Origin of the sequence: Polyangium sp. y55x31 (genome assembly GCF_029946505.1) — a bacterium.
Lineage (GTDB): Bacteria > Myxococcota_A > Polyangia > Polyangiales > Polyangiaceae > Polyangium.
Genome location: NZ_JARZHG010000003.1, coordinates 230,686 through 461,371, shown reverse-complemented (window position 1 = coordinate 461,371; position 230,686 = coordinate 230,686). Strand labels below are relative to the sequence as shown.

Sequence of the window (230,686 nt, the reverse complement as noted above, 5' to 3'; positions counted from 1 at the left end):
TTCGGGTAAAACACCTTCTCGTAGAGCTCGTCGAGCTCCTTCTGCGAAGGCGGGTCCACGTTGTCGCTGACGTTCTCCTGCACCTGCGCGTCGGGCGAACCGGGCAACTTGAATGCCCCGGACAAACCCCAGGCCTGCAGGCAGAGGTCGTACGGGCGAGCCGTGAGGCCATCCACCGTGACCGTTCCCTCAAACGAGAGCATCGCATGGTGGAATTTGAGATCGAACCGGAGCTCGAGGAGCGTCTCGCGATCCGAAAGGAGCTTCGCGAGCGCCGCGCCGAGATCGACGGAGTTGCTCGCGGCGACCGCCGCATGCACGCCGTCGAGCGGCGTGGGCTCGTCGATTCCGCTCTCGACGAGGCGCAGCGCCCTCCGGCGGGCTGGCGTCGAAATCGGCGGGCGCAAGGCCGCGTGAAAGCGCTGATCGCGCATCAGCCGATCGCGCGCGGCCCGGCCCGTCTCCCCCGAATGCTCGGTGCAATACGACGCGAGCGCGTCGATCACGGCCTTGTCGGGCGATCCCGCCGTGGCCATCCGGGCCTGCATCATCCGAGCGATGACGGCGCTCGTCTGATCGAGCTCCGCGTCGAGGTCATCCATCTGCGTGACGCTCGTGTATTGCCTGAGCTTCGTCATCAGCGACGTGTCGGCATAGAGGCGATCACGCACCTTCGGCTTCGCGGCCTGGATGAGCTCTTTGATCGTGGCGAGCTGCTTCTCCTCGAGCTTCCGCTCCGCGTATTTCTTCGACGGCGGCGCCTTCCCGAGCGCGGCGTCTATCTTCTTGTGCAGCTCCTTGTATGCCGCCTCGATCTCCTCGCGCTCCTTTCTGTCGCTCTCCGGCGCTCCGATCGCCGGGGCGGCGGGTGCCTCGAGCTTTTGCAGCATCGCGACGCGCGCCGCCTCGCGGAGCTCCGCCGTCTCGCTCCGCGTCGCTTTGGGCGTGAAGCTGCGGAGCGCGTTGAGCCGCGAGGGGTCGGCCTGCATGTTCCGCTTGCCGTCGGGGCTGATCGGCAGATAGGTGCCGAGGAAGGCGGACGACGCATTCGCCGCGGAGCCGCCGGACGTGAACTGCACGATGGCTTGATCGAGCGTCATCACGTATTTGATGTCGGCCGCGTGATCCTTCGTCGCCGCGGCGAGCGCCTCCTTGTGGGACGCACGCTCCGGCGGCAATGCCTCGAGGAAGGCGGCGAGCGGGGCGTCGCCGGTCACGCCCTTCCATTTCAGATCATACGCGGCGCTCCGAAAATCCTTCGGGCTCAGCCCGGGCGGCAGCGGATCCGCGTCCCAGACCATCAAATCACCCGCGCACGCCCTCCACTCCGCCGAGGTGACGGCGGCGTCGAGCTCCTCGAACCGCTCGCGCTCCTTTTGCTTCGCGGGGTCCTCGACGTGCTTGTTCAAATACGCCGGCAGGCCGGCCTTGCCGGAGGGCTCGGCGGACTTGCTGCGCGTGGAAGCCGCGGCGCTTTTTTCGGTCGTCGTCGGGCTCTGTGCGAATTGGGGCGGCATGTCTTCCCGGGCTCCCCTTCACGCGTCTGCGCCGTGCAGATAATGATACCTCACCACCCGGCCGAGCCAAGGCACCCATCCCGGGTCCAGATCGAGCCCAGTTCGCCTCACGCGGATGTCGGCCGCTTCCAAATCGAAGACAACGTCGATGTGCGTGCGCGTCGACCCGATGCGGCCCGGGCGGCAGACCACGTCGCGTAGCCCGAGCCGGAGGTTTCTCCGGCAAAACCTCCGCGCCTCGAGCAGGAGCTCGCGCACGAGCCTCTCGACCTCCTCCCCGAGCGCCGGGTCTTCGAAGCTCGCGTCCACGCGATCGCCGCCGAGCGCGAGGAGCGCGGCATCTTCGGCAGGCGCGCCGAAACGACGAGCGACGCTGGCGAAGAAGCGCGCCGCGAGCCCGACGTCGAAGAGGCGCGGATCGGCCTCGAGTCGCGCCGAAATCCCGATTTGCTCGAGCACCGGAATCAAGAAAAACAAGCCGCCGACCACCGTGGGCCGCAGAATTCCGTCGCCCCAGCCCCCCGGCGTCCAGGGCTCTTCGTCCACCGCGTCGGGTAAAACTTTCCCGACACGCGCTTCCTTTGCAAGCCCCGAAAGGCCCGCGATCCGCGCGGCCACGGCGGGTTCGTCGGAAACGCCCCTCGGCGAAGCTTCGGACAACCCACCCCCTTCACGAGGTCCGCCCGGGCGGGGTTTTTCCGGGCGGGGTTTTTCCGGGCGGGGTTCGCCCGCGACGCCCACGCTCGCTCCGTCCGTCTCCTCACCGTCTCGCGCTGGCTTTCCTTCGAATGCGACACGCCCGCCCGCCGAGTTCGTTTCGACAACCTCGCCCGCGGGCGCCGGCGCTGCGAGTGGCGGCTCTGCCACGGCCTCGTCCTTCGTCGTGGTTTGCCCTCGCTCCTGCGGGTCTCCGTTCGTCGCGACGAGCGCCGCCGCGACCGCCGCCGCGCGCTCTGCGAGGCGCGGATCCGCGATTCGACCGGGCTCCTCGATCAACATAAACATCGCCGTGAGCCATACCGATCGCGCGTCGCTCGGCCCCCAGCTCGCGGCGAACCGAGCGATCGTCTCGCGAAACGCTCTCGGGCGTATCGAAAGCGCGGCCGCATTCGCCGAGTCTGTCTGGACGATCGGATGCGCCTCGGCCGTCATCCCTCCGAGTGACCGTACGAGCGCCGCTCCCTCCTGCCATCGCAAAACGAAGAGCAGCGGCTCGAGCGCCCCGCGCGTCGAAAAAAGTGCCTCGACGAGCGCCGCCGCCGCGAGTGGCCCCGCGCCGGTCTCCATCACGCCCCGCAGCGCAAATCGCAGCGCTTCTTCGCGACCCATCCCCGGGACGAACCCCGGCGCCGCGTGCGGCCAAAACCACGCGTCCGCGCGCGCGCCCCGACCCAAGCGCCGCGCGAGCGCCACGAAGGGCTCGATTTCGTCGCGGAAAAACACCACCTCCGCGCGCTCGGCACCGGGATCTTCGCCGTGCACCGCGGACGACACGAGTGCGCACACCCGCTGCTCGAGCGCGAGCGCCACGCTCGCGGGCGGCATGTCGGCGCGTATCACGCCGATATCGAGCCAACGCAAGAGGAGCACCCGCCCCGGCCCTGCCCCCGGTAATGAAGCCGTCCGGAGCGCGTCCTCGAACAAAAGCGCGCCGCGGCGCACGAGCTCCTCGCGCCTCGCCTGGAGGCGCAAGGTCCCCACACGCCGCAGCGCCTCCACCGTCACGTATTCCCCCCCGAGGACGGCTCGGAGAACGTGACCGTCGCGCCCTTCGGGATCTGCACGGCCGAAGCGGTCGCGCGAATGACGCGCACGAATGCCGCATTCGGGCCGAGATCCTCCACGACCCCTTGCACCGTATTCGACTCGACCGCGACGATGGCGTGCATCCCCGCGCGCAGCCGCTCCGCGTCCACGGTCACCTCGAAGAGCCCGCCGACTTTCGCGAGCACGTCCTTCGCCACCGGGCCCGACACGAGCCGATCCACGGGCACGTGGCTCGCGAGCAGGAGCGCCGCGCGCACGATGTCGTTCATCAGGCCCATCGCCTCGGGCTCGGCCGCATTCACGCGCGAGAAGAGCCAATCGACGAGCGCCTGCAAGTGGAGCCGCAGGACGACGTCGACCTCGTCCCATCGCGGCAATGCAGCGAGGCTCCGCAGGCCCACGGCCGGATCGTAGGGCCCCATGACCTCCGACCACGCGAGCCGCAAGGTCGCCGGCACCTTGCCGAAGCGCAGATAAACGCTCGTCGCGACGCGTGCGATGTGCTCGAGCTCCTCGGCCGCGCGCCGGGCCACGCGAGGCCCGCCGTGCTCTCCCGAGGCCAGATCGCCGAGCGAAACGATCTCCTCCGCGGCGCGCCGCAGATCCCTCAGGCTCTGCTCCTCTTTCGCGCGAATGACGTAACCCGCCGACGCGACGCGTTTGTTTTTGACCGCCCCCGACCACGCGTTCCACATCCCCGTGAGCTTCACGGCGGCGGGGCTCACCGCGACGAACACCCGCTCGGGCGCCACGCCCGCGCGCGCCCGCGCCATGAGCAGCGCGCGCCGGAGAATGTCGAGTTTGTCCAAATCCCGCAGGATCACCGGACCCTGCGTGAACCAGCCGCTCGGCGCGTCGCGCAAGAGATCGAGAAGCTCGCGCAGATCGTCCGGCGGCTCGACCGTCGTCGCGAAGGCCGCGGGCAGGATGGCCCCGAGTGATCCCGGGATGAGATCGACCGCGGGCATCTCTGCCGCGGGGTCGATGCCGCGGGGCCGGTGGTACACGAAATACGGCACTCGATTCTGCAAGACGTCCAGGCGCCGCGCATTGACCCCGTCGACGCGGATCGTTTCCTCGGCGAGCAGCGCGCGCGCGGCGGTGATGTCGACCCGCGCCTCGGCCACCTCGCCTTCGATTTCCTGGAGGCGCACGCCGGCCTCCTTCACGAACTCCTCGATCTTGGCTTTGACCTTCTCGTAATACTCGGCCACGTCGACGAGCCCCCCCGCCACCCGCTCGAGATCGCGCAGGAGCGCGAGCGAATGCTCGTGGAGCTCCACCGCAGCCCGGAAGTAATCGCCTTCGGCCCACGAGAGCCCGCTGTGGACGAGCGTGGCGGGGATGCGCTCCACCTCGGCCTTGATCCGGGTCATCACCGCCTGGACTGCGCTGTTCGACCAATACACGAGCTCGAGGGGTATGTCCTCGCGCAGGACGACCTTCGTCCGTTCGCCGTTTTTCTGGGCCAACACCACGAGCTCCCCCTCGAGGTACGCGAGGCCTCGGATGACGAGCTTCGTCGTGTCGAGATCGTATTCGCGGACGAGCCACGCGACGCTGCCGAGGATGTCGGCCTTGGTGTTGGCCGCGTCCGAGAGCGCCTCCACCGCGTCGGGCAGGCTGAGCTTTCGGCGCTCGTTGCGCGATCGCGTGCGGCGGAAGAGACCTTCGAGATCGTATCGCGTGGCGGCCGGGCTCTGCCCCATGGCGACGCCGAGGACCGGCGACACTGCGAGCCGGCTCGCCTCGGTCGTCCCCGTGATCATGAGCTGCCTCGCGCGCTGCACCTCGCTCTGGACGCGGAGGAACCCGCTCTCGATGAAATCCTCGACCTTTTGCCTCTTCTGATCGATCTCCGCGACGAGCCCCTGGAGGCCCTTCTGCGCGATCATCTGGCGCGCATCGTCCGCTTTCTTCACGTAATGATGGAGGGTGTACCCACCGCCGGCCGGCGGCTGGAGGGCGTCGATCACCTCGAACCCGCCTTCGGGCGTGCGCACCGCGTCGAGGATGATCGTACCATAGTAGTCCCCCGCGGCGATCACGCGCGAATTCGCCCCGCCAAGCAACCGATGAACGACCCTGTTGTGCGATTTATCGTGATAAACGAGATCGAGGAGCCCCTCGCGCCGCTGCGTGACCGCGAACGAGCCGATGGGGTCCTCCCCGGTCACCTGCTCGATCCCCTGGAAAACATTGTTTTCGAGCCATCCGCGTATCATGGGCTCGTCGTCCTGGTTCACGACGACGTCGATCCTCGACGAATTCGTGGCGACGAGGCCGATGCTCTTCGTCGTCGCCGGCTTGACGGCGTCGTTCACGGCCTGCGCCGACCACGCGACGGATGGAGTGGAGGGGTTGATGGTCGCCGAATACCAGGTGAGCTTCGTGGTGCCATCGTAGACGCCTGCGAAGACGTAGGCCTTTCCCTCGTGGAAGATCGCCGAGACGGAGCCGTTGAACACCTGCGAGCTGGGTAGCTGCCGCGACGAGTAGACCACGTTCAGATTGCTGGACAGGCTCTGGACGATACAATGGAGAACGTTGCCGCTCACGACGAAGACGGCAGCGTACCCATTGCCGAGGGATACGGCCGCGAGCGAGGCCGTGGGATTGAACCCGGTGTAGGCCGTGCTCATCTCATATCGCCCGAGCGTGCTCGACCAGCGCCAGCGGCGGAGCTGGCCTTGCTGCCCATTAAAAACCACTATACCGAACAGGTCCACGTGCGGGCCCCCCGTATTCACGGCGGCCGCGCTCGACATCGATTCGTTCGATCCGAAGGGCAAGGTCGTCACCCGATAGCCTACGGAGTCGCGGCGAATCCAATGTGCGCCGATCTCGCTGGCGACGAGCCCCTCGAGCGCCCCGTCCGCGGCGCGCGCGAGCGAGATGTCGGCGACTTCGTTGATCTTGTCCTTGAGGGTCCGAGGATCTTCCCACGTGCCGTCGAGCCACCGCGCTGCGAGCGCCTCTTCGATGGCGGGGATCAGGTCGCCGTCGGTGCCGTATTCCTTCTCGGGAGTCGCTTCGGGATACGAGGGCTCCGGCTCGTTCGCGATGGCGCCCGCGTCGACCGACGGGAACCGATCGGTCTTTTTACCCTCGAGCGAGTCGAGCAGGAGCGTCTGCCGCTCGCGCACGTAGTCCCTGCGCCACAGCCACTCCGAGAGGCGGGTGAGCCCATTTCCGATGGCCTCTCCGAACGCCGGCGACACGAACTCGGGCTGGAGCAGCCCTGGCTCGTAATCACGCTCGGTCACGGGTACGAGCAAGCGGACGCGAGTGGGCTTCTCCGTATCGAGAGGCGCCAGCGACGCGCACGCGGCGAGGATCCCGTCGAGCTGCTCGATGGGCACCGGAGAGACCTCGACCCAGAAGTTGCCAGGAAAGAACCGCTTTTGCCATTGCAGGGACCACGGGGCGAACTCGCTATTCAACTGAATGAAGTCTATCGCGGCCCTGGGCAACACACCGACGGGGGGCAGCCACCGGAAATCGTGAATGGCCGTTTTGTCATCGAATCTCGAGGGATCGAGTGACGTGATCTCGTCGCCGAACTGCTCGACGCGCGCCTGCCAGAGCCGCGCGCTTCCTCCGCCGAAGAGCCGGGTGCGCGCCCGCGGGACGCCGCCGCGACGAACCACCGAGTGCCGATCGAAAAAGAGAGGATGGCCGGTCTCCGATTCTGGGAGCAAGGAGACGAGCCCGATGGGCACGCCTTCGATCTCCCACGGCAAAACCTCGCCCGGCGCGAGCGCGCGCTCCTTCTCGAAGACCTGCCAGGCGATCTTGTTGCGCGTCGACGCGGCGGGCACCCACGGCCACGGGTGCAGGAGCAGCTCGCAGCCCTCGACGATGCGTAGATCCTCGAATGCGTAATCCTCCGGGTCCAGATCGAAGGGGACCGGATCCTTGCGCTCCCAGACGACCGGCCGCAATACGAGCACCCCTGCATGAAAGCTCCCGGCGGGCCATCCATCGGACGTGGGCGGCTGGAAGAACGCCTGGCTGCGCTGGATCACGTCGATCGACTTCACGCGCATCCTGCGGGGCACGACGACGTCCTCGCCCCTCGCGGTGAGGCCTCGGCCCGGGCTCACCTCGACGTACGAGACCATGACGGTGGTCTCGGTGCCGTTGACCACTTTCTTCTCGGCGACGAGCGAAAAACGCACGTCGAGCCCCGCGACGACGCCGGGCGTGACCCATTGACCGGCGATGGCGAGCCGCCCCTCGCGCGCGGCTTGATCGCCCGCGAGCGTGGTGTGGGTCAGGGTTCGTCCGGTATATAGATTCGAGCGCGCGCGCCACCCTGCTTCCACGGCGGGCGCCATTTGGGGTTCCACTGCGACGGCGTGCTCGCCGTCGAACGGCATTGCGATGGGTCGGACGCGCATGGTGCAGGTTTACCCTTCAGGTCTCAGCGCCGGGTGGTCCCCGACGGCCCGGTGATCCGGAGTGTGTTCGGATGGAAGTAGGTTTGCAGGAGGACCGCGATCTGGTCTCCGGTCGAGCTGCCGTCGAGGAACTGCCCGATCCTCGCGAGACCGTCCCCCTGGCCATCGCCCTCCACGTAGCGCACGATTTCGGGGACGCACAGACACTCGGCAAAGCCCTTGGCCGATGCTTCCGTGACCCCGAGCGTCGACCCCTCGACGGCGTTTTTGATATCGGACAGCGCCCCCGCGTCGAGCGTGGCGAACCTCGGCCCGACCACCGCCGGGTCTGCGAATGTCCCTGCAGGGGCGAACAGCTCGCCCACAAGCCCCCAGCGCAAGACGCGCGTGTCGTTCGCGTGGAACTGGAGCAAGGCGGCAACGGCGAGCACGAGTTCCTCGTCGACCTCGCCGTTCTGGAGGTCCACGATTTTCATCTCGTAATTCACCAGGAGCTGCAGATCGGCGAGGTAGGTCGATATGAACGCCCACGCGGGCCCGACCGGGTCCGGCGGTGGTGGCGGGATGGCATCGGGGTTGTACCCCGGGAATTCGAGCGCACCGAGCGCCGAGGCCGAGAGGAAATTCTTCCGCCGCACGTACCAAACCGTCTCGGAGGGGGCAGACTGGATCGCCGAGAGCCAGAACGCCGCGTCGCCGCTCGCAGACGCCAGGTCCCTGAGCGAATACGCGCCGGTGAAGAGCATCGCCTCGCGGGGCACCGGCACGAGGATGATCACGCTCGTCCCCTCGAGCGACTCGCTCCCTTGTGTCAGATCGATCGGCGGCATCAGCATGCATTCGTCGAGCACCGCCGGGAGCTCGTCCTCCGGTACGCCGCCGATCGACACCTCGATTTCCGGCGGAAAGAAGTGTTGCTTGCCTCCCGTGATGTCGATCGACGCCTTCGGGATGCGCCCGACCGGCGGCAATGCCAGGAATCGCTCGGTCGCAGCTATCGGCCCGCTCTGGGCCTGATCGACGCTGGCGCCCAAGACTTCGGAGATGTGCGCATCGTATTGCAGCAGGTGCGCCTCGCGCTGCGCCCGCGAAGGCCTCCCGGCCCCGAGCACGTGCGTCCGTTCGACGACCACCTCGCGGCGCACGAGGTAGGGATCGATCCATTGCAAAACGCCGTGATCGAGCGCCACCATCGCGATGGGCAGGACGTCCTCACGGGCCCCGGGCGAGGCTCCCCTCACGAAGATCGCGTGCACGGCGCGGTGCCTGCGCTCCTCGAGCGATCCGCTCGCGGCGCGCTCCGGGAACGGGATGAGCGTGATCGCGACCGCCTCGACGACATCGGCGTCGTGCGCGACGCGCCCCTCCTCGAGCGACGCGGGGTATTGCGCCACGGGGTTCGCCGTGTATTCGACCGGGCGGAGCGCGAGGACATAAAGCCCGGTGCGGTGACGGGCCGGCGCGCTCGGGATGCGCGAGATCCCGAACGCTGCGTCGAGCCTCTCGATATCGGGCACGGCGTCGAGCCGGAGCGTGAGGTCCTCGCCGAGGACCACGATTTCGCCGCCCGGCGTGATGCCGTGCCCGCGGTCGATCTTGATCGTCCCATCGGGTACGTGCGAGGTGATCCCTGGGTAGACGCGCAGCCCCTGGACGACGCCGCCTCCGACGCCCCGCGCGAGATCGGCCTGCCGGGTCGCAAAATGCGCCTGATCGCGGGTGAGATCTTTCGCAGTGAGGAAACGTCCGTCGAAATAGGACGAGCGCACGCGCCGATCGTCCGCGACGAGCGCGCCGTCTTTCGCGAGGGTGCGCGCGAGCGTGCTCGGGATGTTGTATCGCGCCGGGACCGTCGTCGGATTGGAGGACATCGCCATTTCCTGGGCTCCTGAAGCTCGAAACGGGGCTCGCGCGTTCGGTTCACATTTCGGGGAAGTTCAGCGCCCCCGTGGGCGTGAAATTCTTTCGACGGACGAACCACAACGATCCGCCGGACGTCTGCGCGATCGCGGCCGCCCACGCGGCCTGGTTCTGCGGCGTCGTGGCGAGATCCGCGGGCCCGAGCGTCGCGATCATTTCGTCCATCTGCGCGCGCGGCACCGGGATGAGCACGATCACGCTCGCGCCCTCGAGCGCCACGCCCTGCAGCCTCAAATCGATGGGCGGCAAGTGCGCGGCCTCGTCGAGCACCGCGCCGAGCTCGTCGTCCGGCACGACCGAGAGCGACACCTCGACCTCGGGCGGGAAAAACCACTGCTTACCGGCAGTGACGTCGACCGCCGCGAGCGGCAAGCGCCCCGCCGGGGGCAACGCGAGGAAATGGTCGATCGCCGGGAAAGACTGCCCGCGACCCATGAGCGCGCGCGCCTCGAGGACGTCGGAGAGGTGCGCGTCGTATTGGAGCAGGTGCGCCTCTCGCAGCGGTCGCGACGGGCCGCTGATGCCGAGGATGTTGCCTTGCTCCTGGGCGACCTCGCGGCGGACGAGGAACGAATCGACCCATTGCAGGGTCCCGTGATCGAGCGCGACGAGCGCGAGCGCGAGCGCATCCTCGCGCGTGCCCGGGCGCGCGCGCTCCACGAAGATCGCGTGGGCCGCGCGGCTCCGGCGCTCGTCGAGCGTGCCCGTCGCGATGCGCTCAGGATAAGGCAAGAGCGTGATCGCGACGGCCTCCACGATGTCCGCGTCGTGCGTCGACCGCCCGCCGTCGAGCGCCGTCGGATAGGACGCGACGGGGTTCGTCGTGTATTCGACCGGCCGGAGCGCGAGGACGTAGAGGCCCGTGCGCGTGCGCGTCGGCGCATTCGGGATGCGCGCGAGCCCGAGCGCCGCGTCGATCTGCTGCATTTCGGGGATTCCGTCGACGCGCAGGGTCACGTCCTTGCCGAGCACGACGATCTCGCCTCCCAGCGTGAGCCCGTGCCCGCGCGAAATCTTGATCGTTCCATCCGAGCGGCCGCGGACCGTGCCCATGTCGACGACGAGGCCGCTCACGACGCCGCCGCCGATGGCGCGCCCGAGATCGGCCTGGCGCGTGAGGAAATGGACCTGGTCGCGCGTGAGATCCTTGGCGGTCAGGAACCGGCCGTCGAAATAGGTCGAGCGCACGCGCCTGTCGTCGGCAACGAGCGCGCCCTTCGCGAGCAGCGCTCCCGCATCCTCGCTCGAAAGGGTGCCCCGTGCGGGGACATTCGTCGGATCGAAGGACATCGCCATCTCCTCGGTCGCTCCTCAGAATCCCAACCACCAAGAGAGTGCCGCCGCGGACAACGAGAAAGGCCTGTGCTCTTTGTCCACGAAGACCGTGCCATTCCGGAGCGGCCGCGACGTACCGTCGTCGGCCGTCTCGGTTTGCCCTGCCGTGATACCGATGACGACCCGAGCGAGCAGGATCCACGCCGGGTCGGGATCTCCGTCCACCGTATCCGGATCCTTGCGCATCGATTCGGGCAGGAAGGTGTCCTTCCGGATCGCCTCGAGCTGCGCCTCGCGGTTGTCATGCCAGGACGAGAGGATCGTGTCTCGCACGTTCCTGCGGCGCTGCACGAGATCGCTCGGATCTGCGGGATTGGTGAATGGCACGCCGCCCTCGGGCAGAGGCCACGGCGCTACGGGGACGGGCGGCACGGTGTTTTCGGTGCGCAGCACCCATCGGAGCTCGTATCCGTCCCTCATTCGCGCCGGCTGGACGGCGTCTGTCGCGTCGAACGGGCCCGCCGCGAGCGCCGGGGTTTTCCCGCGCGGCTGACTCGAGAAGCGTAGGAAGACGTCGGCCACGACGCCGCGCGCGAGGTTCGGATCTCCCGTCGCCGGCCCGATGCCGTAATTGCCGTCTGTACGCACGACCGATCCATTGAAGACATCCTCGTCGTGCCCCTCGTACCAGCGCTTCACGCGCACGCACGCGGCTCGGGGCACCTCGACGAGCCGCCCGAGGGGATCCAGTGCGATCCCGGGCTTCACCTCGAGCTCCTCCGCGCTGCCGTTCACGGGCGGCTTGTGGTGCACCAAGAGGCCCGCCACCGTCCCGAATCCGTGCAGATACGCGAGCGCCCGCGCGAGCCGGCCGCGATGGTACGATTGCTCGGCCACGAAATCCTCGGCATCGAGCAACACGCCCGTCGCGTAATGGACGCGATCGGGCGCCTCCGCCTCGAGCAGGGGATCCTTCGGCGTGCTCATTGCGAATCTCCTCCTTCCAATCTCGGATCCAGGCTGGGCAAACGGGCGAGGACGTCGCGCACCCCGAGCGCGCTCCGACCGACGCGCACCGAGCCCGGCAAAACCGGCGCGCCGAGGAAGCTGTCGACGCCCACGAGCGAGGCAATGCCGACCATGAACGGGTGGCTCGCCCGCGCGACGGAGACACGCACGTGCGCAGGCGCCTCGAGCTCGGCCAAGCGCCGCACGAGCGCGATGTCGGCCGGGGGGAGCGCCTCGTGGACGAGGATCGTCACGCGATGCGCGAGCTTCTCGAAAAAGGCCTCCACGGCCTCGTGCTCCGCGGCCGTCTGCTCGATTCCCTCGCCGAAGAGCGCGAGGAACTCCTTCTGCCCCTCGGCGCCCAGAAACAGCGTATCCCCCACATAGGAATTACCGCTCTCGACGAGCCCCGGCAGGAGCGGGTCGTCCTCCGTGTCGAGGTTCGCCCCGAGGATCGTCGAGAACGTACGCCGGAGCCTGAAATCCTCGACGATGACGAGCGCTCCCCGGGAGACGGCGCCGTCCGTGACCGCATCGAGCGCGAGCGACAACCCCCGGAGCGTCCCGCGCCAGGGCCGAATGCGAGGCGCCGCGGCCAGCAGGCGCCGGCGCCGCTCCTCCGGGACGAGCGGATCGAAGCTCAGGCCGATGAAGCTCGCGAGCCATTCGAGCGATTCGTCCGGCGCTTTGCGTGGATCGGTGAGCATGAAAGCGCTCGCCACGCGATCCTCGATCGGGGTGAGCACGCCCTCGACGATCCCGAGGAAACGCTCCAAAAAATCCGCGGGCGTTGCGCGCGCCGGAGACGCGTCGGCCTCCTCACCGAAGATCTCCTCCCGATAGAGCTCGGGCAGGTATTGGTTCAAGTAGGAAAAACGGGGGCCATACATCCTCAGCGCGGCGACCTCGGGCGTCGCGCGGCCGTCGCCGACAAGCTCGATGCGCACCCAGAGATAACGGCCCCGGAGCGAGCGCACGCGCCTGTTGCTGCGCTGGACGAGCGCGGTGAAGAGCCCCCTCCGCTCCGGCTCGATGTCGCCCGACAAGAGGCCCTCGTGGAAGGGCAGCTCGGAGGCCGCGGGCACCCACGCGCCCCGCGGCACGTCGGGCGCATTCGATCGAGGCTCGACGTCGCCAAAGAGGTGCTCGTACCACGCGCCCGCGTCCTCCCGAGACGGGCGCTCGAGCGTATTCGTCGCGGCTAGAAAGACGCGGACGCCGGTGCGCACGGGCAAGCAGGCCTCGAGGTAGATGCGGTGCCACGTCGCGCCCGGCTGCCCCGCGTCGATCGGCGGGACGCCGTCGCCCATGGCGTTCTCCATCTCGCCGCTCGTCGCATAGGAGGGAAACGAGACCTGGTGGAAGGGCGCCGGAGGCTCGCCTGCACCGGGATCGTAATGAGGCGGAGAGGACACCGAGTGCAAAAAATGAGTCGTCTTCGGCGGCAGTGGATAATAATCGCCGAGCGGCACCGCGGGCTCGCCATCTTTTCCGATCGAATAGGCGAGCGCGACGGCCTTGCCGCCGAGCATCGTGCCCTCGGAGACGCGGAAGATCACGGCGATTGTATCCTCCGCGAGCCACGTGAAGCTCGTCGGACGGGAGAGCCCCTGGAGCGGGATCGCGTCGCCGAGACCGTTTTCCCCGACGAACCGCAGCTCCGCGGGAGCGATCGTCCCATCCTGCGCCGGCTGTCGCCAGCAGACGACAGCGACTCGCCCGCCCGGGCTCACGGCGACCGCGGCCGGGTGTATCCCCTTGAAGAGCCCCAGCGATTGCATCGAAATCTCGGGCGGATTCGGGTTTCTCTCGCTCGGCTCGAAGACCCCCGGCGGAGCCTCCGGGGGCACGAAAGGCAGGGGGCGCCCCACGACCCGCGCGAAGCGGGCGCTCATCGGCGAGGGAATCGGCGTCGGTTGAAGCTGCCCCGGCGCGATCGGGCCCGAGAGGGCGACGCAGCCGCCCGCCGGGTGCGCCGCGAGCCGCCACGCCGAAAAACCCGGGGTCGAGAGCAGCACCGGGGCGAACCGGCGGCGTAGGTCCAGCAATACGACGTTTCCGCCGGCCGCGACATAAAGGATGTCGTCGTAGCCGATCGCCACGTCGGTGACGTTGCCGTACGGAAGGAGCGCCGCCGAATCCAGGAGCACGTGCGGCTCGGGCCCCGCGCCGGCCGCGACGACGCTTATGCCGTCGAAATACGCCCACGTGCCGAATCGATCGATCGAAGCCGGCACGTTCGTCAGGTACGGAAGGATGATGCTCGGATCGACGATTTGATCGGCATCCCGCCACGGCGGATCCGCGAGCACGCTTTGCAGGCGCAAGGCGCGACGCTCGTCCTCGAAACGGATCCGATGCTCGTCTTGCTCGGTCGCGGGCGAAAAGCGAGCGCGCTCCGCGAGCATCCAGAAGCGCTGCTTGTTCGCATCCATGTCAGCACACCTCCGGCACGACCGGCACCGCGATCCCACGCTCGCCCGCGAAAGGATCGGGGCTCGCATGCAGATCCGTCGGCACCGCGCCGTCCGCGTCGACGACGACGCCGAGCAATTCGGGCAACTGCCAGGGCCGGAGGACGAACTCGACCGGCGCGCCCCCGCCCTCGAGCGCGACGAAGCGCTGCGCCTCGGCGGACGCGGAACTCTGCGCGGCGCTGCCTCTCGGCGTCAATACGCGCTCGTAACGAGCAGCGCCCATCGATCCGTCGCCGCGCGGCGGGAGCTTCACGAGCGCCCCGGCGCTGAAGAGGCGCACGCCGAGGATCGTCTCGACGCCCGGGACCTGCGCGACGACGACCTCGATTTCACGATCCCGCACCGACCGCGCAATGGGCCAGCCCGCGCCATTGGGCCCTCCCGGCGGGAGCGGCCACAAGAAACGACCGAGGATCTCGCGCACCGCATTGATGACCGCCTCGCGACCGAACCCCTCGCGTATCGTGATGCCGACGCCGACCCCCACGGGGACGTATTCGCACCCGATCACGTAAAGCTCGCCCGCAAGCGGGCGGCGCGCGTCGAGGTGCGCGTGCACGGCCTCGAGCATGGGCCGATCGGCCCGCGGGTTCGGCGCGCGTAACGAGCCCGAGAAGGGCAACGCCATCACGGAGACGACGCCCGGCACGTCCTCGCGGCGCTGGTGAGGCTTGAATCGCGGCAGCACCTCGACGCGGCCGAGCGTCACGCCCGGGGTCTCCGCCGCGAGCCTGCGATAATCGTCGGCCGTCACCGCGCGCTCGCCGTGGCGCAACGTCGCGGGGATGCGCCGCTCGGCCTCGGCCAGGGTCTCGGCGTTTTTCCCGCCCGTCGTCGCCAGCCGCTGCAATACATCGAGTTTGCCTGGACGCACGCCCGTCACCGTGAATGCGTCGAGCTCCTTCAACGTGCCGGGCGGCAGGTTGCCCGCGCTCCCGCCGCCGGCCCTCGCCCGCGCGACGCGCACGCGCATCCCGGAGCCCGGAATACGGCCGCGCGCGCCGTCGCCGAATCGAATGGTGCCCGCCTCGGCGTCGAGCTCGAAGACGGCTTCGTCGCGGCCCGCGAAGACGAGATCGTCGATCCTCTGCCAAGCCCGGTACCCGAGCCCGGGCTCTTCGACCTCGATCTCGAGCGAGTCTTCCTCGACGGACCGCGCAGGTAGACGCATTTCTTGGTCGGCCGTGCTGTTGCTCTCTCCGATCACGACGCCCGTCGCGGTCGTGCGGTGCTCGATTTCGACGGCGTGCACGGAGGCCCACGCGAGCGCGAGTGATTCGACGCGCGCGGTCGGCCGGAGCCGAATCCACGCGACGAGCCTCGAGGCCCTGTCCGGATCGTCGAGCCGCGGCGGCCTGTCGCCGACGCCCGCATGTAGATCCTTTCGCACGTCGTCGGCAGGCACATCGATCCCGCCCCCGGGCATGACGAGGTCTACGACGCCCGTGCGGGTCAAACCCATCGTCGTGTCGCGCGCGACGGCGAGCCTCTGATACGTCGGCTCGGCTCCAGCCGGCGATTGCACGATGATTTCCCACGTGTGCGGGACGCGGGCGCGGGGGCCGATGTCTTCGAAGAGCTCCGGGACCACGATCGCCGGAGCAATGCCCACGGAGAGGACGCGCGGCGCTCCGGTCGTCTTGCCCTCGAGATCCTCGCGCAGCGCTGTCACCGCGGCCGCCGCGGCTGCGGCCGACGTCTGGGGCGGCACCGGATCCACCTTCGGCGCGAGGAGCGCGATCCAGAGGCATCGATCCACCGCGCGCGTGGCGAGATCGAACCCCGCCGGCTCGGCGGCGCCGCCCGGAAAAACCGGGGTCGTCTTGTAAAACGACGCCGTCTCGTTCGCGTCGAGGCCATACACGCGCCTGAGCCCCGGCAGGAGCTTCGTCATTGCGGTGCGCTCGTCGTCGGTGAGCGGGCGTTTGCAATACACCTCGCCGAAGACGTGGGGCACGGTGAGCTCGGCGCGCGTCTCGAACGTGGCCGGCCCCTTCACCGTCGCGCGCGGGCGCAGGACCACGGTCGGCAGGAGCTTTCGCTCGCTCTCCGGGTATCGCACGGCGACGAGCCCCGTCGCGGCGGCGGCGGGCCGCATCCGGATGCCGAGCAGGCGCAAGAAGGCGAGCCGCTGCCGCTCCGGGATCAGGTTCGCGCGATAAAGAATCGTATCCGCGAGCCAGGCGAAGAGCTCGAGCAGCGTCCGCCCGGGATCTCCGACCCGCGGGTGCGTCCATTCCGGGGTATGCCCCGGGATGCGCGCGACGAGCTCGTCGACGAGATCCTCAAAACTGCGGTCATCGAGGCGGGGAGGGACGATCGGCATCCTATCCTCCGAGATCCATGGTCAGCCCGAGCGATTGCACGAGACCCGTGCGGCGCAGGCGGTAGACGATCTCCACGCGGACCTCCGCGGGCGCGCTGTCCACGTCGACGACGTCGATGCGCTCGACGTCGATGCGGTCTTCCCAGCGGGCGAGCGCATCGGCGATGGTGTCGCGGATGCGGCGCCGCGTGGCGAGCGTGCTCGGCTCGCCCACGAAGCTCTCGAGCCCCGCGCCGAACGCCGGGCGCATGAGCTGCTCGCCCGGGCGCGTGCGCAGGATGATCTGAATCGCCTGGCGCACGCTCTCCTCGAGCGTGGGGAAATGCAGTTCGCCCGCGTCGTCGGGCACGGCGAGCAAGGGAAAACCCACCGGCGGGCGCGGGGGCGAGGCGCGGCTGGTCATGACGTCATCCCTTTCGGCAGGCCCTGGGTGAGGCTCTTCGGCACCGGGATGCATATCTTGATGAATGCAATCCAGAAGAAGACGATGTTGAAGAGCCCGATGAAGATGTTCAGCACGAGGAACGCGCAGAGCGTGATGATCGGGATGTTGAACCCGCAGATCCAGTCGATCCCGCCGCCGCCCTCCTTCGCCTTCCCGTCGAGGAAATCCTCGGGCTTGTTCTTCGCGAGCATGTCGAAGATGTTCTTCGGGACGCGGAAGGCCACGTTCGGCAAAAACTTCTTGATGTTGTCCTTGTCGATGGGCGGCAGCGCGACCTGGATCGGCGGCAGGTTGCCATTCTCGTACCAGGGCGCCACGCGGAAGGCGCGGCTCGGCGCTGCGCAAAACGAAAGCTTCGGCGGGCACCCGTCGTCGCGCTTCACCCGGACGAACGCCTGGATCTCGTACGTCGCGTCGATGTCGTCGAAGCGCCCCCGCCGCGGCGCGATCGCGGCCACGCGCTTCTGCGACGCGAGCGACGCAGCAGCCGCGATCGTCGCCGCCTGCGCCTGCGTGATCGCCGGCCACGACGCGGGCATCACGAACGATTGGTTGCGCTTGTCATGAACGAACACTTCCGCGGCGTCCGCGAGCGTCTTGCCCGCGGGGCGCCCTTTGGCCTCGCCCTTGTACGGCAGGAGCACGCCGTCGAGCGCTTTTTTCATGCTCGGATTCTCGAACGCGTCGAACACGGCGGAGAGGCCGCGCAGCATGATCACGAATCGCTCGAGCGTCGCGACGGCGGTGTTCCTGAGCGTCTCGGCGAGCGCCTTGTCGCCCCCCGCCTCGGCGAGGAACGTCTTGTCCTCCGCGAGCTCCTCGCGCCATTTGCGCGTGAATGTTTTACCCGCGAGCCCGCGCAAGCTCGGCGCGGAGGGCGAGACGACGAAATAAGGCGAGAGCATGTCGCGAATCTCGCCCTCGTCGTATTTCGGCGGGGCCAGGTTCGTCCTCGCGAACTCGCTGCTGGCGAGGGGCACGAGCCCATAAAGAATGGTTTTCCCCACCGCGGCGCAGACGTTCGGCGGCGCGACGAAGAGCAGGGTCGTCGCCTCCTCGAGCGAATCGGGCGCGCCGAGGGTCGAGGCGAGCCGAGCCTCGATCTCGGCATTGCCGGCCGCGTGGGGCGATTTCCGGCGCGCGGGATCCGGATCCCGATCGAGCTCCTCCGGGCCGAGCTCCACCCAGCCGACCGCCTGCCCATTCTTGCGCATCCACCCCTCGCGCGCGCCCGATTTACTCACGCGCCGCAGCACGAGGCCCGCGCTGTCGATCTGCTTCGGATCGAGGCGAGGTTCGCCGAACACCTCACAGACGACCTCGAACATCGCGAGGTAAAACGAGCGGTGAACGGGCTGAAGCAGCGAGAGGGACGTGACGGGCTCGCCCGCGCTCCGCGTCGCCTTCGCGATCGCCTTGCGCCCCTCGGCGGTCGCGAGCTCCGCGAGGAGAGCCACGACGAAATCGTCGTCCGTTCGCTCGACGAGCACCGGGCGGCCCCCTTCGGCGGGGAGCGGATCCCCCGTCCGCCCGTCGAACCCGAGCCCTCGCAATGAAACCGGATGCGCTACCATACGTTCCCAGCTCCCGGCGTGTAGGTATTGGCGACGACGGTCACCGCCTGGAGGACGTCGCATTTCACGATGCCCGAGAACGTCGACATCATGGCGTTGACCTTGACGTCGGCCGCATTGACCTCGACCTGGGCGCCGTTGACCGTCACCTTCTGGGCCGCGTCGACCGTCACGCCCTTCGTGTCGAGGGTGATCTTGTTGTTCGCCGCCTCGACGACGATACGGCCGCCGCTCGTCTGCTCGACGGTGATCGATTCGCCGCCGGGCGTGCTGATCGTCACCGTCGCCTGCCCGTCCGCCGCCTCGACGATCGCGACGCGGCTGCCCCGCTTTCCGGTGATCGTCCACCGATCGACGCGATCGCCGCCGAGCTCGTCCGGCGCCTTCGCCGAGCCGCTCCAGAGCCCACCGACGACGAGCGGCTGGCGCGGATCCCCATTGACGAACACGACCGCGACCTCGTCGTCGACGTCTGGCAGGAAAAACGCGCCCCGACCGCCCCCGGCGAACGGGACCGCGACGCGGGCCCACACCGCGGCGTCGATATCACCGACGCCCGGCGACGTCGTCGTGAGCCGAACCTTTACCCGCGCGAGGTTTTCCGGGTCGGCGACATCGACGACGCGGCCGAGATAGGTCCCGTGGAGCGCGCCGAGGCTCGGGGTTCGAGGGGCTTCGGGGGCTTGCATCACGGTCCTCCCAGGAAGGCGCATTCGGCCTCGAAATCGATCTCGTACCCGCGCTCGACGTCGAAGCGGTGCTGGGCCCGCACGACGACGTACGTATTGTCGAACCGCGGGCCGAGGCCGATGAGGCGGACGTGCGTGCCCACGCGCAGCGCAGGGTTGCCCTCGGCCGTCGCGTCGACGCAGACGAACCGGCGCGCCCGGCGATCGAAGCTCGCCTCCGCAATCGCGCGCGCCTCGTCGTCGGTCGTCGCAGGCACGTCGCGCAGGTGCTCGATTCGCGCGCCCACGGCGGCCTCGAGCAGCGCCGATCCGCGCCGCCCCGCGCCGGGCCCGAGGTTCGTCCCTGTGCCGCTGCCCTCGACCCTCCGGCCCGCGATCGCGTCCCAGCCGCCCACGGTCACCTCGGTGACCTGATGCGCCAGATCGGCCGTGACGCGCGCGCGGCGCAGCGTGCTGCCGAGCATGAGCTCGAGCACGCCGCGGCGGACGTCCTTGCGCGGCGAGACGTGCAGCTCTTTGCCCACGACCTGCACGTCGCCGTCACGCGCGGCGAGCATGCGCCGCAGGAATGCGAGGTCCGTCTCGTCGAGCTGCACCTGCGTGCCGAGCGATTCCGTGAAACCTTTCACGACGGGATCGAGGCCGATGCGCGAGGCGAGCTCCTTCGCGATCGAATCGATGCGCGCGTCCTCGATCACGCGGGTTCGCCTCGACAAACGCGCCCGCTGGAGCGCGTCCTCCGCGAGCACGAAGAGCTCCGGCGCCACACCAACCTCGAACGTCCCCTCGAGCCCCGTGACGAGGCCGCGGAAGATCTCTTGCGGGCCCAGCTCGTCACCCGCATAAACCGCGATCTCGACGCCGTGCCTGATCGTGGCCTCGTCCTCGAAGGCGAGCTCGACCTCGGCGTCCTCGAAGCGCGCGGCATTGAGCAGGCGCAGCTCGAGCGACGACATCCCGCCCTCGGATTCCTCCATGCGCATGCTCGACAAGAGCCTCGTCACCCCGTCGGAGGCCTTGCCGGAGACCCGCACGGTCGGCCGCACGCGGTTGATGTCTTCTTCGGTGAGGTTTGTCTCGGCCATGGTCGTTCGTGCTCGCCCGGGGACCTTTCAATCGGCACAGCGACGCGCTCGCCGCGCGGCGCGGATGCGGAGCTCGCGCTCGATCTCGTCGATGCGCTCCTCGACCAGCGCGCCCTCCTCGGGCGCGGCGTCGCGCGGGCTCGATGGCTCGCCGCCGGAGCCCTCGCCGGGGCCCTGGGCGACGCTGCCCACCACCTTGTCGATCGATATGCGCATGCTCATTCCTCGTCGAATCGAACGCGCCTCTTCGCGCCGCCGAGCCGCGGCGCGCCGGCCACGAGCTTGCCCCCGATCTCGAACACCGCGTCCTCGTCGACACGCTCCGTTCCCGGCTCGGACGACGGGAGCAGCCGCGAAGGGTCGATCCGCGGCCTCCGCGCGGCCCCCTGCCCGGGGGAAGGCGTGTGAATGCCATCAAAAGCGCCCTGGGTCGCCGGGACGCCCGCCGACGCGCGGCTCCCGCGGGCCGGACCGCCTGCGGCGGCGGAGGTTTGGCCGGGCAGTCCACTTCGCGTCCCCCGCGTCGCGCCGGCGGCAGCGCCGCCGGAGAGCCGCGCGCGCGTCCCCGCGGCCCCGACGGCGCCGAGCGTCCTGCCCCCGGACGAACGCGAGGGGCCCGCAGACGCACCGCCGGGGCGGCTCGTGCCCCCCGTAGGCGAACCAAGACCTCCGGATACGCCGCCGCCCGAGGAGCCCCCGATCCCGGACGAACCTCCTCCTCCACCAAAATCGGCAGAGATCCCAAAATCGGCCGAGACGCCGAGGCCGAACTCGGCCGACACGCCAAAATCGGCCGAGACACCCATACCAAACTCGGCCGAGAACCCGAACTCGGCCGATATCCCGAATCCGAACTCCGCCGACGCACCGAACCCCGCGCCGGATCCCCCCTCGGCGAACGGGACGGGCGGCGCGAGCGGGACCGCGTCGTCCACGGTGAGCGTGTCCGACTCGGGAAAACGCATGTTTTCCTCGCTATTTTGCTCCGCGATCGCCCGGCCGGCGTTCGGATCGCCGCCCTCCGTGCCCGCGTCCGTCGTCGATTGCCCCGGCGCGCGCGGCGTCTCCGTCGCGCCCTTCTCCATCGACGAGGATCCGGCCCATTTGCCCGCCTTGAGGCCGTCCGGGCCGCGATTGAAGACGTCCTTCTTGCTCGTCATCCCGAGCGCGACCGTCGAGCGGAGCGGGACGCCATCGGCCGAAAAAAACTCGATCGTCTCCTTGTACGAATCCACGAGGCCCGTGAACGCGAATGCGCCCCAGGAAAACAGGACCTCGGGCGGGGGGCTGCCCTTCGTGTCGCCGAGCATGCGCGCGACCTGCTCGGTCTTGTCGCAGACGTTCGCCCCCGTGGCCGTCGTGTCGAACACGAGCTCCATCGAGAGCTTCGAGGTGCTCTCGTTGACGACCTGCTGCTTGCCGAGCCTCTTGTCCTTGCTCTGGGCGAGCTTGGTCTCCATCGTGAGCTGGAGCGACGCCGGATTGAAATCGACGTCGATCGTCTGCTTCTTGCCGCCAGCTCGCTTGACCACGAACTGGGCTCGCTTCGGGTCGCTCACTTGCCGCCTCCCTTGCCGAGCTCGAGCGTGAGCCCCTCGTGGACGAGGTGTAGCTCCTCGATGCCCACCTCGGTGGCCCTCGCATTCAGATCGGCGGCCTTGAATTTCACCGGCATGGCGCGCGAGAGCTTCCAGAGGAGCGGCTCGCTGTCCCCGTCGGGCGGGAAGACGGTGATCGTCACGCCGCACCGATGACCATAATCGCCGCTCGCCACGCGGTGAAACCATTTGAAGAGCTGCCCGCCGCGCGAGATGCCGCGCCGGAGCACCACCGTGGCGAACGTGACGGGGCCAGCGAGCTGCTTTCCGCCATAATTGTTCCCGCCCGCCTTGATCACCTTCGGCTCCATCGTGGCCTCGAGCCCGGTGCACTCGGCGAACGAGCCGACGGTCTCGCCTTTCGGCCGCTTGAACGGCTCCGGATCGAAGGCGAGCTCGAACCGGAACGCGTACATCGGCGGTCGCAAGAACGGCGCATTCGTCGTCACGGCGCCTCCCTCCTCCCGAGCGACGCGGCGCCGTCCTCGCGCAGCGTCAATGTCACGCGAATGCGCTCGATCGCGTGCGCCGGGGAAAACTCGATCTCGGCGACGAGGCGCCCCGCGTCGACGTCGGCCTGCGTCGTCGTGGTATCGTCGCAGCGCACGGAAAACGCCTCCTCCGGCTCCGCGCCGCGGAGCGCGCCGAGCTCCCAGAGCCGCGTGACGATCCCCTCGATGCGCCGCACGATGCGCGCGCGTGTCTGCGTATTGGCCGGCTCGAACACAATGGCGGCGCCGACGTCGCGCAAGGCGCGCGTGAGCACCGAGACGAGCCTCTGCAGCCCGCCCTGACGATATGCCTCGTCCGGCGAGGTCGTGACGTCCGAGAGCAGCCGCAGGCCCGAAGGCGTCGTGCCGAGGAGCGAAATGCGGTCGACGAGCGGCACGTCGAGCGCGCGCTTCGTGTGCCCGCCCTTCGTCACCGGCCCGAGCATCGAAGCCCGCGGCCGCGACGCGATCGCGCTGCGCTCGAGCAATGGGAAAACTTCGAATACGTCGGCGAGCTCCGCGCCCATCGCGCTGCGGAACGTGCCGCGCGCGAGGGCATTCCGCGCGAGCACGCCCGCGAGCACGGCGTCGGGGCTCTCGACGCCGCCGGGCAAGATCGCCGACGCCGGCGTCTTCACCCACGGATACACGATTTGAACGAACGAGCTCTCGATCCGAGGAAGGAGCGCCCACGCGCCGCCCTCGCCGCCGGACGTGAGCAAAAACGCGTGCAGGTCCTCCTCGGCGAGCGCGGTATCCTCGTCGCGGAGCGGAATGGGCAGCGCCGCGACGAGCTCGACCTCGCGCGCGTGGCGCGCCAGCATCGCCCCCGCGCGCGCGACGAACGTGGCCCACGCGTCGTACCCCAATGCATTGCAGCGAGGCACGCCCGCGGCGAGCGGCGACATGGTGAAGGTCGAAGACGTCGACGACGCCGAGCATTCCACGAAGACCTCGGGCGCGCCCGAAGGCACCACCGGCGGCGCCGGGGGAGCGACGTCGGCCGCGCAGAGCGCCGCGAGGTCGGGCAAGCAGAGCAGCGAGACGTCGGGCAAACCGAGCACGTGCGCCGCGCCCCTCCAGAGCGCCCGATCGACGGGAGACGCGTCGAATGACACGCCCACGCCGGGGAGCAGCTTCGCGAGGTACATCAAACGGTCACTCTGGCTCCCCTCGGACGATTTCGGTGGGGCGAGCGCGACGACGTAACACGCCCGCCCCCCTTGCGCGAAGAACGAGCGGACGGCGGCGCCGAGGTACGTCCCGGCATGCGGCGCCGAGAGTCCGTCGCCACGATCCCACGCGAAATGCCGATCGAAGGTCTCCCATCGATCGATCGGCACCGGCACGTCGACGAGCGTGGGATTCTCCTCGTCGTCTCGCTTGTAAGGCCCGCGCGTCCATCCGGCCTCCTCGAGCCAGCGCTTGATCGAGGCCGCGACGGGCACATCAGCACGGCGCTCGGCGAACCCCACGAAGAGGGCCACATCCATTCGCGCGCTGCCCCTCGCGGGAGCCCGAGGGGCGCTATCGAAGACGAGCCGGTTCATCACGCGCGTAGCCCTATCGATCAGGTGACGTCAGGGAAGCCCATTTGAATGTCCTCGGCCGAGAGGACGATTTCCTCCATGGCCACGTCGCCGCCGCCCTTCGCCGCGAGCGTCGGCCCCGTGTATTTCATGGGGGTCACGTTGAGGAGCTTCCACGCCTGGACGGGCTTGCGCGCCTCGTCGAGCAGCGTGATGAGCACCTCCTTGCGGCCGAGCGGCCCACGCTTGCGGATGTCGGCGATCCAGTCCCAGAACGCCCTGGAATCGACGATGCCGCGCTTGAGCGTGACGTCGCCCGTCTTGTAGATGCCGGGCACCTTGCGGACGTGGTTGTCCGGGTCGCTGCCCTCGCGGTACTCGGCCATCGTGAACTCGGTGTTGAGCCCGGAGACGTCCGAGAACCCGCCGAACGCGTCGCTCCCGTCGATTGAGACCGTGAAATTGAATGCCCCGTAGGGCGGTCGCTTGCTCGTGCTCATGGCGATCTACGTTCTCCTCGTCAGTTGCCCGCGTCGGCGGTCTTCTGGCCGATCCGGAAGATGACGAACTCGGCGGGCTTGACGACGGCCACGCCGACGAGGCAGATGAGCCTGCCATTGTCGAGGTCGTTCTGCGTCATCGTGCTGCGATCGCAGCGGACGAAATAGGCCTGCTTCGCGTCCGCGCCGAGCAGCGCGCCCGAGCGCCACTCGTTGTAGAGGAAGCTGCCGATCGTCTCGCGTACGTTCGCCCAGAGCCGCTCGCCGTTCGGCTCGAAGACGGCCCATTGCGTCCCGACGTCGATCGAGCGCTCGATGTAGTTGAAGTAGCGGCGCACGTTGACGTATTTCCACTCGGGATCCGAGCTCATCGTGCGCGCGCCCCAGACGCGGTATCCGCGGCCGGAGAGGTAACGCAGGCAATTGATCCCGATCGGGTTCAAGACCTCCTGCTCCGCGAAGTTCACATCGGTATCGAAGCGGAGCGCGCTCCGGACGACCTCGTTCGCGGGCGCCTTCCACACGCCTCGCTCGACGTCGCTGCGGGCATAGATGCCGCAAACGAAGCCGGACGGGGGGAGCACGAGCTCGCGCGGGTCCGTGCTGCCGGGCCTCGCGAGCGGGTTTGGCACGACGACCCAGGGGTAATAAAGCGCAGCGCGCGTCGAGTCGTGCTTCGCGCGGAGCGTCTGGACCTCCGAAATCGTGAGGCCCTTCGGCGGATCGACGACCGCGATCCGGTAGGCGCGCCTCGTCTCCGCCGCGGCGATGAGCTCGGTCCGAATGCCATGCGCGTCCGTGTACGCCGACGAGCCAGGGGCCGCGATGATCGAGATGTCCTCGACGCCGCCGAGCGCCGCGAAGCCCTTCGCGTAGCTCGCCGTGACGGGCTCGCCGCCGTCGTCTCCGCCCGCGAGCTGCCGCACGCCGCTATTCGCGAGCAGCGCCGTCAAGAGATCGAACGTATCGACATTGGTCGAGACCGTCACCGAGAAGAGGCGCCCGAGGTGATCCGCGCGGCTCATCGCGTCCGGTGGGAGCACGTTGCCGATGAAGCGCGGGTGCGCCTTGTCGACCGCGAGGTTTTCGTACGTCGTCTCGTCGCCGTCGGCGTCGATCGTCGTGAGCGTGAGCGACAAGAGGGACACATCACCCTGCGCGAGCAGCTGCGCGGCCGTGCTCGTATTGCCGTCCGCGTCCGCCCAGTTTCCATTCGCGAGCTTCTTGAAGAACAGATCGGTCGCGCTGCCGGCGCCCTCGCCCCACGTGTCGGCCGGGGAGCCGAAGCCGAGCGCGGCGTTCGCGGTCCCCGTCCCCTCCACCGTAATCTTTGCCTTCGAGCCTGTCGCCGTCGTGGCGAACGTGAGATTGCCGTCCTTGTCGATGAACACCTTGACGGCGAGGTTTTCCGCAGTGATGAGGGCCTGGATGTCGTTCACCCCGACCGCGTGGAGGTCGGGGACGTTGTTGTTCGCCGTGTCGTTCGCATTGCCCTTGAGCGGCGTGGTGAACGCGATCGCCGCGGGAGACGATTTCACCTCGATCCGAGCGCCCGTGCCCGCCGCGTCCGTGCCGAGGACGAGCGTCGAGCCGGACACGAATGCATACCCGCCGCGCAGGCTCTTGTTGATCTCGATGGCGATCGCCTCGAGCGAAGTGCCGGTCGTGAGGGCGAGCCTTTGCTCGAGATCGCCGATCTCGACGACGAGCTCCTCACCATTGGCGATCGTCACGTTCCCGGGCGTGGCCACCGCATCCGATGTCACCTCGGCCGATTTGCCCTTGAACGTGATGGTCTTCGGCGTGGCGACGTTGTTCGCCTCGGCGATGAGCTTGAGGGTGGTGAGGTTCTTCAAGTCGAACGTCGGTCCGAGCGGCGTGGCGGCCTTCGCGAGCGCGGGCGACGCGTTCGCGGTGACGACCGCGATCGTCCCCTCGGAGGCGCCGGCGAGCGCCGCATCGGCGGCCGGCGTCCTCACGCCGCGGAAGACGAACTTGCCATTGCCCGTGCTGCCGGGGAAGCGGGCCGCGAGCGTCACGTTGTGACCCCCCACCGCGAAGGTGAGGCTCGCGATCCCGTCCGTCTCCGGATCACCGCCGAAGACGCGGGCGACGTAGAGCCTGCCGCCTCCCTCGTTGAAATAGGCGCGCACGGCGTGCGCGAGGTAATTCAGGGGATCGACGCCCTGGCCGAGATCGAGATCGGCGAGCCCGCCGAAGAGCCGCGCGAAATCGGCGAAGCTCGTGACGAGCTCGGGCTCGCCGACCGGGCCCTTGCGCGCGGGCCCAGCGAAGCCAGTGGTGCTGGTGCTCACCCCTTCGATGGATTTGGAGCGGAAGCTCGTCTCTTCCACGTATACTGCAGGCGCGAGGTATTCAGGCACGAGGGCCCCTCCTTCGAGGATGGATCAAGGTGTAGGTGGGTTCGTCGAAATGGTAATGGGATCGAGCCGGTGCTCTCGACCCGAGACGAGCTCGATGGCCCCTTGCCAAGCGAGCGTCGCGTTGTTTTCGTCGCGCTCGTCGGGATAAAGCGGCGCGTAGCCCGCCTTCGCGAGGTAGACGCGCGCCTCTCCCTCGAAAGGAGCCGTCGCGACGGCCCCACTCGTGTCCTCTCCCCATCGGACGACGGGGATACGCGGCACGAAGACGATAGCCTCGCCGCGCGCGTCGGACAAGCCGCGGCCGACACGCGTGACGTTTTCGTCGACGGGCACGGAGACCTCCACGATCGCGCCCGCGACCTTCTCCCCGTCGTCGTACGAGATCGACAGCCGCACGCTCGTCGTCACCGCGACGGGGCGCGCGATGGGGGATGGATAGAGGAGGTACTCGACGGGCGAAAACGCGGCATTCGATTGGCTGCGCGGCAGGTGCACGGTGCCGACACGCGAGAGGTACCGCCCGCCGGGGTCGGCGACCGTGAACTCGAGCGCGACGGATCCATGCGCCGGCGCGCCGGGCGGCGCTTGAAAAGAGCCCGTGAACGCCGCGAGCTCGGCATCGACGCTCGCGGCGCCCGTGCGCGCGCGGGTGATCACGAACATGCCCGAGCGATTCGCGACGAAGCGTATTCCCTCCCCGGCGACGGAGAGAGGACTCAGGATCGGCAATCCCGTCTCCGCATCGAGGAAGCGGACCGCGCCGAGCACGCGGTCGTCGACGAGCTCGACGATCACGAGCCACCTCCCTTGTCCTGGACCTCGAAGCGCCGCGCGAGGACGGGTTTGGCCGGATCGTACGTTCCGAGATCCTCGAGGCGCACGACGCGCGCGATGTACGAGGCGCTGAGGCAGTAGGGGCGCCGGATCGCGTCCCAGATGCGCATCAGATCTTCGTTCGAGAGCTCGGCGGGGATCACGTGGATGACCTCATCAGGCCCGAATTTGCCTTCCTCCGTGAGATCGGAGGCGCCGAGGATCTGGTGGGTGTGCAGTTTCAGCATCGTCCACCCCATGATCCTGAGCTCGTCCTCGACCTTGTCGGACCACACCGTGAGCAGGAAATGCAGATCGAGCGCGAGCGGGGGCGGCGCGTCGGAGGGCCTCGCTCCGAGCGGCTGATTTCTGAGGTGCTCGTTGACCGTCGCTCGGTACATGTAGAGCGACACCCGCGGCTTGACGGGCGCGTCTTCGCCTTCGCTCACATCGCCCATTTCACCGCTCGACAGGACGGCGAAATCGCAGCTCGGCAGGAGCGACGAGTGCTCGGGCTTCGCCTGATCCGCCTGATACGCGTACCTCAGGTACGACGCCAGCGAATCAGCGACAGAATGAATGGCATAAAAACTCGCCACGAACCGCATTCCTCCGGCACGGGTACTTCGATTGCACCAGTAGGCAGTCGATGAACGTGCTGCGCGCCCTGGATCGTCCGTCGTCGTCCGCGGAATACACGAGTATTCCTGCGTCCGCCTCCCTGGATCCAGGGCGCTCGCGGCGCTTCCCGACTGCCTGTCATGCTCGACGTCGCGCTCACGGGGCGCGCAGACGTATCCCGGCGTCAACGCCGGGAATCGGACGTTCTAAGAATACCTAAGGAGTCCCCGGACGCTCCGCCACCTTATCATGGATTTTGGATTCGATGTCAACACTTATCTTTCGGATGTCGGATGTCGAAAGTGCGAACACGAGTACGCCAGCACTTCTCCTTATATGGGCGCGCGCCATGGGTGGCTGCTTCGCATGTCTTCCAATGCGAACCGAAAAGGACGCCCTGCTGGATGACGCGTCTCCCGAACGGCGCGGCGCGGCGCGGCGCGGCGCGGCGCGGGCGGGCGGCACCCTTTTTGCCATTGACGTGGCTGCCATTCGCCCGAACCGCTGTCTCCTCTTGTAAGCCTCGGCGGGCACGCCCTGTTCCTGAAATTCGTCTTGCGCGCCGCGCGCTCCTCTACGCACCTCATCGTCCTCATGTCCGCTGCAGGCATTCCTTCCGGTTATGAACCGGCGGACGGGTGTCGCTGCGCCGGCACCCCGCGGAGCACGCTCCCCGTCGACGCCACGCCTGCCCCTCGCCTCGGGGAGCGCGCCTCGCCATCTCGACCTCCCGCCGGACGACCTAGCGTAACGTTACTGCTCCTCGTGAATCCGGGCCGCCATTCCTGCGTTCAACGCGCACCCGACGGCGCTGCCAGCGCTGCGGGCACGAATCGGACCATCACCGGGCCTTCGGCCCAGGGAGCCTCCCCGCAAGTATCGTATCGATGCCTCGTCGACCGTTCGTTTCGAGTATGGCGTCGAGCTCGAGGTAGTCACCGATCGACGCCATCGCAGCATCCCGTGTCGGGAAGCGCATCGCGTCGACCAGCTTAACCTTGAGGGTCGCGAAAAGCTCTCGGCGACCGCGTTGCCCCAGCCGTCGCCCGTGCGGCTCATGCTCCCCACGATGCCGTGGTCGCGCAGCGCGTTCCGGTAGTCCTCGCTGGCGTAGGGCATCGCGAAGCCCACGACCCGCCGCGAGAGCGGCGATGAACGCGAACTTCACTCGCTCTCCTTCACGAACCTGGCATCGACACCCATACCTCTGTTATCATCCGAACAAGCACCATGAGCCTGTCGGCAACCTTCGGCTTCGAAGGCGGCGCCTCGCGCCCGAGCGAGGCGCCCTTCCAGCTCCTCGTTTTTCCTTTGCCCTTCAACCATTTCACCGTGCGCTCGTTCCGAGGCCGGGAGGAGCTGTCCGGCATCTACTCCTTCGATATCGTGGTCACGGGGCCTGATATCGGTGAGGGCACGGTGGAGCGGCTTTCGCTCGGGCAACGCGCGCTCCTCGTGCTGCGGGCCGGGAAGGCGCCGCGCGTCTTTCACGGGATCGTAGCCTCGGTGCGGCACGAGGGGCTGCGCGGGGCGCACGGAGCTTCACAGTTTCGAATGCGCCTCGTGTCCAGGCTATGGCTACTCAAGCACCGGCGCCGATCGCGGATTTTTCAGAACCAGCGCATCGATCGGATCCTCGCGCAGGTGCTCGGCGAAGTGAACATCGATGCCCGCTTCCTGCTCCGCGGGGAGCACCCGGTGCGCGAGTATTGCACGCAGTACGAGGAGACGGATTACCAGTTCGTCCGGAGAATCACGGCCGAGCGATAACGTGGCGTTCGCGGAGCGTTCGTATGCCCCGGGGTTCCATGTCCGCATTCTGGAGCGAAAGGGGGATCAGGTCGTGCCGAAGTACTTCGCCGCTGCGTGGCCCCGTGCGCTGCCGCGTGACGAGGGGGCTGCTCCCACGCCGTTCCTGGTGTTCTTCACCCACCAGCTCGCCCAGAACCGCGATGCACTGCAGTACCTCAAGCAGTATCCGGACGGCTGGGATTACTTTTATATATCCTTGTATCGATACCTCAATTTCATGGGGAACCCACTCGACGCTGCGAGCGACGGCCCGTTCACCCGCGGGCTGCTACCGCAGACCGCTGCCTCCGGGAAGAATCTCGTGCTGGTGATCCCAGTGCCGAACGCGATGCAAGGTGATGCGGAGCTCGGCGACGGACTCGACGCCGGCATGATGGAAACATTTCTCCTGGAGATCCAGTCCTTCTTTTTCAAGCAGGCTGGACTCTTCCGAGCGCCTAGTTCCTATATCGGGCGTGTGGCGCTTGGTGCGTTCAGTTCCGGGAACAACCACATCCCGCGGTTCTTGAGCCGATATAGCAATGTGTCCCACCGGTTCTGTAGCGATACCGTCAAAGACGGTATGCATCAACTCATCTGTGCGTCAATGCTCACGGATGCGCTTCGGCGCAGCAGATTTTGAAGGGGCGTTCGTCGTGAAAGCCATCCACGTAGGGAACCGAATCTGTGCAGGTCTTGTGATTCTGTGTTTCCTTGGTTGCGGGCCGCATGCCGCCCAGGATATTCCCCCGCCCCCTCCGTCTGCGCCTGCTCCGCCTCCTGCGCCTCCACCCGTTGCGTCGACTCCGCCTCCACCAGAGGAGGACGTCGATGGTATTCCCCATGCGGTCGACCTGGAGCCTCCTCCGCCGCGCTTCGATCCAGCGGCATGGCTCGCGGAGCGGGGCGTCACCGCGTCCATTCCCGAGGGCCATCGATGCACCAAGCCGTTTCCCAGCGCGCCAGGCCGGCCAGACATGCTCCTGTGTGAAATGGTCGAGCAGGCGGCCGCAGGACCCGATCCGGCGGATTATTATTACTTCGTCGGGCACACCGTCGTGTTCGAAGTTTCCGGCAAAAATCTTAAAAAAAGTTCGATGTAGTCGATTCGATTCAGCCGTTCGACGCGGTGACCCGCAACTCGTACTATCTCCTGTTCGACGTGCGCGTGGAAGACGACGGCGCGGTCGCGGTGGAGGAGCGTCCTGACGCGAATTGCGCCCGAGCGCTCGCGAAGCGCGAGGACGACGGCCCTGCAGACAAGCGCAACGCGGCTCACCGGCGCTTCCTGGAGAAGGCTTGCAGGAACGTGGGGCGACACGTCTTCTCGAACGGACGCTTTCATCCTCCTCGGCGTCCGTAGACAAACCCAGGGAATCGCCCGAGTTTCCCTTCCCGGATCGACGTGCGACGGGCTCGCCTGCGACGCCAAGTCCCCAGGTCCCGCCAGACCTGGCGACCGTAGGGCAACGAACTGACACCCTCGACCTTGGGTTTCTCGAACCGATCTCGACCTGAGAAATTCCTCAATTTTTCCCGCTCCCGATTACACTCCGCCCCCACGATGTCCCCCCGCGTCCTCACCGCCGCCGCGCTCGGCCTCCTGACGTTCGCCCCACACCTCGCCCAGGCCCAAACCCCCGCCGGCGGCATCGCTCTTGGCCAGTTCGATCCTGCCCCCGCCGGAGACACCTTCTTCGGCGTCCCTTCCCCCCAGACGAACGGCCACCTCGTCCCCCGGGGTCTCGTCATCTTCGACTACGCCCATCGTCCCCTTGTCGCCGCCCTCGAGGACGGCGGCACCGAGACCTCGCAAGGCGCCATCGTCGGCGCCCAGGCCTTCCTTCACGTCGGCGCCTCACTCGCCCTGTGGAATCGCCTCCTCGTCTCCGCCTCGTTCCCCCTCGCGGTCCTCCAGCAAGGCGACAGCCCTACCATCGACGGCACCGTTTTCCGGTCCCCCGCGGGCGTGCAGGCCGGCGATCTGCGCCTCGGCGCTCGCGTCCGGCTCTTCGGCGAGAGTGACGATGCCATTCAAATGGCCGCCGGCGCCACTCTCCACGCGCCCACCGGGCCCGAAGGGGCGTTCACCGGCGACAATGGCGTTCGCCTCTCGCCCGAATTGCTCTTCGGCGGCCGATTCTGGCACGTCGCCTGGAGCGCCGCGATTCGTCCCGTCTTTCGCACCTCGGACAACCCTTCGACGCTTTCCTACGGTGCCGGTATCGCATTTCTGCTCCTCGGCGACCGCCTGCGCATCGGGCCGGAGATCTCGGCCTCCACGCCGCTCCAGGAAGGGCTCGTTCGGCTCGACGAAACCAGGACCATTCCGCGGAGCCTCGCGACGAACGCGGAGCTCTGGCTCGGCATCCGCGGCAACGTGATTGGTGGCCTCTGGGTCGGCGCTGCGGGTGGGCCCGGGCTCAGCGAGGCGATCGGCACGCCCACCTTCCGCACCATGGGCCTCGTGGCGTGGTCCCCCGAAACGACGAAGCCAAAGGTCATCGCCCCGAAGGTTACCGATACCGACGAGGATGGCCTGATCGATACGGCTGACGATTGTCCCTACGCATTCGGCGAGAAGAGCGACATCAAGGGCCGAAACGGCTGCCCGAAGGTCGACGGCGACGGGGACGGTGTCGATGATCCCGACGACGTTTGCCCCGAAAATCCTGGCGCCACGACCGGCGATCCGAAGAGGCTTGGATGCCCGCCGGATCGCGACGGCGACAGCGTGCCGGATGCGATCGACGTCTGCCCCGATGCAAAGGGGGAGGCCGAGAAAAACGGTTGTCCGACCGTGCCCCCGGGCAGTTGAGGTCAACCGGCGCGCCGGGGACACCGCGGGGGCGTCCTCCCGCGGTTCATTGCATGGCCGGCTTGGGCGCCTTGAAGATGGCGCCTTCCTTCGTGTTCGGCGTTCCGCCTTCGACCCAGTAAACGAAGGCGTCATCGACCGCGACGGCGCTCGGGTTGTTGCGCTTCGAGGCGACCTCGAACGTCGCCTGCTGCGCGACATCGTACCCCATCACGCTCCCGTCTCCGGCGCTCGTATAATACAGGATCGTGCCTGGACCGCTCGTATCGAGCGCGATCCCCGTGGGGCGCGAAATGGCCGTGAGAATCGGCTGCCCCTGCGAGAAGCCCACCCCCGGCGTGTAGACTGCGCGGACGATCGAACCCTGGGGATCGAGCTCCGCCCAGGCGAGGGCCACGGCATTCTGCTGGTCGTCGAGCTCGAACGTGAGCGAGCGCGGCGTCTTTTGCCCGGTCGCCACGACGAAACTCGACGCACCGTCATTGCAGGCCACCACGCCGTCGGCATTGCCCGTCGTCCCCTGGTATCCGAAGCACACCAGCGTCTTCATGGTGCTGTCCACCGCCGCGACGACGCTGAACGGCGCGACGCCCGCCGGGTTCACGTTCGTGATGGGCACATCGACGCCCCTGGTCAGCGCCCCGGAAGCATCGACGACCGTCTCCATGCCGCTCACGCGATCCCCGCCGAGCTCCGTGACGAAGACGCGCTTGCCATTCACGGCGACGCCCGCGGGCTGGAGCAGGCCCTCCACCAATACATTCTCCGACGGCGCGCTGGGCTCTCCGAACGGCGCCCAGCCGAGACGCCCGTTCGCGTTGTCCGTGGCATCCGTCCAGAGAACGAATCCGCGCGGATCGATGATGAGCCCCTGCGGCACCCCTTTCGCGATGGCCACGACGGCAGGCGTTCCGCCGGTCCTCGGCACCATCTTCACGGCGCCGGGGACCTCCTTCGTCGCGAGATCCCCTTGCGTCGTCCAGTAGATCCCCGTGCCGTCGACGGCGAGCGCATTGGGATTCACCTGGCCCCCCACCACGATCGTCGGCTCGTTCGGATCCGGCGGCGAGTACAGAGCATTCCCCGTCGAGGACCACGGCCCGCACGTCGGAATGGACGTACGCTTCTGCTCGCAGGGCGCGGGCCCCGCAGGCGTGCCGACGACCCGGGCAATCTCCGCTTTCCTGAACTTCTCGCAAACGGCTGGCGGAAGCGAGACTGCATTCGCTCCCTCCGCCTTCCACCCGCCGTCGCTCTCTGCATCGAGCGCCACGAAACAACCCTGAGCGGTACACATGCCGCTGCCCTGCGTCTCGAGCCCGACGTTGAAGATACCGGCCGTGAACATCCCGCTCGGGACCGCCGCGCGGCACGTCGTGCCATCCGCATCGAACGCCGCGAGATCCAGGTCGAGCCCCGTGGCTCCCTCGAAACACGTGCCCGTATCGAAACACGTGCCGTCCCCGTTCCCCGTCCCTCCCCCGAAGACGCCCTCGGGATCGTACGCGTCGAGATCCTTTTCGGGGACCACCTCCGTCACGCACTTGCCCGCCCTGCAAGTGAGCCCATCGCCGCACGTACTCTCGTAGATGAGCTTGCCTTCGTCGTCACGAAGTGGTTTGCCCGAGGGATCGGTCTTCGGCCTGGCCGCGCCGTCGCAAAGGAACTCGATCGGCACCGGAAGTGTCACCACGCGATCCCTGGGCACCGTCGTGACCGCGTCACGCACGACGCGGATGAGCGGATCGACGAAGTTTCCTTGCGTCAGGAGGCCTCGGAATGCGAGGACCTTCACCCGGATCGGCCGCGTCTCGGTTTCGTTTGCGACGATGCTGAGCGTGGCGGGCAGCCGGATGGGCCTTGCGTTGTCGGGATCGACGATACGATCGTAGTTCTCCTGGAACACGATCCCGCCGGTATCCTCGTAACTCACGACGATCCGGATCCGATCGATGTCCTTCGGCAACGACATGTCCGTCTGCAGGGCGAGAATGACCTGCCCCCGCGGCTCCGCCGAACACGAAAGGAGCGAGGAAAGAGCCAGCGCAATCGCAGCGCCCGTCGTGCGAACCTTCTTCACCGACGACCTCCGAACGTGAGCGGCACCGTCCCGATCGTCCCGTCGATCGGCGGCACCTCGGTGGGCCTGAAGAGGACGGCCCCTCCAATCGCGGCGCCCGCGGCGAGCACGATCCCGCCTCCGATCCAGAGCCATTTCGACGTATCCGACGGCGCGGGGAGCGGGTTCAGCGTGATCGGAACGCGGCGCGTCTCGCCGTCCTGCACGACGACCTCGTTCTGATACACCGCCATTCCCGGCGCGCTCACGCGCACGGTATGACCTCCGCTCGCCACATACCCCTCGTAGCGCCCGAGCCCCATCACCTTGCCGTCGATCGCGATGAGATCCTTCGACCCCGCCTCGATCACGATCCGACCGCGACGCCAATCGCGTTCGAGCTTCGCCACCACCGTGAGCGTGGTGCCGCCGTCAATCGTCTTCTTGATTTCGAGCGGCTTGTAGCCCGGCTTTTCGACCGTGATCTTCCGGTCGCCCACATCCATGCGAACCGGCTTCGCGATGGGCGCGGTCCCGACGGGCTCGCCGTCGACCGAGACCTTGGCGTCCGCCTCGCTCACGACGAGGGTCACCTCGCTCGTCAGCGTCCGGAGCGCGGCCTCGAGCGCCTTCAAGGACTCCTCCTCCTCCGGCGTGATCGCGTCTCCCGCCTTGCCGCGGTACTCCTCGAGCAGCGCGAGAGCGCGGCTGTAATGGCGGAGATCCTTCTCGCAGACGGCGATGTTCTTGAGCAGCCGCGGCTCGGGGGTCAGCGAGTAAGCCTTGCGAAACTTGACCAGCGCGTTGGCGAAGTCTTTCGTTTCGTAAAGCATTTTTCCGCCCACGTATTCGTCCTTCGCGGCGCCCGTGAGCACGTCTGCGAGCGGCGGAAGGGGGGGCTTGGGCGGCGGCTCCGCCTCGGCCGTCTTCTTGGCGGCCGGCTTCTTGGCCGCCGCGGCCGGTGCTTTCGCGGCAGGTTGTGCCGATGCTGCTCCGGCGACCAGCACGGTCGCCGCGGCGACCAGCAGGCTTCGCGCCAGGGTTTTCTGAACCATACGCGCCATCGGCGGTGTGCTCCTACTCGATTCCGATCGTGAGAGGATTCTTCGACGTACTCTTGGTCGTCGGCGGAGGCGGAGGCGAGGATTTTTCGGGCGTGCTGCTCTTCGTCCCCGGGACCGGGGGCAGCGTGCGCGTCGCGGCGGGCTGGGACGACGCCGCGGCGGAGGCCGCGCTCGCCGGCGCAGAAGCAGTGGGCGCCGGAGCTTCGGGATTCACGAGCGCCGCGGCAGGTTTCACCTCGGGCTCGGAGCGGGCGGACGGTTCCAGGGTCGGCGTCGCCCTCGCGTTGTCCGGCGTCACCGTGGATTCGACGCGATTCTCCGAGGAACCTCGAAACAGAAAAATGCCACCTACCGAGACGAGCCCGAGCAGCGCGACCGCGCCCACGACGAGCCCCATACGTTTCCCCGACGAGCGCGTCTCGCCTGCGACGTCGGACCCCGATTTCGAGACCGCGACCGTCGGCAAACTCGAACCGGTGTTTCCGTCTCCCGACGCAGTCGGGGGCGGCGGCGAGCTCGCCTCCGGATGCGTGGTCCTCGCGGCGCTCGTCGCGGCGGTCACGGCGGGCATCGAGCCCGAGCTCGACGTGGAGCTACGAATCGGCGGAGCGGGCGCCTGCACGGAGACGCCCGTGGCTTCGAGGACACGCTTGGCTTTCTCGGCCGAGATACGCGCGGTCGGCGGGCCGAACTCGGCGATCCCCAGGGCGAACTCGGCGATGTTGTTGAAGCGGTGTTCCCGCTTCTTTTCGAGGCATCGGAGAATCAACGCCTCGAGCTCGGCCGGGACGTCGCTGCGGTATTGCGAGAGGGGAGGCGGAGGCTCGAGATTGACCTTGAGCACGAGCTCGGAGAATGCCGTCCCATTAAAAGGCACTTTGCCTGCCAGGAGCTGGTAAAGGATGACCCCGAGCGCCCAGATGTCGCTCCGGGGATCCACGTCCTTGCTCGACTTGAGCTGCTCGGGCGACATGTAAAGCGGCGAGCCGAGGACCATCTCGGTCTTCGTGAGCTGCATCCCGTCGCCGCCCTCGGACTCGTTTTCGCTGACCTTCGAGATGCCGAAGTCGAGGACTTTGACGCTCCTCGAGCCGTCCGGCGTCGTGGTCAGGAAGAGGTTGGCCGGCTTGAGGTCACGATGGACGATGCCCACGGCGTGCGCCTCGGCGATGGCCTCGCAGGTCTGCAGGATGTAGTCGACCGCCTCGGGGATGGGCAGCGGGCCCTGCGTCTTGAGGTGGCGCAGGAGGTCCCCTCCCTCGAGGTACTCCATGACCATGTACGGCGCGCCGCTCCCGAGCTCACCCACGTCGAGCACGCGCGCCACGTGTTCGCTCTTCAGGCGCACCGCGGCGCGAGCCTCGCGCAGGAAGCGCGCGACGATTTCCGTGTTGTCCGGCTGGAGCAGGTACTTGATGGCGACGCGTTGCCCGAGCTGCAGGTGCATGGCCGCGACGACCACACCCATGCCCCCCTTCCCGAGAACGGATTCGACGCGGTACTTGCCCGCGAGCACGTCCCCTTCGCAAGGGTTCGCCAGGCTAGGCTGCGGGGGCTCGGTCACGCTCATGATGTGCCGCGTCGCATGTTACATGCTTTTCCGCGGCGTGCCCAGTTTCCTCTCCGAACGCGCCGCGGACCCGCGTGCGAGGCGGGCGAGGAGCAACAGGCCGAAGGCAGAGAGCCATGCGTTCGAGGCGCCGCCATCGCTGGCCGCGCAGGAAAAGCCGTCGCCGCGGAGCGTCGGGGTGCCTCGAGTGCTTTCATTGCCGGTTCCGATACCGCCGCCGCCCCCGCTTCCGCCGGTGCCTCCGCTTCCGCTACCGCCGCCGCTACCGCCGCTACCTCCGCTGCCGCCGCCGCTGCCATTGCCACCACTGCCACCGGCACCGCCGCCGCTGCCGCTTCCGCTTCCGCTTTCGATGAAGCAGCTTCCCGCGAGGCAAACCCCGAGCGAGCCGCCGACATTGCACGGCGTATTGTCCGCCACCGGCGCGCCGAGGCAATTGCCGGTGCTCGGCTCGCACAGGCCCACCATGCAGGGCCCCGGCGCAGGGCAATTCTTCGGTTGGACCTCCACGCAGGCGCCATCCTGGCACGTGCCCGCCACCGTGCACAGGTTGCCGTCGTCGCACGGAGTGCCGTCGCCGAGCGTCGACGCATTCGTCTTGCAATCACACCCGTCGCCGGCCCCGTCGCCGTCTCCGTCGCCGTTCTGGCCGCCGTTCGGAATGGTCGGGCAAAGATCCAATGGGTTACCCGCAGGGTCGAAGTCCGGGATGCCGTCGTCGTCGTCGTCGGGATCGCAAGAATCTCCGAGCGGATCGACGTCGCTGTTCGTCTGGTCCAGGTTCGGCACCTTGGGACAGTTGTCCTCCACGTTCGGCTTGCCGTCCCCATCGGCGTCATTCGAGCACTTGCTCACGCCCTCGACGCAGAGCGCCCCGGCGGCACAATCCTGATCCGCGGCGCATTTCTCGATGCACGCGCCGCCGAGGCAGGCATAAGGCGCGCAATCGATCCCGCTCGGGATCGTACAGGTGCCGGCTCCATCGCATTGCGACTCCGCGTAGGCCACCGAGCCCTGGCAGGTCGGCGCGGCGCACTTGGTCCCCGCAGGCAGCGGCGGCCCTTGGCACGCCCCGGTGGCGGGCTCGCACGTCCCAGGGCCCTGACAGGGCTCGGGCTCGCCGCACACCACGGGACTTGCGCCGGACGCGCAGAACCCCGCCTTGCATGCGTCGCCCGTCACGCAGAGATCCGCATCCTGGCAGGGTGTGCCGTCGGGCTTGATGGGGTCCGAGCACATACCGGTCACGGGGTTGCACTTGCCAACCTCGTGGCATTGATCGAGCGCCGTACAGACGACCGGGTTGGTCCCGCTGCATGTCCCGGCCATGCAGACATCCATCTGCGTGCACGCATTCTTATCGTCACAACCCGAGCCATCCACCTTGCTCGGGTTCGAGCAGGTCCCGGTCACGGGGTCGCACATCCCAGGATCGTGGCACTGGTCGAGCGCCGTACACGTAACCGGATTCGAGCCGACACACTTGCCGGCCTGACACGTATCGATCTGCGTGCAGAGATTGCCGTCGAAGCACTCGAATCCTTCGGGCTTGCTCGGATTGGAGCAGAGACCCGTGAGGGTGTCGCACGTCCCGGCATCGTGGCATTGGTCGAGCGCCGTGCACTGCACTGGATTCGTTCCGACGCACTTGCCGGACTGGCAGGTATCCGTCTGCGTGCACGCATTGCCGTCGACGCAATCGGTGCCGTCGGGCTTGCTCGGGATCGAGCAGACCCCGGTCGCCGGATTGCACGTCCCCGCATCGTGGCATTGATCGACCGCCGTGCAAACGATGGGGCTCGCGCCGACGCATACGCCGGCCTGGCAGGTATCGACCTTTGTGCAGGCGCTGCCATCGTCGCAGGCAGGGCCCGTGAACAGAGAGCAGGTCCCGTCGTTGGCGGCGCCGGCGGCCTTGGAGCAGGCGTCACAAGGACCTGCATTGCAGGCCGATTTGCAGCAGACGCCGTCGACGCAGAAGCCACTCAGGCATTCCACGTCGCTCCCGCACGCGATGCCGTCCAGGCCGGGCGAGAGGATCTCGATGCTGGAGAGGCTCGCCGCATTGAATCCGCCGACCACGGCGAGCCGCCCGTCGTCGAGCAACGTGGCCGTGTGGAGATTGCGCGCAATCGTGAGCGAGGGCCCGGCGGTCCACGTGCCCAAGGGAGTACCCGCCCCCGTGAACTCGGTCGACGCCGTGAAGGTCGTCGAGAAACCGCCCACCGCGAGGGCGCTCCCGTTCGGCATGAGGGTCATGGTATGCGCATACCGCGACGTCGCGAGGCTCCCCATTGCCGTCCAGGTATCCGTGGCCGGGTCGTAGATCTCCGTCGTCGCCTGCGAGGTGCCATTCGTCCGGCCCCCGACGACGAGCACCTTGCCATCCGCGAGCCGCACGGCTGTATGCTGCTCACGCGCGACGGTCATGTTCTTCGGCGTGCTCCAGGTATCCGCGACTGGGTCGTAAATCTCGTACGTTTGCAGGGTCGCGGTGTTCCTGCCACCCGTGACGAGCACGCGACCGTCCTGGAGCAGCGTCGCGACATGGCGCTGGCGGATCGTGCTCATGGAGGCCTTGGTCGCGAAGGCGCCCGCTGCCGCGGCGTCGAGCAGCTCGACAGAGCTGAGGACCGCGGCGTTCGTCCCGCCAACCACGAGGATCCTGTTGTCCGCGAGGAGCGTCATGGTATGATATGCGCGAGCCGTCACGAGGGAGGGGCCAGCGGTCCAGGTATTGCTCGTCGCGTCGAAGATCGCGGTGCTGTTCTGGTAGGTGCCGCTCGTGCCGCCGACGGCGAGCACCCTGCCGTCGGGGAGGCGTGTCGCCGTGTGTCCGGTGCGCGCGACGCTCATGCTGGCCTTGGCGGTCCACGTCGCGGTGGCCACGCTCCATTGCTCGACGGATGCCGTGGGCGACGTGCCCGTGCCGCCGACGGCGAGGATGTCGCCATTGGCGAGTTTCGTCGCCGTGTGATCGCGGCGCGCCGTACCCATGGCGGTGCCGGCGACCCAGCCCGGATCGACGAGCACCTCCTCGCCGTCCGTCTCGAGGAAGAGCTCGATCCGCTGGTCGCGCGCAACCATTCTCGCGGGAACCTCCCGGCCATCCCTGGCGAACGCGAAGGGCGCGGTGACACGGAGGGCGGGAATGCCTTTGGCATCGAGGACGACGACGGAGGGACCATCCTGCGCGATCGGAGCGCCGGAGATGTCCCAGGTGAGGACGGGGGTATTCCTTCGAGCGACGCCGGCTTCGAGGTGAATCCATTCCTCGAATCCGTCGGGCGCGACGGTCCAGAAGGAGGTGCCGCCGGCGCGGGCGTAGGCGACGGCGCGGGATTCGACGGCGGCGGGGCCGGAGGTGTCGAGCTCGCGGACGTCGATTTCGATGCCGGAAGGGGCGCGGAAACGGAGGGGGGCGTCGCCGCGATCGGGGAGGGTGAGGTCGATGTCCGGACGGTGGTTCTCGGGTGCCGTGATGAAGCCGGAGGAAGCGCGGACGAACCCCGGGCCGCGGTCAAGGGCGAGAGACGCTTGGTCAGGGAAGTGGAGACGGACTGCGGAGGCAGGTGCGGCGGCCGAGGCGGATGCGGACACGGATGCGGGATCGGCGCAGCCGAGGGCGAGGAGCGTCGGGAGGAGGAGGGCAGCGGGGAGGAGGGGGCGTCGGCGCATGGCGGGGGAATCGGAGGGCAGCGGGGTGGTGCAGCGATTGTACAGGGCGGGCGAGGTGGGGGGCAAGTTTCGAGGAGGTCAGGGGGTGAGCTTGGTGAGAAAGATGTTGGCGTAGAAGTTGGCGACGAGGGGGCCGGTCCCGAAGTCCAGGGACCCGAGAAACCATCCCGCAATGAAAACGTTGTCAATCACGGTGCTGGTAGCAGCCTGGCTGGACGCATCCCCCGAGCGCCTGCTCCAGAGGTGATTCCCGTTTGGATCGAGCTTGGCCACGAAAGCGTCCCATTCGCCAGCGCTCACCAGTGGGCCACCGCCGAAGTCCGCGGCGTTGTAAAACCTCCCAGTGATCACGACATTCCCCGTGCTGTCGGTCGCGATGGCATTGGCTTCCTGTTCGTGCCAGAGGGTTCGATGGACGCGCGCGGATGGTCAGGGCGTGAGCTTCGCGAGGAAGATGTCGGAACTGCCGGCGCTCGTGAGCGCCACGCCGCCGACGAGCATCGCGCCGCTGAATGCACCGGTGATCACGACATTGCCCGCGTTGTCGATGGCCGTGTCATAACCATTCTGCCCGTCCGCATCCCCGTAGCGCCTGCTCCAGACGTGATTGCCGCTCGAATCGAGCTTCGCCACGAAGACATCATCCCCCCCGGCGCTCGTCAGAGGTCCGCCGCCCAGGTCCACGCTGCCATCGAACCCCCCGGTGATCACCACATTGCCCGTGCCGTCGGTCGCCGCGGCGCGAGGGACCTGGTTCCCTGGCCCTCCAAAACGGCGACTGAAAACGTGGTTGCCGTTCGTGTCGAGCTTGGCCACGAAACCATCATAACCACCCACGCTCGTGAGAGGGGCCCCGCCGAAGTCCAGCGAGCCATCGAACCACCCAGTGATCACCACATTGCCCGTGTTGTCGATTGCGACGCCTTTCGCCTCCTGAAAGACCGCATCCCCGAAGCGGCGGCTCCAGACGTGGCCGCCATTCGGATCCAGCTTCATCACGAAGACATCCGCGTCACCTGCGCTGGTGAGCACACCACCGCCGAAATCCACGGCCCCCTTCAAGGACCCCGTGACGAAAACGTTTCCCTGGGCGTCAACGGCGACGGCGGTCGTGAACTGACCGGTGTTCGGATCCTCGAAGCTTCGACTCCAGAGAGGAGCGCCGCTCGTACCGAACTTCGCCACGAGTATCGCACGAGTGCCTGCGCTCGTATGAGGACCGCCGCCGGGATCCACCGTTCCCAGGAAGTAACCCGTCATCACGACATTGCCCGCGCCGTCGACCGCCACCGCACTCGCGCGCTGCTCCGCCGCATCGCCGAGACGACGGCTCCATAGGTGGTTGCCGCTCGTGTCGAGCTTGGCGATGAAAATATCGGACGAGCCCGCGCTCGGGAGGGGGCCACCGCCGAAATCGAGGGTGCTCTGCGCGTCGCCGACGATCACCACATTTCCGGCTCCGTCGACCGCCGCGGCTTGCGCGTCGTCCTTCTCCACGCCGCCAAAGCGGCGGGCCCACAGAGTCGTGCCGTTCGTACCGAGCTTGGCCACGAAGACATCGGTGGACGAGTCCGCGCTCGTGAGCGGCCCGCTCTCGAAGTCGACGGTGCCTTGGATACCACCGGCGATGACGATGTTGTTCGCGCCGTCGATCGCCGTGGCATAGGCCCCCTGATATGCGGAATTCCCGTACGCCTTGCTCCACAAGCCGGCTCCCAGACACTCACTCGACCCATCACAATCATCGTCCACATTGACCGTCGCGCACGTCTCCTGCGAAGGTACGACCTGCCCCACGCACGAACCGAAGAACCCGTTTTGACACGTTCGCTGCCCCGGCTTGCATGCCCCGACTCCATTCGTGCCGGTGGGACCCGTATAACATTGCGCCACCTCTCCTGGGACGCACGCACAGTTCATCCCCTCTTCATTCTCCAGACCATCGCAGTCCTCATCGCCGGCCATGGTGCAATCCTCCACCTGTGGCAGCACCTCCCCCACGCAGTCCGACCAGGCCGTCCCCGTGGCATTGCACCAGTGGCTTCCAGCCATGCATATCCCCACCGGCGTACCTCCGTAGGGGCATGCCTCCCACGCTCCCGAGGCGCAAACCGAGTTGGTCGGAGCGACCAGCGGCAGGTCGATACAAGCCGTGCCGGGTTGATTGCAAGCCGCGGCTGGGCCGGCCCCCGTTACGGGATCGGAGACGATGGGCATTGCAGGATTCCCAGCCGTGACGAGGACCGTGCCTCCTTTCTTGAAATCAAGGCACGCGTATCCATCGGAGTCGCTGATCTTGGGACTGGTGTTCCCGGCATAGTCGACAGCCACGGCCCCGAGACTGACGTTCGGCACTGCGTTCCCGTCCGCGTCCAGGAGATGAACCCGAACACAATGCTTGTCGTCCCATCGCGCATCCGCATTCCACCACGTGAAATGCCCCACATGCGCCGCCCATGCCGTTTTTCCGGGCTCCGCCACCGAGGCCTGCACCGTGCCTGCGCCTTCCTCCCGCCAGATCCCCGCATCCAGATCGAACCACCACGCCGGGATCGATAGCCCTTCCTGCACGTTCATCGCGATCGAATCCGGCAACACGAACTCCAGCGTCGCCTTCTTCCCGGGCGCGAGCTGCAACCGCTGCGCCCCATTCCACAACGTCACCTCCGCCATGAAAAAGCTCTCGAGCCCCACCACGGATCCATCCGCCTGCACGATCCCCTGGAGTGGCCCTGGCACATGGACGAGATCCGTCGTCGGATCCAGCGGCACGATCGTCGCCTCGGCCATCCCCGTGAACGGCTCCCCGTTCGCGTCCACGATCGCATTCGACGGGATGGTCACGTGCACCGGCCCCTGATCGAGCGCCGCCCCCGCCGATGCATCGAATGGTATGCGAGATGGTAGCGGAATCAGACGCGCCACCGTCCCGCCGTGCGCGCCCTCCGGCAGCTCCACGACCGCGCTCGCGGACGCATACCCCCAGCGCTCGACACGCGCCGAGAATCGGCCGGGGGTCAGGTTTTCGTAAAGAATGTATCCGGCGCCATCCGTCGGGCGTGTCGTGTCGCCGAGCGCGGTGACCAGCGCTGAGGGGATGGGAGTGTTGCTCGTATCGAGGACCTGAACGAGCAGGCTCGTCCCCCGGGGCTCGTGAATCGTGCCCCCGTTCTCGCCCGGGGCAGGATCGTCGCCACAGGCGGCGAGATGCAACACGAGGAGCGACAGAAGGCGGCCGGGGCCGAGGGACCAGAACGAATCACGACAACGCATGTGACCCTCCTCCGATCATCACTGTACATCGGGGCAGGATCACGGCCAAGAATCGCGCCTCCCGGCGGACCGGCGTATTCGCGGAGCTACGTGTGGCGTGAGATCAGGGCTTGATCGTCATCGATATGGTATGCAGCACTTCATCCCCGAGATCGAACCGCAATCGGTACGTCCCCGGCGTGAGGCCCTTCGTGGAAAGCATGAATCGATAGGTACCCGACGGTCCGACGGGCTGGAAAACGTTCCCGGGGCCGTTCACGCTCTTCGCAGGCGACTCGGGCCCCACGACACCACCCACGACGCGCGCCACGAAGAGCTGCGCTGCGAGCGTCGAGATGTCCGCGCTCGGTCCGGTGAGCTCGAATCGCACCGGGACAGTTTGATTCTTCTTGAACGTGTTCGTACCGCACTCCGAGAGCGGCGGCAGGACACCTCCCCACGCGAACGTCACGCGCACGTCGAACGATCCATTCGCGACGTTCCCGCTCGCGTCCGTGGCCTGACACGATACCGTCGTTTCGCCCGGCGGGAATGCCGTTCCGCTGGGAGGCACACAGGACACCGCGAGCGCCCCATCGACGGAGTCTCCGGCCGTCACCTCGTACGATACGCTCGCGCCGGAGGCGCTCGTCGCGTACGCTTCGAGGGTCGCCGGGAGCGAGAGCGCGGGCGGCGTGGAATCCGCGACCGTCACGGGAAAGACGACCGTCGCCACATTCCCGTACCAATTCATCGCTTCGCACGTCACCGTCGACGTCCCCGCCGAGAACAGCGAGCCCGACGCGGGCGCGCAGTTCACGGGCACTGCGCCGTCCGCGGCGTCGAGAGCGCTGACATCGTACACGACCACGGCCCCAGCGCTGCTCGTGGCCTCGACCATCAGTGACACCGGAGCGTTGATCACCGGCGGAGGCACGGCGCTGCAATCGAGGCGAAGGTCGAGGTCGGTCACCGGCGGCGGGACGGGCAGGACGTCTGTCTCGACGAACGGGATCGCCGGATCTTCCGCCGAGGTGCAACCCGGCTTCTCGGCACGTACGACGTAATAACCTGCGACCGTATCCCAGCCGAAATGTCCACGCTCGTTCGAGTACATGGGGTTCTGACGGTTCGCGGGGGACATGATGGCGCTGCCGTCGGGCACGACGTCGAATGGCCCGTCCGGACCATCGGAGCGGAACAGCGTCACGAGCGCGCCCGCGATACGATTGCCGTTCACGTTGTTCACGTGGCCGCTGGGATCGATGTATACGTTGAGCGGCGGCGCTGGGATCGAACAGGGGTTGCCGTCGAGCGCGGAGGAGGTGAACTGGATGCTCACCCAGCCGTGATCGGGATAGAATGGGCCCACGTCTCCCTGGAACAGGCCGGACCCCGGAAAAGACTCGGTCAAACAACCGGACGCGATGGCCGCGCCCGAGGTCGAACCAAAACCGGGAAACACGTCGTAGCACACGCTCCCGCCTGCGCACCCGTTGACCATGAGCGTCAGCGGGTCCTGCCAGAAGACCGCGGGAGAATCGGGCACGGAGCTCGGTCGCGAAGGCGTGATGACGGCCTGGGATGGCCCACTGCTCCCGAGGAAAAGTAAATCCAGACCCGTATAGGCCTGCCCGATGACGGGCGTCACGGAAATCGTCGTCGAGGGCGGGACCCAGGTGGACCCGGCCGGAGGATAGGCCGACATCGTCAACGGCCCTCCATCCGTGGCATTGACATCGATCGGGACCGTATAGACCCCCTGAGCATTGGTGACAGCGAAGAAGCATGTGCCGCCCGCGTCGCAGAACTGTACCGTCGCTCCGGCGAGCGGCGCGCCCGAGGGATCATAGAGGGTCCCCGAGACTGCCGCCCTCTCGGGAGGAAGGCCGCCCCGAGGCTGCTGGATGTATCGGCCGGGAACCGGAGTATTCAAGCTCCCGCTAACGAGCGCGTTCGTCCGGCCGTCTCGAAGCTCGCCTGGATAGGTCCCCGATCCAGGGAAGCCCCCCCATAATCCCTGGGAAGCGCCGACCCACACCGGAAACTCGTATCCGTCCGCGACCTGCGAGAGGTACGTGCCGTCCCAGCCGATGTGATCGTAGTTCATCACGACGTCGAAATCGCCGAAGCCGATGTCGGAGCGGTCCACGAGGATGAGCTGGAATCGATTGAGCTCAGCGGCCCCCATGTCAAAATACCCGACACCATTGGTCCCTCCCCAGTTCACGCAGAACGCGGGCCGTCCCCCGTACGTCGTCTGGCCGTAGGTCACCTCGTCGGACGCCGGGTTTCGAGTGTCCAGATCGCTCATGAACGGCGCGATGATCGTACGCCACGTCGTATCGAGCTGCAGATCCCAGTAGTTGAAATACGTTGGCGGAGAGGCGCCAAACGCGACATACCCATTGTTGACGACATGAACACTCGTATACGTGCCCCCATTGATGACGACGGGGAACCCCAAGGGCACGTCGGCAGCCCACCCGTCATCGGTCCGAGGGAGCACGTGCGTCGCGCAGTTTGGATCGCTAATCATGGCGCCTGCTCGTGCGGGCGAGGCGCCGAGCAATACGACCGTGGCCGCGAGCAGAGCAGCGGCGAGGCGGGTGCGTGAATCTATGATATGGACGCAGGGAAATCGTCCGGTCCGTAGCATGTCGAGACCCTTCCTGTGGATGGCTGCGCGCGTCGGGCGGCAGGCGAAAAATTCGTTCGGTTCAGCCAGCAGGCAGAAGTCAGGATACTTGCGTTGCCCCCGCGCTACAAAACTCTGCGCATTTCTCCCCACGACGACGTCGATTCCCAGAAAGTTGACACAGGGAGCTCGGCGTTGATGGTACCTCCGCGCCGTACCGCTTCACGAAGGAGTTTTCTCATGAGCACCGTCCTCCGCCGCGCCACCCTTGTCACGCCTTTGCTCGGCCTCGCAGCATGCAGCTCGGGGTCGACCGAGGAGCCCGAAGAGCGCATCGCCGCCACGACGAGCGCCCTCTCCACCTGCGTCCTCCTCCAGCGAGGTGCCTCGGGCGACCTCGTCGATGCCTCGATCTCGTCGAACCAGCCAAACAAAAACGCGGGCTCGGACAAGAACAACCGCACCGGCACCACGGGGGCCACGCGGCGGTACACGTTGCTACGTGCAGATACGAGCGCCATTCCGCCCTATGCCACGGTCGAATCCGCTACCCTCACGTTGTGGCAAGCCAACGACGGCGGCGCCACGTTGCGCCTCCACCGCGCGAATGCCGCCTGGGATGAGGCCAAGGTGACATGGAACAACTTTGCAGGTGCCTTCGATCCGACCATCTTGGCTTCGACGCCGAACGGCGGCGTCAAATACGACGGCCCCATCTCCTTCGACGTCGGAGCGATTGCGCAGAAGTGGATCAGCCATCAGCTCCCCAATGACGGGCTCCTGATCGACCAGGATGCCCCGGGCACGACCCAGCTCCGCGCGAGCGAGCACGGCAATCACGCGTTCCGTCCCAGGCTCGAAGTCTGCTACACGACGCCGGACACGGACCCCAGCGTACCCCAGGGGACGAGCGTGTTCCTGCGGGTCATGGATGTCAGCGGCACGCCGATTCCTTCGGCGACCGTGAAGCCCGCCGGCGCGTCCTCGCCCATTCCCACGAACGGCGTCGGGTACCTCCTCCTCGACAACCTCGCGGCCGGGCGATTCTCGGCGCGCGTCGAGCGTCTGGGGTATGCGCCTGCCGCCGTGGCCGTGGATGTCCCCCAGGGGACGCATGGTGGTATCGAGGTGCGTCTGCACCCGCTCCCCCCGCCGATTCCCTTCGACGCTGCGATCGGCGCGGCGCTCGACGTGGGCAACGTGCACGTCACCATCCCCTCGAACGCGCTCGTGGATCGAAATGGCGAGCCCGTTTCGGGTACCGTGACCGCGACGATCGTGCCCCTCGACCCCTCCGCTGGCCTCTCGACCCTGCCGGGGCCGCTCGAGGCGTTGACCGGATCGGGCGACCTGGTCTCGCTCGAGAGCTTCGGGATGGCGGAGGTGACGATCTGGCAGAATGGTTTGCCCTTGCAGCTTGCCCCGGACAAGAAGGCGATGCTGGAAATCGTGCTCTCCCCCGCGCTCGCATCGAGGGTGACGCTCGGAGATACCATGCCCGCATGGTGGCTCGACCTCGACGACGGGATCTGGCGCGAGGACGGCGTGGGGGTGTTCCAATCATCGCTCACAGAGGTGGGAAAAACGGCCTGGAAGGCGGAGGTGGAGCATTTCACGTGGTGGAATGCGGACAGGCCGTGGACCGAAAAGAACTGCTTCATCGTGCCGGTGCAAGACGACAGCGGCATGGGAATCGAAGGTGTTCCCGTGCAGGCCTACGGCGTGAGCTACTCGGGTGCGTCGACCCCGCAGGTCACGGACGGCAGCGGCTACGCGTGCGTCGACATCATGCTCGGCGGCACGGCGAACATCTACGTCGGCAACCCGGCGAGCCCCTTCACGACCGTCACGGTGACGGGATCCGGGCCGCCCAGCGATTGCGCTGGGAACGGCGCCGGCTGCGTCGTCCTCGACACGACGTTCGTGCCCTTCTCGAACATCTGCCTCGGCGACGTTCAATCGACGGCATGCGCGTACACCGGCCCTCTCGGCACCGAGGGCGTCGGCGCTTGCAGCGCGGGAACGAGGACATGCGATTGGACGGGCACCGGCTGGATGAATTGCGCGGGTGAGGTGACACCCATGCCCGAGCGATGCGGGACGCCCATCGATGACGATTGTGATGGCCTCGTCAACGAGGAAGGCGATGATTGCCCCTGCACGCCGGGACAGACGATCTTCTGCTACACGGGCCCCGCGGGGACGCTTGGCGTAGGTGTTTGTCAGGGCGGCACGCGCACCTGCGCCGCGGATGGGCTCGGGTATGGGCCGTGCGTGGGGCAGATCGTGCCGACGACGGAGGATTGCTCGACCGCCGCTGTCGACGAAAACTGCGACGGCACCCCGAGCTGCGCGTGCGCGGACGGTGTACCCGGGAAGGTCGCGTGCTGGCCCTTCGACGAGAGCACGGGCCCTGCGAGCGTGGACGAGCTTGGCGGCTTCAATGGAGCCTGGATGAACGGTCCCACGCCCGTGCCGGGCGTCTTCGGCACGGCGCTCTCCTTCGACGGGATCAACGACTGGGTGAGCGTCCCCAGCGCCGCGGGACTGAACTTTGGAACCGGCGATTTCTCGCTGAGCTTTTACATCCGCACCACGGCGGGCGGCGTGATCCTGGACAAGCGTGTCGAGACCTCCGGGCCGGTGCGTGGATTCGTGATCAGCTCGCTCAGCAACAACTTGATCTTCCAGCTCTCGGACGGGGGATGGACGAATTACTACACGGGCGTGAACGTCGCCGACAACCAGTGGCATCACGTGGTCGTGACGGTCGATCGCGATCAACCGGACGGCATCAAGGTTTATCGGGACAAGGTCCTGATGAGCACGCACAACCCGCTCGTCCGGCCGGGGGACATCTCGAACAACATCCCATTGACGTTCGGGCAGCGCTCGGATGCTCCGGGGTGGCCCGGTAACTTCCAGGGCGCGCTCGATGTGGTAAAGCTCTTCAATCGAGCGCTCACGGCGGCGGAGGTGATGGCGCTGTGAGCTGGGGGGGCAGGAGCATCGAGCCGGAGCTTGGCTTGATGCTCCTGCTGGGAGGGGTCACTGCGTCGTCGAGGTGCGTGACGGATCGTCAGCCAAGCCGGATCTTCTTGCCTTTCACCTGAACATCATGGTTGTTCGAGCGCAACACGAGCTGCGCCTTGGCGTCGATCTTTATGATGGTGGTGTAGAGCTGAATGGAGCTCTTGCCGTGAAGGATCCCCACCCTGCTGGAGTCGAAAAATAGCTTCTTGTTGTCGTCGGGCCCGGGACTGCTGAAGTTGGCGCTCTGGGTAAATCGGCCGAGGTGAAGTTTGTCCGCGTTGGCATGGAGCCCGTATCCCGTGCTGCCTCCGCTGCCACAGTAGAGTCGCTTTCCGCCGTGAAGCGTGGCTTGCTCTTCACCGGCGAGCTGGATGTTCGTCTTCGCTCCGACCTTGACCCCCTTGGACTCGGATGAAATCGTGACGTCACGCATCCCGCTGAGACGGGCCGGGCCCCACTCGGACTCGACAACGACTTCGATCGCCGATTTCACTGCGCTCTGAAGTCCGCCCCAGACCGTTGCATACGCGAGTGCCTTCATGCCCGTCGTCCCACCGACGAGATCGACAGTAATCGGCGACTTCATCGTCACGCCTTGACCGCCGTATATCGACGCGGCAACCCCGGCCGATACGGTCACGTACGTCTCGGCAGAGACGCCGACCTTGCCTACGCTTGCATCCGGTTGCGCGCGGAGCTTGTCGAGGGCAAGCTTCCCGAGATCCGCGATCAAGGTGCCCGCCTCCTTGGCTGCGTTGATCTTCCATCCCGGTGTGTGCCAGATGGGCTCCTTGTACACGTTCTTGTAACCGGACAGGAGAGCCCCGTACGCCGTCTGCATCCAGTCGAACGCTTCCACACAGTTTGCCAGGAACGATTCCTCGGATTCCTGTTTGATCGTTCCGGCGACAGGAGCATCATACCCCATCGTTTCAATGTGGCCTTCCATGGAACTGTGCGCCCGGATGAAGACGTCGCGCCCGGCGCCCATGATGACGTCCTGACCAGCGCCGATCTCCACGTGACCGCAATCGGACTGTACGAGTGCATACTGTGACTCGTGCCCTGCCGCTCGCATGATGATGTCTGCGGTCCGCGAGGTGAGGTAATGCTGGCCGTACGCGTCGTGCCACGCATTCGCGTCCGTCACCATCGAATACCCTTGCGATTCCTTGGGCACCTTCGGATCGAGGCTCGCGATGACGCATTCGTTCTTCGTCATCGCCGTCACCGGCCCGCCCAGCGACACGATCGTCGGCGACGTCTGCGTCACGTGGAAATGGACATGCGTATCCGTACGACCCGTGATCCCCTTCTCGTTGATCCGCTTATCAGCGTCGCACGCCTCCCCCAGGCTCAACGTCGCATTGTCGCTCGGCACGTAAATCGTGTACCGATTCGGCCCGCTCGTCGGCGTCGCAGGGGCATCCCCCGACAGATCCGTCTCGATGTTCCCGGTCAGCTCCGGATCCGTCAGCTTGATGATCTTGTTCTTGATTCGAGGCGGCATCTGGAATCACCCCTGTCGATCTTCCATCTCGACCCGGATCCCCGAATGGGTTTGGATCACCGATTGCGTGGCGTTGCTCGACGTGGACGGGCTCAACGTGTGCGGGTTCGGCACCGAGCCCATGATGATCGGCCGATCCGGATCTCCATCCACGTGTGCGATCAACACCTCCGCCCCCTTGTGCAGCGGGAAATGCGTCCCGTATCCGGATCCGCTGTACGGCTGCGCCATCCGGATCCATCGAGACGCCTTGGTTCCCCGGCGCCCGCTCGCATCGAACGGGAGCCGCACCCTGTAGCGCCCCTGATCATCGATCTGGGCCGTCTCGCCCTCCGTATCCGCGGCGATGTGCGCGTGCAGCACCCCGTGAATGCTGGGCCAGGGCGTCACCCGTTCCGGCCGGAATGGCACGTCGAGCGGAATCGCCTCGAAATGCGCCACGTAGCGCGTCTTCGCCTTCGGCTGTTCCTCCTCGTTCGCGCGCACGGGATAGCCGACGCGATGCTCGATCGACGTCACGAGGTACTTTCCGTCGTTCGCGTCGTCATGATGATCGAGAAGCTCGAAGGTGTGCCCCACGCGAAACCGTGCACAATCCGTGCGCGCAGAATACGTCCGCCGCTCCGCCAGGATCCGCTCCGCGCGTAGCTTCGCGATTGCCTTCCCCTCAGCCACGGTCTTGAAATGCTCGCCGTACGAGAACACGCTCCCGAAGCCCCGGTTCGTGTCGATGTCCACCTTGGCGGCGAGCGTGACCGCCGGCGTGCGGTAATTGTAATCTACCACGGCCATACGCGCCGGGATCCGGCGCTGCACGAGCCCCCAATCCCATATCGTTGGAAGCCCACCCGTCGACAGGTTGTTCCGCTCGCGGTAGCTCAGCTTCCTGGGATCCTCGATGGGCGTCGCGTCTTCGTTCGCATCGGCGATGATGAGCTTCTCCCCCTCCTCGCCGTGCTCGAACCAGTAGAAGAACCCTTCGTGCTCGAGCCATCGCTGCACGAAGTCCCAGTCACTCTCCTCGTACTGAACGATGTACTCCCGCTTCGGGCTCTTGCCGCTCACGAGGATGTCGAAGTCCTCGCCCTTCGTCAGGCCATACTCGACGAGCACCGCCTCGACGAGCTCCGGCACATTCACGTCCTGGAAGACCCGGTTGCTGGCCCCCAGCGTCAAGAGCCACACGGACGGCACCATCCTGGCGATGTAACGTGCCGCGACGCCACGCGCAGCGTCGAGCATCTCGATTCGCTCGAGGATCCCGTGCACCACGTCTCCGTCCTTGGGCCCCATCGAGATGGCACAAGGCGTGCGCAAAAGAGAGTCCAGCTCGTCGTCCGTGAGAGGCCCCTCGGGGCTCGCGAGCAGCAGCTCGAACTCGAAAAGCCGTGAGAGCCGTTCCTTTCCCCATACACCGTGCAGCTCGACCGTACGATCGTCGAGCCCCCCGGATACGAACGAAAGCTCGACGCCTTCGAGTCGTTTGTCTTCCGTCATCTGGAGTCATCCTTCCTCGAGGTCACATCGCCACGAGCACCTTCGTCTGCGAAGGCTTCACCTGGCTGCCCACCGGCGCGTTCGAGTTCGATCCATTCTGCGAGGTGGTCGACAGGTGGTGCACCACCTTCTTCCCTTTCGCATACACCTTGGGGCTCCCCGTCTTGAACTTGACCGAGCTCTTCTGCGTATTCGATACGAGCCCCTTGAGCACGCCCGACTCGTCGCCGCTCGAGTTCGGGATCTTCGACGAGAGGACCACCGTTTCCTTGTTTTCGATGAGGACGACGTTGATCGTCTTGTCCGTGCTCGACACGCTGCCGAAATTCGGATACGGGACGGGCACGCCGGGCGCCGGCGGCGTCTTGCAGGCGTCGGGGAACGCAAAGGTTTGTCCCCCTTTTTTGCTGGATCCGGGGATGTGCATCGTTCGCTCTCCTCGCTCAGCCGAGCAGCACCTTCTTGCCGTCCACCTTCGTCTCTTCCTTCGAGACGAGCTGCGTCCGCTTCGCCCGCAGCAAAAATGCGCCGCGCACGAGCGTGCGCGCCCTCCCAATCTTCGTCTCCGCCAGATCCGCGACCTCGCGGAATGCGTCCCGCGTCGTCTCCACGAGCTTCGTCGCCGAGAGCTCGTACTTCTCTGCGCTCGTCGCGATCCGCTGCGCCGTCGTCACGAGGTGTTGCGCCACCACCGTCGCCGCGCCCGTCACGAAATGGCTGGTCTTCGCCTCGAGCTCCGCCCGATCCGCGCGTAGCCTCGCGCCGTTTGGCGTGACAGACCACATCGTGCCCCCGGAAGACGTCTCCACGAGGCGCGTCGCTCGTTGCGTGAGATCCCGCGCCGCCTCGATGGTCACGTCCGTCCCCGCGCGCATCACCACGCGCCCGGCAGGCGCCGAGAAAACAAGATCCCCCGCGGGCGCCGCGATCTCGGCCGTTCCATTCTCGTACCGCACGAGGAGCCGCCCCTCGACATCGCGCAGCTCGAGCGCGTCGCCGCGTTGCTCCACGAATGCGCCGTCCGATGATCGCAATAACTTTCGCGTGACCACGCCCGAAGGCACGGCCTCCGCCTCGTCGTCACTGTCGCGCCAAACCTCTGCCGTGCTCTCGTTCGTCGTGCTCATGGCTCCTCACGCACCTGCCTTGAAATCCTCGGCCCGCGCCCGCTCCGCGTCCGTTCCTTCGCTCCGCGCCGTGCTCGCACCTCGCAGGATCGCCCCGTCTCGCGCCGTTCGGTGCATCTTCGAACTCTCCAGATCCGCGTCCGAGAAATCGCAAAGCTCGGCTCGCGCATGCGACAGATCACAGAACCTCATCTTTGCGCCCCGAAACGTCGCGCCGCGCAGATCCGCCCGGACGAACCGCGCTTCCGCGAGCCGGGCGCCGTCGAGCTTTGCTTTGCGCATCGTCGCCTCCTCGATACACGCGTCCTCCAGCATCGCCTCGCGCAGGTCCGCCTCGTCGAGGGTCGCGCCGCGCAGGTTGGCTCCCTTCGCGTCGATTCGTATCATCTTCGCGCGACGTAAATTCGCCCCGGCGAACCCAGCATTCGTCATGACGACCGACGTGAGATTGGCTCCCTCCAGGGAAGCTCCCTCGAACGTGGAATCCGAGAGGACGCATCCGCGAAAATCGACGCCGTCACACCGCGACGCGTCAAGCAACGTGCGCACGATATGCGCCCCTTGGACCCGCGCGCGCGTGAGATCGACGCCTGTGAGCACCGCGCCCTCGATGCGCGCTCCCGTGAGGTCGGCGCCGTCGAGCGAGCACCCGTCCACCACGGCCTGCGTCAAATCGACGGACGCGAGGACCGCGCCGTCGAGCCGCGTCCGCTCGAGCAAGGCCTCGGCGAGCTTGGCCCGCCGCAAGTCACACCCGCCCAGATCGGCTTCTCCGAGGTCCGACCCCTCGAGGTTCGCCCCAACGAGAGAAGCTCCGGCCAGCGAGGCGCCGCGCAGATCACATCTCGACATGTCGAGTCCGTCGAGTTTGGCCGAGCCGAACCGCGCCCCTGCGAAATGGCCACCGGCGAGCGGCGTCGATCCGAACGAGGCGCCTGACAGATCCGTTCCCTGCCACGACACGCCGTCGAGACGGGCCCCGTCGAGGTTCGCGCCTGCGAGCCTGGCGTCCGCGAGGTCTGCGCCCGAGAGAATGGCTCCACGCAGATCGCCTCGCGAGAGATCGGCGCGGTCGAGGCAAGCCCGAGTCAGGTTGGCTTTTCCCAGCCGGATGTTTGCCATTGAAGCACCCGAGAGCCGAGCGCCTTCGAGGTTTGCCCCTTCGAGCCACGCATTCTCCAGACACGCGCCTTCGAGGTTCGTGCCCACGAGCACGGTGCTCCGCAGATCGAGGCCATCGAGCCGCACGCCCGGAGCGTTTGTCCCCGTGAGATCCGCGGGCGGCCCGTGGGCGCGGAAGTCGAGCGTGGGAATCGTCGCCCTGGGCAAACGCGCGCCAAGGAAGCTCGCGCCGCCCAGGATTGTCTCGCTCAGGTCCACGTCCGAGAGGGACGCATTCCGAAGGTCAGCGTGGCTCAGATCGACCCCCGCAAGCACTGCGCCGTCGAGGTTCGCCCCTCCGAGGTTCATGCCCGCGAGCTTCGCGCCATTGAGCAGCGCGCCCGATAGGTTCGCTCCCGCCGCACTCGCGCCCTCGAAGGTCGCGCCGGTCAAGACGGCGCCGGAGAAGTCCGCCCCTTCGCAGTTTGCCGCGGCAAAGCTCGCTTGCGAGAGCACCGCACCGGAGAGGTTGATACCCTCGAGCACATTGGGAATTCCGCCTTCCGGCGTCGTCGCCACGAGCCCCGATGCATTCGCTCCGCGCAGCAGAGCACCCGAGAAGTCCACGTGAACGAGCCTCGCGCCCGTGAAAATGCACCGCTCGAATCTGGCACCACGCGCGCTCGCGGCGCGAAACTCGGCGCGGCTGAAATCGAGGTTCTCTCCGGAGAACCCATCGAGGCAAACGCCTTCGATCACCTCGCCCGCGAACGAGCCGCCGGAAGCGGCACGCGCCTCGAATGCTTCGCGTGTTCGGATCATGCGCGCCTCCCGAGCTTGGTCTGCGTCACGATGGCAAAGTCGAGATCGGCCCCGTCGAGCTTTGCCTTCCACGTCTCGGCGCCGTGGAGGTTGCATTTGCGGAGATCGGCGCCGGAGAGATCCGCGCGTTCGAGGCTCGCTTCCATGAGGTTCGCACCGAGGAACGTCGTCTTTTCCAGCTTGGCGCGGCGCAAGTTCGCCTCCTTCATGTCGGCGCCCGAAAAACTCCCGCGCCGACACGACGCACGGAGGAAATTCGAAGACACGAGGCTCGCGCCGATGAAGGACGACTCGTCGAGCTTCGCGTTCTCCCACGACGAGCCCGCGGCCATCGCCTTGCGGAATTTCGCGCGCGATAGCTCGGCGCCATCGCCGCGCGCGTCGTTCATGCGCGCCTCCTCGAACAGGACCGAGGCGCCGCGCGCGTCGTAGAGCGTCACGTCGGAGAGATCGGCGCCATTGAACACGGCGTTCGATATCGACGCCCCGGTGAAGTCGGCCTTGGGGAGCAGGGCCCCATCGAACCTTGCTCCTTCCCAGGTTCCCCCTGCGAAGATGGCTCCTTCTCCGCGAATGCCGTCGAGACGAGCCCGCGCGCCGCGGGCATTCGACAGGTCGGCGCCCTCGACCTTCGCCCCTTTCAGGGTCGCGTCCTCGAGGCACGCCTCCGTCAGGTCGGCAGCCTGAAGCTCGGCGCCGTCGAGACAGGCGCCCGCGAGATCCGAGCCGGAGAGCAAGGCCTCGGTGAGATCGGCCGCGACGAACCGGCAGCCGCGAAGAATCGCGCCGCGCAGGTCGGCGCCGATCAAGGATCGATTCGAGAAATCGAGGCCGGAGAGATCCGCGCCTCCGAGCTCCATTCCATCGAGGAGCTCATCCGTGTCGAGCATGGCGATCACGCGGGCGCGGAGCGTGGTCTCAGGTGTAGCCTGGTCATTCGCGGGCTCGGGGGCGAGGAGCGCGGCCATCTCGGCGATCTGCTCCTCGGCTACGCCTGCCTGCCGCAATGTCTCCAGGACACGCGCAGGATCGGGTGGGGGAGCCCGTGGAGGCTCGACCTCGCCAATACCTGCGGCTCGCATCTCCTGCGTGATCTTGGCCGTGCGTTGCTCGGCCTCGGCGAGCAGGGCCGCGAGCTTGGCTTGCGCGGCAGCCTCTTCCGGATCGTGCTCGGGCGCGGACGGGAACTCGATGACCTCGGGCTCGCCCTCGGGCTGCTCCTCTGCGCCATCTTCGTCCTCGGCCCGCAGCGCTCGCAAAAAAGCCTCCCGTGCGTCGCCCAGCGAAATGCTCGGTTCGGCGAGCGGCTCGGCGAAGGCGAAGAGCGCGGCGATCTCGGGCGCGTCGTCGTCCTCGACCTCGAGCAGTCCCCGCCACACGAGCTGGATCTTCATTGCTTCGACGTCGAAGTGGACGGTATCGAGCACGAGCCTCACCTCGCCGAACTGACCACCCGCCTCCTCGGTGCGTTGATAAAAGCAACGCGCGCGCATCGCGGGCAGGGTGCCCTCGAGGCGCGGGTGATCTTTGCGCATCCCGCGAATGTCGAATGGCTCGTCCCCGGCGAGGTGGTCGAGTTGCTGGCCCGCGGGAGCTGCCTGGAAGTACGTCCAGTCGAAGTCTTCCGGGAAGTAGGGCCATCGCCGTTCGAGCCAGCGTGCGTCGTAGGTGCCGAGCTTCGACCAGCGTTGCTTCCAGAGCGCCGGGATCGGCCCCAGACCGGCAGGTCGAGGTCTATCCGAAGGGCCCTTGATCAAGCGCTCGGGGTCCTCGAAATTGGGGAGCCGAGCGATCCCGTCCGGCCCTTCCGCTGCGCCATGTCCCACGCCGAGCGGATTGTCCTCCATTCCAGGGCCTCCATAAGCGCGCTCCCAACCGAGGGGAATGGAGTCGAAGCTGCGCGGCGCCGTAGGGGCCAGCGTGACGACGCTTTTCTCCCAGTATCGGTCACCGAACACTGCGAGGCGGCGCGCGAATGCGTTTTTCCCTCGCCCGAAGCGGAACGAGACTTCGCACGCGGTCCCCTTACCGGAAGGAGCGTACGCGCGGCCAGCGAGCGTGACGTCGGCCTTGGGCTTGAAAATCGAGATATCGGACGCGTAGAGCAAGCCCTTCTGCGGATCGTCGTCCTGATGGAGGTCTCCCGTGGGGAAGTCCGGTTCGGAGAGGAGCACCGCTGCGCTCCCCGGCACGATGGCGCAGGTCGCTTTGACCATCACCGTGATCGAGTCGCGCGGTGGACGCACCTGCCAGGGAGACGTGGCGACGGCGAGACGAGCCTCGCCAAACGTGGGAATCGTGTCCCCGGATCGGCGCGGGATTTCCGGCGGCGGTGGAGGCGCGTCCGGCGGCGGCGGCGGCGGAGGCGCAGTGATGAACGGCAATACAGGACCGCGTGATTGTTGTGCCTCCTCCGTGAGGTCGAGGGTGCCGCTCCATCGCTCCTCGTCATCTTCGATCACGATGCGTGGCGCGCGCGGGAGCGCAGGAGGAAGCGCCGCAGCGCCGCTCCCAGGGACGAAAGGCAGCGCTGGCTCTTTCGGTGCGGGAGGGCCGCCTCGAGGCAGTATGTACGTGCCCGCGAAACGTTCTTCGTCTCCCGGCTCCGCCTGCCGCGGCAGCGGTGCCGCAGACGGCCGCGGGACGAGCGGCGGCTTGGCCGGCGTCTCCACGACAGGGTTTGGCAAAGCTGCTACGCCTTTGAAGGGCAAACTCGCGCCCTTCGCGACGTTTGCCAGCGCAGTGAGGTCCTTCGTTTCAGCGAATTCCTCGTCCGTGGATGCGGAGCGCTGCGGCGGCGCGGGAGGTGGCGGCTTTTGGGGTGGGCTCGTCGGAGCGACACGTGGATTCGAATGGAAGGGCAACGCGGGGCCCTTGGCGCTGCCGCCCTGACCGAGCATGATGGTACCGGCGAAGCGTTCTTCGTCGTCCTCTGGGAGCGGTCCCGGCGCTGCCTCGGGTGGTGATTTCGTGCTGGGCGCGCTGCGAACGAGGGTGCGGGTCTCCGCGAAATCCGCGTCGTCGACGTCGTGCGTCGTGGTCACCGTGGGGAGCCGCTCGGGAAACTCGAGGGGCTCGCCGTACGGCTCGAGCCCTGCCGCCACGACGATGGTCGGGAGTTCGGCGTCCGTGACGGCGACGTTCGACCGGAAGACGAGGGAGCAGACTTGCCGATCCGTGTCGATGATCAGCGTGTCCGCAAAGAGATCGAGAGGTTGCCCGGTGGATGCGCCTCGATAGATGCAGGCGCGAGCTCGGATACCAGGGAGACACGTCCGGAGGACGGGCAATGCCGGGTGCATGCCGCCGAGCTGAATGGTCTCGTCACCGCGCAAAAAGGAGGTGCGCTGATCCGGAGGGGCCGTGTAAAAGTATTCGAAACCGAAATGAGGAGGAAGCTCGAGGCGAACACCCGAGGCATTGCGGGGGGCGAGGCCACGCAGCAATTTCGAGCGGCAAGGCCACGTTGGCGCGATGGGGCCAAAGCACGCAACGCGCGCCGGGTCGCGTGGATCGACGAGATTGGGGGCGTGGCCGTGCGCGGGATGGAGACCGACGGGGTTGGCCTCGGGATCCAGGAGGGCACGCTCGTAAACGAGCGGCATTCGCTGGAAGGGCACGGGCTCTTCCATGCGGCCGGAGCGATCGACGCGGCGGTCGCCGTGAATGTCGATCGTCTTCTGGACGAGGACCTGGCCGTCGCGGTGGAGCACGACGCGCGCTCCCGCAGAGGTGGCGGGCTTTCCAGGCGGTGCGTAGGCGTGACCGACGACGAGCACCTCGGCCCCTGCGCGATAAGGTGCGAGGTCACTCGCGGCGGCGAGGCTGAAGCGCGGATCGCCCGCGTGATGTACGTCGTGGAGGACGAGCGCGTCGGGCGCTCGAGCCGTGACGACGCCTTCGCGAACCAAGGCGAAGGTAGCCTTGACGACGACCGTGAGACGCGCGTCGGTCGCTCCCTGCGAGCGCCAGAGCACCGCCCCCGTGGAGACCGGTACCTTCCCAGCGCCAACGAGGTGCACAGGCCAAGGACGTTGATCGGTGGTCACGATGACAGGCCGTTACCAGCACGCCGATGCCTTTGTCATCTTTTGTGCGAAACGTGCCGCTGCGTGCGCCAGCACAGGACGGAGTGCTTCACGCGTTGCCAGCCGAGCAGGTGAGGCCAAGCGCCTCACGCCAATGGCGCTTGCCCCCGTACGAGCCCGTGCCCGAGGTCGGCGTAGAAGTCACCCTTCCCCAGAAGCCCCTCCGCTCCTCCCTGGTCCAGGATGATCCTCGAATTGACGACCTCCTGCACGCGCAGCGCGACCCGCCCGCCCAGGTTCGCTTTGATCTCTCCGGGCACCGTCGTGCGGTCGGGCCGCTGCGTCGCCAGGATGAGGTGGAACCCGGCCGCGCGAGCCATCGACCCGAGTCGCTTCACTGCATCCAGGAATGGCTGCCGCGTCGACTTCGACGCAATCAGATCCTGAAATTCGTCCACCACGACCACCCGCCGCGGCAGCGGCGCAGGCGCGATGTCATTGTAGTCGTCGATGCTTTGCACCTTCCGGTGCTCGAAGAGCGTGTACCGCTCCTCCATCTCGGCCACGAGCGCTTCGAGCTCCGCGAGGATCGCCTCCACATCATATACGATCGGCCCTGCCAGGTGCGCGCCGATCCCCGCGGCGAGCCCTCCGAACGTCACGCGCTTGGGATCCACCAGCGTGAACCGTATGGCCGCGGGGGGATGGAAATGGCAAAGCCCGACGACGAGGGCACGCAAGAGAACCGATTTGCCGCTGCCCGTCTGACCGGCTACGAGCAGATGGCATGAGCTCCCGTCGGCGAGATCCCCGGCGATCACCTCGCCATCGAGCCCTTCCCCGAGCACGAAGCGCCCCGGCCGCTCCCGCAAGAACGCCGCTTTACGCGCGAGCAGCGTTTCGAGGTCGACCTTGCGCGGTACCTTCCGCGGCGCCGTGCAGTATCGCCGCGCCTCGTCCCGCTCGAACCGCACGTTGTACCCAGCGAGGTGGTGCTCCACGTCCTCTGCTGCGCGGTCGAGCTGAGCGACGCGTTGTCGCGGGCTCGTCACCTCGATGCGCAGGAGCCGTGGCCCAACCGTCCTTCGACCAAGGCTCGCGATCACGCCTTGTCGTTTGAGCTGCGCCACGATCTGCGCGGCGAGGGCCTCGACCTCCGCCATTCCCTCGGTGTCGTCATCCAGCAAAGCCCCCATGGGCTCGCGCGGAGGGGACAACGTGAGACGTCCAGCCGGATCGGGTATGGGGCGAGCTGCACCGGCAGGCGGCTGATCACGAGATTCGAGCGCGCCGCGGTATGTCTCGACACACGCCAATCGTACAGGGCACGCCGGGCAGAGATCCCGGCGCGAGGTCGCTGGCGCCGTTTCGGGGCGCTCCGACCAGCTCACCATTCTGCCTAGCAGGGGCAAGACGGTCCGCTCCACGATGCCATCGGCCGCCACCGGCGAGAGCTTCGTCTCGATGAGCCCTGGTTTGAAGCGCAGAATGAGCGGATCCGCGTCGAGCTCGAGCGCGGAGCGCAGGAGGTAACGATAAAGCGCCACTTGCGCCTGGTCGAGCTCTTGGTTGGCCTCGTCCGTGAGCTTGTATTCCACGACATCGACGGCGCCTCTCGCCCTGCAATACAGGGCATCGATCCGTCCCGAAACGCGCACCGGCCCCCCGTCGGACGCGTCGAGCACGGCGTCGACCCTGCGCGGATGCTCTCGGCTGCCACGCCCTGGGCCTGCGCCGCGGCCTCGTCGATGTGCCTCCGCGCTCGCACGATGAACTCCTGCCAGGCGACCGCGAGGCGCTCGTCCGGCGAGGTGGGGACGGGCTCCGTCTCCTCTGCTTCGGGCAGCGCTCGACGCAGATACGCCTCCCCGCAACTTTGCATCAACATGCGCGGCGTCATTCCCGGCACCGTGAGCCATGCATCGACTTGCCTCGTCGAGAATGGATACGGAAATGGCTTGCTCTTCTCCTCCTCGGGCAGCGCGCTCCTCCAGCGCTCGATGAGCTCCCGCCGCTGCTCGGGGGTCGGGAGCGCCAGGTGCTCGATCTTCTCCTCGAGCCGATCCCGCATGCTGGCGTGGAGCACCGGATGGATGCGTTGCATCCAGACGGCATCGAGCGCCATCTGCACGATCACGAGCCCGCGCACGGTGTCGCGCAGCTCGCTCACGAGGCGAGCATGCCGGATGATGCGGCTCGTCTTTCCCTCCTCTTCCGCGAGGTTTTCGAGCTGATCGAACACGAGCACGATGGGCGCGCCGAACGTCGCCACCACGCCGAGCGTGCGCAGCGCGAGGATGAGATCGTCCTCGCGCAAGGCAGCACGCTCGCCGATCATGTCGAGCTGCGCCTGGCTCGGCTCCTCACCCGAGAGCCACGCAAAAAGAGCACGCTGGCGCATGCGGTCCGCGAAAGGCAGGGCCAGGAGGTGTTCGAGATACCGCGCCGACGTGTCGGGAAAACGATCCTCGACTTGCGCGACGGCGCGCGAGAGGATCTCGCGCTGCGTATCGGGCGGCTGCCTCTGGCAGTCGTCGATGAAGGACAAGGGGAAGCGGGGACGACCGCCTTCGAGCGTCGCCAGCATGGCCCCCACGATGACGTCGATCTGCCGGTGTTGCTGCTGGATCACCGGCTGCCTGAGCGAGCGCAGCGTCGCAGAGAGTACGTGGCGGGGCGACGGATCGACGCCGACCTCGGGGCGCGTGTGCACGAAGACGGCGCGTGGACCCACCTGCTTTCGCAGCCGCGTGAACAGGTGCGTCTTGCCGATGCCGGCAGGGCCGAGCAGCAAGATGGCCGTCGAGCGGGCGGCCGTCTCCTCGCGGGTCCCGGCATCTCGGAGCTGTTCGATGTGCGCGCGAACGACGGCGCTCGCGCGCTCGTTGATCGAGGGGACATCGATGGGAGAGGGGTCCCATGCATCCGCGTGGATGGCCTGAAACGGATTATCCATCAGGGAGAAACACGCCTCGCGTAGGAGAGGACGGTGCCGCGGGGACCAGGTGGGCAGAGGGGGACGTCCTCGGGCTTCAGGAACTCGGCGCCGGCCTCCGGCCGCAGCTCGAGCGTCCCGTCCTTCGCGCCCTCGGCGAGCGCGCGGTGGATGGCGTCGAGCGGGAGACGGCTGGACAAGGAGCGCACGAGATCCGGGATGCGCACGAGCTTGAGCGCCGGATCTTCGAGGCGGCGCAGGGCCTCGTCGACGAGCGTGGATGGCGCGTCGTCGGGCGCGGCAGTGATGAAACGAAGCGATGGCAGGAGAGGCGCGAAGAGAGCCGCGAGATCTTCCTGCAAGATCGATCGGGGTAGGCCCTTGGCCTGGACCTTCTTGAGCGTCTTGCCGACCTGCGCGACCGTCTTCGAGAGTTGTGCGATCTCGGTTGGATCGAGCGCACGCTCGGCGGGCCCGACCAGCACCTCCGTCTGGGTTCGCACCACGACGCGCGCACGTCCTTCTCGGACGAGCTTGGCAAGGGCGGTGTTGATCTCGGCCTTGGTGCCGCCCTTGACGCGCTTTCCGGCGTCCTTGAGTGGAACGCGCGTGCCTCCCTGGAGGAGGTTCTCGATCTGCGCCGCGAGGGGAACGCGGATCGTTTTGGGTCCACGCTCCAGACCACGAGCGACGAGCTGCCTTACCAATTCGCTGCTTGCTTCGGGGGCGAGCTTGACCTTCGTCAGACGCGTGAGGGGAACGGCATTCGCGTCCCGTACCGAACGCTCCACATCGTCGACGATTTGCGTGTTCAATGGTTGGAAGAGGTGGGGTTTCCGAGGCACGTTCCGAATTCCTGATTTCGTGGGTCATGCGCCGTGAAGGCGACGGCGGACTCCTCCCCAGAACGTCGCCGCGAGAGGCAGGTTTCACCCGTACGTACCCCCTGTCAAGCGGATCTTGGCCTCCAGCGTCCCGAGGGCAAACCTTCCGTGTGCCCGGCCAGACCTTGGAGCAGTCGGCCAGGCCAAACCGTTGTCCCTCCAAACCCTGGCAAACGAGCCTTCGAGCCCGATACCCGCGAGCGTCGGCCGGGGCTGCATCGATTTCGGATCGCGCCCGCACATCCTTCGACGCTTGTCAAGAGCCGAATACGGAGACAACCTCCCGGTCTGCCTGCTCTCTTGGCCCCCTACCAAAGAGCTTGACAAAATCACCGAAGCTACCAGGCCCGCCGCGAGAATCCAACCATTCGTGGACGGATCCGGCTAGGATGGCGGGCGCGGCTTCGCTTGGCGCGGGCCGCGGCGCTTAGGAGGTACGACGTGCGGATGCATTCAAATTCGCTTGGGCTTGCCGCCATCATGGCGGTCGCTGGGCTCGCCGTGATGGCACCCGTTGCCGGATGTGGGGACGATGGCGCGAACACGTCCACGGGCCCGGGCGGCACGGGGGGCGCGGGCGGCGGCGGTGGCGAGCGGTGCGGCAACGCGGTCGTCGAGGGCGACGAGGCGTGCGACGACGGCAATGACGTGAGCGGCGACGGTTGCGAGGCCGACTGCTCTTACAGCTGCGACAACAAGAACCCCGACACCGGCGACGCGAAATGCGATGACGGTGACCCCTGCAACGGCGCCGAGACCTGCAGCGACGGTCACGTTTGCACGCCCGGAATGAACGCGGACGACGGCTCCTCGTGTGGTTCGGGCAAGATCTGCATTTCGGGCGCCTGCCACGACGACATCTGCGGCGACGGCTTCGTCAGTTCAGCCGAGGAGTGCGACGACGCCAACATGGCGGACGGCGACGGCTGTGATTCCTGCAAGTTCAGTTGCGCCTCGGATGACCCTGCGCGCGACTGCTCGGGCCTCGACCCGTGCCTCGGCAACACCTGCGACGACGCCACGCATACCTGCGGCAACCCCATCGCCGACGGCGGCGTCTGCGGGCTGGCCTCCGCCTGCGTGAATGGCGCCTGCAGCGCCATCGTGTGCGGCGACGGCGTCGTCCATCCCGGTGAAGACTGCGACGACGGCAACCAGATCGGCGGCGACGGCTGCGAATCCGATTGCACGCTCCCCCCCGCGGGGTCGGTCTGCGGCAATGGCGTCCGCGACGCGGGCGAGCATTGCGACGACAGCAACACGAAGAACCTCGACGGCTGCGATTCCGCGTGCAAGTTCGAGCAGGTCCAGCGCGCGACCTGGCTCCAAATGCAGTTCGGCACCGAGGCTCCTTTCTGCACCGCGAACCGCCTCGGCAGCGCCATCTCCGCCGCGGCGCAGGGCCAGCTTCAAACCTCGCTCGACGACGGCGTCAAGAACGGCTCGATCAGCATCCTGTTCAAGACCCTCGGCTTGAGCGACCTCAGCGGCACCGCCGATCCGACGGTCGAGATCGGCGTCATCACGGGCGGGCCCGTCCTCCCGATGGGCGCCATGTACGACGGCACGGCCGATCTCGATTGGTGGTACACGATCGCCCCGCTCTCCATCGACGCGAACCGCAACCCGATCGACAAGCTCCCAGGCTTCATCTCGGCCAATACGCTCACCGCGGGCCCGGGCAAACTCTCGATCGGCATCAACTTCGCGGGCACGCCTGCGGCGCTCAAGATGAGCAATGCGCGACTCACGGCATCCATCGGCGCCGTGAGCACGCCCCTCACGTCGAGCGGCAATACGCCGGGCCACCTCGCCTCGGAGCACCTCGACCCGGCGCTCCAGACGTATGCGAGCACGGGGCAACCGAACGGCGGCGGCGCCGGCAAGCTCTGCGGCAACGTCAGCGCGATCTCGCTCGACCAGGTCCCGGTCCCCGCCGAGCTCGCCGCGGGCGGCACCATCGCGTGCGATCAGGGATATACGGCGCAGAACTCCCTGCTCGACGTCCTGGTCAGCGGATGCACCGTCTTCGGCTTCGTCAACGTCATCAGCACCATCCAGCCCGATCAGGCCGATCCGAATGCGCCGGTCGCGGGCGCGGGCGGCCCCTACACGCTCACGACGAACGCCATGACGAAAGCGGTCAACGGCTGCCGTGACATGAACAACCAGACCGTCGACCTCAATACTTGCCTCGGCGCCGCGGCATACTCGTCCTTCTTCAAGTTCGCGACCGGCCGCGTGATCGCGAAATAGGGGGCGCTCGCCCCTCGTCGTCCTCGTCGTCCTCCTCGTCTTCCTCGTCCTCCATCACGACCGCGCTCGATTTTCCCTATCCGCTGCCTCGCGTTGACAGGGCGGAGGGACGCTCGTAGGCATGCGCCATGGGGGGACTTCGGAGATACGAGGTCGCGGCCGCACTGCCCCGACCGTCGTATTTACGAACCACAGCGCTCGCGCCGCGGTTGGCCGCTCCGCTCCCTCGTCGACGCGCAGCTTCTGCTCGGATGGTTGCCTCCGAGAATCGTGGCGACGCTCTCCAGAGCCTGCCCGATCCGCGACGCGAAGGCGGTTGCGCCTGCTCGACGTCACGCCTGCGGAGGACATACCCATGACACATCTTCCGACGGAACGGGGAACGGTCCAGCTCAAAGGGTATCACGTCACCGCGAAGACCGGCGAGAGCGCAGGCTCTGCCACGTATCGAGCCTACCGCGAGACCGACGGGCTCGAGGTGGCGATGAAGGTGCTGCACACCGATTACACGCGAATCGCCGACATCACGCGCTTCAAGCACACCTACGGCATCATCAAGCGCCTCGATTCGGAGAGGGTCGTCAAGGTGCACGATGTCGAGGAGCACGGCGATGGGCTGATGCTCATCACCGAGTATTTCCCGGGCATTGCGCTGTCCGCGAAGACCCCCGGCAAGATGGACGTCCGCGCATTCCTCTCCGCCGCCATTTCGATGGCCGAAGCCCTGGCCGACATCCACCGGCGCGGCCTCATCCACGGCGACGTGAGGCCTCCGAACATCTTGCTCGGCGAGGGGGGTCAGGTGAAGCTCACGGGGTTCGGTGTCGATTCCATCGTGACGCGTGAGAAAGACGAGATCTATAGCCCCCGCGTCCTCTCGGAGGTGCTCCCCTACACCTCGCCCGAGCAGACCGGCCGCATGAACCGCAGCGTGGACTACCGCACCGACATGTATTCACTCGGGGTCGTATTTTACGAGATGCTCGCCGGGCGAAGGCCGTTCGAGGCGATGGACCCGCTCGAGTTGATGCACGCGCACATCGCCGTGAAGCCGGTTCCCCCTTCGGACATCGACCCGGAGGTGCCCGACGCGCTCTCGGCCATCACGATGAAGCTCCTCAGCAAAAACGCGGAAGACCGCTACCACAGCGCCGAGGGGCTGAAGGCCGATCTGGAAGAGTGCCGGTGGCAATGGGAGCGCAGCGAACGGATCGGCTCGTTCAGCCTCGGCCAGTACGACAGGAGAGATCTCTTCCAGATCCACCAGAAGCTCTACGGCCGCGAAGAGGACATCCGAAAGCTCATCGCGTCATTCGACGACGTGCTCCAGGGCAAACGCGCGATCGTCCTCGTCTCGGGTTACTCGGGCATCGGCAAATCGTCTCTCGTCCAGGAGATCCTGAAGCCGCTGGCGCGCGAGAAGGGCTACTACATCAGCGGGAAATACGACCAGCACAACCGCGACACGCCCTACAGCGCCATCGTTCAGGCGTTCGACTCGCTCATCAAGCAGCTCCTCTCCGAGAGCGAGGATCGAATCACGAAGTGGCGGGACGCCATCCTGAACGCCCTCGGGAGCAACGGGCAGGTCATCTGCGACGTCCTCCCGTGCTTGAAGCACATCATCGGCGAGCAGCCGCCCGTCCCCGCGCTCGGCCCCGTCGAGGCCCAGAATCGATTCAACCTGTACTTCCAGAAATTCGTTTCGGTATTCGCCAGGCACGCCCACCCGCTTGCGATGTTCCTCGACGACCTGCAATGGGTGGACTCGGCGAGCCTCAGCCTGATCACATCCATTCTCGCGAACGAGGGCATGGAATCGCTCTTCTTTTGCGGTGCTTATCGCGACAACGAGGTGAGCCCGACGCACCCCTTCATCGTCACGCTGGAAGAGCTTCAAAAGGGCGGCGTCGAGGTGGTGAACATCGTCCTCGAGCCCCTCCGGCTGGTCCACCTGATCGAGCTCGTCAACGACAGCCTGCAGACCACCGACGGAGCCACGCTCGCGAACGCGGTTCTGAAGAAGACCGGGGGCAACCCGTTTTTCGCGAAGCAGTTCATGAGGCACCTCCACGAGGCGAAGGTGCTCGTCTTCGATCCAAAGGCGGGCTGGCGCTGGGACCTCTCGCAAATCGCGCGGCTCGAGTACACCGACAACGTCCTCAGCCTCATGGCGGAGACCATTCGGCGCCTGTCGCAGGCGACGCAGGAGGTGCTGCGGCTGGCCTCGGCGATCGGCAACATGTTCGAGCTCGACGTCCTGAACACCGTCAGCGAGCGACCTCCCGAGGAGACGTACGGGAGCCTCGACAGAGCGCTCGGCGAAGGCTTGATCGTGAGCGCCGACGAGCGGTACCGCTTCGCGCACGACAAGATCCAGGAGGCTGCGTACTCGCTCATTCCGGTCGGAGACCGACCGGCATTTCACTACCGGATCGCGAAGCTTTTGCTCGGCAAGCTGGATCCCGGCGAGGGGCGCAATCTGTTCGACATCGTCAACCACTTGAACAGCGCGGGCGACCTGATAGAGGCCCCGCAAGAACGCATGTTATCGGCCAGGCTGAACCTCGAGGCCGCCGGGCGTGCCGAGGAGTCGGCTGCCTTCACCGCGGCCTTGAAGTACCTGGAGCATGGCATGGCCATGTTGCCCAAGGACACGTGGACCTCCGATTACGAGCTGACGTTCGTCTATCACACGAAGAAGGGATTGATGGAGTCGCTCTGCGGGCGGCACGACGACGCGCTCGCCACCCTCGCGGGTTGCTTCGAGCATGCGAGGGGACGCATCAACAAGACGGAGGTGCGGCGCCTGAAAATGAACGTGCAGATCCTCAAGAACGATCTGCCCGCAGCCCTGGAAGAGGGGCTCGCGGCCCTGCGGGCATTCGACATCCATTTGCCCCCCTACCCCGATGACGGCATGCTCACCGCCGAGTTCGATCGCACGATCGCCATGATCGGCGACCGCCCCATTGCATCGCTCGTCGACCTGCCCGCGCTGAACGATCCCGAGATCGCCGTCCTGCAGGATGTCCTGCAGGAGATGTTCTCGCCCACCTATCAGCTCGGCACGAACAATTTCGGGATCACGGTGATGCGGATCCTGCAGAATTCGATCGAGCATGGCATCTCGAAGAACTCGATCTATGCGTACGTGAATTTCGGGACGATCCTGTGCGCCAGGCTCGATATCGAGAAGGGTTACGAGTTCGGGCGGGCGGCGGTCCGCCTGAGCGAGATCCATCCGGACAAGAAGTCCGAGTCGATGTTGTGCAACATGTGGGGTGCGTGGGTCCAGCACTGGAAGGCCACCTACGAGGACTCGAAGGCTTCCCTGCGCAAGGGCATCCACTCCGGCCTCGAAACGGGGCAATACATCTGGGCCTTCTACAACACGTGCAACATCGTCCAGAACAGCCTGCTCCGCGGGGCGCACCTGCGCGACATCGTCGAGGAAGCGAAGCAATACCAGCCGCTCTGCAAGCTCGACAAATTCAATGCGATCATGTGGCTCATCAGTGCCGTCGGAAAGCTCGCCGAAGAGCTCGGCGCGCCGATCGAGGGCGAGCACACGCACGCGGCCTGGGCGGACATCGACGCCGTCGCCGAGGAGGCCCGCAGGATCAACAACCAGGCGTCCCTCTACTTCTTGAACGTCTTCGCCGTCGTCGCCGGCGCCTTCCAGGGCGCGTACGAGGAGGCGGCGGAGATCTGGGGCTCGACCGATCCGGGGAGCCTGGGAATGCTCGCGGCATGGCATGCGAGCCCCTGCTATTATTTTTATGGCGGGCTTTCGTTGTCGCGGGCCGCCGAGACCGCCGCCCCGGCGCTCAGGGAAACCTACCTCGCGAGGCTCGGGGAATGCGCGCGCAAGGTGGAGTCCTTTGCGCGGTTCGGCCCGGCGAGCTTCCACCACCGCAGCCTGATCCTGCAGGCGGAGCTCGCCCGGGCCGAGCGGCGCGACGGCGCGGGCGCCCTTTACGATAGCGGGATCGCCGCCGCGCGGGAGGGGCGATTCCTTCATGATGCGGCGCTGGCCAGCGAGCTCTGCGCCCGCCATTATCTCGACCTCGGCAGGGAATTCCTGGCGTGCGCTTACATGACCGAGGCGTATCGCCTGTACGCTCGCTGGGGCGCTTTTCGGGTCACGGAGCGCCTGGAGAGAGACTTCCCGCACCTCCTCCAGCGCGAGGGGACGCGCCGGCAGCCCACCCGCCCATCCGCCGAGCGCCGGGGGACGGCCGGGCCGGTCGAGCCGCCGGGCCGGCGCGACATGCGCCACTTGCCAAAGCAGGACCGGGGCGCGCCGGGGCCTTCCGCCTGGTTCGACGCCTCGTGCTCGGAGATCGACTTCGCCACCGTGCTCAAGGCTTCGCAGGCCGTCTCCGGCGAGCTCGTCCTCGACCGGCTCCTCGAAACGCTGCTGTCGATCGCGGTCGAACACGCGGGCGCCGAGCGGGGCCTCTTGATCCGCCCCCGTGGCGCCGAATGCGACATCGAGGCCGAGGTCGTCACCGTGCGCGATCGGGTCGAGGTCACCCTGCGCCAGACGCCCGTCTCCCCGGCCGATCTCCCCACAGCCATTCTGCATTACGTGATCCGCACGCGGGAGACCGTGATCCTCGACGACGCTGCCGCGCCCAATCTGTTCTCGGAGGACGCCTACGTGCGCGAGCGGCGCCCCCGCTCCGTGCTTTGCCTCGCCCTCGTGAAGCAAGGAACGCTGGTGGGCGTGCTTTATCTGGAGAACAACCTGACTCCGCGCGTCTTCACCGCCGACCGGATCGCGATGCTGGAGCTTCTGGCCTCCCAGTCCGCCATTTCTCTGGAAAATGCCCGCCTCTATACCCAGCTCCAGCAAGAGAACAGCGAGCGCAAGCGGGCGGAGCTTTTGCTGCGGGAAAGGGAAGCGCGGATCCGGCGCCTGGTGGACGCCAACATCATCGGGATCGCGTTCTGGGATCTGGATGGCAGGATCACGGACGCGAACGATGCATTTCTGAGATTCGTCGGCTATAGCCGGGAGGATCTGGTCTCCGGAAAGCTCGACTGGACGACGATGACGCCTCCGGAATCTCGAGCGGCCACCGAGCGGGCGCTCGCGGAGGTGCGCTCGACGGGCCAGTTCCAGCCTTTCGAGAAAGAGTTTTTCCGGAAGGACGGCAGCCGCGTCCCGGTGCTGCTCGGCGGTGCACGATTCGAGGGGTCGGAGAGCGAGGGGGTGGCGTTTTCCCTCGACTTGACCGAGCGCAAGCAGGCGGAAGAGCGCCAGAAGCTCTTGCTGAACGAGCTGAACCATCGGGTGAAGAACACGCTGGTCATCGTGCAGGCGATCGCCGCGCAGACGCTGCGCATGTCGGACTCGCCCAAGGCCTTCACGGAAGCCTTCATGGCCCGGCTCCTGGCCCTGTCCCAGACGCACAACCTCTTGAACGAGACCTCCTGGCAGGGCGCCAACCTCCACGACATCGTATGCGCCGAGCTGGCGCCGCACGCCAATGGCGATGCCGGCCGTTTCAGCCTGACCGGCCAGGACGTACGCCTCCGCCCGGAGGCAGCGGTGACGCTCGGCATGGTCTTCCACGAGCTGTCGACCAATGCGGCCAAGTACGGAGCGTTATCGCTGCCGTCCGGCCACGTCCAGGTCACGTGGAATATGACCACCTGCTCGGCCGAACGGCGGATCCACCTGGAATGGCAGGAGATGCACGGGCCGCCGGTGTCGGTGCCGCGGCGAAAGGGATTCGGTTCGCGCCTGATCGAACGCGACCTCGGGCGCCAGCTCGCCAGCGAAGTGCACCTCGAATTCCTGCCCGAGGGCGTGCGTTGCGTGATGGACCTGCCCCTGGAGCGCGTAGCGGTATGACGAACGTGGATCCCAAGAACGCGGGTGTGCTGGAGGGACTACGTGTCCTCATCGTCGAAGATGAAGCCATGATCGCCTCGTTCCTCGAAGACGCCCTGACCGATCTCGGCTGCGAGGTGATTGGCCCGGCCTTGAACATGCAGGACGCCCTTCGGCTGGCCCGCGAGGCGGTGATCGATGGGGCGGGCCTCGACATCAACATCGCCGGTGAAAAGGTCTATGCCGTGGCCGACATCCTCGCCGAGCGGGGTCTTCCGTTCGTCTTCATGACCGGATACGGGAAAGCTGGGCTGCGCGAGTCCGATCGCGGCCGGCCCGTGCTGCAGAAGCCGTACAATCTCGAGCGGCTGGTGGAAATCATGACGCAGTGGCAGACCCGCTCGCGATCCTCGTGAGGCGCTCCATGGCGGTCGCTTCCGCCGCGGTCGTCCGCGTGTTCATCGCCCCCGCCACTTCGTTGACGACGGGCTCCGCGTCGGCCTGACGGACCATTCCAAATTCGCCCGACTCTCGTGCGAGGCGACGCATGGCATACCCTTGCCATTTAGGCCCACCATGCGGCCGAGGGAGGGGAAGCGATGCGTGCAGGGAGGGCGGCCCGCGTGCTCGTGGCCATGTTTCCGCTGGTAGTCTCGTCCGCGTGCCAGACTGGGCGGGTCTCCCCCGCGAAGGACGCGCAGACGCCGCCGCCCACGGAACAGGGCCGTAACACGCGGCCCGCGGCCTCCGCGGAGCGGCCCTGCCCGCTCCCGTCCAGTGATCCGCTCTGCCCACTGAACAGCGCGTTCCGCGACGCTTACGCCGAACGGCGCGCCGCCATGCTCGCGGCCTCCGGACCGGTGCTCGTGCAGTACGGCGATACGCTCGTGCTGCTGCGTCGTGGCGAGCGGCTCGAGGGGCCGGCCACGAATGAACGTTATCACGAGCTCAAGAGCGTGGCGCACGTGCCCTTTGCCCTCTATTTGCTGCTTTCTGGAGTGGACGGCCCGATCGACGAGGCGCGGCTCGGCAAGCTCATTTCGTACGAAGCGCTCGTCAGGGCGGCGCTCTCCACGATCGACGGGAGGTTTCCCGACGCGGCCCAGCGCGAGCGCCAGCAGCGCATCCTGACCCGCTCGCTCGCGCTGCTCGACCAGGCCACCCGCGAACGACGCCTGGCGTCGAGCACGCTCGGCGCGTTCATTCGCTCGCAACGCGCCGACGTCCTGGAGAACATCAGGGAAGCCGCTCACCAGAATGTAATGACCTTGCACGCGCAGGTGACGGCGTGGGCGGCGCGTTTGACGCCCGAAGAGCGCGCGCGGCTGCGGGTGGTGATCGGCACGCCGCACATGGCGCGCCCCGGCAATATTTCGCTCCAATATTTCGCGGCCTGGCTCGGTGAGCCCTCTGCCGGTCGCGCTGCCGACGAGCGCATCGCCGAAGGGACGCGTATCATCGTGGCCGAGAACATCTTCGACGCGGACCGCTCGATGGCGCTCGTCGGGACACACCTCGTCGATCGAGCCGCCGCCGCGGCCTTCTTCGACGACCCCTTGCGCCTCGATCGGGACCTCCTCTCGGATGCGGCCGAGGAGGCCATTCACGCGCTCTTCGGCGGCTCCCCTGCGCAGAAAACGCTGCCGCGAGTTCCGCCGCCCACTGCGCAAACATCCGCGCCCGCCGCCCCATCACCTGCTCGACCGTAGACGAGCGGCCGGCGTCGAGCCCGGGTCTCCGCAGAGACAACCCGACCTATCCGAGGCGTCGGCTGGCCCGCTCGGCCTTCTCTCGGGAGGAGCCGATGACTCGGTAAAGCTCATTCGGACTGAACCCGGGCAGCGCCGTCCCGGTGCTGTGGAAATGCTCCGCCTTCACGTGGCAGCCCGCGCAAAGCGAGATCCCATTCTCGGGCACGTAGCCGCCGTTCGGCAGCTCATTTCGGTCGGTGATGTGGTGGGCGTCGAGCTCCTCGACGGCCCGCTCGGGCGAAGATCGGAAGGAGCACCCCGGCCCCTCACATCGGTATTTCGCTCTCGCGAAGACCGCGTCGCGGAACCGGGCTCGGACCAGCTTTTTTTCGGCGCTCATGAGCGAATGGTCGAAGAAGGAAGAAACGTCGACGACGAAATTCGGAGGTTACTGCAACCGGGAATGGATTGCAACGATCGGCGTATCCCTCCCCTGCGCGGTAGCCCGCGCCGACACGTGGTATCTTCGGCGTATGGCCGGCGACTCCGAGCTCTTCGAGCGGTTCCACTCCGATGGCTACGTGATCCTCGAGCGCGCCCTCGATCGCGCCGCGCTCGACGAGATCCTCGCCGCGCTCGGCCCCTACGAGGCTCATCGCCCCATGGGCCGCAACGACTTCGAGGGCAAGTGCAGCCAGCGTGTCTACAGCCTCGCCGGCAAGGGCCCGGTCTTCCAGCGCCTCGCCGAGCACCCGCGCATTCTCGCGCTCTGCGACGAGCTCTTGCTGCCGAATTTCCTGCTCTCCACGCTGCAGTCGATCCGGCTGCACCCGGGCGAGACGGCGCAGCCTTGGCACACGGACGACGCGTTCTACCTCGTACCGCGCCCGCGCAGCCATACGCTCGCCGTCACGGTGATCTGGGCGATCGAGGACTTCACGGCCGAAAACGGCGCGACCGAGGTCATTCCGGGCAGCCATCGCTGGGGCACGGAGCACCCGGACGAGCGACCCCACGAGATTGCGACGGCGGTGATGCCCGCGGGCTCCGCGCTCGTGTTCGACGGCGCGCTCTGGCACCGCGGCGGCGCCAATCGCTCGGCCGGCACGCGCCTCGCGTTGAGCCCCCAGTACTGCCAGCCCTACCTGCGCCCCCAGGAATCGCAGCTCTTGATCGTACCCCCCGAGGCGGCGCGCGGCTGCTCCGACCGGATGCGCGCGATGCTCGGCTACAGCATTCATCCGCCGTTCATCGGCCAGGTCGACGGCATGCACCCGCTCCGCCTCGTCGACCCTGACTACCGCGCGCACAAGGGACGCGACCGCGTGGTCGCCGACGGGCTGCTCGCCCGCCCAGAATCGGCAATGACGCAACGCCGCGAAGGATGAACGGTCGCGCAGTCACGTAAAACGCCCCCTCCCCCGCCTCGCGCACGGGCGCCGCAAGTTCTGCACGTCACAGGTGCAAACGGTGCGCGACGCGCTCCGGCATCGCGGCACTTCGAGGGGATAGGACATCTCGGCTCCTGCGGACTGACGCATGGTTTGCGCAGCGCAGCGAGGCCCGACGCGTGAGCATGGTCCTTGCTCGGCGAGCAGCGTCATTCCATCCGGCTGGGGAGGGGAGAGGAAAACGATTGCGCATGGGCACAGGAAAAAGCACGAAAGGCACCCTACGAGGGTTGTGGATCTCGCTCACGGTCGTCATCGTGGCGTCGTTCGCAGTTCTCGGATTCTTCGGCTGGCAGATTCATCAAAAGGCGCCCCCGTTGCCACGACGCGTCATCACGGATGATGGCGTCGTGCTCTTCACGCAAGACGACATCCAAGACGGGAGGAATGTCTGGCAGTCGATGGGTGGCCAGGAAGTGGGCTCGATCTGGGGGCACGGGGGTTACGTGGCGCCCGATTGGTCCGCGGATTGGCTTCATCGCGAGGGCACCTTCCTGGCCGATGCCATCGCCCGCGCGGAGTATGGCCAGGCCTTCGAGGCGCTCGACGTCCCGAAGCGGGCCGCCGCCGAGGCTCTCGTACAGGCCGAGATCCGAAAGAACACGTACGACCCGCAGACCGGCGATTTACGCGTTTCATCCCGCCGCGCCGCCGCCATTCGGGACACGGCCACCCATTACGATGGCCTGTTCGGCGACGACCCGAAGCTCGCCTCCCTGCGCGAGGCCTACGCGATCCCGCCTCGCAGCGTGCCCGATCCCGAGCGCCGGCGCATGATGAACGCCTTCTTCTTCTGGGCCTCCTGGTCCTGCGTGACCGAGCGCGCCGACGAGCACGTCTCCTACACGAACAACTGGCCGCCGGACGACCTCGTGGGCAATCGCGTGACCGCGCCGATCGTGGTCTGGTCGATCGTGAGCTTCGTCCTGCTCCTCGCCGGCATCGGCGGTTTGTCTTGGTACTTTGCCGCGAAGGGGCACGAGGATGAAGCGCCGCCGTCGATCCTCCCCCGCAAAGATCCTCTCCTCCAGCTCGAACCGACGCCTTCCATGCGGGCCACGGTCAAGTTCTTCTGGGTCGCTGCGGCGCTGTGCATGGCGCAGGTCGGGCTCGGCGCGGTGAGCGCGCATTACGGTGTGGAGGGCTCCGGCTTCTATGGCATCCCGCTGGCCGAGATCCTGCCTTACTCCGTCACGCGGACGTGGCACGTCCAACTCGCCATTTTCTGGATCGCCACGACGTGGCTCGCGACCGGGCTCTTCATGGCGCCGGCCGTGGGCGGCGTGGAGCCGCGGCTGCAGCGTGCAGGCGTGAATTTCCTCTTCACCTGCCTCCTCATCATCGTCCTCGGCTCGCTCTTTGGCACGTGGTATTCGACCCGGCAGCGCATGGGCCTCGAGGCGAGCTTCTGGTTCGGACACCAGGGCCTCGAATACACGGACATCGGCCGATTCTGGCAGATCTTCCTCTTCATCGGGCTCGTCCTTTGGCTCGTGCTCATGGTCCGCGCCCTGCGCCCGGCGCTCGCGCGGCGTGACGACCAGCGGACGCTGGTCGGGCTCTTCCTGCTCTCGTCCCTCGGCATTGCGATGTTTTATGCCGCGGGGCTCATGTGGGGGCGCCACACCCACCTCGCGATGGTCGAATACTGGCGCTGGTGGGTGGTGCACCTCTGGGTCGAGGGCTTCTTCGAGGTCTTCGCGACCGTCATCATCGCCTTCCTCCTCGTCCGCCTCGGCCTGCTCCGGCCGCGCTCCGCGAGCCGCGCGGTGCTCTTCTCGACCATCGTCTTCCTCAGCGGCGGCGTGATCGGGACCTTCCACCACCTCTATTTCACGGGCACGCCCATGCCCGTCCTCGCGCTCGGCGCCGTGTTCAGCGCGCTCGAAGTCGTGCCGCTCTCGCTCATTGGATTCGAGGCGTACGGCAACCTCCGCCTGGTCGGGCTTCGTCCCTGGGTTTCGAGCTACAAATGGCCCATCTACTTCTTCGTGGCCGTGGCGTTCTGGAACCTCGTCGGCGCGGGCCTCTTCGGCTTCCTGATCAACCCGCCGATCGCGCTGTATTACATGCAGGGCCTGAATACGACGCCGGTGCACGGGCATACCGCGCTCTTCGGGGTCTACGGCATGCTGGGATTCGGGCTCATGCTCTTCTGCCTGCGCGGCGTCTCGGCGCGGTTCGCATGGAGGACGGGCGCCCTCTCCTTCGCTTTCTGGGCCATCAACATCGGGCTCGCCGCAATGGCGTTCGTGAGCCTCTTGCCCGTGGGTATCATGCAGGCCATCGCCAGCGTGGAGCGGGGCATGTGGTACGCGCGATCGGCCGAATTTCTCCAGACGTCCCTCATGGACACGTTCCGCTGGTCGCGCGTCCTCGGGGACACGATCTTCGCCGCGGGGATCGTCGCCCTCGGATACTTCTTGCTCGGCCTCCGGACCGGCTGGTCGCTGTCAACCCAAGAGAACCCGAATCCCACGACCTTGCCGCCCCCTCCGGAGAGCCCCGAAGAGCCGTCCGGCAAGCCCGCCTCCCTGCCGCCGCCGATCACGCTGCGGGGAGGGAATGGATGAGCCGAGGCGCAAGCTCTGCACGAACGACGCATTTCGTGCACCGGTGACCGTGGTCCGGCGCGATCCCGTCGAGAGATCGCGCCGGGTGTAAACCTTGCATTCCCGCAAAACCATGAGCGACGTGACGATGCAGCCAAGAGCGAGGCGATTCGATGGCAAACCCGTGCAGGAGCTCATGACCCGCACGCTCTTGACCGTCCAGGATACCGAAAGCGTGGCCGTCGCAGCACAGCTCATGTACCAGGGGCGCGTTCGCCACCTGCCCGTGCTGCATGGCGCGACGCTCGTGGGCATCCTGAGCGATCGAGACATCCTCGGATTGAAGGGCGGACCCTTGCTCGACATGGTCGTGCGCGACGTGATGAGCTCCCCGGTCGAGACGACGCGCCCGGAGGCGAGCGTGGAAGAGGCGAGCGCCCGCATGGTCGCTCGCCAGATCGATTGCCTGCCCGTCCTCGACGAGGGCGAACATCTCGTCGGTATCCTGACGAGCATGGACATCCTCGCCGAGCGCGGGCGCCTGACGCACAAGGGCACGGCAGGCCCGAGCAGCATCCCGCTCGCGCGCGACATCATGCATCGCCGCGTGATGACGATACGCACGGACCTCGCGCTGCGGGAGGCCATCCAGATCCTCGTACGATCGGAGCTGCGGTATCTGCCTGTCGTCAATGCATCCGGGCGCGCCGTCGGGATGTTCAGCAGTCGAGAGCTACGCGCCTCGGTGGGCGACGCGGCGACCATGCTGAATCGAGACGACGCAGGCGATCTGGAAGGAAAAACCGTCGGCTCCGTCATGCGGACCGGCGTCGTGACCGTCCCTCAGGATGCTTCGGTGCTCGAAATCGCCGACAAGATCCTCGACGAGCGTCAGGCGGCGATCTGCGTCCTCGATGCGTCCGAGCGAATCGTCGGGATCATCAGCTACGTCGACGTCCTCGCGGCGCTCGTCGGCCGGAAGGCCTAGCCGGCGACCGGCTTCAAATCTTCCGTCGTCTCGCTGTCGCCTTCGTCCGTGTCCGCGGTCGCGAGGGCGGACCTCGTGCGAACCTCGTCGAAGAAGAGATCCTGCGTGACCTTGCACGCCGCGCAGATCGTTTGGACCGCCTTGCACGCGTGGTACACCCACCGAGCGACCTCTATCGAAGCGATTTGCACGCGTGCAAGGCGCGCGGCTCCTGGTGATCGGGCCGCTCGCCGCAGCGAACCGACGAGCGCTGGAGGCGCTGGCGGTCGAGGCGGCGACGTTCCTCGCGGAGGACCACGGGCATAGGCGGAGTTTTTCGCTCGACACGGACGAAGGCATTGCGGGAGAGATGCTCCTTCTTTGACAATTCGCCTATGGGGTGTATTACGTTGCGCAGGCGAGCCGCGAGGAGGCGGGAGACCGTCTGGCGCGGCCTTGCAAGGGGGTTCCATGAAGCTTCGCGCGCACCTTGCGTCGGTGGCGATTCTCGTTCTTGGCACGGGCGTAGCCTATGCTTGGATCGACAGGCTCGAGGCGTCTCCGTTCGAGTTCGATCCCGCGAACACGTTCCTCGTCCAGGCGGAATGGCTCACGGGTATTGGTTGCCCCACGGACGCAAGCATCTCGAACGACGGCAGCATCACGACGGGGTCGTTCTCCGATCCGGCCTGTGAGACGGGGGACCCGAGAGATCGTCGCAATGAGGGGCTCCTGCTCGTCAAGAGGGGACCGACCGACAATTTCGCGGCCGCGGGCATGGAGATCAAGGGCGCGAGAGGCGAGATCGTGACGGAGGTCGGCTACGACATCTGGAAGCCGGGTTCGCTGAGCGAGCCGGCCGGGTCCCACTGTAGCCATGGGGCGCCGCGGTTCGACATCACCCCTTTCGGGGGCGGCGCGGCCACGTCCATCGGCTGCAAGTCGCCGGCGCCGGTCGTCTTGGCTTCCGGCGATGGCTGGCTCAGGCTCAGGTGGATCATCCCCGCGATCAAAGTCGAGAGTCTTTCGATTGTCTTCGACGAGGGGCAGGACGCCGGCCACGACAACCTCGGCCTCGCCGTGCTGGACAACATCGACGTGAATGGCACGCTCGTCGGCGCAGGCCCCGTTTCGGGTACGGGGCTTCCTCCCGGCGATACCGAGCCCATCTGGAAGGAGATGTGGTAACGCGCCGTGCCCGCGGATCGCTGCCCTGCGTCCCGTGTCAGGCCGTCACGGAGCCTTCGGCCCCTCGATCACGGGCCCAGCTTGAGCGACGCTCGTCCCGCGCATCAACCAGGTGGCCATGCGCGTCGGTTTTTCAGCCTGCCATAATAAATCCATGGTCCCGTCGCCATTCATGTCCCCGGTGGTCACGACGCTCCACCCCTCGTCCTCCGGCCCCGCGACGAGCGGTCCCTTCGCGAGAAGCGACGTCCCACGCATCCGCCAAACCGCGCTCAGGCTTCGTTGGTCGTTGGTCCAGACGAGATCGGCCATCCCATCAAAATCGACGTCGCCCGCGCTCGCGACCAAGGTCCAACCGCTGCCGCGTGGCCCCGATACCGAGGGCCCTCGCGCGAGCAGCTCCGTGCCGTTCATCAGCCAGATCGCCGCCCGCACGTTCGTCGCATCGACCCAGATGATGTCGCCCATGCCGTCGCCGTTGAAGTCTGCCGTCGTGGACACGCTCCATTCGTCTCCGGTCGGCCCCTGCAGCGCCGGTCCACGCGCGAGCACGGTCCCGCCGTTCATGAGCCACACGGTAAACAGGTTCGTCTTCGCTTGGCGGAAGAGCACGTCGGTATACCCGTCGGCGTTGAAGTCGGACTCGCCCGACGCGAGCGCCCAATCGTCCCCTGTGGGCCCCGGGATTTCGGGGCCGGGCGCGAGCACCGACGCTCCGTTCATGAACCACACGGCGAATCGATTGCTGTCCGCATTGCTCCAGACCACGTCCGACATGCCGTCTCGATTGAAATCCGCGGTGGTCACGGACCATTCATCGCCCGGCGGGCCGGTGATGATCGGCCCGGGCGCTCGCAGGACCGCCCCCGCCATCAACCAGACGGTGACGAGGTTGTCGTGCGGATCGTTCCAGAGCACGTCCATCATCCCGTCGGAATCGAAGTCGGCCGCCATCACGATCTGCCACCTGTCATCGCCGCCGTCCGGGGCCACCCCGCCGAACGCCATCATCGCGCCCAGGACCATCATCGATGCCGCCGACGATTTCATGGCTCCTCCTTCACGAGCGCCCGTCTCCGCGCCGTCTCCCACGGAAGGAAGCCCATGGAGGCGGCGAAACGAGCGCGCCGCGCACGCGTGAGACGCGCCTTCGCGCTCGCTGCGTAGTGCAATTCCGAGCATCACGCCAAGGCTCCCGTCACGGGGTGACGAGCCTTAGGTGTCGCCTGTGGAACGCTTGTCCTCGTGTTCTACGGAGCGCAATACGATGCCGGCATTCAACCTAATTCGAAATTGGATTCCAATGGTGATGACACTCCACGCATTCGGATGTGTGGGCGACCAGTCGGCTTCCCTGAATGAGGCCGAAGGCGATGCGGATGTCGCGGAGGCCATGGGCGAGATTTGCCGCGGTCGGATCCTCATCGAGGACGTCACCTTCCTTCCGGAGACGATTCATTGGGAGGATCCCGCGCACCTGCTCAGCGCGTCGGAAGGAGCGGGGCCCCGAAACCTCTCCCTGTCCATCGCGTCGAGCGTCACGGCGGAGGTATCGGTGACGATCGCCAAAACGCCAGCGGACTCGGATATCTCCAAGGCGGTCGGGTTCAACGTGAGCGAGCAGTTCACGCTCGAGGCGAACTCGACCATCCTCGTCCCGGCTTTCGGGTATGCTCGGCTGGAGGCGTATCCCCTCTATCAGCCGATTGTGTGGAACATCGTGTGCGGGCGCCACGGACTCACCTTCGGCTCCGGTATCGTGTACAAGCCGATCGGGGTGTATTTCGCGACGTCGGGCGTCAATTGCCTCCCCGGCGGCCCCATCGTCTGTTCGCCCGGCGCGGGGGCCGGCGGCGCGGGCGGAAGTGGCGGAGCCGGCGGCGCGGGTGGAAGCGGCGGGGCCGGCGGCGCGGGCGGAAGTGGCGGGGCCGGTGGCGCAGGTGGAAGTGGCGGGGCCGGCGGCGCGGGCGGAAGTGGCGGGGCCGGTGGCGCGGGCGGAAGTGGCGGAGCCGGCGGCGCGGGCGGAAGTGGCGGGGCCGGCGGCGCGCAGCAAAACAGCGGGTCCGGCGGCGCGGGCGGAAGTGGCGGGCCATGAAATAGGCGATCGAAGGTGATGCCTTCCTACGACGCCACCCGGCAAGACGCCGAGCTCGCCAACTGCAACTTGACAATCCTCCGACACCGAGCGTAAAGCCGGACCCATGTCGACGTCCACGATCGCGGCCTTTGCCATTTTGGTTCTGGCCTCCTCCTGCGCCACCAGCACCCCGGAGCCCGAGCTGCCGCCGACGGCGGCCCCCGCCCAAAACGCGCCGAGCGCCGCCGCGCAAGACGCACCGAGCGCCGCCGCGCAAGAGACGCCGAGCGCCGCCGAGCAAGATGGATCGAGCGGCGCGCCGGTCCTCGATCTCGGCACGCCCGAAAAGGCGCGCGCGACGATCTACGACGTGCTGCGCCGAGGCGACAAGGAAGCGTTCAAAAAATGCGTCTCCAAGCGCATTCTGGAGAGGCAAGCCGCCCAGTTCGACACGTGGTACGCGGCGTGGAAAACGGCCGCCGACAATGGGCCGCCGGAGAAGTTCAAGAAGATCGAAGTCAAGCAGGAAGACGGCGTCTACAAGCTCGACGAAAACTGACGGATACGCGAGGACGCACGCTCACCGATTCTTGCGCGCTCATTTCGCGGCTTCGGGGCGCCCGAGGTGTGCCTTCGCCCAGGTCCTGAAGTCCGTGGTCGCAAGTCCGCGTGCGTGCGCGTGCTCCGGTCGGGCGGGACTGTCGACGACGTTCATCCGCTGCTGCGAGACCACGAAGACCGGCGCGAGCCCCTGGGCGAGCGCCTCCTCCGCGGTGAGCGAGGGCGCCTCGATCGGCGTGCCGAGCGCCTCCGAGAGGACCGCCGCGATCTCCCGCAACGACAGCCTGTCTCCCGCAAGCTCCAGCTCGACCCCATTCCAGGCCACCGGGTCCGTGAAGGCCGCCGCCGCCGCCGCCCCGACGTCCTGCATTGCGATCAACGAGAGCACCGTGTCCGGCGCGAGCAATGTGAGGAGCCGGGGCTCCACCCAGTTCGCGAACAGAAACGACGGCCGTACGAAGTTCTCCATGAAAAACGCCGGCTTCAGCAAGGTGAACGAGCGGAACCCCGCGCTCCGCACGAGCTTCTCGGTGTACTCCTTGCTCTCGAAGTAGTGGACGCCCGACGCCGGCGAGCCCCACCCCGGCTGCCGGCGCTGATACTCCCCCGAGCCCGAGACCGACGTATGCACGAACTGCGGCACGCCCGCCGCCCGCGCCGCCTCCACGAGGTTCTTGCCGTGCCGCCGCTCGTCGTCGCCTTCGGGGTTCTTCAGGTTCGGCGTCTGCACCGAGAACACCCCGCGGGCCCCGGCGCAGGCGGCCTCGAGCGATGCGGGCTCGTCCAGGTCGCCGCGCACCAGCGTCGCGCCGAGCTTGCGTAGCGCCCGCGCCCCTGCCGCCTCCGGGTCGCGCACGAGCGCGCGCACCGGCGCCCCGCGCGCGAGCAGCGCCCGCGCGACCGCGCCCCCCTGCCTGCCCGTCGCGCCCGTCACGAGGACCGGAGCGGACGCCGTCACACCCATTGCGAGAATCGAATCGGATGTCGTTGCATTCCTCATGGCAAAGTCATACGCCGCGCGGTATGGACGATCAATGCCTCGTCGTCCAAACGTCTTATCCAGAACGCCAAAACGGCTGGACCTTCAGGACCCCCGCGGCGACGTCCTCGCCGACGTGCTCAGCGTGTCCCTGCTCCCGAACGCCCTCTTCAAGTGCGTCGAAGCCCGCTCCCCCTGGGGCCTGCGCGTCCCGACCCGCGACCGCGCCGTTTTCTATCTGATCGCGCGTGGCCACGCCCTCCTGGAGGTCGACGGCGAGCCTCCGCGTCACCTCGCCACCGGCGACGTCGTCTTCATCCCTCACGGCACGGCGCACACCCTCCGCGACGAAACGGCGCGCCACCTGTTCACGGCTCACGACGGCCCGGCCTGCGCCGCCACCGGCCCTGCCCGCCTCGGCGGCGACGGAGCCCTCACCACCCTGCTCGCGGGATTCTTCGCCTACACGGGCGGCGTGCGGCCCATCCTGCTCTCGCGCGTCCCCCAGGCCGTGGTCGTGTCCACCTCCGGCGGCGCTCCGCCGCCGTGGAGCGCAGCCACCATCGACCTCATGCTCGCCGAGATCGCCTCCCCCGGCCCCGCCAGCACCCTCGTCCTCCAGCGCCTCGCCGACGTCCTCTTCGTCCAGGTGCTCCGCAACCTCCCCACCCACGAGGGCTGCGGCCTGGTCGAGGCCCTCTCCGACCCCCCCGTGCACCACGCCTTGAACCTCATGCACACCCGCGTGAACGAGCCCTGGACCGTCGCCAAGCTCGCCGCGCTCGTCGGCCTCTCCCGCTCCGGCTTCGCCCAGCGCTTCACCCAGGCCGTCGGCGACCCGCCGCTCCAGTACCTCGCCCGCTGGCGGATGGCCCGCGCCGCCGAGCTTTTGCGCGAGACCGACGACACCATCGCCCAGATCGCCGAACGCGTCGGCTACGAGAGCCTCCCGTCCTTCAGCAAGGCCTTCAAGCGCTGGCAGGGCATGAGCCCGACCCATCACCGCGCAATCCAGGGCTAGCAACGACCCGTCCGTAACGCTGCGTGGAGCGACACGCGTCGCTCATTGCCATTGCGGGAAGATGGTCCTTGCAGCGTGGGGAGAAAGATCCGCGCGGCGCACGGAGCTTTCGCAGATTTGCGAGTCCCGGTAGCGGAAACGCTCCTCGCGCATGAATTGGGCTTGGGTACGGTGCGCGCCGTTCGCGCCGCGTGCGCGCGGGGTGGAGATGCTCGTTTCCTGAATCCCCCACCGAAGGACACATCCACATGAAATCGATTGTACGGCTGGTACCGCTGCTTCTTCTCCCCTTCGCCTCCGGCTGTCCCGACGGCGGCGTCGGAGGAGAGGGCGAGACCCCCGTGCCGCCGGAGTGGACCTGCGACGCCCAGCGCTTCAATGGCTCCGACGGCTGCGACTGCGGCTGCGGCGTGCCCGATCCGGACTGCGAGGGCACAGGCTCGGCCGACCCGGGCACCGGCGTCGACAACCCCGCCTGCGACGCCTGCTTCAATGTCGACGGCAAAGCGCAATCGTGCATCAGCGTGACCGCGGCGCTCGAGGCGGCCGGCTTCATCGTCAGCCCGGCCGGCAAAAGCGACGACGGCGCCGAGCTCTACGACCTCACGCTCCTGCAGGTGAACGATCACCAGGACGCGCAATCGGGCACCCACGAGCAGTACCTCACGCTCATCCACCGGGGCTTCGACCGGCCCATGAACCTGATCTCCACGGGCTACAGCAATTATCTCGGGTTCGATCAGGATGAGCTCACGACTCTTCTCGAAGGAAACCAGCTCGTTTTGGACAAGCGCTTCCACAACGGCAACGGCGACGACTTCTCCCACTTCACGCGCAAGCAGGTCGCCGACGACGCCCACGACGTCGTGGTGCGCCTGCACGACCTGTACACGAGCGCGTGGATCGGCTCGGGCTTCAGCAACGGCGGCGTCGACATGGTGAGCTTCCGCCAGCACTACCCCGACGACGTCGACGCCACCGTCGCCTTCGGCGCCCCGTTCATGGTGCCCGAGGACGCGCGCTTCCTTTCGTTCTTCGACACCGTCGACGCCGCCTGCCAGGACCGCCTCGAGGCCATCCAGCGCGCCGTGCTCGGCGCACAACGCATGGCCGTCGAGCCCGCGGTGCAGGCGCGCTCCGCCGACGAGCTCGGCGACACCTTTACCCGCGTCGAGCCCGCGCGCGCCTTCGAGGCCGCCGCGCTCTCCTACCCGTGGCTGTTCTGGCAGTACTTCGGCACCCCCGACGACTGCGCCGGTCTGCCCGATCCGGCGACCGCGACGGCGGAGGATCTGACGTCGGCGTTTTTCGGCGTCACCAGCATCTTCGGCACCTATCCGATGTCCGACGCATACCTGTCGTTCTTCGGCGCCTATTTCTACGAGGTGCAGCAGAGCAGCGGCTGGCCCGCCCTGCCGCGCGCCGAGCTCGTCGCGGAGGGCCTCATTCCCGCGGACCTCGTCGACATGGAGCGCGGGCTCGTGCCCGAGGGCGTGACCGCGCCGGTGTTCGACGCCGCCGAGAACAGCGCGCTCGCGGAGTTCGCCCGCCTCGGGGACGGCGTCGCCTTCGTCTACTCCGACCAGGACCCGTGGTCGGCCGGCGCCGTCACCCCGGCGGCGATGAGCGGCAACATCCGCTTCAACGTCACGAACGGCAACCACCTCGCGACGTTCTCGTCGCTCTCGGAGCCCGATCGGGCCGCGCTCTCCGCCTTCCTCGAGGAGAGGCTCGGCGTCGAGATCCCCTGAGATCGACGCCAAGGGTCCGCACGGATCCACTTCGCCCTCTCCACGTTCGATTCGGTCCCGTTTTTCCCGCCAGACGCTCGACGGTCCGCCGCGGCTCGACACGATGAGCGGCGGTCGCTCGCGGAAGCTTCGGCGCGCTTCGCCGGTTTGCCTCTTGCACCGGGACGGAGGCGTCGCAGGTTTTCCCTGCCCGAGTCCTTTCGGACCGTGGAGACGACGAATGAAAGGGAAATTCATCAGCCGGATCGCCCTGTTCGTATTGACCAACCTGGCCGTCGTGGCCATGCTCGCCATTCTCGCCAAGGTTTTCGGCCTCGAGCGCTTCCTCGTGCAGCAGGGCGTGCGGCTCGATCTGCCAGGGCTCCTCGTCATGGCCGCGGTGATCGGCTTCGGCGGCGCGCTGATCTCGCTCTTCCTGTCCAAGTCCATGGCCAAATGGAGCACCGGCGCGCGCGTCATCGACGTCCCCCGGACCGCCGAGGAAGCCTGGCTTTTGCAGACCGTCGAGAAGCACGCGCGCGACGTCGGCATCGGCATGCCCGAGGTCGCCATTTACGACAGCCCGGAGATGAACGCCTTCGCCACGGGCGCGCGGCGTGACAAGGCCCTCGTGGCCGTCTCCGCGGGCCTCTTGCAGAACATGCGGCGAGAAGAGGTCGAGGCCGTGCTCGGCCACGAGATCGCGCACGTGGCCAATGGCGACATGGTCACGCTCACCCTCTTGCAGGGCGTGCTGAACACGTTCGTCATCTTCCTGAGCCGCGTCGTGGGCTTCGTCATCGACCGATTCTTGAGCCGCTCCGAGGACGGCCAGGAGCGAGGTCCGGGCATCGCCTACTTCGTGAGCAGCATGGTCCTGCAGATCCTCTTCGGCATCCTCGCGAGCTTGATCGTCGCCTGGTTCAGCCGGCGCCGCGAGTTCCGCGCCGACGACGGCGGCGCCGAGCTCGTCGGCAAGGAGGCCATGGCCCGCGCCTTGAACAGGCTCCGCATGGAGCAAGGCGAGCCGAGCCTCTTGCCCACCAGCCTGCAGGCGTTCGGCATCCGCGGCGGCCGCATGATGGCCCTCTTCGCGAGCCACCCGCCCCTCGAGGAGCGCATCGAAAGGCTCCTCTCCCGAGGCCGACCGTCTCGAACCGGACACCGCCTTGCCGAGCCGACGTAATCATCGGTAACCTGGGGCGACATGCCCCGCATCTCGATCCCCGACACGTCCTCCTCCGACGGTGAGAGCGGCGTCGTGGAGGCGCGGCGGACGGCGCTCACCGCGCCCGCGGGCCCTGTCGAACAAGAGCGATCCGGCTCCACGACGCTCCCCGACCGGTACGAGGACCTGCGCCTCCTCGGCAGCGGCGGCTTCGGCGAGGTGCGCCGCGTGCGCGACAGAATGCTCGACCGCGTCGTGGCCATGAAGATCCTCCTGCCCGGCGCCGATCCCAGCGGAGCGATCCGGGCGCGGTTCCTCGCCGAGATCAAGCTCACGGCCGATCTCCAGCACCCGGGCATCGTGGCCATCCACGATTTCGGCGAGCTCGCGGACGGGCGGCTCTGGTACACGATGCTCGAGGTCCGCGGGCGCACGCTGCGCGCGATCCTCGACGAGGCATTCAACGTCACCGAAGGCGGCGCTCGCTGGAGCCGCCGCCGGCTCCTCGACGCATTCGCGCGTATCTGCGAGACCATGGGGTATGCGCATAGCCGAGGTGTGATCCACCGCGATCTCAAGCCCGAAAACATCATGATCGGCGAGTTCGGCCAGGTGATGGTCATGGATTGGGGCCTCGCCAGGCGCGTGCACGGCGCAGCCGAGGACCCGACGCGCCCCGCGAGGCCCGAGGCGCTGCCGGAATCCGAGGACGTCTCGCTGACGCGTCTCGGCGACGTGCTCGGAACCCCCGCGTACATGCCGCCCGAGCAGGCGCGGGGCGAGGTGCATCGCCACGGCCCGGCTGCGGACGTTTATTCGCTGGGCGCCATTCTTTTTCACCTGCTCGCCGGAAAACCGCCTTTTGCGGATCTCGGCCCGCTGGCGTACCGGCGGCTCGTCTCCGGCGATCCTCCCAGGCTCTCCGAGGCGGCAGCGGGCGACGTTCCCGGCGATCTCGTGGCCATCTGCGAACGCGCAATGGCGCGCGAGCCCGAGGATCGCCATGCGGACGCCGCTAAGCTCGCGGTGGAAATCACGGCATTCCTCGACGGAGCGAGGCGGCGGGAGCGGGCGCTCTCGGAGCTCGAAAAGGCGAACGCGACGCGACCCGAGATCGTGGCGCTGCGCGCGCGGGCCGAATCCCGTCGGGCGGAGGCGAGGTCGCTGCTCTCCTCGGTGCGGCCGTCGGATCCGGTCGAGAAGAAGCTGCCCGGCTGGCAATACGAAGACGAAGCGGAGCGCCTCGAGCGCGAGGCGAGCCTGCTCGAAACGAACTGGATTCAGGGGATGCATGGCGCGCTGACGATCGATCCGGATCTGCCGGAGGCGCACGCGCTGCTCGCGGACCATTACACGGAAAAACTGCTCGACGCGGAGCGAGGCCGTCGCGAGGGCGAAGTGGCGCGGTTCGAGGTGCTCTTGCGGGCCCACGATCGGGGCCGGCACGTGGCCATCCTGAGCGGCAAGGGCGCGCTTTCGCTGGTGACCGATCCCGAGGGAGCGCGCGTGACGCTGTATCGGTACACGATGTTCCAGAGGCGCCTCGTGCCCGAGCTCGTGGGGGATCTCGGCGTGACGCCGCTCGTGGAGGTCCCGCTCGACAAGGGGAGTCATCTGCTGGTCCTCGATGCGCCGGGGTATGAAACGGTGAAATATCCCGTGCTCATCGAGCGAGGGGAGCCCTGGAATGGGTGCCCGCCGGGAGGGAGGGAGCCACATCCCATCAAGCTCCCACGCGTGGGGGAGCTTTTCGACGACGAGGTGTACGTGCCGGCGGGGTATACGTGGACGGGCGGGGACCCGGAGGCGCCGGACAGCTTCCCGCGGCGCCGCCTGTGGCTCGATGCTTTCGTGATCGGCCGGTATCCCGTCACGAACGAGGCGTATCTCGCGTTCTTGAACGATCTCGTCCGCGCGGGTCGGGAGGCGGAGGCGCTCGGGGCCTGTCCCCGGACGAACCCGGGCACGCGCTCGGGGGCGGGCGAGGCGCTCTCCTATGCCCGGCGGGCCGATGGCCTTTTCGTGTTGAGAGAGGACGATCCCGGGGAGACGTGGCAGCCGCGAGGCCCGGCGGTCTTGATGGACTGGCGCGGGGCCATGGAGTATGCGCGGTGGCTCTCGATCCGTACGAGGAAGCCGTACCGGCTCGTGCACGAGATCGAGCGGGAGAAAGCGACGCGTGGGGTGGACGGGCGCGCGTTCCCCTGGGGAAACCATTTCGATCCGACCTTCGCGTGCATGCTCTCCAGCCACACGGGAGACCCGGGTCGGGTGGAGGTATCCACGTATCCGCTCGACGAGGGGCCTTACGGGATGCGCGGCGGAGCCGGGAACAGCCGCGATTTCTGCGCGAACGTCTGGACGTTCGAGGGGCCGAGAATCGAGGAGGGGCGCCTGATCGCCGAGGTCGCGACGTCGGAGGATCCGGGATACCGATCGGTGCGGGGCGGGGCGTGGAGCAGCGTGGAGAACCATTGCCGGGCAGCGGCGCGGTTCGCCCTGCGCCCGGATCAGCGCCGAAGCGCAATCGGGCTGCGGGTGGGAAGGACGTTCGCGTGAGGGCGTGGTCTATCAGTTCGGATTGAACCGCTCGAAGACGGAGGCGGCGTAGAAGTCGGTGCTGGGTGGCGTACGCCTCGTCGCATACAACATCGTATTCATGTCCTTGGGCTCGAGGTTGTCCTGCCCGGTCTGGACCCACCACACGTTCGTCGGGGTCTCGCCCTCGTATTGCAGCGCGAATCCTCCGAGTGTCCCGCTGCCGCCGGAGAACACGAACGAGTCGACCGGCGCGACCTCGCCGTCCACGCCCTTCCACTGGGTCTTCTCGACGGCCGTGAAGTACGACGCATTGTCGCTGCTGCGGATGGATGCCGAGGTGGGAGACCCGGCGACGATCTGGAGGTACTGGATTCCCTCGTAAGATTGCTTCAATTTGCTGATGACATCGTCCGGAAAAACCCAGTATTCCATGCCCGATTGCATGAAGACCTTTCCGATCGTCGGTGGATTGTCGCCCATGCCCGAAGCGGCGGTGACGTAGATCTGGGCCAGGACCTCGAACTGTCCTTGTCCGTGGTCGCATACCACCTGGTAGGGCAGGTACTGGCCGACGTTGATTTGTCCCCCGTCGAGCTGACGCCCAGGCCTTCGGCCGTCCGGCGCCTCGCTCGTCTCGCCGGGGTGCACCTCGTCGCCGGGGTGCAGGAAGGGCAGCGCCGCGACGCCCGGCGGCCCCGAGAGCACGGGCTCTTGCTCGAACGAGAGCGCGGCGAGCAGCGCGCGCGCCCGCGAAAGGAGCTCGCCGTGCGATACCGTCGACCGATTCACGCCATTCTCCCGCCGGATCCGCCATTGCCCCAGGGCCGACGTCATCGCCCAGGTGAATGCGCCCATCCGTTCGCCCCCGAAATGGCTCGATTGGGACTCTTGATCCCTCCGGCACGCGGAGATGACCCGCTCCGCGACCCCGGCTCCCTCCGGGACCGGCGACGCCTCGGCCCTCGCGCGGAGCTTTCCACGCAGGCTCTGCGCGCGATCGAGCCCCACCTGGCCATGGCAGCCGTCGATCAGCGCGGTGAGGTTCGTCGCCGCCTTTCCACGGCCGAGCGTTTGTCGCAGCTCGGCCACGTCGATCACCCCGTCGAGCGAGGCCGTCACGTCGGAGGGGCAAAGGAGCAGGTGGCCCCCGGACGCCTCGCCGTGCCCCGAAAAGGTCAGAAGCCCGGCGGCCGGGACCTCGCCCGCGATTTCGGAGAGGAGCCACCGGATCCCCGCGAGCATGCCTTCACGGCTCGCCTCGCCGAGGGCGAGCGACGCGCCCACCGGCCCGAAATCCTCGGGAGAGAGCTTCGGCGACGTCAGCACGTGGATCCTGTCCGGCGAAAACCCCATGGCGAGGCATTGGCGGACCCAGGCGCGCGCGTCGGAGAGCGCGCCCGCGACGTCGCTCCTCCCGCTCGGATCGGCGGCGCTGTAGTCGTGAACTCCGATGATCAACGCGTAGTCGTTCGGCTTCGTCATGATTGTTTTCCGTCCCCGGGCCCCTCGTACGGCCTCGTTTTCTTCGAGGAGGATACAGGCGCCCGCGCAAAGCACAATGACGCGGATATTACGGCGCGCGCCCGGTTTCCCTTGAGCTTCCCGGCGTGGAGCGATACCCTCGGCGGATGGCGATCCTCGTCGATACGCGGTCCGGGCAGGCGTTCACGCTGCCGGCGCGGTGCGTGCTCGGTCGCTCCTCGGCGTGCACGCTGCGCGTCGAGGACCCGCGCGTCTCGGGCGAGCACGCGCGTATCTCGTGGCAAGGCGATCGCTGGGAGGTGCGGGATTTCGGAAGCCGGAACGGGACGTTCCTGAATGACAAGCGCATCGAGCCGAGCGCCTCCGTGGTGCTCGCCGCGGCGGATCGAATCGCGCTCGGGGACGTCGCCGTCGCGTTCTCCCTGCTCGATGCGTCCCCGCCGCTGGCGCAGGCGCGGCAGCTCGTCACGGGCACGATCCTGCTCGCGCGGGGCGGGCTCCTTCCGCTCCCTTCGGAGGACGAACCGGAGGTGACCGTCATGCAAGACGCGGATGGGCGCTGGATCGTCGAGGCGGGAGGCGAGGCGCGCGTCGCGCTGGACGGCGAGGTGCTGAAGGTCGGCAGCGAGCCGTTCGCGCTGCACCTGCCCGCGCCGATCGCGCCCACGGTGGACGCGCGGGACGAGCCGCCCGATATCCGCAGCGTGGGCCTCCGATTCCGCGTGAGCCTCGACGAGGAGCGCGTCGAGGTGGGGATCGAGCTCGGCCGTACACCCCACGTCCTCGCGCCGCGCGCCCACCATTACACGCTGCTCACGCTGGCCCGTGCGCGCCTCCGCGACGAGGAGGAGGCGAAGCTGCCCGAGCCGTCGCGGGGCTGGATCGCGGTGGACGAGCTTTGCCGGATGCTCGCGATCGACGAAAACAAGCTGAACGTCGAAATCTATCGGGTTCGCCAGGACTTCGGATCGCTCGCGGTGCAAAACGCGACGGCCATCGTCGAGCGGCGCAAGGGCGTGCGGCAGCTCCGCCTGGGGACGGCCCGCGTCGCGATCGAGCGTCCCTCCTGAGGTTCGTCGCGGCTCAGGGAATGCAGGCCGAGGCGCGCAGGCCGCCGATCAGCGTGTAATCGACGGCCTGGACCTGGCTGCTGTCGAAGGAGAAGGTGACGCGATCGACGTCGTTCCAGTTCACCTGGGGGAAGCTCGTGAAGGGGATGTAGACCATTCCGTCATTGAGGAGCGTCACGGTGGCCGACCGGGTGACGGCGCCGCTCAGAACCGTCACCGTCAAAGGCACGGGGCGGTACGGCACGCTGTCGTTCATGTCGCCCTGGATCTCCAGCTCGAAGGCCTTTGCGCGGCTGAGGTTCGCGTTGAGGTTGCTCTGGTTGCCGTAGATGAGCTTCAGGATGCCCGACGTCGACGAGGGCGTCGCATACGAGAGGGTGGGCGTGGCATCCAGCGAGGACATGCCCGCGTTGATGAAGGTCGTCTGGCTCGACGTCGAGAGCACCGCGTCGCGCTGCCCGGCGATCACGCCGAAGAGGCCCGCCTGCGAGGCCGTGTCGGTGGGCTTCAGCGTGCCGTTGAGCTTGCCGGCCCACAGGATCGGATACGTGCCCACGCCGGGCCAGGCGCGCGACGGGAAGGGCGCGCCGAACGTGTCGAGCATGATGTCCGCGACCGCGCTCCCGCTCGGCTGGAGGCACGCCGTGGTGCGGATCCCGCCGATGAGATCGTAATCGATCGCCGACACCGGCGCCCCGTCGAAGTCGAAGCTGACGTAATCGACGTCGGCGAAGTTCACGCCGGGAAAATTCGAGAAAGGAATCTGGTAGACGCCGTCATTGACGACCGTGATCGTGGAGAACGCCTGGACCGCGCCGCTCGCGACGGTCACGGTGAGCTGCACGGGGCGGGTGGGGATGCTGTTATCCATGTCGCCCACGATCTCCAGCTCGAAGGCGACCGAGCCGTCCCCGCTCAGGTTCGCGTTGAGGTCCGCCGCCGCGCCGTATTCGAGGAGCAAATGGCCCGAGGATCCCGTGCCCGCGGCGTAGCCGAGCGCGTATCGGCCGCCGTTCGTCGTGGAGGACAAGGTGACCGAATTGGACATGGTCGAGGCCATCAGCGTGGTGTCCCGGGCGCCGCCGAGGACACCCGCGAGCCCGGATTGCGAGGCCACGTCGTCCGGCTGGGAGCTACCGCCGAGCGTGCCGACCCAAAGCGTCGGCGAAGGGCTCGTCGTGCCGGGAAGGGTCTGCTGCGGGAGCGGGGCCGCGAAGGTGTCGATGAAACGTTCGGCGCGGGCGAAGCCGCTCAGCGAGCCGAGGGCGCAGAGGCACGAAAACGCGAGGAGGGTGGTCTTGGTGTTCATGGCGTCGTCCTTCTTGGTGCGGGGTTTCGATGACCTGCACCGCGGTTTTAAGCGGCCCGCCCGACGAGCACCATGACGCGGTTCTTACAGCGACTTCGCCGTCGCCCCCCGACGGAGCAGAGCGCTATTTCGGCGGGTCCACCGGCAAGAAGCAGAAGTTGCTCGTCTCGAACCGGTAATTCGAGCCCGAGTAATTTCGCTCCGCGTGGAAGACTTGCAGGTCGTACACACCGCCGGGCACCAGGCCGAGCGCCGCGGCGCTCTGGTCGAGATCGACGACGCCCTGCTCGGGACCGTGGATGCCGCCGAGGTCGATGGCGAGGCGGTGATTGATGAACACCCAGATGTCGTCGTCGCCGCGGAACGTGAACACTTCCCCGCCCTTGTAACGGAAGGAGACGAGGGCCTCGGTGGTGAAGTGCCAGTTGTTCGGCATGCCATTCAGCACGAAACCTTCGTCGCCGAAACCGAAGGTCGCATCGATCGGATGGAAATTGGCGTCGTCGTAGACGAGCGTGGTGCCATTGCCCGTGAGCGGGATCTGCACGTTCGTGGCAAAATTGACGCCGGGGGTGTCCCGATACCACGCGTCGAAATTGGCGGCGCCGGTGAAGGGCGCGTAGCTCGGGCCATTGGGGCTGACGTCGTTCCCGGCGGCGTACACCGGCTTGAAGCTGCCGTCGGGTTGCTTGGCGAGCTCGGCGGCCAGGATGCCCGGACGAACACCCACGATCTGGGGAAAATTGGGATGGTCGCCCCACTGGAAGTCGGGGTGGCTCTCGGAGAAGTCGCGCACCCGCATGGTCAGCGTGTTCAAGCACTCCTCGCCGGTGTCGCCGCCGCTGCCGCTGGAGGAGGTCGTGAGGTTGAGCCCGCCTTCGCCGCCCGCGCCGCCGGTGCCCGCGCCGCCGCTTCCCCCACCCCCCGAACCCGAGCCGGAAGATGAAGTCGTTGCACCCGTCGGGGATCCGGAGCCCTGACCGGACGAACAACCAAGGACGAACACGAGGCCGAAGAGAGAAAGGATCGTGGCGCGCATTGGTGGATGATACCACCGCCGCGGCGCGCGAACACGTCATACGAACCGAGGACGAGGGGCCTAGCGCGGATTGGCCGCGAGGACGAAGGGACGGAGGCGGTGCCCGTCCGGATCCTCGACCACGAAGGTAAAGCCAAAATCCATGTCGGTCGGCTCCTGCACCACCGTGAGCCCGAGCTTGGTCCACTCGGCATACGTCGCGAGGACGGCGTCTCTGCTCGTTTCGCTGAACGAGATCTCGACGCCGCCGGCGGGCTTCGGAGCCGGCGCGACCTCATCGGCGAGCCAGAGGCCGATTTTCAGGCCGCTCGGCAGCACGTAGAGAACGAAGGTCTTCGACCTCTCGACCGGCTCGCGCGCGAGGAGCTTCGAATACAGCTCGGCGCTTCGGAGCGGATCACGGACGGCCAGCAGCAGGTAGTTCAGGGTACGCATTTCCCATCTCCATCAGGTGGACGCAGAGGGTATGCACCTCGCGACTGTCAGTTTCCGGCAGGAGCGGCAATGCCCTGTCTGGCCCGCCATTCCTGGACGAGCACGGCGCGCCGGCGTGGATAACGCTCGTCCTTCGGTTCGACCGAGCGGATGCGGTCGACGCGGAAAGCGCGATAATCCTGCCTGAGCTCGCACCACGCGGCGAGCACCTGCACCTTGTCGAAGAAGCCGATCAGCAGGGGCCAGATCGTGCGGGTCGTAGCTTCGCCGTTCTGGTCCTGGTACGTGATGACGAGCCGCTGCTCCTTGCGGATCGCGGCGCGGATCACCGAGACATCGACGGCGACCGGCTCGCCGCGGAACATCGGCACGGTCAGCGTGGCCGCGTCGACGCTCTCGCGGAGATCGTCGGGCAGCACGGCGCGAATCTTCGCCACGGCATTGCCCGCCGCCGCCGCGAGGCGCGTATCGCCCCGCACCGCGACCCAGCGCGAGCCGAGCACGAGGGCCTCGATCTCGTCGGCCGAGAACATCAGCGGCGGGAGGGTGAAGCCGGGGCGAAGCACGTACCCGAGGCCCGGTTCGCCCTGGATATCGGCGCCCTGCGCCTGCAGCGTCGCGATGTCGCGATACAGCGTGCGAATGGAAATGCCGAGCTCCTCGGCCAGCGCCTGGCCTGTGATCGGCGCGCGGCGGCGGCGCAGCAGTTCCAGGAGATCGAGCAGGCGGGAAGCGCGAGACATACGGGGAACGTAGCCTGAACCAGCTCCCTCCGCTCGGCCACACCAGCCGCGCTCGTGGCGGGGGCTCGACGCGAGACCTTCGAGGCTCCAGGGGGCTCTCCGACATGGACCCGCAAAAACCACAAAAACCGCCCGGCTCGACCGTCTTCAGCCAGCAGCATTACCACGAGCTCTCGGCCGACGAGACCGAGGTGCGCGAGCAAGGATGGGCAACGATCGGCTCGCCGGCCGAGGGCCCCTCCTTGCGCGAGGCGGAGCTGGAAGCCGAGCCCACCCCGCCCCCTCCGCAGCCACCGGGAGGCGAGCACGTCGAGCCCATCGGCCGCGTACATGCCGACCAGACGGAGTCCGGGGGACGGCACCGCTGACGTGCTTGCCGCCTTCGGCGAATCGGGCGACGAACCACGAATACGACGTGCTGTTCCGGGGAGAATGGGCTCGTGAGGCGTTAGCTCATCAGGCGTCGAGGGGCACGTGGAGGATGGGGCGGCCATGCCAGAGTGCCCCGGGTACGGTCAAGCCCGATGGCGGCGCCTCTTCGGTCTTCCCACACCCGCTCATGTCGCCGCATTCGGCTCTCGTACCGCTCCCGCCGGGCTTTGGTTTGCGACCTTCTTCGGGTTGACGCCGCGTCGTGCTCCGAATGCGCCAACCGCACCTGCGCGCAGTCTGCTCATGGGGGCATCGGCGCACCCGCGCTCGCGCTCGGGGCACGAGAATCCTGGCCTGTCCGGAGGAGCGCGGGCTCCAGCGAGACGTCCGTCCGGGTTTGCCCGCGGCCGAACGATTGCATTGCGGGCGCAGTGCGTGAGGGGCTCTCGAGGTGCGGGCGCTCTCTCCACGCAAACCGGAGGAAGCCATGTTGAAGCGCATTTTCGCCATCGGTCTGACTGCCATCGCGTTCGGTTCCGTCGCATTCATGGACGCGACCACCTCGGAGGCCCTCGCCGCCGGGGAGCAGGGGTATCGGCCCATCGAGTCCGAGGCCACCTGCGCCAGGCAGTTCACGTTCGAGGAAATCCAGAGCAGGTGCGGCGACCCGCGGTCCATGGGCTGGCAGAGGGATGCCAAGTGGTTCAGCATCTCGTGCACACGCACGGATGTCACCTGGAAGCAGAAGGAGACCCTCGTCCCGATCGAGCTCGAGGTGAGTAGCTCGACCCATGCCGAGCTGAGCTGCGAAAAGGCCTGCGTCAGCGACATGGGCAACAAAGGCCACGTGAAGAGCGTCGTGGTCCAGGCGCCTTGTCGCGAGTTCACCGAAGTGGAAACCACGTTCAAGCGCGATGTGACCGTCAACGACTGCAAGGAGCTCTTGTCGTTCAGCAGCGTCGCCGATCTGTGTGATGCCAAGCTGAAGGACGCCCGGGGATCGTGGGCCTTCGTGGATGCGAGGGAGACCGGCAATATCGTCAATACCTGCGCCGGCAATTTGCAGGCGCCGCAGCAGCCGCAACAGTAGAAGGAGACGTCTCGCGCCGGGGAGGCGGACCGCCGAGCGGTCAGCCTCTCCGGCTCTTCCCGTCTGTAGCCGTCGGAGTCCAGAACGCGGGCCAATTGCTCATTTGCACGGAGGAGTTCCACCATGGCGTCTCGTGTCCATCATGCTGCCCTCTTGCTGATGTTGTTCGGTACGCTCGCTGGGTGCGGCGATGTCGCACCGGAAGACGACAGCGATGTGGAGATTTCCGTGGAGGAAGTAACCGAGGGACGTGGGACCACCACCCGGAAAAACCTCTTGTTACCGGAGGGGGAGTTCTCCGCGGAAGCGACGATCAAGCCGTGGTCCTCGTGGTGGTTCCCCACCGTGGACGATTTCCTCTTCGCGGCGAAGAATGGAGAGCTCTCGCCCCTCCAGAAGTACGACCTCTACAGCAGCACGTTCCAGCACAAGACGACGACCGCGGCGGCGTACGAGCGCGAGAAGCTGTACGATGCGCGGGCCGATTCATGGTCGGGTCTATGCTTCGCGTGGGCGCTCGCGTCGATCATGGAGCCCGAGCCGAACAAGCCGATCGTCCACGGATCGCTACGCTTCAAAGTGGGCGACCTCAAGGCGCTGCTTCTCAAGACGTACGAGGCGGTGACCGATACACCCACCGTCGGCGATCGCAATGACGGCGAGTGGAACGATGTTTACGCGGACATCTTGCCGCACACGTTCCATCGTGTCCTCGTCGTCGAGCTTTTCAAGAATCGGCGCCCGTTCATCATCGACAGGGACCCCGGGCACGAGGTCTGGAACCTGCCGGTCTACAAGGCCATCACGAAGATCACGCGTGACACGAGGGCGCGCGACGTCGTGCACGTCCGCACGGTCCTGTTCGTGGCCACCCCGGACGTGAAGACGTACGATTACGTGGGAGCGAACGTGACGACCCGCGAATACACCTACGACCTGAATGGCGCATGGGAAGGGCGCCGCTTCGTCGTGCGCGGGGGTGTGTGGACGGAAAACTCGCGCTGGGATCACCCCGACTTCGTGGTATTGCGGCCAAACGAAGTGAAACGAGCGAGCTTCAACCCCCAGATCGACGTCGAGACCGTCGACGCGATCCTGAAACGAGAATAGGACGAGCGGAAACAGCGCGAGCCTCCGATCGCCGGACGTGTCCGGCTGGACGACGAGCCTCACGCGGGCGGCTTTGCGGCACTCGCGGGCTGCAACGGCGGGCCGTAGGTTCCGCTGCGGGGTTTCGGCATGTCGCGAAGGCCCGTGCTCATCCACGAGGGTCTCGGTCGAGCGCCCGGCCCTGCCCGGAGCCGCGCCGTTCGATGGCTGTTTCTGCGCTTGCTCGGCGTGATCCATTACCTCGCGTTCACCTCGCTCGGTTCGCAGGTGCTCGGTCTTCATGGACGCCGCGGGATCCTCCCCATTCGAGACCGGCTCGAGCGCGCCCGATACGTCCTGGGACCCAAGGGCTACCAGGCCGTGCCGTCGCTCTTCTGGCTGGATGCGTCCGACGCCACGCTCGTCCGAGCTTGCCGCGCAGGCCAGCTCCTCGCGGCGCTGCTCGTGCTGAACGTCGCTCCTCGGCCCGTGCTTTTGCTGCTCTGGGCGCTTTACCTCTCGTTCGTCTCGGCCGGCGGCGCGTTCCTCTCCTTTCAATGGGACGCGCTCCTCCTCGAGAGCAGCCTGCACGCGCTCCTGGTCGCGCCGCGTGGCCTGCGTCCGGGCTTCGGCCGGGAAGACCCACCATGGCAAGCGGTGCTGCTCTTGCGATGGCACGCCTTCCGGCTCTATTACGAATCGGGCCTGGCGAAGCTCCAATCCGGCGATGCCACGTGGAAAAACCGCACCGCGCTCGGCTACCATTACGAGACGCAGCCGCTCCCGACGCCGCTCGGCTGGTACGCGCATCAGCTCCCCTACCCCGTCCACCGGATGTCGACCCGGCTCGCGTTATTTTCCGAGTGCGTCGTGCCGTTTCTTGCGTTCGCTCCCCGGCGCCTCCGGCGGCTTTCCTTCTGGCCTCTTGCTGGACTGCAGGCGGGCATCGCCGCCACGGGGAATTATGGATTTTTCAATTTGCTCACGGCCGTGCTCGCTTCATGGGTCCTGGACGACGAGCCGCTGCTCGGAAAAACCCTCTTTCGCGCCACGGGGCCCGCGCGGCCGATGCGAGGCGTACGGCGCTTCGTGATCGGAGCGGCCGCGAGCCTCCTCTTCGCGCTCACCCTCGGCGCGCACCTCGAACGTTATGGCCCTCGCAGCCCACCGCGGTTTCTCTCGCGTTTGCTGGGCTCGCTCGTGCCGCTGCGTTCGGTCAACACGTACGGCCTCTTCAGCGTCATGACGGTGCGTCGACCCGAGATCGTGATCGAGGGGTCCGACGACGGAGGCCGCTGGCTCGAATACGAGTTCCGGTACAAGCCCACCGATCCTCGCAGGCCTTTGCCCTGGGTCGCGCCGCATCAACCACGCCTCGATTGGCAGATGTGGTTCGCCGCGCTCGGGCCGCCGCCCTCTTGGTTCGTCGGGTTCCTGGTCCGTTTGCTGGAGGGCTCGCCCGAGGTGCTCGCGCTGCTCCAGCGCTGCCCATTCCGTGATCATCCACCACGCTACGTGCGCGCCGTTCTTTACGAGTACCGGATGACGGACACGGAGACGCGACGCCGCACGGGTGAGTGGTGGGAGCGGGAGAGGCTCGGGCTTTATTTCCCGGCGATTTCGATTGCGAAAAATGCCGCGGCGCCGGCGTAGGCTCATCGCCGCAGCCGCGGCCCGATCAGGTGCTGAATCGCGGATCGATCACGTCGTGCAGGAAGGCCCGCCACACCCGGCGATCGCGCTCGCCAATCCGCGCGCGTTGCTCGCCGTTCATGCCGTAGATGCTGCCGAAGCACTCGACGATGCTGGAACCCGCGAACGCGATGTGCCACTGGTATCGCCAATCGACGAGGAAGCGATCACCCACGTCGGGCAAGCCGAAGCGCAGCCATTCCGATAGCATGAGGCTCGCCGGCTCCTCGGGCTCCACCGCGTCGTCATCCCCGTTTTCATCGTCCTCATCCTCATCCTCCTCCGCGTCGTCGTCCTCGCCATGATACGTGATCCGGGCGTCGAGCCCGCCGCGGACGATCGCTTCGCGTAGCCACTCGCACAGCCGCCGGAACGCGAAGGCGTCGCCGTCGACGATGGCCCGACTCGGCGGGTTCCAGACATCGACCCGCAGGACCTCGCAGATCCCGTCCACGTCGGGCGCGAGCAGGCCGACGAACGCGCCGGCAAAGGGGAACGCGCGCCGGAGATCGTCCGCCAGCACGATTGCGTAAGGACCGGCCTCGAACACGGCGAGCAGACGCTCATCGCCCACCACATCGCGGGCACGCGCGAGCGTCGCAGGGGCGGGCGCGCGCACGAGCGACGCGGCTCGATCGAGCGCATCGGAATCGAAGGGCGGCACGGGCAAAGGCGGCGGCGCCCCGTGCTCCACACGCGCGGCGAGCACGTCGACCAGCGGGAAGTGGCCCGCCATTGCATACAAAAAATCGTCCACGAGCTCGAAGGGCTCACGCCGCAGGTGATCGACGACATGCACGTCGAGCCAAGCGCGAAACGTCGCCGCCATCGCCGCGAGCTCCCGCTCGGTCGTCGCATCCGGTCCCGGTCGCGTCAGCGCCGCGCATGTGAGGCCACCGAGCGGGAGACCTGCATGCGCCGTCTCGCCGGTGCCGCGATCGGTGAGCGTGAGCCCGACGCTGCTGCTGCCAAAGCCGCGCAGGCTGCGGTCCGCCGCGAAGACGGAGGTGATCGCGAGCTCGAGCTCGCGGCCGGCGAGCGTGAACGCGTGGCGATGCCCGCCGAGCAGCGCGGGAAGGTGCTCCTCGCACCACGCCCAGAGCGAGCCCGGCCGCGGCGGAAGGATCGCCGCGGTGATCAGGATCTCGCAGGCCGTATATTCCGACAAACCCTCGATACCTGCCGCGTCGACCTCGGCGCAAAGCGTCGCAAGCGCGCGGGTGAAGTTGTCCCTGGCATCCGGTCCCGTCGGCACGTCGAGATACCGCAGCGCGAGCGAGTCGTTGCCAGAGCACGGCAAGCGCCACCGATGGATGCCACCGTCGCGCTCGACCACGACCTCGAGCCCGGCGTCGACCCACCCATGGTGCGGGGTCAAGCGAATGAACCTGAACCACGCGCCTTCGACCCGGAGCGTGGTGCCGCCCTCGCGCGCCGCGTGTCCCACGAGCCAGCCGCCGCCGTCGCGCAAGAGCGTCCACAGTGTGCCCTCTGAAGCCACGGGCGCGGGGAAATGGCGCAGCCAGTAGCCATTGAGCGCCTCGCCGAGCGCGTGCCACAGGCCCTCGGCCCACAGCGGGAGCGGCAGCTTGTCCGCGACCGCGCCGAGCTGCTCCCGGCGCACGGCCTCGCGTGGATCGTGCGTATAGTCGATCGAGATCCCGAGCTCGTCGGAAACCTCCGCCTCGGGCACGATCACGCGCGCGTCGGCCAGCGCGAGCTCCCGCGCCGCGTCGCGCACGGTGTCGACGACCGTGAGCCTCTGCAATACCTGCAGCCGGTCCGACGGTTCGAGGAGGTCGACCACGAGGGGCGTCCCCGTGCCGAGGATGCGGATCGCGGCGTCGCGGGCGAGGGCGACGACCTCTGCGACGACCGCCTCGCGCGTGAGCTCTCGGGTGCGCACGAGCTCGTCGATGAAGACTTGATGAGACGTGGAGAACATCGAGGGCGATGCTACCGCCGAAGGCAGATGAGGTCGAGGTAGGGGCGCAGTCGATACGACTGGCCCGAAGCTTCGAGGCCCCTCACATTCACCGGAGGAGACGAGATGACCATCGACCTCGACGCGTACCTTCGACGTATCGGTTACAACGGGCCGCGGGCGGCAACGCTCGATTCCCTGCGCGAGCTCATCCTCCGCCACACCGAAGCCATCCCGTTCGAGAACCTGAACCCGCTGCTCGGGTGGCCGGTGCCGCTCGAGCTTCCGGCGCTCGAGCAAAAGCTCGTCGAGAGGCAACGAGGCGGCTATTGTTTCGAGCAAAACCGCCTCTTTCAGGCAGCGCTCGAGGCCCTCGGCTTTCGTGTCACGGCGCTCGCCGCGCGCGTGCTCTGGAACGCCGCCGAGGACGCGATCACGCCGCGCACCCACATGCTCCTGCGCATCGACCTGGGCGACGAGCCGTACATCGTCGATGTCGGTTTCGGTGGACAAGTCCTCACCGGTCCGTTGCGCCTCGAGCTCGGCACGGAACAGCCGACCCCCCACGAACCTTTCCGGCTGCTCCCGAGGGAGGACGATGTCTTGATGCAGTCGAAGATCGGCGACGACTGGAAGACGACCTACCGCTTTGACCTCAAACCACAATATCCGGTCGACTTCGAGATCTACAACTACTACCTGTCGACCCATCCACGCTCGCATTTCCGCACCGGATTGATGGTGGCCCGGTCCATCCCCGGTCGTCGCTACACGCTTCGAAACCGGCAATTTGCCGTTCACCACCTCGGCGGCCCCACCGAACGTCGTGCCCTGGAGAACGCCCAGGACCTGAGGCGGACCCTGGAGCGCGACTTTTTGCTCGCCGTACCCGACACGCCCGAGCTCGAAGCCGCCTTCGAACGCCTCCCGTAATGGGCGCTGCGCGAGCTGGATACAGGTGCGTGGGTGGGTTGTTTCTGCGCGCATGGGAAAACGTTTTTCACGCCCGACCCGACCGGTTTTCCTGGACATCCAGCCTCACGACCCGACCCGCCGACCTTCCGGTTCTCGACCATTCCTCGATTCGCTGCGCGCGGCCAGGCGACCCCATGAGGAATGGCGCTTGCAACTGCGCGAAACGGCGACGCCTCGGACGGATCCGCACCCGTCGAGAGCGAGCCAAATGGGGGATATCGCAATGAAGCAGCAAAATATCGGACGGTACGTGCGCGGCGGGGGAGCCTTCTGCCTCGTCTTGTCTTTCGTGGCGGCAGGTTGTGTCGTGGAAACGAGCGAGGATCACGAGTTCGTCTTCGTCGAGGAGCAGGGGGCCGACCTGGAACGGAAGGGCGAAACGGTGAAGCAGGTGGAGATCATCGAGCAAAAAAGGCGGAAGAGCGACGTCTGCCAGACCGTGCCGGAATGCGATGAGATCCGCCTGCAGTTCAAGCTGAAGCTCACGCCGATGGGCCAGAAAGGGCACGCGTCCACCGCGCAGATCAGCGCCGGCGAGTGCACCCCCATGTTCGGGGGCCAGAGCGATGACCCAGTATGCTGCGATTGCGGAGTGCTGCCGTAACGAGGAGGTTCAACCCGGGGCGAGCATCGCAATCATGGCCGCGGGTTCGCGGATGCCCTCCGCGGCCATGAAGCGCCGGCTCTCCTCGATGAGCGCGAGGCCCTCGGCGCCGCCCCGGAGCGCGCCCAAGCGGGCGCGCGCGGCTTCCCGATAAAGCGCCATTTCCGTCCGAGCGAAGCCCTCCACGGCCGCGGAGAGCGCACGCGCGGCCCGGTCTCGATCCCCCCCGAGCCGCGCCGCAGCGGCCCGGATCAACGCCGCGAGCGGCGCCGCGTGCGGCAGCGCGGTGCGCTCGATGCGGCGGGCCTCGGTGAGGGCCGTGCGGACGAGCCGCGCCTCGCGCGAGCGGAGCGCGTGGACCGGTCCACACGCAGCCGCCGCGAGCGCAGCGCGCGCCCGGAGGTGGCAAAGCTCGACGCGAATGCACTCCACCCAGAGCAGCTTCGATCCGCGAAGGTGCGGCCACGCATCCTCGATGTACGCCCATGCGCGCTCGGCTTCGCCCATGTAAAGGCACGTCTGCACGACGCTGATCACCCGATGGTATTGCTGTGTCGGGTTGAGCCGCCACTCGAGCTCGACGTCCTCCGTCCGAAGCGAGGCGTCGTACTCCTCGGCGCGATCCGCGGCGAGCCACGACAAACTCGGCTGGCCGAGCCGGCAGCTACTCATCGCGAAGAGATCACCCCGCCGCTCGGCGTCCCGCATCGAGCGGGCGAGCCGCTCGCCGAGCTCCCGCACCCGGCCGAGCTGCGCGAGCGCGGAGAGCGCGAACGCGTCGAGCATCGCGAGCTCCCAGGCGATGCCCTGGCAGCGCTCTCGTAAAAGGGCCGCGGACTCGTCGCAAAAGCGCACCGACGCCGCCCAGGACGCAGCAAACCACGAGCACGCGGCGCGAGACGCGAGCGCCCAGGCTCGGTCGTAAGGGTCCCCGGTCTCGCGGGCCAGGTCCTCGGCGAGGCAAAGCAGCCGCTCGCTGTGCCAGCGAAGCAGCGGCCACCGGAAGCACGCTTCCACCGAGGCCTCGTAGCCGAGCGCCCGCGCCATCCGGGAGCGCTCGCCGAGCTTCAGCGCGGCGCTGAGCTGCTTGACGCCGAGCGCGTCGGCGGTCGTGAAATTGATCAGCGCCAGGCTCGTCGATACCCCCCAGAGGGTATCGAGGCGCGCGAGCGCCTGCGCGGAGACCTGATCAGGGCTGCGACGCTTGACGCGGACGCCCTGCGCGAGGAGCCGCTGGCGCACGAAGAGCGCCGACCAGAACGCTCGTCGCGAGGAGTCGGGCAGGCGCACGCCGACGCGCACGAGCACCGAGCGAAGGAGGCTCATTCCCTCGTGAATGCGCCCGCTGTGCAGGTATTGCTCCGCCGCACAGCGCTCCAGGGTGAGGATCTGCATGTCGTCGTGCGCCTGCGCCGCGCGTGTGGCAGCTGCGGCCATGAAGGCCTCTGCCGCCTCCCCACCACGCCCCGCGTTGGTCAGCGTCTCGCCGAGCTTTCGCTCGACCTTCCAGCGCTCCTCGCCGTGGGTGTCCAGCGTGAGCGCCTTGCGGTACAACGCCGCCGCGCGATCGAAGGCCAGCGAGGCGGCCGCGCGATCGGCCGCCAGCAGCGCATAATGGCTCGCCGCGCGAGCGTCGCCGGCGCCGAGGTAATGCTCGACGAGCGCCTCCGGGTCGGGCGAGGGGAGGGAAAGGAGCGCCTCCGCGAGTCGGCGGTGGCAGGTGCGAAGCTCCTCGGCGGGGAGATCGGCGACGAGCGCCTCGCGGATCCGATCATGGTACGTCTCGACCGCCAGCTTGCCATTGAGCTCGGTGAATCGCAAAAGCGAGAGCTGGCCGAGGCGGGCGGCGTCCGGGCGTCCCGTCTCGCCGAGCCCCGATGCACGCAATGCGACCCCGCGATCGATGGGCCCGCCGGCCACCGAGACGATTTCGAGCAGGCAGCGCTCACGCCGGGTGAGCTGCTCGACCCGAGCCTGGATGACCCGGGAGAGGTGCAGATCGAGCGCCGCGCCGGGCGCGGCGCGGAGATGACGGGCGAGCTCGCCGATGAAGAAGGGGGAGCCGGCCGACTCCACCGCCATGCGCGCGGCGAGCGGTTCGAATGCGGACCCTTCCGAGGCGAGCACCATCGAGAAAAGCGCGCGCGAACACCCCTCGTCGAGCGGCGAGAGGACAATCCTTCGCGCGGCGCCCTCGGGCAGCTCGCGGGCCATGGAGGCGACCGCCTCCAGGATCGGGCTGCGATCGACGTCCTCGCTGCGATACGAAAGGATCACGAGCATCGGCGGGGCGTCCTCGGGGCGCAAGAGCTCGCGCAGGAGCAGGCCGCTGTCGGCGTCGCCCCATTGCAGGTCGTCGATCCAGAACACGAGGAGCCGGAACAGCGCGATGTTGGCGGCGAGCTCGCGCATCGCTTCGAATCCGCGCTGCCGGAGCTCCTGGGGATCCTGAGCGCTCGCCGCGTGCCCGCGAGAGGTGGCGAGCGCCGGGACCCTCCCCAGCACGGGGAAGAGCCGCGTCAGCGCGGCCCCGTGCGCCGGTGCAATCGCGTCGAGGTGGTAGGGATGGAGGCTGACCAGATAACGGCTCAGCTCGTCGACGAGCGAATCGAACGCCTTGTACGGAACGGATTCCTGCGGGTGGCAGCGGCCCCGAAATGCGACGAGGTCGAGCTCGGTCTCGATGAGCGAGGAGAGGAATCGCTGCACGAGCTCGGTTTTTCCCATTCCCGAGGCTCCCTCCACGCGCACGAGCACGGCATGTCCGCTCTTGACGTCCTCGAAGGCAGCGCGCAGCGCCGCGAGCTCCTCCGCGCGACCGACGAAAGGGGCCTCTTTTGCTGGGGGCACGGCCTCGGAGAGCTCGCTCGGGCTGCTGCCGAGGGCCTTGAGAATCGTGTCGCCCCCGGCGCGACGCGCGGGGTCGGGATGGAGCAGGGCCATGACCAAGGCATCGAGCGCAGGCGGCGTCGCAGGCGCGAACTCCCGCGGCGGCCGCACGTACGCCTGCTGTTTGTGCCGGAGCACGTCGGGCACCGAGCCGGTGAAGGGCAACGACCCGGTCAGCGCCTCGTAGAGCATCACGCCGACGCTGTACCAATCGGCCGCCGGCGAGAGCCGTCCGCCGCGCATCTGCTCCGGCGCCATGTAGGGGAGTGTCCCGACAACCTCCCTGTCGGGCGGCCATTGGCTGCCCTGGCGGTAGGGGATGGTGAGTCCGAAATCGAGGATGACCAGGCGGCCCTCGCGGGTCACCACGACGTTCGAGGGCTTGATGTCGCGGTGGATCTTGCCGCCGGCGTGGAGCGCCGCGAGGCCGTGGACGAGCTGCGGCAGCGTCCGCGAGAGGCGCTCGAGCGCGGCGGGAGGGAGGCCCTCCGAGGTGTCTTCCTCCCGGCAGGGGACCTCGGAGCCATCGACGAGCGCGAGGCGCATCCGGCTCCTCGGCTCGGTGAGGAGCGGGGCGCATCCCTGGGGACCGCGCACGTGCTCGATGAAATGGACGCCGTCGAGCAGCTCCATCGTGAAGAAGCAGTCTTCGCCCTGGGCGACCAGCTCGTAGAGCTCGACGAGGTTCGGGTGGGTGATGCCGGCGAGCGAGCGGAACTCTTCCTTGAGGTAGTAGAGCAGATTGGAATCGAGGTATTCCAGCGTCTTCAGGGCGACGTCGCGCCCCATCTCCACGTCGTGGACGCGGTAGACCGAGCCCATCCCCCCCCGCCCGATGAGTTCGATGGGACGAAAACGGTCGGTCCCCTGGAATGGATGATCGGGGACGCCAGGATTGAGCCACGCGACCATGGATGAAGCCTTCTCCGTCTCGCAGCGTCTGCCGGCCTGCTCGGCCGGCTCGGGCGGCAATATCGGGCAGAGGAACCGCCATCGCAATCGGGCGTACCAGCATCCGGTCCCGAGCGTCACGACATCCCGGAAATCTCCTCGACCAGGACGGGCCAACGAAATCCGCCGCGCTTCGTCCTGTATTTCATGGATTTGCGCCGGTCGAGAGCGCGGACACCATGCCCTCGGCGCCGACGATGTCCAGGAAATGCGGCAGACCTCGCTCCACGAGCTTTTCGTCGAGATCCCGGAGGAAGCGAAGGTCCTCGAGCTCACGCTCCTCGGGCGGCCAGATCGCGCAGAGATTGCCGAGACGCCCGGTGGGATTGTGGAGCTCGGCGTGCGCCAAGATCGCGTTCACCGCATGCCGTGCCGACTCGTTCGCCGCCTCCATCGTGGTCAGCCGGGTATACGTCTTCATGTACGTCCCGGCAAACGCGAGGGTATCAAAATAGATCCCGTACTTGCCCGGCTCCCCGGGCCGCGACGCCCATTCGCCGGGACGGTTGATGAGGAGCGGCGCGTCGTTGGCGAGGACGCCGCTGCCGTCCTCCTTGAACCGGATCGCGTCGTCGATATGATAAAAAAGCGGCTCGGGGGGCGGCCAGAAGAGCAGCCCCGGCTCGCCGTCGCGCGCCGCCGCGCGCCCGCGGCTGCGCTTCTCGAGGCCCTGCACGATCTGCCGCCAGACCTCGCGCGCAATCTCTTCGCGTGACGATTCCCACGCGCACTTTCCGGTGTTCCGGCTCCTCTTGTACCAGTTCGCGATGCATACGGACAGGGTGCCCCGGTATCCGCTGTTCACGCGGGGCTTTTGCCTCCAGAAGATCGCCTGCGAGATCGACGAGAGCCCCCAGTCCGAGTCCGGGAAATAGGTGTGGCCGTTGACCCACTGAATGTCCTCCGCGAAATAATACTGAATACCGCTGAGGTGCTGCAGAGCGCCCTCGGGGTGCGCTCTCTCCAGCCCGCCGGTGGGGAGCTCGCGAATCCGGCGGAGCGTATCGTCCCGCGGTCCCTCATCGGACCCCGCCGGGTGCGCGCGCTCGTACGCCTCCACGAGCTCCTCGGTGACGAGGCGCTTCACCTCCTTGGCGGGGAGCGCAATCAGGAAGTACCCCATGGCATAAAGCGCGGATCTGCCGTCGAAGCGGTGGACATCGAGCCGGATCTCGCCGTCCCGGAGCCGAATGCCCCGCAGCTCTCCGTGGATGAACCGGACGCCCTGCGCTTCGAGGTAACGGCGCCAATGCGCGAACCAGGCCTCGCTCGTGGGACCATTCAGGGTCCCGTCCAGGTATTGCGTGTCGGCGAGCTGGTCGAGCATGAGCTGCATCGTGACATTGCCCTGCGTCCGCGCGTCCCCCTCCCGCGCCGACATGGCCACGAGCGCCTGCGGCCAGGCGTCCATCGATTCCTGGAGCTCCGGGTTCAGGCGGTCGCCCTCCAGGAAATCCCACCATGAGATCTGCTCGTATTCCTTTTCGCGGCGCGCGCTCGACGAGGTGAGGTATTTGAAGAGCTTGCGCTCGAACTGCTGCATGTCCTCGAGCGTGAACCGCATGGTCACCAGCAAGGCGTGGAGATTCCTCCAGATCACCTCGAACGACCGCGCCACGCGGCGCGGGACGAGCGCGGGGGCGCCCTCGCGCTCGGTCATGACGGCCTGGGTGCTCGTCGAGACGAGGTTATCGTAGACCGTGCGCGTCGTCTCCATGGGGTAGGTGTCGATCCACATGCGCAGATCGCGCAAGGTCCCGAATCTCTTGATGGCCGCACGCGTGCGCGCCGCTCGTACCGGGGAGACGGGCACGTCCTCGAGGATGGGCGTGCGCCGCATCGTGTCGAAGAGATGCCAGTAGAATGCCGGAAAGAAGCGGAATCCATGCTCCCCTGGCAGGATGGCCTCCCGCACGAAGAATCCCACGTAATTGCGTTTGTCGGCCGGCCTCTCCGGATCGTGGGCGTCCCCGAGCCCCCAGGTATCCAGGCGCGACGTCCGGGGCAACGAGGGATGCGGGCTCATGCTCGGCGGATCCTGGACGCCGAACACCGTGACGAGCTGCTCTTTGACATAGTTTGCCCGCGCAAGGGTGAGCGCCTCGTCCGGCACATCCGCGAAACCCTCGATGTCGACCTCGCGCAGGAATGGATATCGATTGAGCTTCTCGGCCACCGCAGCGAGGATACGCGCGGCCTCCGCCGGATCGGCCGGCACCGCTTCGCCCGGCGCGAAGTAGATCTCTTCGTCGAGGCGAATGATCGGCTCGGTGCTCCGCATTCGCTTCTCGGGCTCCTCGAGCCAAGCGGGCCAGTTGACGCGCGTCCACTGGGTCCGCGCCATGCCGCCGACCTCGGACCGCCCGGGGATGGTCGGCTCGCCGCCATCCTTTTCCCAGACGAACACCTGGAACCCGCGCTCCGAGAGCTCGTGCGCGGCGGTGAGGCCGGCAATCCCTCCCCCGAAAATGGTGACGATCTTGGGTTCCTTCGGCGCTGCCATCTCCCCCTCCCTCCGTATCAGGCGAGGCCAGCCGCCCTCGCCGTCGATTGCCGAAACCGCCGCAGCAGGGCCGGAAATGCCCGATCGCGGACCGCTCCGTGCAGGTATGTCTGGACCGCGTCGTGCAGGGCGATCACGTCCTCCACGCGCGCGAGCACCACGAGCCGTTCCTCGAGCAGCGCCTCCAGCAAGGTGCGCTGCGCGTCGACCAGATCGAGGATCGTCCGCCGATCCGTGCGCAGGAGGACGTCGGGCGAGGGCGGGGCCTCGACGAAATGGATATCGTGAGGTTCACAGCGCAGGCCGAGCGCCTCGCCGTCCACCTCGATCCGGATCTCGCGGTGCGCGAGCCGCTCGCACAGGCGCTCGAAGATCCAGGGCAGATCACGCCGCAGCGCCGCGAACGATTCCGCGAGGAACGCGGCGAAGGAGGCCTCAGGCGGTGACGCGCTCGAAGATCGCATGGCCCTCCATGAAGACCCGCTCACCGCGGACGACTCCGCTCAATCGCAAAAAACCACGGATCTCATTGATGATGGTGATCCCGAGGTCGTGATCGTTTGGCACGATGATCTGCGCGACCTCTTCGGCCTCGAAGCCGAGGTGGAGCTCGTCGCCCTCGGCTGCCGCGCGGATATCGAGGCGCCGCGGCACGTCCGTCGCGGTCTCGGGCGCGAGGAGGGCCATCACCCGGGGCACCTTGAAGACGCGCCGTGGCCGGAGGTATCCCTCCTCTTGGACCACGATATCGCGGCTCGCCAGCACGCGGTCGAGCTTTGCGCCCTTCCAGAGGAGGAGCGCCTGCGTGCGCACCTCGTGGTGGCCGCGGTCGGCGAGGCGCGAAAAGACCACGCTCCACGGCGAGGTGGCCGAGGCGGACAGGCCGTAGCCCCATTCCCAGGCGAAATCGCCGCCCCAGGCGAACCGGCCCCAGTTGTGATCGTGGTACGCGGGCGCGCCCTCGAAGCGGTGCGTGCGGCCGGAGACGACGACCGTCCCCGAAGCGACGAGCCGCGGGACGAGGAGCCAATGCAGCGATCCGGCGCTGCCCAGCGCGAATTGACGCTTGGACAATGGCAACGTCGTCGGCCGCAGGGAGAGGGCCATCGAAATGGGACGATCTGCGAGCGTCACCGCCAGCTCGTACCGCTCGCCGGAGATCTCGAGGCGATTCTTCCCGAAGGTGGCCCCGAGCCGATCGCGGCGGAGCACGACCTCGTCCTCGCCATGGACCTCCACGTCGCCATCCCATTGTTCCTCGCGCACGAGCGCCGTCACCTGCGCGCGCGCCTCGCCTTCGGGGCCGCCCGTGACGCTGAAGTTCACGATCGTATCGATGCCCGGGCCGTGGATGCAGAAATGCAACCATTCCTTGTGCGCCGCGCGCTCCGCGCGCGTGGCATGTGGAAAACGGAACGCATCGAGGCGCGCGAGCACGGAGGCGGGCAGCGTGTTCACCGCAAAAGCCCCCGGATCGGCGGGCGTCTCCCGGCCCCCTCCCGGCGCTCCGTCGGCGAGGGCACGCGCGCCGCTTCGAGGACCGAAAGCACGTTCGTTCGGAACGAGATCAAGCCGAGGACGAAATGGAGCGTCACCTCGTCCTCTTCGCGCCCACCTCCCTGCGCGCGCTCGCCGCAATACGCGAGCGCGACGTCGAGCTTCTTGCATACGGCGAGGAGGCCCAAGGCGAAGTCGAGCACCGGCTCGTTGTCGTTCAGCGCGTCAGCCCTGCGATCGAGGATCCGGCTCGGCATCGTCGCCTCCCAGCGCGAAGAATCTGGAGAGCATGGGCTCCAAGGCCTCGACGCGCGTCGCGAGGACCAGCGCGTCGAAAAGCGCGGAGGGCTCGGCCGCGTCGCCGTCGTCGAGGCTGACGGCGCAGGTATCCCAGAGAATGCGCCCGCGGCGGATCAGCGCCGAGTCCGCAAGCTCCGTGCGATAACGCCGCCCCTCCGGCGTCAGGGCAAACCGGCGCCCCTCCGCGACGAGCGCGCGGACGAACGCCTCCGCGGCGAGCGGGTGCGCCCTCATGGCGGCCCGCAGCTCGTCGAGGATCGCGGCCAGCTCATCCTCGGGGTGGCCGAGGACCACACGCAGGGGATTCTCGCCGTTTGTCATGGCACCGTCCTGCCCGTTTCGTCCGCGGGCGCCGGCGGCTCGGCGGGCTCGGCGGGCTCGGGCCGCTCGAGCACCTCGATCCAGAGCGGGATGTCGCGCCGAGGGGATTCGGGCGAGCTCACCTCGATCGTCCCGCGATAACGCTGTCGGGGATAAAAACGCTGCTGTTCGAGCGCGACGCGCACGTCCACGAGGATCTCCTGCCCCGGCCCGAGGCGCGCCGTCGCTGGTGTGACACGAACAGAGCCCTCGAAAGGCTCGCTGCAATCGATGCTGGTGAGCGCCGAGGCGCGCACCGAGATGGCCGCCTCGCTCCGGCTCGCGTTTTCCAGGACGAACTGGCCCACGGCCTCGCCGCCCGGGTGGCCGGTGATGCGCAGCGCCCGCAGCGAGGCGCCCGCGCGCGGCGCGCGCGTCCTCTCCAGCCGGCTCATGAAGAGATCGGCGTGGTCCCGACCGAACGCGAGCACGCGGTTCAGGATATCGAGGTGCAATCGCATGAGGTCGATCAGGAGATCACCGTCGGTCGCGCTCTCCCCGATGGGGACACGCGGCAGCTCGGGGCCGCGACGCTCGCCCGTGATCTCCCTCAGCCGGTGCAGGTTCCCGAGCGCCTCCGCGAGCCCTTCGAGCACCGCGGTCCGCGCCTCCTTGAGGCGCTCGGATTGCTCCCGTCCTGGATTGGCTCCCTCGAATTCGTCGGTCCGCGGTCCATGGCTCATGTTCCTTCCCTCCCCTACCGATCCCGATCGATCACGTAATCGACGAGGCCGGACAAGAAATCGAGATGCACCGAAGGCCCGAGCCCGCTGCGAGCTGCGCCGAGGGCCGCGGCCGCCTCCCGTGCTCTCCGCCGCGCCTCGCCCTGGGCGTGCGCGATGCTGCCGTGGCGGCGGATCAGCGCGAGGAGGAACGCGACATCCTCCTCGCACTTCCATGCCTCGGACGGCCATGCCGAGGCTCCCGCGTACGGCGGCCTCTTCTTGCGCAGGATATCCCGGGCGCGGGCGCGCTCTTCGGCAGCCGCCGAGCGCATCGCGTGCATGAGGATCAGCGTGTGCTTGCCCTCCCAGAGATCGCCGCCGATTTCCTTTCCGTAACGCCCCTCGTCCGCGGTCAGGTTCAGGACGTCGTCCTGGATCTGGAACGCAGCGCCGAGCGCCGCGGCAAACCGCGTCAGCGGGTCCACGCGGCAGGTTTGTCCGCCGGCAATGATCCCGCCGATCTGCACGGGCGCGATGAAGCTGTAATAGCCGGTCTTTTTTTCGACCATGTGTACGTAATCGGCGTCGTCGAGGTCGAAGGCGCCGTCGCGGATCCACTCGAGCTCGATGGCCTGGCCCTCGGCGGACTCCTTGGCCATGCGGTGGATGACCTCGAGGATGCGGAGCGCCTTGCCCACGCCGAGCGTCCGGGTGTTGTCGAGGAGCGGCCCGAGCGCGAGCGCGAGCATGGCGTCTCCGATGTTCACCGCGATGGGGACGCCGTAGATTCCGTGGAGGGTCGGCTGGTCGCGCCGCCGTTCGGAGCCGTCCTCGACGTCGTCGTGGATGAGGAACGCGTTATGGTAGAGCTCGAGCACCGCCGCGGACGGCAATGCCGCCTCGAGCCGCCCTCCGAGCGCGCGGCAGGTCGCGATGCAGATCGCTGGCCGGAGCGCCTTTGCGCTGCGCATGGGGTATTCGAGCATGCGCTCGTACAGGACGCCGCGGCACGCCGTCTCCCGCGCGATCATGGCCTCGAGCTCGATCAGCGTAAGCTCGCGACATTCGTGCAAATAATCGACGAGATGGGAGGCGCTCACGAAGTTATGGGAGAGAGTCTAACGCCGCGCGCCCAGAGATCGAGGTCGAGCGGCGGTCACGCGCGAAATTCGTGGACTCTGTGCGAGACGAACAGGCCCTATCCCGTCTGCGTCGAATGGCTTTCAGGCGAGACGGGACGGCCCCCACGTCCCAGGCGATGCAGGACGCATCAGCGGCAGCATGGGATATCCCTGCAAAAGCCGGTGCCGCTGCGGCCCCGACATGCGCCGCGCGAGCTCGCCGTGCCACGACATCATCGTTCCATCCATTCGAGCATCGCGAGATCGTCGGGCCCGCCGCGCTCCCGGAGCGCATGAATCACGCGCGCCCTGTCCTCCGGAGACCGATTCTGGCTCAACTTGAACTTGGCCTCCAGGCGATCGATCGGGAGCGTGAGGCCCACGATCGCGTCGAGCAACTCTTCGCGGACGTTGCTATCGAGGGTTTCGAAGCGCCACGGCTCGCTCGCGCCTCGCTCGTGGAAGGCGGAGAGATCGCCCAGCAGGGCCGCGAGGCTCGCTCGATCCATCGGGGCTTCGAGGCGTCCGTGGGCATGCACGACCATGTAGTTCCAGGTCGGGACCTGCTTGCGCGGATGCTCGTACCAGTGGGCCGAGACGTAACCGTGCGGGCCCGAGAAGACCACGGTCGCAGGGCGGCCCGCGAGTTTCCAGATGGGGTTCGCACGGGCGACATGGGCGCGCAGGGTGCCGCTTGGACCCGCGTTGCGATCGAGGAGGAAGGGCAGGTGCGCGATCTCCAGGGAGCCATCGTCATGGGTGACGATGAGGGCGCCGAACGAGTAGGCCTCGATGAAGCCGTGGATCTCTGCCGGGTCGGTCGCTTGAAACGTTTTGGGGAGGTACACGCGGACGCAGGGTAGCGCATTACGCGTCGCGTGGTCGAGGGGTCACGCGGGTTTCGTGGATCTACACGTCGCCTTTCGCCATACACGAATCCGGACCATTCCGCAGCGCCATTTGCATCCCGACGCGATGGAGACGATGCCGCAATGCGGCCGGCGCCAGCACCTCGACCCCATCCCCCAGGCCCATGAGCTGGTCCGTGGCCACGTCCTCGCTCTCCAGCAGCAAATCCACCGTCCGAAAGCCCTCCGCGTCCGGCGGCCCCGCGTCCTCCAGCATCCGGCGCACGGCGTCGTGCGGGATCACGTGGGGAAGCAGCTTCTGCGCACGGGACGAGAGGCGAACACGGCACGGGTACGTCAAGAGCGAACGGTCGAACGCCGCCGACGATTCGGCCCACCAGGCGGCGAGATCGAAATCATCCGGGCGGGCGAACGTCTCCGTCCTCGCCTCGGCCCGCTGGATCCGGCTGATCCGGTAGGTCTTGATCGCCCGCCGATGCCGCGCGATCAAATACCACGTCCCCCCTTTGAGGACGAGCCCGAGCGGGTCCACGCGACGCCGGGCCGCCCTCTCCCCGTGGCGCAGGTCGAGCCGACGACCTTCCCAGACGGCCTCGGCGACGGCCGGCAACGCATCGAGGTTTTCCCGTCGCGCAAACCACCCCGGCGCATCGAGCAGGAATCGCTCCCGGATCCGACCGGCGCGGCCGCGCAGCTCCGCCGGCAGGGTCGCGTCGACCTTGGCGCGCGCCGTCGCGGCGACCGTGGCCAATCCGAGGTCGGCGACCGCCTGCGGCGCGCCGGACAAGAACAGGGCGCTCGCCTCGTCGGCGGTCAGGCCATCGAGGTGCGTACGCCAGCCCGGAGCCAGGCGGATTCCGCCGCCCGGGCCCGACTCGGTCCAGAGCGGAACCCCCGCCGCGAGGAGCGACGCGATGTCCCGGTAGAGCGTGCGAACCGAGACCGAGAGCTCATCGGCAAGCTCGGTCGCCGTGGCGTGCCTGCGCCGCTGGAGGATGAGGAGGAGCGCGAGAAGCCGGCTGGATCGCACGCCCGCATCATGCCAGAAAAACGCTGACAGAAGGTGTCAGGGATGCCCGGGTATCTTCCGGCCATGACACGAACCCAATACTACGTAGCGGCCAGCATCGACGGGTACATCGCGGACGCCGAGGGTCGCCTCGGCTGGCTTTTTCAATTCAACGACGTCGACGGCGTGGACGCGCATTACAAGGCCTTCCTCGCCGGGGTCGGCGCGCTGGCCATGGGCGCCGCGACCTACGAGTTCCTCCTCGCCGAAGGCCTGAAGACGTGGCCGTACGCCGGTCTGCCGACCTGGGTGTTCACCCATCGCGCGCTGCCGGCCTTCCCGGACGCGGACATCCGGTTCACCGCCGAGGACGTGGGCGTCGTGCACGAGCAGATGGTGCGCGCGGCCGAGGGGAAACACGTCTGGCTGGTCGGCGGCGGCAACCTCGTCGCGCAGTTCGCGCGGCGAGGACTGCTCGACGAGATTCTGCTCGGCGTCGCGCCCGTGGTGCTCGGCAGCGGGGCGCCGCTCCTGCCGGCGTCGATTCCAGGCCCGCTCGTGCTCCAGGGGATCAAGCGGTTCGACCGCGGGTTCGTCGAGCTGCGATACGAGATCCCACGCGCGTAAGTCCTGGTCGCTCGCGCCTGACGTAGGTGGTACGGCGCGTCTCCACTTCCGCCGTCTGTTTGCCCCCTCCCCGGGCAGGACGGTAGGTTCTCGGCGTGCTCGCCCCCGAGCTGACCGTCGCGCTGGTAGCGAAAGCCCTCGTGGGGGAGCGGCAGGCCGTGCGCGCGCTCGTCGACAGGCTCACGCCCGTCGTCCAGATGCGTGTCGCGCGGGCGCTCCGGCGGCGGCGAGGGGCGGCGCTCGGGCGTGATGTCCGGCAGGAGGTCGAGGACCTCACGCAGTCCGTGTTCCTGGCCATCTTCGCGAACGGCGGGCAGGCCCTGCGCAAGTGGGACCCTGCCCGCGGCTCCTCGCTCGAAGGCTTCGTCGGGCTGCTCGCCGACCACGAGATCGCCTCCATCCTGCGCAGCCGCCGGCGCAGCCCCTGGACCGAGGATCCGACCACGGACGAGGACCTCGCCGAAGACGCGCCCCCGGGCGACGTCGGGCCCGAGCTCGAAACCCTCACGCGCGAGGCCCTGCGGACGATCGTCGACCGCCTGCGCGAGCGCCTGAGCGACCGCGGCCTCGAACTGTTTTTCCTGCTCTTCGTCGAGGAGCGGTCCACCGAGGAGGTCTGCGCGGACACGGGCCTCACGCCGGACGCGGTGTACGCGTGGCGCAGCCGGATCGGGAAGCTCGTCCGGCAGATCGCCGCCGAGCTCGTGTCAGAAAACGAGGCTTCGGATCGTAGCCCTGTCCGGAGGCCCCCCTGATGACCACGGATGAGCTGCTGAAAGCCGTGGCGCAGGCTGCGCGCGAAGCCGAGGACGAGATCGACGAGGAGATCAGGCAGAGGCCACTCGACGAGGCGGCCCGCGCGCGGTTCACGGACGCGATCCTCGCGCAGATGGAAGCCGAGAAGCCCGCCGAGAAGATCCCCGCCCCGGCTCCGCCGCCGCGCGAAGGCGCCCAGGTCGTCCCGCTCCCGAAGAGACGCACGTGGGTGCCCGCGATCGCCGCGCTGGCCGCCGCCGCGGCCGTCGCCCTGCTCGTCGGGCTGCCCGGCCGCGGGCCCTCGAACGGGGACCCGCTCCCTGCCTACGAGCTCAGCCTTCTCGGCGGCGAGCACAGCACCCGCGCGGAGCCCGCCCCGACCGATCCGCGCCCCCCGCTCCGCCTCGGCCCGGGTTCGTCCCTGGAGATCGTGCTCCGCCCGGCTTCCCCGGACCGGAAGCCGATCGCCGCGGGCGGCTTCCTGATCCAGGACGGACGTGCACGCGTTTGGCCGATCCACCCGGACATTTCTCCCGATGGAGCCGTCCGGGTGGCAGGGGAGCGGGAAACCCTGTTCCCCGACCTGCCCGCGGGCTCGTACGAGATCGTGATCGCGGTCGGTCGCCCCGGAGCGCTGCCCGACGCAGGCGCGGTGGTCCGCAGCGCCGCGGCGGAGCCGGACGCGCGCGTGCGGCTGTTTCGCCAGTCGATCGTGCTCGTGGCCCCATGACGCCAGCGCCAGCGCGACCGTCGTCGCTCGTCCCCGCCCTGCTCTTCGCGCTCGCGCTCGTCACGCGCGGCGATACACGCCTCGAAGCACCCGCCGCAGCTCCTCCGCCGCCCCTGCCGCTCGAAGTCGAGGTCGCGGGCTGCGGCGCCGTGCTCGCCGACCCCGCCTGCGAGCTGCCCGAAGATCGAACCCTGCGCGTCTGGGTGAAGGCGCCGCCGGGAGCGCGGATCGAAGCGACCTTCGACGCACCCGCGGCCGCGCTCGAAGGCGCCTCGATCCAGGGCGGCACGCTCGGGCGGATCGAGGTCCCCGCGCACACGCGCGAGCTCTCCGTCACGGCCACGCTCGGCGATCGGCGCGCGGCCTTCCGGCTGCCGCTCCGCCCGCCGAACCCCGATCCCGCTTTGAAGGAGGCCGAGACCCTCCGCCAAACGGGCAAACTCGACGAGGCGGCGAAACAACTCTCGCCGATGATCTCCGACCCCGATCCGGCGCGAAGGGCGCGCGTGCTCGGCAAGCTCGCCCGGATCGACAGGGCCCAGGGCCGGATCGAGGAGGCGATCGGTCGCTTCGAGGAGAGCATGCGAGCCCACCGCGCGCTCGGCCGGATCTCCGACGAGTTCCTCGATGGTTTCGCCCTCTATTACACATTGACGTACCACGGACGGAGGCTCTCGGAGGCGCGGCGCGTGCTCGAACGCCTCGAGCCGCTCGCGGATCGGAACCCGGAGGGGCGCGTGCTCCTGTCCTATTACGCCGGGCTGCTCTCCTCCGAGACCGGCGATCTGCGCACCACGCTGCGGCTCTTGCGCGCCTCGGCGGAGGGCGCCGAGCGGCTCGGGCTCGCCCAGCACCGCCTCGACGTGCTTCAGCTCGAGGCCGACATGCTGCAGATCCTTGGGCGAGGCGCCGAGGGCGAGGCGCTCCTCGCCGAAGCGCGCGCGTCGTTGCCCGAAGACGCGAGCCCGTGCCGAAAGGCCGCGATGCACACGAACGTCGGCTGGTTCGCGTTGCAAGCGATCGCGCGAGGGGATCGATCGGAGCTCGGCATCGAAGACGCGATCGCCGCATTCTCGCAAGCGCTCTCGATGCATCGCGGGGCGTGCCCGGACCCCGAAAAACTCGCAAATGCGCTCACCAACCTCGCGCTCTCCGAGTTGTTCGGCGGAGACGCCGCGCGGGCAGCGGAGTACCTCACCCTCGCGCGCCGCGAGCGGCCCGATCCGGACGCGCGCCTCGCGGTGTGGCTGCTCGACATCGAAGGTCGCATCACCCTCGGGCGCGGCGAGCCGGCGCGCGCGCTCCCCATGTACGAAAGAATGGCGGAGATCGCGGCGGCAGGCGTGCTCCCGGCGAGCCGCTTTCGCGCGGCGCTCGGGCGCGCGGAGGCATTCGAGGCCCTCGGACGCGTGACGGCCGCGAAGGAGGCTTATGCCGAGGCGGAGGCGCTGCTCGACGACCACAGCCTGCTCGTCCCGCTCGGGCAGGGGCGCGAGACGTTCCTCGGACGGTTCGACGAGGGCGCCCGCCGGCGGGTCGATTTTCTCCTGCGCCACGATCCGGCCGAGGCCGCCGTGGCCGCGCGTCGCTCACGCGCGCGCTCGCTCGCGGCCCTCCGGTGGCAGGGCCGCATCGCGGCGCTCGGCCCCGAGGAGCGAGCTCGCTGGGAGGGCGCCATTCTGGACTATCGGCGCGAGCGGGATGCGCTCGATCACGAGGCCCGCGGAGATTGGAAGCTCGCGGCCGACGCGCTCGCGCGGGTGCGCGCGGGGAGAATCGCCCGCGAGGCGAAGCTCGTGGCCGCGCTCGATCAGGCGCTCGCGGTGCTCGGGCGCGCCGAGGTCGACGAAAACGCGGCGCTGCCCCCCGTGCATCCGGGCGAATTGCTCCTCGTGTATCACCCGATCCGCACAGGCTGGGCGGGGTTTGCCCTCACCCACGAGGGTGTCACGGCGCGCAGGCTGCCCGCGCTGAGCGCGACGGCGACACCGGAGGAGCTCTCGCGCGTGCTGCTCGAGCCTTTCGGGGACGTGATCACGACCGCCCGGCGAATCCGGCTCGCGCCTTATGGTGAGCTCGATCGGATCGATTTTCACGCCCTACCTTTTCGTGGCGCGCCGCTGCTCACGCGCGCGCCCGTGGCTTATGCGGTGGATCTCCCCGGGCGTGGAGAGAGCGTCGAGGCGCTGGCCGGAGAGGGAGCCGCGTGGGCCGTGGTGGTCGCCGATCCGCGGCGCGACTTGCCGGCGGCGCGGCGTGAGGCCGAGATCGTCGCGGGGGCGCTCGAAGAGCGAGGGGACGTCCGGGTGCGGCGATTGTGGACCCGGGAGGCCACGCTGGGCGCGGTGCGCGAGGGGCTCGAAACGCCCGGGGCCATGCTCTTCCATTATGCGGGGCATGGCTTCTTCGGCGGGCGTGACGGCTGGGAGAGCGGCTTACCGCTCGCGGAGGGCGGTTTCCTGAGCGTGCGGGACGTCCTCTCCTTGCCGCGCGTGCCGGCGCACGTCGTCTTGTCCGGGTGCGACACGGCGCGGACGGCGGCCGAGGCGCGGGCCGAGGGGCTCGGGCTCGCCCAGGCGTTCGTCGTCGCCGGAGCGCGGTCGGTCATCGCGGCGACGCGCCCGATCGACGATCGCATGGCCCAGCGGATGATGGCGGCGCTTTATGGATCGCCCTCCGCGCGTGGCCCGATCGACGCGGCCGCTGCCCTGCGCGACGCGGCGCTCGTGGTCCGGGGCGAGGATGCCGCGTCCGACTGGACCAGCCTGCGCGTGCTCGTGCCCTGATCGCGCGCTGTCAGAAAAAAGTGGTGAGGTTGTCAGACTCGACGAGGCGGCGTCGTAAGGGACAGGCGCGGAGGGATACGATGCGAAATCGAATTGCGTTCGGATTGTGCATTCTGGTCATGGGCTGTGCTTCGAGCAGCGCGCCCGAGGTAGGGGAGAGCAAAGCGGCCCTCGTCGCGAACCGCGCTGGGCTGCCGCGACCTACCGATCCGCAGTGTGGCGCGTGCAGGTACGTGATCAACGAAACGCTGGTGTACGCGTCGCTGGACGGCATCGACCAGATGCCCAAGATGGACCTCGTCCTCTACACGTCCACGGGGCAGGTCCTCGGCAAGTATTACGGGCTCGCGCCCCGGACGTACGCTCCGGGCAAGGCGACGTATTGGGTTTCGGAGGGCGCAACGAGGAACGTCGTTTATGGCGTGCTCGGTTGGCAGGGCTTGTCGGGCTACCACACGCAAAAGATTCCGGCGGAGTCCGCGGAGATAGGCCTCCCCACGAAATGATCCGCGCGCTTCTCCTGCGCGCCGCCCGCCTCCCCTCCCGCCCACCCGGCCCCTGCTCACCCGTATCCCCTCTGCCGCCGCGCCACGCATCACCCCGCGTGATGCACCCCTGCGTCCGCGGCGAGGATCCGATGACAGAGAATAATACTGTTGAGGCTGTCAGACCGACGCGCCCCTCGTCGTAGAGAAAGACGAGGTCGGAGAGCGACACCCGAGCCGAGATGCCCGAGCCTTCCTCGGGCCGGCTCGAGCTGTCGGCGGGGCTCGCGGCGCGACACCGAAGGGTGTTTGCCGAACGGAGTGGTCTGCCCGCCGGGCGTGGTGCCTCCGCCCAGAGGACACGATGAGCTACCGAATCGCTGCTGCGATGATTGCAATGAGCGTTTTTCTCGGCGGGTGCGTCCGCGGACCCCAGGTCGCCGCACACGTGACCATCGGCGGGACCCTCGAGCCGGCGCCGACGGATCCGCAGTGTGGAGCCTGCTCTCGGGTGTACGTGACGTCCACGCGGGAGCTGTACGCGCGGGTCGACAAAGGCGCGTCGATGCCCGCGGTGGACCTCGTCCTTTATACGGCGGCCGGGGATCGCATCAGCAATCATGAGGGGCTCGAGCCCCGCATGCTCGACGCGGGCACGGCGGTCTACCCCGTCGCGGGCGGCCCCGCGATGGACGTCGGTTATGGGGTGCTCACCTGGAAGGACCCGGACAAGGGAATCCAATCGGAGAGCGTCATGGTGCAGGCGAGCTTCGCCGGCTGGCCGTCGGAGGGGGGCAAATACCCTCTCGAGACCGGGAATAAACGCGCGCGTTTCGATGCGGACGCGCCACGGGAGCGGCACGGGCGCGAGGCGATGTCCCCCGCGCCCTCGAAGGCGAAGGCCGCGAGCGCATCGGCCCCCGCCGAGGCAAACCATGCGCCGCGCCTGCGCCCCGCGCGGAGGACGAACACGGCCCCGGAGAGGATCCGTCCCGCGAGGTCGCGCCGCATCGAGTTTCCTCGGAAGACCGGGCAAAGCCGCGCAATGCCGAAGCGGTAGCCGGCCGCCGAAAATAAAAATAGGAGGGCCGTCAGGAATCGGGAGCCCTCGTCGTAAGAACCATCGAGGCGAGCGCGAGGCGACGAAAGAGCGCGCTGCCCGAGAGAATTCGCGAGGGGAGGCGAAGCCCGGGCCCACGAATGCCCCGGCCGTCGTCCGCCCCGAGAGCCATCGCCCCCGCGGGGGCACCAGACGAAGACCATTCGAAAACAGAGAAAGAGAGACACACATGAAGACGAACTCGATTTTCACGGCATTGCTCATCGGCACCGGCCTCGTCGCGACGGCTTGTATTGCGGACCCCGGCGCCGCGGACGACGTCGAAAACGACGGCGTCGAGGAGGGGCGCGTCGGCGAGGCCGAGGAGGCGCTGCAGATCGCGTGGCCCGTCGCGGCGTGGCATTTCGATGTCAATTGCAATGGCGCCACCGCGTTCGATTCGTCGGGCAACGATCTGCACGGCGCCCGGTCGGGCGGCGTGAGCTGCGCGGCGGGCGCGAAGGGCGGCAAGAGCCTCGAGTTCAACGGGACGAACGGCAAGGTCGAGATCCCGGACCAGGCGGCGCTCGATTTCACGACCGCCATGACCGTCTCGGCTTGCGTGCGTCCGCAGTCCCTCGCGTCGGGCACCATTCTGAGCAAGTGGTACGCCCTCGATTCCTATCAGCTCGGCGTGTCCTCGGGGAACATCCTTTTCTCGGTGGCATTCCCGGGCGGACAGTGGGGCGTCACGAAAGACGTGACGGCTCCGGCGGCGACGGGCGTGTGGCAACACGTGGCCGGCGTCTACGACGGGGCGAACCTGCTCCTTTACCGGAATGGCGCCCTCGTGGCGTCCACGCCGGCGAGCGGGACGCTGCAGCAATCGGCGCGCCCCGTGGTGATCGGCAATCACCCGTCCTGGAGCGCGTTCAATGGCAACATCGACCACGTCTACCTGTACAACCGCGCGCTCACGGCCGCGGAGATCGGGACGTTGAAGGCCGAGTGCCTGAACTGAAATGGTGCAAGCGGGCCTTTCGCCTCGGTGACGAGGCGCGGCCCGTCGATTCATCGTCCGCCGATCACGTCGCCGGAGGGGTCCGCGGCTTGCGCGGTTTGCGCTCCTTGGGCTCGCCGGCGACCGCGGCGTCCTTCGGCTTCTTGGGTGCCCTCGCTTTCTTCGTCCCCGCCTCGGCTTCGAGCACGGCGCGCGCGTCCTCGAACGCCTCGCTGAAGAGCGCGGGCGTCGGCGCCTCCCAGATCGGCAGCCGGATCGGCTCGATGTCCTGGAGGCCGCACTTCTTCTGGCCGCGCCCCCGGACCCAGATCGCGTCGTGCCGCGCCATCATGAACCAGCCGTCCGCGAGAGGACGCCTCGAATCGGTCACGACGCCCTGCTCGACCTCCCCTCGATGGTAGCCGCGCTGCCGCAGCAGGCCCTCGAACACCACGACCGGCCGCGGCTCGGCCTGGGCAATCAGCACGGAAAGCCGAGCCTGGGCGTCGCGGGTGAAGCTGCGTTCGAGCTGCGCAAAAGGCTGCACGAGCGCGAGCGCCGCGAGCTGCCTGCGCAGCGCCACGAGCGGCGCCTCGTCGATCTCGATCGGATGCGGGATCGTCACCGGCGCCTCGATCTCCACGGCCGCGCCCGTGGCGTCGACCATGCCCTCCGCCGTGAGGATCACGAGCCGGCCCTTCGCGTCCTTCCACACGAGCCCGGTCGCGAACGCGCGCACGATTGGGTGTTCGAGCACGAACGCGCGGAAATGCTCGGCGTCGAAGCTTCGAGCCACGATCATCGCCGCTTCGAGCCTTCGCCGCAGCGTCGCGTGCGTCTTTTCGAGATCGTGCGGCGCGCGCGGGGTCGTGAGGTCGAGGAGTCGATCCCGATCGACGCCCCGCTCCTCGCACGCGCGGCCAAGCGCTTCCCTCGCGGCCCGCGCGAGCTCCGGATCGCCGTGCTCCGCGAGGTGATCGAGCCACGCGAAGGCGACGCCGTTGCCGCTCCGGCGCAGCGCCTCGATCTCGAGCGGCGTCCGGGCCTCGGCGCCGAGCGCGTCGAGCTGCGCGTCGCTACCGAGCGTGCCGATCGCGAGCAGCCGCCACGGCTTGTACCCGAGCATCTCGCGCTGCATCGCCGCGAGGAGCTCGGCCGCATCGCCGTCGTCGATCTCGCGGCGGATCGCGGCGAGACCACCGTAGGGCGCGTTCGCATCGTCTGCGGCGAGCGCCGCGAGGAGCCCACGGCGCGCGTCTTCGGAGAGCTCCACGCCGTCGCGGAAGCGAATCGCCGGCATGCCGGGGAGCCGCGGGACGTTCGCGCCGCGCGCCCTCGCACGTTCGGCGAGGTACATGTCGAGCGCCGCGTGATCGGATGCGAGCTCGCTCGTGCGGCAAGAATCGATCGCGAGCGTCAGCGCTGCGAGCCGCTCGCCTGTCGCACCCGCGAGCGCTTTTTCGAGCGCGGGTGCCGCCTCCGGCGACGGTAGCGCGCAGAGCACGCGCGCCGCCGAGACGACGCTCTCGTCGTCGTCCCGCGCAAGCAAGGCAAGCACCTCCGGCACCACGCGTTTGCCTGCACGCACGAGGCCGCGCACCGCGAGCTCGCGCACCGGCGCATCCTCGCTGCGCGCGCACGCGATCAGCGCGCGTCGCCCTTCCCATGGGTAGCGGTCGGCGACGTGCGCCGCGATCTTCGCGGTGTTGCCCGGAAGGCGCTGCTCGAGCCGAAAGCCGAGAGGTTCGAGCGCGGATGGCACGCGGTCGAGCAGCGTCTCGTCGAGCCCGTGCATGCCGCGGTCCGCGACCAGGAGGTCCGCAACGATCGCGGCGAGGCCGAGGTGCTTGCCGGCCTCGGCCACGACGAACCCGAAGAAGCCGTGCACCACGTCGAGCTCGGCGAACGCCGCGAGCGCGCGCACCGGATCGGCCCGGATCGCCGCGCGCACCTCCACGAGCGTGGGCTCAGGCCAGACACCGGCATAACTGCGGCCATGGGCCACCATCTCCGCGTACCGCGCGCGCTCCTCGCGCGTGAGCGACGCCTGGAGCTCGCGCAACGCGACATCGGCCGAAGAGGGCTGCCCCGTGACCGCGCGCAGCTCGTCACGCGCCCAGCGTGCAAGCGACCCCTCGCCTTTCGACGCCTCGATCAGCGCTGTCCGTGATGCCTCCCCGAGCATCCGGAGCGCATCACGCGCGGCGTCGCGCGTGATCTCGTGGCGGTCGTCGGCATGCGCGAGGAGCACCTTCACCACGCTCGAATCGCCGATCACGCCGAGCGCACGCAGCGCCACGCCGCGCCATGCCGCCTGTTTGCCCGGTCCTTCGATCCACGCGACGAGCGGCACGATCGCAGAGGGGCCCGAGGCGATCAACGCCTCCTGCATCACGCGTTCGTTCCAGTGATCTCGACCGCGATCGTCAGGCAAACGCTTTGCGAGATTGTCGAGCGCGAGCCCGAGGATCTTGGGCGTCGGCACGAAACGCGCAAACTGCCAGTCGATCCAGGGCATCGCGAGGAAGATCGCCTCGCGCCGCTCGGGCACCAGCGTGCGCAGCGTCTCGCCGAGGATCGCGACGATCGTTTGGCCGTGCGCGCTCGTCATCGCCTGGGTCAGAAGCGCGTCCCAGCGCGCGTCGAGCGGAGCGCCCGTGGCCTCGAGGAGGCGCGGCAGGAGGACCGCGCACGCGAGCGTCACGTCGGGCCGGTTCGGCGGGATCTCCTCCGCGCGCGTGATCACGAGTGGGAGCGCCTCCTTCGCGATCGGCAGCAGGTAGCGGAGCGCGCGCTTCGGCTCCTGGTCGTGGTGCCAGGCCTGCGGATCGAACGCGAGCGCGACGGCGGCCTCGGGGCTCATCGCAAAACCCTCGTCGAGCAAACCGTCGGCGCCGTTCCACAACACGTCGCGTGTGTTCGGCGAGGGGAGCGTGCGACGGAGCGCGGCGAGCGCGGCGGGCACGTCGGTCGCGAGGAGCGCCGCGCGCATGGCGTCGGGCATCGGTCGCGTCGCGTTCAGGGAGCTGCCCCAGGCGTCGCCGCGTGGGCCTTGCTCGGGCGCGAGGACGATCGGCTCGTACGCTGTCGGGTCCACGGGTGAGACGATACGCGCGGGCGCCTCGACTTCCATCATGCACGTAACAGCGACCGCCGGAATTCGGCATCGTCGTGCGCCACCGGCTCGCGACGGATCGAATCCCGCTATCGTGATTGCGGACGTCGGCAGAATGTGGGCCGGAGGCAGGCGAACGCAGGAACGTCCTCATTGAATCACGCCGTGCGCAGCGGGCGTGTCGACAGCGCAGGTTTCCAGCATTCGTCCCGATGGACGCACGTTCGTTTCCATGAGACGTTGGCCAAATACGTATGGACGCGACCCTGTCAAAGAACCGACGCATCCTGGTCGTGGACGACAGCGACTCCATTCACCGAGACTTTCAAGAGATACTGAAATGTCGTATGGACACATACGACCTCGATGCGATGGAGGCGTCGATCTTCGGGGCGCGTACGGCCGCGCCGCCCGTGCTGGGGTTCGAGCTCAGCTTCGCCTCGCAGGGCGCCGAGGCGCTGGAGAAGGTGCGGCAGGCCCGCGACGTCGCCGCCCCCTATGCGCTCGCCTTCGTCGATATGCGTATGCCTCCGGGGTGGGACGGGCTGGAGACGCTGACGCACCTCTGGGCCGAGGATCCGACCTTGCAAGCCGTCATTTGTTCGGCTTATTCGGACCATTCGTGGGCCGAGATCACCGCGAAGCTCGGGGTGACCGATCGCTTCTTGATCTTGAAGAAGCCCTTCGATCCGGTGGAGGTCCGCCAGATCGCCTGCGCGCTCACCGAGAAATGGAACCAGGCCGAGCGCTCTGCCCACGCCGAAGCCGATCTCCGGCGAAGCGAGGCCAAAAACCGCGGGATCCTCACCGCACTTCCCGACGCGTTGCTCGTCGTCACGCGGGACGGAACGTGCCGCGATTTCAAGCCCGCGCGCGGAGCCGCCGCGACCGCGCTCGTGTTCCGTCCGGGCGAGCCCATTTCCGCGGTGCTCGGGGAGGAGCTCGGCGCGCAGATGGCCGAACGCGTGGGGCTCGCCATCGACACGGGAAACGCCCAGATCTTCGAGCTCCGGCGCGAGAAGGAGGGCGGCGCGCGCCATTTCGAGGCGCGCATCGCCGGCATCGACGCCGAGGACGCGCTCGTGCTCCTCCGCGACATCACGGAGGACCGGCAACGCGACGCGGCAATGAAAGAGCACCGCGCGCGAGAAAACGCCTTGCGCGCGCAGGCCGAGACGTTGCTCTCGATCTCCACGCCGCTCATCCCGATCACCGACGACATCGTGGTGATGCCCCTCGTCGGCGAGCTCGAACCCTCGCGAATGCTGCACGCGCAGGAGACGCTGCTTCAGGGCATCGTGGCGCGCGGGGCGCGTACGGCCATCCTCGACCTGACCGGCGTGCCCCGCGTGACGCCCGAGATCGCCGACGAGATCGTGCGGATCGCGCAGAGCGCGCGCCTGCTCGGCGCGGAGATCATGCTCACGGGGATCCGGCCCGAAGTGGCGCAGACCCTGGTGAACCTGGGCCAGGGTTTTTCCGGGTTATCGACCCAGCGGACGCTGCAAAGCGGCATCGCATTCGCGATGGGACGCCGCTAACGCGGGAGGAGCGGGGGTATGCGTGGGGGGCTGACATCACTGGGAATCTGGAGCTTTTTGGGCGGCATCGTCCCGGCCACGGCGCTCTCCGTCGTGTTGTCGGGGCCCACGGACGGGCGCACATCCGAGCCTCACGCGCTCGGGGCCAAAGAGACGCCCGCGATGGCCACGCGGCCCGTGCGCATGGTCATGAGCGCGGCGTTCGTGTCGGAGTCCGGCATCGATCTCTACGAGAACATCGCGCATCATCTGGCACGGAAAAACGGGATCACGATCGAGGTCACGACGGGCCTCGCCTACAGCACGATCAACAGCATGCTGCAGACGGGCGCCGTGGAGCTCGGCTTCATCTGCGGATTGCCCTACACCGCGCTCCGCGACGAGCCGACCCCGCGCGCCGAGCTCCTCGGCGCGCCCGTCATGAAGTACCCTCGTTATGGGGGGCGGCCCGTGTACTTCGCGGATCTCGTGGTGCGGAGCGACAGCACGTATCATTCCCTGGAGGATCTCCGGGGTCGCACCTTCGTGTACAATGACGAGCGGTCGCACACCGGGTACAACGCGCCCCGTCACCGCCTGATGGAGCGCGGCTTCACGAGCGGCTTCTTCGGCAAGGTCGTGCGCTCCGGCTCGCATGAGGAGTCGATTCGCATGGTGGCCGCGGGCGAGGCGGACGCGAGCTGGGTGGACAGCCTGGTGCTCGATTACGATCGCGAAAAACGCCGCGGCCGCGCGGGCGAGGTGCGGGTCCTCGAGAGCATCGGTCCCATGACCGTGAGCCCGGTCATTGCCTCGCCCGATCTGCCGGCAGAGCTCCGCGCCGCGCTCCGGCGAACGCTCCTCGGCATGCACGAAGATCCGGACGGCAAGCGGCTGCTCGACGACGCGCTCATCGAGCGGTTCGCGCCGGTCGAGGACGACCAATACGACGAGCACCGCTCCATGAAGACCGCCGCCGAAAAGGCGGGGATCGTCGCGATCCGATGAGCGCGCCGCCGCCTCGCGCGGACATGCGCGGCCTCGTCCGGTCCTTCGTGGTGCTCGTCGCCGCGAGCGTGGCCTTGCAGCTCGCCTCACTGATGGCTGGGCGCGAGATCAGCCTCCGCACCGAGCAACGCCGCCTCTTGCTCTCGGCCTCCGATGCCACGCGTGAGCTTCTGGATCGGTACGAGAGCAACATGTACCTCGCCGTCGTGGGGCTCTCGACGTCCGATTGGGATCTCTTGCTCCGGCAGCGAAAGCTGGCAAAGGTCCTCGAAGCGCAGGTCACGCAAAACCTCGCGGCGCTGCGGCTCGGGGGAAAGGCGCACATCGGCGGCGCCGAGGTCGCGCTCCTCGCCGACGATGATCCTGCGATGAAGGAGCGACTCGCAGCCGCGGAGCCCCTCTGGGCCGAGGTGCGGACGAGCGCCGTACGCGTGCTCCGCTCGGACAACCAATCGCTCCGGAACAACCCCGACATCGAGCGATTCCAGGCGGCGTCGCAGCGACTCGAAGAGGCGCTCGACGAACTCGACGCGGACATGGGCCGGCGCGCCGGGCCCGATCTGCTCTGGCTCGGGCGGGCGCAACGGGCGCTGCCGGTCGGGACCGTGGCCCTGATGCTCATGCTCGGCGTCTTCGTTTTCCGCCGCATCCTCCTGCCCTTCGACGCATCCATGAAGGACCTCGCGCGGAGCGAGGGCGAATTACGCGTGGCGCGTGACGAGCTCGAACATCGGGTGGAGGAGCGTACGGCGGAGCTCTCGGCGGCGAATGCCGAGCTCGTGGCGGAGCGCGAAAAGCTCGCGCGTGCGAACCACGAGCTCGAACGGCAGGAAGAGGCGCTCCGGCGCTCCAACGAGGAGCTCGAACGGCGGGTGGAGGAACGCACGGCGGAGCTCCGGGAGGCGCAGCAACGCTCGCTCGAGCTCGCGCGGCAGGCGGGCATGACGGAGATCGCCTCCAACGTGCTGCACAACGTGGGCAACGTGCTGAACCACGTGAATACCGGAAGCGCGATGCTCGCGGAGCGGCTGCGGGCGCTCCGGGTCGAGCCCATCCTCAAGGCGGCCGAGATGCTGGAGGCGCAGAAGGCAAACCTGGCCGGGTTTTTCTCGACAGACGAGCGTGGACGCAGGCTGCCGGAGTATTTCGGCAAGCTCGGCCAGAGCCTCGCCGCCGAGCGAACGGAGCTCGTCTCCCTCGTGGGCGGGCTCGAAGAGCACGTCGCGCACATCCGCGCGGTCGTCGATTTCCAGCAGAGTTATGCGACGGTGACGAACCTCGACGAGCCGGTGGATCTGAAGGCGGTCCTGGAGGACGCGCTGCGCATCACCATGGCGAGCCGCGGCCGGGGCGGGGTGGTCGTCGAGCGCGCGCTTTCGCCGCTGCCGCGGGCGCTCTGCGACAAGCACAAGGTGCTGCAGATCGTCCTGAACCTCCTCGCCAACGCGAAATGGGCGCTCGACGAGCGCGAGGGAGAGGACAAGCGCCTCTCGGTGCGGCTCGCGCGACCGGCGGAGGACCGGGTGCGCATCCAGGTCATCGACAATGGCGTGGGGATCGACGCCGCGCTGCTCACGAAGATCTTCCAGCACGGGTTCACGACGCGGAAAGGCGGCCACGGCTTCGGGCTGCATTCCTCGGCGCTCGTGGCCCGCGCCATGGGCGGGAGCCTCGCCGTGGAGAGCGAGGGCCCAGGCCGCGGGGCGACGTTCACGCTGGAGTTCCCGTTTCGACCTGCGGAGGGATGAGCCGTCAGCCCGGCGCGGTTTCCGCGGCCGTCTCCTCGGCGGTTTGTCCAGACAGACGCGTGCCGCAGAGGACGTCCCACAGGTAGAGCGCCTCGCCGAAATGCGTGTTCGCCCGGGCGTGGTGCACGTTGTGGAAGGCCGAGGTGTTGAGGAAGATTCGAGGCAACGTCTTCTCGACCCACGACAGGGTCACGCCGCAGTGGAGATAGAAGTTCAGGTTCACGAATCCCACGACCAGCGCGAAATAGAGCGGCGCCCAGTGCACCGCCTCGGGCATGCACAGAAAAAGAATCGGCCAGAAGGTGAGCAGCGCCTCGACCGGGGCCACGGCGAACCCGGCGAAGGCGGTGGGATCACGGAAGACGTGGTGGGATTTGTGGAATCCGAACAAGAGCCGCGTGTGCAGCAGCCGATGTTTCCAGTAGAGCCACGCGTCGATCACCATCACGCCGAGGAAGGTCTGCACGAGGACCCGCGCCAGGCTCACGCCGTGCGCGTCGAGGTCCCAGACGAGCCCCGTCGGGTGCCCCAATCGCCACGCCGTGAGGGGCCAGGCCATGAGGCAGGCGGCGACGTACATGGCGCGCGCCGTCTCGAAGGCTTCCCGCGCCATGGGCGCCGGCTTGATCCGCGGCCCTTGAATTCGCGCCCCGAGGCGGCGCGAGAGCCATGTCACGATCGCCGCGCCCGAAAGCACCGGCACCACGAGGACGGCAAAGGAAACACCGAGGCTCGAGAACCAGGTCCCCGGGCTCCCGTGAAGAAGCCCAGCGGCCGTCAGGGCGACGAGGACCGCCGCGTCGATGATCTCGTGAATGGTCCAGCGCCGAGCATGCAGCGCGGGAGGCGGGGCTCGCATGAAATACCTCCGATCGGATCGCGCCGAGCGATGTATCACGGCTCGCATCGGTTCATCAATTCCCCGCAGCAACCCGACGACACGATGCAGTACAACGGTGGCGGGATTTTGAAGATGGAGTCCCTCCGCGCAACGGACGCGGAGGGATTCCCGCGGGGCCTCAGCCGCCGCCGTTCTCGACCGTGAGCCCCAGATAAAGCAGCTTGGGGTCCGCCGGCGAGGCGACGATGGCCGATACATCATCGTTCGCGTTGTGCGTCTTCGTGACCTTGCCGGTACCGTGATCGTAACGGAAAAGGTCGGTCCCGTAGTCGTTGTACTCCATGCCGAACACGAAGTAGAGCACGTTCACGTCGGCCGCGTGCGGCACGAGCAGCGTGCCATTGATGAGGTCGACGTCCGCCGATTCGGTGACGACCGCATCGAAGGTCTTGCCGCCGTCGCTCGATCGATAGATGTGGCGGATGTCCGGGCCCATCTCCAGCGCCTCGGCCCAGACGACGTCCCCGTCCACGGGAGACACGACGAGGGAAAACGCGTTCACTCCGTTCGCGCCGAGGCCCTCGCTCTTGAACCACGTCGCGCCGCCGTCGAACGAGACGGAAGCGCCGTCCACGGATTGGCCCCAGAGCACATGGTCGAGATTTTTGGGGTCGAAGGCAAAACGATACCCGATGATGTTGCCCGACGCGGGAGGCGTGCCCTGCTTCGACCACGTCTCGCCGCCGTCGTGCGATTCGTGCAGGCTGCCGCTCGCGTCGCCCACGCGCAGGTGTTTGGCGTCGCCGGGATCGACGCCCAGGCCGACGATGTTCGGTGCGGGCGTCGAAAAGGCGTGGGGGCCCGTTTCATCGATTCGATAAAACCCGGGACCGTTTTCGTTCCACGCGTACGCGAGCCCTCCCTGCGCGGCCGTGATCCTGAAATTGCTCCCCGAAAGCGTACCCACCTCGTTCCAGGTGCAGCCGGCGTCCTCGGAGCGCAAAAGCTTCCCCTTGTGCTCGGCGAGCAGCGTATTCGGTATGTCGAGCGCCGCGAGCCCGTAGGTGTATCCGATTCCCTGGAGTTGCCCCGGGGTTTGTGCGAGGGTGAGGCCTTCATCGAGCGTGAACGTCACGGCGGAGGTCCCGCTCACCGATTCGCATGCAGGCAGCGCCCAGCCAGGCGTGGAGCCGCCCGTTCCCCCTGTGCCACCTGTGCCACCCGCGCCACCCGCGCCACCCGCGCCGCCTGCGCCGTTGCCACCCGTGCCGTCGATTCCAGGGGGGTCATCGGTCCCGCAGCCGACAAAGAGCGCGCCCGCCGTGGCAAGGGCGCAGAGAAGAATAAGGTTCGTCTTTGCAAGCATGATGTTCCTCATGGGTGGGGCGCGCACGCTTTCATGCGTGGGCGAGATGCAAGCCCATCCCGACGCGGACCGCTGCAACCGGCATGCCTTCGCTTCCCGCTTGCGCTACCCCTCGCCTCTTCCGGTGGCGATGGGTGGCCCGGCGAGGGGTAACTCGACGATGAACGTCGCTCCGGCGGAAGGCGCGCTCTGGACGCGGATCGAACCGCCGTGCGCCTCGGCGAGCTTGCGGCTCAGGTAAAGACCAAGCCCGAGGCCGCCGTAATACTTGCTGGGCACGGCGCGGACGAAACGTTCGAAGATGCGGCTCTGCTGCGCCGGATCGATGCCGATTCCGTGATCCTTGATCGCGAGCCGCGCGATGCCGTCCTCCTGGTCGATGAAGATCTCGATGGGTTTGCCGGCCCCGAATTTGACGGCGTTCGAGAGCAGATTGACGACGATCTGTTCGATCCGGGCGGGATCCCAGTGGCCCACGACCGGAGAATGGTCCCGGATCGAAGCCGAGCACCGGGCCTGCGAGAGCTGCAGCTTGAATTGCTCGACCACGTCCCCGACGAGGGCCCTGAGGTCGACGGCGGCGAGCTCGAGCGGGAGCTGCCCCGTGTGGACCTGCGCGATGCTCAGGAGATCGTCGTTGAGCCGGCGCAGGCGTGCGCCTTGCCGCAAGGCACGCTCGGCGAGCTTCGTCATGCTCTGCGGGTCGCTGGAGGGGCCCGATTGGCTGGCGCGTGCCATCGATTGCAACGAGAGCATGAGCGACGTGAGCGGCGTGTTGAGCTCGTGCGACGCCATCGACAAAAACTCGTCGCGCGCGTGGATGGCCTCCTGGGTCGCCCGATGGAGCCGCGCATTGTCGATCGCGGTCGCGGCCCGGCGCGCCACTTCCTTTGCCAGCTCGAGGTCGGCGCTCCCGTAGGTGCGGCCCGACGCGCCAAAGACGAGAGACAGCACCCCCAGGGTTTGTCCACGCGAAACGAGAGGCACGGCGAGCATCGATGTGGTTCCGAGCGCACGGAGGATCCTCCCATGCCCTTCGTCCTCTGTATGGGTATGGAGGCAAGCGCCCGAGAGATCGGGGAGCAGGACCGGCTCCCCCGTGGCAAGGGCTCTCGCGGCCGGATGGGACGAGCCCTCGCGGGGCGGATATCGCCGCTGGAGCTCCTCGAGCAATGGCGTCTTCGCGGGGTCCTTGTGCACCCCGGCGATGCGCCGGATCTCGTCTCCCTCCATGGTATCGATCACACACCAATCGGCCATGGATCGCACGCAGAGGTGCCCGAGGCGCGCGAGTGTATCCTCGTAATCGAGCGACTTCGAGAGGAGCTCCCCGGCCTCGGCCAGGAGCGCCGAGCGCCGCTCCGCCTCCTCGGCCGCGGCCCGCGCCGCCTGCTCGTCGGAAAGGAGCCGCGCATTCTGCAAGGAAATGGCCGCCTGGACCGCGAGGAGAGAAAGCGCGACGAGCCGATTCGGCGTGAACGCGCCGATGAGCAGGTTGTTCTCGAGATAAAGCAGCCCGACCACGTTGGCCTGCCTCAAAATGGGCAGGCAAAGGACCGACTTGGGCCGCTCGCGGGTGACGTACGGGTCCGCGGCAAACTTGCTCGCCGTCGCGTCGTCGAGGAGCACCCGCTCCTTCGTCCGCTGCGCATATCGCACGATCATGGCCGGCACGAGGGAGGAGGACGAAATCGGCAGCGACGGGAGGAGCCTCGTCACCGCCCCTCTCTCTTCGAGGCGCGCCTCGGCGTCGATCGTGAGATCGCCATTTCGCAAAAGGAGCAGATAGGCCTTCTGGGCGCCGCCCTCTTCGAGGACGACCCGGAGGAGGGTGCGGGCCAGCTCGTCGAGGAGGATTTCCCCCGAAATGGTCTGGGAGGCCTTGACGACGGAGAGCAGATCGAGCTGCTCGGTGCGCAGCGCGAACGTGGCGGTCGCCGTGAGCGGCCTGTGCTCCCGGAGGCGCGGATTCTGCTCGTCGATCTGCCTCACCTTTCCATCGGCCCCCCAGCGCTCGTAGCAGGCGCGGGCCTCGTCGAGATACGTATCGGCCACCTGCTCGAACCCCCGTGCCCGGTAAAACCTCGACGAGAGCTCGTAGGCGAGCCCCTCTTCATGGATGAAGCCATGTTCACGCGCGGACCGGATGGCCTGCTCGTAAAGGCGCATGGCGTCGAGGTCGCGCCCCTCGACGCGAGCGACCTCGGCCGAGACCAGAGCATGTCGATGGAGATAATTTTCGGGGCAATTCTCCGCCCAGAGCGCGAGCTTCCGCAGCACGCCCCCGATGCGCCGATCGAGCTCCCCCCGCTCGTCGGCCGGAGCAGCCGGGAGGAGCTGCACCATCGTGAGCGCGTGGAAGAAATGGTGCGTGGCCTCGATCGGCATGGCCATGGCGGCGCCGAGGTTCGTCGCCGCTCTTTCCGCGAACGAGAGCGCCTCCGCGTGGCGCCCGTAAAGGAACGCCGTGATCTGCTTCATGATGTCGTGAAAGACGATGCCGCAGCCGAACGTCGCCCGGGTGATCGCCGCGAGGCACGCGTCTTCGTGGAACGTGGCGTCGTCGAAGCTCGTCGGCCCCTGCGTCGCGCCCTTCAGGCAAGCCACGAATTGTCGCTCGAGCCGGATGGTCTCGTAGACCGGGACGTTATGGCTCTGCCTGGCGAACGCGGCATATTTTCTCGATACCTCGAGCACCTCGTCGAGCGGGTCGCCCTTCTCCACGACCTGCCAGACGGTCTCGAAGGCGAGGAAGCCGGCATAAACGAGGTCGCCGACCTCCAGGCACGCCTGGAAGGCTCGCTCGAGAATGGGGATGCCGGTGGCGAAGGGCCTCCGCCAGAAGTTGATGTGGTCGCCGTGCAGGTGAAGGAGCGTCCCCTTCAGCCGGGGATCGTGAAACTTCTCGTTCAACCGCAGCGACATCTCGGAGAACGCATAGCCGAGCGGGATGTCGCCGAACGCCGACACCAGCATCAGGCCATAGATGCTGTACGCGAAGCAGGACTGCTGGGTATTGCCATACTTCAGGGACGAGCTCACCGCCTTGAGGGCGAACAGGGGAAACAGGTTCGGCCGCCCGATGTACGCGCAAGGCGCCGCCTCGACGAGCAGGCCAATGATCGTCCGCCCATCCGGATCGGTGGCCATGGGCGCGTCGAGAATATCGGCGACGCGACGACCCCTGAGGTGCGTCCGGATCACCTCGACCTCGGCCTCCGTCGCGGCCCGCAGCGATTCGTCCGAATCGGGGAGCGTCACGTCGAAGAGGCGCAGCGCTTCGAGCGCGACGGTGACCCCCTCGTCGTACCTCCCGGAGACCTGATAGAGGCGCATCCGCAGGCCATACACCGCGGCGCTGTCGAGATGGGAGCGGGCATGCGCGAGGATCAGATTGAACAGCTCGTCCGCCGATTCGAAGTTGCCGACGAGGTACTCGCACTCGGACCGCTCCAGATAAAGTTCGAGCGTCTCGTCGTAGAGCGCGCTCCAGGCGTCCTTGGGCAAGAGCGCCGTCGCCTGGGCCAGGTAATTGCGGGCCGACACATGGGCGACCGTGGCCTTCGCCTTCATTCCCGCCAGGAAGTTGAGCCGCCGGAGCGACGCCTTTTCGCGCGCGTCGGTGATGAGCTCCCCCCCGCGATTGAGCTGGCTCACGACATCGAAGACGTGCTCCTCGATGGCCGCCGCGGGCATGTTGGCCAGGAAGAGCCGACCGATCCGCAAATGCATCTCCACGCGGAGCTCCGCCGAGACGAGCGAATAGGCCGCCTCCTGGATGCGGTCGTGAAGGAAACGGTAGGAATCGCCCACGCGGACGATGAGCCCTGCACGGACGGCGTCCCAGAGCGCCGCGTGCACATCGTCCTCCACGTCGCCGCGAATCATCGCGATCGTGTCGGCGTCCGCGCGGTTGCCGAGGCACGAGACGTGGGTCAGCACGTCCTGGGTCTTCGCAGGGAGCCGCTTCAGCTTGTCGACCATCAGGTCGATCACGTTGTCGGTGAAGCTCTTTTCGCGGATCCTTGCCACGTCCCACCGAAAGGCCACCGCATCCTCGTCGAATTCGATCAGGCGCTCCTCGTAGAGCGCGGTGAGGAACTGGATGACGAAGAATGGATTGCCGGCCGTCTTCTCGTGAACGAGCTCCGCGAGCGGCTCGGCCTCCTCCACGGAGCAGCGGAGGGTGTCGCTGAGGAACGCCGCGAGCTGACTCTTTTGAAGCGGACCGAGCACGATGTCGGTGACGCGCACGGCCGACTTCCGCACCTCGTTCGTGGCCAGGATCAGCGGATGGGTGGGGGGCACCTCGCTATTGCGGTATGCGCCGACGACGAGGAGGCTATGCATCTCGGGATCGGTCAAGAGGTCCAGGAGGAGCGCGAGACTCGCCGAATCGACCCATTGCATGTCGTCGACGAAGACCACGAGCGGGTGCTCCCGCTGCGCGAAGACGCCGATGAATTCGCGGAACACGAGGTGGAACCGATTCCGCGCCTCGCCGGGCGGAAGCGCAGGGACCGAGGGTTGCGCGCCGAGGACGAGCTCGACCGGCGGGATCACGTCCACGATGAGCCTCCCATTGACCCCGAGGGCGGCCGCGAGCCGCTGCTTCCAGGCCGCGATACGCTCCTCGCTTTCGGCCAGAATCTCGAGCACGAGCTCCTGGAAGGCCTGGACGATCGTCGAATAGGGGATATCGCTCTTGATCAGATCGAACTTGCCCGAAACGAAAAACGCTCGCTCCCGGACGACGGGCTCGTGGAGCTCGTGGACGAGCGCGGACTTCCCGGCCCCCGGCTCCCCGGAGACGAGCACGAGCTCCGGCCTCCCCGTGGTCACGACGCGGTCGAAGGCGTCGCACACGAGGGTGATCTCCGCCTCCCTGCCATGAAGCTTCTGCGATAACTGGAGGCGGTCCGGCACGTCCAGCGCGCCCGGGGGGAACGGCTCGATATGCCTGCCCTCGATCCATTGCGCGAGGCACCTCTCCAGATCGTGCAGCACGCCCCGCGCGCTCTGGTAGCGGTCGCAGGGCATCTTGGCCAAGAGGTGCATCACGACCCGCGCAATGGCCTCGGGCACCTCGGGGACGATCTCGGAGGGAGATGGAGGGACACGCGCCAGGTGGAAATGAATCCACTCGAGCGGATCTTGCGCCTCGAAGGGGACCCTGCCCGTGAGCATCTCGTAGAACGTGATGCCGAGCGAATAGAGGTCGGTGCGGGAGTCGACCGCCCGGTTCATTCGCCCAGTTTGCTCCGGCGACATGTACGGCAGCGAGCCCTCGATTTGCTCCGGGCTCTGCGGCGACGCGTGCTCGCGGGGAAGTCGAGATGCGATTCCGAAATCGGTGAGCTTCGCCTCGCCCGTCGTGGGCTGGACGATGACGTTCTGGGGCTTGATGTCCTTGTGGACGATGCCATGCCGGTGGATGTCCGCGACCGCGGTCGTGATACGAATCGCGAGCCGCAAAAAGCGCTCCGTCTCCATCGGCGCCCCGAGCAAGCGGTCGAGGGGCGTGCCGGCCATATCCTCCAGAACGAGCGCCGGCTGCCCGTGATACGTGTCGAGGGCGAGCGGCCTGATGACGGTCGAGAGGTTCAGCGACTCGGAGAGCGCTTGCTCGTGCTTCAATCGTTCGATGTCCTGCGGCCGGCTGCGCTTCGGATCGAGCGCTTTGAGGATCACCCGGCGGCCATCACTTTCTCGGGTCGCGCGGAGCACGAGCGTCCCCCGACCCTCGAACAGGGTCTCGATGATCGTGTACGGGGAGGGACTCTGCATCTCCATGAAATGTGGTGCGGCGAGCAGGCGGGCGGCGGCGCCGGGCGCGGATGAGGCCTGCATGGGATTGTAAGCACAAGTCGCACCACGCCATCCCGACGCTGCGCCGCGCCGCGGTGACGATGCCGAGACCGAGCCGCCGCGACCTCAGGAGGGAATGACTTTTTTCATCGAGCGACGGGTGACGAGCCAGAAGACGACGATGATGGTGAGCGACAGGACGCCTGCTCCGACCCACGCCGAGGGAGGCGCCTCGCGGATGGCGTCGAAGACCTTTTCGCCGAAATAGGCGGTCGCCAGGAGGGGCAGGAAGTACCCGGCCAGCGAGCCCCAGAAATGCGTCTGGAAGCGAACCCGGGAGATGCCGAAAAACACGTGGAGCATGGGCGGCATCCAGAAGATCAAGCGGAGCAGGAACACGGTGGAGAACGCCCGCTTCTCGAGGGCCTCTTCATAGGCGCGGAAGCGCGCCGGTACGAGCTTCGAGACCCAATCGCGAGCGACGAACCGCGCGAACGAAAAGCCCACCACGCTCGCCGCCATGGTGCCGGTCATGGAGAGCGCGAACGCCACCGGCCACGGCCATATGAGCGGCGCCGCCAGGATGAAGATCGTGCCCGGCACGCCGAACGGCTGGAGTGCGGCGTACGCCGCCACGAACGCCGCATACCCCCACGGTCCGAGTTCCACGAGCGCCTGCTTGATGCGCGCGGGCTCGCTGAAGACCTCGAACAAGCCCAGGCGCTGCGCCACGAAAAGCCCGACCGCCACCGCGGCCACGGCGGCGATCTTCATGTTGCGGAGCGAGCGGCTCGCCGCGGGGTCCGGCGGGGGATCGGGCGGGCGCACGCGACCAGGTTTACAGCCCGCGTCGCATCTGTCAAGTCTGGTTGACAAAGTAAGCAAGGATTGTCAACATTGTAAGACCGTGCGCGAGACGAGCCCCAGCGACAGGTACGAGGAGGACCCGCGCCGCCGCAAGCTGATGGACGCGGCGCTCACGGTGTTCACGCGCTTCGGTTTCCGGAAGGCGTCGATGGACGAGGTGGCGCGCGCCGCGGGCATCTCGCGGCAGGGTCTTTACCTGCATTTCGCCACCAAGGAAGATCTGTTCCGCGCGTCGGTGGAGTACCTCCTCGTCACCGCGCTCGCGGGCGCGACGGAGGTCCTCGCCGACGCCGAACTGCCGCTGGAGAAGCGGCTCGTGACGGCGTTCGACTTGTGGGTCGGCCGGTTCGTCGGCGCGCTCGGGCCCGACGCGGCGGACCTCGCAGCGGCCGCGAAGGAAATCGTCGGGCCGATGGTCGGCGAGCATGAAGCGCAGTTCGTCGAGGCCGTGGCCAAGGCCCTGCGCGCCGCCGGGCTTTTGGCCGTCTACAAGCCCGTGGGGGTCACTGCGCCAAAACTCGCGGAGACATTGTATGCCACGGCGCGCGGGCTGAAACACGGCTCTGCGACGCGCGAGGCGTTCATCGAGAGCATGCACGTCGCGGTGCGCGTGATGTGCATGCCGCTGCAGGAGGCCGGCAACCGGCCACGCAAACCACGCGACAAGACGCGATAGCTCGAGGGCAAGAGGTATGAAAGTCCTTCTCTTCGGTGCGACGGGGATGGTCGGGCTGGGTGTGCTGCGTGAGTGTCTGCTCGACCCCGGGGTGGAGAGCGTGCTCGCCGTGGTGCGCAGCGCGACGGGACAGCAGCATGAAAAGCTGCGCGAGCTCATCCACGACGATTTCACGAATTTCTCCGCCATCGAGAGCCAGCTCGCCGGATACGACGCGTGCTTCTTTTGCCTGGGCGTCTCCGCGTCCGGGATGAAGGAGGCCGACTACCACCACATCACCTACGATTTCACGATGGCGGCAGCGGAGACGCTCGTCCGCCAGAGCCCCGGGATGACGTTCATCTATGTCTCCGGTGCGGGCACCGACAGCACCGAACGCGGACGCTGGATGTGGGCCCGCGTGAAGGGCAAGACCGAGAATGCGCTGATGCGGCTGCCTTTCAAGGCGAGCTACATGTTCCGGCCGGGGTACATCCAGCCGCGGCACGGCATCGTCTCGAAGACGAGGCTCTATCGCGCCGGGTATGCCGTCATGGGGCCGCTTTTCCCCCTCTTGCGCCGCATGGCCCCGAAGTACGTGATCACGACCGAAGACGTGGGGCGAGCGATGCTCCAGGTGGCCCGGCACGGCGCGGACGGGCGCGTGCTGGAAAACCCGGACCTCAACACGCTCTCGCAGGCATATTCGCGGGAAGCACCTCGCTGAGGCGTTTTTCTATCCCCGCTTCGGGCGCGGATACCGGATGATCACCACGTGCATGTGGGAATCCTCCTCCAACCTGGAGGTTTGAATCGAGATGGCACCTTCCTTTTTCAGCTTCTGAAAATCCGCCGCGGTCAGCGTCAGCTTGTGCGCATGCCCGGCGAGACCTTGAACGTCGTAGGTCTTGTCCGTCCCGGCATCCATGTCGGACGCCGTGATCACCACCTCGTGCTCGTCTTTCCCGCTGAACTCCGCCGCGCAGACGGTCACCCATTCCGGCGGATCCTCCGCGGGCGCGCAACGCACGTGCACCCGGTGCGTATGCGTGAGGCCCTGGGTGCTCTTGGCGCGCAGGAGCTCCCCCCGCAACAGGGTCTTCATATCGTCCGCCGTGAGCGTCACCTCGTGCGGATGTTTCGCGGTCCCCGCGATCTGATACGTCTTTTCCGCCCCGGCCAGGACGTCGGCCAGCGTCACCACGAAAACGTGACCGTGGTTTTTCCCGACCCTGCAGATCACCCTCGCATACGATGGCTCGGGCGGCTTTGCTGCGGGCTCCGGCGCCGCATTCGTGGCGGGATCCGGGGTCGTATTCGTGGCGGGCTCCGGATGGGCTTCGACGGCGGACGTCGCGCTCGCGCTCGGCTGCGCGGTCGGCCCAGAGATGGGGGCGGTGCTCGGGCCGGAAGCCGGTGTCCGGGAGGCCGTTTGCCCTGCCGCGGTGTTCGGAGATGGGCCACCGCACCCCGTCCATGGGAGCGACGCTGCGGCTGCTACGATCTGGAGAGCTTGTCGCCTGCGCATGAGTGCCTCGATAGAGTCTGCGGTCGCGTCTAGCGTCAGGACCCCTCCTGGGACAATCGGAACCCCCTCTCCACCAGGCGCGGCTCTGTCCCCGGGGAAAAACTCCTCTCGAGGAACCTGACCTCACCCGTTTTCGCGAACGTGACCACCGAGCTCGACCGCGTCCCATAAAAGGGAGGCCTCCGCGCATCGTCGATGAACAGCGGCGCGAGCATGCGCTCCATCTCCAACCCCACGCCGGTGTCCGGCAGCTCCGCGTCCGGGGCCCCCTGCTCCGAATGTAGCATCTGGAAAAACGCCTCGGGCCCCGGGAGCGGATGTTCTCCGACGAGCTTCGTGAAGGCGCCCTTGCCCTGCACGAGCTTCGGCCAGGGCGTGTCGAGGAGGTGATTGCTGAGCCCGTAGACGCCGGGCGCGAGGCGGCGCGACTCGCCCGTCTGGCTCGCGAAATAGGCCGCCTCGCCCCGCGTGCCCACGATCAGGTTGAATCCGTTGTACTCACGCGCGCGCGGCCGCAGGCTCTCCGTGTATTCATGCGGCGAGCCCTCACCCAGGAGATACTCCACCACGAGCGCGCCGCGCGATTGCGCGTCCGCGCGGTGCGCCGCGGGGTCCCGGAAGTTCGTGATGGCCGCGAAGCGCCCGGACCTCGTCACGCCGAGCCACGTCCCGCCGCTCTGCAGGTCGCGCCCCGCCAGGATCTCGGGATGATCCTCCCAGAAATGCGTCTCCCGCGTCGGACGGGCGAACACCTCGTCGCGATTGGCCGCCAGCACCACGTCGAAATCGGGATGCACCCCGAAGCCCAGGAACAACACGCACATACGCGGGGAGTCTAGCCGGCCGCAGGCGGATCCGACATCAGCAACGTCTCGAGCACGTCCGTCAGCTCGTCCACGCGGACGGGCTTCGTCAGGTACCGGAAGAACCCGGCTTGCTCGGCCCGCTTCTTGTCCCGATCCATCGCCGCCGCGCTCAACGCGATGACCGGGATCGCTCGGGTCTCCGGCCATTCGCGGAGCTTCCGCAAAGCGTCGAACCCGCTCATCCCGGGCAGGTTGATATCCATCAGGATGACCTCGGGCTTGCGGGCCCGCGCGAGCTCGATCCCGATTTCGGCGTTCGGCGCGGTGAACAGTTCGACGCGCTCGAGATCCTCGATCAGCGCCTCCATGAACGCGATATTCGAGGGGTTGTCCTCCACGTACAGCACCGTGTACCGCGGCCCCTCGCCGTCCCGCAGCGGCGAGCTTTCCGGGGGCAGGTGGCTCGTGGCGTTGCCGAACACCTGCTCCGGCTTCATCGCCGGCAGCTCCACCCAAAACTCGGAGCCCTCGCCCGCGATGCTGCGAAAGCCCACGCTCCCGCCCATCATCTCGGCGAGGCGCTTCGTGATCGTGAGCCCGATGCCCGTCCCTTCGATCGGGCCTGTCTCCTGGCCGGCACGCTGAAACGGCTGGAAGATCTTTCCCTGTTTGTCCTCGGGGATCCCCATCCCGTTGTCGACGACGACGATCCGCACGCGCTCGCCGGGGACGACCTTCGTCTCGAACACGGCGCGCCCGCCCTGCCTGCCGTACTTGATCGCGTTCGATCCGAAGTTCATCAGGATCTGCGCGAAGCGCGTCCGGTCCGCCGAGACCATCGGCAGATCGTCGGGCAACGGCGCGACGACGAGCTCGATGCCGGCGCGCTCGGCCATCGGATCGAGCGCGGTCTTCGCCTCGAGGAGCACCTCCGTCACGCGCACCGGCTCCATCGACATCGGCACGTTGCCCGTCTCGATCCGGGACAGATCGAGCACGTCGTCGATGAGGCGCAAGAGGTGCTCGCCCGCCTTGAGCACCTGGTCCACCATGCCCTTTTGCCGCGCGTTGAGCGGCGTCTTCCGGTCGCGCTGCAGGAGCTGACCGAAGCCGAGGATGGCGTTCAGCGGCGTGCGGAGCTCGTGGCTCATCGAGGACAAGAACTCGCTCTTCGCGGCGCTCGCGGCCTCGGCCGTGGCGCGCGCCTGGCGCAGCTCGTCCTCGCGATGCGCGTCGTCGGTCACGTCCCAGATCGTCGTGACGATGCCCCCCTCGGCCGTCTTCCGATCGGTGATGCGCAAGGAGCGATGATCCTTCGTCCGCACCTCGAACGTGCCCTTCGGATCACGCCGATACGCGAGGCGCCGCGCGCGGAACGTGTCCGCCGACTCCGCGCCGAGGTCGAACACGCCGCGGGCGAGGAGCGCGTCCGTCAGCGCCTCGAAGGTCTCGCCGAACACCGGGCCGGCGACGTCGGCGAGCGTCCTGCGATAGGCGCTGTTGCAGAGCACGAGCCGATCATCCGCGTCGAACAGGGCAAACGGATCCAGAAAGCTCTCGACGGCGCTGAGCAGCCGCTCCGACGCGAGCTTCGCCGCGGCCTCCATCCGCCTGCGGTCGCGGCTGTCGCGGATCGCGGCGGAGACCACGATGCCCCGCGGCGTGTGCAGCGGGCTCAGGCTCACCTCGATCGCCACCTCCGCGCCGTTCTTGTGGCGGCCGGAGAGCGCCATCCCGGACCCCATCGGCCGGAGCTTCGGCGCGGCGATGAACTCTGTACGGTATCCCGTGTGCTTGGGTCGGAACCGCTCCGGAATGAGGATCTCGACGGGCTGACCGAGGAGCTCGGAGCGCGCGTAGCCGAAGAGAGCCTCGGTCTGCGCGTTGACGAACTCGATGAGCCCGCGTTCGTCCACGATGACCATCGCATCGGGCGCCGTCTCGAAGAGCTGACGGAACCACGTCTCGGCCGGTTCGTCCGGGCCAGCGTCATGACTCATGAGGTACCCTCACGCATACCATGGTCCCGGGCGCCGCGTCCTCGACCCAGATCCGGCCCCCGTGCGCCTCGACCGCGATCTTGCAGAAGGAGAGGCCGAGCCCGCGGCCCGAGCGGCTGGCGACATCGGACGAGGCGTCGAGTTGCACGAAGCGGTCGAAGATCCGCTCGCGCATCTCGACGGGGATGCCCGGACCACGATCCGTCACCCGCACCTCGACCTCACGCTCCAGTTGCGCGGCGCTGAGCCGCACGGCGCTGCGTCCGGGCGCGTGACGAATGGCGTTCTCGGTCAGGTTCTCCAGCACGCGCTGGAAGAGATCCTGGTCGACCACGAGGTCCAGCGCCTCGACGTCCGCCTCCAGCGTCACCCGCATGGCCCGCGCGTGCGCCTCGAACGTCTCGCGCACCACGTCCACGAGCGCGCGTAGATTGACATTCGTGCGCTTTGGCACGAGCTTGCCCTCCTCGCCCTTGCTGAGGTCGAGCAGGTTGTGAATGAGCCGCATGAGGCGCCGCGCCGAACCGCGGATCTGCGCGGCCGTATCGCGGGCGTCCTCGGGCAGCGCGCGATCACGCACGAGCGCCTGGGCGAGCAGGTCCATCGCTCCGACCGGATTCTTCAGGTCGTGAATGACGAAGGACATGAGCATTTCTTTCTGGAGCTGCAGCCGCATCAGGTCGTCGCGCTGCCGTCGGATGAGATCGTAATGATCGCGGAGCTCGGCGCTCAGGCGTCGCAACCGGAGCGCGGCCTGGATGCGGACGACGAGCTCCGTCGGCCGGACGGGCTTCGTGAGGAAGTCGTCGGCGCCCACGAGCAGCGCCCGATCGAACGTATCGACGTCGCGCAGGGCCGTGAGGAAGATGATCGGAACGTCCGCGCCGCCTGGAAGGGCGCGGATTCGCTCGCATACCGCGAAGCCGTCGAGCCCTGGCATGCGCACGTCGAGCAGCACGCAATCGGGAGCCGCCTGCTCGAAGGCTCGTAATCCTTCTTCCCCGTTCGACGCCAGGATGACCTCGTACCCTTCGGCGTCGACGGTGGCCGCCACGAGCGCCCGATTTTGCTCGTTGTCGTCGACGGCCAAAATTCTCGGGCTGCGCTCCACCGCGTCCATGATGGAGCTCCTACTCTGGCCGCTGCCCGCGATCGGCGTCAAGAGAAACACACACCCTCGGCCCCCGAGCGCGGATCGAGCCGCCGGCGCCTCAGCAGAAGAAGCACTTGTTCCGCTGGGCCGGCTCCGGATCGAAGCGAACGCGACCGCAGGTGTCGCAGACGCACAGGTTCGATTCGTAAAAATCACGCCGACCGAGGATATCCGTGACGAAGAGGCACGTCACGATGTCGCTCAAGCCATCGTAGCTGCGCGGGCGCGCCACCCACTGCATCGTATCGCCCACGAGGGCCCGCCGGACGCGGCCGGTGAAGATGGCGGCCGAGAGAAACCGGTCGTCGCTCGGCGTCTGGATGAGCCCACGCAGATGACCGACCACGCGGGCGCGGGCGCGGACCAGGATGGCGTCCGTCTCGTCCGACGGCGGGACTTCGGGCAGGAAGATGCTGCAATGCTTGTCGGAGGGCAATGCGCCGAAGAGCGGCTCATGAAGGTGCCACGGGTGGGGCATGGTGCCCGTGTGCACGAGGTTGCGGTCGATCCAGGCGCGGAGCTCCTCTTTGCACATGCGGTGCGAGGCGACGCCCTCCAGGAAGGAAAGCGCCGCGGCGAGCGGGCTACTCGGCTGGGAGGCAGGGCTCGGGGTGGCGAAACGACGGACGCTGCCGCCGCTGGAGGGGACGGGCATCCCGTCATTCGAATCGAACCTCTTCATTCCGACGAGGTGCCTGGGCGAGTGCTGGATCGACATGGGCGAGACGCTCAAGCAATCGCCGGACCAGCGTCTCTTCGATTGCCAAACGGCAGAACCATTTCGTAGGGCGACGCAGACGATGGAACTTTCGGTTCGGGGCATTCATCCCGAGCCCCGCGTTCACGGCTGGGACGGCGGACAGACGCAGACGGGATCGGAGTTCACGTAGGCGCAGGTCCCCGCGCACGTGTCGTCACAGTCCTCGAGGATGACCCACTCGTCGTTGAGACACTGCACGACGAAGTCCTCGCTGCAGAGGTCATTTCCCTCGAAGCACACCTCCTCGGCCAGGATGATGCACCCGCCCACGGGCAGGGCGAGCAGCGTCAGGGGGACGAGGGCCAAGAACCAGGGCCTTCGGCGGCGATTCGTCACGCGCATGGCTTTTCCTCTCGAGCAGTCGATGCTCCGCCCGCTCGCAGCATGCGCCATGCCGACGTTTGCCCTGCGGTTTTGCCCTCGATCCGCGCGTCTGCACGACTGCAAACAGTGCACCGCCGTGCAGCGCTTGCGCGTGTGCAGATGCCATGGCGTGCGTCTGCCCGATTCCAGCAGCCCGCCGTGCCTGAACTCCACTCGAAGGCGCCAACCGCATGCGGCGCCAACGCCGTGACGGTCGTCGTGCCCGCCCTGTTTCAGCGCTCCCGCTGCTCGTCCCCGAACCGCTCCAGGAACTCGTCGTACGTCCCATTGAAGAGCCGCGGCCCTTTGCGGGACAGCTGGAGCACGCGCGTCCCGAGCTTGCCGATGAAATGCCGATCGTGGCTCGTCACCACGACGGTCCCTTTGAACGCGATGAGCGCCTGCAACAGCGCGTCGATGCTCTCCACGTCGAGGTGGTTCGTCGGCTCGTCCAGGACCACCACGTTGTTCTTCAGCAGGATGAGCTTCGCCAGGACCAGCCGCGCTGCCTCCCCGCCCGACAGGCTCTCCGTCTTCTTGAGCCCTGCTTCGCCGCTGAAGAGCAGCTTCCCCAGCACCGAACGCACGTCTTCGAGCTGCGCCTCCGGATCGAAGCGGTGCAGCCATTCGTACGCGGAGTACCCGGGTTCGAGCGCCTCGTGATGATCCTGCGCGAAATACCCCACGTTCGTATCGTGGCCCCACACGATGGTCCCCGCGTCCGGCGCGTGCTCCGCCACGAGCAGCTTGAGCAGCGTCGACTTGCCGATGCCGCTCGGCCCGATCACGGCGAGTTTGTCCCCGCGATTGAGGTTCAGACCGAGCCCCTCGATCACCCGCAGATCACCGAAGCTCTTCGACAGCCCCTCCACGCGGAGCACGTCGCGGCCGGACGGTTTTTCGATCTCGAACTTGATGTACGGCCGCACCACGCTCGATCGACGCACCTGGATGCTGTTTTCGAGCTTCTCCATCTCCTTCACGCGCGACTGCGCCTGGCTCGACCGGCTGGCGCTCGCGCCGAAGCGGGCCACGAAGTCCTTGAGCTCCGCGATCTTCTTCTTCTTCTGGGCCGCGTCCGCCTCCGACTGGCGCTTCCCGGTCGTCTTCTGCTCGATGAAATCGTCATAATCGCCCGTGTACACGGTCACCGTCTGGTAATCGACGTCGGCGACGTGCGTGGCGATCGCGTTCATGAAATGCCGATCGTGGCTGACGACGAGCAGCGTCCCGCGGAAGTCGTGCGTCAGGTAGGATTCGAGCCAGCGGATGGAGTCGAGGTCGAGGTGGTTCGTCGGCTCGTCGAGGAGCAGGACGTCGGCGCCCGCGAACAACGTCTGCGCGATGAGCACGCGCAGCTTGTACCCGCCCGCCAGCGTGCTGACGGTATCGAGATGCCGGTGCGACGGGATTCCGAGGCCTTCCAGGATCTCCGCGGCGCGGGCCTCGGCGGTGTAGCCGTCCTCTTCGCCGATCGTCCCTTCGAGCTCAGCGAGGCGCATGCCGACCTCGTCGTCCATCTCGCCTGCGAGCAGCCGCTCCTTCTCTTGCGTGGCGTCCCAGAGGACGCGGTTGCCCATGAGCACGGCGTCGAGGATGCGGACGGACTCGTACGCGAAGTGGTCCTGCGAGAGCACGCCGACCTTGAGCTTGCCCGGGATCTCGACCGAGCCTTGATCCGACTCTTGCTCCCCCGAGATCACCTTGAGCAGCGTGGATTTTCCCGCGCCGTTCGCCCCGACGAGCGCGTACCGCTTGCCCGGATCGAACCGCATCGAGACGTTTTCGAAGAGAATTTTCGGGCCGAAGCGCTTGGCGAGCTTGTCGAGCGTGATCATCGCGGCGCCCGACCTAGCACGTGTTCCGGACGTTTGCCGCAGCCATGGAGACGATGGGGGAGGAACGTAGCCGGCGGACGTGGGCCGCAGTACGGGCTCAACCAGGCGGCAGGGCGGTCAGCGTCCGGAGGAATTTCTCCCGATCGTAACCGGTGATAATCCACACGCCCGAACCCGGCGACAGTCGCGAGCCCCAGGCGCCTTTCTCGCGATAAAGCTCGACCTCGGCCCACGCTCCGATCGAGGGATCGATCGCGCAGCACGCCGCCAATGGATCGTGAAACGCCTTGCCGCCCATGGCCTCCGGCGCCGACTCTTCGACCTCGGGCGACGAGCGGATGGGCTGCCTCTCCCGCTTCTTCTCCAGATAGACGTCCATGCCCTCCCAGATCAGGCGAAGAGACGAGCTCTTGTCCTTCAGGGCCCCGATCCGATCGTGCATCTCGTGGTCGTAGATCACGCCATGACAAACGTTCTTCGAGACGAACCGGCGGCTCCCGATCCCGGGGTATCGAAGCGCCTCCAGCGCCGACTTCGGATCTCCGTTGAGGTTGTAGGTCGGACAGGTGATCATCCCGCGAAATTTGGGGAGCTGGCGCTCGGGTGGGACGACGCCCTCGCCGGCGAAGCCTCCCTGCACGACGAGGCGGCCCACCTGGAAGCCGGGGAGCTTCATGGCGCCGCCCAGGTTCTTGAGCGGAGCGCCCGTGATCAGGGTGGTCTTTTCGTCGCATACGGCGCGCAAGACCTCGGGGCCCGGCGCGGCGTCGCGCGAAGGAGGAATCTCGCCGTAGGCCTTGTAATGCCAGGAGGAGACACACACGCCTCGTGGCCCGTGCCGCCCCTCCCCCGGGCCCGTGCCTTCCCGGATCGATTTGGGTTGATGGTCGAGGTTGAACGCGCCCACCGGGATGTCCCTGCCAAACCACTGGAGGGCCTTTCGCACCACGCCGACCTGGTCGGGTGTGCCCGGGGTGATGGTCACGGCTTTGAGGTTCACCTCGGGGTGGCCGAGCAGGAAGAGCAGCGTGATGAAATCATCCGGATCGCCGGTCTCCATGTCCCATACGACGTCGAGCATGTTGCCTCCGCTCCTGCGGGGTGAGCTGGTTGGATCCAATGAATTTCGCTTCAGGCGCGGCGGCGCCGCCGCGCGACGACGAGCGCGGCGAGGCCGAGCACGGTGAAGCCAAAGGAGGACGTTTCTTCGGAGCTGATCATTCTACAACCGCAGCCACCGTCGGCGCCAGGCTCGCTGCCGCCGGCGCCGGCCGCGCCGCCGGCGCCGCCATTGCCGCCAGCGCCTCCGCTTCCGCCAGCGCCTCCGCTTCCGCCAGCGCCTCCGCTTCCACCGGCGCCTCCGTTACCGCCTCCGCCCCCGCTTCCGTCGACGCACGCGCCGGCCTGGCACGACCCACCGGGGCAGATCGAACCATCGGGCGCGACGACATCCGCCGGGCAATCGGTCGCGTCCCCCGGGCAAACCTCCTCGGCGTCGCAGGGGCCGAAGGGCGGACGGCACACGGCGCCGACGCCCGCGAAAGCATCGTCGGGGCAAATGATGGTCGTCCCATTGCACGTCTCTTCCACGTCACAAGGTCCTGCGGCGGCGCGGCAGGTCGCGCCGGTGGGTGCGACGGCGTCCGCGGGACAATTCGCCGATTGCCCACTGCACGTCTCCTCCACGTCGCAGCCCGCCGCCGCGGGGCGGCAAATCGAGCCGACCGCGACGAGCACGTCCGCCGGGCACGCCGTGCTCACGCCGTCGCAGGCCTCCGCGACGTCGCACGCCCCGGCTGACGCGCGGCATTCGGCGCCGGCGGCGCGGGGCGCACATACGCCGTCGGCCGTGGAGCCGGCCGCGACGCTGCAGGCGCGACAATCGCCGAGCTCGTCGCCGCACGCCGCGTCGCAGCAGACGGAATCGGCGCAGAACCCGCTCTGGCATTGCCCGGCCGCGGAGCAAGGTGTGCCGTTCGGCAGGAGCGCGAGCGCGAAGACGTACGCGGAGCCGGACGACGTGCCGAAGATCTTGTCGCCGTACGCGCCGGCCACGACCGTGTTTCCATCGATGGCCACGGCAGACCCGAGATCGTCGTTTTGACCGGCGTCCTTGGCGACGAGCTTCGCCTGCTCGGTCCACACGGTCCCGCTTCGCTTGAAGACGTAGGCCGATCCGGACGAACTTGCGCCGGCGTCGCTGGAACTCGCCCCGATGACGATGGTGTCGCCCTGCATGGCGACAGCATCGCCGAAATGATCGTCCGTCTTGCCATCACTCGCGAGGAGCTTCGCTTCCTGCTGCCACATGCCGCCCACCTTGCGGAAGACGTAGGCGGATCCGGAGTCGGCCCCCTTGTCGTCGTTCCGGAGCGCACCGACGGCGACCGTGTCGCCGGAGACGGCCACGGTATAACCGAATTCGTCGCCCGCCCCCGCATCACTCGCGAGGACCTTCGCCTCCTGCGTCCAGACGCCGCCACTCCGCGTGAAGATGTAGGCCGAGCCCGAGGGCGGATTCGTGGCAATGGCATTGTCGTAAGGCGCGCCCACCACGGCGACGTCTCCGTCGATCGCGCTCGCCAGGCCAAATTGATCACTCGTCGCGCCGTCGCTGGCGAGGAGCTTCGCCTCCTGCGTCCACGTCCCGCCATTCCGGACGAACACGTACGCCGAGCCCTTGCTGTCGTCCCAATACGCCCCGAGGATCGCAGTATTTCCCGAGAGATCGACCGAACGGCCGAAGTTGTCGCCCGCTGCGCCGTCGGCCGGCGAGAGCTTGGCTTCCTGTGTCCACGTCCCGCCATTCCGGACGAACACGAGCGCCGATCCCGAATCCATCCCCTTTTCGTCATCGAGGTTCGAGCCCACGACGAGGACGTCCCCCGAAACCGCGACGGACGAGCCGAACCAATCCCCCGCCACCGCGTCGGCCATCACGAGCTTCGCCTGCTGCGTCCAGACCCCACCTCCGCCCGTGAACACGTACGTCGCCCCGAGCGGCGAGTTTTGCGGGCCATCGCCGGAGGCGCCCACGACGATCGTATCACCGGAAACGTCGACCGCCGCGCCGAAATAATCGTACTCGGCGCCCGTGGCTGGGACGAGCTTCGCGATGTTGTTGGTGATCGTCGGATCGACGATGACGGGATACACCGCGCCCGACACATCCACGTGTATCGAGAGCCGCTCCTCCCCCTCGATCTTCGAGAGCCGGATCGGCAGATCGCGGCCGCGCGCATCGAACGCGTAAAGATCCCGATACGCGAGCCGCGCCTTCCCCTCGGCATCGTGCAACGTCGCGCCGCGGCCCGAGGCCCAGACACGCGCATCGAGCCCGCCGCGCAGCTCGACGTCGATCACGACGTCCCGGGCCCCCTCCCGTGCGCAATCGGGCGCCGAATCGATCGTAAACCCCTGCTCGATGCCGCGGGCATCACTCACGTACCATTCAACGAGCCCCGGCCCCCCGCCCTCCTGCGCTCGCCTGTACTCGACGCGGCCCGCCTCCGCGACCGGCGCAGGCTTCGAGAGCGGCCGGCGATCGACTGCACACCCGAGCCGGCTCGCCTCGAACACGGCCCTTTCCGTCACTCCACGCGCCTCGACCGCGGCGCCGGACGCCGTGAACGTCGCCTCGACGGGCGCGTTCGGGTTTGTCGAGGCAAGCATGAGCCCCGCCCCACTCGCGGCCCCGTCCGAAGGCGCACACGCCGCGATACACCCCGAGAGGGCCAACGCAACCAAATGCAGCGACGTTGAAAGGATGGTGAAAGAATTTCTCATGCAATGGACGTCACCAGAGTGACGGAGCCCTGTCAAGCTCGTGAGAGCCTGATGCGCGGCGATATCTTGCGCCCGCGCGGCTGCTCAGTTCTGGCCCCAGCGACGCGGGCGGTCGAAGCGGAAAAAGCCGCTCTCCTCCTCGGCGGCGATGACCTCGGCCTCGTCGCCGAAGTAACGCCGCCGAAGCTCCGCGAGCTTCTGCTCGAGCTCCTTGCCGCTGTAGGCCTCGGTCAGCGCCTTTCGCTCGGCCATGTATTTCTTGCCGTTCTCCCAGCGCGCGTCGCGATCGTGGTCGAGCGTATCCCAGCGCGCGAGGGCCGCGTCGTCGAGGCCCATTCCCTTGCGAATCTCGCGCAGGCTCTCGGCCCGCGCCTCGGCGGACATCGCGCCGAGCTCGGACTGCACCGATTCGAGCGAGAGGAAGCGGTTCATCACCTCGTGCCGGTGGTTCTCGAGGTACGCGTCGTATTTCTCCTCGTAGATCTCTTCCAGGCGCTCCGTGTACGTCGTGAGCTTGTCGCCGAGGCTCTTCCCCTGCAGGCCGTCGATTTCCTTCAGCGTGTCCGTGACGGCCTGGTTCTTCTGCTCGGAGGCCCAGATCTCGTCGGCAGCCTCCTCGCCGAACAGGCGATTGCGCTCCTCCCGGATCGCCTCCCGGCGCTCTTCGGGATCGAGCCCGTCGAGGCGGGCGCGGTTTTCGTTGATCCAGCGCTCGTAGGCGAGGCGATTGTCGAGGTTCTTCGCGATCTCGTCGTATCGATCGGGGAAGGCCGCGCGCACCGCCGCGAGCAGCGCCTCCCGCCAATGCTGCGGGTCCTGCTTCTGGAAATGGCGCATGAGCGCCTCGATGAGCTTGATCTGGACGTACGGATTGCGGATGTTCGCCCCGTAGCGCGAGCGCAGATGCGCAATGAGCTCCGCGTCCGCCGTCGGCAGAGCGGGCGCGCTCGGCCTCGCGGCCCGAGGCGGCGCTGGGAGGTCGGCGCCCGCGGCCTCGTCGGGCCTCGCCGCAGCCATGGTCACGGGCTCCTGGATCCTCTCCGGACGCAGCGCGAAATAGAGCGAAAGGACGAGCAGCGGCGCGCCGATCGCGAGGAGCGTCTTCCGCTTCTTCATGGGCGCCGCTTCTCAGTCGTAATACGCCATGTACTCGAAGATCGCCGCGTAGAACTCCATCTCGTCGAACGTGTCGGGGCCGACGCCGACGACGTCGAGGTGATCCTGGTCGATGACGCTCGACATCGAGGTCATCTGCGTGGAGGTCGGCGCATTCAGATCTCCCACGTATCCCGGGCCCGCGTCGTTCGAGATCGAGTCGAGGGCGAGGAGCGTCTCGGAGTACTTGAGCCGGTGGCCCATCTGCTGCGAGTTGACGCCGACGAGGCCGTCGTCGTCCCGCTCGTTACACGTGCCATCACCCATGCCGCTCGCGCCGTCGTTGTCGCAATCGCCCGAGCAATAGCCGTCGCCGTCGATGTCGTAGACGAGCTCGCTCAGGAGGAAGAGCGCCGGGTTCACGTTGATCCCGTTCTGCGCCGTCATGAGCGATCCGTATCGAAACGCGTATTTCGAGTCGACCGGATAGAGGGCGTTGAACGCCTTCATGCCCGTGGTGACTCCATCACCGGCGGAGTAGTCGTTGTAGACGAGCTGCTTGGCGCCCGCATACCCATCATTGCCGGGCTCGTAGATCGCGTCGCCGTAATAACTCGCCAGCGCGGAGATGACGCTCGTCACGCCCGGGCGCAAATCGAGGATGTACTTGGCCACCGGCGAGCCGCGGTGCGGCGAGGAGATGCTGATGAGCACGCGCACCTTGGCGGTGCCGTATCGCTCGTAGAGCACGCGCGCTGCCTTGCGAATGTCGATGCCGCCCTGCGAGTGGCCGACGAGGTTCACCTTCGAGGCGCCCGAGGTCGCGAGGAAGCCCTCGATGTCGTCGGCGAGGTCGAGCCCGCGCACCTCCGAGGTCTGAAACGCAGGCACCTGCGCCGCGTAGGCCTTCTGCCCCGCGTCGATGTCGCCATTGCAGTAGACTTCGAGAAATTCATTGCAGGCGTCGCCGACGAAGGTGCCGTAGTCGTCGCCCCAGTAGTCGTACCCGAGCAGATCGTCGAAGCCGCCCATGCCATGCGCGAACACGACGGGGTAGGTCGTCTTCGGGGCGGCCGCCGAGGCCGCGCCCGCGTTGCCCGCGAGGATGGATAGCGATGCCAACAAAGCGAGCGGCAGTCTACGCATCGGCGACTCCTTGACGCTTGACGCTTGACGGTCGACGGGCGGCGCCTGCCGGCCCGGGAGCCCGAGGAGAACCGATTTCCCTACCAAGTGTCAAGCACGAAAGCGGCGTTCGACGGACATGAGAAAAATTCATCGCCTGCGCTTCGGCGTCGCCCCTCGCGCCCGCAGAAAGTTCACGAATACCTTGAGCTTGAGCGGCATCTGCGAGCGGCTCGGGTAATACAGATGAAACCCAGGAAACGGTGCGCAGAACGGTTCCAGCACCCGTACGAGCCTCCCCGCCCGGAGCTCGTCCCGCACGTAATCGTCCATCACGTACGCGAGGCCGAGCCCATCGAGCGCTGCGCGGACCATCAGCGCGGCTTCGTTCGCCGTCACCCGACCCTCCACCGCCATCTCGAACTCCTTGCCATCTTCGTCGAACTCCCACTTGTAGATCGCGCCGCTCGTGGGCTGCCGGTAGCGAATGCAATCGTGGCGATGGAGCTCTCGTGGATGCTTCGGGACCCCACGCGTCGCGAAATACGCCGGCGCGCCGACGATGGCCATGCGCAGGTCGGGGCCGATCCGCACCGCGACCATTTCCTTGTCGAGCGTCTCACCGAGGCGAATGCCTGCGTCGAAACCACTCTCCACGAGGTTCGCGAGCGCGTCGTCGATCCCCACCTCGATACGCATTTCAGGATAGGCTGCGAGGAACGGCGCGAGCACGGGCTCGATGACCATTTCGACGGCGATCCGGGGCACGTTGAGGCGGAGCGTCCCGGCGGGGCGGTCGCGAAACTCGTTCAAGCCCTCGATCGCCGCGCCCACGTCGTCGATCGCCGGCCGCACCCGCTCGAAGAAACGTTGCCCCGCCTCCGTGAGGCCGACGCTCCTCGTCGTGCGCTGGAGGAGACGCACGCCGAGACGTTCTTCGAGCTGCCTGAGCTGTTGGCTCACCGCGGACGGCGTCACGCCGAGCTCCGCGCCCGCTGCGGTGAAGCTCCGCTTTTCGGCCACCGCGAGGAAGGCGAGAAGCCCGGTGAGGTGATCGTCTCGCACTCGTTAGCGCTCCTTAAAAGTGCTTGCAGATATCTCATGTTTCCCCATTGAATGCAAGGTCGTACGTTCCTCCTCGAAGGCGGCGCCGAGCGGGCCCGCAGGCACGAGGAGACCATCATGAGCGCGACGATCGACATCCCGAAGGACGATACTGCGAGCAAGGGCCGGGTCTGGTTCATCACGGGGGCGTCCTCCGGTTTCGGCCGGAACCTCGCCGAGGAGGCGCTGCGCCGCGGCGAGCGGGTGGTCGCGACCGCCCGAAACCCGGAGGCCCTCGCAGACCTCGTCCAGAAGGCCCCGGACCGCGTGCTCGCGAGGACGCTCGATGTAGGCCGCCCCGAGGACATCGGGCCCGCGATCGAGGCTGCGCTCGCGCGTTTCGGCGCGATCGACGTGCTCGTGAACAATGCCGGTTATGGCGTGGTCGGCGCCGTCGAGGAGACCTCGGACGCCGAGCTGCGCGCTCTGTTCGAGGTGAACTTCTTCGGCGCCGTCGCGCTCACGCGTGCCGCGCTTCCGAGCATGCGGGCGCGGCGCGCGGGCGCCATCGTGCAGATTTCGAGCTTCGGCGGGCAGCTCTCGGTCGCGGGCTTCGGCGCGTATTCGGCCACGAAATTCGCGCTGGAAGGGATGTCCGAGGCCCTCGCCGCCGAGGTCGCCCCGCTCGGCATTCGCGTGCTCATCGTGGAGCCCGGCGCGTTCCGCACCCGCTTCGGCGGCAGCGCGCTTCGTCGAATGCCGCCGATCGACGATTATGCCACGACCGTCGGCCCCACCCGCGCCTTCGCCGCCGGCATGGATGGCACGCAGGAAGGTGATCCGGCGAAGGCCGCCGCCGCCATTCTCGATACCCTCGATCGCGCAGATGCCCCGTTGCGGCTTCCCCTCGGCGCCGATGCCGTCCAGGCCTTGCGGGCGAGCCTGGCCCGCAAGACCGAAGAGCTCGAAACATGGGCTCCCGTTGCGCGCTCGATGGCTTTCACGGCGACGTGATGCCATCACGGTGTATATCGCCAGCCCAGCGACGCAGCATGGCCGACGCCGAGTCCGCGTGATACATGACCACGACGTGAGGCTCGTTCTGCCGCGGTTCGGTCGCGAGGATGCTGGGGTGTTCGTCGTGACGACGATCCTCGCGCTCGTCTACGGCATCATTCACGACCACCTGACCGCGGCGCTCTCGCCGGAATACTTCCTTTTCGGCAAGGACCTCGCGAGCGATCCGCGCCCGTTCCGGTGGGCCGTGACCGTGCTCGCGGCAAAGGCATCCTGGCCGCTGGGTCTGCTCGCCGGCATGGCGCTTCGGATCGCGAACGAGCCGTCGCCGCGGCTTCCGCAGCGGCTCCCCATTCGACGATTGCTCGGCTTCATCGCCATTCCGATGGCGACCGCCGCGCTCGCCGCGCTGATGCTCGGAGCATCCCCGGTGAGCTTCGATCCGTGGGATCAACACGCTGTCGCCGAGATGCTCGCCGGCCCGGCGCGCGCCGCAGCGTTCGTGCGGGTCTGGCGCATCCACATCGGCTCGTACCTCGGAGGCGCCCTCGGATTGCTGCTCGCCGTGGCCCTCGTGAGGCGGCGACGCGCGCCGCGGTGACGCTCGGGACGGCCGCTGAAACACGCTCTTCCGCTCGGCGCCGCGCTGGGGTATCACGTTCGCGGAGCCCTGCCCCATGCCCACGCCGACTGCGGATGCAACGACGAGCATCCTCACTCCTGCGCCCCCCGATCTCTCGACCCAGATCGACCTTTGCTGGGCGACGAACGGCCGCGGCGGCTCGGGCACGACGTTCCACGAGTTTTTCCCCGACGCCGGCGCGCACCTCGTATTCCGTCATTCTCCCGCGGGCTGCCGCATGGTGCTGATCGGGCCCGCCACCGAGCGCGCCACCATCGAGCGCGACGCCGGCGCGGAGTACCTCGGCATCCGCTTCCGGGCCGGCCAGGCGCCGCGGTTCGCGGACGTCCGCTCCTCCGAGCTCACCGACGGATGCGTCGAGGTGACGAAGATCCGAGGGATCCCGATCGAATCGCTGGCCGAGCGATTGCGCGCGCTGCCGGACCTCGGCTCCCGACAACGCGCGTTTGTGAATCTCGTCAGGGACGCCGCACCGCCGCTCGTCACGGATGCGCGCTGCCGAAGGGCCACGCTCCTGCTCGAAGCGCACGGAGGTCGGATCCGGGTCGACGAGCTCGCGGAGGAGCTCGGTCTGCACAGGCGCAGCCTGGAGCGCCTCTTCCTCGACCAGTTCGCAATGACGCCGAAGCGAATGGCCCGGCTCGTCCGCCTGCGCAATGTCCTCGGCGCGCTGCACACGGGCGCCTTCGCGACGCTCGCCGAGCTGGCCCAGGCGTGCGGCTACGCGGACCAGCCGCACCTGATCCGCGACTTCAAGACCCTGACGGATCGCCTCCCCGGCGAGAAGGGCGCGCACCGGAACCGGCAGGTCGTGCGCGCGGACACGCGGATCGTCCACCGGTATCGCCCGTAGCTCCATCGCAGGCTCGCACGGCGTGTCGCATTTTCACAATACGGCCCGCTGGACGCGCGCTAACAGCCCGTGGATCTACGCCACCCCAATCGCGATCCCAACATCCCGCCCATGGCCCGGCGGCATCCCGTCCCACGCAGCCCGGGAAAATCGTGCCAATTGCCTCGGCATGCGCCGTACCAGAGCCACCATGGCGGCCCATATCACCAAGATCGCAAGGGCAAAGCCCTTCCGGGCCGCGGCCAGGCCCCGCGGAGTCCCAGAGCCGAGAATTTGGCGTAGCACGAGCCCCAAGTTGAGCGCAGCGACATGGGCCAGGTAGCGTTTTCGCACGTTCTCTCGGCCCCTGACTCGGACCCTTCTCATTCCGCCCGTCTCGCATGCATGGGCGAATGTTCGCTCGATGAACTCTCCGCGTTTGCGTTGGAGAGCGCGCCCCTTCGGACGACGTACGCGGTATCGATTTCCGTAAAACGCTTGCTGCATGTCCCAGCCCTTGTCCTCCCACTTGCGGACGGGCTGGCTCCTCTCCGGGACATAGGTGCGGTAGCCCGCCTCCTTCAACGATAGGAGCAGCTCGGCCTTGTGATATCCCTTGTCCGCCACGACCTCGATCACGGTGCGCTCGGGCTGCGCGTCGCTGCTGCCGCCCTCCGGGGGCGGCTCGTCATCCGAATCGCGGTCATTGTCGCTTTTCGCCTGCTCGACATTCGTGCGCGCCTGCTCCAGGCTTTGCGCCATCGTCGCTGGGTCGGCCTGGTCCGCTGAATAGACCTCTGCGGCGACCACGACGCCGCTGCTCATGTCGACGACATGTTCGGTCTTGTAGGCCAATCGCGTGCGGCCATCCTTGAGCTTCGTGATGCGGGCATCTTCGTCCGTGGGGCTTTTCCAGTCGGTATTCGACGTCTTCTTTCCCTTGCGCTTGCGGTCGAGCCGCCGGGCATCCTCCACGGTCGGATTCTCGATGCCTTCCTCCTTCGCCAGCCGCTTGATGAAGTCCGCGTACACCTCACCCGTCTCGCGCCGCACGATCGCCTTCATCGATGCGTCCGCGCGGAGATACGTCGAGTCCACGCCCATGACTTTGCCCTGGAGAAGCCCGGAGCGATGGACGACCCCGAGCACGAAGGCGAACATCGCCTCGAAGACCTCACTGCCGAGGCGCTTGCGCATCTTGGACAGCGTCGAATGATCGGGCACCGTTTCGCCAGGCAACAGTCCGAGAAACTCCCGCAGGGATAGCGAGTCCGAGCACCGCCATTCGAGCCCGCGCTCGGACTCGATCCCCTCGAAAAAACCGACCAGCAGCATCCGGAAGTAAAGCCCCGGCGGGATCGACGGCCTGCCCGCCGTCCCGTCGGCCTCGAAATACTTCACGCACGCCGCCTCCATGGCCCGGTCAAACCCGTTCTCGCGCAGAAGCTCGTTCAGCTTCTCGTAGAACCGGTGCCCCGGCGACCGCGGCAACGAAGGCGCCGCCACCCAAAGCGGCGCCTGCTTCTCCCGTCTTCGACCCATCGACATGACGCGGACAAACCTACCATCCCCTCCCGTCCCTGTCGATCGTCCTTCGGGATAGGTCCACGGGCTGTTAGAACGCGTACACGAGCGACCCACCGCCAGTCGTGAAGGGGCGCAGTGTCTCCCACAGAGAGGGCACGATCGTGTCGAGCCCCGTACCGAAGAGCGGGATCGCGACCTCGACATCCAGGCGCACCGCGAAGTGTTCCGCGAATGGGAGCTCGACTGCGCTGCGCGCCCCAACACCAAGAAGGCCTTGCACGCCGTGGCCGACATACCACCTGTTCAGGGCCGTCGCTCCAACGGCCCCGCCCATGACGAACAAGCAACCGACGAACGGCGCGCGCTTCAGGCATCCCGCGCCCGTCGTAATGAACGTGTGCGCCTCGACCTCAGTTGAGCCCACAGGACGGGTATTCCAAAGCGGCATCCACCGCGCGTCGAGTTCGAATGAGAGCTGCGGGAGCTGCACGCCCCCCGCAACCCGGAGCCCGGGAGCCCAATCCGGCATGAGACCAGAAGACACGAACCCTCCTAGCGCCACGAAGCCTCGTTTCTTCGGAACCGGGGCTGCCATGGGCGGCTTCGAGGACGGTGGGCACGTCGGACACTGCGGGCATGGTGCCGGTTTGGGAGAGGGCGGAGGCTCTGCAGGAGGAGACGTTGGGGCCAGCTCCTCCTTCTTTGGCGCCGCAGCTCGAATACGCGTCCCCGCGTCGAAGGCTGTCCAATAAAGCACCTTGAAACAGTCGGTCTGGGGCGAGTAGTCGCGATGATCGGTGGATACGGCGACGCCGTTCTCGTCCGTGATCGTCGTATCGACCGACTTGCCGCCATCGGGGAGCCGCCGGATCCGCACGACGAGCGCGCGTGCCGCCGTCGGATCGATCGTGCTCACGGGCACCCAGTTCGTCAGGATCGCCGTGAACTCGAACGCATCCGAGCAACCGGGGAGCGTCCGATCCGTCGTAAGCTCGACGCGATGGTGCGGCAGCTCGTCCGCCGCGAGGGCCGACGACGACCAGGCCACGCCCAGGGCCGCCGCGCCAACCGCACTCCAGAAGCGCCCGAAATCAGTGCGCGACCTCACTCCGTGGCCTCCTCGACGAAAAATGTGGAGGGGTCGGTCGATTTTTCCCGTGATGGAGGGCGACTTCTGCCCTTTGTATCCATGGGACTCGTGAACGCGAGCAGAGGCGGCCCCCGATGCCGGGCGTCGACCGAGAGGTCTGGGGCATGACACGCGTCCTCGACGACTGCTCGAACGAACTCGGTATCTCCAGGGAGGCCACGCTCCGGTATCTGGATGCTATGGCCGCGGTGGTTCGTTCGGTCGGAGTCGATTCGGCGCATGTGATGGATATCGTCCATCATGCATTCCTGCTCGCCTGTCGCAAGCCCAAAGCAGAGCGCCCAGATCCAAAAGACGAAGCAGCGTTCGGCGCATGGTTGAACACGGTCGCGAAATATGCGGCCCTGACGAACCGCAAGGAAGCATCCCGCTCGCGGGAAGTCGCGACGCCTACCGAGGAGCTCGTGCACGCAATCGATGCCGGTGGCGCGCACGTCGAAAACTACGAGGCGAAGGTCGACGCGTCGAGGGTATTCGGGCGTCTGAGCCTTGACGATGGCTCACTGCTCCACGAGCATTTTTACGAGGGGACGACGATCAAGGAGCTCGCCGCGGAGCGCGGCGTCGCGTGGGCCACGATGCGGGAGCGAGTGGATGGCGTGATCCATCGGGCACGCATTGCGGTGGACGAGTCCGCGGCGCGATCGATCCGCCGCCGTCGGCGCCGGATCGGTGCCATTCCGCTGGCTCTTTTTGGCTTGGTCGCCCGCGAGGCGCGGGCGCAGGTGGGCGCGTTCTGGACGACCTTGCGCAGGTCTCTACACCGCACCCCTGCCCGTTTCATCGGAAGCCTCGGCACGGCAGCCGCAATCTTCACAGGCACGCCGCACCTCGGGTCGTGCGCGGGCGACGAGAGCGTATTCGCAGCTCGCGCGCACAGCGTGGAAGGCCGAATCTCGGACGATCTCGCGCGGCATGCTGACCTCGTAAGGTCGAGACCGAAGCCTCCTACCATAGCGGAAGACGGGAACGTCACAAGTCCCCGGCCTCCGCCGGGGCGTCGCTACGAGGACCGCTCGCCGGCGCCCTGGATCATCGCGAACGCGCTTCGAGACGCCGAGGCGACGAAGTAGCGTTTTTCGCGTTTGGTTTTCACTTTCGCGAAACACGACTCGCCGGCCTTGGGCGGCTTTGGTGTGGCCCGCTCCCTGCTCGCGCACAGGTGCTCGCTGGCTGCACCGTAGTCGCCCAAGGTCGACGAGCACCAGCTCACGATGGAGGGACGGCCATGCCACGTCGACAAACGATCCATCCACTTCTTACGGCGCTTGGTGGACACATTCGGGACCTGCGGCTTGGCCGGAAGATGTCCCTGGTCGACCTCGCCAATGCAAGCGGCGTCAGCAAGGGCTCCTTGTCCAGCATCGAGAATGGGCTCGTCAACATCACAATCGAGACCTGCGCCAAGCTCGCGGCAGGGCTCGGGGTCCGCGTCGAGGACATGATTCCTGGCGGATTGGAGCAACTGGTGTCGAGCGGCGGTCAAGAGAGCGGGCCGAGGAGCCATGTCCAAGAACGCGCCGGATGATCTGGCGGACCTGGTGCGCGACAACTGGGTGAGGCAATGCCCCGACCTGCAAAAACCGAGGACCGGTCCAGGTTGAACCTGGAATTGCACCAATGCGTTCGCGAACGGCTCGAAGGCCTTAGGCACGAGACAAGCGCAGATAGCTTGACCGAGGTGGTCCGGAACGCGTTGGCGGTCTATGACGCATTGGTCACTGCCTCACGGCAGAGCGGAGACAGGGTGTTCATCCGAAAGCTCGACGGTACGGAGCGCGAACTCGTGCTCCCCGTGATCCGACGTGCTGCCGAGAGGAATTCATGAACGGTTACCTTGTCCAGCGAATGCTCCACGTGCTCGACGGGTGGTCCCAGGGGGTACTGGAGGGCGCTACCCTCGGAAGCACCAAGACGGGCGAGCGGCTCGCGCGTGTCTTGATCGTGGCGGACGTGCTTTCGGTTCTGATTCCTCTCGTGCGGCCCGAGCTGAAGTCGACGGGGCCGGGAGCTCCGCCAGAGCCTCCCGACGTCGTTCTGTCGAGGATCCTCGGCGTGCTCGAATGGTGGGCCCTCGGGGTGCTCGCTCTGGCGGGTGAGGCGCACAAGAAGACCAAACCCGAACGCATGGTAGCGGTCGCAGACGTGATCCTGGTGCTCGTCCGGCTCATGCGGCCCGAGGTGGGCGCGTCCGCGTCAGGGCACGAGCTGTAACATGCTCGCAAGGCGATCGAGCCACGCGTCCCCATTCCCAGTTGCAAGCTCAGGATACTCGAGCGCGAAGCCCTCCCACTCGATGTGCCATGCGCGGACGAACTGCGTGTCCCCTCCGTGCTGCCATGTCTCACCCTTCACCGTGAAGACGCGGCGCACCAGATCGACCGGGAGCGCAACGTGTTCGGCAAGGAGCACCGCGTCGTAAAGATCCTTCGCCTGCGGGTGCGCGTCGGTCTCAAGCCACAGAAGCTTCCATGCGAGCGATTCGGCGCGCGACGCGAACCACAACGAGAGTCCGGTTGGGATGTGGCGATATCCGTGCGCCACCGCGGTATTGTGCAGGACCTCGATGGTGGGTGCATCCTGGAGAGGCTCGCGGAAGACGATGTCGATCTGGATCGCATCGCGCATCGCCCCGGCGAAGAGCCACGGCACGGACAGGCGCCTGCCCTCCGCACGCTCGTAGGTCCATATGCTATCGAGCACAATCTCGTCCTCGATGATGCGCACGTCGCCCTCCACGAGTGCGTCGCGGACCACCTGGCGAATTCCGTCGAGAAGTTTCTGCGCGGCCGTAGAATCGGGAGCCGTCGACGCGTCGCGAACGACGAAATCGATATCGTGGGCGCGCCGTGCGTGTTCAGGGAACCACGCCTCGAGCCCTTCCGCTGCGGCCCGCGTGGCGTGGGGGGGGAAGCGCTGGGTCAAGAAGCGCTCCTCGATTCCGTCGAGTACGCGAAAGGCATTCCGCGAGAGGTGAGCGCCATGCGGCAAGCCGAGGGGCCCAAGCTCCGTGATCCGATCTGGCGTGATTCGCACCTTCACGTGGTGCTCGATGTAGACCGCCGGGAGGGACGTGGCCTCGGGCACGTGCTCGACTTCGATCTTGATCCTTGTGACCTCAATGCCGAGCGGCGCGAGCTCGGCGCGGATGGTGTGGGCACGATGAACGGCATCGTCCACTCGCCCTGCGAGCCGCGCCGTGATCATGGTCTGGCGAGGGAACGCGCCTTGCGAGAGCTCGATATGCGTCAGACGGAGCGCACGCGGCCAAAGCCACTCACGCAAGGCTCGCTCGGCGTGCGGCGGGTGCGAGAGCGTGATGTGCGCCTCGATTGGCGATGGCCGCCCGCCACTCACTTCCGCCCCTGCCTCGCTTCAACCTCGGACACAAGACGCGTCATCGTGGTCCCAAGCGCCGTCGCGAGGGCCTGGACGACGTTCAGCGACGGATTGCGCTTCCCTCGCTCGAGCAGGCTTATGTACGTGCGATGCAGATTGGCCCGATCTGCCAGCTCTTCCTGGGAGATCCCCACCTCGATCCGGACTTCGCGGACCACTTGCCCGAAAAGCTGCTCTAGCCCGTTGCCAGCCACCTTGACGGTCGACGGTCTGCGAGTAGAGACTGGGCGTCTACAGACTATTGTCTGCAAGAAGCGCCGCCCCGAGGGACCTGGAAATCCCCCGGGGCGACTTGGCCGCAACCCCGTTACACGCGGAGTCGCAACCCATGCCCATCATCGGTCGTCCTGCCATCGCAGGGCAAGAAGGCACAGATCCGTCCGATTCGTCCGTCGAGGACACGCACGATCAAGATCCGGACAGCGTTCCCGCTGTCCTCTCGAACGAGATGCAGGAGCGCGTGCGCAGCGCGCTCGTCGCGTACGCGCAGGGGAAGACCCAGCATGCCCTGGCGGAAGCGCTCGGGTATCCGCGGGGGTACGTGGCCGCGGTCCTCGACGGCAAGCTGCACGTGACCGTCCACTTCGCGGGGCAGGTGGCCCGTGTGCTGGGGACGGATATCAACGCGCTCGTGGGTGGGCCAGCGCAGCCCGGGGTGGGGGCGGCGACGGAAGGTGCCCCCGAGGGGGCGGAGGGGCCGCCCAAGACCTGACCGACCAACACACACGCGGAGAGGGCGCGCTCCAGGCCGGGGTCTCCCGGGGGGGGGCGCGCGCCGCGCTAGGGTCCCCGAGGGCGGCTTGGTTCCCCGAACCCTGAACGGCAGGGCGGACGATGCCCCGAGGTGTCGGGCACCCACCAATCTTTCGTTGTTACGACCAGGCCCGAATTCTGGTAGCGTCACTCTCCTAGGCTAGACCCCCAAGGACGGCGCGATGGCACTTTTCCAATTTGATGTATTTGTCAGCTACAGTGACTCGGAGAGCAAGTGGGTCCGCGAGTGGCTGCTACCTCAACTTGATGAAGCTGGGCTAGACGCGGCGATCGATGTACGAGACTTCGAGGTCGGCCTTTCTACCGCAGAAAACCTGACCAAGTGCATCGAAAAAAGCCAGTGGATTGCCCTCATTGTATCACCCAGGTGGTTGGCGCAAGAGTGGTCGACTCTGGCATCACTCCTGGAGCGCGCCCCGGACTCTGCCGCCATCCTTCGCCGCGTCATCCTAATTGTGTTGGAAAAGTGTGAGCTCCCAGCACCGATCAACACCTTAACGTATGCAGACTTCACACAAGCAGACCAGCGCGTCGCCAAAACCAGAGATCTAATCGAACTAATAAGGAAAACGATACAATCACGCCCGCGCAGCGCCGGCCGCCTCCGGGCCAGGCAACTAGGGCTTCCATTTACCCCGCTCTCGCCCCCACCAGATGGCTTGGATCTGGTATGGGAGCTTCCTGTATCAAGAACGGTGACACAAGTGAGTTGGTCACCCGATGGGCAGATTCTTGCTACTACTGATAGTACTGGCGAAATCGGCATCTACGACACCCGTGGCAGACCCAAAGACTTGTTCTCGCTAGAACGCGGGGCGCCACACTTAACATGGGCAGCCACCGGTACGACAGTCGCTTTTGCAGAAAAAAAGTACGTTAAGATTTTGGATATCAATGACCGCACCACACGTACTCTCTATGAGACAGGAGGAGTGCACCACGTCCTTGCCTGGAGCCCCAATGGCAATCTTATAGCAATTGGAACTCGGGATCGTCTTTCCATCGTCGATGCCACTACTGGCGGCCTGATCGCTTCTCACTCTCTGCAGCTGTTTGTGCACGAAGGGCACGTCTCCTGGTCCCCCGACGGAAAACGCCTGTCAGTGACCACGCCAGACGGATTCGTTGTAGTGAGCAGCAGTGGAGTGCCGTTAGCTCGTTTCGACGCTCCCAGGACATACCGTATCCTGTGGACCCCAGATGGTAAATTTATTGTCGCCTCGTCATCCAACGGTACGATCCGAGTGCTAGATTCGAACACAACTCGCCAAGTTCAAGTTCTAGAGGCACACTCAGACCAAGTTGGCCCGATGGCGATATCGGGAGATGGGCGTCTCCTAGCATCGGGCAGTAAGGACTCCACGGTACGGATCTGGCGATGCGATCGCTGGGAACAGTTAGCCCAACTCCCGGTGCACGCGACTTCGCTTGATACGCTGAGCTTTCACCCACGAGAACCATTGCTGGCAATACTTGAGCCTAGCAATGATGCGCGTCTCCTACGAATTTGGCGACTTGACTACGGTCGACTCACCGCGAGGCCGTCTTCGACCCAAGCAGTTTATTATCGCAACGCAAAGGTCGTTTTAGTGGGCGACAGTAGCGTGGGCAAGTCGGGGCTTGGGCTTGTTCTTTCGGGCAAGCCCTTCACGCCGACCGAATCCACACATGCGCGCCGCGTATGGACTTTTGAGACATTCGAGGCCGACCTCGGCGAGGCTCGGCATGAGACTCGGGAGACTTACCTTTGGGACATGGCAGGTCAGCCCGGCTATCGGCTTATCCATCAACTGCACCTAGATGAGGTGGCCGTTGCTCTCGTGGTATTGGACGCCAAGAGCGAGACCGACCCATTCGCTGGCGTTGGTCATTGGGACAGGGCACTGCGTACTGCGGTTAGGATTCAAGGAACGGGCGCACCCCCACTGCGCAAATTTCTTGTTGCAGCGCGCACCGACCGAGGCGGCGTTGCCGCTTCAGCGGAGCGTATCCGCGCGAAGGTTGATGACTTAGGTTTCGATGGTTACTTCGAGACCAGCGCAAAAGAAGGGTGGGGCATCGCAGAGCTAAAGGAAGCGGTACGAGGTGCCATCGCGTGGAATCAGTTGCCTCAAGTTTCGTCTACCGCGCTGTTCCAGCGCATTCGTGACTTTCTTATCCATGAAAAAAAATCCGGTAGACTGTTGACCACAGCAGACGATCTTTACTTCACGTTCATCCGGCAAGCCGGCGAGGCGGGTACGAGCCGCGAACAATTTCATATCTGCCTAGGGCGCCTTGAGTCCCGAGATTTGGTGCGACGCCTTAGCTTTGGCAGCTTGATCCTGCTTCAGCCCGAATACCTGGACGCATACGCCTCCGCTATAGTCAATGAAGCCAAGGCAGAACCCGACGGCCTTGGCGCAATTGCGGAAGAAAAGGTACTCTCAGTAGCCTTCCGCATGTCTAAGGACGAACGCATCAACGATGCCAATAAGGAGCGCCTGCTTCTCGTAGCAACCGTGGAGGATATGTTGCGTCGGGAGATTGCTCTTCGGGAGCATGAGCAAGACGGCCCTCACTTGGTGTTCCCCTCTCAGCTGACGCGGGAGAATCCAGATCTCCCCGACCCTGAGGGGAAGGCGTTAGTACTCTCGTTTGAGGGGCCGACCCAGAATATATACGCCACCCTTGCCGTAAGAATGTCCCATAGTCGACTGTTCACCAAGAAGGAGATGTGGCGCAACGCCGTCGTCTTTAGCGCTATTGCTGGAGGCACGTGCGGCATTGCTCTCCGGGAATATGGTGAAGGACGCGGCGATCTGATTCTTTTTTACGGTGCAACCACGGGCAGCGAGACGCGGCTGCTTTTTAATGATTACGTCGAATCGCACGTGCAGGCTCGAGCAATACCCCAAAGCGTGACTAGTCGACCCGTTGTTTTCTGCCGCAAGTGCAACACGGAAGTCTCCGACACCATGGTGCAACGCCGACTGCAGCGTGGGCACGATTATCTCAATTGCCCCGTTTGCGATGTACGTGTCCGCCTGCACCCGGATACGCCGCCCGTAGCCACACAGCACACAGCAGCAGATATGGAGGCAATGGATCGTGCGGCGGACAAGGCTCGTGATCGGGAGGCGGGATTGCTGTCAGCTCTCGCAGCGATGTCTACCGCAGATTTTGCTCAATGGGCTGGTACCGCCCCACTCACCTTTGCCTTTACTAGCGCAATAAGCACATCTCCGCATCTGTTCAGCGATCCTAGCTCGGAGGAGGATCTGGCGGTACAGAACAGCTTCGTGGAGCGCGCACGTCGTGCGCTACGGGAAAATGGTGGCTATGAAATCAAGTCCCTTGGCGACACCCTCATGGTGGCATTTCGCGCACCAAACCAAGCAGTCAGCTTCGCGCTCGATCTGCTGAGCACTGCAACCGTTTCGTCGAACAAGGTTCGGGTTGCAATCGACGGCAATGTAAGTGCTAGCGAGCGTGAAAGGGTTAGTAGCACCATTGCCCGCACGGCAAAGATTGAAGATCAGATTTCCGAACATGCAGTTTGGGTCGCGGACGATGTCAGGCTAGCCATGGCAGCGCACGCGGGACACGAACGAAATTTGATTTGGACGCCGTGCACGTCCAGGGCCGTGGATGATGCACGTGTTTTTTGGTCCGTGCACCGCAACCCTTCCGTATCCATGGGCGAGACCACTCATCTTCAACCGCCGACCCCCTCCGAGGCATCGGTTGTGTTTGCAGTCGATCGTAGTGACGACGACTTTACTGCGCTCCATGAACTCCTCACTGAACATTTCGGTGGCTCTATTGCGCGACAGGTAACAGGCGCGGGTACGGTGGCATTCGACTGTGTCGGTATCAATACCCCGGAGTTGCTACGTCTCGCGGAGAATGGTCTTTTGTTTGGATTGGCGAACAAGGCCGGCGCGAAAGCTGTGCGCGAGATACGCTCAGGTGGAGAGGTAGTGTTCGATGATATCCCGGCCGTGCAGTTCAATAGTCCTTCGATCAAGGATGTCTCGCCTGCGAAGGTAAAGACTCTCGTCTCCGAACTCGACCTGCTGTTGGTGACAACAACGCCCGTGGAAAGGGATGCTGTACTTTCTGCGATGTTGCCACTACCTAAGCAGAAGTCTCTTCTGGAGGCACCGCTTGAACACGCTACATATAGGGTGGGTCGATTCGGAAGGTACTACGCCGCCCATGTCGAATCAACTATGGGGACATCGGGCCGGGACGGTGCTACGTTAACTGTTAACGACGCCATACGGGAATTGCAACCCAAGGCAGTACTAGTACTGGGTATCGCCTTCGGGGTAAACCGCAAAAAGCAGCGTCTAGGAGACGTTATTGTTGCGGAGTCAGTTTTCCCGTACGAGCTTCAACGGGTTGGCGAGACAGTATCGGTCCGGCGCGGGCGAGAAATCCCCTGCGGCAGCGTTCTCTCTGAGCGTTTCCGCGTTGGGAGCGCTCATTGGGTCCTAGAGCGTCCGACGGGACAAGTAAAGGTGCATCAGGGGCTTCTCCTTTCCGGGGAGAAATTGATTGACAATAGTTTGTTTCGAGACCGTCTCGTCGAGGAGTTTCGGGACGCTCTTGGCGGTGAGATGGAGGGGGCAGGAGCCTACGCATCGGGAAGTCGGACCAAGACAGAGGTCATCCTCCTCAAGGCTATTTGTGACTGGGCAGACGGACACAAGAATGATCGAGCCCAGCCGTTCGCCGCGAAAGCGGCAGTGTCGCTGGCCCAGCACGTGCTTAGCAAGCGAGATGTCTTAGCTGCACTTGGAGCGCGAGATCGAGGGCTACCTCGCAAGAAACGTGGGAAGCGGTAGGTGTGTTGAAAAGACCGCTGCCGTTTCCACGCATCTGTTGCCCCACTGTTGCCCCAACGTGCGCACCGGAGGGTCTTGGAGCGTCTCGTCTCGGTCAGCTTCACCTCGCCCCCTCGATCTCGCAGAACGGCCGGGATCACCGCTGTTTTGCTGCTGATCTCCGTGTGGTTCGAGGGTGCTGCTAGAAGCTACCTAAGCCGTTTCCTAAACCGAAGGTCGCAGGTCCGATTCCTGCCGGGGGTGCCAATGATTCCGCGGGGTTAGCGCTTCCTACCGCGCTGCCCCGCCGAACCCTCGGAACCCGTTGCCCCACTGTTGCCCCCACCCCGTTTGCCCTCGGAGGCCAGGGTGAGCCGGCGGGCCGCCTCCTCCAGGTCCTCCTTGAGGTGATGCACGTAACGTTGCGTGGTGGCCAGGTGCTTGTGACCTGCCATCCGCTGGACGACGTGTACGGGCACCCCGGCGCGGAGCCAGGACGTGATCGCGTAGTGCCGGAGCGCGTAGATCGACCAGCCGCCGAGCCCGGCGCGGTCGCGCACGCGCTCGAAGGCTTGCGTGAGGCCGTACTGCCCCCACGGTCTGCTTCGCTCGTTCAGCGCGAGGTGACCGTCGCGTGAGCCGCGCTCGATCGGCGCGAGGAGCCGCGCGAGCTCGGGCGCGATGGGGATCTCGCGTTGGCCTGTCTTCGGCGTGTGAAGCTCGCCGTGGGAGCGACCTTCGCGGACGGAAAGGAAGCCGCCCGCGGGGCGATCGTCGTCCCAGCGGAGGAGCATGTCGCGGCGGCGAAGCGCGCGGACTTCGTTGGGGCGAAGGCCGGCGTACGCCATGAGGGCGAAGCTCAAGCGGTGCGTGTCGCGCGCGGCGGCGAGGATCGCGTGGACCTCGTCGTCGGTGGGGATCTCCAGGATACGCTGGCCGATTTGCTTGAGGCGCGGCAGGCCCTTGGGCGGATCGGCGAGGTAACCGCGCTCGACAGCGAAGCGGAGAACGGAGCGGAGAACGACCTGGATGTTGTTGCGGGTCGTTTGCGCGAACTTGCTCTTCGACAGTTCGAGGTCGAGCTCCGCGGCCGCGTGGCCGTCGACCTTGTCGAGGGGTCGATCGGCGAAGCGCGGGAGCAGGGTGTGCTCGAGGACCGACGTATACCCGCGGCGGGTCGTGACTTTCAGGTCCGTCAGCATGTACGTGCTGCGGAATTCGGTGACGACTTCGGCGAAGGTTTTCGTCGGGGGTCCGGGTGGGGACGCGGGATCCGTGGGGGATCCGGGCGGGGAGGAGCCGGCGGCTGCTGCTGCCGGGGGTGCGTCGTCTGTCGGCGCGTACGGGGTGCCGAAGCGGGCGATGTTCAGGAGGTAGCGCTTCTCCTCGGCGCGAGCGCCGGGGACTGTCGGGGATAGCGCGTCTTTCCGGAATCGATGGCGGGTGCCATCGGGAAGGCGGTAGCGGATGTCAATGAACAGAACGGGGATGCCCCGTCGGGTCGTTCGTCGGACTGCCATGACTTGGGAGCCTTTCCCAGGTCATCTCAGGCCAGAGCTGCGGCATTTAGTGTAGCATACGGCGAGCACGGTCCCAGGTGATTGATGTGGCACCCGACAGTCCGGCGACCTGAGCTTCATCACCCGTCAACGACACGCATCTATATCGTTTCCGGAATCCATGATTCGGCAACGCGAACAACAACAAACGCTTGCTGCAATAGCAACAAGCAGCCCTCGATAAAGGCTGCCGTAAGGGACGGCGGTCGATACAGGATACTACCGTGAGCAATCCGGTTTCGCGTCTCGTACACGGTCTTCACTATCTTGTCTGGGGCCACGCCGAGACGATCGGCAATTCTTTTCGCCTCAACCTCATCTATCAGGCCCACCAACTTCTGAAACGCAACATCGTCACGCATTCGCCACGTCAATTCATCGACCAGCGCATGCGAAATGGTCATCATATGCTCATCCAGCTTTTGGCGCACCTTTGCAGCGAATGATTGGACTAGCATGATGCGAAATAGGCCTTCGAAGGCACGATACAGTTGCAGAAATGCGTGATGGCTCTCGCGTGCCATTGTGGCAGAGAGAAGCGCATCACCGGCGAAGCGCGCAACTTCGCCACGACATATGTCTTGGAATAAGGTCTTGGATGTAGAGAACCAACCCGAGGGGTACTTCTCAAGGATCTGATGCGCACATGCCGCCTGAGCGAGGGAAAGCAACTCTGGGGGCTTCCTCTGTTCATGTTGAGTCGCAAACTGGAAGAGCACTGGATTACTGAACAGAGGTAAAAGCTCGCCGATCTCGAACTCTCCGGCATGACCAAAAACGGCGTCGACTATGGCGAGTGCTTCCACTGCGGGGATGACCTGCGGGTCCGAGAGTGCAAGGGCGAGAAGCCCAGCATTTTGTTCGGTCTGCTCAAGCAAATCGGGGATCCCAGTTCGCCCCGCGATTTCGCCGGGAAGTACCACAAATGCGCAATTTGCGTACCGACAAACCGTGATCACGCCGTGCGTTGAGACGCGCGCCGATGCGACCAATGATGCCTTTTTCAGGGCATCCACATCCAACGCGTTGCCCTTGATCCAACGGGGCTTGTCTATGTCGATTGCCCGGCCATGCTCTCCCGCCTGCTCAATGCTCGCCCTGAGCTTTTCAAAGATGTCCGCCTGAATCTGTATCATATTGCGCGACATGTATCACTGACTGCGCCACGCCGGCTCCATACTATGGAGGTTCTCCCCCTCTTCGAATAGAAGCCGAAACGCCGACAAAAACAGCTCTCGCTCCTGCTCCCCAATTGACAACGCTCCTGCCTTTTTCTCGGAAACCTCAGCCAAAGTGTCCAGTGCCAAGAACGCGTACACTGCCGCCGCAGACTCTTTCTTCAACGAAGCGATTATTGCCGCACAATTCGCCTTAGCTTGCGCAGCACGCCGCTTCTGCTGAGCCTCATCCCGATCCATTCCAACTTTGCCCATTACAAGCTGCGCATATGCGGCCATGAATCCCGTGCAGGCAGACACTTTGTCAAAGATGTGGCGACCGTTCGAGAATTTATTCTTTGCGGCGACGCTTGCAGCGGCACGCGAAAACACCTTATCAAGACTAGCGAGGAGCTTTAGTGCCTCTATAAAGCCCGCCAGACTACTCTGATGAGATACGGCTTCAACTAGGTCGAGTTTGCTAAATTGATCCGACAACACTGATTCCTTGTCGACATGCGGCTTACGTAGCTTGTACGCCAGGTACATCTCGATAACATCATTAGCTTGGAACTCGGCCGCCTCTGTGCGCCGCTTGTCGTCATCGGTCTTGTAGATCTTGGCGCTGTCGCCCAGGTTATTCTGAATCTCGGCAATGAGTGCTCGGTGCACAACCTCCAACTGCCGGCGCAAATTCCATGGTATTTGACCTGTGTTGAGCACCAGCATCCTGTAGATCAGGTTTTCGGTACTCGGCGCAAGCCAAAGCTCAACGCGAATCGGCGCACTAATAAAGCCATCGCTCGATTCGCGGAGAGCAGTGGTTCGTTGAATGCCGTCAATAATCGATAGCTGGGGGCTCACTTTCCCCAACAGTTCTTGAAGAGACGCATCGTCCCAATCTTCGCGAGCCACCTGTTGCTTCGATGCAATCATACCCAGCACGATAGGCGGAAGGATCGCTCCAGCACGCAGATCCTCAACCATACGACGCCGAATACGCACACCCGTAGCAGTCCGCACAGCCTCTCGCTGGCCGTCGATCCCCCCGTTCGCCTCGTAAGCGGTCTTGACCAACCGCAGAAACTCCGGAATCGCCAGCGTGAAGAATAGATATCGACACTTGATTCTCGAATCAAATGCGCTGTGGAGAAACACCGATGAGGTGACTTTACGGGGCGCTCTAGCCATGGATCCGCACATGAGAGGACATGACCTACACTCCTGTCAAGCACCTCGGCATGCCAAAGACTGGTGCGATGTGGCTCACAACTGTCTGCGCGGTCCGACCACCCTCGACTCCCATTCCCGCACGCGCCCTGGCAGCGATGCCCTGTGGTCGGGGCCAGTCTACGTTGCATCCTCCAGAGCGGGCCCTTTACGCACTGAGCCCGGCTCCCTCGCATCCCTCTCCCTTGCCAACCGTCTCCCCGCCTCCTCCAAGTCCTCCTTAAAGATGATGCACATACCGCTGCGCGAGGCCCTGCTGGAGGAGGCGGCGCGACCTCGGAAACGCGGCCCCTTCGGCCTCTTCGGCACCGCGCCCTCGGCGGTGGTGCACCTTGGCATAACGCTCCTGGTTCCGTGCGACCTCGCCACGCCGATTGAGATGAGCTCGCCCTTCGAGCGGCGCGTGGGTTCGACCCCGCGGGCGCTTCAGGAGCTGTCGAGCAGGCCGTGGTCGGCAAGGGCGGCGAGCGCTGTCGAGACGCTCCGCGCAGCGCTCCAGGACGCGGCGCGCCTGGGCCTACCCGTGATCGTGGACCAATGAAGACGACGCCCAAAACGTAACGGTTTGTCAGGTGGACCGCTGACAATCTGGTGCACGTTCAGGCAGTCGGCGTCTACGTGCTCACGCCTCCGCGGGTCCCCTCGCTCCGCGCTCCCTTCTTTCCTTCCCCCTCGCCAACCTCCTCCCCGCCTCCTCCAAATCCTCCTTCAGATGATGCACATACCGCTGCGTCGTCGCGAGATGCTTGTGCCCTGCCATCCTCTGCACGACATGCACCGGCACCCCCACCCGCAACCACATCGTGATCGCGTAGTGCCGCAAACAGTACACCGACCACCCCCCAACCCCGATCTTCCGCCGCACCCTCTCGAACGCCTGCACGATCCCGTACTGCCCCCACGCCCTCCCCCGCTCATTCAGCGCCACAAACTCCTCCCGCCCCGCACCCCCGACCCCCTCGATCCCCGCCAGCAACCTCCCCAGCTCCGGCGCCACCGGCACCTCCCGCTGCCCCGTCTTCGGCGTGTGCGTCTCCCCGTGCGACCGCCCCTCCCTCACGCTCACGAACCCGCCCACGACCTCCCCCTCCCGCCGCAGCCGCACATCCCGCCACCGTAGCGCCCGCACCTCGTTCGGCCGCAGCCCCGCGTATGCCATCAACGCGAAGCTCACCCGATGCCGCTCGCTTGCGGCCGCGAGGATCCGCTCCACCTCCTCGTCCGACGGAATCTCCAGAATGCTCTGCCCCACCGCCTTGAGCCGTGGCATCCCCTCCGGCATCGCGCGCAGATACTTCCGCGCCACCGCGAATCGCAGCACCGACCGGATCACCACCTGCACATTGTTCCGCGTCGCCCGCGCGAGCCCCCGCTCCGACAGCTCCAGGTCGAGCTGCGCCGCCGCCGCGCCGTCCACCTTCCCGACCGCGAGCTCGCCGAACCTCGGCAACAGCGTCCCCTCGAGCAGCGCCGCATACCCCCGCCGCGACGACACCTTGAGCTCCGTCACCATGAACGTCGCCCGATACTCCTCCACGACGTCCCGAAACGTCTTCCCCGACCGCGGCACCGCGCCCGCCTCCGCCTCGCCCGGCGCATACGGCTCGCCGTGCTGTGCGATGTTCAGGAGGTATCGCTTCTCCTCCGCGCGCGCCGCCGCCATCGTCTGCACCCTCGCGTCCCGGCGGAATCGGTTCTTGCTGCCATCTTTCCGTCGATATCGAAGATCGATGAACAAGAACGTCTTCCCGCGCCGCGTCATCTTCCGGACCGCCATGACCCCACTCCTTTCCGGGCGCTCACGGCGCGCCCCACGCCTCCGAGAACTTCACCCGCCAGAGCCGCCCGAACTTCCGCGCCCGCACCCCGTCGAGCAGCGCCTCCGTCCCCCCATCGCCGACGCGCACGGCCCGGCGCTCCAATGACTTGCGGAGCGCCCCCGGGCTCAACCCGAGAAACGCCGCCGCGCGCTCGATCGACACCCACGGCACGGGACCCCGCTCGGCCTCTCCCCGATTCGCCGACATGCCGGACCTCCTCTCCCCGCCCCCGCGCCGCGCATCCGCGACGGCCGCCGTGGGGTGGAGTGAAAGCAAGAGGAAGAAGGGGCTCGAGCTCCTGGCGAGCGACCCCTCTCCCAACGTTCCTGACGCCGGACTCTGAGGAAATCGGAAACCGATTGCAAGCACTATTTGCGAGATAAATCAGCGGGTTGCAGCGGCGTGCGTGAATTATCGCGTTCAATGGGAGATCCGGAACGTGCCCCCTTGTTTCGCCGCGTCGTCGATCCGCGCCCGTCCAGTCATCGATCCACTTTTCGACCGGCTTCTCGGGCCGTTCACGCGAACCGCGGGGGAATCGCGCGCCCGCCCCCGGCGGGAACGCAAAAAGTGGATCGAAAAGTGGACCTACCTGGGATCCGACCCCTGGAAACCAAGGGTCTCCGAGCGGTGATGGGGGAAATCCCAGGGGTTTGAGTGGAACCGAGCGCGCCGCCCCGCAATCCTCGGGCACAAACGTGAGTCTCCGCACTGCGTGCCCGGCGCTCGACGGAGTCTTTCCCGGGCAGCTCGTGCTCGAGCAGGAGCTCGCCCACGTTCGCCGAGGGGGCCACCCCGGGTCCACTGGCCCTGGACGTGGACTGCCACTGGTCGCCACTGGGATTTTCCAGCGGAAGGACCAGGCCCCGGTCCACGCCAAGCCGCTCCCCGTTGCGACGTCCGCCTCGCGCCCCCGCCGCCTGCTCGGAAAGAACCCGGTGCTGGCTGATTTGCCCACGGTCATCGTAGGGCCGCTGATTCACAAGCGGCAGGTGGTGGCGGTCGCGAAGTATCCCGCGCCGGTCGACCGATGGTCGTTCCGGTTCGAGAGCGACGCGGGCCGGGCGACGGCGCGGGTTTGGCTCCATCCAGGGACATCTCCCGTGACGGAGTGCGGGCTCTTCGTGGTGCAGCACGGATTGCAGGTGTGAGCATGGTCCTCGGAGCGGAGCCTGCCCAAGCGCCGGAGCGGGTTCTCACAACCGCGGGATGGCTGTCGCTCGAACACGAATACGTGCCGCGCGTGGTGGCGGGCGAGCATTTGCACGCGCACCCCGAGGCGAAAGCGGCGCTTGCCATCGCGGCGCGGACGTTCGTGCTGCGGGCGATGCGGGATCGGCCGACGCTCGGGCGAACGACGCCGATCCCGAGCGGAGAAGGGTTTCAGGTGTTCGCACGAGGGGCGAGCGAAGAATGCGTGATTGCCGCCTCGGTAACGCAGGGAATCGTGCTGCGATACCAGGGGCGGATGATCCTCGCGAACCACGTCGCCGGCGCCTACTGGAAGCCGGACGGGTCGCTCGGGTCCGATCCCACGAACACGGAACGCTGGGTGACCTACAACCTCGGCAGACGAGGGGGAGACGTCATCCCTACCGGGCTTTCGCTTCGATCGCATCCTGGGAACCGCGGCTGCCTTGGCCAGCACTGCGCGAACTGGCTGGCTGCGCAGGGATACGATCACCGGACCATTTTGCGCTTCTTCTACGGGGACGACGTCGAGCTCCACGAGCTGGCCAGCAGGGAGCGCACGGGGCTCGTCGGTCGAGCGCTGTGGGGCGTCCTGGCGCTCGCAATCATCGGCATCACCATGCGGAGGTAGTGGTGACGCTTCGATTGGTCCAAGCCGGAGAGGGGCATCCGAGGCCGCTGGTCTTGGCGTTTCTCGTGGGTGGGGACCTCGATCCGAAGTTGCGGACCGCCTTCGGACCGCGGCCCTGCATCATCGCCGATGGCCTCGCAAAGGGGCCGATGATGGAGGAGCTGCTGGAGTTCGCCCATCAGCGCGCCGGGGTGCATGAGGTGTCGCGGGTCGCGTTGATCGGATACTCGGCAGGGTGCCAACGCGTGCGTGCGCTCTGGATGTCGGGAGTTCGAGCAAATGCCTATTTGCTCGTGGACGGGACGCACGCGTCGTGGCCTCCGGCCGCGTGGCAGATCGCCTGGCTGCGCGAGCTCGCGGATGAGGCTCGACGTGGGCGGATCTTGCTCGTCGCAACCCATACCCTCCAGACGTACACCGAGGAGCTGCCGAAGGGCCGCGCATTCGCGTCCACGGTGCGTGTATTGCGCATGGCCACCGGACTGCCGCTGGACCGCGCCGGGCCGTTGCAAAGGCCTGCGGTCACGCAGCAGGGGGCGCTGTGGGTTTACTCTTATGCGAGCGCAAAGGCGGACGCTGCAGCACACGCTGCCCAATGCTCGCGCGTGCTGCCGGAGATGTGCGCGAGGCATGTCGGACCGTGGATCAACGTCGAGCCGCCTCCGCCCGCATCGCCAGGCCATGGCACCTTGGGACTCGGGTTGCTGAGCATTGTGGCCAAGTTGATATTCCAGCGTCCCGAACGCAGGTAGGACCGTCCGCCGTTCCCTGACAAACGAGGCCTCGTTCCCTTACGAACGAGGCTTCATGCCAGTGGTAGACCTCGCCGGTCATGAACCGCTGGCACATTGCGCTGTTGTTGATGTTCGGCATGCTGACCACGGGCGTGGGGGTTCACGGAATCACCACGACGCGGCAGTTAACCTCCGCGCCGCCCGAAATACCTCCCGCCAGGGACGAACCGGCCGCCCGCGACGAGCTGCTCGTCGTGGACGTCTTGGCCTCGGAAGCCCCTCGCCCCTTGGCAGCCGAGGTCGCGCCCGTGGCGCCGCCTCGCAAGCCCCTGCCGGCGTCCTCGCGCATCGCTGCGACGCAGCCGCCCCCATCGCCTCAACCGGCGCCCAGCGCGCCCCCTCCGGAGGAGGTGGGAACCCTCGTTGCGGTGGCCGTGGGCGGTCCCTGCGAGTTTTCGGTGGATGATGTGTCGATCACTTCATCCACGACGCTCCGTCTGCCGCTTCCCCCAGGCGTACATGTGGTCAAGTGCGGGCCGCGCACGCGGACCGTAACTGTCAAGAATGGCGAGATCGCCATGGCGCTGTTCAAGCTGTAGGCGACGACCAGCCATGACCCGAAAGGCCAGATGGCCGAAGTTCGCGGCATTCCTCCCCACCTCGTCGCCCACGCGAGGAAGGAACAGCGCTCCACGCCCAGCCGCCCGCGAAAAGGTGGACGTGGGTTATCGCGTGGTCACGGAGGAGCCGAGGGGGGTCACTTCGCTTCGCGTCGTGGCGCGTCGCCAGCCCGGCACGCGGAACAATACAGCTCAATCGGTTCGAACGTGCCTGGCACTGCGTTCGTCCCACACCCCATGCAATGGCGGTGGAACGGTGCATCGTCGCAATACGGGCACATATATGCTCCCTGGGAGTGCAGCCTCGTCTGGCAGTGGCCGGGGAGCCCTTCGAAGTAGCATCCGCAGACCACTTCCGTATCTCCTTCTCGCTCGTTCATCTCTCGGACCTCGTCACCGCGCGGGCCATCGTCGTCTCTCTTCCTTTCTACTCTACCACATCGACACTCGGCCCGGATCGCCCTCTACTCGATCCGGTACCGTGCGGACTCCTCCAGGTGTCAACAGCGCGTACGAGGTCTGCCCGTAGACGCTCTTGGAGTGTGTGCAGTGACGACTCTTTTGCCTCTCGATATTCCATAGCAGATGAAGTTTGTCTCTTCCCCTCCCGGGTTTGTCCGTGTACCCTGCGCCCTCATGGCAGAACCGCCCCGTCCGGCGCCGACGCGCGAGCCCTCTACCACGTCGGCCGTCTTCCGACACCTCGCAAACCTGCTCTTCACGGCCTTGTTCCTCGGCTTCGCTGTCATGTGCCTCGTCAACGTCTTCGCCTCCTCCGTCGAGGTGGACCACCTGGCCGGCCAAACCGCTTGTCAGGGCCAACCCGCCGGCTGCGAAGCGATGCCCACGAAGTGGGAGCGGGTGCCCTGGTCGCACTCGTTGCAGGTCTCGACGACGGGCGGCACGATCTTCGTGCAGTGCAAGCGTGAGTACGTCGCAGGCTCCTGGGGCTGCGAGGCCCTCAACACGATCCCACCGATCCCCGTTTCGAGCGCGGCCGCGAGCGAGAGCGCAAGTGCAGCTCCTTCCGCCCCCGCGCCTGCCACGACCGCGCGGTCCTTGAAGCCGAAACCTGCGGCCCACCTGCCCGCGGCGCCGACGACGCTCCGCGCCGAAGCTCGCTGACGGAGGAGTGGTGTAACATGGGGACCATGCTTCGTCTGGTACGCGCCGGCATCGTCATCGCGGCTTGCCTTGGAGGCGCCGCGATCGCCGTGCCCGCATGCCTCGCTCCCGGCGGTTACGTCGCTGCCGACTGTCCGCTCCAGGACAACGGGTTGCTGGCCATCCCGGAGGAATGTTGCCCATGCATCTTCCGTGAGGAGTGCTGGGACGCGGATCCTCCGCCACAACCCCCCGAGCACTGCCGCACCGGCTGCGCTCCCGACGTCCCCTTCGAGTGCTGCCCGTGCCCGACGCCCGAGTGGTGCCCCGAGGGGAAGAGCCCTCGAACGCTCGCGCCGTGGTGCTCCTCGCTCGATGGCGGCAGTGACGGCTCGATGTCTTCCCTTTGCACAGGCGGAACGTGCACGCCGCCCGCGGCCGGCGACTGGAAGGGCCCGGTCAGCTTCTGGCAGGGCTGGGATATGGAGGCGCCGACGTGCCCTGAGGACGCGCCGATCCTCGCTTTCGAAGCGTGGGCCGAGCCGCCCCCACTCTCCTGCGGCACGTGCGAGTGCGATCCGCCCGAGGGGACGTGCAAGTTGCCGGAGACGTGGACGGTGAGCTCGGCAGCGTGCACCCCTGATCCGAACCTCGGCGTCAAGACAAACCTCGATCCGCCGACAAACTGGGACGGGACCTGCAACGAGGACAAATCGATCCAGAGCGGGAAGCTATGCGGCGGGGTGCCCTGCGTGCGGTCGATCATGATCTCGCCGCCGACGATCGAGGAACTGCCGTGCAAGCCGCACCTCGTGGGAGACCCCGAGCCCTCGATCCCGCATGCGTGGGAAGGCGGACCGCAGACGCCGCTCGGGAAAGCGTGCACGAGTGCGACTCCGGCGCCCAGCTGCGTGGAAGCCGCAGGGAAGGTATGTGTACCGACTCCCCCGAGCTTCTCCTCCTGCGTGTATCGCGAGGGGGACCACCCCTGTCCGGAAGGCTGGGGCGAGAGGCAGCTCCTCTACCAGCACGTGGAGGACAAACGGACCTGCGCGGAGTGCACGTGCAGCGAGCCGAGCGGCGGGTTCTGCAACACGAAATTCCGGTTGTTCAGCGGCGCGGGTTGCACGATTGAGGAGGCGGCGTTCAACGTCTCCTCCGGCATGAGCTCGCCGTGCCACGACCTCATGGCGGGCACGCAGCTCCTCGGCAAGTCCGCCGAGGTCCTCGACTACATGAAGGGAGCATGCACGCCGAGCGGCGGTGACGTGGAAGGCGAGGTCGTGCTGACGGACCCTGTCACAGTGTGCTGCTACGCGCCCACGAGCTGATTCTGAATGTCCCCGGGCGTCACTCTGGAGCGCACACGAGTTCCTGCGGGAGCATGCTGGGGAACCTATCGGCGAAGTTGGCAACGTCCTTCGTTAGCTGCCGATATGATGCTTTTTGCCAATCGCCTTCATAGCGAACCAGCGTATCATCGCATCGCGCGATGAGCCACTCGATGTCCAGAGCCGGCCTCTCCGGTTCGCGCGATAAAGCGACCAGATGCGCGCGGAGTTCGCGGGTCCACGATTCTTCTTTCTTGGACAAGGGCATTTGGTCTCCCCACGGGCTCGGGTGCCCCGAATGATACGCCGAGGACGCTGCGGCTGCGTGCGACAAAGCAATACGCCCCTCAGAACGCGTACAAGAGCGAGCCGCCGCCGGTGGCGACGGGAATCAGGAGCTCCCAAGGCGAGGGCCCGAAGAAATCCAAGCGGGCGCCGATGAACGATAGCGCGACCTCGACGTCCACGCGTGCCATCAGGTGTGACGAGAGCGGAAATTCCACCGCGGTGCGCGCTCCCGCGCCGAAGAAACCACCAGCGCCCCGCCACGCATAGTCCCTGCTCGACACCACCGTACCCACGGTCCCACCGGTGACCAACAGGCAGCCGAGGAGCGGTGCGCGCTTGAAACAGCCGGCTCCCGTCAGGGCGAACGTGTGGATGTCGACATCACTCAGCCCCGCGCGGCGCGTGTTCAGGAGCGGCATCCACCGGGCATCGAGCTCGAGCGTGAATGCCGCGAGCTGCACGCCCCCCGCGAGACGGAGCCCCGGCCCCCACTCCGGCGCGGCTCCACGGGAGATCGTCGCTCCCAGACCCACGAACCGGCGCATGGGTGTCGGAGCAGCGGGCGGCTTTGACGGCGGCGGACACGCCGGGCACGGGGCAGGCTTTGCTGGCACAGGCGCTGGCGCTGGCTCGGACGGAGGTGGTGCCACAGCCACCTCCTCCTCATGTGGCGGCGCGAGCTCACGGATCCGTTTCGCCGCGTCGAACGCCGTCCAGTAAAGCACCTTGAAGCAATCGTCCGTCGGCGGGTAGTCGTGGTGCTCGGTGTGCACCGCGGCTCCGGCCTCGTCCGTGATCGTCGTGTCGACCGACCTCCCGCCGTCCGGTAGCCGCCGGATCCGCACGACGAGCGCGCGCGTGGCGGTCGGATCCAGGGTGCTCACGGGCAACCAGTTCGTGAGGATGGCGCTGAAGTCGAACGGGTTGGAGCATCCGGGGAGCGAGCGATCCGCCGTGAGCTCGACGCGATGACGCGGCACCTCGTCCGCGGCGAACGACGACAACGGCCAGGTCAACGCGAGGACGACGGTACAGCCCCCGACGCCGAGGCGCCTGCCGTGGACTCTGGCGGTGTGCGGCTTCACGTTCCGAGACCCTCGACCAGAAATCTTCGGGGGGCCTGTCGATTTTTTCGTGATGGGAGGCTTCTCGTGCCCTTTACCTTCGTGGGACCAGTGAACGCGAGCAGGGGCGGCGCACTGCGCCGGACCTCGGCCGGGAGGTATCCGGAATGACACGCGGCATCGACGACTGCGCGAACGAGCTCCGGGTCTCCAAGGAGGCTCTGCTCCGGCACCGGGTCGCCATGGCCGCGGTCGTTCGGTCGATTGGAGTGGACGCGGCGCATGTCGATGACGTCGTCCATGATGCATTCGTGCTCGCGTGTGGCAAGCCCGAAATCGAGCGACCGGATCCAAAAGATGATGTCGCGTTTGGTGCGTGGCTCTGCACGCTCGCGAAATATGCGGCCAAGACGAACCGTCGGAATGCATCTCGCTCACGCGAAATGTCCGCACCCGCTGAGGACATCGAGCTCGTTGCGGAGGAGAAGGACGCGTATCTCGGGCCCTTCGAGGACAGGGTGATCGCATCTACCGTATTCGAGCGCCTCAGCCGGGATGACGGAGCGTTGCTCCACGAGCACTTCTACGAGGACAAGGACATCAAGGACCTCGCCGACGAGCATGGCATCCCGTGGAGCACAATGCGCTCGCGGGTAGATTGCGTGCTCGACCGAGCCCGCATCGCCGTGCGCGACGTGGCACCGCGCTCGGGCCGGCGCCGTCGGGCCTGGGCCATCCCGCTCGCGCTGCTTGGCTTCGCAGCGCGAGAGGCGCGTGCACACGTGGGCTCGCTCTGGGTGCGATTCTTCGGCGCGCTTCGCCGGGGCCCTGCGCGGTTGATTGGCTTCGGGGCGACGGCGGCAGTGATTCTGGCTGCGACTCCGGATTCGGGGTTGCATGCAGCGGACGGCTTCGCGACTGGCGGCAAGAACATCCAGAGCACGGGCTATGAGGATGCGGCGCGCTGCGCTGACCTCGTGAGGTCAACGCTGGCAAGCCTGCAGGAGGCTCCGAAACCCACGGTTCCGCGCAATACCAAGGCTTCCCCGCCACGTCGCTACGAGCAACGCTCGACGTCCGTGTGGATGATCGCGAATGCGATTCGCGACGCGGAAGCACAAGCGAAGTAGTAGCCAGCCGCCTATTCCGCGACGTTTCACCGTTCGCAGTGGATCCGCGTGCCGTAGCCCTCGTCTGGGCAAAACATAGCGCTGCGCGCACCCGGATCCACTGGGGTCGATGAAGGCCTCGCACACGTCCGAGCACGACACGTCGCCGATCTCAGACGACGGCGAATCGGGGGGCCGCACTGCTCGCGTACACCCTCGATCCGCCGTCGCCTCGGGTCGGCGATGCCTTCGGAGGATCGATGCATGCTCTTCAGGACGTCGACGACGACGCAGCAACGACCGTGATGGACCGCTCGGCGCTTCCGCCGCAAAGCGGGGCGCGGATGAGCGTGGCGCATTCCGAGCCGCCGCGCGACACGATTGTGGACGCCAAGTGCGGGCCGTCGCGATGGGATCGATTCTGGTCGTTCGTAGGTCGGAAGGCGGACAGCTTCCTGAACGCGCTCCGCGAGCCACCTCTGTCAACGCTTCTTCCGCCCGTCCCTCCATATCGATCCCCTCGTGAGACGCGTGTGTCCGCGGGGACCATGCTCGGGGACGAGCGGTGGGAATTCCTGTTGATCGAGCTCCTGCGCGCGCCCCCGCGTTACCAGCGGGCGGCACGAGAGGTCATCAAGTATGCCGTTGGCCTCCGGCAGCTCGGGGACGAGGCCTACGTCGACGGCCTCGTGCACGTCGTACTGTCACGACAGCGAGAGGACGCGGACGGCACCATCGGCATTGGGCGTCTCCGGGACATCCTTTGCGACATGTCCTTCTCGGGCACCCTCATGCCCGCGCTGCGTCGCCTGGACGAGGAGGGCACGATCGACCTCCTGCCGGCCCACGGGGAGGTCGACCGCAACACCCCCTCCGAGCTCCGGGCCCCTCCGACGCGCATCCGCCTCCGGGCGCTGGTTTGAGCGGTGGGGGCCGGGCCATGCCGCGTCGGCAAGTTACGTCTCCCTTGCTCATCGAGATCGGCGCGCGCATCCGGAACATCCGCCTCGAGCAAGGGATGTCGCTCGACCAGCTCGCCAAGAGGAGCGGCGTTGCGAAGGGGAACCTGTCGAGCGCCGAGCACGGGCGGGTCAACATCACGGTCGAGACGTGCCTGAAGATCGCGGCGGCGCTGGGGGTCAGTGCGGGGGAGCTGTTGCCGGAGCCGGAGGAGGGGCACGGGACCGGGCGAGGACCGGGGGCCGGCGGGCGAAAGGGGAGGGCGCGCCCCGGACTCGTGTAGGCGTTTTTACGAATTCGATTTGCCGACCCGAGCCGGATCCGAATTGGTGGTACGTTACACGTTTCCAGAGCCTAGCGGAACATGCGATCAGGCGAGCCATCCGCCGCTGGAGCAGACGGTGCGGTCGGGGTCGTGTCGGTCACTGTCGACGGCCGCGGAAGTTGTGGCTTTGCGATCGCGGGTTCAAGCTTGGCAGCAGTCGTTTGTGCCTTGGACGGACGTTCCGTATTCTCTTTCGTGGAAATCGGTACGTGCACGGCCTTGGGCTCCTCAACCAACGAAGACACTGGGGCCGGATCCGGCAGGACGATTACGCTTGCTGTATTCGCGGCCTTGGGCTCCTCAAGAACCAACGAAGACACTGGGGCCGGATCCGGCAGAACGATCATGCTTTTCGTATTTTCGTGCTCTTGCAACAGCACGGATGCCGGTGTCAGCGCAAGCGAACCGCGGAGACACAACCATAGTCCTAGGGCCCCTGCAATGCCCCCCCCCACAGCGAGCCAAGCGAGTGCCAACTTCCTCGTTGTGCGCGACTTCTTCCCTGGCACATTCTTGGCTCGTGCGGGTGAGGGTAACGCCAAATGCAGCGGCTTGGGCTTTGCCGGTCTTGGAAAGGGCAACGTCATTTGCAACGCTTTGCGCTGCCTTGGTGCGACCAAGGGCGACGTCGGGCGCAAGTTCTCGGACTTCGGTGCTGGCAAGGGCGTTGAGTGCGGGCTTTCCAGCTTCGCTGGCACTGCCAAGGGGGACATCGGGCGCGGGTTCTCGGGCTTCGCTGGCATTGGCAAGGGCAAGGTCGAAAGCGGGCTCCACGGCCTAGTCGGTACTGGCAATGGCAACGTCGTGACCGGGCTCTCCGGCTTTACCGCCGGTGCTGGCAACGTCGAGCTGACCTTGGCTGCGGATAATACTAACGTCCCCGATGCCATCGTAGGGCGCACGACGGTCGGAGAACGCATAGCCTGGCAGAGCGCCCCCACGAGTTCTTGGACGCTATCAAACCGGTCCTCCCGTCGCTTGCGCAAGCACCGAGTGACCACCGCCTCGATCTCCGGCGGTACATCCGGTCGTAGTTCGCGCAGTGGCGTCGGCTCATCCGTCAAGGCTCGTGCCATAACCTCCGCCATGTTCGAGGCGTGAAACGGAGAACGAGCCGTTAGCAACTCGTAAAGAATCACCCCCATTGCCCAGATGTCAGTGCGCATGTCAACCGCATTCGTCCGCGCTATCTGCTCCGGGGACATGTACTTGGGCGACCCGTACATCGCGTTCGACCCCGTTAACTTCGCCGCTCCCGGCCCTGTAAGCTTCGAGATTCCGAAATCGATCACCTTCACGCACGGGCTCCCGTTCCGCCGATGGACCAAAAAAAGATTCGCCGGCTTGAGATCTCGGTGCACAATGCCCAGCTCGTGCGCCTCCCCAATCGCGTCGCAGGCCTGAAGCACGTACTCCACTGAATCCTCGACGCTGAGCGGTCCCTGCTTCGCGAGCAGCGCTTTCAGATCGCATCCATCGAGGTACTCCATCACCATGTATGGAGCACCGTTTTCCATGTTCCCGACATCGTGGACCCGCGCGACATGCTCACTCTGGAGCCGCGCCGCGGCGCGGGCCTCCCGTAGAAAGCGCTCGAGCCACTCCTGTTGTCCGTGTATCGCCGGCAGCAGTAGCTTGATCGCGTATAGGTGGTCGAGCTCGACGTGGCGCGCGGCAACGACGATACCCATCCCGCCCTTTCCGAGCACGCGCTCGACGCGATACTTACCGAGAAGAACATCTCCAGGAGCGACGGGCTTGTTCATGTGCGAAGGGTCCGAAGTCACCACTCTTACATGGAAGATGTTTGGCTGACAAAAAAGTCGGGGCCCTGCACGAATGTAATATAATACACACTCTGCTGCGCTCCACGCCATCGGAGAGCCTGAGCGCGCGCTCGATGTCCTCCGCCAGGCACGGGATTCCGTGGCCGGAGTTCGCCCTCTTCCGTTTGGTCGGATGACGTCAAAGGGACGAGCGGGCGGCCGACCGGGTCGATGGAGCGGCTCAACCTGCTCCGTTCTGTTGCCCTACTGTTGCCCCTACCCCCCTCTCTTCTCGCCCTCTCGCGTCGCATCCTGTCGCGCTCTGCCCACCCCCTCGCGATCGCAGATCTGGCTGAGATGAGCCTGTTTTGTGTCTCTTCTCAGTGAGTTGCGAGGGAGGCGTTCAGAGCATCGAACGCATTTCCTAAACCGAAGGTCGCAGGTCCGATTCCTGCCGGGGGTGCCAGTAGTTCCGAAGACTTAGCTCACGTTCTTGTGCCGCCGGTCATCAGCCGTGGCCTTGTGCCACCCCGGGAGAAGGGAATCCCAGACGGTCAAGGGGGTGAGGAGCATGGCGGACGGACGGGGGCGGGGTTTGAGACTGGACGCGGGGCGACGGCTTGTGCCCATGTGACAAAACCCACCAGAGGGCAGGCTGCCGCCGAGCCGGGGACCGTACGCGCGAAGGAACACCGCGTCCAGACCGCTCGAGTCCTGGCCGACGCGTTGATCGCGGCCATCGCTGCCGGGGACGCAGAGGGCGCGAAGAGAGCCCTTGAAACGTTGACGAGGCTCGTGGAGGGGGAGCCGCTCGCGTAGAGTGTCAAAGACCGCCCAATCGGATCCCAAGCGGGTCGGCCAAGCGGATCCGAGCTTCGGGTGTAGAGCACATCACATCCGAACCTCGTAACCGCCCCTCTGGCGCCGCGCGCAGGAGGCATGGGCGGAGGTGCGACCACATCTCTACGGATCCGGTCTGCCGACCCGAGCCGGATCCGATCGGCCGGTCCGTGACATCTTGGATAGCGGCGTGCGAGCCTCTCCATGAACTTCAGCATCGTGGCCGCGTCACGGTGCTTCACGACCTCGCGGACCACCCGACCGGTGCGTACCTCGAAGGCTCCGAGCAGCGCTCGCGTGCCGTGACGAACGTACTCGAACTCGCGCCGCAGGCTGGCATCCCGCGCGCGCCGCGTCGGATACTTTCGGCGAAGCACCTGCATGGGCTTCTCGTCGACGCAAAGGACGACCGCGTCCTTCGGCGGATTTTGGTAAAGCTCGCAGATGCGCCGGACCTTCGGTCGAAAGTCGGGACCGGGGCTGTGCAGCCACGGACGAACCCGGTGCGGCCGCAGCCCTCGGGCCTGGAGCACACGATGGACCGAAGAACGGCTGACGAGAATGCCTGCGCGTGCATGCAGCTCCGTGGCAATCGCGTCGAGCGTCCACGCCTCCCGCACCGGCGTTTTGCAGCCATCAGGACGACTGCACGCGACCTTCACGATTTCGCAGCGAGTCTCCAGGTCAATGCTCTGCGGACGCCCCGAACGCGGCGCGTCCAGGAGCGATTCGAGGCACGGTCGCTGCCGCCAGCGCGCGCTCCACTTGTCGACGGTGCTGACAGCACATCCGAGCCGTCGTCTGCGGCTGGGAAAATCCGACGGGAAACGCCGGGTCAGAGGTTGCGGAAGCGGAAGCGCGAGCGCGAGCGCGAGCGGTGACGGAAGCGGAAGCGGCCGCCTCCATCTACGCCGTCCCGAGCAAGAGCAGATTGCCCTCGCTGTCCTTGAAGAGGGCGTTCATCCCCCACGGCGCCTGCTTCGGCGGCTGGGCGAACTCGACCCCCTTGCTCTTCAGCTCCTCGTACGTCGCCTCGACGTCGTCCGCGACGAGGACCAGCCGGGGCTTGCTCGGCTCGCTGTCCCCCGAGGGCTGCGTGAGCACGAGGCGCGTCTGCGCGCCCGGGATGGTGAGCTCGATCCAGCTCCACCCGCCGCCGTAAGGCTGGTCAGTGTGCACCTCGAAGCCGAGCTTGTTCGTGTAGAAAGCCAGGGCGCGGTCCTGGTAGGTACGGGGCAAACTTGATGTACTTGAGCATGGGTCGTCCTCTCGCTGAGGTCCCCCGTCGAGCCGGCCGGCGCGACCAGCGGGCTTGCGTGATCGCGTAACCGGCGGCGCGCAAGAACGCGGATCCATCAGCCGAGCGCGCGGCGCCTTCCGCCCCTCGGCAGGGAGCGCGCAGCGACGCAGCGCGATCAACGACCACGGCACGCGTGATGCTGAGCGGCTCATCGCCGCCGGACGATAGATCGTCGCTCCCGACGAGCTCCGGTGGGGAAGGAGGAGAGCCGAATGACGGGCAAGAACGAGAGCAAGGCCGGCACGGAGGTGCGTGCGGCCGAGAAACGCCAGCGGCCCGACGGCGCGGAGGCCGCGCGAATCCTCAGGGGCTACAAGGCGAAGAAGCCGGCCATCGGTCCCGAATACTGCGCGGCCTGCGGGCTGGTGGCCCATCCCCGGCTGCGGGTGGGACCGTGAACCCCGCCCTGGGCCTCGGCGCCGTGGCCAATCCCGCGATTGGCGTCTAGCACGCGGCCCAACTCTCCCGTCGAGAGGCTGGGGATCCGGCAGCACGCGTGCGCCCCCACCACCATGCGCACGCCGCCGGGCCCCTCCTCGCGCGGGATTTGCCTCCGTTGGAGGGATACCATGAACCAGCGACCCCCCCGTGTCGGGCTCAACATCATGGTGGACGACGCCTACCGCGCGGCCGCCGCGCCGCTCTTCGCCGAAGGCCTCGTGGACGCCGTCGAGTGGAACGTCGACCAGCGCTGGCTCTACGGCGACAGCGCTCGCAAGCTCCCGCGCTGGATCGATCGGCTCCTCGACCTCTATGCCTCGGCGGATTGCCTCTACGGGCACGGGGTCTGGTTTTCGGTGCTCTCGGCGCGCTGGGAGCCGCGGCAGGATCGCTGGCTATCGAACCTCGCGCGGGAGTGCCGGCGGCGGCGCTACCGGCATATCTCCGAGCACTTCGGCTTCCTCACCGCGGGCGCCTTCGCCGAGGGCACGCTCTTGCCGGTGCCGAAGACCGAGGCGAGCATCCGGATCGGCGCCGATCGCCTCGCGCGCCTCGCCGACGCGGCAGGCGGCGCGGCCGGGCTGGAGAACCTCGCCGCCGCGCTCGGGCCGGATGACGCCGACGCTCAAGGCGGCTTCCTCGACGCGATCCTCGCCGAGGCGGGCGGCTTCCTCCTGCTCGATCTGCACAACCTCTACACGCTCGGCGTGAACATGGGCCGCGACCCGGCGGATCTGCTCTCGACCTATCCGCTCGAGCGGGTGCGCGAGATCCACGTCTCCGGCGGCTCGTTTTACCGCACGCGCGCGGCGCCCGAGAAAGGCCCGTTCCGCCTCGACAGCCACGACGGGCCGCTGCCGCCCGAGGTCCTCGCGCTGCTTCCGCGCGCGCTCGCGCGCTGTCCGAACGTGGAGGTCGTCTTCTTCGAGCGCCGCGGGGACACCTTCGCCTCGAAGGACGATTTCACGCGCTATCGCGACGACTTCCGCGCCGTCCGGCGCGCGGTGGAGGACGCCCATGGATGATCCCGAGCTCGCCGCGTATCAGGCTGCGTTGCTCGAGCTGCTCGAGCAGGGGCTCGACGCCGCCGAGCTCTCCGCCCGCGCCCGCGAAGATCCGGCGCTCGCGCCGTTCCGGGAGTACATCGACCGCTTCGATCCGCGCTGCGTGGAGATCGCGACGGTGCTCGTGAAGGCCTGGGGCCGCCGGCGTGCGCCCGCTCCCGAGCGGGCCACGCTGCCCTCGATGCAAATACCTGACAAAGGATAAACGTTCCGATGGCGCAAGCCTGAAGCTTTACAGCGTTCTTCTACCTCTTTGCCATCCTCCTCCCTGCCTCCTCCAAATCCTCCTTCAGATGATGCACATGTCGCTGCACCGGCACCCGCGCGATGTACCCCCGCGCCTTCGCGAATCGCAGCACCGACCGGGAGGTGGGGCCGGATCACGCTCGGGCGAGCGTGATCCGGCGGGGGCGGGTTCATTTCGCGAGGCAGGCGTCGAGCTCGGTCTTGCAGACGATCGCCGGATCCTGGCTCGGGCCGGCTTTCTTGAGGAAGCAACGCAAGGCGTCGGAGAACTCCCGCGAGACCGCGGCGTCAGAGTTCGTCACGCAGGCCGTGATCTCCTGGCCCGCGCTGATGGCCTGCTGCACGCAGGCGAACGACTCGGCGCACGTCGCCTTGCCATTGCCCACCCACTCGGCACCGATGAAGTTCGGCTGGTCGGGGCCGGTGGGCTCGGCGCGGCAGTGCGTCGTCGCCCAATCGGCCGGGTAATACGAGCCGATGAGCATGCACATCTCATCCGTCGAGCGCGGCCCCTCGAAGACGTCCCTCGCCTCCGCGTTCGAGTAGTCACACCAGTAATCGAACCACTCGCCTGCCTTGACCTGGAGGCCCTCGCCAAAATCCTTGACGGTCACGTTCTCCCATTTGGTGCTCGTATAGAACGGATCCGCCTGCCCGACGATCGACGCGGCATAACCAACGCCGCGCGCATGCATGTGCGATTGCACGTTCGCGATCGTGATGTCCGTGTGCACCGGACACCGCATGCGTGCCCGGCCCTCGGCCTGCGCCCCGACGTAGATGAAGGGGTTGTAGAGGAAGAGGATGTCGCCCTCCGTCTTCACCTCGGCCTCGGGGATCGTGTAGAGGTTCACCCGGACCTCGGGCTCGATGACGTTCATCGAGGCGTTGATGTAATGCGCATTCATGAGGAGCACGGCGCCCGGGCGCACCTTCATGGCCACGCCCTCGGGGAAGCGCAGCATGGAGTCGCCGTCGGCGTTTTGCGAGCCGGCGACGAGCTTCTCCACCTCCCAGCCATCGGTCGCACCGTCGGAGCAGTCGAACACGCCGCTCGTGTCGACGACCGTCCCGTCCTCTTTCTGGGTCGGGATGTCGTCGTAGCTCGTCTGGAAGAGCAGGAAGTGGTGGCTCCCCTTCGAGTAGCGCACCTCGTCACGGTTGACGAAGAGCCCCTCCGCGGGCGCCTTCACGAACATGCAATGCTCGCCCTCGGTGCCGGGGTCGAGCTTTGTGGTCATTTTGAACTGCACGCCTTTGCCCGCTTCCGGGGGCGCGAGCAGCTCCTGCCCAGGCTGCCCGGGTTCCGCGGGCTCCGAGCCGCCACAGCCCACGAGGGCCGGCAGGGCGAGGGTGAGGGACGGGATGGCGGTTTTGAAGAAGAAGTTACGAAGATTCATGGCTGTCCGTGTTCGTGACCGGTGGTCTCCCGGATCGCGAAGAATCGTTGTCCGAGAGGACGCTCGCCATCTGTTCCCGGTCGCGGGAAAACGTTCATCGGTCTCGGAACTTCGTACGCCATCCGCTGCACCACATGCACGGGCACTCCAGCCCTCCCGGACTGCCCCCACGGCTTCCCCCGCGCCGTCATCGCCACGAGCTCCTCCCGCGCCCCCGCCTCCACCGGCGCGAGCAACCTCCCGAGCTCCGGCGCCACCGGCACCTCCCGCTGCCCCGTCTTTGGCGTATGCGTCTCCCCGAACGACCGCCCCTCCCGCACACTCACGAACCCGCCGGCGACCGCCTCTCCCTCCCACCGGAGCCGCACATCCCGCCGCCGTAGCCCCCGCACCTCATTCGGCCGCAGCTCGGCATACGCCATCAACCCGAACGCCAACTGCTGCGACGCGCTCGCCGCCGCGGGATCCGGTCGACCTCCTCGTCGGTCGGAATCTCCAGAATGCACTGCCCGATCGGCTTGAGCCGCGGCAACCCCTCTGGCACCCGCGCGATGTACCCGCGCGCCTTCGCGAATCGCAGCACCGACCGGAGCACGATCTGCGTATTGTTCCGCGTCGACTGCGACAGCTCGCGCTTCGACAGCTCGAGGAACTGCCCACGCTCCTGCGGCGCTCGCGGGCGCGGGCAGCGCGCCGGCATGAAAAAGGTGCAAAAGACGCAGCCGCAGAAGGTGAAGCCGCGCCCGAAGTTGCCCCCCAACTACATCCCGCCGAACACCGGCGCGCGCGAGCTCTTCAACAAGTGGACGTCACGCGACGCCAAGTTCGTCATGCGCCAGGACGGTCACTACTACTCCGTCGTCGAGATCCCGTGCAAGTGCCACGGAACCGAGAAGCTCGCATGGCTGCACATCGCGAAGGGCGAATACACGCTCTTCAACGTGGCGGTCGGCGAGTCGATGACGTTCCTCAGCAACAACGCGACCGTGACGACGAACTGGACGAACCTCCAGCGCCCCTCGAAGAACACGTACAGCGACCAGGAGTTCCTGATCCAGTCGATCACGATGCAGGAGGCCGGGCTCCGGGTGCGGTACGATGCGGCTGAAATCGACAAGATCGGGGGCCTCGGCGAAGCGAAGAGCGTGCTCACGGGGCAGGCGTGGTTGTGGGAACCATGCCAATGAACAAGCTGGTGCCGGGAAGGGCGGACCTCCAGAAGGCCGAAGTCACGCCCGAATATACTCTTTCGAATGGTCGTCGTGTCGATGTACGAGTCTCTATGCCGTCTCTTCTGGTGTTTATTGAAGTCAAGGTCGACGCCAGCGAAGGAAAGAAGCAGTTAGAAGATTATTACGCCGCGCTCGAACATGAGCGTAGTGGGCGAGATGGTATCTTGGTTTATCTCACTCTACCTGGTCATGAGGCTCCAACAAGCCCGGTGCCCTACGAGCACATCACGTTCGACCAGATCCTCGAAGCATGGATACCACTATCCGACGGGTCCGACTATGCATCCCAATACCTGGCTCGATTTTTGAAGTCACTCGCTCTTCTTCTGGAGTAGCTGGACCTGGCACCTTCAACGACTAGTCATTCGGTTTACAAAACGCCGCCCTGAACCTCATCGAGGAGATGTCTGCCGATGAACTCCGTTAGCGATATTCTGGCTTTCGTCGCGACGCAGCCAGATTACTGGACCGACCTACTGGCAGACCTCAAGCTCCCTAAGGAGCTCTCGGCCAAAGAACGAGAGGGTTTGACCGCAGCACGCGAGCACATCGACTTGGCGGTCGTCACGCTTCTGAAGCTGTGTGCATCCACGTTCCTCCAGACCCTCGGGGAGAAGCGTGCGCAAAAGAAGTCTTTTCTCTCCGGGGCAACTGCCAAGAATCGTAAAATCGAACTCAATCCGCCCGATGGCACGAGCCCCAAGCTGTATCGGCTCGAGTTTTCATTATGGGGCGACGCAGGCACAAAGCAGCCAGTCGGTCTTTGGGCAACCGCGGTAGTAAAAAAGAAGTATTCGCAGTACATCCAAGCCGAGTTGACCAAGGCAAAGGTTGAGCGCGAGTGGTTACGAAATTTGGACTCCGCCCATGCAGTTGGTCGAGGGTCGAGCATTTTCGAATCTCGCTGCAGAGGCGGTTTCCAAGATGATTGCGCTCGTTGATGCGGTCTACAAGGCGAAGACGCCACCAGCGTAGCTGCACAAGCGCCAGATTTGAGCCTTGCGCGAAAGGCGAGCTTGCTCAAGACGGCGTGTGATGCATTGTTTTACGAGGAGGACTCGAAGAACAGGTTAGCAGGAGCGTTGCATGCGTCGAGTGCACTGCTGGGCTCTTCATCGAGGACTGAACCGGGGAGGATGTCTACCGAGGTGTGCAGCCACCACATCCAGCGAAAGGCGGGCCAAGCGGGCTTGCGCTCGTTCGTCAAGATGGCGGGAGAGCGCCCCGACGCCATAGGAGGCGGCGATTCCAACGAGGGCCGCTCCGCCGGTGAGCACCGCTCCGCCGACGGCCATGCCACCGCCGCATCCAAACCAGGCGAGAGCCGCGCTCTTGAACGCCGCGCCACTTAGCGTACCAATGGCGGTGCCTGTCCCGGCTGTTCCCACGGCAGCGGCGGTCGCAAAAGCGCCCGCCGAGAGCGCCACGGAGGCAACAGCGCCGGCAGCGCCTGCGGTCGCCATCACGCGCGCGCCGCGACCATCGATTGCTCCCGAGAGGTACAGCCCAAGAGCGACAACGGCGCTCGAGGCGAGGCCCGCTGCGGCGCTGCCCAGAGCGCCAACCGCAGTTGTGCTCGCCCCGCGCACCGCGAGCGCCGAAGCAATGTTGCGTCCGGCGGGTGTTGCAACCAAAAGGACCTGAACCTGGCGAGCGGTCACGTATCCGACGCCGGCACCAAGCGCGGCGATTCCGACGTCGCGCAACACTGGCTTCCAGTCGATCTTACCGCCCGCCCCAACCTCGCGCATAAGCGCGCGCCCTCCAGCGGAGGCGGTGGCCCCCAATACCGACAGGACGAGACCTCGATCAAAGCCAACACGCCACCAACGCGCGCGCGTCAGGTCCAGTTGATTCAAGACCCGAGGATTCCGCAATACCTCACGTGTGAGACCTTCCGCCCGACCGGGGTCGGTACCGTGATCAACGAGGGCCTGCCGAATGGCTCCTTTGAGCAACGGTCGAATCTCGCGGGGCAGGCGCGCATAGCTTCCGCGGAACTGGGCCGTGATCTTCAAGGGGGCCCCTGTCTTCGGGTCCAAACGCTCGATACAGACGTTGAACTCGTCCCCGGTGGCCTCGATCCGGAAGAGGCGCGTTCGATAGGCGAGTTTGCCGCGGGCTGCTCGTTGCAGGATGGAGCTCGTGGCTTGAAGTTGCTTGAGGATCGCGTGCCGGCTGACACCCCTGGGTGCATCGACGAGCACACCATGCGCCGTGGACTGGACGTTCGCCGAGTGGCCGCCACCCAGGGGAACGAGCAGCGAGTTCGACCCTTCCGGCGCTCCCACCAGGACGCGCCCTCGCTCCATGGCGCACGCCGCGTCCTCGTACAGCCGCGCCGTCGTAGCGAGGCGCGGACGCGTCCACGCATCGCTCATCTGCAACCCGCTGAGCGTCTTGCCCAGGCGCGAACTCCCGAACTTCGCCTCTGTGACCATCAGCGAGTGGAGTTGACCGTTTCGGCCCACTCGAACGAACAGGCCGTCGATGCCCGTTCCACCTGGCCGATCTGGCGACAGCGCACACCACGGGGCGCCCCCGCGTTCGGCCACCCCACGCGTGAAGATGTCCGACATGAGACGCTCACCTACGACCCCCTTCGGCGCGTTCATGCGCCACGCTTCGATCGCCCCGCGGTGCAGAGTGACCGAAACCGCGCCTAGCGGCATCGGCGAGCCGGCGATGAGCGGGACGTGCGCGTTCAACGCGAGGTCATCCATACTGTACTCCTAGAATTCGGACACCGTGCGTCGTTTCGTCTCCATGATCCGCTTGAGGACGTAGAGCTTCGTTCCTCGCTTCTCTGCGTCCGACCCGGCGCTGACTTTGTCAAGCCGCTGGAAGAGGACCTCGAAGATCTCGCTGAATGCCCGCTGCGCCTCGGGCCCGAGCTGGCGCGGATCGAGCGGACCGAAATGTGTGATCATCGCGTCACCGAGGTCTTTCTCTTTATCGATGATTCCGATGTAGCTTGCGCAGGCATCGTATCCCGCCCGCATGCAGTCAAGAGCAAATTGATCAAAGCGGTTTTGTTGCGCGGTGACGGCGCGCGAGGCCTGCTGCTGGAGCCGCTGCGCGAGGTCGTTTGCGTCTCGTGCCGCGGCTGTATCACCGAGTGCTGGGATGAGCGGCTGCAGAGCTGCAGCGACCTGCCGGATCTGCTCGAGGATTTTCTGGCAGGCGCCGTCGGGATAATGGCCCCACGGCTCCGCCCACTTTTCGATGGTGTCGATGGGGGCCGCGTACTTCTCGCGGAAGCCCTTCCAACGAGCGCGCGCCTCCGCCTCGCGCGTCTCGGTGGCTAGCGCCTCGCTAGCCTCGCGCAGGGACTGAAGCAGCACGCATACGCCCTCAGAGCGCTCCGGGCCAAGGCGGTCCGACTTTGATGCGAACGGTCGCAGCGAATTTTCGATGCTCTGAAGCAGGTAAGCCCTAACCACCGGCGGGCGAGAGGATAGGCGGGCAAGCTCGTTGCTCAACGTCGGCGCGATCTCGTCCCACGCGAGCGCCATCTGAGCAGACTCCAGCGCCGTTTCGATATCCTCGACGATGGCCGCGCTCGACGGGAGCACGCGGGCAGATTCGAGAGCGGCGATCCGGGCTCGCAAATCACGGGTATCGCTCGGCGGCGCTCGATCAAAGCGCCCCTCTGCAACGGCTGCGACTTCGGGAGGTAGCGCACTCGCCTCGGGCGACACGTTGCTCGCGACGCTTTTCTGCTCTCGCGCCCGGCCAATCTCCGCGACCCACGCCAGGACGCGATCGAGCGCCTCGAACGGGACGAGCGCGATCCTTCCGCGCATGAACGCTTCCAATGCCGCCAGCCGTTCGAGAATCTCGTCTTCCGTGGACGCCGACTCGGCGGCTTTACGAGCGGCATCTACGTAATACTCCAGGAGATTGAGATCGTCCGGAGCGCGACAAAGGGCGTGCTCGAGAACCGCCAACCCGTCGGCGAAACGTCGTGCCTCGATCAGAGCGGACGCCTTGTGGCGGCACTGCGCGATGAGCGACTTCTGGCTCAAGTCTTCCACGTCTGCTGCCTGCCCTTCTTACGATTCACTCACACCCTGCAACCCCACCATGATGCGAGCAACACCCTCGCTTGCTGGCCCTACTGCACAGGCACGTCGGCGACACCGTCCCGTCGCGGCAAAGCACGTGCCTATTCGCCTCGCGCGCCGCCTCCGCCGCCTCCTGGCGCTTCCGCTCCGCTTCCTGCCTCTGGATCGCCGCCTCATCGGCCGCAATCTTCCGCGCGAGCGCCGCCTCCTCGGCCTTCCGCTGCTGCTCGAGCCCAGGAGCAATCCGCTTCCGCAGCGGCTCGATCTGCGCACTCAGATCCCGCCACCGCTTTTCCGTCGTGAACTCCGCCCAGGCAACATCCCTCAGCGACTTTTCCGCCTTGTCGATGTCCTCCTTCGCCTCGGTCCACTTGCCGCGCACAGCCTCGTCTGTTGCATGCTTCAGAGCCGTAGCCGCAGCATCCACGCCAAACTCGAACATGCGCTTCCGCTGCTCTGCGGCTTCCCGCTCGGCCTGGACACGCCGCTCAGCCTCCTCCTTCTGACGCCGCTCCTTGTACGCGGTCTCCTTCGCGCCGAGGTCGACCTCGGCCGCAGCGAGCTTTTCGACCTGCGTTCCCAGGCACGATGTGCGCGCCTCCCGGAGGCTGCTCCTCGCTAGCTCGAATGCATTCGTGGCCTTCGCCTCCTCGGCCTCGCGCATGCGCTCGTCACATCGAGCCATTGCCTCGATGCGTGCGCTCTCTTCTGCTTTCTGCCCGACGAAGAACCCTCCAACAGCGGAGACCAGCACGCCGCCGATGGCGATCCATCCAGGCGTCCGGCGCAACCAAACCCCAAGAGCAGATAGCGGCTGGGTAGGCTCCTGGCCACGCGTCACGAACGCGACGAGCCCGCCCATCGCCGCGGTCACTGCACCAGCTGCCGCCACTGCGGGCCACGAGTACGCCAGCGCAAACAGGACCAGGAACCCGCTCCCGTAGGTTCCCACCGCACCGAGAAATTCCCCTCGCCGCGCGTGGCTCTCCCCCGCGTATCGCCCTGCCGACTCGGCGATCTCCCGCTGGACCAGCCTTGCCAGCAAGATTGCAGGAATCCCTGTAATGGCGCCCAGCAGAAGCGATGCACCACCTAGGCGAAAAACAAACTCTGCTGACGGGTGAGGACGTGGGAAGATCTGGTCGAGGTTTGCAACAGGTACCTCCGCGGTGACCTCCAAACCCCCCTCCTCCGGCTTGCGATGATCCACTACTTCCCCCTCCCGTCCAGTTCAGCGAGGGCATCCTCGAGCCATTGGATCTGCTTCGCCTGCAGCTCGTCCGGAACGTCGTCATTGCGGAGCGCCTCAAGCGCTGTCTGCAGATTACGCTTCTTCGCGGCCGCGGTCTTCAGGCCGTCAACTTTGTCGAGCACCGCTTCGACCTCGATTCGCGACGCCTCGACCAGCAGCCGCTCCCGTTTCTGCGGACTCGTGATCTCACGAAGCCCCGCCTCCAGGGCTGACCGTCGCCCGGCAGGGCCGCGTGCGGCCTCCATCTTGATGACGGTCCGTCGGAACGCATTTTCTTCTTCCGCCTCGAGCTCGGCCGTCCATCGGGCATGAACTTCTTCAGAAACCTTGGTTGCTGCTGCTTGAAATCGCTCCCGCCGAGTGGGATCCGATAGGGTACTCAGGCCCCTCTCGCGCGCGACTTCGAGGAGAGCGGGGCTCGAAGCAACGCGCATCTCCCTAAGCGCCCTTTCGAAGGCGTACTCTTCGCGCTGTTCTGTCTCCGCGTGCCGCCTCGCCTGCTCCTCCTCAGCTTGGGCACGAATCAGCGCCTGCGCTTCCGCCTCGATGCGTGTTGCCTCCGCTCGCAATCGCTCGGCTCGCTTTGCATCAGAGATGTTCGCCAACGCGCGATCGAGCACGCTCTGACGAGCTGCCGTGGTCTTGGCCTGAACGAGCTGCTCGATCGCGGATTGCGAGACCCGCTCCTCCAGTGCGCTGGCTTCTGCCTGCAATCGTGATCTGACGTCCGCTTCGATCGGATGCGCCGCCCTGCGCAACCTCTGGCGCGTCGGGTCCAGGGTGACCTCACGCAGCGCGGCATCGAGCACCGCACGTAGTTCGGGCACGGTGCGCGCGCTCTTCATCCGCTGAACCGCTTGCGCCAACGATTCTTCGTCCCTTGCGGCGACGAGCGCATCCATGCGCTCCTGAGCATCCTCGTATCCGCCGTCCTGCAACAGGTTCGAATACTCGGCGATGGCCCGGTCTCGGTTCCCTGCCACCTCCAACGCCCTGGCCTTCTTGTATTGAAGCGCGCTCTTCACGCGAGGCAATGCACCTGCTGCCGTGGCCTGCTCCAGAGCCCCAATGGCCTGCTCAACATTGCCCACTGCGATGCTGGCGTCTGCGGCGGTCGCGAGCTGCATGACTCGCATGGGCCCATGCATGCTCAGCGATTGCGGCGCCACGACTTCGGCGGCTCGCCCCAGGCGAATGAGTAGATCGTTACGCAACACCTGCAGCGCTTCCCAGCCGCCTTCATGGAGAGCGAACGATAGCGACGCCAAGCTTCCAGGAAAGCGCAGCGTCAAGCCCCCTGACAGGCGTCCGAGTGTTCCCGCACATGCAAGCGCCATGTCCACCGCGGCGAGCGCGCCCGACGTGTCGCCGGCGCTTGCGGAATGCAAGGCAAGAAGGAGCGGGATGTCGGCCTCGCCGGGCGCCTCGAGGGAAAGCCTCGACAAGAGGGGCCCTGCGTCTCCACCAGGTGTAGAGATCGCAATTAAGGCATCGAAAAACCGTTTCTCGAACCGTTGTCGCCGCCAGGTCGCGAGGAGGCGCTTCGCGACATACCAGAGCCCCAACGAAGCCATGATGAGCCAGGGCCATACCGTGGAGAACACCGCCAGCGCGGCGTCCGCCAGGAGCTGCAACAGCTTCAAGAGGATGCCGATCGCCACGAGCGCGAGGCACCCGATTCCCATCGATGAGGCACAACTCGAACTGCCTGGGCCGCTCTGCACCCCGCTCTGTGCCGCGGCATGGGAGGACCGTCCCCCTAGCGAAGTAGAGGATCGAATACCTGTGCCAGGAATACTCGTGTGTAACCTGGTTCCGGCAGGACCCGTGCTGACGCGCAAGCCGCGAACACCGACGGACACGCCGACACCGCGCTTGCTCAGGTTGACCCGGGTGCCCCCCGGCAGCTTGAAACTCTTCTTGAAACCCATGTCGGATCCGCCAGGGAGCGCATGGGGGCACAGAACCCCGCGAGCATCGTATCCGAAGGCAACGGTGTTGGGAAGACCAACATCCTGATCCGTTCCTCTGTGTGCGTCGGGGCCCCCCGTACCGGGGGCGGGGTCGTCACGCCGTGCACAGCGATGAGGTCGAGGATGCGACTTCTGAGACGCGAAGTCGAAGACCGAGAAGCCAACCCACGATCGACGAAAGCCACTTAACATCCTCCGCCTGTTTGTGTAGAAGCACAAGAATGCGCGTTCGTGCAGGCCAACGCATCGATCGGTACGAACTTCTCGAACCGCTGGGCGAGGGAGGACAGGGAACCGTCTGGAAGGCGGCTGATCTCCTCGAGAACCGTGCCCTGCGCGCCGTCAAGCTCGTCCCACGCGAGCGCGCCACGCCCGAGGCATTCGAGCGCGCTCGGCGGGAGGCCCATGCGCTCGCCAAGGCTCCGCACCCCGCGCTGATCGTTTGTCACGGCCTCTTCGAGGACATCGCCGCCGGGGTGTCCGGCCTGGTCCTCGAGCTGGTCGACGGGGAGCCGCTCTCCGATCTCATCCAGGATCCGCGCATGACGGCTGCGCACCGGGCCGCGCTCCTCGAGCAGATCGCCGAGGCGCTCGCGTTCGTGCACGAGCGCAACATCGTCCACCGCGACCTCAAGCCGGACAACATCCTCGTCACCGAACGATTCTGGACGGCACCGACGAGCCCCGGTACGGTCAAGCTCGTTGATTTCGGCATCGCCGTGGAGCTCGGCAATCCCCGACCGCTCACCGCGACGGGCACCGTGCTCGGAACCGTGCCTTACCTCGCGCCGGAGCTCGTCGCGCCCGACCTCGCCGCCCGCATGTCCGCGCCGCGGGACGATCGTGGCTTCGGTCGGGACATGTTCGCCTTTGGCGTCCTCGGTGCGGAACTCTTGCTGGGACGACATCCCACGGGATTGCCGGTGGATGCGCCCCTCGAAGCCTTTGGACGGGCGTATCGCTCCGCTGCCCATGGAAGCCTCGCTTGGCCCCCGCCAGCTCTCCCGGGCCCGTGGGCGAGAGCCATTGCCGCATGCCTGAGCCTAGATCCTTCCGGAAGGCCCCGGTCGGGGGTCGACTTGCTCCGCCTATCTCGCGGAGGACAGGTCGTATTGCCGCGGACGGAGCTCTCCATGGCCGTGCGCACGGAACAGGGCACGACAGCTCCCATGACTGCGCCCACGCCCGCACCACCGCGCGTCACGGAACCGAGCAGCCCGTTGCTCCACGCATTACACAGGCCTCCCGTAGAAATACCACCTCCGCCGCCGTCAGCCATTCCCATGACGCCACAGACGCCCATCCTCGCCGGTCTGGCTGTTGGTGCCGTGCTCGCCGTGATCGTGGCGGTCTTCGCATTGCGAGGTGGCGACGAGAGCGAGCGCGACGCCAATCCCGTGGCTTCGATGCTCCCTTCCCTCCCGTCCACGCCTGCAAGAGTCACCCCCGATCCCCCCTCGCCCGTGTTGCCCGTCTCGACGAGCCCAGTAGCGACCACAGTCGGAAAGCTCGAGCCGGAACCACCCGATCCGCCGCTACTTCCACCCTCGTCGCAGGAATGCCCCGCGGTGTGTTGCGGCGGAAAAAACTGTGCAACAAACCCTCAGAATACGGCCGAAAAGAAGAGCCTCTGCGACCCGGCCAAAGAACGCTGCTCCGACTGCCCATCCAAAAGGGCGTGCGTTTCAGCGGATTGTACGGACGACCTGGATCCTGACGGTAGGTGGCTGCTCCGGTTCGCCGTCGCGCTCGAGAAGCTTGGAAAAACAGAGGAGCGCAACGTCCGCGTCTCCAATCCCACCGCCGAGGTATGTCTACGCCCCAGCGCAAGGCGTGGGGAGGGCTGGACCTGCACTTCCGTCGCTGCGACCGAACACAATACGCAGCTGACGCGCATGCGAGCGACAACCTCGGACATTCATGAGGATGGCATCGACATCAGGATTCGTGACGGCAACGATATCATCGCAGAGAGGTTGAACGCACGCCATGAAGACAAGGTACGCGTCACGGCGCTGTGCCTGGGCCTCGTTTTCCGCGATGTCGTGTCGAATTCGTTCAGCGAGGAGAGACGGGCCTACAGGGTCACCCTGCACATCGACGATCCGATGTGAAGGTCCGGTTGTCCCGTAGCGGTCCCCGGCGACGTTGCTACCGCATGCAGACGCGACGCTTCGGCGCGATGCATGCTTCCAGGCTCACTGGGGCGGACAATCGTTTCCTTTTGATATCTCCGTTCGCGATAGTAGCTTCCCATCGCTCCTGAATACGAGACAAGTAGGCACCCTGGACGGGTTCTTCAAGAACGGCGGTTCAACATAAGTTTCGCAGCGCAGGGCGCGTGCTCCATCGCTAGCCAAGGTCGCGAGCGAGCAATTGTCGAATCCCGTTCGTTTCGTGCGACCATCCCCGTCGAACCAGCCTTGGTATAGCTTGCGGAGCTGCGTCGCGTCTTGATTTCGCGCTGTGAAGAAGCGCCGAGTAGGCAGCACATGCAACGCAATGATGCGGTCCACGTCGCCTGAGTCGATCGCCGCTCCGTATGCTTCGATCCATCCCCGCTCCGGCTGTCCCAGCTGCTCCGCCTGAGTGCTCGGAGATGGAAACATAGGCTTCGAGTCCGCCTGCGTGCTTGGAGACACGAGCTTCGATAGACCAATGAATGCTGCAGCGAGTACTAGCAAACAAACAATCAGAGCGCCGATTACAGTACGCTTGACACCGAAGATCGAGGCGCCTTTATTGGCTGGGGCCAGTTGCGCACGATTGCCGGTTGTGCTACCACACTGTGGGCGATTAATTTTGACAAATTGCCGCTTGCGTCGGGATTTTCACCGCTGAAAGCGGGTGCAAGCCCGAGAGTGGGCGGTCGTTCCAGGCGTCCGTGTAGTGCATTGAGAAGGTCCTGATACGCAGATTCATTGTAGGGGTCGCCGCGAAGATCGATGTATACCTTTGCCAGAAGGAAACTTGGAGCTGCCGACAACCAATCGCCCTTACGCAGAATAGGGATGAATTTGCGATGATTCGCTTTGGCGAAGACTTCCCCAGTGATGATGTCCCCCTCATAGCCAACGCCGCCCTGCCTCGTGTCCGACTTCGCTTTGTACTTTGGGGTGCAGACAAGAAGAACGAAGTCGTTTGTGCGGACGGCGTTTTCCATGAATGCTGGCAGTGGGTCGCCCGGAGCGAGATGCCACTGATCGATATGTACGTCGATTCCCCCCTCTCTCCGAAGACGCGTAGCAAAATTGCGCACCCAAACCTTTACATCGTCCTCCCATGCATAGGAGACGAAAACGGTCGGCGGCTTTGCGATCATGTACCGAATCCTTCTCGTTGGCGAGGTTCTGATGGTTGCTCATGCCAGGCGTCGACCAGCCGGGCGTCGACCCGACCAGCGGAAGCCTCGAGTACGGTCCAGTTGCCGGACCGCCACACACCCCGCAGCGCGAATGTGGCTCGTTGACCAGAAGCTCCCGAACAGCACTCAGGCCCCACGGACGTATAAATCTCATGACACGGTTCCAAACCGCAAGGCAAATCCCCAATCTTTTGTGACCACGCATCCCGTCGTGCCGAGTCACCTACCGAGCCGTCCGGCAGCCAAACGGTTGCGAGTGTGGCTGCGGGACGCCGTGTCGAGGTGAGGCTCGGCCCGTACCACCAGAACGGTGACAAACGCGAGCCTCCCCCTGGAACACCTGCATGATCGAGTCCGTCAGGACCGGATGTGTAGGCTTCACACCTCCGGCGGTCGACAGCAGAAAGTTCACCGCCTGCTCGGACGTTCGTGCACTGCTCGCCGAAGGACGCGATCGGGTCGTCCGAGAGGAGCTTCGAACACGCGCCATCCTCGAACGTGCGGATGCGCGCGAGGCATCCCCCGCCGACGGGCGCGCCGCATGCGCATGCCGTGCACGCGCGTCCTTCGATCCAGCCTTGGCGCGAGCTCGTCACCTCGTACACGATGAACCGCTCGCCCTTGTCCCAGCCCGTGGGGCACGCGTGCTCACCCGTCCGCTTGACGCACGTTCGGAACTCGTCGGGCATGCGGCACATCGACGGCAAACACGAGGAGCGCTCGTTCGAAGGCAGCGACGATCTGCCGCCGCTCGCTGGGCGGGATGTCGTGTCCGTCGATGAACGCCAGGAAGAGGAGGCGGCACGTCGAGGCCTGCGCGGGCCCGTAGGGGTTCGTCGCCGTCGACCACTTGCAGGGTGACCATCACGAGGCCGGCAGGAGCGACCACGACGACCACCACCAAGATGAGCAGGGCCAGAAGAACCCCGACCGGACTGCAACCCAAGGCACGGAGGGCGCGGCTGGCACCATCGGTGAGAATGGCGGTGTCGGCGGCGGGGGACGCGGAGGCCCGCCAGGACCGCCAGGTCCGCCGAACGAGGGGCAAACGGCCCTCGGCCTCCCAGATGGCGCACATCGCGGCCTTGAACTCGGGCTTGATGACGAGCATGCCCGGGAGCGGGAGCGCGCCGCGCCGACGGTCCTTTTCCTCGTCGCGGTGGCCGCGAACCTGACGCCAGAGCTCCGCACAGGTCCGCCAAACCCGCGACTGCACGCTGACGGGGTGAACCCCTCCTCCTCGGCGCTCTCTCGGTCGGTGCGGTCATACCCCCTGCTCGCCACGACAAGCGCCTCGTTTGCGGATCGAGCGCGTCGAGGGCTTCCATCAGGGCGAGAGCCTCGGCTGCTTGTCTTCGATGTCCCCCTCGGCGCGAGCTCGTCCGGTGCGCGCGTGTCGTCCAGCCGGGCTGCTTCCCGCCGCGCGCGCTGCCGCAGGCGGTCGGCAATACGCGCCGCGAACTTGAACAGCGCGAGCTGCGCCTCGCGGGGGTCGCAGGGATCTGCTCGGGATTTTTCCCGACCTCGGCCCATACCTCTTGCGCGGCATCCGCCGCGTCCCAATCGCAGAGCCGAAGATATCGGAACCACCTCGGGAGGAGCTCCGCGTACCTCCGGTAAAGGTCGAGGAACGACGGCGAGGGGACGAGTTCGGTGGTCACACCTATACCGGACAGCTCAGAGGCGTTTTCATGCAGGCCATGTCAACTTTTCTCGTTCCGGGGTTCCACACTACAAACCGTGCGGCACGCGCTACCCGAGACGGATGGGCCTCGCCAAGATCGGCGCCCCCGCCTCCCCGCGCCAGTGCGGCATCACGTAGACCGGCCTCCGCAGCGAGAACCCCGGCCCATGCGACTGCCTCTTCCAGTGCCCCGCGACGAGCGTCTGCACGCCGAGCTCGCGCCGCTCCCCCGCGAGGTAGTCCCGGACCGCGGGTCGAAAGTCATGTTCAATGGGCTGACCCACCTTGAACACGTTCGTCCTCGGCTCCGCGCTGTCTCGCTTCTTCCCCGCTTTCGAGCGCCGCGGCTTCTTCGGCGCCGGGCCCGCACGCGCTCAGGCCAATCAGCCTTTCGGCCATTCACTCACCTCGGTGCACTCGGGTGCAAATCGCACGCCTGGCACGGATGCGTTGGTTGTACCGAAGGGTTGGCGAATTACGGGCGGGACGGTAGCTCGCTGCTGGACAACCGACCGCTGCACACCTGTTGGCCCCTGCACAAAACTTGTCGAGCCAGAGCCAACGATGTTAGGACGCCCCGGATGAAGGCCGGGGATCGACTCGGAGACAAGTATCGCTTAGTGCGCCAGCTTGGCGCGGGTGCCATGGGCGTCGTCTGGGAGGCCTTGCACGAGACCACCCAGCGGCACGTGGCCATCAAGCTGCTCACCAGGCCATCCGGCGATCTCCGGCACCGACTGCTCCGTGAAGCCCGCATTTGCGGCTCGATCACGCATCGGAACGTCATCGAAATTCACGACACAGGGGAGACCCCCGAGGGAGAGCCGTACCTCGTGATGCAGCTCCTTTCCGGCGAAACGCTCGCCGAGTTGCTTCGTCGGAAGCGTCGACTTCCGCAGCCTCTCGCCGCTCAGATCGGGCGTGATATCGCCCGCGCTCTTACCGCTGCCCACGGCGTGAACGTCATTCACCGGGACCTCAAGCCCGCCAATGTGTTTCTTCATCAGGAGGCTGGGGTCGACGGGCTCGTCGTGAAGGTCCTCGATTTCGGTGTCGCGAAGAACCTCGCAGCAAACGAATCCCTCGTGACGGCCGTCGGTGGCGCCGTCGGGTCCCCGGCGTACATGAGCCCGGAGGCCATTCGTGCCGTGCGGGATCTGGACACCCGCACAGACATCTGGTCGCTCGGCGTCGTGCTTTTCGAGATGCTCGCGGGCACGAGGCCATTTCAAGGTGGGGGGCAAGAGCTGCTCATTCGGATCGCGACCGGGAAGATTCCCCGCGTTTCGGAGATCCTGCGCCATGTGGAGCCGGCGTTCGACGACGTCGTGGCGATGTGCCTCGAGCGTGACCGGGCCAAACGGATTGCGTCCGCCGCGGTGGTCGAGCGCCTGCTTCAGCCCTACGTGGGACCCGAGGAAGGGTCACGGGTACACGTGGGCCTCGCGGAGCGCGCCATGGCGCTTCCCTCGCCCGCCGCGACGCTCCCGGAGGTGCCGGCGAAGCTCGAAACGACGGAACCATTGGCCCGGAATGCCTCGGCGCCCATTCTACCGATGCTGCCATGGACGGCAGCGCCGGCGGTGGATACCACGATGCCCTTGCCGTCCTCGTCGGCACAGACACGGCCGGTCAGCAAAGGAGGAACGGCGATCCTCGGGCAGGAACCCGTGAAACCGATCACGGGTCCCCGCGGAACTGCGCTCCTGATCGATTCGCGCGCGGTGCTCGCACAGGCACAGCGCCCCGCCCCCCCACCGAGCCCACCGCCGCCGCCGTCCACGCAAAACGTGGAGAGGCCCGCCGCACGCTCGAGCATCGCGCCGACGTCGAAAAAGCGGAGGCGCCCGCCCATCGTGGGCCTCGCCGTGAGCGCCCTCGTGGCCTTTGGCGTCGGTGTGGCCGTGATCCTCGGTTTGGCTCGGTAGATCCTTCGTAGCGCCACGCGTCTCCCGGTCCGGCAACATGTGTTGCCGCTGAACAGGCGACCAGACCAATGCAGCATCGTGTCGGAAGTACCAGACGACTCACGATAGTTCGTGAGCGGAGCACGGCGGCAAACAAAATTCTTGTGGCGCTGCTCGCTTCCATGGAATGCTTGCGGGACCATGAAATCGGGCGACCTCCTCGGCGGCAAGTACCGGCTCGAACAGGAGATCGGCAAGGGCGCGATGGGCGCCGTGTGGGCGGCGTTCGATCGCGCCACGAACCGCAAGGTCGCGCTCAAGCTGATCTTGCCGCAGCAGAAGGAGCACCTGACGAACGACCTGCGCCAGCGCCTCCTGCGCGAGGCGCGGGCGTGCGGGAAGCTGCAGCATCGCAACATCGTCCAGATCTTCGACGTGGGCGAGACGCCGCAGGGCGAGCCGTTCCTCGTGCTCGAGCTCTTGCAGGGCCAAACCCTCGCCGATCTGCTCAAGGAGAAGCGCCGCATCGAGCCTGCGATCGCGGCGCGCATCGCGGGAGAGGTCGCGAGTGGGCTCGCGATCGCGCACGCCGCGCACGTCATCCATCGTGATCTCAAGCCCGCGAACATCTTCCTCCACCGTGAGCAGGGCATGCCGGAGGACACGTTCGTCTCGAAGATCCTCGACTTCGGCGTGTGCAAGAACCTCGACTCGGTCGACAGCGTCGCGACGCAGACAGGCACGGCCGTGGGGTCGCCCGCGTACATGAGTCCCGAGCAAGTGGGCATGCGCAAGGATCTCGACCACCGCACAGACATCTGGTCGCTCGGGATCGTGCTCTACGAGATGCTCACGGGGAGCCGTCCCTTCACGGGCTCGGTGCAGGACGTGATCCGGCACATCCTCATCACGCCCGTGCCGCCGCCTTCAGCGAAGGTACGCGACGTGCCGACGGAACTCGACGAGGTCGTCGCGCGCTGCACGGCGGCGAAGCGTGACGCGCGCTTCCCGAGCACGGACGAGCTTTCGCGCACGCTCCTCGCGATCGCGGGGATGCCGCGGCCGATGACGCGCAAGGCGACGTTCACGGGCGTGGACCAGCCCATCCCTCAGCAGACGGGCCCGCAACGAAAGCCGACGTTCACGGGTGTGGATCAGCCGATTCCGCAGTCCGCGGGCCCGCAGCGTACGCCGACGTTCACGCCGATGGACGTGACCGCGCCGCTGCCTGGCGCAGCTTCCCGCGCGGCGATGAGCTCGACGACGGAGGCGGACGACGACAGCGATCTCGCGGCGACGCTGCCATTGCAGGGTCGGATGCTGATGGGCATGCGGCGGGGCGCGCCGCCGGCAGCGCGCGGGGAGGACGCGTCGACGGGGACGCAACTACTGCAGCCGAACCAGCCCATCGCGTCTCCCGCGCCCGCGTGGAAGGAGGAGATGCACCAAGCTCTCGCGGCGCATCGGCAATCCTACGCGGTGCTGGAAGGGGTCGTGCCGGAGCAGGCGGCGAACGGGCAGACGCAGATGCTTACGCCAGAGATCCAGGCGACGCTTGGGGGACGCGTGGATCATGCGGGGACGACGTCGGCGGCGGGGGCGCTCGCGCACGCGACGGGTGGATACCCGGCGCCGCCGATGCCGGTGATGGAGCCGGCGGCGGGGAGGCGCAAGCGTGGGAAGGGTGTGCTGTTCGGGGTGATGGGAGCGGGGGTGGTTGCGGCGATCGGGGTGGTTGGGTTGCTCGTGATGAGCGCAAGGGAGCCCGCTGCGACAGGGCAGCCACCGAGCGTGCCAGAGGCGAAGCCCGCGGGGAGCAACGCGGAACCGACGAGGGCGCCGGAGCTACCGAGGGCTCCCGTGGCGGCGGAGGCGAGCCCCCCGGGGGAAGTGCCGCCGGAGCCAGTGGTGGCAGCGAGCGCCAAGGTAGCGACGAGCGCGACAGCGGAGGCGCCGCCCGCGGTGACCCAGCCTCCTCTGATGCCCGCGCCGCCGCCTCCTCCTGTCGTAACGCAGAAGCCAACGGCCCTTCCTCCCAAGCCGCCGGCGACGGCCGCCAAGCCAGCGGCGACAACAAAAACGTGTACGGGTGTGGGCTTGTTCAGGAAGTGCAAGTAGCTGTCGGTCGTCCACGTGGGCTTGGTCAGCAAGGCACTTGTGAACCCTGCGCAACTGCGGAACAATCGCAACGCGGAGCACATGACGAACGGCGAATCATGCTGAGGACGACGCTGATTACGACGGTCCTGCTGGTGGCCACGCCTGCGTTTGGACAAGGTTTGACGACATCGAAGGCACCGGCCCCGAGCGCACCAGCTGCGCCTCCGGCGGGGGCGGCGCAGCCGCCGGATGCCGACAAAGTCAAGCGGCTTTACGCGGAGGGGTCGAAGGCGGCGGATCTGAAACAATGGGAGAAGGCGCGATCGCTGTTCGAGGAAGCGTTCAAGCTGGATCCGAGGCCGAAGATCGCGGCGAACCTCGGGCGCGCGGAGCTGAAGGTGGGCAAGGCGCGTGAGGCGGCGGAGCACCTCGAGTACTTCCTGCGGGAAGACAAGGAGGCCGACGCGGAGGCACGCGAGGCGGTGCAGGAGGTGCTCGACGAGGCGACCGCCAAGATCGGGATGCTACGGGTGAACGTGGACGTCGTCGGGGCGGAGGTGTTCGTCGGCGACAGGAGCGTGGGGACGTCGCCGCTCGAGGGGTTGATTTTCGTGGAGCCGGGGAACTACACGGTCGAGGCGAGGTTGGCCGGAAAAACGCCCGTGAGCCAGAAGGTGGGGCTTGGGGCGGGGTCGAAGCTCGACGTGGATTTGCGGTTCGAGGGTCCGAAGGCGGGGACAGGGTCCGTCGGGGTGATGGGGCCGGTGGAGAAGGGCAAGGCGACCCCGGAGACGGAGCCGGCGTGGAGGAAGCCGGCGATTTATGGGGGGATTGGGCTGGCGGTGGTGGGGCTGGCCGCGGGCGTTGGATTTTCGGTCGGAGTTGCCACGAAGAATGACGAGGCTCTGGCCGAGGTGGCTCGCTTGAAGAACAGGACAGCCAGCGATCAAACGATATGTCCTGAGGGGCCGACGGACACTCGTTGCTCGGACCTGCGAGGCATCCTGGAAACGCGTGATGCGTTTTTCGGCGCATCGATCGCGGGGTACGTCGTGGGTGGGCTCGCAACGGTTGGTGTGATCACATTGCTCGTCACCGGGCCCAAGAAAACGGCGGATGCCCAGAAGCCGGTCCCCTCCGTGACGGTTGCGCCCGCGCTCGGTGGGCTCGTCGTCTCCGGAACGTTCTGAGATTGGCATCGCTGGAGGAGAGGACCATGTCATCGCATCGGAAGGTTGGTTCGTTCGTATCGCTGGGCATGGCCGCGATGGCATTCGTCCTCGCAGGCGCGGTCTCCGACGATGGTTGCGTGAGTCTCACGCTCGACGACGCGAGCGGCGAAAAGGGCAATTGCCCGAGTGACGACAATCCCTGTACGGAAGACTATTGCGAAACTGGTGCGTCCCAGCATCCGAACGTCCCCGATGGGCAAGACTGCTCGCAGGGAATGAATAAGGGGACTTGCCAAGCAGGGCAGTGTCAGTTCGAGTGCGATATGCTCAAGGGGGAATGCCCGTGCCAGAGTCGCATGGATTGCACGCTGGATACGGACTGCGTCACGTTCACGTGTTCGAATTCGAAGTGCCTGGGCGCCATCCAGACAGGAAAGGCTTTGCCCCCCGAGAAGCAGACGCAGGGCGACTGTCAGGATCTGACTTGCACAGAGGAGGGGGAACCGACGGGGACGATGGTCAACGATCTGGATGTTCCCATTCCTCCTGCGGGTTCGGTGTGTCAGAGTGGGCAATGCACGATGGGCTCTCCGAGCGTGGGAACTGCCATTGGAACCGATTGCATGCAAGCAGGTGGAATGCCGGGGGTATGCGATGCGGCTGGAAATTGCGTCGTCTGCGTGGAGGGAACTGGCACTGGGTGCCCCGCGGGGGAGTTCTGCTTCAGCTTGGATGGCACGCCGACGTGTACGAGTTGCGGCAACGGGACGAAAGACGGGGACGAGACGGATGTTGATTGCGGGGGGGCCTGTGCGAACTGTTTGCCAGGTCCGTGCAAGAAGTGTGGGTTGGGACAGACATGTGTAGATAGCAGCGAAAACTGTGCCGGTTTTTCCTGTGTCGATCAAGTCTGTTGTGAGAGCTCCTGCGGCGCAGACTGCAAGCAGTGTGAGGCTGGCACAGGGAAGTGCGTAGATGTCGCCGTTGGTTTGCCCGACGTCTGCGAGGCGCCCAAGGTGTGCACAACGGGCTCGGGCTGCAAGGCACGCGCAGGCGCGACCTGCGGAACCGGCGGCGATTGCATGAGCGGCGAATGCTCAGGAATGCCCAAGACCTGCCAGAAGAGCGCCACGGGCGAACCTTGTGTCGACAGCAACGATTGTGTGGCAGGCAAGACCTGCAACGCAAACCACCTCTGCCAATGACCCCGCATCCTCGCATGCCGCGCCACGCTTCCGGCAGGTCCGCGATGCGGTGCCGCTGGGCCTCCCTCCTTCTCCTCGCCGCCACCCTCTTCGCCACCACCCCCGCCCAAGCCGCTCCCTCCGAAGCCGACCGCGTCGCCGCCCGCACACTCCTCGTCGAGGGCCGCAGGAAGCTCGAGGCCGGCGATGCCAAGGGCGCGCTCGAGTTCTTCCAGAAGGCCCACGCCATCATGCACGTCCCCACCACGGGGCTCGATCTCGCCAAGGCGCACGCGGAACTCGGTCAGCTCGTCGAGGCGCGCGCGGCCGTCCTCGAGGTCACGCAAATGCCCGCCATGCCTGGCGAGCCCGCGGCGTTCACAACCGCGCGTAACCAGGCGAAGGAGGCACTCGAGGCGCTCGATGAGCGCATTCCATCGCTCATCCTTCGCGTCTCGGGGCTGCCTCTGCGCGACATCGAGGCGACGGTGGATAGCCAAACGATTCCATGGTCGGAGCTCGGGGAGCCGCGCAAGATGAACCCCGGCTCGCACGAGGTCATCGTCACGGCCCCCGGTGCCGCGACATCGAAGCAAACGGTGACGCTGATCGAAGGGCAAACAACGCCGGTAGAGCTGCGGATCGAGCTCCAGCCGGGCACCGGGGCCTCGTCGAAGGCAGAAGGCCCCGCGTGGCGGACCACGGCGATGTGGGCCGGCGCGGGGCTCTCCCTCGTGAGCGTCGGGCTCGGGGTCGGATTTTCGGCAGCCGCCGCAGTGAAAAATGGGCAGATGGAGGACGAAGCAGCGCGTCTGCAGGCTGCGACCCTCCAGGGCCAGCGTATCTGCGCCGGCCTCTCGGATCCACGTTGCGCGACCCTCCTGGAGCATGCGGAGGACCGTGATACCTACTGGAACGTGGCCATCGCTGGTTATGTCGTCGGAGGCCTTGCGACGGCAGGAACACTCGTTCTGTTCTTGAAGCCCGACTTGTTCGGCAAGGAGAACCGCTCCGCCACGATAAGGGTCCTGCCGTCGCTGGGCGGACTCGTCGTCACCGGGACATACTGAACCAATCACGAAAAGGTCGAGCCATGTCGCGTGTCGCGTGGTTGAAGCAAGCTTCCCTGGGTGCGGCGTCGATGGGCCTCATCGCGCTGGGCACGAGCCTCCTCTTGCCGGCCGGCGGGTGTGGCGCGGATGTCGGCGAGGTCATCGCGCGCGAAGGGGAGTGCAAGCTCGAAGCCGATGATGGCAACGCTTGCACCGTGGATACTTGTGACGATGGTGTCGTGATGCACACGGTCGTACCCGATGGCACCCCGTGCGCGGTGACGAACTACGAGGGAATTTGCGCGAACGGCCAGTGCGCAATCGATTGCGAGCCCGGTGAGCTGCTACCCGCCGAGCTTCAGGCCCAGGGAGACTGCCAGGACCGGGTCTGCGTGTCGGCTGGTACAACGACGAACCAGCCAAACTATCTCGACGTGCCCATTCCTCCTGCGGGTTCCATTTGCAAGGTCGGCAAGTGCACGATGGGCGCCCCGAGCGTGGAGACCGCCAACGTGGGGTCCGCGTGCACGTTGGTGGGCGGGATGGAGGGCGTGTGTGATCAAGCTGGAAGTTGTGTTGCGTGCGTCGTTGGAACGAGCGCTGGGTGCGCCTCTGGCGAGATTTGCTTCGATTCGGATGGCGCGCCGACATGTACGAGCTGCAGCAACGGGGCGAAGGACGGTGACGAGACGGATGTCGATTGCGGTGGGGCGTGTGCGACGTGTTTGCCGGGGGGGCCGTGCAAGGGGTGTGGGCTGGGCCAGAGTTGCGGCGACAGCAGCTCGAATTGCGGCGACGGGTTCCCGTGTGTGGATCAGGTTTGCTGCGGAAGTCCTTGCAGCGCGGACTGCAAGACGTGCGAGGCTGGCACCGGTAAGTGCATTGACGTTGCGGTGGGACTGCCTGACACCTGTGAGGCTCCCAAGGTATGCACGCTCGGTTTAGGATGCAAGGCGCGTGCTGGCACCACATGCACGACCAATGACGATTGCATGAGCGGTGCTTGCCAACAGGGAAAATGCGACGTGAGCGTCAGCGGCGAGCCCTGTGTAGACAACACCGATTGCGAGATTACGGTCTGCGCAGCGGACAAGCTTTGCAAATAAGCTTCGGCATACTCACAACGTCCCCCCGAACGGCGTATTCTTCTTCGTTCCCGGCTTCTTCACCGGCCCCCCCGTCGCCGGCGCCTTCGGCGTGATTGTCGGACTCGCCGTCACCGGGCCCCCTGCCGGCTGCACACCCACGGTCGGCGGGGCATCCTGCATCTGCACGCTCGGCGTCGCGGCCGGTGCCGTCGTCCCCACCGGCTTCCCCGTCGCTACCATCGGCGCCGCACTCCCCGCGCTCCCCGGCTCCTCCACCGGCACCTCCGGCGCCGACCCAATCCACACCGCCGCAATCACCCCCATCACCGCAATCAACACCCCCACCCCAATCAACGTCGTAAACTGCTGCCGCCGCTGCTTCTTCTTCAGCTCCGCCGCCAGATCCACCTGCGGTAACCCCAACCCCGGCGCCGCCTCCGCCCTCTCCACCACCTGAACCAACCCGCCGAGCCCCGCCGTCTTCCCCGCCGGGTCCTCCGCCGCCCCCGGCACCTCCGCCGACTGTGCCCACGGCCGCGCCCTCTCCGACGTGGGCCCCGGTCTCACCGAACCGACCCCATTGCTCCCCGTCGCCGTCGCCGTACCCGCCGCCCCGGCCCCATTCCCCTTCGCCTGCTGCGCGTGGATGTCCCGCCAGTCCATCCGCCGCAGGTCCAGTATCTGCGATGGGCGCACCACGTGCGCATTGAAAAGCTGCGCCGCGATCTCCGCCGGATCCTCCGGCACCTGCTCCAGGTACATCAAGACCACGTCCGCGGGCTCCGCCGTCGCCTCCCGGCGCGGCACGAACCGCACCGTCAGACCTCCCACCACATCCTGCTCGCGCCCGTTCGAGATCGCCGTCCACTTGATGTCCGACTCCACGAGCACGTTCGCGATCCGCGCCATGCAATACGCCAGCGTCGCGAAATCCACGCGGTCCGGATACACGATCACCACCCGCTTCGGCGGCGTCGAGTTCTCCACCGTCCACCGGAACGACAAACCGCTTGGCCCCGGCGTATGCAAATCCTCGAAATCCGCCAGATACCCCTTGAGCAGCGGCAGCAACGCATCCGGATTCTGCGCGTGCTGCACGTACGTGTGATACCAGCCGCTCCCCTCCGCCTGCGACTCCTCGTCCGGCAGGAGCTTCTGGTAAAACTGCACTGCCGTCCCGTAAATCGCCTCCCCGTCCAGGTGCCGGTCGATGATCGCCGCGGAATGGCAAAACGGCGGGTCCTGCCTCCCCGCGTGATCCTTCGCCCCCTTGATACGAAGCCCGAAGATCAGCGCGAGCCCCCCGTGCCCCGGCTCGTATTGCGTGTCGTCGCGTGACAGGTTCCCGATCGCGAATGCGTACGCACTCCCGTGCCGCGGCTCGATGTACTTCACCAGCCGCGAGAGGTGACTGAAATGCTGCCGCGTCAGCGGCTCCTGCGGCACCTCGGGCCGGTAGATGAAGTCGATCTGATGCCCCGGCACGTTCCCGTGAAGGAAATGGAACCAGGCCGTCCCGTAGGGTACCTTGTAGGTCGGGACCTCGTATCCCGCTGAAACGACGTGCGTCTCGTCCATGTCCCCCTCCGCTCAACCCTTCCGCGGCATGGGCGGCGGCTGTCGATTCAGGAGCGGCGCCGTGGCTTCCATCGGGTTCGACGCGTCCGGCATCCTCATCGTTACCTTGTTCGGCGGCGCGAACCCCGGCCGCGGCCCGAAGCTCGGGGGGACCGGCGCCTGCGGCGCGGGCGCGTGCTGCGCAGCCTGCCCGTAATGCTGCGGCGTCGGCATTTGCTGGTGCCCATTCGACGGCGGCTGCGCGTGCGGGATCTGCGGCGGGGGGAACCCCGGCTGCGATTGCGACGTCGGCCCGTTCATCCCCGGCGTGATCGTCGACGCCCGCGACCGGAACTCCGACTTCATGCGCTGCAGGAGCTGGTTGTCATAAGCGGACTTCGGCAGGATCTGCTCGACGAAGTGCGAGAACAAGACGTGCGTCGAGTGCCCGTAGCTCGCGGAGCCGACGAGCACCTTCACGTCGATCTGCGTCGCGTATTGCCGCAGGCTGTCGATGAGCGGCGCGTAGAGCGCCTTCGCCTGCGCCTCCGCCTGCGCGGGTGAGCCCGGGATGAGATCACTCTTGTTGATGAAGAGCACCACGCTCTTGCACGACGCCACCGTCTTCGGGCTGAAGAAGTACTTCAGCGCCTGCGGGTTGAACTCGTTGAGCTGCTCGCCGATGCGGTGCGTGTCGACCTGCTGCGCGTCCTTGCCGCCGAGGTCGACGACCATCAAGAGCCCGTGGATCTCCTCGATGATGAGCTCCTGCTGCGCGTCCACGATGTGCTCGCCGCCCCAGTCGTGCACCTCGAACACGTGCTCGACGAGCGTGTCCTTGTTCCGCACGTGGCTCACGGTGCGCTCGTACCGCTCGATCTTCGTCCCCTCGATCGTGCCGAGATCCACGAGCGGGTTCGACCACTTCAGCGTGAGCGAGCTCTTGCCCGTTGCCTTCATGCCGAGCGTCAGGATCCGATAGATCTTGCGCTCGAGCTTCGGCCGCTTCTCGAGCTCGCCCTTGTGCCAGTTGAGCTCCTCCTCCATGTGGTCGAGCCAGCCGATCTTCTTCTGGTTCTCGGCGCCGAGCGTCGTGACCTGCGCCTGGAGCTCGCGGTTCGCCGCGGCGAGCGATTGATGCTTCATCTCGGCCGCTTCGAGCTCCTCCGTGAGCTTCGACGCACGCATGCCGAGGACGATCAGGACGACGACCAGCGCCGTGATGATGATCCCGATGATGATGAAGACCGTCGTCATTCGCCCCTCGTCGTCGACATGGTTTGGCTCGTGGCATCAGATCACGCAGACATGGTAGCGGGCAAGAAATCTTAGCGCTTATCGTTACACGGATCGACTGGTACGCTACCATGCTCGGCATCGGCGACATTGCCGGCGCATCTGTCCGGGCCAACGATGAAAGCTGGAAGCACGATCGGGAAGAAGTATCGCCTCGTCCGGGCCATCGGCGCGGGCTCGATGGGCATGGTCTGGGCCGCGGAGGAGATCGGTGCGCACCGCCAGGTCGCCCTCAAGTTGCTCTCGAAGTCGACGCCCGAGCTCCGGCAGCGCTTCTTGCGCGAGGTACGGCTCTCGTCGCGCTTGTCGCACCCGAACATCGTGCGCCTGCTCGACGCGGGCGAGACCGACGACGGCGAGCCGTTCCTCGCGCTCGAGCTCCTCCACGGCGACTCGCTCGCCGACATGCTGAGGCACAAGCGGCGCATCGAGCCGCAGGTCGCCGCGCGAATCGCCCGCGACATCGCGAACGCGCTCGAAGCGGCGCATCAGGCGAAGATCATGCACCGGGATCTCAAGCCCGCGAACGTCTTCCTCCACCACGAGGCCGGCGCGGCCGAAGGCGCGTTCGTCGTGAAGGTCCTCGATTTCGGCATCGCGAAAAACCTCGGCCCCGGCGAGGAGACGCAGGCGACTTTGACCGGGATGGTGGTCGGCTCGCCCGGGTACATGAGCCCCGAGCAGGTCGCGCTGCGCGCGGACGTCGATCATCGGACGGACCTCTGGTCGCTCGGGATCTTGCTTTACGAGCTGCTCGCGGGCGTTCGTCCGTTCACGGGGTCCGTGCAGGACGTGGTGCGGCAGGTCCTCATCGCGCCCATTCCCCCGATCTCCGCGCGCGTGCGCGACGTGCCCGAGGAGCTCGAGGACGTCGTGATGCGGTGCCTCGAACGAGACCGCGACAAACGTATCGGGAGCGCCGCCGAGCTCGTCGCGCTCCTCACTCCGCTCGTGGAGTCGAGCCGAATCTGGAGGGCCCCGTCGAGCGCGAGCCTCTCCGTCGAGCGGCCCCCGCAACCATCCTCGCCGCTCGTCACGGCGTCCGACGCGACGCCCGACGGGACCGCGTTCTTGCAGAAGGACGCGCCTGCGCCCGACCCGCTGCCGCCGTGGCGACGCGAGATGCAGGAGTCGCTCTCGGCGCACCGGCGAAGCTCGACCCTGACGGCCGGCATCCCCTTGCCCGTCGCGGAGGCCACGGCTCCGCCGACGGTGCGCGAAGAGCCGGCGACAAGCAGCACGACGCTCCATCGACGCAGGCAGGGACGCGCGATCCTCTTGCTCTCGTTTGGGCTCGGCGCGGCGGCGATGCTCGCGCTGGTCGTGCTCGCCACCGTGATTGGATTGCCCGGGAGCGAGCCTGCCGCGCCCACGGCAGAGCCTTCCGTCGCGGCCGCCCCCGAAGCGGCAAGCGCGAAACAAGCGGGGCGGCTCGAGCCCACGCCCCCCGCGCAACCGCCGCCGCCTCCGCCCGCGCCCCCAGCGACGCAGGAACCTCTCGCGATGGCGATGCCTGCGCTCACGGTCGCGCCTCCGCCGTCCGCTTCGACGCCCGCGGTCGCGTCCGCGAAGCCCGCGCCGACGCCGACCTACACGCCGCTCCCGCCATGCACGCTGACGCTCAGGGTGAAGTGCAGGAACGTGTCGAAGCCGGTGGGAACGTCGAACCCGCGCAAGTTCTCGCCGTCGGGACTCTGAGCGAGCCCGCCGATCGTCTGCATATGGATGCGAGCCCGCTCCGTGTTCAGCCTTGCTACGAACTTGTCCTTTTCAAGAAAACACTGCTAGCGCCCTGTGCATGATTGCCGGGAGCCGCCTCGGAGGCCGATATCGCTTGTTACGCCCGCTCGGAGAGGGCGCCATGGGCATCGTGTGGGAGGCCGAGCACATCGCGACTTCCCGTCGCGTCGCGGTGAAGGTCCTCCGCGTGCCCTCCGAGAGCCACCGGCATCGACTTCGTCGAGAGGCGCGCTTTTGTGGTGTCATCGCGCATCGCAACGTCGTGGAGGTGTACGACGCGGGCGAGACCGAGGTGGGCGAGCCGTACATCGTGATGCAGCTCCTGCACGGCGAGACGCTCGCCGATCGGCTGCGCAGGACGAGGCGCCTCGACGGGCCGGAGGCCGCGCGGATCGGTCGCGACATCGCGCGCGCGCTCGCGGCCGCGCATGCGAGGAACATCATTCACCGCGACCTCAAGCCGTCGAACGTCTTCTTGCACCAAGAGCCCGGGACCGAGGGGTTCGTCGTCAAGCTCCTCGATTTCGGCGTCGCCAAGGAGCTCGACGCCGACGACACCCTGGTGACGGAGCGCAATGGCGTCGTCGGGACCCCGGCGTACATGAGTCCCGAGCAGCTCGCGTCGCCGCACGACGTGGATGCGCGCACGGACGTGTGGTCGCTCGGCGTCGTGCTCTTCGAGACGCTGACGGGCGTGCGTCCGGCCTATCCGCTCGAGCTGAAGGAAAACCATGGACTGCGGCCACGTCCGACGCCACGCGTCTCGGATTACGTGATGCACGTCGACCCCGAGCTCGACGACCTGGTCGCCTATTGCCTGGAGCATGATCGCGAGCAACGGATCGCGAAGGCCACGGGCGTCTCCGACCGGCTCGATCTTCATCTCGCGCTCCAAGCATGCAAGACGCGGCGCGGGATGCCGCCGTGGCCGCGGGTGGAATCGATGCGCGCGCGCCGTGCCTGGCCCGCGCCGGAGCCACGAATCACGCAGCCATGGTACGGGAGCGACGGCGCGTCGTGGATCCCCGAGACCGTGCCGTCGCGTCCCGAGGGTTCGACGGCGGCGGCGATGGTGCGCTCGCAGGCGGCATCGACGACAACGGCCGCGGCGACGATGCGAATGGGTTCGCAAACGCTCGGCATGCTGGGAGGGATCACGTCGCTGATCCTGGTGGCGGTGATGGTGGGCGATCGGATGCAGAGACCGGCCCCCGAACGAGCCACGGCCGAGCGGGGCATCGCGAGCGTCACGGCGGAGCTCGCGGCGACGCAGCGGCCGCGGTGTTTCGAGGAGGCGACGCGCGCGGACGAACGACACGAAGCACCGAAGGCGCAGGTCGCAAAGAAGAAGTAGGATCGGAGAAGAGCCATGGACCTCGTTTGTCTCTGTCCCCTTCGCGCGTCGACGTTCGCCTGGCAGGCACATACCGGAGCGCATGCGCTGACGGTGATTGTCAAGGCTACTTTCGTGGTAGAGCCGGGCGAATGCAAGCTCGCGCCGGAGCAGGAGCCAGTGCACGAGGAGGACGAATTCTGGAACGGCGATCCGGCGCGGAGCGTGGTCACACCGAGCGACAAGGTGCCGTACAAGCCACGCGCCGACGTGATGCTCGTGGGGCACGCGTATGCGCCGGGGAAACAGCCGGTGCGGTCGATGATGACGCGGCTCGTCGTGGGGGCACTCGATAAATCGATCGAGGTATGGTGCGATCGAGGGTTCCGCGTGCAGGACGGTCAATTGCTGGAAGGGCCGCGGTTTTCGAAGATGCCGCTCCGATGGGAGCGAGCGGCGGGCGGGCCGGAGACGAACAATCCGGCGGGGATGAGGTTCGACGCGGCGCCGGATGCGTATGGCATGGTGCCGATTCCAAACTTGCAGCCGCCGGGGATGTTTGTATCCAAACGATCGGATACGTTTTCCCCGGTGGGATACGGGCCGGTGGGCGCGGCGTGGCCGGCGCGGAAGCAGCGGCTGGGGCGTTTGGCGGGGACATTTTCGCCGGCGGGGTGGGAGACGCGGCCGCTGCCGGAGGGAATGGATCCGGGGTATTTCCAGGCAGCGCCGCCGGATCAACAGGTGACGGAGATCCGGCCGAACGAGCGGATCGTGCTGGAAGGGTTGCACCCGGAGCATGCGCGGGTGGTGACGAGTTTGCCGGGGGTGCGGCCGAGCGTGGTGGTGGTTCGAGCGACGGGGGAGCGGGAGGAAGTGCAGCTCGTCGCGGATACATTGTGGATTGACACGGACCGCGGGATGTGCTGCGTGGTTTGGCGGGGAAGGATCGGGCTGCGCAGCGCGGACGAGGCGGGGCGGATTGCGGTGCGGATGGAGGAAGCGGGAGCCCAGGGGGCGGCAGGCGCGGCGGAGATCGAGGAGGATTTGCTGGAGACGATTCCGCCGACGGCGCTGACGGCAGGCGACGGGGACGAGGGGGAGGATCTCGCGGCGATGACGCTGGTGCCGGCGTTCGGGGCGAAGGCAGCGGGGCCGGTAATGCCGTTTTTGGGAGGCGAACGGCAGCGCGGGACGGGGTCGCCTGCTCCGAAGCCGGGGGATGCGGCATTGCCGTTCGGTCAGCTGGGAGGCATGGCCGCGCTTCGGGCGGTGGAGGTCGCGGCGGTGCCGGTGGCCGGGGACCAAACGATGCTTCCGCCCATGGCGAGGAAGGCAGCGACGCCGGCCCCGAGCGCGCCGGCGATTGCGCCTCCGGCGTATGTTCCGCCGCCCCCGCCGGTGGCGGCTCCGCGCGCGACGGCGGAGAGCGCGTGGGCCTCGGGCGCGCCGGGTACGGCGGCGCCGTCGCGGGAGACGATTGGATCGGCCGCGGCAGCTGCAGCGGCGGCTGTGGCGGCGATTGCGACGCCGAGTGTGGATCGCGCGAGCCAGGAGGGCGCGCTGGCCGCGTCGAATGCGGCGGCCGGCGCGGCGCCGTGGAGCGTACCGAAGCGGGATTTGCGGCCGGCGATCACGGAGAGCGAGGCGCTCGGGGTCGAACCGGCGCGAGAGATGTTGCAGCTCCTCTGGTACGACCCGGAGAGCATCGCGCGGATGCGGCGGGTGCCGGCGTGGAAGAAGGTATTCGAGGAGATCGAGCGGAGCCCGCGATCGCGCGAGGTCGAAATCGTGGATGCCGCGCGCGAGCCGTGGGAGATCGAGGATCGGCAAGAGGTTTTTCATGTCCTCGCCAAGGCGCCGCGGGTCGACGTCAAGGGTGTGGAGGAGGCGCTGGAGAGCGCGATCGGGGAGGACGGGAAGTTTGTCCCGCCGATGGTGCTGCTCGCGGGGGAGATTGAAATGCCGTTCGACGAGCTGGAGGCGCTCAAGGCCGCGATGTCGACGGCGGCGCCGCTGGTGACGGCGGCGGACGAGGGGCTGAAGGCGGCGGTAGGGGTGGCGAAGGATTTCGTGCAGATGCCGGGGTTATCGGCGGCACCGGCGGTGTGCGAGGGGTTGACGACGCGGATACGGGATGCGTTTTCGCGGGAGAAGAAGGGGTTGCCGGCGGATTATTTGGAGCAGCAGATGGAGAGGGTGCTGCTCGGGGGGAGGCATTACCAGAAGAGAGAGGTGTTCGGTGGGAGGTTCTTGCGGTGTTTGATTTGGTTGCCGGGGGAGAAGGGGGCGATCGTGGGGTATTTGCCGGAGGAGGTGGGGAAGAAGGTGCCGATGTGGAGGCGGTGGCGGGGGAGGGTGATCGGGGAGGTTTGGCCGGCGCAGGATCAGTATGAGGCGGGGGCGCGGGCGGTGAAGGTGGTGGGGGTGGCCAGGGTTGGCGGAATGCAGACGCCGGGAAGGGGCTGAGCTGCGATGGAAACGCACCTGGAAAGGATCGAGAGTCTCGAGCGGTGGCAGGCATGGGCCGATGCTGGGGTGGAGCGGTTCATCCGGGTTCGGCATGGCGAGCACCACGAGGTGCTGCTGTCGCGCTGGGATGTGCATACGATGCTGGAGAGCGCGACGGAGGCTGTGTTTTCGTCGCCGGGCACGGGGGGACGGACGACGTATGTGCGCGGGTTCTCCCTGAGCCGCGGGCATGATGGGTCGAGGCCGGTGGAGATCTTGGTGCAGAAGCCGGCCTGCGCGGGGGAATGGATCCAAGAGCTGATCGCGCTCGGGGAGACGGGGCGGGAGAAGTTTTTCCAGGTGGGTTCGTGGATCGTGCGGGTCGGGCCGCCGGATTATTACGCGCACATCGTGGCTTCGACGGATGAGTCGGACGCCGGGAAGTATCGCGCTGGTGGGGATACGTACAAGGCCATGTACGAAAGTTCGTCTGGCTGCAAGGACAAGACGGGGGTGCTCATCGGGTTCTTGCAGGGCGAGCCGCTGCTCGGGACGCCGCCGGAGATGGCAAGGCTCGCGGTTGCGATGTGTGTATCGGAGGCCGCAAGGAACCATCGGACGTGGGGGATCAATCTGATGCTGCTGGACCTACTGCGAGGGAATGCGGTGCCCGGGGGGTTCGGAGCAGTGATCCAAAACGAGATGCACCCGATGTCGAAGGGCGGGACGTATCAGCCGGGGAAGGTGGGGATGAAAGGGGGAAGGAAGTCGCGAGAGACGTGGGCACACGAGACGGGGACCACCATGCTGTGGTTGACGCAATTTGCAGGGGTGAGCGCGACGATGGAGGACGGGGGCGGGCGGCGGTGGCGGGATCCGGTGAAGGGGGAGGCGTATCGCGGGGTGGTGAGGGGGAGGTTGACGGGGGAGCTGGTGGCGAGGTTGAGGAAGGTGGGGTGGGGGTGGGAATAGGCCGAGAGGGCCGCGGTGGATCCCATGATGTCTGATAACGCTGGCCGATGCGCCTGCGGCAATTGCTCTCAGAGCACCGTCGAGTACCCAAACAACTCTGGCGTGAGAGCAATTCATGGGTCATACCGCATGTAGCCAAATTCGTTGAACACCTGAGAGCCCAGTTCAGAACTCTCGTAAACGCGCCGCAAACTTCGCCCCGGGGGCACGACCAAAATGGTGCCGTGGACGAGTTGCTTCAGCCTCGGAGCCAATGCAGGAACCATATCGTATTCCATATTCTCGGACCCGTAACCTGGCGGCCCGCCGTAGACCACGCGGTTGATGTACTGTGCAAGCAACTTCATGTACGAATTATTGATGCCCCAGTTCTTCAGCTTGTCGACGACTTCAGCCCGCGTGAGCAGCTCCTCAGAACCAGTCTGTTGATTATGCCATCGAAATGGCTCCGATGTCGTTGGTTTCGTCCGAGCCAGGTAAACCACCATTTCGCCCCAGGTTTTCGTCGCAAAGCATCCCCATATGTTTGCGGTAGCATTTGACGCAAACGCTTGCGGCATTGACGACCAATCGCTGGTGTTGGGCGCTCGAAAATCTATGAGCCTCATATCGAGGTCCGCTGGATCACGCATAAGACTACCATTGTTGCGGTTGAAGGTGTTGAATAAAATGGGACCACCAGCCCAGGCATGACTAAAAACGCTAAAATTTGCAACAGTCCCAGGGCGTTCGACGCCTACCTTTGACAGGTACGAGTAGATATCTGCGGCCCCGACGTACGCTGATGCATCCGAGTGGGATTTGATACCATCCCGCCATTGGACATACTCAGCAGCGCTTGGCCAGGAGGGGGCAGGGGCTTTCTGCGCTGTACGCAACTGAGCCTTCCACCCTTTCGACCGAGCGAGCATCCATACGTCTACGATTCCATGCTGGCAATCGAGCATTGTGAAGGGAGAGCTGGCGGGCACGGTCTTGTTCGCGTACAAGTGGCTTGCGAATGTTCTCGAATGCCGAAAGAAATCTAGGTTGGATCGGTGTGGATGAGAACCCGTAGCACCCTCCCAGTAATCGGTTCCGATGGCTGCCACCAACTCCCTCGTGGGTTCCACGTTCACAGTGACGTTGAACACGCTCGGAGAACGCAAATCATCCTGTCCTCCTGCACCCCGCAGGATGTCCATGCATTCGAGCAGATAACCTTTGCGTTTCTTGTTTGCATTAGGTTCCGAATCCGTTCCAGGCCAGTAAGGCGTCAGCTTTGGGCGCTCGGCGGGGGCTTCCGCCTCGAACCACTGAACGAGCTCCGCTCGTTTTTTAATACGTATGGACAGCTTGAGATCGGTGGTCTTCAGTCGGTAGACCGCGCCTGTGCCTACTGCGTAAGGTTGCTCCGGAGTGATCGCACCGGCATTTAGGTCTTCCAAGATGAGTTCGTCTCCGGCGAGCAAGCGCGGCTGATCACCATCCTTGACTAGGACGCGCATTAGTGCTTCACGAATGGTCACGGCAGCCTCCCTCACTGGGTGATCAGGTGATCACGCATTCGTCTGAGTCCTCATCATCTCGAGGCGGCTCGCCATACAATGCGATGTGGTTGTCCGCATGTCGCGCCTCCTCGACATAACTGAAGACTCGCTTTTCCTCGAAGAGGATCTGCGTTCCGCCAAGCCACGTGAGTGTGGCCGTGAACAAGTCTGACTGATGTGACTCCTCGATGTCGTAGAACCGAAACGAGCAATACTGGTCACTTGTTGTGACCCCAGAGGAGACGTCGATGCAACTCTCGTAGCCTCCGCGAGAAGACAACGTCAGTAATCCGTCTGGCGGAGGATAACCGATGCTGCCGAAACCATCAGCTTGGATCACAGGCAGCGCTAACTCGAAGAACGTCTCCTCCCCCAACTGGCACTCCTGGAGCAGCGCCCTTCTAGCCGCCTTCTTGGTCTGGTACACCCTACGCTTCGCCCTTGCTGCAGGTTGCGAGCAACTCGCCGCCGCGTAAAGCAACTTGTTGGCCTCCATCTGCTCACTGGCCGCACGCGAAGCGATGTTGGACCATCCACCTTCGGGCATGTCGAACTCTGCCCATACCTCCTCCTGCAATTCGGAGATGAGTTGCTCGAAGCAAGGGTCGAGCCTTCTATCGCGCATCAGAAGCCATTCACGGATAGATGGGTGGTCATCAAACCCTGGAAAGAATTCGAAGGTCAGCGCCGCGTACGCCAAGAGGTCATCCGGCATGTAGAGGTCATGTCGTTCGCACGCGCTAGAAACGCAAGCGCGCACCATGATTTGCAAACTCGTCGGCGGGATCCCTTTGATTAAATGGGACTGATGTGTGCGCAGGAAGCCAATGACTGCGCATCCGGCTACATCGCGCGTACGGAGTAGCCACTCCAGTTGCCGTTGAGCCAGTCGCACCAGTTTCTCCTTTAAAGCTTCAGCAGTCCGATGCAGAACACACCAAGCCAATGGAATGTTGCACGCAACTTCATTTGGGCCACCGGTTCACGTATGTCCACTCCGGATGCAATCTCAGTATCGCTAGCACCTCTTCGACAGTCACATCCTTCCCCTCAACATAGAGGTCGAAGCCGGCCTGCACGGAGGCGTAGTCGACGTTCTCGTCCTTGGTTCCACTGTCTGCCATTTGTTGCCAATTTGCCCCTTCATGTAGCACGTTAGCAGAGAAACCCGCTGCGCGGCCCACGTATCCGTAATGAATGTTCGACCACAGGTCGTAGAAGTAGTACTGCTCGGAATTGCCAAGACGATTTTTAGCTCCCCAAGTCGGTTCAATAATCGGCTTGTGGTCCCATTCGCCGCCGCCAATAAAGTAAACATCCATCAGGAACCCAGTGAATCCAGCGTTTGTATGCACCTTCTTTCCGAAGCGGCGCTTGGCGTCATCTCGTAGAGCGGCCGCATTTGTTAGGGGTTGCACCGCGCCCATTGCCACCGCCTTGGCAGCCCACGGGTGCCCCTCGGCGACGAGTTTGTCCATCTGGCGCCGGGTTACTTCGAATTCCTTCTCGATCCGCGCGGCCTCCTGGAGATCTCTTCTGCAGGCGGTGACGTCTGGATGCTTTTTGTTCCGGTTCATTTCGTCGACGATGAAGGCCACCACACTCGCCAAAACATGCACATCGCAAACCAGGTGGGTTGGCTTGTTGTATGCGAGTGCTGGCTGCTCGAAAGTCAGCCTGCCAAGTGCTGATGTACCATTGCGCCCGTCCAGGAGCGCTGCATAGCCATATGGTTCTGCCCAGATCTCAATTTTTAGAAGCTTGACAGCCCCCCGAGGGGAAAGCGTAATTTTGATCTGCGTTGGTTTGCTAGTGCGATTAAACGTCCTTTGTTTCGTGATTGGTTTCGTGGGAGGCTCGAAGTAAAATCGGGCACAAATGGTCGTCGACGGAATTGTGATGTGGTACCGGATGAACGGTGCGCGCCACGGTGCTTGTAGATTGATTGCGATACTTGCCCCATTTGCGCGCACCCTGAAAATGGGCTCCTTCTGTGTTGTGGGTGTGGTCTTCGCCGCCGCTGCTTTCTTTGCTGTTCGTTTGCCTGACATGGCGCATTCGTACAGGATGATGAAGTTTCAGGGACCGTCCTTGGCCCGGAGGAAGAACTGTTCCTCCTCATCGGGCAACAATTCGAGCTCCAACTTTTCGGGACCATTCGTCGCCACGAGTGAGGTATGGCCTTCGGCGTCCGTCCGTCCCTCGATCACGTTCCCGTCCTCACGAGTGATTCGATAACGCTGGGCTGCGATTGGCTCATCCGAGTTCAAGTCTGTGATCACAAAACAGCCGTCATAGGATTCCGTGTTAATGTCCGGTTGCTCGGGTTTCTCCGGCTTACTCCCCTTCCCCTTCCCCGGCCTCCCGGAGACATTGATCCTCACCACCGTCCCCTGAATCGTCACCCCGCTCCCATCGAACTGCAAAAACCCCCCGGGCCCTTTCAGCGTGAACGCCTCCCCCGCCTCGCCCACGTACTCCTCCCCCGCGAGGTAATGCGCCTCCTTCCCCACCCGCAGCGCATACGCCCCCTCGACGACCTCCTGCCGCTCGTCCACCACCGTCAGCGATTGCTTCCCGTCGATCTGCTCGCCCCGGTCCCCCTTCACATCGAGGCTCACATCGACATCGATCCGCTCCCGCTTCTTCTTCTTCGTGACCCCATCCGCATCCTTCCCCACCCACCGCTTCCGAAACCCGTCCGTATGCTCCTGCTCGTTCCTCTTCACGAGTTTCTGCCGGTCATGCACCACCGTCGCAAACTCGTCATTCTTGACCAGCCGCGTCCGGTCCTTCTCGGCCTGCTGCCAGACGAGCTCCTTCTTCGCGAGATCCTCGAACATGATCTCGTTGAACCCACCCGACCCGAGCGACGAATCACTTTTCCACGTGCTACGCGTCTTGTGCTCCGGCAGCCGATACGGCACCTGCTGCACCGCATTGTACACGCGCCCCATCACGAACGGCAGATCCGGATCCCCCTCGGCAAACCCGACCAGGACCTCCTGCCCGATTCGCGGCAGCACGATCATCCCGTACCCCATGCCACCCCAGCCCTGATTCACGCGGATCCAGCATGAGCTATCGTCGTCCTTCTTACCCTCCCGGTCCCAGGGAAATTGCACCCGCACCCGGCCAAACTCGTCCGTGTGGATCTCTTGCCCCTTCGGCCCCACCACCGTCGCGCTCTGCAAACCATGCACCACCGGCTTCGGTGTCCTGCGCGGCGGGCGATACGGCACCTCGGCGAACACCGCATGCCCCGACAGCGTCCACTCGCCTTCCGCCGTGCCCTCGAACGTCGTCTCCAGCACGAGCAGCTTTCGACCCACCGAAAGCTCCGCGTGAGGATGCCGGTCCATCGAGAAAATGACGCCCGGCGCGAGGTCGAACGTATTCGCCTCGAACGACGCCCCCCGCACCCCCACGCGCTCACCATGCAGCGACCGCTCCGCGAGCTCTTTGCCATACTTCTCGTCGTGCCGCGCAACCCCCTTGTCGTCGGCCACCGGCGTTCCCCCGCCCTTGCCCGTTTCGACGAGGAACCCGCCCTGATCAAAATGGTACTGCTCGTTCCGATCCTCGAACCCACCCGCCCGCGGTGCCTCGCCGAACAGCGCAAAATCCGGGTTCCGGAACTCATGGTCGCGCATCGTGTACGCGCCGGATCGCACGCCACGCGCGAATCGAACGGCCGTCACGTACTCCTGCTCGGAGGACTGCCCCGGATGATCCACGTACCGGATCGGCTGACCCGACCGGACGGGATTCGCCTCCAGCCGATCGCTGAACGTCAGCTTGCCGCCCTGATCCTCCGGGAACGTGAATGCAATCCCCGCTTCCTCCAGGAGCCGACTGAAGAAGTGATAATCGGTCTCCCCGTACTGGACCTTGTATTCGAGCTTCGGGTACTTCGCCCGATCGATCTTCCACACCTTCTCGATCGACCATTCGCCGAGGAGTTCGTCGATGATGTCGGGGATGGAGACGTGCTGGAAGATACGATTCCCCCGCCGCTGCCCAAGCCGGAACAGCTCGGGCACGATCCGCACGTGATACGTGGACAACCCCTTCTGGCCGGCTGCGGGTTGAAGCGCGTGGACCTGCTCGGCATCGACGACAATGCCTTTCCACGTGCGCCCCCCCAAGCCCGCGACGTGCACGTACCCCGGTACCGACCGAAGGGTCGCTGGCTGGTCCAGAATCGCACCGAGGTCGAAGCTGGGATCCGGCGATCGCCCCCAGATCGAGATGGAGAACAACGACGAAACGGCCTCCCGCACGACGAAACGTCGCACCGAGAGCTCGCCGGAGGCCAGGGACAGCTCAAGAATGGCCATCGACGCCGCTCCTCACATGCTCGATGTCCCCGTCTTCTTGCTCGAGGTACCACGAGCGCGCCCGCCCGAACAGCTCCGCCCGCTGCCCTTCCTCGCACGAATCCCAGAACACCCTCATCACACCCGGATCATAAAACCTGAAATAGACCCGCTCCCCCGATTCCTCCAGCTCCACCATCAGAAACCGTCTCCAATGCCGCCTTACCTCGACAAACCGCTCCTCACTCGTACACCAGATCCCCCACCGCTTCCCCCACCCCTCGAGGACGAGCTTGTCGAGCAGCTCCGAATCCTCCCGCATCGGCCCCACCAGATACGGCGCGACCTCCTCCAGCGTCTCCCCCTCGATCCCGTCGTACAGCGACCGATGCGGCTCCACGTGCTCTCTCAGCAATTCGAGAATCCGATCGTCCCGCGCCGCATCCACCACCGCATAAAGCCTCTCCCGCCCCGCCACCCCCCGCAGCTCCTCGAGCGCCTTCTCGGCCGCCTCCCGCCGCTTCCGCTCCGCCCGCGCCGCCTCCCGATCCTCCTCGTCGAAATCCTCCTCTGGCGCCGGCGTCCTCCCCTCGACGTACACCATGAAATCCGTCTCTCCTGCCTGAATCCACCCCCCGTGCGGGATCTCCTCTTCCCCCTCGATTACCTTTCCCCCGAGCCTCGTCCCCTTGATGCTCCCGAGATCCCTCACGACCGCGCGCGCCCCGTCCCATTCGATCTCGAAATGGAGCCGCGACATCTCCCCATCGTGCTCGACCACGAAATCGGCGCCCGCCATCCGCCCCACGCGCACCGCTTGCCCCGCCTTCAGCACGATCTTCGTGCCCGCGAGTTTCCCCCACTGAACCTCCACGATGAGCCGCGGCCCCGTCACGATTTCCGCCCCCTCTTCCGCCGCTCCTCGCGTTCCTTCTTTTTCCGCTCGCATTCCTCGCAGAACGGTTTGTCCGTGCGCAGGGTCTCCATC

At 66.6% G+C, this 230,686-nt stretch carries 175 protein-coding genes and 2 pseudogenes (2 of these 177 running past the window's edge); 72 read left to right on the top strand and 105 right to left on the bottom strand.

Annotated features, from left to right (window positions below; all coding sequences use genetic code 11):
* From QHF84_RS08145 to QHF84_RS08050, 20 genes are all read right to left on the bottom strand, one after another.
* Nucleotides 1–1,517: the start of a hypothetical protein gene (locus QHF84_RS08145; protein ID WP_281312626.1), read on the bottom strand. The gene continues 9,214 nt to the left of window position 1, outside the view; the window shows 1,517 of its 10,731 coding nt (coding positions 1–1,517); it begins with the start codon at nt 1,515–1,517; its stop codon lies off the left edge, out of view.
* 18 nt (nt 1,518–1,535) lie between these two features.
* Complete coding sequence (locus QHF84_RS08140) at nt 1,536–3,242, bottom strand: hypothetical protein (RefSeq protein ID WP_281312625.1); 1,707 nt, start codon at nt 3,240–3,242, stop codon at nt 1,536–1,538.
* The gene (locus QHF84_RS08135) at nt 3,239–7,687 is read right to left on the bottom strand and encodes a hypothetical protein (RefSeq protein ID WP_281312624.1); all 4,449 of its coding nucleotides are present in this window, start codon (nt 7,685–7,687) and stop codon (nt 3,239–3,241) included. The genes QHF84_RS08140 and QHF84_RS08135 overlap by 4 nt, the downstream gene beginning before the upstream one ends.
* Before the next feature lie 23 nt (nt 7,688–7,710).
* On the bottom strand, nt 7,711–9,558 hold the full coding sequence (locus QHF84_RS08130) for a hypothetical protein (protein ID WP_281312623.1): 1,848 nt from the start codon (nt 9,556–9,558) through the stop codon (nt 7,711–7,713).
* Nucleotides 9,559–9,607: 49 nt separating this feature from the next.
* On the bottom strand, nt 9,608–10,897 hold the full coding sequence (locus QHF84_RS08125; protein ID WP_281312622.1) for a hypothetical protein: 1,290 nt from the start codon (nt 10,895–10,897) through the stop codon (nt 9,608–9,610).
* A gap of 21 nt (nt 10,898–10,918) precedes the next feature.
* Nucleotides 10,919–11,869: a hypothetical protein gene (locus QHF84_RS08120; protein ID WP_281312621.1), complete on the bottom strand. Its 951-nt coding sequence runs from the start codon at nt 11,867–11,869 to the stop codon at nt 10,919–10,921.
* Nucleotides 11,866–14,325 (bottom strand): phage tail protein, encoded by a 2,460-nt coding sequence (locus tag QHF84_RS08115; protein WP_281312620.1) that lies wholly within the window; start codon nt 14,323–14,325, stop codon nt 11,866–11,868. The genes QHF84_RS08120 and QHF84_RS08115 overlap by 4 nt, the downstream gene beginning before the upstream one ends.
* A 1-nt stretch (nt 14,326) precedes the next feature.
* The gene (locus QHF84_RS08110) at nt 14,327–16,693 is read right to left on the bottom strand and encodes a putative baseplate assembly protein (protein ID WP_281312619.1); all 2,367 of its coding nucleotides are present in this window, start codon (nt 16,691–16,693) and stop codon (nt 14,327–14,329) included.
* Nucleotide 16,694: 1 nt separating this feature from the next.
* The gene (locus QHF84_RS08105; RefSeq protein WP_272420677.1) at nt 16,695–17,096 is read right to left on the bottom strand and encodes a GPW/gp25 family protein; all 402 of its coding nucleotides are present in this window, start codon (nt 17,094–17,096) and stop codon (nt 16,695–16,697) included.
* Nucleotides 17,093–18,712, bottom strand: coding sequence for a hypothetical protein (locus QHF84_RS08100; RefSeq protein WP_281312618.1), 1,620 nt, complete (start codon nt 18,710–18,712; stop codon nt 17,093–17,095). The genes QHF84_RS08105 and QHF84_RS08100 overlap by 4 nt, the downstream gene beginning before the upstream one ends.
* The gene (locus tag QHF84_RS08095; protein WP_281312617.1) at nt 18,706–19,401 is read right to left on the bottom strand and encodes a phage baseplate assembly protein V; all 696 of its coding nucleotides are present in this window, start codon (nt 19,399–19,401) and stop codon (nt 18,706–18,708) included. Before QHF84_RS08095 ends, QHF84_RS08100 begins: the two co-directional genes overlap by 7 nt.
* Nucleotides 19,401–20,486 carry a contractile injection system protein, VgrG/Pvc8 family gene (locus QHF84_RS08090; RefSeq protein ID WP_281312616.1) on the bottom strand — a complete coding sequence of 362 codons (1,086 nt, stop codon included), beginning with the start codon at nt 20,484–20,486 and terminating at the stop codon, nt 19,401–19,403. Before QHF84_RS08090 ends, QHF84_RS08095 begins: the two co-directional genes overlap by 1 nt.
* Before the next feature lie 27 nt (nt 20,487–20,513).
* Nucleotides 20,514–20,702: a hypothetical protein gene (locus tag QHF84_RS08085; protein WP_281312615.1), complete on the bottom strand. Its 189-nt coding sequence runs from the start codon at nt 20,700–20,702 to the stop codon at nt 20,514–20,516.
* Between the two features lie 2 nt (nt 20,703–20,704).
* Entirely contained in the window at nt 20,705–22,045 is a 1,341-nt protein-coding gene (locus QHF84_RS08080) for a hypothetical protein (RefSeq protein ID WP_281312614.1), read from the bottom strand.
* Nucleotides 22,042–22,533, bottom strand: coding sequence for a phage tail protein (locus QHF84_RS08075; protein WP_281312613.1), 492 nt, complete (start codon nt 22,531–22,533; stop codon nt 22,042–22,044). The genes QHF84_RS08080 and QHF84_RS08075 overlap by 4 nt, the downstream gene beginning before the upstream one ends.
* The gene (locus QHF84_RS08070; protein WP_281312612.1) at nt 22,530–24,068 is read right to left on the bottom strand and encodes a phage tail sheath C-terminal domain-containing protein; all 1,539 of its coding nucleotides are present in this window, start codon (nt 24,066–24,068) and stop codon (nt 22,530–22,532) included. Before QHF84_RS08070 ends, QHF84_RS08075 begins: the two co-directional genes overlap by 4 nt.
* A 77-nt stretch (nt 24,069–24,145) precedes the next feature.
* Entirely contained in the window at nt 24,146–24,604 is a 459-nt protein-coding gene (locus QHF84_RS08065; RefSeq protein ID WP_271926574.1) for a phage tail protein, read from the bottom strand.
* A gap of 20 nt (nt 24,605–24,624) precedes the next feature.
* Nucleotides 24,625–26,988 (bottom strand): phage tail sheath subtilisin-like domain-containing protein, encoded by a 2,364-nt coding sequence (locus QHF84_RS08060; RefSeq protein ID WP_281312611.1) that lies wholly within the window; start codon nt 26,986–26,988, stop codon nt 24,625–24,627.
* A 24-nt stretch (nt 26,989–27,012) separates the two neighbouring features.
* Nucleotides 27,013–27,783 (bottom strand): hypothetical protein, encoded by a 771-nt coding sequence (locus tag QHF84_RS08055; protein WP_281312610.1) that lies wholly within the window; start codon nt 27,781–27,783, stop codon nt 27,013–27,015.
* On the bottom strand, nt 27,780–28,400 hold the full coding sequence (locus QHF84_RS08050) for a DUF4255 domain-containing protein (protein ID WP_281312609.1): 621 nt from the start codon (nt 28,398–28,400) through the stop codon (nt 27,780–27,782). Before QHF84_RS08050 ends, QHF84_RS08055 begins: the two co-directional genes overlap by 4 nt.
* Nucleotides 28,401–28,798: 398 nt before the next feature.
* On the opposite strand from QHF84_RS08050, the gene QHF84_RS08045 reads away from it, so the two are divergent.
* A complete protein-coding gene (locus QHF84_RS08045; protein ID WP_281312608.1) occupies nt 28,799–28,942 on the top strand; it encodes a hypothetical protein in 144 nt (47 codons plus the stop codon).
* Between the two features lie 477 nt (nt 28,943–29,419).
* Here QHF84_RS08045 and QHF84_RS08040 read toward each other — a convergent pair.
* Nucleotides 29,420–29,535 (bottom strand): annotated as a pseudogene (locus QHF84_RS08040) (IS3 family transposase); the annotation flags it as partial.
* 117 nt (nt 29,536–29,652) lie between these two features.
* Here QHF84_RS08040 and QHF84_RS08035 point away from each other — a divergent pair.
* The 3 genes from QHF84_RS08035 to QHF84_RS08025 all read left to right on the top strand — a co-directional run bounded on the left by QHF84_RS08035 (nt 29,653) and on the right by QHF84_RS08025 (nt 33,031).
* Nucleotides 29,653–30,192, top strand: coding sequence for a contractile injection system protein, VgrG/Pvc8 family (locus QHF84_RS08035; protein WP_281312607.1), 540 nt, complete (start codon nt 29,653–29,655; stop codon nt 30,190–30,192).
* A 73-nt stretch (nt 30,193–30,265) separates the two neighbouring features.
* Complete coding sequence (locus QHF84_RS08030) at nt 30,266–30,856, top strand: hypothetical protein (protein ID WP_281312606.1); 591 nt, start codon at nt 30,266–30,268, stop codon at nt 30,854–30,856.
* Nucleotides 30,857–31,777: 921 nt separating this feature from the next.
* Nucleotides 31,778–33,031, top strand: a complete 1,254-nt coding sequence (locus tag QHF84_RS08025) for a thrombospondin type 3 repeat-containing protein (protein ID WP_281312605.1) — start codon at nt 31,778–31,780, stop codon at nt 33,029–33,031.
* Nucleotides 33,032–33,077: 46 nt separating this feature from the next.
* Here the strand turns inward: QHF84_RS08025 and QHF84_RS08020 are convergent, their stop codons facing one another.
* From QHF84_RS08020 to QHF84_RS07990, 7 genes are all read right to left on the bottom strand, one after another.
* A complete protein-coding gene (locus QHF84_RS08020) occupies nt 33,078–35,111 on the bottom strand; it encodes a hypothetical protein (RefSeq protein WP_281312604.1) in 2,034 nt (677 codons plus the stop codon).
* Complete coding sequence (locus tag QHF84_RS08015) at nt 35,108–36,154, bottom strand: PEGA domain-containing protein (protein ID WP_281312603.1); 1,047 nt, start codon at nt 36,152–36,154, stop codon at nt 35,108–35,110. The genes QHF84_RS08020 and QHF84_RS08015 overlap by 4 nt, the downstream gene beginning before the upstream one ends.
* A gap of 13 nt (nt 36,155–36,167) precedes the next feature.
* Nucleotides 36,168–37,724 carry a serine/threonine-protein kinase gene (locus tag QHF84_RS08010; protein ID WP_281312602.1) on the bottom strand — a complete coding sequence of 519 codons (1,557 nt, stop codon included), beginning with the start codon at nt 37,722–37,724 and terminating at the stop codon, nt 36,168–36,170.
* A gap of 18 nt (nt 37,725–37,742) precedes the next feature.
* Nucleotides 37,743–41,402 carry a kelch repeat-containing protein gene (locus QHF84_RS08005; RefSeq protein ID WP_281312601.1) on the bottom strand — a complete coding sequence of 1,220 codons (3,660 nt, stop codon included), beginning with the start codon at nt 41,400–41,402 and terminating at the stop codon, nt 37,743–37,745.
* Between the two features lie 78 nt (nt 41,403–41,480).
* Nucleotides 41,481–41,675, bottom strand: coding sequence for a hypothetical protein (locus tag QHF84_RS08000; protein WP_281312600.1), 195 nt, complete (start codon nt 41,673–41,675; stop codon nt 41,481–41,483).
* 156 nt (nt 41,676–41,831) lie between these two features.
* Nucleotides 41,832–44,675, bottom strand: coding sequence for a hypothetical protein (locus QHF84_RS07995; protein WP_281312599.1), 2,844 nt, complete (start codon nt 44,673–44,675; stop codon nt 41,832–41,834).
* Nucleotides 44,676–44,778: 103 nt separating this feature from the next.
* On the bottom strand, nt 44,779–47,193 hold the full coding sequence (locus QHF84_RS07990) for an HYR domain-containing protein (RefSeq protein WP_281312598.1): 2,415 nt from the start codon (nt 47,191–47,193) through the stop codon (nt 44,779–44,781).
* Between the two features lie 339 nt (nt 47,194–47,532).
* Between QHF84_RS07990 and QHF84_RS07985 the strand changes: the two genes are divergently transcribed.
* Nucleotides 47,533–50,283: a DNRLRE domain-containing protein gene (locus tag QHF84_RS07985; RefSeq protein WP_281312597.1), complete on the top strand. Its 2,751-nt coding sequence runs from the start codon at nt 47,533–47,535 to the stop codon at nt 50,281–50,283.
* A gap of 88 nt (nt 50,284–50,371) precedes the next feature.
* Here the strand turns inward: QHF84_RS07985 and QHF84_RS07980 are convergent, their stop codons facing one another.
* The 9 genes from QHF84_RS07980 to QHF84_RS07940 all read right to left on the bottom strand — a co-directional run bounded on the left by QHF84_RS07980 (nt 50,372) and on the right by QHF84_RS07940 (nt 64,160).
* The gene (locus QHF84_RS07980; protein ID WP_281312596.1) at nt 50,372–51,835 is read right to left on the bottom strand and encodes a hypothetical protein; all 1,464 of its coding nucleotides are present in this window, start codon (nt 51,833–51,835) and stop codon (nt 50,372–50,374) included.
* Nucleotides 51,836–51,841: 6 nt separating this feature from the next.
* Nucleotides 51,842–53,332 (bottom strand): type VI secretion system tip protein TssI/VgrG, encoded by a 1,491-nt coding sequence (gene tssI / locus QHF84_RS07975; protein ID WP_281312595.1) that lies wholly within the window; start codon nt 53,330–53,332, stop codon nt 51,842–51,844.
* Between the two features lie 22 nt (nt 53,333–53,354).
* Nucleotides 53,355–53,759, bottom strand: a complete 405-nt coding sequence (locus QHF84_RS07970) for a DUF4150 domain-containing protein (RefSeq protein ID WP_281312594.1) — start codon at nt 53,757–53,759, stop codon at nt 53,355–53,357.
* 16 nt (nt 53,760–53,775) lie between these two features.
* Nucleotides 53,776–54,459: a DUF3540 domain-containing protein gene (locus tag QHF84_RS07965; protein ID WP_281312593.1), complete on the bottom strand. Its 684-nt coding sequence runs from the start codon at nt 54,457–54,459 to the stop codon at nt 53,776–53,778.
* Between the two features lie 6 nt (nt 54,460–54,465).
* On the bottom strand, nt 54,466–56,382 hold the full coding sequence (locus QHF84_RS07960; protein WP_281312592.1) for a pentapeptide repeat-containing protein: 1,917 nt from the start codon (nt 56,380–56,382) through the stop codon (nt 54,466–54,468).
* Entirely contained in the window at nt 56,379–60,359 is a 3,981-nt protein-coding gene (locus QHF84_RS07955; RefSeq protein WP_281312789.1) for a DUF2169 domain-containing protein, read from the bottom strand. Before QHF84_RS07955 ends, QHF84_RS07960 begins: the two co-directional genes overlap by 4 nt.
* A 197-nt stretch (nt 60,360–60,556) precedes the next feature.
* Complete coding sequence (locus QHF84_RS07950) at nt 60,557–61,627, bottom strand: FtsK/SpoIIIE domain-containing protein (RefSeq protein ID WP_281312591.1); 1,071 nt, start codon at nt 61,625–61,627, stop codon at nt 60,557–60,559.
* A gap of 182 nt (nt 61,628–61,809) precedes the next feature.
* Nucleotides 61,810–63,366: a hypothetical protein gene (locus QHF84_RS07945; RefSeq protein WP_281312590.1), complete on the bottom strand. Its 1,557-nt coding sequence runs from the start codon at nt 63,364–63,366 to the stop codon at nt 61,810–61,812.
* Nucleotides 63,366–64,160 (bottom strand): hypothetical protein, encoded by a 795-nt coding sequence (locus QHF84_RS07940; RefSeq protein WP_281312589.1) that lies wholly within the window; start codon nt 64,158–64,160, stop codon nt 63,366–63,368. Before QHF84_RS07940 ends, QHF84_RS07945 begins: the two co-directional genes overlap by 1 nt.
* Nucleotides 64,161–64,733: 573 nt before the next feature.
* Between QHF84_RS07940 and QHF84_RS07935 the strand changes: the two genes are divergently transcribed.
* The 4 genes from QHF84_RS07935 to QHF84_RS07920 all read left to right on the top strand — a co-directional run bounded on the left by QHF84_RS07935 (nt 64,734) and on the right by QHF84_RS07920 (nt 74,039).
* Complete coding sequence (locus QHF84_RS07935) at nt 64,734–66,485, top strand: DUF4215 domain-containing protein (RefSeq protein WP_281312588.1); 1,752 nt, start codon at nt 64,734–64,736, stop codon at nt 66,483–66,485.
* A gap of 355 nt (nt 66,486–66,840) precedes the next feature.
* Nucleotides 66,841–72,351 (top strand): AAA family ATPase, encoded by a 5,511-nt coding sequence (locus QHF84_RS07930; protein WP_281312587.1) that lies wholly within the window; start codon nt 66,841–66,843, stop codon nt 72,349–72,351.
* A 68-nt stretch (nt 72,352–72,419) separates the two neighbouring features.
* The gene (locus tag QHF84_RS07925; RefSeq protein WP_348652853.1) at nt 72,420–72,746 is read left to right on the top strand and encodes a response regulator; all 327 of its coding nucleotides are present in this window, start codon (nt 72,420–72,422) and stop codon (nt 72,744–72,746) included.
* Nucleotides 72,747–72,929: 183 nt separating this feature from the next.
* Nucleotides 72,930–74,039, top strand: coding sequence for a hypothetical protein (locus tag QHF84_RS07920; protein WP_281312585.1), 1,110 nt, complete (start codon nt 72,930–72,932; stop codon nt 74,037–74,039).
* 46 nt (nt 74,040–74,085) lie between these two features.
* Here QHF84_RS07920 and QHF84_RS07915 read toward each other — a convergent pair whose 3' ends face one another.
* Nucleotides 74,086–74,421: an HNH endonuclease signature motif containing protein gene (locus tag QHF84_RS07915; protein WP_281312584.1), complete on the bottom strand. Its 336-nt coding sequence runs from the start codon at nt 74,419–74,421 to the stop codon at nt 74,086–74,088.
* A 133-nt stretch (nt 74,422–74,554) separates the two neighbouring features.
* Between QHF84_RS07915 and QHF84_RS07910 the strand changes: the two genes are divergently transcribed.
* The 3 genes from QHF84_RS07910 to QHF84_RS07900 all read left to right on the top strand — a co-directional run bounded on the left by QHF84_RS07910 (nt 74,555) and on the right by QHF84_RS07900 (nt 79,012).
* Nucleotides 74,555–75,409, top strand: a complete 855-nt coding sequence (locus tag QHF84_RS07910) for a phytanoyl-CoA dioxygenase family protein (protein WP_281312583.1) — start codon at nt 74,555–74,557, stop codon at nt 75,407–75,409.
* Between the two features lie 254 nt (nt 75,410–75,663).
* Nucleotides 75,664–78,045, top strand: a complete 2,382-nt coding sequence (locus tag QHF84_RS07905; protein WP_281312582.1) for a nitric-oxide reductase large subunit — start codon at nt 75,664–75,666, stop codon at nt 78,043–78,045.
* 112 nt (nt 78,046–78,157) lie between these two features.
* Nucleotides 78,158–79,012 (top strand): CBS domain-containing protein, encoded by an 855-nt coding sequence (locus QHF84_RS07900; protein ID WP_281312581.1) that lies wholly within the window; start codon nt 78,158–78,160, stop codon nt 79,010–79,012.
* On the opposite strand, the gene QHF84_RS07895 is transcribed toward QHF84_RS07900, so the two are convergent.
* Nucleotides 79,009–79,203: a hypothetical protein gene (locus QHF84_RS07895; protein ID WP_281312580.1), complete on the bottom strand. Its 195-nt coding sequence runs from the start codon at nt 79,201–79,203 to the stop codon at nt 79,009–79,011. The two genes, QHF84_RS07900 and QHF84_RS07895, sit on opposite strands and share 4 nt — an antisense overlap.
* 2 nt (nt 79,204–79,205) lie before the next feature.
* Between QHF84_RS07895 and QHF84_RS07890 the strand changes: the two genes are divergently transcribed.
* The gene (locus tag QHF84_RS07890) at nt 79,206–79,376 is read left to right on the top strand and encodes a hypothetical protein (protein WP_281312579.1); all 171 of its coding nucleotides are present in this window, start codon (nt 79,206–79,208) and stop codon (nt 79,374–79,376) included.
* An 86-nt stretch (nt 79,377–79,462) separates the two neighbouring features.
* Entirely contained in the window at nt 79,463–80,179 is a 717-nt protein-coding gene (locus QHF84_RS07885) for a hypothetical protein (protein ID WP_281312578.1), read from the top strand.
* A gap of 45 nt (nt 80,180–80,224) precedes the next feature.
* Here QHF84_RS07885 and QHF84_RS07880 read toward each other — a convergent pair whose 3' ends face one another.
* Entirely contained in the window at nt 80,225–81,229 is a 1,005-nt protein-coding gene (locus QHF84_RS07880) for a VCBS repeat-containing protein (RefSeq protein WP_281312577.1), read from the bottom strand.
* A gap of 259 nt (nt 81,230–81,488) precedes the next feature.
* Between QHF84_RS07880 and QHF84_RS07875 the strand changes: the two genes are divergently transcribed.
* Together QHF84_RS07875 and QHF84_RS07870 are read left to right on the top strand one after the other, a co-directional pair.
* Entirely contained in the window at nt 81,489–82,274 is a 786-nt protein-coding gene (locus tag QHF84_RS07875; RefSeq protein ID WP_281312576.1) for a hypothetical protein, read from the top strand.
* 106 nt (nt 82,275–82,380) lie between these two features.
* Nucleotides 82,381–82,815, top strand: coding sequence for a hypothetical protein (locus QHF84_RS07870; protein WP_281312575.1), 435 nt, complete (start codon nt 82,381–82,383; stop codon nt 82,813–82,815).
* 39 nt (nt 82,816–82,854) lie between these two features.
* Here the strand turns inward: QHF84_RS07870 and QHF84_RS07865 are convergent, their stop codons facing one another.
* The gene (locus tag QHF84_RS07865; protein WP_281312574.1) at nt 82,855–83,781 is read right to left on the bottom strand and encodes an NmrA/HSCARG family protein; all 927 of its coding nucleotides are present in this window, start codon (nt 83,779–83,781) and stop codon (nt 82,855–82,857) included.
* 34 nt (nt 83,782–83,815) lie between these two features.
* Between QHF84_RS07865 and QHF84_RS07860 the strand changes: the two genes are divergently transcribed.
* From QHF84_RS07860 to QHF84_RS07845, 4 genes are all read left to right on the top strand, one after another.
* Nucleotides 83,816–84,817, top strand: coding sequence for an AraC family transcriptional regulator (locus QHF84_RS07860; protein WP_348652846.1), 1,002 nt, complete (start codon nt 83,816–83,818; stop codon nt 84,815–84,817).
* Between the two features lie 248 nt (nt 84,818–85,065).
* A complete protein-coding gene (locus QHF84_RS07855) occupies nt 85,066–86,568 on the top strand; it encodes a hypothetical protein (RefSeq protein ID WP_281312572.1) in 1,503 nt (500 codons plus the stop codon).
* 220 nt (nt 86,569–86,788) lie between these two features.
* Entirely contained in the window at nt 86,789–87,733 is a 945-nt protein-coding gene (htpX, locus tag QHF84_RS07850) for a protease HtpX (RefSeq protein WP_281312571.1), read from the top strand.
* Between the two features lie 21 nt (nt 87,734–87,754).
* Nucleotides 87,755–90,274 (top strand): SUMF1/EgtB/PvdO family nonheme iron enzyme, encoded by a 2,520-nt coding sequence (locus QHF84_RS07845; protein ID WP_281312570.1) that lies wholly within the window; start codon nt 87,755–87,757, stop codon nt 90,272–90,274.
* Nucleotides 90,275–90,286: 12 nt separating this feature from the next.
* Here the strand turns inward: QHF84_RS07845 and QHF84_RS07840 are convergent, their stop codons facing one another.
* The gene (locus QHF84_RS07840; protein WP_281312569.1) at nt 90,287–91,738 is read right to left on the bottom strand and encodes a caspase family protein; all 1,452 of its coding nucleotides are present in this window, start codon (nt 91,736–91,738) and stop codon (nt 90,287–90,289) included.
* A 146-nt stretch (nt 91,739–91,884) separates the two neighbouring features.
* Between QHF84_RS07840 and QHF84_RS07835 the strand changes: the two genes are divergently transcribed.
* Entirely contained in the window at nt 91,885–92,808 is a 924-nt protein-coding gene (locus QHF84_RS07835; protein WP_281312568.1) for an FHA domain-containing protein, read from the top strand.
* Nucleotides 92,809–92,821: 13 nt separating this feature from the next.
* Here QHF84_RS07835 and QHF84_RS07830 read toward each other — a convergent pair whose 3' ends face one another.
* The 4 genes from QHF84_RS07830 to QHF84_RS07815 form a co-directional block, all read right to left on the bottom strand.
* Nucleotides 92,822–94,117, bottom strand: a complete 1,296-nt coding sequence (locus QHF84_RS07830) for a hypothetical protein (RefSeq protein WP_281312567.1) — start codon at nt 94,115–94,117, stop codon at nt 92,822–92,824.
* A gap of 124 nt (nt 94,118–94,241) precedes the next feature.
* Nucleotides 94,242–95,156, bottom strand: a complete 915-nt coding sequence (locus tag QHF84_RS07825) for a fibro-slime domain-containing protein (protein WP_281312566.1) — start codon at nt 95,154–95,156, stop codon at nt 94,242–94,244.
* Between the two features lie 60 nt (nt 95,157–95,216).
* Nucleotides 95,217–95,591, bottom strand: coding sequence for a VOC family protein (locus QHF84_RS07820; RefSeq protein WP_281312565.1), 375 nt, complete (start codon nt 95,589–95,591; stop codon nt 95,217–95,219).
* A gap of 47 nt (nt 95,592–95,638) precedes the next feature.
* The gene (locus QHF84_RS07815) at nt 95,639–96,334 is read right to left on the bottom strand and encodes a YafY family protein (RefSeq protein WP_281312564.1); all 696 of its coding nucleotides are present in this window, start codon (nt 96,332–96,334) and stop codon (nt 95,639–95,641) included.
* A gap of 104 nt (nt 96,335–96,438) precedes the next feature.
* On the opposite strand from QHF84_RS07815, the gene QHF84_RS07810 reads away from it, so the two are divergent.
* The 4 genes from QHF84_RS07810 (at nt 96,439) to QHF84_RS07795 (ending at nt 100,538) form a co-directional block, all read left to right on the top strand.
* Nucleotides 96,439–96,702 (top strand): hypothetical protein, encoded by a 264-nt coding sequence (locus tag QHF84_RS07810; protein WP_281312563.1) that lies wholly within the window; start codon nt 96,439–96,441, stop codon nt 96,700–96,702.
* Between the two features lie 455 nt (nt 96,703–97,157).
* Entirely contained in the window at nt 97,158–97,796 is a 639-nt protein-coding gene (locus QHF84_RS07805) for a hypothetical protein (RefSeq protein ID WP_281312562.1), read from the top strand.
* Between the two features lie 228 nt (nt 97,797–98,024).
* On the top strand, nt 98,025–98,906 hold the full coding sequence (locus QHF84_RS07800; protein WP_281312561.1) for a hypothetical protein: 882 nt from the start codon (nt 98,025–98,027) through the stop codon (nt 98,904–98,906).
* A 129-nt stretch (nt 98,907–99,035) separates the two neighbouring features.
* The gene (locus tag QHF84_RS07795; RefSeq protein ID WP_281312560.1) at nt 99,036–100,538 is read left to right on the top strand and encodes a lipase maturation factor family protein; all 1,503 of its coding nucleotides are present in this window, start codon (nt 99,036–99,038) and stop codon (nt 100,536–100,538) included.
* A 25-nt stretch (nt 100,539–100,563) separates the two neighbouring features.
* Here QHF84_RS07795 and QHF84_RS07790 read toward each other — a convergent pair whose 3' ends face one another.
* On the bottom strand, nt 100,564–102,522 hold the full coding sequence (locus QHF84_RS07790; RefSeq protein ID WP_281312559.1) for a NusA N-terminal domain-containing protein: 1,959 nt from the start codon (nt 102,520–102,522) through the stop codon (nt 100,564–100,566).
* 105 nt (nt 102,523–102,627) lie between these two features.
* On the opposite strand from QHF84_RS07790, the gene QHF84_RS07785 reads away from it, so the two are divergent.
* Complete coding sequence (locus QHF84_RS07785) at nt 102,628–103,434, top strand: arylamine N-acetyltransferase (protein ID WP_281312558.1); 807 nt, start codon at nt 102,628–102,630, stop codon at nt 103,432–103,434.
* A gap of 52 nt (nt 103,435–103,486) precedes the next feature.
* Nucleotides 103,487–104,080: a hypothetical protein gene (locus QHF84_RS07780; protein WP_281312557.1), complete on the top strand. Its 594-nt coding sequence runs from the start codon at nt 103,487–103,489 to the stop codon at nt 104,078–104,080.
* A 9-nt stretch (nt 104,081–104,089) separates the two neighbouring features.
* Here QHF84_RS07780 and QHF84_RS07775 read toward each other — a convergent pair whose 3' ends face one another.
* The 10 genes from QHF84_RS07775 to QHF84_RS07730 all read right to left on the bottom strand — a co-directional run bounded on the left by QHF84_RS07775 (nt 104,090) and on the right by QHF84_RS07730 (nt 116,265).
* On the bottom strand, nt 104,090–108,001 hold the full coding sequence (locus tag QHF84_RS07775; protein ID WP_281312556.1) for a serine/threonine-protein kinase: 3,912 nt from the start codon (nt 107,999–108,001) through the stop codon (nt 104,090–104,092).
* Between the two features lie 64 nt (nt 108,002–108,065).
* Nucleotides 108,066–110,423, bottom strand: a complete 2,358-nt coding sequence (locus QHF84_RS07770) for an NAD(P)-binding protein (protein WP_281312555.1) — start codon at nt 110,421–110,423, stop codon at nt 108,066–108,068.
* 17 nt (nt 110,424–110,440) lie between these two features.
* Nucleotides 110,441–110,887 carry a hypothetical protein gene (locus QHF84_RS07765; RefSeq protein ID WP_281312554.1) on the bottom strand — a complete coding sequence of 149 codons (447 nt, stop codon included), beginning with the start codon at nt 110,885–110,887 and terminating at the stop codon, nt 110,441–110,443.
* Nucleotides 110,859–111,881: a hypothetical protein gene (locus tag QHF84_RS07760; protein WP_281312553.1), complete on the bottom strand. Its 1,023-nt coding sequence runs from the start codon at nt 111,879–111,881 to the stop codon at nt 110,859–110,861. Before QHF84_RS07760 ends, QHF84_RS07765 begins: the two co-directional genes overlap by 29 nt.
* A complete protein-coding gene (locus QHF84_RS07755; protein WP_281312552.1) occupies nt 111,878–112,177 on the bottom strand; it encodes a hypothetical protein in 300 nt (99 codons plus the stop codon). The genes QHF84_RS07760 and QHF84_RS07755 overlap by 4 nt, the downstream gene beginning before the upstream one ends.
* Nucleotides 112,146–112,541, bottom strand: a complete 396-nt coding sequence (locus QHF84_RS07750; RefSeq protein ID WP_281312551.1) for a hypothetical protein — start codon at nt 112,539–112,541, stop codon at nt 112,146–112,148. Before QHF84_RS07750 ends, QHF84_RS07755 begins: the two co-directional genes overlap by 32 nt.
* Nucleotides 112,538–113,263, bottom strand: a complete 726-nt coding sequence (locus tag QHF84_RS07745) for a hypothetical protein (RefSeq protein ID WP_281312550.1) — start codon at nt 113,261–113,263, stop codon at nt 112,538–112,540. The genes QHF84_RS07750 and QHF84_RS07745 overlap by 4 nt, the downstream gene beginning before the upstream one ends.
* Nucleotides 113,264–113,277: 14 nt before the next feature.
* Nucleotides 113,278–114,345: a polyprenyl synthetase family protein gene (locus tag QHF84_RS07740; protein WP_281312549.1), complete on the bottom strand. Its 1,068-nt coding sequence runs from the start codon at nt 114,343–114,345 to the stop codon at nt 113,278–113,280.
* 254 nt (nt 114,346–114,599) lie between these two features.
* Complete coding sequence (locus tag QHF84_RS07735; RefSeq protein ID WP_281312548.1) at nt 114,600–115,214, bottom strand: FMN-binding negative transcriptional regulator; 615 nt, start codon at nt 115,212–115,214, stop codon at nt 114,600–114,602.
* Nucleotides 115,215–115,275: 61 nt separating this feature from the next.
* A complete protein-coding gene (locus QHF84_RS07730) occupies nt 115,276–116,265 on the bottom strand; it encodes a WYL domain-containing protein (RefSeq protein WP_281312547.1) in 990 nt (329 codons plus the stop codon).
* A 63-nt stretch (nt 116,266–116,328) separates the two neighbouring features.
* On the opposite strand from QHF84_RS07730, the gene QHF84_RS07725 reads away from it, so the two are divergent.
* The 7 genes from QHF84_RS07725 (at nt 116,329) to QHF84_RS07695 (ending at nt 123,688) form a co-directional block, all read left to right on the top strand.
* Nucleotides 116,329–116,871, top strand: a complete 543-nt coding sequence (locus QHF84_RS07725; RefSeq protein WP_281312546.1) for a dihydrofolate reductase family protein — start codon at nt 116,329–116,331, stop codon at nt 116,869–116,871.
* Nucleotides 116,872–116,966: 95 nt separating this feature from the next.
* Complete coding sequence (locus QHF84_RS07720; RefSeq protein WP_281312545.1) at nt 116,967–117,626, top strand: sigma-70 family RNA polymerase sigma factor; 660 nt, start codon at nt 116,967–116,969, stop codon at nt 117,624–117,626.
* Nucleotides 117,626–118,357 carry a hypothetical protein gene (locus QHF84_RS07715; RefSeq protein ID WP_281312544.1) on the top strand — a complete coding sequence of 244 codons (732 nt, stop codon included), beginning with the start codon at nt 117,626–117,628 and terminating at the stop codon, nt 118,355–118,357. Before QHF84_RS07720 ends, QHF84_RS07715 begins: the two co-directional genes overlap by 1 nt.
* Nucleotides 118,354–121,143 carry a CHAT domain-containing protein gene (locus tag QHF84_RS07710; RefSeq protein WP_281312543.1) on the top strand — a complete coding sequence of 930 codons (2,790 nt, stop codon included), beginning with the start codon at nt 118,354–118,356 and terminating at the stop codon, nt 121,141–121,143. The genes QHF84_RS07715 and QHF84_RS07710 overlap by 4 nt, the downstream gene beginning before the upstream one ends.
* A gap of 80 nt (nt 121,144–121,223) precedes the next feature.
* On the top strand, nt 121,224–121,649 hold the full coding sequence (locus QHF84_RS07705; protein WP_281312542.1) for a hypothetical protein: 426 nt from the start codon (nt 121,224–121,226) through the stop codon (nt 121,647–121,649).
* Between the two features lie 343 nt (nt 121,650–121,992).
* The gene (locus QHF84_RS07700) at nt 121,993–122,688 is read left to right on the top strand and encodes a hypothetical protein (protein WP_281312541.1); all 696 of its coding nucleotides are present in this window, start codon (nt 121,993–121,995) and stop codon (nt 122,686–122,688) included.
* 229 nt (nt 122,689–122,917) lie between these two features.
* The gene (locus QHF84_RS07695; RefSeq protein ID WP_281312540.1) at nt 122,918–123,688 is read left to right on the top strand and encodes a LamG domain-containing protein; all 771 of its coding nucleotides are present in this window, start codon (nt 122,918–122,920) and stop codon (nt 123,686–123,688) included.
* 64 nt (nt 123,689–123,752) lie between these two features.
* Here QHF84_RS07695 and QHF84_RS07690 read toward each other — a convergent pair whose 3' ends face one another.
* Nucleotides 123,753–126,803 carry a DUF4132 domain-containing protein gene (locus QHF84_RS07690; RefSeq protein ID WP_281312539.1) on the bottom strand — a complete coding sequence of 1,017 codons (3,051 nt, stop codon included), beginning with the start codon at nt 126,801–126,803 and terminating at the stop codon, nt 123,753–123,755.
* 326 nt (nt 126,804–127,129) lie between these two features.
* Here QHF84_RS07690 and QHF84_RS07685 point away from each other — a divergent pair, with 326 nt between their 5' ends.
* The 3 genes from QHF84_RS07685 to QHF84_RS07675 are packed head-to-tail and all read left to right on the top strand — an operon-like array spanning nt 127,130 to nt 131,058.
* A complete protein-coding gene (locus QHF84_RS07685; RefSeq protein WP_281312538.1) occupies nt 127,130–128,323 on the top strand; it encodes a response regulator in 1,194 nt (397 codons plus the stop codon).
* A gap of 18 nt (nt 128,324–128,341) precedes the next feature.
* Nucleotides 128,342–129,310: a PhnD/SsuA/transferrin family substrate-binding protein gene (locus tag QHF84_RS07680; RefSeq protein ID WP_281312537.1), complete on the top strand. Its 969-nt coding sequence runs from the start codon at nt 128,342–128,344 to the stop codon at nt 129,308–129,310.
* On the top strand, nt 129,307–131,058 hold the full coding sequence (locus tag QHF84_RS07675; protein WP_281312536.1) for an ATP-binding protein: 1,752 nt from the start codon (nt 129,307–129,309) through the stop codon (nt 131,056–131,058). The genes QHF84_RS07680 and QHF84_RS07675 overlap by 4 nt, the downstream gene beginning before the upstream one ends.
* 4 nt (nt 131,059–131,062) lie before the next feature.
* Here the strand turns inward: QHF84_RS07675 and QHF84_RS07670 are convergent, their stop codons facing one another.
* The 4 genes from QHF84_RS07670 to QHF84_RS07655 all read right to left on the bottom strand — a co-directional run bounded on the left by QHF84_RS07670 (nt 131,063) and on the right by QHF84_RS07655 (nt 139,901).
* On the bottom strand, nt 131,063–131,917 hold the full coding sequence (locus QHF84_RS07670) for a sterol desaturase family protein (protein WP_281312535.1): 855 nt from the start codon (nt 131,915–131,917) through the stop codon (nt 131,063–131,065).
* 160 nt (nt 131,918–132,077) lie between these two features.
* On the bottom strand, nt 132,078–133,265 hold the full coding sequence (locus QHF84_RS07665) for a sialidase family protein (RefSeq protein ID WP_281312534.1): 1,188 nt from the start codon (nt 133,263–133,265) through the stop codon (nt 132,078–132,080).
* A gap of 105 nt (nt 133,266–133,370) precedes the next feature.
* Complete coding sequence (locus QHF84_RS07660) at nt 133,371–139,115, bottom strand: ATP-binding sensor histidine kinase (RefSeq protein WP_281312533.1); 5,745 nt, start codon at nt 139,113–139,115, stop codon at nt 133,371–133,373.
* A gap of 84 nt (nt 139,116–139,199) precedes the next feature.
* On the bottom strand, nt 139,200–139,901 hold the full coding sequence (locus QHF84_RS07655) for a VTT domain-containing protein (protein ID WP_281312532.1): 702 nt from the start codon (nt 139,899–139,901) through the stop codon (nt 139,200–139,202).
* A 79-nt stretch (nt 139,902–139,980) separates the two neighbouring features.
* Here QHF84_RS07655 and QHF84_RS07650 point away from each other — a divergent pair, with 79 nt between their 5' ends.
* Nucleotides 139,981–140,616 (top strand): TetR/AcrR family transcriptional regulator, encoded by a 636-nt coding sequence (locus tag QHF84_RS07650; protein WP_281312531.1) that lies wholly within the window; start codon nt 139,981–139,983, stop codon nt 140,614–140,616.
* Between the two features lie 16 nt (nt 140,617–140,632).
* Nucleotides 140,633–141,322: an NAD(P)H-binding protein gene (locus tag QHF84_RS07645; protein ID WP_281312530.1), complete on the top strand. Its 690-nt coding sequence runs from the start codon at nt 140,633–140,635 to the stop codon at nt 141,320–141,322.
* A gap of 9 nt (nt 141,323–141,331) precedes the next feature.
* Here the strand turns inward: QHF84_RS07645 and QHF84_RS07640 are convergent, their stop codons facing one another.
* The 12 genes from QHF84_RS07640 to QHF84_RS07585 all read right to left on the bottom strand — a co-directional run bounded on the left by QHF84_RS07640 (nt 141,332) and on the right by QHF84_RS07585 (nt 156,114).
* Nucleotides 141,332–141,796, bottom strand: a complete 465-nt coding sequence (locus tag QHF84_RS07640; protein WP_281312529.1) for a hypothetical protein — start codon at nt 141,794–141,796, stop codon at nt 141,332–141,334.
* 362 nt (nt 141,797–142,158) lie between these two features.
* On the bottom strand, nt 142,159–142,947 hold the full coding sequence (locus QHF84_RS07635) for an NRDE family protein (RefSeq protein ID WP_281312528.1): 789 nt from the start codon (nt 142,945–142,947) through the stop codon (nt 142,159–142,161).
* 11 nt (nt 142,948–142,958) lie between these two features.
* A complete protein-coding gene (locus QHF84_RS07630; RefSeq protein ID WP_281312527.1) occupies nt 142,959–144,929 on the bottom strand; it encodes an ATP-binding protein in 1,971 nt (656 codons plus the stop codon).
* On the bottom strand, nt 144,919–146,049 hold the full coding sequence (locus QHF84_RS07625; RefSeq protein WP_281312526.1) for a hybrid sensor histidine kinase/response regulator: 1,131 nt from the start codon (nt 146,047–146,049) through the stop codon (nt 144,919–144,921). Before QHF84_RS07625 ends, QHF84_RS07630 begins: the two co-directional genes overlap by 11 nt.
* A gap of 91 nt (nt 146,050–146,140) precedes the next feature.
* Nucleotides 146,141–146,800, bottom strand: a complete 660-nt coding sequence (locus tag QHF84_RS07620) for a hypothetical protein (RefSeq protein ID WP_281312525.1) — start codon at nt 146,798–146,800, stop codon at nt 146,141–146,143.
* Nucleotides 146,801–146,923: 123 nt separating this feature from the next.
* Complete coding sequence (locus QHF84_RS07615; RefSeq protein ID WP_281312524.1) at nt 146,924–147,184, bottom strand: hypothetical protein; 261 nt, start codon at nt 147,182–147,184, stop codon at nt 146,924–146,926.
* Nucleotides 147,185–147,438: 254 nt separating this feature from the next.
* The gene (locus QHF84_RS07610; RefSeq protein ID WP_281312523.1) at nt 147,439–149,043 is read right to left on the bottom strand and encodes an ATP-binding cassette domain-containing protein; all 1,605 of its coding nucleotides are present in this window, start codon (nt 149,041–149,043) and stop codon (nt 147,439–147,441) included.
* Nucleotides 149,044–149,140: 97 nt separating this feature from the next.
* Complete coding sequence (locus tag QHF84_RS07605) at nt 149,141–150,124, bottom strand: nucleoside hydrolase (protein ID WP_281312522.1); 984 nt, start codon at nt 150,122–150,124, stop codon at nt 149,141–149,143.
* Nucleotides 150,125–150,174: 50 nt separating this feature from the next.
* Nucleotides 150,175–152,715: a hypothetical protein gene (locus QHF84_RS07600; protein WP_281312521.1), complete on the bottom strand. Its 2,541-nt coding sequence runs from the start codon at nt 152,713–152,715 to the stop codon at nt 150,175–150,177.
* Between the two features lie 198 nt (nt 152,716–152,913).
* Nucleotides 152,914–153,945 carry a lipase secretion chaperone gene (locus QHF84_RS07595; RefSeq protein ID WP_281312520.1) on the bottom strand — a complete coding sequence of 344 codons (1,032 nt, stop codon included), beginning with the start codon at nt 153,943–153,945 and terminating at the stop codon, nt 152,914–152,916.
* Between the two features lie 12 nt (nt 153,946–153,957).
* The gene (locus QHF84_RS07590; protein ID WP_281312519.1) at nt 153,958–155,070 is read right to left on the bottom strand and encodes a hypothetical protein; all 1,113 of its coding nucleotides are present in this window, start codon (nt 155,068–155,070) and stop codon (nt 153,958–153,960) included.
* Between the two features lie 129 nt (nt 155,071–155,199).
* Nucleotides 155,200–156,114, bottom strand: coding sequence for a LysR family transcriptional regulator (locus QHF84_RS07585; protein WP_281312518.1), 915 nt, complete (start codon nt 156,112–156,114; stop codon nt 155,200–155,202).
* 117 nt (nt 156,115–156,231) lie between these two features.
* Between QHF84_RS07585 and QHF84_RS07580 the strand changes: the two genes are divergently transcribed.
* The 3 genes from QHF84_RS07580 (at nt 156,232) to QHF84_RS07570 (ending at nt 158,606) form a co-directional block, all read left to right on the top strand.
* Complete coding sequence (locus QHF84_RS07580; protein ID WP_348652852.1) at nt 156,232–157,107, top strand: oxidoreductase; 876 nt, start codon at nt 156,232–156,234, stop codon at nt 157,105–157,107.
* A 76-nt stretch (nt 157,108–157,183) separates the two neighbouring features.
* Nucleotides 157,184–157,711, top strand: coding sequence for a hypothetical protein (locus tag QHF84_RS07575; protein ID WP_281312516.1), 528 nt, complete (start codon nt 157,184–157,186; stop codon nt 157,709–157,711).
* A 76-nt stretch (nt 157,712–157,787) separates the two neighbouring features.
* On the top strand, nt 157,788–158,606 hold the full coding sequence (locus QHF84_RS07570; RefSeq protein ID WP_281312515.1) for a helix-turn-helix transcriptional regulator: 819 nt from the start codon (nt 157,788–157,790) through the stop codon (nt 158,604–158,606).
* 75 nt (nt 158,607–158,681) lie between these two features.
* Here QHF84_RS07570 and QHF84_RS07565 read toward each other — a convergent pair whose 3' ends face one another.
* On the bottom strand, nt 158,682–160,091 hold the full coding sequence (locus QHF84_RS07565) for a transposase (protein ID WP_281312514.1): 1,410 nt from the start codon (nt 160,089–160,091) through the stop codon (nt 158,682–158,684).
* 109 nt (nt 160,092–160,200) lie between these two features.
* Entirely contained in the window at nt 160,201–161,220 is a 1,020-nt protein-coding gene (locus QHF84_RS07560) for a hypothetical protein (RefSeq protein ID WP_281312513.1), read from the bottom strand.
* A 146-nt stretch (nt 161,221–161,366) separates the two neighbouring features.
* On the opposite strand from QHF84_RS07560, the gene QHF84_RS07555 reads away from it, so the two are divergent.
* From QHF84_RS07555 to QHF84_RS07545, 3 genes are all read left to right on the top strand, one after another.
* Nucleotides 161,367–162,335, top strand: a complete 969-nt coding sequence (locus QHF84_RS07555; RefSeq protein WP_281312512.1) for a sigma-70 family RNA polymerase sigma factor — start codon at nt 161,367–161,369, stop codon at nt 162,333–162,335.
* Nucleotides 162,336–162,490: 155 nt separating this feature from the next.
* Entirely contained in the window at nt 162,491–162,790 is a 300-nt protein-coding gene (locus tag QHF84_RS07550; RefSeq protein ID WP_281312511.1) for a helix-turn-helix transcriptional regulator, read from the top strand.
* Between the two features lie 296 nt (nt 162,791–163,086).
* A complete protein-coding gene (locus tag QHF84_RS07545; RefSeq protein WP_281312510.1) occupies nt 163,087–163,476 on the top strand; it encodes a hypothetical protein in 390 nt (129 codons plus the stop codon).
* Here the strand turns inward: QHF84_RS07545 and QHF84_RS07540 are convergent.
* Both QHF84_RS07540 and QHF84_RS50230 read right to left on the bottom strand, forming a co-directional pair.
* Entirely contained in the window at nt 163,459–164,469 is a 1,011-nt protein-coding gene (locus QHF84_RS07540; protein WP_281312509.1) for a nucleotidyl transferase AbiEii/AbiGii toxin family protein, read from the bottom strand. The genes QHF84_RS07545 and QHF84_RS07540 overlap by 18 nt on opposite strands.
* Before the next feature lie 146 nt (nt 164,470–164,615).
* Nucleotides 164,616–164,774, bottom strand: a complete 159-nt coding sequence (locus QHF84_RS50230) for a helix-turn-helix transcriptional regulator (protein WP_348652851.1) — start codon at nt 164,772–164,774, stop codon at nt 164,616–164,618.
* Between the two features lie 215 nt (nt 164,775–164,989).
* Between QHF84_RS50230 and QHF84_RS07535 the strand changes: the two genes are divergently transcribed.
* Together QHF84_RS07535 and QHF84_RS07530 are read left to right on the top strand one after the other, a co-directional pair.
* Nucleotides 164,990–165,373: a helix-turn-helix transcriptional regulator gene (locus QHF84_RS07535; RefSeq protein ID WP_281312508.1), complete on the top strand. Its 384-nt coding sequence runs from the start codon at nt 164,990–164,992 to the stop codon at nt 165,371–165,373.
* Nucleotides 165,374–165,596: 223 nt separating this feature from the next.
* Entirely contained in the window at nt 165,597–170,267 is a 4,671-nt protein-coding gene (locus QHF84_RS07530; protein WP_281312507.1) for a TIR domain-containing protein, read from the top strand.
* 260 nt (nt 170,268–170,527) lie between these two features.
* Here the strand turns inward: QHF84_RS07530 and QHF84_RS07525 are convergent, their stop codons facing one another.
* From QHF84_RS07525 to QHF84_RS07515, 3 genes are all read right to left on the bottom strand, one after another.
* Nucleotides 170,528–171,766 carry a site-specific integrase gene (locus QHF84_RS07525; RefSeq protein WP_281312506.1) on the bottom strand — a complete coding sequence of 413 codons (1,239 nt, stop codon included), beginning with the start codon at nt 171,764–171,766 and terminating at the stop codon, nt 170,528–170,530.
* A gap of 140 nt (nt 171,767–171,906) precedes the next feature.
* Nucleotides 171,907–172,941, bottom strand: a complete 1,035-nt coding sequence (locus QHF84_RS07520; RefSeq protein WP_281312505.1) for a hypothetical protein — start codon at nt 172,939–172,941, stop codon at nt 171,907–171,909.
* Between the two features lie 15 nt (nt 172,942–172,956).
* Nucleotides 172,957–173,949, bottom strand: coding sequence for a hypothetical protein (locus QHF84_RS07515; RefSeq protein ID WP_281312504.1), 993 nt, complete (start codon nt 173,947–173,949; stop codon nt 172,957–172,959).
* 469 nt (nt 173,950–174,418) lie between these two features.
* Here QHF84_RS07515 and QHF84_RS07510 point away from each other — a divergent pair, with 469 nt between their 5' ends.
* Nucleotides 174,419–174,733, top strand: coding sequence for a hypothetical protein (locus QHF84_RS07510; protein ID WP_281312503.1), 315 nt, complete (start codon nt 174,419–174,421; stop codon nt 174,731–174,733).
* Nucleotides 174,734–174,814: 81 nt separating this feature from the next.
* Here QHF84_RS07510 and QHF84_RS07505 read toward each other — a convergent pair whose 3' ends face one another.
* Both QHF84_RS07505 and QHF84_RS07500 read right to left on the bottom strand, forming a co-directional pair.
* Nucleotides 174,815–175,969 (bottom strand): site-specific integrase, encoded by a 1,155-nt coding sequence (locus QHF84_RS07505; protein ID WP_281312502.1) that lies wholly within the window; start codon nt 175,967–175,969, stop codon nt 174,815–174,817.
* A 22-nt stretch (nt 175,970–175,991) separates the two neighbouring features.
* Complete coding sequence (locus QHF84_RS07500; RefSeq protein WP_281312501.1) at nt 175,992–176,219, bottom strand: hypothetical protein; 228 nt, start codon at nt 176,217–176,219, stop codon at nt 175,992–175,994.
* Between the two features lie 731 nt (nt 176,220–176,950).
* On the opposite strand from QHF84_RS07500, the gene QHF84_RS07495 reads away from it, so the two are divergent.
* From QHF84_RS07495 to QHF84_RS07470, 6 genes are all read left to right on the top strand, one after another.
* Nucleotides 176,951–177,163, top strand: a complete 213-nt coding sequence (locus tag QHF84_RS07495; protein ID WP_281312500.1) for a hypothetical protein — start codon at nt 176,951–176,953, stop codon at nt 177,161–177,163.
* Nucleotides 177,160–177,834 carry a SpoIID/LytB domain-containing protein gene (locus tag QHF84_RS07490; protein ID WP_281312499.1) on the top strand — a complete coding sequence of 225 codons (675 nt, stop codon included), beginning with the start codon at nt 177,160–177,162 and terminating at the stop codon, nt 177,832–177,834. Before QHF84_RS07495 ends, QHF84_RS07490 begins: the two co-directional genes overlap by 4 nt.
* A 53-nt stretch (nt 177,835–177,887) precedes the next feature.
* Nucleotides 177,888–178,586 (top strand): hypothetical protein, encoded by a 699-nt coding sequence (locus QHF84_RS07485; protein ID WP_281312498.1) that lies wholly within the window; start codon nt 177,888–177,890, stop codon nt 178,584–178,586.
* An 80-nt stretch (nt 178,587–178,666) separates the two neighbouring features.
* Nucleotides 178,667–179,167: a hypothetical protein gene (locus QHF84_RS07480; RefSeq protein WP_281312497.1), complete on the top strand. Its 501-nt coding sequence runs from the start codon at nt 178,667–178,669 to the stop codon at nt 179,165–179,167.
* Between the two features lie 657 nt (nt 179,168–179,824).
* Nucleotides 179,825–180,313, top strand: coding sequence for a hypothetical protein (locus QHF84_RS07475; RefSeq protein ID WP_281312496.1), 489 nt, complete (start codon nt 179,825–179,827; stop codon nt 180,311–180,313).
* A 26-nt stretch (nt 180,314–180,339) separates the two neighbouring features.
* Entirely contained in the window at nt 180,340–181,623 is a 1,284-nt protein-coding gene (locus tag QHF84_RS07470) for a hypothetical protein (protein ID WP_281312495.1), read from the top strand.
* 19 nt (nt 181,624–181,642) lie between these two features.
* Here QHF84_RS07470 and QHF84_RS07465 read toward each other — a convergent pair whose 3' ends face one another.
* On the bottom strand, nt 181,643–181,885 hold the full coding sequence (locus tag QHF84_RS07465) for a hypothetical protein (RefSeq protein WP_281312494.1): 243 nt from the start codon (nt 181,883–181,885) through the stop codon (nt 181,643–181,645).
* Between the two features lie 85 nt (nt 181,886–181,970).
* A complete protein-coding gene (locus QHF84_RS07460; RefSeq protein WP_281312493.1) occupies nt 181,971–182,996 on the bottom strand; it encodes a hypothetical protein in 1,026 nt (341 codons plus the stop codon).
* A gap of 221 nt (nt 182,997–183,217) precedes the next feature.
* Here QHF84_RS07460 and QHF84_RS07455 point away from each other — a divergent pair, with 221 nt between their 5' ends.
* The 3 genes from QHF84_RS07455 to QHF84_RS07445 all read left to right on the top strand — a co-directional run bounded on the left by QHF84_RS07455 (nt 183,218) and on the right by QHF84_RS07445 (nt 185,327).
* Nucleotides 183,218–184,105: a sigma-70 family RNA polymerase sigma factor gene (locus tag QHF84_RS07455; RefSeq protein ID WP_348652845.1), complete on the top strand. Its 888-nt coding sequence runs from the start codon at nt 183,218–183,220 to the stop codon at nt 184,103–184,105.
* Between the two features lie 239 nt (nt 184,106–184,344).
* Entirely contained in the window at nt 184,345–185,007 is a 663-nt protein-coding gene (locus QHF84_RS07450) for a hypothetical protein (RefSeq protein WP_281312491.1), read from the top strand.
* Nucleotides 185,008–185,024: 17 nt separating this feature from the next.
* Complete coding sequence (locus tag QHF84_RS07445) at nt 185,025–185,327, top strand: helix-turn-helix transcriptional regulator (RefSeq protein WP_281312490.1); 303 nt, start codon at nt 185,025–185,027, stop codon at nt 185,325–185,327.
* 71 nt (nt 185,328–185,398) lie between these two features.
* On the opposite strand, the gene QHF84_RS07440 is transcribed toward QHF84_RS07445, so the two are convergent.
* The gene (locus QHF84_RS07440) at nt 185,399–187,135 is read right to left on the bottom strand and encodes a serine/threonine protein kinase (protein WP_281312489.1); all 1,737 of its coding nucleotides are present in this window, start codon (nt 187,133–187,135) and stop codon (nt 185,399–185,401) included.
* A gap of 1,746 nt (nt 187,136–188,881) precedes the next feature.
* Nucleotides 188,882–189,214, bottom strand: a complete 333-nt coding sequence (locus tag QHF84_RS07435; protein ID WP_281312488.1) for a VOC family protein — start codon at nt 189,212–189,214, stop codon at nt 188,882–188,884.
* 273 nt (nt 189,215–189,487) lie between these two features.
* Here QHF84_RS07435 and QHF84_RS07430 point away from each other — a divergent pair, with 273 nt between their 5' ends.
* The 3 genes from QHF84_RS07430 (at nt 189,488) to QHF84_RS07420 (ending at nt 190,985) form a co-directional block, all read left to right on the top strand.
* Nucleotides 189,488–189,673, top strand: coding sequence for a hypothetical protein (locus QHF84_RS07430; protein WP_281312487.1), 186 nt, complete (start codon nt 189,488–189,490; stop codon nt 189,671–189,673).
* Between the two features lie 171 nt (nt 189,674–189,844).
* A complete protein-coding gene (locus QHF84_RS07425) occupies nt 189,845–190,741 on the top strand; it encodes a DUF692 family multinuclear iron-containing protein (RefSeq protein WP_281312486.1) in 897 nt (298 codons plus the stop codon).
* On the top strand, nt 190,734–190,985 hold the full coding sequence (locus tag QHF84_RS07420; protein ID WP_281312485.1) for a hypothetical protein: 252 nt from the start codon (nt 190,734–190,736) through the stop codon (nt 190,983–190,985). The genes QHF84_RS07425 and QHF84_RS07420 overlap by 8 nt, the downstream gene beginning before the upstream one ends.
* 211 nt (nt 190,986–191,196) lie before the next feature.
* Here QHF84_RS07420 and QHF84_RS07415 read toward each other — a convergent pair whose 3' ends face one another.
* Entirely contained in the window at nt 191,197–192,426 is a 1,230-nt protein-coding gene (locus tag QHF84_RS07415; protein ID WP_281312484.1) for a hypothetical protein, read from the bottom strand.
* A 421-nt stretch (nt 192,427–192,847) separates the two neighbouring features.
* Nucleotides 192,848–193,126: a hypothetical protein gene (locus QHF84_RS07410; RefSeq protein ID WP_281312483.1), complete on the bottom strand. Its 279-nt coding sequence runs from the start codon at nt 193,124–193,126 to the stop codon at nt 192,848–192,850.
* On the opposite strand from QHF84_RS07410, the gene QHF84_RS07405 reads away from it, so the two are divergent.
* The 3 genes from QHF84_RS07405 (at nt 193,125) to QHF84_RS07395 (ending at nt 194,599) form a co-directional block, all read left to right on the top strand.
* A complete protein-coding gene (locus tag QHF84_RS07405) occupies nt 193,125–193,613 on the top strand; it encodes a hypothetical protein (protein WP_281312482.1) in 489 nt (162 codons plus the stop codon). The genes QHF84_RS07410 and QHF84_RS07405 overlap by 2 nt on opposite strands.
* Nucleotides 193,610–193,993 carry a PD-(D/E)XK nuclease family protein gene (locus tag QHF84_RS07400; protein ID WP_281312481.1) on the top strand — a complete coding sequence of 128 codons (384 nt, stop codon included), beginning with the start codon at nt 193,610–193,612 and terminating at the stop codon, nt 193,991–193,993. The genes QHF84_RS07405 and QHF84_RS07400 overlap by 4 nt, the downstream gene beginning before the upstream one ends.
* 78 nt (nt 193,994–194,071) lie before the next feature.
* A complete protein-coding gene (locus QHF84_RS07395; protein ID WP_281312480.1) occupies nt 194,072–194,599 on the top strand; it encodes a hypothetical protein in 528 nt (175 codons plus the stop codon).
* Between the two features lie 171 nt (nt 194,600–194,770).
* On the opposite strand, the gene QHF84_RS07390 is transcribed toward QHF84_RS07395, so the two are convergent.
* From QHF84_RS07390 to QHF84_RS50225, 5 genes and pseudogenes are all read right to left on the bottom strand, one after another.
* Complete coding sequence (locus QHF84_RS07390) at nt 194,771–196,381, bottom strand: hypothetical protein (RefSeq protein ID WP_281312479.1); 1,611 nt, start codon at nt 196,379–196,381, stop codon at nt 194,771–194,773.
* Nucleotides 196,382–196,390: 9 nt separating this feature from the next.
* Nucleotides 196,391–197,686 (bottom strand): hypothetical protein, encoded by a 1,296-nt coding sequence (locus QHF84_RS07385; RefSeq protein ID WP_281312478.1) that lies wholly within the window; start codon nt 197,684–197,686, stop codon nt 196,391–196,393.
* Nucleotides 197,687–197,720: 34 nt separating this feature from the next.
* Entirely contained in the window at nt 197,721–198,935 is a 1,215-nt protein-coding gene (locus QHF84_RS07380; protein ID WP_281312477.1) for a hypothetical protein, read from the bottom strand.
* Nucleotides 198,935–200,638 carry a hypothetical protein gene (locus tag QHF84_RS07375; protein ID WP_281312476.1) on the bottom strand — a complete coding sequence of 568 codons (1,704 nt, stop codon included), beginning with the start codon at nt 200,636–200,638 and terminating at the stop codon, nt 198,935–198,937. The genes QHF84_RS07380 and QHF84_RS07375 overlap by 1 nt, the downstream gene beginning before the upstream one ends.
* A gap of 126 nt (nt 200,639–200,764) precedes the next feature.
* A pseudogene (locus QHF84_RS50225) lies at nt 200,765–200,908 on the bottom strand (DUF4236 domain-containing protein); the annotation flags it as partial.
* Nucleotides 200,909–201,051: 143 nt separating this feature from the next.
* On the opposite strand from QHF84_RS50225, the gene QHF84_RS07370 reads away from it, so the two are divergent.
* On the top strand, nt 201,052–203,064 hold the full coding sequence (locus tag QHF84_RS07370) for a serine/threonine-protein kinase (protein ID WP_281312475.1): 2,013 nt from the start codon (nt 201,052–201,054) through the stop codon (nt 203,062–203,064).
* A gap of 590 nt (nt 203,065–203,654) precedes the next feature.
* Here the strand turns inward: QHF84_RS07370 and QHF84_RS07365 are convergent.
* Both QHF84_RS07365 and QHF84_RS07360 read right to left on the bottom strand, forming a co-directional pair.
* Nucleotides 203,655–204,272, bottom strand: coding sequence for a toll/interleukin-1 receptor domain-containing protein (locus QHF84_RS07365; RefSeq protein WP_281312474.1), 618 nt, complete (start codon nt 204,270–204,272; stop codon nt 203,655–203,657).
* A gap of 1,794 nt (nt 204,273–206,066) precedes the next feature.
* Nucleotides 206,067–206,291 carry a hypothetical protein gene (locus QHF84_RS07360; RefSeq protein WP_281312473.1) on the bottom strand — a complete coding sequence of 75 codons (225 nt, stop codon included), beginning with the start codon at nt 206,289–206,291 and terminating at the stop codon, nt 206,067–206,069.
* A gap of 288 nt (nt 206,292–206,579) precedes the next feature.
* On the opposite strand from QHF84_RS07360, the gene QHF84_RS07355 reads away from it, so the two are divergent.
* The 4 genes from QHF84_RS07355 to QHF84_RS07340 all read left to right on the top strand — a co-directional run bounded on the left by QHF84_RS07355 (nt 206,580) and on the right by QHF84_RS07340 (nt 213,431).
* A complete protein-coding gene (locus tag QHF84_RS07355; RefSeq protein WP_281312472.1) occupies nt 206,580–207,926 on the top strand; it encodes a serine/threonine-protein kinase in 1,347 nt (448 codons plus the stop codon).
* A gap of 180 nt (nt 207,927–208,106) precedes the next feature.
* Nucleotides 208,107–210,023, top strand: coding sequence for a serine/threonine-protein kinase (locus QHF84_RS07350; protein WP_281312471.1), 1,917 nt, complete (start codon nt 208,107–208,109; stop codon nt 210,021–210,023).
* Nucleotides 210,024–210,403: 380 nt separating this feature from the next.
* The gene (locus QHF84_RS07345; protein WP_281312470.1) at nt 210,404–211,195 is read left to right on the top strand and encodes a PEGA domain-containing protein; all 792 of its coding nucleotides are present in this window, start codon (nt 210,404–210,406) and stop codon (nt 211,193–211,195) included.
* Between the two features lie 1,231 nt (nt 211,196–212,426).
* Nucleotides 212,427–213,431 carry a hypothetical protein gene (locus QHF84_RS07340; RefSeq protein WP_281312469.1) on the top strand — a complete coding sequence of 335 codons (1,005 nt, stop codon included), beginning with the start codon at nt 212,427–212,429 and terminating at the stop codon, nt 213,429–213,431.
* Nucleotides 213,432–213,436: 5 nt separating this feature from the next.
* Here the strand turns inward: QHF84_RS07340 and QHF84_RS07335 are convergent, their stop codons facing one another.
* The 3 genes from QHF84_RS07335 to QHF84_RS07325 all read right to left on the bottom strand — a co-directional run bounded on the left by QHF84_RS07335 (nt 213,437) and on the right by QHF84_RS07325 (nt 217,315).
* Nucleotides 213,437–213,661, bottom strand: a complete 225-nt coding sequence (locus QHF84_RS07335) for a hypothetical protein (protein WP_281312468.1) — start codon at nt 213,659–213,661, stop codon at nt 213,437–213,439.
* Between the two features lie 870 nt (nt 213,662–214,531).
* Nucleotides 214,532–216,079 carry a hypothetical protein gene (locus tag QHF84_RS07330; protein WP_281312467.1) on the bottom strand — a complete coding sequence of 516 codons (1,548 nt, stop codon included), beginning with the start codon at nt 216,077–216,079 and terminating at the stop codon, nt 214,532–214,534.
* Nucleotides 216,080–216,091: 12 nt separating this feature from the next.
* Entirely contained in the window at nt 216,092–217,315 is a 1,224-nt protein-coding gene (locus QHF84_RS07325; protein ID WP_281312466.1) for a GTPase domain-containing protein, read from the bottom strand.
* A 156-nt stretch (nt 217,316–217,471) separates the two neighbouring features.
* Here QHF84_RS07325 and QHF84_RS07320 point away from each other — a divergent pair, with 156 nt between their 5' ends.
* The 4 genes from QHF84_RS07320 to QHF84_RS07305 all read left to right on the top strand — a co-directional run bounded on the left by QHF84_RS07320 (nt 217,472) and on the right by QHF84_RS07305 (nt 223,850).
* A complete protein-coding gene (locus QHF84_RS07320) occupies nt 217,472–219,052 on the top strand; it encodes a serine/threonine-protein kinase (protein ID WP_281312465.1) in 1,581 nt (526 codons plus the stop codon).
* A 100-nt stretch (nt 219,053–219,152) separates the two neighbouring features.
* The gene (locus QHF84_RS07315) at nt 219,153–220,448 is read left to right on the top strand and encodes a serine/threonine-protein kinase (protein WP_281312464.1); all 1,296 of its coding nucleotides are present in this window, start codon (nt 219,153–219,155) and stop codon (nt 220,446–220,448) included.
* A 15-nt stretch (nt 220,449–220,463) separates the two neighbouring features.
* On the top strand, nt 220,464–222,896 hold the full coding sequence (locus QHF84_RS07310) for a DUF2169 domain-containing protein (RefSeq protein WP_281312463.1): 2,433 nt from the start codon (nt 220,464–220,466) through the stop codon (nt 222,894–222,896).
* Between the two features lie 6 nt (nt 222,897–222,902).
* The gene (locus tag QHF84_RS07305) at nt 222,903–223,850 is read left to right on the top strand and encodes a hypothetical protein (protein WP_281312462.1); all 948 of its coding nucleotides are present in this window, start codon (nt 222,903–222,905) and stop codon (nt 223,848–223,850) included.
* A gap of 113 nt (nt 223,851–223,963) precedes the next feature.
* On the opposite strand, the gene QHF84_RS07300 is transcribed toward QHF84_RS07305, so the two are convergent.
* From QHF84_RS07300 to QHF84_RS07275, 6 genes are all read right to left on the bottom strand, one after another.
* The gene (locus tag QHF84_RS07300; protein ID WP_281312461.1) at nt 223,964–225,358 is read right to left on the bottom strand and encodes a hypothetical protein; all 1,395 of its coding nucleotides are present in this window, start codon (nt 225,356–225,358) and stop codon (nt 223,964–223,966) included.
* A gap of 22 nt (nt 225,359–225,380) precedes the next feature.
* On the bottom strand, nt 225,381–226,274 hold the full coding sequence (locus tag QHF84_RS07295) for a hypothetical protein (RefSeq protein ID WP_281312460.1): 894 nt from the start codon (nt 226,272–226,274) through the stop codon (nt 225,381–225,383).
* Between the two features lie 70 nt (nt 226,275–226,344).
* Entirely contained in the window at nt 226,345–227,430 is a 1,086-nt protein-coding gene (locus tag QHF84_RS07290) for a polymorphic toxin type 44 domain-containing protein (protein WP_281312459.1), read from the bottom strand.
* Nucleotides 227,431–227,457: 27 nt separating this feature from the next.
* Complete coding sequence (gene tssI / locus QHF84_RS07285; protein WP_281312458.1) at nt 227,458–229,719, bottom strand: type VI secretion system tip protein TssI/VgrG; 2,262 nt, start codon at nt 229,717–229,719, stop codon at nt 227,458–227,460.
* Complete coding sequence (locus tag QHF84_RS07280; protein WP_281312457.1) at nt 229,706–230,593, bottom strand: DUF4123 domain-containing protein; 888 nt, start codon at nt 230,591–230,593, stop codon at nt 229,706–229,708. The genes tssI (QHF84_RS07285) and QHF84_RS07280 overlap by 14 nt, the downstream gene beginning before the upstream one ends.
* On the bottom strand, nt 230,590–230,686 hold the 3' end of the coding sequence (locus tag QHF84_RS07275; protein WP_281312456.1) for a PAAR domain-containing protein. It continues 266 nt past the right edge of the window; 97 of the gene's 363 nt are visible here — the last part of the coding sequence; its start codon lies off the right edge, out of view; it ends in the stop codon at nt 230,590–230,592. The genes QHF84_RS07280 and QHF84_RS07275 overlap by 4 nt, the downstream gene beginning before the upstream one ends.

Coding starts and splice junctions, on each gene's coding strand:
- QHF84_RS07555 (WP_281312512.1), top strand. CDS start 161,367: ATGACACGCGTCCTCGACGACTGCTCGAACGAACTCGGTATCTCCAGG.
- QHF84_RS07645 (WP_281312530.1), top strand. CDS start 140,633: ATGAAAGTCCTTCTCTTCGGTGCGACGGGGATGGTCGGGCTGGGTGTG.
- QHF84_RS07455 (WP_348652845.1), top strand. CDS start 183,218: ATGGCCGCGGTCGTTCGGTCGATTGGAGTGGACGCGGCGCATGTCGAT.
- QHF84_RS07605 (WP_281312522.1), bottom strand. CDS start 150,124: ATGCTCGACGTCGTATGGGACATGGAGACCGGCGATCCGGATGATTTC.
- QHF84_RS08025 (WP_281312605.1), top strand. CDS start 31,778: ATGTCCCCCCGCGTCCTCACCGCCGCCGCGCTCGGCCTCCTGACGTTC.
- QHF84_RS08045 (WP_281312608.1), top strand. CDS start 28,799: ATGCGAACCGAAAAGGACGCCCTGCTGGATGACGCGTCTCCCGAACGG.
- QHF84_RS07745 (WP_281312550.1), bottom strand. CDS start 113,263: ATGAGCCATGGACCGCGGACCGACGAATTCGAGGGAGCCAATCCAGGA.
- tssI (WP_281312458.1), bottom strand. CDS start 229,719: ATGGCCATTCTTGAGCTGTCCCTGGCCTCCGGCGAGCTCTCGGTGCGA.
- QHF84_RS07820 (WP_281312565.1), bottom strand. CDS start 95,591: ATGCGTACCCTGAACTACCTGCTGCTGGCCGTCCGTGATCCGCTCCGA.
- QHF84_RS08130 (WP_281312623.1), bottom strand. CDS start 9,558: ATGTCCTCCAATCCGACGACGGTCCCGGCGCGATACAACATCCCGAGC.
- tssI (WP_281312595.1), bottom strand. CDS start 53,332: ATGACGGAAGACAAACGACTCGAAGGCGTCGAGCTTTCGTTCGTATCC.
- QHF84_RS08120 (WP_281312621.1), bottom strand. CDS start 11,869: ATGAGCACGCCGAAGGATCCCCTGCTCGAGGCGGAGGCGCCCGATCGC.
- QHF84_RS07855 (WP_281312572.1), top strand. CDS start 85,066: ATGAAATCGATTGTACGGCTGGTACCGCTGCTTCTTCTCCCCTTCGCC.
- QHF84_RS07795 (WP_281312560.1), top strand. CDS start 99,036: ATGTCGCGAAGGCCCGTGCTCATCCACGAGGGTCTCGGTCGAGCGCCC.
- QHF84_RS07480 (WP_281312497.1), top strand. CDS start 178,667: ATGAACCGCTGGCACATTGCGCTGTTGTTGATGTTCGGCATGCTGACC.
- QHF84_RS07995 (WP_281312599.1), bottom strand. CDS start 44,675: ATGCGTTGTCGTGATTCGTTCTGGTCCCTCGGCCCCGGCCGCCTTCTG.
- QHF84_RS07390 (WP_281312479.1), bottom strand. CDS start 196,381: ATGGATGACCTCGCGTTGAACGCGCACGTCCCGCTCATCGCCGGCTCG.
- QHF84_RS07665 (WP_281312534.1), bottom strand. CDS start 133,265: ATGCTTGCAAAGACGAACCTTATTCTTCTCTGCGCCCTTGCCACGGCG.
- QHF84_RS07680 (WP_281312537.1), top strand. CDS start 128,342: ATGCGTGGGGGGCTGACATCACTGGGAATCTGGAGCTTTTTGGGCGGC.
- QHF84_RS07695 (WP_281312540.1), top strand. CDS start 122,918: ATGAAGACGAACTCGATTTTCACGGCATTGCTCATCGGCACCGGCCTC.
- QHF84_RS08010 (WP_281312602.1), bottom strand. CDS start 37,724: ATGAGCGTGACCGAGCCCCCGCAGCCTAGCCTGGCGAACCCTTGCGAA.
- QHF84_RS07860 (WP_348652846.1), top strand. CDS start 83,816: ATGGCAAAGTCATACGCCGCGCGGTATGGACGATCAATGCCTCGTCGT.
- QHF84_RS07395 (WP_281312480.1), top strand. CDS start 194,072: ATGAACTCCGTTAGCGATATTCTGGCTTTCGTCGCGACGCAGCCAGAT.
- QHF84_RS07830 (WP_281312567.1), bottom strand. CDS start 94,117: ATGAACACCAAGACCACCCTCCTCGCGTTTTCGTGCCTCTGCGCCCTC.
- QHF84_RS07320 (WP_281312465.1), top strand. CDS start 217,472: ATGAAAGCTGGAAGCACGATCGGGAAGAAGTATCGCCTCGTCCGGGCC.
- QHF84_RS08035 (WP_281312607.1), top strand. CDS start 29,653: ATGAGCCTGTCGGCAACCTTCGGCTTCGAAGGCGGCGCCTCGCGCCCG.
- QHF84_RS07960 (WP_281312592.1), bottom strand. CDS start 56,382: ATGATCCGAACACGCGAAGCATTCGAGGCGCGTGCCGCTTCCGGCGGC.
- QHF84_RS07310 (WP_281312463.1), top strand. CDS start 220,464: ATGGACCTCGTTTGTCTCTGTCCCCTTCGCGCGTCGACGTTCGCCTGG.
- QHF84_RS07990 (WP_281312598.1), bottom strand. CDS start 47,193: ATGATTAGCGATCCAAACTGCGCGACGCACGTGCTCCCTCGGACCGAT.
- QHF84_RS07725 (WP_281312546.1), top strand. CDS start 116,329: ATGACACGAACCCAATACTACGTAGCGGCCAGCATCGACGGGTACATC.
- QHF84_RS07670 (WP_281312535.1), bottom strand. CDS start 131,917: ATGCGAGCCCCGCCTCCCGCGCTGCATGCTCGGCGCTGGACCATTCAC.
- QHF84_RS07535 (WP_281312508.1), top strand. CDS start 164,990: ATGCCCATCATCGGTCGTCCTGCCATCGCAGGGCAAGAAGGCACAGAT.
- QHF84_RS07510 (WP_281312503.1), top strand. CDS start 174,419: ATGATGCACATACCGCTGCGCGAGGCCCTGCTGGAGGAGGCGGCGCGA.
- QHF84_RS07430 (WP_281312487.1), top strand. CDS start 189,488: ATGACGGGCAAGAACGAGAGCAAGGCCGGCACGGAGGTGCGTGCGGCC.
- QHF84_RS07755 (WP_281312552.1), bottom strand. CDS start 112,177: ATGCCGAGCCGGATCCTCGATCGCAGGGCTGACGCGCTGAACGACAAC.
- QHF84_RS07425 (WP_281312486.1), top strand. CDS start 189,845: ATGAACCAGCGACCCCCCCGTGTCGGGCTCAACATCATGGTGGACGAC.
- QHF84_RS08090 (WP_281312616.1), bottom strand. CDS start 20,486: ATGGCCGAGACAAACCTCACCGAAGAAGACATCAACCGCGTGCGGCCG.
- QHF84_RS07910 (WP_281312583.1), top strand. CDS start 74,555: ATGGCCGGCGACTCCGAGCTCTTCGAGCGGTTCCACTCCGATGGCTAC.
- QHF84_RS07610 (WP_281312523.1), bottom strand. CDS start 149,043: ATGATCACGCTCGACAAGCTCGCCAAGCGCTTCGGCCCGAAAATTCTC.
- QHF84_RS07450 (WP_281312491.1), top strand. CDS start 184,345: ATGCATGCTCTTCAGGACGTCGACGACGACGCAGCAACGACCGTGATG.
- QHF84_RS07945 (WP_281312590.1), bottom strand. CDS start 63,366: ATGGATAATCCGTTTCAGGCCATCCACGCGGATGCATGGGACCCCTCT.
- QHF84_RS07865 (WP_281312574.1), bottom strand. CDS start 83,781: ATGGGTGTGACGGCGTCCGCTCCGGTCCTCGTGACGGGCGCGACGGGC.
- QHF84_RS07625 (WP_281312526.1), bottom strand. CDS start 146,049: ATGGACGCGGTGGAGCGCAGCCCGAGAATTTTGGCCGTCGACGACAAC.
- QHF84_RS07715 (WP_281312544.1), top strand. CDS start 117,626: ATGACCACGGATGAGCTGCTGAAAGCCGTGGCGCAGGCTGCGCGCGAA.
- QHF84_RS07500 (WP_281312501.1), bottom strand. CDS start 176,219: ATGTCGGCGAATCGGGGAGAGGCCGAGCGGGGTCCCGTGCCGTGGGTG.
- QHF84_RS07705 (WP_281312542.1), top strand. CDS start 121,224: ATGCGAAATCGAATTGCGTTCGGATTGTGCATTCTGGTCATGGGCTGT.
- QHF84_RS07900 (WP_281312581.1), top strand. CDS start 78,158: ATGAGCGACGTGACGATGCAGCCAAGAGCGAGGCGATTCGATGGCAAA.
- QHF84_RS08070 (WP_281312612.1), bottom strand. CDS start 24,068: ATGGATGTGGCCCTCTTCGTGGGGTTCGCCGAGCGCCGTGCTGATGTG.
- QHF84_RS07600 (WP_281312521.1), bottom strand. CDS start 152,715: ATGCTTGCCTCGACAAACCCGAACGCGCCCGTCGAGGCGACGTTCACG.
- QHF84_RS07845 (WP_281312570.1), top strand. CDS start 87,755: ATGCCCCGCATCTCGATCCCCGACACGTCCTCCTCCGACGGTGAGAGC.
- QHF84_RS07635 (WP_281312528.1), bottom strand. CDS start 142,947: ATGTGCGTGTTGTTCCTGGGCTTCGGGGTGCATCCCGATTTCGACGTG.
- QHF84_RS07325 (WP_281312466.1), bottom strand. CDS start 217,315: ATGACGACGGTCTTCATCATCATCGGGATCATCATCACGGCGCTGGTC.
- QHF84_RS07515 (WP_281312504.1), bottom strand. CDS start 173,949: ATGGTTGAGGATCTGCGTGCTGGAGCGATCCTTCCGCCTATCGTGCTG.
- QHF84_RS07415 (WP_281312484.1), bottom strand. CDS start 192,426: ATGAATCTTCGTAACTTCTTCTTCAAAACCGCCATCCCGTCCCTCACC.
- QHF84_RS07530 (WP_281312507.1), top strand. CDS start 165,597: ATGGCACTTTTCCAATTTGATGTATTTGTCAGCTACAGTGACTCGGAG.
- QHF84_RS07540 (WP_281312509.1), bottom strand. CDS start 164,469: ATGATCACGGCGCGGCTCGCAGGGCGAGTGGACGATGCCGTTCATCGT.
- QHF84_RS07440 (WP_281312489.1), bottom strand. CDS start 187,135: ATGAACAAGCCCGTCGCTCCTGGAGATGTTCTTCTCGGTAAGTATCGC.
- QHF84_RS07915 (WP_281312584.1), bottom strand. CDS start 74,421: ATGAGCGCCGAAAAAAAGCTGGTCCGAGCCCGGTTCCGCGACGCGGTC.
- QHF84_RS07330 (WP_281312467.1), bottom strand. CDS start 216,079: ATGGACGAGACGCACGTCGTTTCAGCGGGATACGAGGTCCCGACCTAC.
- QHF84_RS07880 (WP_281312577.1), bottom strand. CDS start 81,229: ATGAAATCGTCGGCGGCATCGATGATGGTCCTGGGCGCGATGATGGCG.
- QHF84_RS08095 (WP_281312617.1), bottom strand. CDS start 19,401: ATGCAAGCCCCCGAAGCCCCTCGAACCCCGAGCCTCGGCGCGCTCCAC.
- QHF84_RS07505 (WP_281312502.1), bottom strand. CDS start 175,969: ATGGCGGTCCGGAAGATGACGCGGCGCGGGAAGACGTTCTTGTTCATC.
- QHF84_RS08100 (WP_281312618.1), bottom strand. CDS start 18,712: ATGGTAGCGCATCCGGTTTCATTGCGAGGGCTCGGGTTCGACGGGCGG.
- QHF84_RS07445 (WP_281312490.1), top strand. CDS start 185,025: ATGCCGCGTCGGCAAGTTACGTCTCCCTTGCTCATCGAGATCGGCGCG.
- QHF84_RS07690 (WP_281312539.1), bottom strand. CDS start 126,803: ATGATGGAAGTCGAGGCGCCCGCGCGTATCGTCTCACCCGTGGACCCG.
- QHF84_RS07545 (WP_281312510.1), top strand. CDS start 163,087: ATGAACGGTTACCTTGTCCAGCGAATGCTCCACGTGCTCGACGGGTGG.
- QHF84_RS08115 (WP_281312620.1), bottom strand. CDS start 14,325: ATGGATGCGAACAAGCAGCGCTTCTGGATGCTCGCGGAGCGCGCTCGC.
- QHF84_RS07570 (WP_281312515.1), top strand. CDS start 157,788: ATGCCCACGCCGACTGCGGATGCAACGACGAGCATCCTCACTCCTGCG.
- QHF84_RS07810 (WP_281312563.1), top strand. CDS start 96,439: ATGGACCCGCAAAAACCACAAAAACCGCCCGGCTCGACCGTCTTCAGC.
- QHF84_RS08005 (WP_281312601.1), bottom strand. CDS start 41,402: ATGCGCCGACGCCCCCTCCTCCCCGCTGCCCTCCTCCTCCCGACGCTC.
- QHF84_RS07970 (WP_281312594.1), bottom strand. CDS start 53,759: ATGCACATCCCCGGATCCAGCAAAAAAGGGGGACAAACCTTTGCGTTC.
- QHF84_RS07365 (WP_281312474.1), bottom strand. CDS start 204,272: ATGATCGCAAAGCCGCCGACCGTTTTCGTCTCCTATGCATGGGAGGAC.
- QHF84_RS07965 (WP_281312593.1), bottom strand. CDS start 54,459: ATGAGCACGACGAACGAGAGCACGGCAGAGGTTTGGCGCGACAGTGAC.
- QHF84_RS07595 (WP_281312520.1), bottom strand. CDS start 153,945: ATGAAGAAGCGGAAGACGCTCCTCGCGATCGGCGCGCCGCTGCTCGTC.
- QHF84_RS07815 (WP_281312564.1), bottom strand. CDS start 96,334: ATGTCTCGCGCTTCCCGCCTGCTCGATCTCCTGGAACTGCTGCGCCGC.
- QHF84_RS07340 (WP_281312469.1), top strand. CDS start 212,427: ATGCGGTGCCGCTGGGCCTCCCTCCTTCTCCTCGCCGCCACCCTCTTC.
- QHF84_RS08125 (WP_281312622.1), bottom strand. CDS start 10,897: ATGTCCTTCGATCCGACGAATGTCCCCGCACGGGGCACCCTTTCGAGC.
- QHF84_RS07475 (WP_281312496.1), top strand. CDS start 179,825: ATGGCAGAACCGCCCCGTCCGGCGCCGACGCGCGAGCCCTCTACCACG.
- QHF84_RS07905 (WP_281312582.1), top strand. CDS start 75,664: ATGGGCACAGGAAAAAGCACGAAAGGCACCCTACGAGGGTTGTGGATC.
- QHF84_RS07925 (WP_348652853.1), top strand. CDS start 72,420: ATGATCGCCTCGTTCCTCGAAGACGCCCTGACCGATCTCGGCTGCGAG.
- QHF84_RS07400 (WP_281312481.1), top strand. CDS start 193,610: ATGAACAAGCTGGTGCCGGGAAGGGCGGACCTCCAGAAGGCCGAAGTC.
- QHF84_RS07770 (WP_281312555.1), bottom strand. CDS start 110,423: ATGGCAGCGCCGAAGGAACCCAAGATCGTCACCATTTTCGGGGGAGGG.
- QHF84_RS07550 (WP_281312511.1), top strand. CDS start 162,491: ATGCCACGTCGACAAACGATCCATCCACTTCTTACGGCGCTTGGTGGA.
- QHF84_RS07355 (WP_281312472.1), top strand. CDS start 206,580: ATGAAGGCCGGGGATCGACTCGGAGACAAGTATCGCTTAGTGCGCCAG.
- htpX (WP_281312571.1), top strand. CDS start 86,789: ATGAAAGGGAAATTCATCAGCCGGATCGCCCTGTTCGTATTGACCAAC.
- QHF84_RS07520 (WP_281312505.1), bottom strand. CDS start 172,941: ATGATACAGATTCAGGCGGACATCTTTGAAAAGCTCAGGGCGAGCATT.
- QHF84_RS07835 (WP_281312568.1), top strand. CDS start 91,885: ATGGCGATCCTCGTCGATACGCGGTCCGGGCAGGCGTTCACGCTGCCG.
- QHF84_RS07750 (WP_281312551.1), bottom strand. CDS start 112,541: ATGACAAACGGCGAGAATCCCCTGCGTGTGGTCCTCGGCCACCCCGAG.
- QHF84_RS07840 (WP_281312569.1), bottom strand. CDS start 91,738: ATGACGAAGCCGAACGACTACGCGTTGATCATCGGAGTTCACGACTAC.
- QHF84_RS07615 (WP_281312524.1), bottom strand. CDS start 147,184: ATGCGCGTGACGAATCGCCGCCGAAGGCCCTGGTTCTTGGCCCTCGTC.
- QHF84_RS07785 (WP_281312558.1), top strand. CDS start 102,628: ATGACCATCGACCTCGACGCGTACCTTCGACGTATCGGTTACAACGGG.
- QHF84_RS07825 (WP_281312566.1), bottom strand. CDS start 95,156: ATGCGCGCCACGATCCTTTCTCTCTTCGGCCTCGTGTTCGTCCTTGGT.
- QHF84_RS07405 (WP_281312482.1), top strand. CDS start 193,125: ATGAAAAAGGTGCAAAAGACGCAGCCGCAGAAGGTGAAGCCGCGCCCG.
- QHF84_RS08015 (WP_281312603.1), bottom strand. CDS start 36,154: ATGGCGCGTATGGTTCAGAAAACCCTGGCGCGAAGCCTGCTGGTCGCC.
- QHF84_RS07630 (WP_281312527.1), bottom strand. CDS start 144,929: ATGAGTCATGACGCTGGCCCGGACGAACCGGCCGAGACGTGGTTCCGT.
- QHF84_RS07920 (WP_281312585.1), top strand. CDS start 72,930: ATGCGTGCAGGGAGGGCGGCCCGCGTGCTCGTGGCCATGTTTCCGCTG.
- QHF84_RS08110 (WP_281312619.1), bottom strand. CDS start 16,693: ATGCCGATCGTCCCTCCCCGCCTCGATGACCGCAGTTTTGAGGATCTC.
- QHF84_RS08135 (WP_281312624.1), bottom strand. CDS start 7,687: ATGCGCGTCCGACCCATCGCAATGCCGTTCGACGGCGAGCACGCCGTC.
- QHF84_RS07870 (WP_281312575.1), top strand. CDS start 82,381: ATGTCGACGTCCACGATCGCGGCCTTTGCCATTTTGGTTCTGGCCTCC.
- QHF84_RS07525 (WP_281312506.1), bottom strand. CDS start 171,766: ATGGCAGTCCGACGAACGACCCGACGGGGCATCCCCGTTCTGTTCATT.
- QHF84_RS07710 (WP_281312543.1), top strand. CDS start 118,354: ATGACGCCAGCGCCAGCGCGACCGTCGTCGCTCGTCCCCGCCCTGCTC.
- QHF84_RS07660 (WP_281312533.1), bottom strand. CDS start 139,115: ATGCAGGCCTCATCCGCGCCCGGCGCCGCCGCCCGCCTGCTCGCCGCA.
- QHF84_RS07620 (WP_281312525.1), bottom strand. CDS start 146,800: ATGTCGATCCAGCACTCGCCCAGGCACCTCGTCGGAATGAAGAGGTTC.
- QHF84_RS07700 (WP_281312541.1), top strand. CDS start 121,993: ATGAGCTACCGAATCGCTGCTGCGATGATTGCAATGAGCGTTTTTCTC.
- QHF84_RS08105 (WP_272420677.1), bottom strand. CDS start 17,096: ATGACCAGCCGCGCCTCGCCCCCGCGCCCGCCGGTGGGTTTTCCCTTG.
- QHF84_RS07675 (WP_281312536.1), top strand. CDS start 129,307: ATGAGCGCGCCGCCGCCTCGCGCGGACATGCGCGGCCTCGTCCGGTCC.
- QHF84_RS08085 (WP_281312615.1), bottom strand. CDS start 20,702: ATGCGCATATCGATCGACAAGGTGGTGGGCAGCGTCGCCCAGGGCCCC.
- QHF84_RS07590 (WP_281312519.1), bottom strand. CDS start 155,070: ATGCGTAGACTGCCGCTCGCTTTGTTGGCATCGCTATCCATCCTCGCG.
- QHF84_RS07980 (WP_281312596.1), bottom strand. CDS start 51,835: ATGCCGCCTCGAATCAAGAACAAGATCATCAAGCTGACGGATCCGGAG.
- QHF84_RS07315 (WP_281312464.1), top strand. CDS start 219,153: ATGATTGCCGGGAGCCGCCTCGGAGGCCGATATCGCTTGTTACGCCCG.
- QHF84_RS07930 (WP_281312587.1), top strand. CDS start 66,841: ATGACACATCTTCCGACGGAACGGGGAACGGTCCAGCTCAAAGGGTAT.
- QHF84_RS07780 (WP_281312557.1), top strand. CDS start 103,487: ATGGGAAAACGTTTTTCACGCCCGACCCGACCGGTTTTCCTGGACATC.
- QHF84_RS07580 (WP_348652852.1), top strand. CDS start 156,232: ATGAGCGCGACGATCGACATCCCGAAGGACGATACTGCGAGCAAGGGC.
- QHF84_RS07765 (WP_281312554.1), bottom strand. CDS start 110,887: ATGCGATCTTCGAGCGCGTCACCGCCTGAGGCCTCCTTCGCCGCGTTC.
- QHF84_RS07935 (WP_281312588.1), top strand. CDS start 64,734: ATGGCACCCGTTGCCGGATGTGGGGACGATGGCGCGAACACGTCCACG.
- QHF84_RS07350 (WP_281312471.1), top strand. CDS start 208,107: ATGAAATCGGGCGACCTCCTCGGCGGCAAGTACCGGCTCGAACAGGAG.
- QHF84_RS07470 (WP_281312495.1), top strand. CDS start 180,340: ATGCTTCGTCTGGTACGCGCCGGCATCGTCATCGCGGCTTGCCTTGGA.
- QHF84_RS08065 (WP_271926574.1), bottom strand. CDS start 24,604: ATGAGCACGAGCAAGCGACCGCCCTACGGGGCATTCAATTTCACGGTC.
- QHF84_RS07420 (WP_281312485.1), top strand. CDS start 190,734: ATGGATGATCCCGAGCTCGCCGCGTATCAGGCTGCGTTGCTCGAGCTG.
- QHF84_RS07875 (WP_281312576.1), top strand. CDS start 81,489: ATGACACTCCACGCATTCGGATGTGTGGGCGACCAGTCGGCTTCCCTG.
- QHF84_RS07305 (WP_281312462.1), top strand. CDS start 222,903: ATGGAAACGCACCTGGAAAGGATCGAGAGTCTCGAGCGGTGGCAGGCA.
- QHF84_RS07290 (WP_281312459.1), bottom strand. CDS start 227,430: ATGTCAGGCAAACGAACAGCAAAGAAAGCAGCGGCGGCGAAGACCACA.
- QHF84_RS07985 (WP_281312597.1), top strand. CDS start 47,533: ATGAGCACCGTCCTCCGCCGCGCCACCCTTGTCACGCCTTTGCTCGGC.
- QHF84_RS07685 (WP_281312538.1), top strand. CDS start 127,130: ATGGACACATACGACCTCGATGCGATGGAGGCGTCGATCTTCGGGGCG.
- QHF84_RS07885 (WP_281312578.1), top strand. CDS start 79,463: ATGAAGCTTCGCGCGCACCTTGCGTCGGTGGCGATTCTCGTTCTTGGC.
- QHF84_RS07790 (WP_281312559.1), bottom strand. CDS start 102,522: ATGTTCTCCACGTCTCATCAAGTCTTCATCGACGAGCTCGTGCGCACC.
- QHF84_RS07410 (WP_281312483.1), bottom strand. CDS start 193,126: ATGCCGGCGCGCTGCCCGCGCCCGCGAGCGCCGCAGGAGCGTGGGCAG.